Source organism: Mesorhizobium bavaricum (genome assembly GCF_056781655.1).
The window spans coordinates 337,076-567,135 of sequence record NZ_CM165566.1 but is presented as its reverse complement, the minus strand read 5'-3'; the positions used below and the strand labels follow the sequence as shown (position 1 = coordinate 567,135).

Here is a 230,060-nt window from a genome sequence, read left to right as displayed (position 1 = left end):
GGAAGCCCAGCACGCAGGTGACGGCCAGGATCCACAGCGAGCGCCAGATGCCGATCAGTCCCATTTCATAGTACTGCGGCAGCCAGTCCCAGCGCATGAAAAAGGCGGCCGCCAGAACCAGGCCCAGGGCGATCAGAATCAGCACGATGCGGTGCGGCTGCAGCCACAGCGACGTTCGCGCGACGACATTGATGATGGCCGCTTCGCTCGCCATCAGCGCGCCTCCTTGAGCGAAGGCATGCCGCGCCGCGACCAGGTTTCGACACGGCCGATGATCAGATTCGAAAACAGCGACAGCAGCAGATAGAGCACGCCCGCAGCGAAAAAGAAGGTGAAATAGGCTTTGGTGACGCCCGCGGCCTGGCGCGTTGCCAGCGCCAGTTCATAGAACCCGACGACCGCCAGCAAGGCGGTGTCCTTGGTGGCGATCAGCCAGAGATTGGCGAGGCCCGGTATGGCGAAGGGCAGCATCGCCGGCAAGGTGATGCGCCGCAGAAGCAGGCCGGGAGACATTCCATAGGCGCGCGCGGCTTCGATCTGGCCTTGTGGAATGGCCAGGATCGCGCCGCGGATCACCTCGGTCGAATAGGCGCCCTGGACAAAGCCGAGCACGGCGATGCCGGCGGCAAGCCCGCTGATGTCGACGCGCTGATACCCCATCGCCGTCAGCGCCTGGTTGATCAGGTCGGTTCCGGCATAATAGAGCAGCAGGATCAGCACAAGTTCGGGCACGGCACGCACGACGGTGGTGTAAACCGCCAGCAGGTCGCGCACCACCGGCCCGCCATAAAGCTTGCCATAAGCGCCGCCAGTGCCGATCAAGAGACCGAGGCACGTGGCGCCCAGCGCGATCTCGATCGAATGGAGCAGCCCAACCAAAAGAGTTCCGCCCCAGCCCGGCGGGTAGGGCGAGAGAAGCTCGATGATGCCGGCCGCGGAGGCCGAAAGAAATGCGTCGATCAGCGTCGCCCCCGAATTGCTGGCGTCAGCCGCTGTCGATTGTCGTCAGCGGAAAGCGTGCGTGGACAGGTTTCGGCGAAACCGCACGGCGGGATGCCGTGCGGTTGTTGCTTATGCGTTGGCGATGTCAGTTCGACTGCGTCGAGCCGCCGTAAATATCGAAATCGAAGTACTTCTTCGAGATCTCGTCATACTTGCCGTTGGCGCGGATGGCCTTGATGCCGGCGTTGATCTTGTCCTTCAGGTCGGTGTCCTCTTTGCGCACGCCAGCGCCGACGCCCGGTCCGAGCACTTCATCGTCCGGAGCCACCATGCCCTTCAGATCGCAGCAGGCTTTGCCCTGGTCCGACTTGAGGAATTCGCCAAGCGCGATGGAATCGGCCTGCACCGCGTCGAGGCGGCCGGCGGCAAGATCGTTGTTGGCTTCGTCCTGGGTCTGGTATTCCTTGATCTCGGAAGCCGTGGCGCCGAAGTGCTTCTTGGCGTAGACGGCATGCACGGTCGACACCTGGACGCCGATGACCTTGCCCTTGAGGTCGTCCGGAGCGGAGCCGAATTTCTGGTCCTTGGGGCCGATGATCGCGGTCGGCGTGTTATAGTATTTGTCGGAGAAGTCGATCGTCTTCTTGCGTTCGTTGGTGATCGACATCGAGCTGACAATGAGGTCGATCTTCTTGGTCGTCAGCGCCGGGATGATGCCGTCCCAGGCAACCGGTGTGATGACACAGTCGAGCTTCTCCTCGGCACAGACGGCGTCGATGAATTCGATCTCCCAGCCGACCCACTTGCCCGAAGCATCCGGCGAGGTGAAGGGCGGATAGGGCTCGGCGGCGACGCCGATCTTGACCGGATCGGCTTTGGCCACGCCCATGGCGGCGACGCCCAGCAGCAGCGCTGCGGCAAATGTCTTCAGAACAGTCTTCATTTCACGACTCCCAGTTTGTTGTTGGTTCCCGGTTTTCTTCCGTCCCGGCCTGTCCTAGCCGATGTTGCGGATGAACTGCTTGAGCCTTTCGGATCTGGGCGCGCCGAAGATCTGATCCGGCGGTCCTTCTTCCTCGACCAATCCATTGTAGAGATAGACGACATGCGTCGCGACCTCGCGGGCGAACTTCATCTCGTGGGTGACCAGCACCATGGTGCGGCCTTCGCGCGCCAGGTCGCCGATCACCTTCAGCACTTCGCCGACCAGTTCGGGGTCGAGCGCTGACGTCGGCTCGTCGAACAGCATGACGCGCGGATTGATGGCCAGCGCCCGGGCGATCGCGGCGCGCTGCTGCTGGCCGCCCGACAAATAGGCCGGATAGACGTCGCGCTTTTCGGCCAGGCCGACGCGGGCGAGCAGCTTTTCGGCCTCGCTGATCGCCACATCGCGCCTGACGCCAAGCACATGCACGGGAACCTCGATGACGTTTTCGATAAGCGTCATGTGGCTCCACAGATTGAAGTTCTGGAACACCATGCCGAGCTTGGAGCGGATGCGCTCGATCTGCTTGCGGTCGGCCGGAACCGTGTGGCCGTGGCTGTCGGCCTTCAGCTTTATCTCCTCGCCATTGACGCGGATGATGCCGCTGGTCGGGTTTTCCAGGCAGTTGATGCAGCGCAGCAGCGTCGATTTGCCCGAGCCTGACCCGCCGATGATGGCGATGACCTCGCCGTCGCGCGCCGACAGTGAGACGCCCTTCAGCACATGCAGCTCACCGAACTTCTTGTGCAGGTTCTCGACATGGATGGCTTCGGCGGCGCCGTCTTGCGCCGTGTGTTTCAGTGCGGATGCAGCGCCTTGCGACATCATCCCTTCGACGCTCCGCGGAGTGGTCGAGCCCGTCGCTGCTGGATTCTTTTACCCATTAACCGTCACTGACAGAGTTCCCGTTCTCAAGATGGACCGTTCCGCTTGCCTCCGTCAACCATGGTTTTTGGACTATTGATCACAGCTTGCTGTAGTGGTTAGTGGCGGCAACGGACGTCTCGGGAGAAATTAGTGGGCAAATCATACGGGTCGCAGTCCATGGCCGGGCCGCTGAAACGCGTACTTATGCGGTCCGCCGCCAGCGCCATGCGTCATGCCAGGGCGCGGGAATGGCACTACGGCCCAGGTTTCGAGCCGGGAAAGGCTGCGGCCCAGCATGAGCGATTGACACAGCTGGTTTCGGCTTCCGGCGCCGAGATCGAATGGCTGACGGATGCCGATGACGGCTTGGCCGATTCCGTCTTCACCCATGATCCGTCGCTGATGACCGAGCATGGCGCGATTATTCTTTCCATGGGCAAGGCGCTGCGCCGGACTGAGCCTGGCCTGCACGAAGCAGCTTACAACCGCATGGGCATTCCCACCCTCGGCCGCATTGAAAGCCCTGGCCAGGTGGAAGGCGGCGACTGCGTCTGGGTGGATGCAAGCACGCTGGCCGTCGGCCGTGGCGTGCGCACCAACCAGGATGGCATCCAGCAGCTTTCAAACCTGCTTGCGCCGAAAGGCATTTCGGTTCTTGGCTTCGATCTGCCGCTCTGGCACGGCGAGGAAGCCTGCCTGCATCTGATGTCGGTGATCAGTCCGCTCGCCGACGATCTGGCGCTGGTCTACGCGCCTCTGCTGCCGGCCGCCTTCTACCAGTTGCTGCGCGGGCGCGGCATCAGGCTGGTCGAGGGCGATGCCGATGAGTTCCATGCTTCCAACGGGCTTAGCCTCAACGTGCTGCCGACGGCGCCGCGCCAGGTGATCGCCGTCGCCGGTTTTCCGAAGACGGCTGCTGCCATGCAGGCGGCCGGCTGCACGGTTTCCACCTTCGAGGCGGATGCGCTCTGCATCGCTTGCGAGGGTGGCCCGACCTGCCTGACGCGGCCGGTGCTGCGCCAATGACCACCATTGGGACCACCGTCGGCGAGGCGCTCATTTCGCTGCTCGAAGCCCATGGCGTCGACACGGTCTTCGGCATTCCCGGTGTGCACACGGTCGAACTCTACCGGGGGCTGGCGCGCTCGAAAATCCGCCATGTCACGCCGCGCCACGAACAGGGTGCCGGCTTCATGGCGGACGGCTATGCGCGCGCCAGCGGCAGGCCTGGCGTCGCCTTCGTCATCACCGGACCGGGGCTCACCAACACCATCACCGCCATGGGACAGGCGCGTGCCGATTCGGTGCCCATGCTGGTGATCTCGGGCGTCAACGCCACGCCGACGTTGGGCAAGGGCCTGGGCCATCTGCATGAACTGCCCGACCAGCGCGGCATGATGGAGAAGGTGGCGCTGTCTTCGCAGCGGGTCACCGAGGCTGGTGAATTGCCCGGCGCGCTGGCGCACGCCTTCGCGCTTTTTTCATCGGCCCGCCCCGGCCCGGTGCATATCGAAATCCCGACCGACGTCATGGTCAAGCCGGCGGATGGCATCGCTGCCATGCTGAGCAATGCAGCGCCGCCCGCGCCGGACGGTGCGGCAATTGCCAGAGCGGCCAAACTCATCGCCGCGGCGCGCCGTCCGCTGGTCCTTGTCGGCGGCGGCGCCAAACGCGCCGAGGCGTCATTGCGGCGGCTGGCCGAACGGCTGGGAGCGCCGGTCGTCCAGACCGCCAATGCGCGCGGCCTCTTGCATGCCCATCCGCTTTGCGTGCCGGCCAGTCCCAGCCTGAAGGCCGTGCGGGCGCTGATGGCCGAAGCGGATCTGGTCATTGCCGCCGGCACCGAATTCGGCCCGACCGACTATGACGGCTACAGCGATGGCGGTTTCGTCTTGCCCGCCAATCTGATCCGCATCGATATCGGCGCGGACCAGCTTGCCCGCCGACCGGCGACGGTGTCGATTCAAGCCGATTGCGCCGAGGCGCTCGAAGCGCTGCTCGAGGAAATCGGCGATGGCCCGGCGAGCGAAGCTGGCCCGGCGCGCGCCGCTGCGACTCGGAAAGCGGCCTTTGCCGAGATCAATCCGACGCTGCAGGCGCAGGTACGTGCCGTAGAGGTGATTCGCGATGCGCTGCCGGGTGCGTTCATCGTCGGCGATTCGACGCAGCCGATCTATGCCGCCAACCTCTACTACGACCATGATCGGCCAGGCGGCTGGTTCAATGCCGCCACCGGTTTTGGCGCGCTCGGCTACGGCCCGCCGGCGGCGATTGGCGCTGCCCTTGCGGTACCCGATGCGCCAGTCGTCTGCCTGACGGGGGACGGCGGCTTCCAGTTCACGCTGCCGGAACTGGGCGCCGCGCTCGACGCCCAGGCGCCGGTCATCTTCGTCGTCTGGAACAACCGCGGCTACCGCGAGATCGAAACCTCGATGCTGGATGTCGGCGTCGAGCCGGTCGGCGTGTCGCCGGCGCCGCCGGATTTCTGCAAGCTGGCCGAAGCCTATGGCCTCGGCGCCGAACGGCTTGCCGATATCGATGCCCTGGCGGACGCGTTGAAACGCGCACGGGCAACCGGACTGCCGCGCGTCATCGAAATCACAGTCGACTGAAGGGTGGCGGCGCAACCGCTTCAGGCTTCAGCCGGCCTGGATTCCGGCTGCGGCGGGCTGATGCATGCAAAGACGCAACAACTGCCATGTCGAGATATCAATTGAGTGATCGTACGAAAGGCGCGACGCTCTGCGTCGGCGCGGGACAAGAAACGACCTAACTACAAAAAAATGACAGGAGCGGTCCAGGATGACGGAAACACTTGAAGGCAGGCATATTGTCGTGACCGGCGGAACCGGGGCACTCGGTGGTGCGGTCGTCGGCAAACTGCTGGGCGAGGGCGCGATCTGCCATGTGCCCAATGCCCATGCGGCGGCGCCCGCGCATTTCCCCTTCACCGCGCATGACCGTGTCAAGCTTGTGCACAATGTCGATCTCTCGGACTCCACCAAGGTCGAGGCGTTCTACAGCCAGGTTCCAGGCCTGTGGGGCTCGATCCATCTGGCCGGCGGCTTCACCGCGGCGCCGGTCGAAAAGATCGAATCGGCATCCTTTGCCGAGATGATGGACACCAATGCGCGCACTGCCTTCCTGTGCTGCCGCGCGGCGGTGCGCTCGATGCTGGCGTCGGACATTGCGGGCCGGATCGTCAATGTGACGGCGCGCGCCGGGCTCGACCCGCGGCGCGGCGGCGGCATGGTCGCCTACGCCGCCAGCAAGGCGGCGGTGGCCGCCATGACGGTGGCGATGGCGGAGGAACTGAAAGGCAAGGGCATCCTGGTCAATGCGGTGGCGCCATCGACGCTCGACACGCCGGCCAACCGCGCCGACATGCCGGATGCCGATGTCACCAGATGGGTCAGCCTCGAAGCGGCCGCCGAAGCCATCGCCTATCTCGCCTCGCCGGCCAATCAGGCGATGAGCGGCACGCTGGTGCCGCTTTACGGCCGAGCCTGAGCGGAAGCCGTCGAAACAGGACAGGCGGCGTCCGATCCATCGGCATTTCGGTAGCTGTAAAGGCGCAGCGGCGAGGACGCATCCGTCGGACACTCCCTGAGCCATGACGGCGGGTGGCCCTCCATCAGCGCGGCCGCGAATGGATAGGCGGCCTCGAGATATGGCGACGGCGGGCCTCTGTGCGCGCAAAGCGCAACATGTGTCGCTCTGGAGGCGTCGAGAAACGCGCGCGGGTCGGCGGTCGAAGGATCGAGAAAACGATAGCTGCGTTCGATACCATGGGCTGACGGGTGGTTGGGGACTGTCACGACCTTGGGACCTTCGGCAAGGGCGAGAAAATGCGCTCCGATCAACGGTGGCGTCAGAACGATGGCGGCTGCCGGCCAACCCGGTTGCGGCTCGAAATGCGTGAGATCGCAGCTGTCGGCGAACTCGGTGGCGGGAATGGCGTCCGGGGCTGGCCTCACAGACAGCTGGTAAAGCGCTATCGCCGCGGACAAAACGAGGCCGGGCAGGACTAGCGCGTATCCGCGCGATCCCAACGACATGGGAGATTTCAACGTGCGGGCCAGTCTGGCATCTGGCGGCAGGAAACTCGCCAGCACGAAGACCAGACCGATGCCGGAAAAAACCGGAAGATAGCGGAAATAGCGGAAGTAATCGATCGACAGCACCAGCGCGAGCAGCGAGAACAGCGCCAGGATGACGAGGGGCCGGCTTCGGCCGTGCGGCCCAAGGCAAAGGACAGCCGGGGCGAGCGCGCCGACGAACAGCAGCATGATGCTGGGAAAGCTCGCGGACAGAACGACATCAGGGCGCCGAAACAGGCTCAATTCCTGAGGGATCCTCTCGAGCATGTTGTCGCGTACATAGGCGTCGAGCGAAGCATAGGGGCCGGCCAGGCATTGCGGGAACAACAGCGCCAGCGCCGCCGCGCTGGCGGCCGCGAACACCAGCAGAATTGCCGTCCGCATTGCCCATCCGCCACGTCGGCCGACAAGCAAGGGCACCACGGCAAATGACAGCCCCGCCGCGACCAGCGCCGTCACATGCGGTGCTGAATAGGTGTCGCATTTGACGGCGGCATAGGCTGAAGGCGGCACGATCGCGGCGAACAGGCCGACCCCGCCCAAGGCAAATGCCAGCCCAAAGCGGACGATCCTGTCTGCACCCTCTTCGCGGCCGAAGATCCAGTCAAAGGCATAGACTGCCATCACCAGCACATAGAACGGAGCGAATTCCACGCTGATCGCAAGCGCCAAGGCCGCCAGCAGCCCGTTGACGAAGGCAGCAAAGTGGTTTTGCGACAGTGTCAAAACCAGCGCCGCCAGCAGAAGCAGTATCTGCAGATTGTGGTAGTCGATCCGTCCCGGGGCGTATTCGAAAAAGCTGCGCGCGGCAAAGATCAGAGCCAGCGGCAGTGCAACGGCCGGGTTGGCAAAGCCCATCGCGATCACCAGCCGATTGTAGAAATAGAGCGCGGGCGCAAGCAGCAGCAGCGGGACGGCAAAGCTTGTCACCGTCAACGCGGGCTCGAAGCCGGCAAGCGGCATGAGCAGACGCGCGAAGGCGGCATAGGGCAGGTCCACGATCCATGGCCAATGCGAGAGATAGGGCTCCGGCTGGGCAACGCCGGGCAGCGTCCGGTCGAAGATGTTGCCCGTTTCAAGCAAGGTGCGGACTTCATGCAGTTTGACGAGGTCGTCCACATCGCCGTTGAGCTGGAAGCCCAGCGCCCGGAGGGCAATCATCAAGATTGCCATTCCGCAAAAGCAGAACAAGGCGGGCGACCTGGTGTAGAGACGCAGCAACCACGAAGATCCCGGAGCGGAACAATCGTCGTCATTGCGCATGGAAAGCCTCCTCGGATTGCTGGCAAATACGCGAGGAAGTTTATCTTACCGTAAAGAAAAACCCCGCCGGATCGCTCCGGCGGGGTTTTGAAGTGACCACCATGCAAGACGGTGGGGCAGAGGGACTTAGCTGCCCTGCTTCTTCAGCGCGGCACCCAGGATATCGCCCAGCGAAGCGCCAGAGTCGGTCGAGCCGTACTGGGCGACCGCTTCCTTCTCTTCGGCGATTTCCAGCGCCTTGATCGAGACCTGCAGCTTGCGGGTCTTCTTGTCGAAGGCGATGACGCGGGCGTCCACCTTCTGGCCGACGGTGAAGCGCTCGGGGCGCTGCTCGTCGCGATCACGGCTGAGGTCGGAGCGCTTGATGAAGGTCTCGATGCCGCTGTCGACCAGCCGCACTTCCAGGCCGCCATCCTTGACGCCGATGACTTCGCAGGTGACGACGGCGTTCTTGCGCAGTTCGCCCGAAGTCGCCGCTTCGCCAACCGTATCCTTGGCCAGCTGCTTGATGCCGAGCGAGATGCGCTCCTTGTCGATGTCGACGTCGAGCACCTGCGCCTTGACCATGTCGCCGCGATTGTACTCTTCGATGACCTGCTCGCCCGGACGGGTCCAGTCGAGGTCGGAGAGGTGGACCATGCCGTCGACGTCGCCTTCGAGACCGATGAACAGGCCGAACTCGGTCTTGTTCTTGACCTCGCCCTCGACCTGGCTGCCGACCGGATGGCTGCTGGCGAAAGCCTGCCACGGATTCTCAAGCGTCTGCTTGAGGCCGAGCGAGATGCGGCGCTTGGCCGGATCGACTTCGAGCACCACCACGTCGACTTCCTGGGTCGTCGACAGGATCTTGCCGGGATGCACGTTCTTTTTCGTCCACGACATTTCCGAAACGTGGATGAGGCCTTCGATACCCGGCTCCAGCTCGACGAACGCGCCGTAGTCGGTGATGTTGGTGACGGTGCCCTTGATCTTCTTGCCGATCGGGAACTTGGTGCCGATCTCGGACCACGGATCGCTCTCGAGCTGCTTCATGCCGAGCGAGATACGGTGGGTTTCCTGGTTGATGCGGATGATCTGCACCTTGACCGTCTGACCGATGTTGAGGATTTCGGTCGGATGGTTGACGCGGCGCCATGCCATGTCGGTGACGTGCAGCAGGCCGTCGATGCCGCCGAGGTCGACGAACGCACCGTAGTCGGTGATGTTCTTGACGACGCCTTCGACAACCTGGCCTTCTTCAAGGTTCTGCACGATTTCCGAACGCTGTTCGGCTCGGCTCTCCTCGAGCACGGTACGGCGCGACACCACGATGTTGCCGCGGCGACGATCCATCTTGAGGATCTCGAAGGGCTGCGGGTTGTGCATCAGCGGCGAGACGTCGCGGATCGGGCGGATATCGACCTGGCTGCGCGGCAGGAAGGCCACGGCGCCGTCGAGGTCGACGGTGAAGCCGCCCTTGACCTGGTTGAAGATGACGCCTTCGACGCGCTCACCCTTGGTGAACTTCTCTTCGAGCCGGACCCAGCTCTCTTCGCGGCGGGCCTTTTCACGGCTGAGCATCGCTTCGCCAAGCGCGTTTTCGATGCGCTCGACATAGACTTCGACGGTGTCACCGACCTTGAGGGTGGTGTCCTTGCCCTTGACGCCGAATTCCTTCAGCGGCACGCGGCCTTCGACCTTGAGGCCGACGTCGATGATGGCCATGTCTTTTTCGATCGCGGTGATCGTGCCCTTGACGACCTGGCCTTCGCCGGAATGGCCGGCGGTAAATGATTCTTCGAGCAGGCTCGCGAAATCATCGCGAGTGGGATTTGCAGCTGACATTGTTTCTCCTGGAATGCCCCGCTTCTGTCGCGGGACGGGCGCCGTGGGTTAGCGTTGCGTTGGCCTGCCGGCGTTCCGGGCTACAAAAACCCTGGGCCGCTCTTTAAGCGGCAATTCCGGCGCATGAAGAATGCTGGCAGGCTGGTTCGTGTCCGATATGGGTGTTTTCTTCGCCTCCGACAACGGAAACACGAGGGAAAAACCCGGATCAGGCCTTGTTTCTCTTGTCCAGCACGTCGTCGATGATCGCCATGGCCGCAAGAAACGCGGCTTCTATAGCCATTTCGCTGGTATCAAGCAAGTGCGCGTCGGCGGCCGGCTTCAGCGGAGAGTCGGCGCGGCCCATGTCGCGCTCGTCACGACGCATGATGTCGGCGAGAATCTCGGCGAAATCAGCGGTGCCGCCGATGCTCTCGATCTCGGCCAGCCGGCGCCGTGCCCGCACCTCGGCGCTGGCCGTCACATAGAGTTTTATGTCGGCGTCGGGGCAGACGACGGTCCCGATGTCGCGCCCGTCGAGCACCGCGCCCGGGGGTGTCTTGGCGAAGTCGCGCTGCTTTTCGACGAGGATGCGCCGCACGGTCGGATACACCGCGACCTTCGAGGCCGCCTCGCCGACCGCATGCGCCGACAACACCGCACGGTCGAGCTTTGCCAGATCGACCTGGCGGGCAGCGGTTTCGGCGGCCGAGACGTTGTCGAGCGGCAGCGCGTGCTGGATCAATGCGTAGGCTACCGCGCGATAGGTGAGGCCGGTGTCGAGCAGGTTCAGCCGGTAGTGGTCGGCGAGCCGCCGCGCCAGCGTGCCTTTTCCGGCACCGGCAGGACCGTCGATGGCAATGGTGAAGACGTGTGTCATTGGCTGGTCAACGCTTTGTTTGCTCGGGCAGCAAGCCCTCGCGCATGGGGCCAATCGCCAAAGTTTGTGATTGCCACTGTCACTCGATCTCCGCGCCCAGCTCCTTCATCAGCCCCATGAATTCCGGAAAACTGGTCGCGATCATCGCCTGATCGTCGATGGTGACGGGCTTTTCCGTCGCCAGTCCCATGACCAGAAAGCTCATGGCGATGCGGTGGTCGAGATGGGTTTGCACCGTTGTGTCCGGGCCGTTCGGATGGCGACCGAGACCCTTGCCGCCCGGTTTGCCGCGTACCGCAAGCGAAGCCTCGCCCTCGGTGCAGTCGACGCCGTTGAGCTTCAACCCGTCGGCGACGGCCGACAGCCGGTCGGATTCCTTGACCCGCAATTCTTCCAGCCCTTGCATCAGCGTTTCGCCCTCGGCGAAGCTGGCGGCGACCGCAAGCACGGGATACTCGTCGATCATCGACGGCGCCCGCTCGGGCGGCACGGTGACGCCCTTGAGCTCGGAATAACGCACGCGCAGGTCGGCGACATCCTCGCCGCCGGCATTGCGCGGGTTGAGGATTTCGATCTTGCCGCCCATTTCCTGCAGCGTCAGCAGAAGCCCGGTGCGGGTCGGATTCATCAACACGTTCTCGATCAAGATGTCCGAACCCGGCACGATCAGCGCAGCCACCAGCGGGAAACCGGCCGAGGAAGGGTCGCCGGGGACCGCGATGGTCTGGCCGGTCAGCTTGCCCTGGCCTTCGATGAAGATGTGGCGCACGCCGCGCTCGTCGGTCTCGACCGACAGATTGGCGCCAAACCCTTTGAGCATCTTTTCGGTGTGGTCGCGCGTCATGACAGGTTCGACGACGGTGGTGATGCCTGGCGTGTTCAGCCCGGCCAGCAGCACCGCTGATTTCACCTGTGCCGAGGCCATTGGCACGCGGTAGGTGATCGGTGCCGCATGTTTTGGGCCATGCAGCGTGATCGGCATGCGGTCGCCCGGCGTCGCCTTCAGCACCTGCACGCCCATCTGGCGCAAGGGTTCGAGCACCCTGCCCATCGGCCGGCCGGACAGCGAGGCGTCGCCGATGAAGGTCGTTTCCATGTCGTAGGTGCCGACCAGGCCCATCGTCAGCCGCGAGCCGGTGCCGGCATTGCCGAAATCGAGCGGGCCTTCCGGCTGCAGCAGCGCGCCGTTGCCGGTGCCGCGGATCACCCACTCGGCGCCGCGCTTCTCGACAAGCGCGCCCATCGCCTTCATGGCCGCACCGGTGCGCATCACATCCTCACCTTCCAGCAGGCCGGTGATGCGGGTCTCGCCCGAGGCGAGGCCGCCAAACATGAAGGAGCGGTGCGAGATCGACTTGTCGCCCGGCACGCGGGCGGTGCCGGCAAGGGCTGGTGATTTGCGGGCGGTGGCCGACTTTGGGGCGGCGGCGTGAGACATGGAATTTCCCTGGACGGAATGCCGGCGGGCCGGCGCTTTTCATTTGTTGCGGCGGTCTCGTATCACGGCGGGCCGAAATGGTCATCCCCCATGGTCGTCACTTGACGCGAGGCCTTTCAATGCATGGTTTTGTGACGCCGGCTTTTCGCTTTGACAGCGCTGCAAACTGTGGTTAAGGGGACCACTCTTTTATTGACGAGGCTTGCCGTGGCAAAAACCGAACTTGGCACAAAACGCATCGACCCGGAGACGGGCCGAAAATTCTACGACCTGAACAAGGACCCGATCGTCTCGCCCTACACCGGCAAGACCTATCCGCGTTCCCATTTCGAGGAAGGCAAGATCGCCGCTCTCGAAGAGGAAGAGGAAGTGGCCGAGAAGGAAGTGGACGCCGAGGAAGAAGAGGGCGTCGAGGTCGTCTCGCTCGAAGAGGCGGACGAGGACGTCAAGGGCGACGACCTGCCGGATCTCGGCGACGATGAGGACGACGTCGATCTCGGCGACGACGAGGATGACACATTCCTTGCCGACGAAGAGGAAGAAGACGACGACGTCGCCGACATGATCGGCGTCGGCGACGACGACGACGAGGTCTGATCCGGCCTTGGAAGCAGGCGTTTGCGGGCTTTCTTGGCCTGTGAAGAAAAACCGGCTCTCGAAGGCTTGATATTGACGAAAGGCGGGGTTAGAAGCCGCCTGCACTAACGGCGCGGTCTCCAACCCGCGCCGGATCTCTTCGCCGGAAACGGCGCCGGTTGACTGCCGGAAGTGGGGCCATAGCTCAGTTGGGAGAGCGCTTGAATGGCATTCAAGAGGTCGTCGGTTCGATTCCGATTGGCTCCACCAAACAGTCACTCTCCTCATCGAGGATATCAGGCCAACTGTTGCACGGATCGCCGACATTGCGGCCGATCTTCCACATGGTCATCCGCTCTTTCGGAACGACTTCACCAGGTGCTCCGGGTCTGGGTCGGTCAGCCAGATCATACGGTCGACCGACTGGAGGACGACTGGTATGCGGCTGGCGCGACAGACGGCTTTCTTTTTGCCTCACCCGCCAGCCGGGTCAGCCAGTCACTTTTGTTGATACGCTTTTTTTCAATCTGATGATAACTCAGCATCGCGACTGGGATGGCCATCACCAAGAATGACAGCGCCAACGCTATCAGCGGCACTTTACCCACAAGGCCAAAGTTCACACACAGAGCCGCCATAACCGCGAACAGCATTTGATGCCACAAATACAGTGAGTAGGACGAATCTCCCAGGGCGACCCAACGCTTGGGCAACCACGATCCCGAACACGAACTCCAGAACCAGTGGCGCCATCGGTGCCGATGGTGTGAAGACGCCCGTGATCCATACCGAGAAAACAGCAACGAACCAGAGACCCAGGACAAGCAGGATGCGACGCGGGGAGATCAAAATTCCCAACGCGCACATAGTGTAGAAAATCATCTCATATTGCAGTGTCCAGGCCGCGAGAATTCGGTTGTTCGGCTGGTCGATCAGAAGAGCCAGTTTCCACCACGGTTCCTGTTCGAGCGATGTCGGGGCAAGTTCAACCTTTGTCATCAGCAGCGTAGCGACACCAAACGCGATCAAATAGATCGGGTAGATGCGAAACAAGCGCCGCACGGCAAATCCTCGGAACGCTTGCCGTCGCCCGACGATGGCGGCCTTTTCCCCCGCTTTCCCGGCGGACAAAAAGACCACAAAGCCGGATATGACGAAGAACAGATCGACGCCGGCCGGACCGATCGAGTCCGCCAATTGCACGATCCAATGGCCCCTCAGGGGCTCCAGCGACAAGAAAGTATGGCTTGAAACAACCATTAGTGCCGCGACGGCGCGAAGACCTTGGATGTTTCTGTAAAGCATAGTGGAGGCATAACAACGAAAGATCGAAGCGGCAACAGACGCATCGATGAAAACCTGATCAGAGCCGCAACATCAGCAATGATTTGTCTCTGATAGAGGCATGAATTTGAATTTTCCATCGATTCCGCAGACTTTTACCGCGTCGGCTGTTAGAATTTCAATGGAGAGGCGAAAGTTACTTCAGAAGAAGCTAATAAGACGGTCAGGTTCGGCGGGCGTGCCTGGCGGATAGCTGGCCCCGTAGGGACGGGGCGCTGGGATAACCTGGTGGCGCCTGCCTTGTCGGGCGTCACATCTCCTACTTTGCAGGAATGTCTACTGGTTTCGGTTGCGCGTCCTGGCGCTGACACCAAGCTTCGCCAGATGGGCCAGCCGCGCGTTCTGGAGTTGGTCGATCCCCTTCAAAAGCTGCCAGGCAAAGCGACGAAGCACCCTCCTGAAGCCATCACCTTCGAAGCCGTTCAACTGGCTACTGAATGTGATGGATTTGGGATGAAATCTTGCCCCGTCGAGCAGCCAAACCAATCGGGCAGCCGAGAGCGGGTATGGGAGCGCTCGATTTCCTTCCCGCATGCGCTCATTTCGAGTAAAGCTATGACTGGGCGCCTTCCGATCGCGCGGGGACGGCGCTGTTAGGTGGCGGCGTGACCGTGATCGCCTTTGATTGCAGCGTTTGCCATCGAAGATTGCGTGCTTCGAGGCTGGAACATGGAACACAGGCTCGCGGCGGTGCTGGCAGCCGACATGGCTGGATACTCTCGGCTCATGGAAGCCGACGAGAGGGGTACCCTTGCGCGGCTCAAAACGCACCGGATCGAACTCATTGATCCGGCAATCGCCAAGAACCAAGGCCGCATCATCAAAACCACCGGTGACGGCATGCTGGTCGAGTTCCAGAGCGTGGCAGATGCGGTGCGCTGCGCTGCGGAGGTGCAGATCCGCATGCGCCGCCGCAACACCGACGTGCCGGATACCGGGCGCATTCAGTTCCGGATCGGCATCAATCTCGGCGACATCATCTTTGATGAAGGCGACATTTATGGCGATGGCGTGAATGTCGCCGCCCGGCTGGAACAGATGGCTGAAGTTGGCGGGGTGTGCGTCACCCAAGCCGTGTACGAACAGGTCTTCGACCGGCTCGAAATCAAGTTCGAGGACCTCGGCGAGAAGGTCCTGAAGAACATCTCTCGTCCGATACGGGTCTGGCGCGCGGTGCTGGACGATGCAGCCGATCCGCGAGCGGTGGACAGCTCGGCCCGGCGCAGCGCGGTGAAGCCGTCGATTGCGGTCCTGCCATTCGCTAATATGAGCGGCGAATCCGAACAGGAATTTTTCGTTGATGGTCTGACCGAGGATATCATCACGGAACTTTCGCGCCGGCACGAACTGTTCGTCATCTCGCGCAACTCCACCTTCGTCTACAAAGGGCAGTCGGTAAACCTCCGTGAAATCGCCCGGAAGCTGGGCGCGCAATACCTGGTGGAGGGCAGCGTTCGCAAATCGGGCGATCAGCTCAGGGTGACAGCGCAGCTGATCGATACTGCCACCGATACACACATCTGGGCCGAGCGATACGACCGCAAGCTCGACGATGTTTTCGCCATTCAGGACGAACTGACCGCAGCGATCGTGGCCACGCTGCCAGGCCGCGTCGAAGCCGCGCAGCAGGATCTCGTGGCGCGCAAAACACCCGCCAACATGGCAGCATACGAATGCGTGCTCGCGGCCAAGGTCCGCCACCATCGCAGCAATCGAGCCGAGAATGAGGAAGCGCTGAAGCTGGTGACACGAGCGCTAGAACTCGACCCCGAATACGCGCATGCCCACGCTTGGCGGGGCTGCATTCTGGGGCAAGCCTGGGGCTACGGCTGGTGCGCCGATAAGGACGCCGCTTTCGACGAAGTCGTCCGCGAGCTTGAGTTGGCGCAAGCACTGGACAGCAACGATGCGGACGTCCAACGGATATTGGCAGCCATTAGCATTAGCCGCAACGATCTGACGAAGGCTCGGCACCACCAGGAGCGGGCTCTCGCACTCAATCCAAACTACGATCTCGTCGTGGTCCAGCACGGCGAGCTTTTGACTTGGCTCGGTCGCCCCAAGGAAGGATCCCACTGGATTCGCAAGGCGATGCAGTTGAACCCTCACCACCCGGAACGCTTCTGGAGCCATCTTGGGAAAGCTCATTTTACAGCCCGCGAATATTCCGAAGCAATCGAGGCCTTCATGCATCTGTCGAAGATGGATGCCAACCAACACGCCTTTGTCGCGGCAGCCTATCACTGGCTGGGCGATCGGACCGCTGCGTCCGCTCATCTCGCTCAAATAGACAAGGTCGATCCGGAATTTACGATTGATGCGTTCGTCTCTACCCTGCACTACGAGAACGAGGCGGATCTTCATCATCTGGTTGATGGACTGAAGTCTCCCGAAGCGGCGCAGGTGAGAGTATAGTATTCGAACCTCGCGAGCCTCCTTGTTCAGTCGCGCTTGCGCGACTGAAGGCCAATCCCGTCACCACTCGGCGAAGGAACCGTCCTTGTGGCGCCAGATCGGGTTGCGCCAGCGGTGGCCTTCCCTGGCGCGCTCCTTCACATACTCTTCGTCGATCTCGACACCGAGGCCAGGGCCATCGGGGATGGCGACATAGCCATCCTCGTAGCGGAAGACATCTTTGTTGGCGGCGTAGTCGAGCAGGTCGTTGGCAGCGTTGTAGTGGATACCGAGGCTCTGCTCCTGGATGAAGCAATTGTAGCTCACGGCATCGAGCTGCAGGCATGCGGCGAGCGCGATCGGCCCGAGCGGGCAGTGCGGCGCCACCGCCACATCATAGGCCTCGGCCATCGCAGCGATCTTGCGGCATTCGGTGATGCCGCCGGCATGCGACAGGTCGGGCTGGATGATGTCGACGACGCCTTCCTCGAACACCGACTTGAAGTCCCAGCGGCTGTAGAGCCGCTCGCCGAGCGCAATCGGCGTCGAGCCAAGCGCGGCGATCTCCTTCAGCGCCTCGCGATTTTCGCTCAGAACCGGCTCCTCGATGAACATCAGCCTGTAGGGCTCGAGCTCCTTGACCAGGATGCGCGCCATCGGCCGGTGCACGCGGCCGTGGAAGTCGACGGCGATGCCGATGCTGGGGCCGACGGCCTCGCGCACCATGGCGACGCGTTCCACCGCGGCATCTATTCTGTCGTGGCTGTCGACGATCTGCAGCTCCTCGGTGCCATTCATCTTGAGCGCCAGGAAGCCGCGCGCCACCATTTCCCTGGCGCCCGCCGCGACCTCCGCCGGACGGTCGCCACCGATCCAGGAATAAACTTTGATGCTGTCACGCAACTTGCCGCCGAGCAGTTCGTGGACAGGAACGCCGAGCGCCTTGCCCTTGATGTCCCACAGCGCCTGGTCGATGCCGGCAATGGCGCTCATCAGGATCGCTCCGCCACGGTAGAAGCCGCCGCGATGCATCACCGTCCAGTGATCCTCGATCAGGCGGGGGTCCTTGCCGATGAGATAATCACCAAGCTCCTTGACCGCCGCCTCGACGGTCAGCGCCCGGCCTTCGACGACCGGCTCGCCCCAGCCGGTGACGCCGGCGTCGGTCTCGATTTTCAGGAACAGCCAGCGCGGCGGAACGATGTAGGTGGTGAGCGAAATGATTTTCATGCTGTCTCAGTTGTTCTTGAGTTTCTTGGCGCTGACGAGGTCGCGCGCCGCAAGGTCGAGGATTCTGTTTGCCGCGCCGCGCGCTGCCTCGGCGTCGCGCATGCGCAGCGCCTCCACCACCTCGCGATGCGCCGCCACCGCTTCCAGGCGCCGGTCGAGCGAAATCGTCGCCGTCGCTTCCAGCGAGAATTTGAGGCCGGTGTCGATCAGATTGCCGATCTGGCGAAAGATCGGGTTGTGGCTCGCGGCATAGACGATCTGGTGGAAGGCGATGTCGGAGCGCGAGAACATCACGAGGTCCTCGCCGGCGCCTGCCATGCCGCGCCAGGCCGCTTCGAGATCGGCGATCTCCTGCAGTGTCGCGCGCGTCGCGGCCAGTTCGGCGACCAGCGGTTCGATGGCGCGGCGTGTTTCGAGAATGGCGTCGAAGAGCTTGTCGTCCAGCGCATGCGGCGCGTGCCAGGCCAGCACCTGCGGATCGATGATGTTCCAGTCGTCCTCGTTGCAGACGATTGTGCCAACACGCGGCCGCGACAGCACCAGCCCCTTGGCGGCCAGCACCTTCAGGGCCTCGCGGATCACGGTTCGGCTGACGCCGTATTCGACGCCAAGTTCGTTTTCGGTCGGCAAGGAGGATCCGGCCGGATAGCGTCCGGAAAAAATGTCCGAGGCCATAGCCTTGGTCACGTCGGGCATGACGCGCGGGCGGCGGGTCGTCGTGTCGCCCGGTGTCTTCTTCGAAATCTCGGTCACCTTAGCCCTCCTCCAAGGCGGCGAACCTGCCAGTTCGCACAACCGGCCCGGCATTAGCGGATGCAAACGAGTTGCGCCAGCGATCGCTGCTCAGAGCATGTACATTAATTATCATACCAGATCAATTGACGAGTATGATAAAAGCGAATAGAGAGTCCGCATCCGGGCTGAGCGCCCGGCCTATCGCTGGGAGGAAATCATGCGACTTTTGAAGACCGCGCTCGTCGCGGGCGCGCTTGCCGTGCTGTCCGTCACGACCATCGCTTCTGCCTATGCTCAGGACACCAAGATCGGTTTCATCGTCAAACAGCCCGAGGAGCCGTGGTTCCAGGACGAATGGAAGTTCGCCGACCAGGCCGCCAAGGAAAAGGGCTTTACCCTCGTCAAGATCGGCGCCGAGGACGGTGAGAAGCTGATGTCGGCGATCGACAATCTCGGCGCCCAGGGCGCCCAGGGCTTCATCGTCTGCACACCGGACGTGAAGCTCGGGCCTGGCATCGTCGCCAAGGCCGCCGCCAACAATCTCAAGCTGATGACCGTCGACGACCGTCTGGTCGGCGCCGACGGCAACGCGCTCGAAGACGTGCCGCATATGGGCATCTCGGCCACCAAGATCGGCGAGGCCGTCGGCCAGGCGATCGTCGACGAAATGAAGGCGCGCGGCTGGAAGGCCGACGAGGTCGGCGCCATCCGTGTCTCCTATGATCAGCTGCCGACGGCTGTCGATCGTGTCGAAGGAGCCATTTCGGTGCTGAAGGCGAACGGCTTCAAGGCCGAGAACATCTTCGACGCGCCGCAGGCCAAGACCGACACCGAGGCTGCGCTGAACGCGGCGACGGTCGTGCTCAACGCCCATGCCGACATCAAGAAGTGGGTCTCCTTCGGCCTCAACGATGAAGCAGTACTGGGTGCCGTGCGCGCTTCCGAAAGCGTCGGCATTCCGGCTGACGGCATGATCGGCGTCGGCATTGGCGGCGCGGATTCGGCGATCAACGAGTTCAAGAAGCCGACCGCCACCGGCTTTGTCGGCACCGTGATCATCTCGCCGAAGCGTCATGGCTACGAGACGGCGCTCAACATGTACGATTGGGTTGCCAACAACAAGGAACCGGAGAAGCTGATCCTGACCTCCGGTGCGCTGGCCAAGCGCGACGACTATCAGAAGGTCCGCCAGGGCCTCGGCATCGAATAATCCTCCCTGTACAAACAGGCGGCGGCTCATCCCCGCCGCCTGTTTGCCATCGCACAAGAAGGATCGAAGCCCGTGTCCTTTCTCGACTTCTCGCACATCACCAAGACCTATCCGGGCGTCAAGGCGCTGTCGGACGTGTCGTTCGGCGTCGACAAGGGCGCGGTGCATGGCCTGATGGGCGAGAATGGCGCGGGCAAGTCCACCCTGATCAAGATCCTTTCCGGCGACCAGCATGCCGATGAGGGCGAGATAAGCATCGACGGCAAGGTCCAGGCCTATGCCTCGACCCGGGATGCCTTCGACAATGGCGTCATCGTCATCCACCAGGAACTGCAGCTGGTTCCCGAGCTTACCGTGGCCGAAAACCTCAGCCTCGGCCGCTTTCCCGCCAGCGCCGGCATCATCGCCGGCCGCCGGATGCTGGAAGACGTCGGCGCCAAGCTGAAATCGGCCGGCATCGACATCGACATGCGCCGCAAGGTCAAGACGCTGTCCATCGGCGAACGCCAGATGATCGAGATCGCCAAGGCGATCATGCTCGACGCGCGCGTCATCGCACTGGACGAGCCGACCTCGTCGCTGTCCTCGCGTGAAAGCGAAATCCTCTTTGCCCTGATCGATCGCCTGCGCGGCGAGGGCAAGGTCATCATCTATGTGTCGCATAGGCTCGACGAGGTGTTCCGGCTCTGCGACAGCTTGACCGTGCTGCGCGACGGCAGGCTCGCGGCGCACCATGCCTCACTTAAGGACGTTACGCGCGATCAGGTCGTCGCCGAAATGGTCGGCCGCGAGATTTCGGACATCTGGGGTTTTCGCCCGCGCAAGACCGGCGATATCAGGCTCAAGGTCGAGACCCTGTCCGGGGCGAAGCTGATGACGCCCGCCAGCTTCGAGGCCCGCGCCGGCGAGATCGTAGGCTTCTTCGGCCTGATCGGCGCCGGGCGCTCGGAACTGATGCGGCTGGTCTTCGGCGCCGACCCGCGCTCGGACGGCACCATCACCGTCGACGGCAAGATCGTCCCTGCCACCGACCCGCATGGATCGATCCGGGCCGGCATCGTGCTGTGCTCGGAAGACCGCAAGCATGACGGCATCATCCAGGGCCGCTCGATCGAAGAGAACATCAACATCTCGTCGCGGCGCCATCACACGCGCTTTGGCGTGCTCAACAGCGCCAGCGAGATCGCGACGGCCGAAACCTTCATCAAAAAGCTCAAGGTGCGCACGCCGTCGCGCAGGCAAGACATCATCAACCTCTCCGGCGGCAACCAGCAGAAGGTCATCCTTGGCCGCTGGCTGTCCGAGCAGGGCGTGCGGGTTCTGATCGTCGACGAACCGACGCGCGGCATCGATGTCGGCGCCAAATCGGAAATCTACGAACTGCTCTACCAGCTTGCCGAGGACGGCATGGCGATTGTCGTCGTCTCGTCCGAACTGCCGGAGGTAATGGGCATCTGCGACCGCATCCTGGTGATGTGCGGTGGCCGCATCAGCGCCGAACTGGCCCGCGACCAGTTCGCCGAGAAGGCGATCCTGGCTGCGGCTCTTCCCGACAAGAAAACCCCCGACGCGATCGCATCCTGAGGATTTTGCCATGACCGATCAGTTGAAGAAGATCCTGCTCGGCGAACAGGGGCTTGTCGTCATCTTCCTCGTTGCCTTCGCGCTGGTGTCGGCTCTCGTGCCGAACTTCCTCACCGACCGCAACATGCTCGGCCTGCTGCAGTCGGTGGTCACCGTCGGCATCGTCGCCTGCACAATGATGTTCTGCCTCGCGGCGCGCGACTTCGACCTGTCGGTTGGCTCGATCGTCGCCTTTGCCGGTATGGTCGCGGTGATGGCGTCCAACGCCACCGGCTCGATCCTGCTCGGCCTTCTAGCGGCAATCGCTTGCGGCGCCTTCGTCGGCTTCATCAACGGCGTCGTCATCGCCAAATTCCGCATCAACGCGCTGATCACCACGCTGGCCACCATGCAGATCGTGCGAGGTTTCGCCCTGATCGCGTCCGACGGCCGCGCCGTCGGCATCAACAGCCCTGATTTCTACCAGCTCGCGCTGTCGAAACTGTTGGGCATACCGACACCGATCTGGGTGCTGGCCGCTCTCTTCGGCATCTTCGGCTTTGTGTTGAACCGCACCGTCTTCGGCAAGAACACGCTCGCCATCGGCGGCAATCCGGAGGCCTCCCGGCTTGCCGGCGTCAATGTCGACAGGACGCGGATCTGGATTTTCGCCCTCCAGGGCGTCGTCTGCGGCATCGCCGGCATCCTGCTGGCATCGCGCATCACTTCCGGCCAGCCCAACGCGGCGGTCGGGCTGGAGCTTTCGGTCATCTCAGCCTGCGTGCTCGGCGGCGTCTCGTTGGCCGGCGGCCGCGCCACGATGTCGGGCGTCATCGTCGGCGTGCTGATCATGGGCATCGCCGAAAACGCCATGAACCTGCTCAACATCCCGGCCTTCTACCAGTACATCGTGCGCGGCGTTATTTTGCTCCTGGCAGTGCTGCTCGACAATCTGCGCTCGTCGGCATTGGGGCGGCGTTGATCGTCTTCGATTGGAGTGACCAAAATGGCTGAGCGCCTGTCCGGCAAACGCATCTTCCTGACGGGCGCCGCGCAAGGCATCGGGCTGGCAATCGCCGAGGCCTGCCTTGCCGAAGGGGCAAAGCTATTCCTGGTCGACCAGGATGGCGCGCTGCTGGACAAGACCGTCGCCGGTCTTGCCGCACCGCAGGGCCATGTCGGACATATCGCCGCCGACATCAGCGTCGGCACCGCGATTGCCGCTGCCGTTGGTTGGGCAAACGATGAAATCGGGCCGATCAACGCGCTGATCAACAATGCCGGTGTCAATGTGTTCTCGACGCCGCTCGACACCAGCGAGGAGGAGTGGAACCGCAATTTCGACGTCAACGTCAAGGGCGCCTGGAACTGCAGCAAGGCGGTGCTACCGGGCATGATCGCAAGCGGCGGCGGCGTCATCCTCAACATCGCCTCGACGCACAGCTTCACCATCATTCCGCACACCTTCCCCTATCCCGTCGCCAAGCACGCGCTGCTCGGCCTGACCAAATCGCTGGCGCTGGAATATGCGGGGCAAGGCGTGCGCGTGAACGCGCTGGCGCCCGGCTATGTCGAGACGCAGAAGGCGATCGACTACTGGAACAGCTTTCCTGACCCGGCCGCGGCGCGCGCCAACACCATGGCGCTGCATCCTGGCGGCCGTATCGCCTCGGTGCGCGAGATCGCCCTTGCCGCGGTGTTCATGATTTCCGACGAGTGCCCGTTCATGAACGCGGCCAGCCTCGTCGTCGATGGCGGGCTGAGCCAGCTGCAGCACCCCGCCTGAACACTGGGAAGACCATGACCAAGAGACGATCGCAGCACTGGTTCGGCGGTTTGGGGAAGGATGCCTTCATCCACCGCAGCTGGATGAAGAACAACGGCCTGCCGGACGATGCCTTCGACGGCCGCCCGGTGATCGGCATCTGCAACACTTTTTCCGAATTCACCCCGTGCCACGTGCACTTTCGTGGCCTGATCGAACACATCAAGGCCGGCGTGCTGGAGGCCGGCGGCCTGCCGCTCGAATTCCCGGTCTTCTCCTGCGGCGAGTCCAATCTGCGGCCGACTGCGATGCTGTTTCGCAACCTCGCCTCGATGGATGTCGAGGAGGCGATCCGCGGCAATCCGATGGATGGCGTCGTGCTGATGGCCGGTTGCGACAAGACCACACCGTCGCTGGTGATGGGCGCCGCTTCCTGCGACCTGCCGTCGATCGTTATCTCCGGCGGGCCGATGCTCAACGGCCGCTTCCAGGGTCGCGAGGTCGGCTCTGGCACCGATGTCTGGAAATTCTCCGAAGACGTCCGCGCCGGGGTGATGAGCGAACAGGATTTCGCCAGTGCCGAAAGCGCCATGTCGCGCTCGCCTGGCCATTGCATGACCATGGGCACCGCCTCGACGATGGCCTCGATGGTCGAAGCACTCGGCCTGGCGCTGCCGGGCAACGCTGCCTATCCAGCCGTCGACGCCCGCCGCAGCCGCATCGCCCGTATGACTGGGCGGCGCATCGTCGAGATGGTCAATGAGGATCTTCGGCCATCGGCGATCCTCAAGAAGGCGGCCTTCGCCAACGCCATCCGCGTCAATGGCGCGATCGGCGGTTCGACCAATGCGGTCGTGCACCTGTTGGCGATTGCCGGCCGCGTCGGCACCGAGCTTACGCTGGACGATTGGGACCACTATGGCCGCGACGTGCCGACCATCCTCGACCTGATGCCGTCCGGCCGCTTCCTGATGGAGGATTTCTGCTACGCCGGCGGCATTCCGGCTGTCATGAAGGAGATCGCCGACCTGCTCGATCTCGACGCGCTGACGGTCACCGGCAAGAGCGTGGGCGAGAACATCGCCGACGCCAGGAATGACAATCAGCAGGTGATCCGCCCGCGCGGCAAGGCGCTTACCGCCCAGGGTGGCATTGCGGTGCTGCGCGGCAATCTGGCGCCCGGCGGCGCCATCATCAAGCCGTCGGCCGCCTCGCCGGCCTTGATGAAGCATCGCGGCCGCGCCGTCGTCTTCGAGGACATCGACGACTACAAGGCGCGCGTCGATGATCCCTTGCTCGACATCGACGAGGGTTCGATCATGGTGCTGAAGAATTGCGGCCCCAAGGGCTATCCGGGGATGGCCGAAGTCGGCAACATGGCGCTGCCGCAGAAGCTGCTCAAGCAAGGCATCCGCGACATGATCCGCATCTCCGATGCCCGCATGTCGGGCACCGCCTTCGGCACGGTCGTGCTGCATGCGGCCCCCGAGGCAGCTGTCGGCGGCCCGCTGGCGCTGGTCAGGAGCGGCGACATCATCGATCTCGATGTCGAAGCGCGCAGGCTGCATCTCGACGTGTCCGAACAGGAACTCGCGCGACGGCGGATATCCTGGATCGCACCGGAGCCGGCGATGCGCGGCGGCTATCAGGACCTCTACGTTGACCGTGTGTTGCAGGCGGATCGTGGCGCCGACCTCGATTTTCTTGTCGGCAGCCGAGGCCACGCTATCCCGCGCGAAAGCCATTGAGGGTGACCGGGATGCCGAATTTCCGGCGCGATGATATCCATGGCATCCACGCCATCCTCTACGCGCTCTTCGACAAAGACGAGCGGCTTGATCGCGCGGCAATGCGCAGGCAGGTCGAGATCTGCCTGGCGACCGGCGTGCATGGCATGGCGGCGCTTGGCCTGGCGACGGAAGTCGCCAAGCTCACCGAGGCCGAGCGCCGGACGATCATGGTCTGGACGGCGGAAGACACAGCCGGAAAAGTGCCGCTAGCCTGCACCATTTTCGGTTCTTCGGTTGCCGAGCAGGTATCCCAGGTCCGCCACGCCGAAAATGTTGGGGCGGATTGGGTTATCCTGCAGCCGCCACCCGTCGGTTCCTATGGAGCGCTGGAATACATCCGCTTTTTCGGCCGTGTCGCCGAGGCGACCGACCTGCCGGTGGCGATCCAGAACGCGCCGGCCTTTTTCGGGCGCGGCCTGACATCGGACGAAATCCGCGACCTCGTCAGGCTTCATCCCAACATCCGGCTGATCAAGGGCGAAGGTTCGGTCACCGACATCGCCGGGTTGATCGAACGCACCGAAGGCCGCATTCCCGTCTTCAATGGGCGCGGCGGCCTGGAACTGATCGACAATTTCCGCGTCGGTTGCCGCGGCATGATCCTGGCGCCCGATTGCATCGACCTTGCCGTGCGCGCCTGCAATGCATTCCGCACCGGAGACGAAGCAGCGGCCGAAACCCAGTATGCAAAAATGCTGCCGGCGGCGGTCTTCGTCATGCAGGGGATCGAGAACCTGATCTGCTACGGCAAGCGGCTGTTTGGCGCCCGCACCGGCATCCCGATACACGATCGGGCTCCGGCGATGCGGCCTAGCGAGGCTGGCCTTGCAATGGTGGCGCGCTTCGCTGCCCATCTGGGCCGATTGCCGGGCTAGTGCCGAACGCCGAGGCCTTTGTGCGCCGAGCGAGCCGGGTTGGCACGACCGGCTGAGGAGAGAAATTCTAATCACCGTCACGGATTTAGAATAAACTAACTCTACAGAATTTATAGAATAAGCAATCTGCACTGGCGATCTGGTTTCCACCCGAACAGGACCACGCCATGCCCACCCTTTTGCGCCCGCCCCCGATCTCATCAGGCATAGAAGGTCGCCGCCCGACCGCGGGAGGCAAGCCTTGATCCGGGATATTCCAGACCGCATCAAGGTGCTCTGGTTCCTGCCGACGCATGGCGACAGCCGCTACCTCGGCACGTCCGAAGGCGGCCGGGCCGTCGATCTGCCCTATCTGACGCAGGTGGCCAGGGCCGCCGACACGCTGGGCTATTACGGCGTGCTGTTGCCAACCGGCCGGGCCTGCGAGGATTCCTGGGTGATCGCATCGGCGCTGGTGCCGCTGACCGAGCGCTTGCGTTTCCTCGTCGCCGTGCGGCCCGGCCTGCAATCGCCGACCCTCGCCGCCCGCATGACAGCGACGCTCGACCGCATCTCCAATGGCCGCCTGCTGATCAACGTCGTCACCGGCGGCGATCCGCTCGAGAACAAGGGCGACGGCATCTTCCTGTCGCATGCCGAGCGCTACGAGGTGACGCAGGAATTCCTGCAGATCTATAAGCGCGTGCTGAGCGGCGAGACGGTCGCACATGAGGGCAAGCATTTCCGCATCGAGGACGGCCGGCTGCTGTTTCCACCGGTGCAGACGCCGTACCCGCCGCTCTATTTCGGCGGCTCGTCCGATGCCGGATCCGTGGTGGCGGCGCAGGAGATCGACAAATATCTGACCTGGGGCGAGCCGCCCGCCGATGTCGAGCGCAAGCTTGACGGCGTGCGTGAACTGGCCGAGAAGGCCGGCCGCAAGCTTTCCTTCGGCATTCGCCTGCATGTCATCGCCCGCGAAACGACCGAGCAGGCCTGGGCAGCGGCCGACAGTCTGATCAGCCGGCTCGACGACGCGACGATCGCCTCGGCCCAAAAAGTCTTTGCCCGCATGGATTCGGTCGGCCAGGCGCGGATGAGCGCACTGCATGGCGGCAACCGCGCCAAGCTCGAGATCGCGCCCAATCTGTGGGCCGGCGTTGGCCTGGTGCGTGGCGGCGCCGGGACAGCACTCGTCGGTGACCCCGACACGATCGCCGAACGCATCGATGAATACCGTCGCCTGGGCATCGATACCTTCATCCTGTCCGGCTATCCACATCTCGAGGAAGCCTACCGTTTCGGCGAACTGGTGCTGCCGAAACTGCCGACCGATCATCCGGTGAAAGTCGCCGGTTCGTCGGTCAACACCGGCCCGTTCGGCGAGACCATCGCCGGCGATCATCGGCCGAAGTCGCTCGCCAGCGCCTCGTGAACGCGCTCCCTCCGGCCCGCCGATTGCGCGTCGCCATCATCGGCGGTGGCTTTTCCGGCGCTGCGGTGGCCTGGCATTTGGCACGGACAGCTCGACCGGAATGCCTGTCGATTTCCGTGATCGAGCCGCGACCGGTGATCGGCGGCGGCCTTGCCTATTCCAGCGCGGAGCCGTCGCATCGGGTCAACGTCCCCGCAGTCAGAATGAGCATGGCTCCTGACGATCCGCAGCACTTTGCGCGCTGGTTGAGCCGCGATGGCGAACTCGAGCGCGACCCGGACGCCATCTGGAAGAATGGCGACGTCTATCCGCGCCGGCGCGTGTTCGGCCGCTACGTCGCCGAGCAGTTGGCGCCCTGGCTCAGCTCGGGCGCGGTGCGCCACGTCAGCGGTCTCGCCACAAGCGCCGCACGTGACGCGGATGGCTGGGCCTGGACCGTGCACACCTCCAGCGGGCCGGTTGCCGCCGACATCGTCGTCCTGGCGGCGACGCATCCGCTGCCCAATATTCCCGCTGCGTTGACCTCGCTGGCGGAAGCGCCAGGTTTCATCGCCGACCCATACGCCTCTGCCGCGCTTGCCGGGATCGGGCCGGACGCGTCTGTGTTGATCGTCGGCTCCGGACTGACCTCGGCCGACATGGTCGCCGAACTCGATCGCCGTGGCCATCACGGCCGCATCCTGGCGCTGTCTCGCCGCGGGCTGCGCTCGCGCGGCCACCCGGACATCAGGGGCGAGCCGTTCGGCGACTTTGCAACCACGCCGGCCACGACGGCGCTTCAGCTGCTCGAAAACATCCGCGCCACGCTGGCAGCGGCGCGGGTGGTCAACGTCAACTGGCAGTCCGTCTTCGACCAGCTGCGTCTGCAGGGGCCGGTGCTGTGGGCCGCACTTGCTCCGCCGGAACGGGCAAGGCTGGTCCGCCAGCTGCGCGTATTCTGGGACGTGCATCGTTTCCGGATCGCACCGCAGGTCGCGGCCGTGCTCGACCGGCGTCACGCAGCCGGCACGTTCGACAATATTGCCGCCAGGCTTGTTGCATCGAACCATGAGGACGGCGGCCTGGCTGTCAGCCTTCAACGGCGCGGGCGGACGCAGATCGAGACTGCGCGCTTCGATGCCGTCATCAACACCACGGGCCCGGCTCATGGGCAGTCGCTTCAGCTGAACCCGGCATTGCGCTCGTTGACCGAGGCCGGGCTGATCAGGGCCGACCAATATGGGCTGGGTATCGAGACAAGTCGCGACAGCCGCGCCGTCGGCCGGGACGGCAGGGCGGTCGCGACACTCTTCGTCGCCGGTCCGCTGGCGCGAGGGACTTTCGGCGAACTCATGGGCCTGCCGGAGGTTGCCCGCCATGCCCAGGCCGTCGCGGCCGAGATTGCAAAGCTGCTCGATACGCCAGCCGAGGCCGTTGGCGCCAATGCCGCGCACGGTCCGGTCGCGAGCTGACAAGCGGGAGCCGGGTGGGGCCGCGCAAAAATTGGTATTTCCGTCCCGATAGGGTCGCAAAAACGAAAAATCCTTCTTTGTATATATATTCTATAAACATAATAAATATCGGCGAAACCCGGCTGCGGTCGGACCGATCAACGACACGGCCTGAAGGGGAGACAGTTCATGGCACACGCAGAATCCGACGCGATCAAATTCGCCTACTGGGTGCCGAATGTTTCGGGTGGCCTGGTGATCTCCAACATCGAGCAGCGCACCAGTCATTCGGCAGAGTACAATCGCAAGCTGGCGCAAATCGCCGAGAAGGCCGGTTTCGACTACGCGCTGAGCCAGATCCGCTTCACCGCCGGCTACGGCGCCGACGAGCAGCATGAGTCGGTGGCGTTCAGCCATGATCTGCTGGCCGCGACCACCACGCTCAAGGTCATCGCCGCGATCCTGCCCGGACCATGGAACCCGGCGCTGGCGGCCAAGCAGATCGCCACCATCAGCTACCTGACCAATGGCCGCGTCGCCATCAACCTCGTCTCCGGCTGGTTTCGCGGCGAGTTCCACGCCATCGGCGAGCATTGGCTCGACCATGACGAGCGCTATCGTCGCTCGGAGGAATTCATCCGCTCGCTGCGCGGAATATGGACGCAGGACAGCTTCACCTTCCGTGGCGATTTTTACCGCTTCAACGAATATTCGCTGAAGCCGAAGCCGCCGCATCCGCTGCCCGAAATCTTCCAGGGCGGGTCGTCGCGCGCCGCGCGCGACATGGCATCGCGCGTCTCGGACTGGTACTTCACCAACGGCAACACGCCGGCCGAGATCGCCAAACAGGTCGACGACATCCAGGCCAAGGCGAAGGCCAGCAGCCATTCCGTCAAGGTCGGCGTCAATGCCTTTGCCATCGTCCGCGAGACCGAGGACGAGGCCAAGGCGGTGCTTGCAGAAATCATCGCCAAAGCCAATCCCGAGGCCGTCAACGCCTTCGGTCACGAGGTCAAGAATGCCGGCAAGGCCTCGCCGGAAGGTGAGGGCAATTGGGCGAAGTCGTCGTTCGACGATCTGGTGCAGTACAATGACGGCTTCCGCTCGAACCTGATCGGCACGCCGAGCCAGGTCGCCGAACGCATCGTCGATCTGAAGCGTGCCGGCGCCGATCTCATCCTGCTCGGCTTCCTGCATTTCCAGGAAGAGGTCGAGTATTTCGGCAAGCATGTCATCCCGCTCGTTCGCGAGCTGGAGAATGCCGAGGCGGCTGCGTCGTTGGCAGCAGAGTAGCCACCCCACCGACTGGCCGGACAGGCTTCCGGCCAGCACACGAATGAACGTTCCCGGCGCGCTCGAGCCATCGAGCAGCAACGAGAGTTTGCGCGCCTGCCGATGCAATCGAGGACGATCGGAATGCCTCTGCCCAGTTATGCCTTAGGAGCGATGGAGGCTTCGGTCTATGCACCGGAGGTCTTGGCGCGCGCCCTGCCGTTAGCACTGCGTCGGGAGCAGCAGCCCGAACGCAACGGCGAGCCGACAGGGTCCGCCGCCACCGTTCCGCTGCTTTCGCTTCAGGGCATTGGCCTTTCATTTGGCGGTGTCGTCGCGCTGGCCGATATCGACCTGTCGGTTCACCCCGGCGAGATTCGCGCGATCATCGGTCCGAACGGCGCCGGCAAGAGCTCGCTGATCAACGTCATCAGCGGCGTCTACCAGCCGGATCGCGGCCATGTCCTGCTCGACGGCACCAGCTATGCCCAGGTACCGACGCAGCGGCTGGCGCATCTCGGTGTCGCCAGGACCTTCCAGAACCTCGCTTTGTTCAAGGGCCTCAGCGTCCTCGACAATGTCGCTTCCGGCCTCGCCTACAAGGTCCGCTCCAATTTTGCCGGCCAGGTGCTCGGCATAGGCCGCTCGCGCGGCGAGCAGCGTGACACTCTGAGCCGCGCCGACCAGATCCTCGAATTCCTCGATCTCGCCGCCGTTCGCGATCGGCTTGTCGGCACCTTGCCCTACGGGCTGCAGAAGCGGGTCGAACTGGCCCGTGCGCTGGTCGCCGAACCGCGCCTGCTTCTTCTCGACGAACCGATGGCCGGCATGACCGCAAGCGAAAAGAGCGAGATGGCGTCCTTCGTCCGTGCCGCGCGCGACCGCTTCGCCACCACCGTCGTCTTGATCGAGCACGATGTCGGCGTCGTCATGGGCCTGTCCGACCGCATCGCCGTTCTCGACTATGGCCGCAAGATCGCCGACGCCACGCCCGACGAAGTCAGGAACGATCAGCGCGTCATCGATGCCTATCTCGGCGTCGCCTCGGACAATGAAGACGGGGCAGGCATATGATCGCCGATTTCGACTATCAGTTCTTCATCGAGGTGCTCGTCGGCGGCCTGCTCTCCGGCGTCATGTACTCGCTGGTCGCGATCGGCTTCGTGCTGATCTACAAGACCTCGGGCGTGCTCAATTTCGCGCAAGGCGCGATGCTGCTGTTCGCCGCGCTCACCTTCGTCAGCCTTGTCGAACGCGGGGTTCCGTTCGCGCTGGCATTGGTCGTCACCTTCGCCATCATGGTGGCGATCGGCGTCGCCATCGAGCGCACGGTGCTGCGGCCGCTGACCAACAAGCCGCCGATAACGCTGTTCATGGCGACGCTCGGCCTGTCCTACATCATCGAAGGTGCTGCCCAGCTGATCTGGGGCACGCAGGTCCATGGCCTCGATCTCGGCATCGAGGACGTGCCGCTCGAAGTTGGCGGCGTGCTGATCAGCCAGTTCGACATCTTCGCCGCCGTGGTTGCCGCCGGCATGGTTCTCCTGCTGTCGCTGTTCTTCCGCTACACCCGTATCGGCCTCAGCTTCCGCGCCGTCGCCGACGACCAGTTCGCGGCGCTCGCGGTTGGCCTGCGCCTGCCGTTGATCTGGGCCACCGTCTGGGCGGCCGCCGGTCTCGTCGCGCTGGTGGCGGGCCTGCTCTGGGGTGCGCGTCTCGGCGTGCAGTTCTCGCTGTCCCTGGTGGTGCTCAAGGCGTTGCCGGTGCTGGTGCTCGGCGGCTTCGATTCCATCCTCGGCGCCATCGTCGGCGGGCTGCTGATCGGCGCCAGCGAGAAGCTCGCCGAGGTCTATATCGGCGACTATTTCGGGGGCGGCATCGAGAGCTGGTTCGCTTATGTCGTCGCGCTCGTCTTCCTGTTGATCCGTCCTTCCGGCCTGTTCGGCCAGAAGCTGGTCGAGAGGATCTGAGCCATGACCGCGATATCAAGCGATTTCTCCTCCGCCCCGGTGCTGCCGAAATGGCTCGCGCCAGCCCTGCTGCTCGCCTTCGCCTATGGCGTCGTGCCGCTGATCGGCTCGAGCTATCTGTTCGAGGCCATCCTGCTGCCGTTCCTCGCGCTCAGCCTTGCCGGCGTGGGCTTGAACATCCTGACCGGTTATGCCGGCCAAGTTTCGCTGGGCAGCGCCGCCTTCATGGCGGCGGGCGCCTTCGCCGCCTACAATTTCAACCTGCGGGTCGAGGGCCTGCAGCTGATCGGCAGCATTTTCCTGGCCGGCATCGTCGCGGCCGCGATCGGCATCGTCTTCGGCCTGCCGAGCCTGCGGCTCAAGGGTTTTTATCTCGCGGTCTCGACGTTGGCCGCGCAGTTCTTTGTCCAATGGGCGCTGACCAAATTCAGCTGGTTCTCCAACGACTCGGCGTCCGGCGTCATCGACGCGCCGAGGCTATCGATAGCCGGCTTCGCTCTCGATGGCGCCATCGGCCGCTACCTGTTCGCGCTGACCATCGTTGCCATCCTTACCTTCCTTGCCTACCGGCTGGTCTCGTCGCAGACCGGGCGCAACTTCATCGCCATCCGCGACAATGAAACCGCCGCCCGCATCATCGGCATCCCGGTCCTCAAGACCAAGCTGCTGGCCTTCGCCATCTCGTCCTTCATCATCGGTGTCGCCGGCGTCATCTGGGCCTTCGCCTATCTGCGGACGGTCGAGCCGGATGGCTTCGATCTCGATCGGTCGTTCCAGATCCTGTTCATCATCATCATCGGCGGCCTGGCTTCGATCCGCGGTGCCTTTTTCGGCGCCGCCCTCATCGTGGTCTTTCCGCTCGCTCTGTCTCGCCTCGGCGGCCTTTTGCTCGGCGATCTTTTCGACTCGGGCGTGCTCGACATGAGCCAGCGCATCGTGCTGGGCGCGCTCATCATCCTGTTTCTGATCCTCGAACCCGACGGGCTGGTGGCGCTGTGGGACAGGATCCGAAGACGGCTCCTGTTCGCCTGGCAGTCGACTTGAGCCAATGCATCCGAAAATGAACCAGAGGCCGGACCCAAGACGGCCCATACCGGGAGTACCCTAACCATGACCTTCCTGAGCACCATCAAGGCGGCGGCGCTGTCCGCGGCGATGATCGTGTCGGTGGCCTTGCCCGCCGCCCACGCCGACGAACAATATTTCCCGCTGCAAAGCTATCGCGTCGGGCCTTACGCGGCCGGGGGCACCGGCTTCTTCGGCGGCTTCATCGACTATCTCAACCTTATCAACATCCGCGACGGCGGTGTCAACGGCGTCAAGCTGACCTGGGACGAATGCGAGACCCAGTATGAGGTCGAGCGCGGTGTCGAATGCTACGAGCGGCAGAAGAGCCATGCTGGTGCCGCCGCCTGGAACCCGCTCTCGGTCGGCATCGCCTATGCCATGATCGACCGCATCACCGCCGACAAGGTGCCGCTGATCACCGTCAACCACGGCCGCACCGATTCCACCGACGGACGCGTCTTCCCTTACGTCTTCCCGCTGCTGCTCAATCCCTACAGCGAGACCTCCGGCATCGTGAACTACATCGCCTCCAAGGAAGGCGGCATCGACAAGCTGAAAGGCAAGAAGATCGTCGTGCTCTATCACGGCTCGCCCTACGGCAAGGAGACCATCCCGATCTATGAATTGCTGGCGCAGAAATACGGCTTCACCGTGCAGCAGATCGAGGTGCCGCATCCCGGCAACGAGCAGCAGTCGCAGTGGCTGACCATCCGCCGCGCCAAGCCGGACTTCGTCGTCCTGCGCGGCTGGGGCGTGATGAACCCGGTGGCGCTGAAGACGGCTGTGAAAGTCGGCTTCCCCGTCGATCATATCGTCGGCAATGTCTGGTCGAATTCCGAAGAGGACGTGATCCCGGCCGGCGATGCCGCCAAGGGCTACACGGCCATCACCACCCAGGCCTCGGGCAACTCCTATCCGGTGGTGCAGGAGATCGTGAAGACGGTCTACGGCGCCGGCAAGGGCAATCTGGAAGACAAGTCGCGCATCGGCTCGGTCTACCACAACCTCGGCATCGTCAACGGCATCCTGAATGTCGAGGCGATCCGCGTCGCGCAGGAGAAGTTCGGCCATCGCACGCTGACCGGCGACGAGGTCCGCTGGGGCTTCGAGCATCTCAAGCTCGATCCGGCCAAGGTCGAGGCGCTCGGCGCCAAGGACCTGTTCCATTCGATCAATGTCAGCTGGGACAATCACGAGGGCGAAGGCTACGTGACCTTCCAGCAGTGGGACGGCAAGAAGTGGAATGTCGTCTCCGACTGGATCGCGCCGGACTGGGCACTGCTGCGGCCAATCATCGAGAAGTCGGCCGAAGCCTATGCCGCCGAGAAGGGCATCAAGCTGCGCACCGCCGACGATGCTGACGCGGTGACCACCAACTGATCAATCAGCGCCGGGCGCAACGGATCGGTTTCCGCGGCGCCCGACCTTTTCGGTTCATTGACCACGGAAGAAGAGCCCATGCCGAACGATGACGTCATTCTTGCCGTGGACGCAGTTCATGCCACCTACAACCACGCCATCACGGCGCTGCATGGCGTCAGCTTCGAGATCAGGCGCGGCGAGATTCTGGCGCTGCTCGGCGCCAATGGCGCCGGCAAGACCACCACGCTGAAGGCCGTCTCCAACCTGCTGCCGGCCGAGCGTGGCCAGGTCAACGCGGGCACCATCCGCTACGATGGCGGCGATGTCTCACGCCGCAAGCCGGGCGATCTGGTGCGCGCCGGGCTGGTTCAGGTTCTGGAAGGCCGCCACTGTTTCAAGAGCCTGACCGTCGAGGAAAATCTGGTCGCCGGCGGCATCGGCCGCAGCAGCCGCCGTGCCGAGATCAACGGGGATCTCGAGCGGATCTACGGCTATTTCCCTCGCCTCAGGGAGAAGCGCCGGACCTTGTCCGGTCTCACCTCCGGTGGCGAGCAGCAGATGACGGCCATCGGCCGGGCGCTGATGTCGCGGCCGCGTCTGCTGGTCCTCGACGAGCCGTCAATGGGGCTCGCACCGCTGATCGTCCAGGACATCTTCCAGACGCTGAGAAAACTGAACCGCGAGACCGGCCTGTCGATCCTGGTCGCCGAGCAGAACTCGGCGGTCGCCCTTGGCTATGCCGACCACGCCACCGTGCTCGAAAACGGCGTCTCCGTTCTCTCTGGCGCGGCTGCCGATCTTCGCCAGCGCGAGGATGTGCGGGCCTTCTATCTCGGTCAATCGACCTCCGGACAACAGCCATCACTAACCGCCAAGTCAACTCATCTCCATGCCGTTGCCTGAAACGAAATCCGAAGGAGCAGTAAAATGACCGTCTCGACCGTCAAGACCGACCACGCTTCTGCCGCCGTGCCGCCAATCGCAAGGCCAACCGCGTCGGCGCACATCATCAAGGACGACGCCGAGGCGATCGCCATCGCTCACGCACTCGCCGCCGAATTCGTCAAGGATTCCTCTCGGCGCGACCGTGAGCGGATCTGGCCTGTCGCCGAACTCGATGCGTTCTCGCAAAGCGGCCTGTGGTCGATCAATGTGCCGAAGGCGTTCGGTGGTCCCGAACTGTCCTACGCCACGCTCGCCAGGGTGATCGAAATCATTTCGGCGGCGGATTCCTCGATCGGCCAGATTGCCCAGAACCATCTTGGCGTCGTCGCAGCCATCCGGACCGTGTCGGATGCGGATCAGCAGAACCTGCTGTTCGCCGAAGTGTTGAAAGGGACTCGGTTCGGCAATGCCTTTTCCGAGTTCGGTTCCAAGCGTGCCGCCGATTTCGAGACCCGCTTCACCGATGCCGGCGATCATGTGGTCGTCAACGGCCGGAAATTCTATTCATCCGGGGCGCTGCTCGCTCATCTGGTGCCGATCGTGGCGCTCGATGACGAGGGTCGCGCCTGGTATGCCATCGCCGACCGTGGCGCGCCCGGCCTGACCGTCATCGACGACTGGTCGAGCTTCGGCCAGCGCACGACGCTGTCCGGCACCGTCATCATCGACAACGTCAAGGTGCCAAAGACGCATCTGGTGCCCGGTTACAAGGGCTATGACAAGCCGACCGCCGACGGCGCCATCTTCCAGATCATCCAGGTGGCGGTCGACACCGGCATCGCCCAGGCGGCGATCGACGAGACGGTCAGTTTCGTCAGGACCAAGAGCCGCGCCTGGATCGACAGCGGCGTCGACAATGCCTGGGACGATCCCTACACAATCCAGGCCGTCGGCGACCTGACGCTGCGGCTGCACGCGGCGCAGGCGCTGCTGGAAAAAGCCGGCCGCGCCATCGACCGGGCGGTAGCCGAGCCGACCGCCGAGACGGTGGCGCATGCGCAGATCGTCACCGCCGAGGCGAAGATCCTGTCGACCGAAATCGCCATCGCCGCCACCAACAAGTTGTTTGAACTGGCGGGAACCCGCTCGACGCTGGCCGAGCACAATCTCGACCGGCACTGGCGCAATGCCCGCACGCACACGCTGCACGATCCGGTGCGCTGGAAATATTCCATCCTGGGCAAATATTTCCTCAACGGAGAAAATCCGCCGCTGCACGCCTGGAGTTGATTTCCCACCGACGGGCGGGCGGCCCGCCACATCAAAACTTCGACCATCCAAGAGGCCCACTGCCATGTCAAACCCAACAGTCGTCGGCTTTTCCGGCAACATCACCCGGCCGTCAAAGACGCGCGCCTTCGTCGATCTGGTCACCAGGGACATCGCCGCCAGCCACGGCCTGTCGGCGAGCACCTATGACGTAGAGGATCTCGGTCCGTCGCTGGGAACGGCAAGATGGGCCCGCGATCTCGACGGCCAGGCGCGCGCAATCCTGGAGGAAGTCCTTGCCGCCGACGTGCTGGTCGTGGGGTCGCCGACCTACAAGGGCAGCTACACCGGCCTGTTCAAGCACTTCTTCGACCTCATCGATCCGGCTGCGTTGCGGGGAAAGCCAATCCTGTTGACCGCGACCGGCGGCGGCGAGCGCCACGCCCTGATCGTCGAGCATCAGCTGCGGCCGCTGTTCGGCTTCTTCGAGGCCTTCACGCTGCCCACAGCCGTCTATGCCACAGACAAGGATTTTACGGACGGCGTGCTGCGCTCAGATGCGATCCTGAAGCGTGCGGCGCAGGCCGTGTACGAGGTCGGCTTCGTGCTCGCCAACCGCTCTTCAGGCAGGATCGCCGCCGAGTAGCATTCTCTCCGGCCGATTGTGCCGATAAATCCGCGAAGGTAGTGCCCTCGCTTACGCGCAATTTACGACCGCCCGCCTACATCTGTTCCTGTCTGATTCGTCTGGGACAGGAACATCATGAGCAAAGCCCTCGCCTCCTTCGCACTCGTCGCCGTGCTGACCGGCTTGCTCATGGCGTTGAGCCTGGCCGTGGCCAGGCACGGCTATCCCTACGGCGCGATTGGCGTCAGGCGTCTCGATGGCATAGCCGATGCCGGAACGTTCATTCCGCTTGCATCAGTCTATTTCTTCAGTGCGCTGCTTATGATGATCCTGCCGATCAGGGCGGCCAGCATCGTCCTGACCCATGCCGCCGACGCCCTGTTCTGGACGGTGATCGTGCTGTTTGCCGCCATCGTCGGCTGTCTCGCCGCCAGATGGGCCTTCGGCCAGGGCAGCGCTGTGTGGGCGCTGCTCAACTGGCGGTTCCTGTTTGCCGCGGCGATCGTCGGCTGCCACCTCGTCCTGAACGAGCTGCGTCGCAACGTGCTGCTGCGCAGCCTGTTCTTCGTGGTCTTTGCTGCGGCCACGCTGGCCTGTCTGTTCTGGTCGTTCACGCTCTGAACGATAAGATTAGGCTAATTCGACGCGGCGATATTGCTGACCGCTGTCTCCATCCATGTCCAGAGATAGGCCGCAAGACCGCGGTCGACATGAATGCGCAGTCTGCCCTGATGGCGATAGACGACGGCGCTGATACCGGCGAAGGAAAGCGCTGCGCTGGCGCTCTCCTGCTTGGGATCGAGTGTCGTTCCGCGCCTAACGAAAGCGTCGAGCGCCGAGCCCTCGAGCTCGAACACCTGCAGCCCGGCGCTGATCCCCGTCACCGCGAAGCCTTCTGCGTGCCAGCCAGTCGTGATGGCGATAGGGGTGTTCGACACGACCAGCAGCCGATCGCGCGCCACCCGCGCCGCATAGCGCTCACCCTGCGCGGTGCCAAAGGCACCCGCACCAGTCCCGGCCGTTCCGGATGCCCGTGCCCACGCCTCGAGGTCACCGCTGACCAGCAACTGGTCGAGGCCAGAGATCGCGCGCACCAATAGGCCGGGCGCCGTGATGACCGCCAACTGCCAGTCCGGCGCGACGGACCATTTCTCCGCGAGATCACGCATGCAGCCGGTCTCCTGCCGGATCGAAGGCGCAAGGCGCGGCGATCGTCGCCGTCCTGACCTTGCCGAGATGCTGGATTTCGATCGTCTCCCCGTGGCGGGCCGCGCCGCGCTCGATCAGGCCAAGCGCCACGGCACAGCCAAGCGTCGGGCTCTGGTAGCTCGAGGTGACAAAACCCTGGCTGCGCAGTCTGCCATCACTCCGCCTGACGCCGTGCGCGCCAGTCGGCAGCGGCGCTTCGCCTTGTGGCACCGTCAGTCCAACAAGCTGCATGCGGTTGTCGCGTGACGCCTCCTCGGTGAACAGCGACCGGCGGCCGACGAATTCGCTCTGGCGTTTGGCGCGCGGACCGTCGACGCCGAGATCATGCGGCAGCGTGGTGCCGTCAGTGTCCTTGCCGATGACGACAAAACCCTTCTCCGCCCGCAGGATCATCAGCGCCTCGAGGCCGATGACAATGGCGTCGAACGCCTGGCCGGCTTGGCGCAGATGCGCCCAGACCGGCGCGGCGCGATCCGCCCGGATCGAGATCTCGTAGCTCCTGTCGCCGGTGAAGCTGACGCGGGCGATGCGCACCTCGTCGCCGCCATAGGTGCCATGGCCGACCGCCATGTGCGGCAGGTCGACATCGTTGAGCGAGAGACCTAAGCCAAGCGTTTCGAGCAGCTTCCGGGCGTTCGGCCCCGAAACGGTCAGCGTCGCCATTTCGGCGGTGGCGTTGTGGATGTAGACCGCACCGCGCCCGAAGCGGTCCTGGCGCCATTCCTCCAGCCGTGCATGCACGGCAGCGGCATGCGAGGACGAGCACGACACGACGAAACGATGTTCGTCCAGTCGGGCCAGAACGCCGTCATCGAAGACCACGCCGTTTTCCGACAGCATGAAGCCATAGCGGCAGCGGCCAGGTTTCAGCGTCGACATGGTGTTGTAGTAGATGAAATCGACGAATTCGGCCGCCTTGGGTCCGATCACCTCGATCTTGCCGAGCGGCGAGCCATCGAACAGCGCGACCGACTGGCGGGCGCGCCGCGCCTCGTCTTCGATCGAACGTTCCGCATCGGCGCCGCCGCCATAGTGCGCCGGGCGCAGCCAGCCGCCATATTCCTGGAAGACGGCGTCGCTGGCGCGATGCATGGGCTCCAGCGGCAACCGGCGCACCGGCGCCATCAACTCGCCGCTGCGCGCGCCGGCAAAGCTTGCCAGCGGCACCGGCGTGAATGGCGGACGATAGGTGGTGGTGCCGACTTCCGGCACAGTGCGGCCGGTGATCCCGGCCATCAACGCAAGACCTGGCAGGTTGGAGGTCTTGCCTTGGTCGGTCGCCATGCCGAGCGTCGTGTAGCGCTTCAGATGTTCGACCGAGACGAAGTTTTCGCGTGCCGCCAGCTCAACGTCCTTCACCGTCACGTCGTTCTGGTAGTCGATCCAGATGCGTCCCTTCGAGCCGGGCATCGGCCATGCCGCGATAATGCCTCCCGTGGCCTCCGGTCCGGTGCTGCGCAGCACTGCTGCCGTCGTTGGGCCAAGGGATGCAATCGCCTTGCCGGCGCCTGCAAACACCTCCGACAAGGAAACCGCACCGGCTGCTGCGCCTGTCACGGCGATACCATCGACCGGATCGCCCGGCAGAAAGGCGGCGCGCGCCTCGCTCCAGGCGAGCTTGCCCTTGGCCTGGCCGAAGAGATGAATGGTCGGCGTCCAGCCACCCGAGACCAGCACGCAATCGGCATCGACCGTTGTGCCATCATCGAACGTTACCGCTTCGACGCGCAGCTTGCCGCTGGCGGAAGCGAGCGCGCGCCCTTTGATCAGCCAGACATTTGCCGGCGTGGAAGGCGTGCCATCGCGCCGCAAGTCGACAAGGGTGACTTTGGCGCCGGCCTTGACGATCGCCTCCGCCACCTCATAGGCACTGTCATTGTTCGTGGCGATGACGATGCGGCGGCCGACAAGCACCGCATGCCGCTTGAGATAGGCAAGCGCCGCATCCGCCGACATGATGCCAGGCAGGTCATTGTTGGCGAAAGGCAGCGGTCGCTCGATGGCGCCGGTCGCCAGCACGATCTGGCGTGGCCTGGCCCGCCACAGCGTGTCCGGTCGGCCGTCTGGATGGCGCTGGTTCAACCCGACCAGATTGTGGTCGTAGATGCCGAAGGCGGTGGTCGACGGCAGGACCAGGTGACCGGCCGCGGCGAGCTCCGCGACCGTCTCTCCGATCCAGACGGCCGCCGGCTTGCCGTCGATCTCCCCAGCGCGGTGGCCGAGCGATCCGCCTGGCCTCGGTTGGTCGTCGACCAGCATGACGGAGAGGCCTGCGGCTGACGCCAGCCTTGCCGCCGCCAGGCCGGCCGGTCCGGCGCCCACCACCAGCAGGTCGCAATGGTGATTGACCTGGTCGGCCGTGCCGGGCGATGTCCAGTCCGCATCGACCTTGCCCAGCCCCGCCATGGCGCGGATGCGTGGCTCGAACAGGTGCCAGTCAGGCCACATGAAGGTCTTGTAGTAGAACGCCGCCGGAATGAAGTGTGAAAAGCGGTCGAGGAACGCATTGCGGTCGCTCAATGCACTGGGCGTGGCGTTGACGCTCTTCGCCACCAGCCCGTCGCGCGCCGCCTCGGTCGTGGCGCGCGTGTTGGGCGTCGCCCGCAGGCCGCTGATGTCGACCAGCGCGTTCGGCTCCTCGACGCCGGCGCCCCAGATGCCGCGCGGCCGGTGGTATTTGAAGCTGCGGCCGACAACCGCGACATCGCCGGCCAGCAGCGCCGAGGCGATGGTGTCGCCGGCAAAGCCGTGCACGGTGGCGCCGTCGAAGCTGAAGCGGATCGGCCGCGACCGGTCGATGGCGCTGCCGCCGGTGGCAAGACGCGAGGCGGTCACGCCGCGTGCTCCCCACCGAGAGCGGTTGAGGACAGCACCGTGTGGGTGACGGTGTCACGTTCCATGACGAAGAACTCGCCGCAGTTAATATGCACCCAGATTTCGCGCGCCGTGCCTTTCGGATTGGTGCGCAGATAGAGATAGTTCGCCCAGCGATCGATCGGCACATCGACGCCATCCGGCCGCGTGTTGCCGGCATCGCCGCCATAATGGAACTCGGTCTCGTAGCGCGGGCCGCAGAACGGGCAAGGAAAAAGCTGCATAAAGTCCTCTCAATGCGCGATGCCGGACCCGGCCGCTTCGTCGATCAGCCGCCCGCTGGCGAAGCGATCCAGGTCGAAAGGACGGCTGATGTCATTGTGCTTGCCGGTGGCCAGCAATTGCGCCAGCAGCGTGCCGCCGGCGGGAATGGACTTGAAGCCGCCCGTGCCCCAGCCGCAATTGAGGAACAGGCCGGGCAACGGCGATTCGCCGATGATCGGCGAGGAGTCCGGCACGACATCGACGATGCCGGCCCATTGCCGCATCAGCTTGAGCTGGCCGAAGATCGGGAACATCTCCAGCAGGCCGGCAATCACCGTCTCCAGCGTCGGCAGATTGCCGCGCTGCGCGTAGGAGGGGATGCGGTCGAGCCCGCCGCCGATGACGATCTCGCCCTTGTCCGACTGGCTGACATAGACGCCGGTGCCTGGCGACAGCACCACCGTGTCGAGGATTGGCTTGACCGGCTCGGAAACGCAGGCCTGCAGCGCGTAGGAATTGATCGGCAGCCGGAAGCCGGCCTTGGCCGCCAGCACCGAGGAATGCCCGGCCACCGCCATGCCGACGCGCTCGGCACGGATCGCGCCGCGCGAGGTCTGGACGCCGCGGCAGCGGCCACCCTCGATGATAAAGTCGGTGATCTCGCAGTTCTGGATGATGTCGACGCCGAGCCGGCTCGCGGCCCGCGCATAACCCCAGGCGACCGCGTCGTGACGCGCCGTCCCGGCCCGGCCTTGCCAGATGCCGCCGAACACCGGGAAGCGGGCGTCGGCTGAGAAATTATAGATCGGCGCCACGCGGCGCACATCTTCGGGGGAAAACAGCTCGGCATCGATGCCGTTGATCTGCATGGCGTTGACGGTTCGCGCACCGACCTCCATTTCGGCGATGCTGTGACAAAGATTGACCATGCCGCGCTGCGACAGCATGACGTTGTAGTTCAGGTCCTTGGACAACCCCTCATAGAGCCGGTGCGCCAGCCCGTAGAGCTCGACGCTTTCCGGATAATAGTAGTTGGAGCGCACCACGGTGGTGTTGCGGCCGGTGTTGCCGCCGCCGATCCAGCCCTTTTCCAGCACTGCCACCCGGGCGATGTTGTGGTTCTTGGCCAGGTAATAGGCCGTCGCCAGCCCATGGCCGCCGCCGCCGATGACGATCGCGTCATAGGACGGCTTCGGCTCGGGCGAGCGCCAGGCCGGCTGCCAGCCGGTCTGGCCGGCCAGCCCCTCCTTGAAGAGCGACAAAGCGGAATAAGTTGTGGTCATGGCGTGCCGGGCAAGGCTGATCTCGGAGGGTAAAGCGTAGTGGTATTGTACATATATGTCTAGTACACCTGTCGATGCTGCACGCAGCGGATGGGGCTAGCGTTTGCGCGAAATCGTCTCCTCGACATAGCGCGAGAACTCCTCGACATCCCCTGCCTGAGGCTCCTGGCCGGTGAAGCTGCGCAGATAGGCGGCGACGTGAGGCAAACGGCTGCTCATCGGCTCGTTCAGCTCGAGCGAGTAATAGCCGATCTGCATGAAATAAAGCACGCGGGCCCGCACGAACGCGTCTTCCTCGTCATAGCCATGACGCATGAACATGTCGCGAATGGCACTGACGCGCTCCTCGTCAGCCGCGTCGAGCGCGCGCCGGATGGCAGGCGAGCGGCGCGCCCAGGCCCTGATCGCGAAGTCGAGTTGCGGATCGAACAACCTCTCGTCGACCCAGCATTCGAAAATGCTCATCACCCCGCGGATCACGGTCGCGGAGGGCCGCCGGGCGCGTTCGACGATAAACCTGGTGTTGGTCTGCCGCCAGTAGTCCAGCAACTGGTCGAGCAGGTCCTGCCGGCTCTTGAAATACCAGTAGAAGCTGGAGCGTGACACGTCGAGCTTCTGGCCAAGCGTCAGCACGCGGACGCGTTCGACGCCATCAGAGATCAACGTTTCAAGTGCAAGCTTCAGCCAGTCTTCGCGAGTGGCCTTGATGTTGCCGGTGGCGCCGGCGCGCTGGATCGTCGTATCGGTGGCTTCCATCGGCACGACGCATGACACGCTGCATCAGGCAAATCAAGGCTGTGGACATATATGTACAGAGCGATTCGATCAGGCCCGGCGATACCCTCACGGATGTCAGCCGGATTGGGGTTCGGTTTGGCGCTGCCGCCCGCCGCGTCATCGGCGTGACGCCAGCCCAGGGATTTTTGTCGCGGCGCTAGCCCACTTGCGTGCTTTCCCGCAAGGCAATTGTCTGGCAAATACCAATTCAGACAGATGCCGCCGCGCGGCCAATCAGCAGGAAGACAGAACATGACCCCGTTTCGACAGAACCTCATCGATGGCGAATGGGTTGGCGACGCCGGCTCCCGCAACATCAACCCCTCGAATACCGGAGATGTCGTCGGCGACTATGCCTCGGCCGGAGCCGCCCAGGCGGGGCAGGCGATCGCCGCAGCCAAGGCGGCGTTTCCGGCATGGTCCCGTTCCGGTCCGCTGGCGCGTCACGCGGTGTTGAAGAAAGCCTCGGACGAGATCCTGGCGCGCAAGGACGAGATCGGCCGAAACCTGGCGCGTGAGGAAGGCAAGACGCTGGCCGAAGGGATCGGCGAGACTATTCGCGCCGCCCAGATCTTCGATTTCTTTGCTGGCGAAACATTGCGCCTGTCCGGCGAGGTCGTGCCAAGCGTGCGGCCTGGCGTCGGCGTCGAGATCACGCGCGAGGCGGTCGGCGTGGTCGGCATCATCACGCCGTGGAATTTCCCGATCGCCATTCCGGCCTGGAAGATCGCTCCGGCGCTGGCCCATGGCAACACCATCGTCTTCAAGCCGGCGGAGCTGGTTCCCGAGAGCGCCTGGTCCATCGTCGATATCCTGCATCGCGCCGGCCTGCCGAAAGGCGTGCTCAATCTCGTCATGGGCAAGGGCTCGGTCGTTGGCCAGGCCATGCTCGACAGTCCCGACGTCAACGCCATCACCTTCACCGGCTCGGTCGGCACAGGCAAGCGTGTCGCCGCCGCAAGCATCGAGCACATGCGCAAGTTCCAGCTCGAAATGGGCGGCAAGAACCCGCTGGTCGTGCTGGACGATGCCGACCTGGCGATCGCCGTCGATTGCGCGCTCAATGGCGCCTTCTTTTCGACCGGCCAGCGCTGCACGGCCTCGTCGAGGCTCATCGTGACCGACGGCATCCATGACCGTTTCGTCGATGCCCTCAAGGATCGCATGAGCAAACTGGTCATAGGCGACGCGCTCGACGCACAAACCCAGATCGGTCCGGTCGTCGACGCGACCCAGTTGAAGCAGGACGAAGACTACATCGCCATCGGCCGCGCGGAAGGCGCCGAGCTTGCCTTCGGCGGCGAGAGGCTCGACCGCAAGACGCCGGGCTTCTACCTGCAGCCGGCGCTGCTGACCCAGGCCACCAACACCATGCGCAGTTCGCGCGAGGAGATCTTCGGACCTGTCGCCAGCGTCATTCGCGTCAAGGACTACGATGAGGCGCTCACTGTCGCCAACGACACGCCCTTCGGGCTGACCTCGGGCATCTGCACGTCGAGCCTCAAGCACGCCACGCATTTCAAGCGCAATTCGGAGGCCGGCATGGTGATGGTCAATCTGCCGACGGCGGGTGTCGACTTCCATGTTCCCTTCGGCGGCCGCAAGGGGTCCAGCTACGGACCGCGCGAACAGGGTCGCTATGCCGCGGAATTCTATACCACGGTGAAGACCGCGTATACGTTCGCAGGCTGATCGGGCGCAGGGTGATCGGACGCCGGCCGATCGGGCCGGCGAGCCGCCACGTACATTTGAGAACACCGGACCGGGGCAAGGCGATGACATTGCAAGACCTGACCTGGCTCAACCCGCCGCCGCACCATGCCGTCGATGGTGATGCGATTCGCGTGCGCACCGGCAAGGAGACCGATTTCTGGCGCGAGACCTTCTACGATTTCTGGCGCGACAACGGCCACTTCCTGTACCGCAAGGTCGAGGGCGATTTCACCGCCGAAGTCACGGTCGAAGGGCGCTACGAGGTGCTTTACGACCAGGCCGGATTGATGGTCCGGCTGAGCGAAACGCACTGGATCAAGGCCGGCATCGAATACACCGACGGCGTGATGTATTTTTCTGTCGTCGTCACCAACAATGCCTCGGACTGGTCGCTGGCCACCATTCCGGCCAGTCCGCTCGGTGTGCGGATCCGGTTGACCCGTCATGCCGAGACGATCCGCATCCAGTATCTCGATGCTTCCGATGGCCACTGGAAGCCCGTGCGGCTCGCCTATTTCCCGATCTCGAAGGCGGTCGATGTCGGCATGATGTGCTGTTCGCCGCAACGCGAAGGTTTCGAGGTCACATTCTCCGGTTTCACCGTTGGTCCGCCGATATCACGGGAGCTGCACGACTGAAGCCTGCGCTTCTGCGCTGAAGCATTGGTCATGAGCCGGCCTCCTCCAGCCCCAACCCATCGCGAACAGCATTGCTGATGGCTTGCGGGCCGAACCTAGCCCAAACAGCTTGATGCGCGCTGATACGCTGCCGTGCTCTGCGGTCCGTGTCCAGGCAAAGGCTGACGGCCATGTCGGCAAGCCCTCCATCGGTATCCGACAGCAGCAACTCTTCGTTATCGACCAGGCCCAGCCCCTCGGCCGCCAACGGCGTGGCAATCACCGGTACGCCCCAGGCCATCGCCTCCAGGATCTTGATGCGCGTGCCGCCGCCTGCCGCGAGCGGAATGATGGTGAGATGCGCCCTGGACAGGAGAGGCGCCATGGTTTCGGGGTTTTCGACGAGCTCCACAGCGGGCAATCGCGCCAGCGCCCGCACGGCAGGCTTCGGGCGGCGCCCTGCAATAACCAGTCTCGCCGCCGGCAAAGTCTGCCGGATGCGGGGCAATATGCTGCCGGCTAACCGCTTGGCGGCATCGACATTCGGCGGATAGTCGAGATGGCCGACCAGCAGGATGACCGGAAAGTTCGTGTCGGCCGCAGGTTCGTCGGGCAGCGTTTCGGGGATATCGCCGGCGTGGGGAATTCCGTTCGGAACGACATCGATCGGCATATTGTACGGAAAAAGGGTCATCAGCCTTTCGCGATCCTCGTTCGAGCAGACCCAGACCCTGTCGACAAGGGAAAGCGCCTTTCTTTCGAGGCGCCTGATGGCAAGGGCCGTGGCGAGCCTGGCCGCGGCGGACCGCGCTCTATCGGCGCGATGCACTTGCCCCGCCAGGTCGGACTCGACATTGTGCATGTCGAGGATGAGCTGTTTGGTCAGCGGTCGCAAAGGCCGCAGCAGCTTGAACAGGCCGATGCCCTCGACCACAATGGTGTCCGGGTGGAAGTCTCGAACGAGCGTCTCCAGCCGCGCCAAAGCGGAGCGCGAAATGCGATGCTCTGCCCTTAAGCGCCACCAGCCGATCGACGCGGAGCGGGCCTCTCCCTCGACCGCCAGGGCCTCGATGCGGATCGGCGGATCGGGCGCGTCCGGCACCAAGGCCTGCGAACGCACCGACACCAGGCAGACGGGACCGAATGCCGCTGCGGCTAGAGCATTGCGGTGGTTCCGCAGATCTCCGCCGGAGGCCGGTGGAAAGGCAGGATCGTGCGACACGACCAGCACGCGCCGTCCGGCGCTTTGCGGCTCTATTCCAGACGGCATTCGAGGCGGTTCCGCAATCACAAAGACAGCTTCGACTTGTTTAGCCGAACGGCGCTTTCGTCAAGCACTGGATCCCCTTCCGGTGCGACAGTCTAATCATGGCCGGCCAGCATGCGGTAGGACGCTAGGGCCACCGCCTGGACCACGCCAGCCAACGCGCCGACAGCTGCCTCCAAAATGAGGTGAACCGGGTTCGCCGGTAGGCGTCGCCGGCCATCTTTATGCCTTGTGCCTGCGTTGGGAAGGGATGGATGACATCGGCCAGCGCGTGCAATCCCATACCGGATTTGATGGCGAGCGACACCGCGTTGATCATCTCGCCGGCATGGCTGGCAACCACGGTGGCACCCAGGATGCGATCCGACCCTTCCTTGACGTGGATTTTGACAAAACCCTCTTCTTCGCCGTCCATGACCGCGCGGGCGACATCGTGCATCAGCACCGTATAGGTCTTGACCGGGATGCCGTTCTGGCGCGCTTGTGCAGGATAGAAGCCGACATGGGCGATTTCCGGATCGGTATAGGTGCACCACGGAACCACCAGCTCGCTCAGCCTCTTGCGACCGAGAAACAGAGCGTTCTGCACGACGATGCGGGCCGATGCCTCCGCGGTATGGGTGAATTTGTAGTCGAGGCAGACATCGCCCGCCGCGTAGACGCGCGGATTTGTGGTCCGCAGATAATCGTCGACCTTGATGCCGTCGGGATCGTATGCCACCCCGGCGCTTTCCAGGTCGAGACCGTCGACATTGGGTGAGCGGCCGATGCCGGTGACGATCTCGTCGACGGAAATCGTCGTCGTGTCGTCGTCCCGCACCAGGTCGGCGAGCTTCTTGCCGCCTGCCGTCCGCACCGCCACCACTTCGGTGTTGAGCCGAACCTCGATCCCCTCGCGCGCCAGCGCGTCCGAAAGGACCTGGGCGGCGTCGCGCTCCTCGCCAGGCAGGAACATCGGGTCCCGCTGCGCCAGGATGACTTTCGCACCCAGCAGGCAGAAGGCCTGCGCGGCCTCGCAACCGAGCGGTCCGCCGCCGATGACCAGCAGCCTTGGCGGGCAGGCTGTGAGGTTGAACATCGTCTCGTTGCTGAGATAGCCGGCTTCGGCCAGCCCCGGAATCGCCGGCAGGCCTGGACGGGCGCCCGTTGCGATCAGCGCCTTCCTGAAACACAGCGTCTTGTCCGCCACCATGACCGCGTCCGGTCCGGCAAATCGCGCTTCGCCGAAATAGAGGTCGATCCCTTCCGACGCGATGGTCGCGGCCGAATCGGCGCGGCTGATCCGCTGCCGGATCTGACGCATCCGCGTCATGGCCCGCTGAAAGTCGACGTGAAGAGGGTCCGGCGTATCGCCGCCAAAACTTTCTGCGTCGCGCATATCGGCATAGAGCCTGGCCGTGCGGATGATCGACTTCGACGGGATGCAGCCGACATTGACGCAGGCGCCGCCGATCAGGTTGCGCTCGATGAGCGCGACCTTTGCGCCGAGGCCGGCCGCTTCGCGAGCGGCGGTCAGCCCGGCCGGCCCGGCGCCGATGACGACGAGGTTGTAGGGACCGTCCGGCTCGGGGTTCTTCCAGTGCGGTGGGTGGGCGTGCTTGATCAGATTGACATCATTGCGGTCGACAGGGAAGGCGCTGGCCCCGGTTCGGTCACCCCACATAGGCGCCATCCCCCGACAGCCAGCCGCCGTTGAAACCCGCTTTGCCCAGGCCGCGACGGATGTGCTGGTTGGACCGCATCAGCTCCCAGATCAGGCGCGAGCGATGGTTCTCGATCATCATCACCACGATGCCCTGGTCCAGACCGTAGTGGCCTTCGGACACCCAGCCGTGCCGGCCGAATTTTCGCCGGTTGGCCAGTGTCGGATTGAAGCCGCTCGGCAGCCGGAAATTGTCGATCACTTCGGGGTAGCGATCACCGAGATGGCGCAACGCCGCCAGGCAGATATCCGGCGCGAAAGGCAACGACGCCGGATAGGACCATGGGGCGATCGTCCCGTCATCCGGCCCGAAAGGCGCGCCACGCGCGGCATAGCCTGAAAATCGGCGGCGCTGCCGCTCCACGCTGGTGCGAAAGCCGCCCGGCCCGTCGCCTGCCGAAAGTCCCCACAAATTCTCGTCGTAGCCGTAATAGCCATAGGGGTTGTGCCGCGCATAATCGCGGTGAAGGTAGGTCGAGCGCCGGCTGTTTTCGAAATAGTCCGAATTCTTCTCGCGCATGAAAGCGTCGCGGATGCCGGCGAAATCGATCCAGGCATGCGAGAACTGGTGCATGAACAGCGGTCCGCCATAGAGCACGTCGTAGCCGTAGATGTTTTCCCACTGGTAGGTCGCCGTCCAACCGTCGTAGCTGTCTTCCGAGGTCGGGCTGTCGGGCGAGGCCATCGACAGCACGTAGAGGATCGTGGCTTCGTTGTAGCCCTCCCAGCCATAGTGGAGAAAGCCGCTCTTCGGCTTCCAGCCCTGCCGCAAGGTTGGACTGGTGCCTTGCGCCCATCGCCAGTCGACACGCCGGTAGAGCGCCTCGGCCAACTGGCGGATTTCGGCTTCCTCGTCATCGTCCCCGGAGAAATAGGCGCCCGCCACCAGCATGCCGGCAATCAGCAATGCCGTGTCCACCATCGACAGTTCGCAGCGCCAGACGCGCAGGCCGGTTCGCATGTCGAGAAAATGGTAGTAGAAGCCTTTGTGACCGGTGACGTCGTCGCCATTGCCTTGCGCGCTGGTCCGGAAGAAACGCAGAGCGGCGAGCGTCAGCTTCACAGCTGCTTCGCGCGTCATCCAGCCGCGCTCGACCCCGATCGGGTAGCAGGACAGGGCGAAACCGACGACGGCGATGCTGGCCGGCGAATTCGGCCGCGACGTGTCGGCGACCAGCCCGTTTTCCGGGTTCACGTTCTCAAGGAAATAGTCGAAGGCCGCACGCTGGTAGCGGTCCAGAAGTTCATCGTCGGACAGTGCGGCAGGCTCTGCTTTAGGCAAACGATGCAAACTCCAGCCTGATGGCCGCAGCTTCCGTCGATTGCCGGGCGGCGGCACGATGCCGGCGGCTTGTCGCGCATGCCGAACAGTCACTCCGTGTCATGGCTTTCCCGCAGTCTCTTCCTGGATCATCCCCGATTCGAGCGTTGGCAACTATACGCGTGTCCGGCCTCGTTCGTTACCCGTCACGCAGAATTGTAGTTACAACCGCCCGACGCAGGATGCCCTTATCGGTCGGCCTGATGCTGGAAGAACTGCAAAAACAGTTCCCGCTCTGTGGTGATGTCGAGCTTCTCATAGATGCGCCGGCGATGGTTCTTGACGGTGCCGACGGTGATGACGAGGCGCTCGGCGATGTTCGCGGTCGGGTGACCGGCGAGGACCAGCTGGACAAGTTCGCGCTCGCGCAGCGACAGCTCCGGCCACAGGCTCGCCGGGATGGTCGGCTCCTGCCGGGGCGAGGCGCCGGGGCCGGTCGGCGCCGACGTGCGTGAGAAATCGGTTCCGCGCGCCTTGATATCGAGCGCGTGCAACGCCTCGAACACCGGCAGCCGCTCGTCCAGAAGTGCGATCTCGCTGTCCTTGAATGCGGTGGTCGAGCGGTCGAGGAAGATGCCGAGGCACCAGTCGCCGCCATCCGCCAGCATGATGCCGACCTCGTCGCAGATTTCCGACTGTGCGAGGAAGCCGGCTATATACTGGCCGCGCTTGGCCTCGTCGTCGGCAAGCCGTTTCAGCGGCATGATGCCGAGCCTGCGCTCGCGCCGCCACGAGGCATAGAACGGGTCGAACACGTAATAGCTGGCGAGATAACGCTGCACCATCTCGTCTGAGAAGCGCCGGTGCTTGACGAATTCCGGCGTCTTCGTGGCTGAATAGCGCGTCACGGTGACGAGATCGTGCTCGATGTCCGCGCCGATCAGGTCGATCAGGCAGTCGACATGCCTGTCCGTGCCGGTGGCGGCGATCGCCTTAGCGAGCGGCGCCCAGATATTGCCCATGCGCATGCCCTTTTCTCGGCGATCTCAACCCAACCGTCATTGTGTCTTTAGGCATATGGCGCGAGGCCGCCCATCGAATCTAGCCTAGCGTCAACCTAGACCAGATCCCGAGGCGACCGTGACCCAACCCAACCTCACAGGCCCCACCGTTGGCAATCCGCCAGCCATCGGCAATCCAATCGTCATCGGTATCGACGCCGGCGGCACCATGACCGACACGATCCTTGTCGATCAGGACGGTCACTTCAAGATAGGCAAGTCGGCGACGACACCGAAGAACGAGGCCGAGGGCTTTCTGGCTTCGGCCGAGGATGCTGCGGACGCCTGGGGCATCTCGCTGGAGCAGCTGTTTTCCGGTGTCAACGTCGTGCTCTATTCCGGCACCGGCATGCTCAACACGCTGCTGTCGCGCACCGGGCGCCGGCTCGGCCTGATCACCACCAAGGGCCTCGAGGACATGATCCTGATGGGCCGCGGCCTGCAGGCCTGGGCTGACTATTCCTATGCCGACCGGCTGCATGCGGTCACCCATCATCACCCCGATCCGCTGGTGCCGCGCCGCCGTACCCATGGCGTCACCGAGCGCATCGACCAGTTCGGCGACATCGTGCTGCCGCTCTACGAGCATGAGGTTTCCGCCGCCGCCAAAAAACTGATCGCCGACAAGGTCGAGGCGATCTGCATCATGACCATCTTCTCGCACGTCAATCCGGTGCATGAGAAGCGCATCGCCGAGATCTGCCGCGCGGAAGTCGAGAATGCCGGCGCCGACATCATCGTCTACACCAGCCATGAGGTCCGTCCCGTCATCCGCGAGCAGTCGCGGCTGAACTCGGTGCTGATCGAGGCCTACGCCACGTCGCGCGGCCGCAAGCAGCTCAAGGGGATCGAAGACGTCTCGAGAAAATACGGCTTCAAATATGGCGTGCAGACGCTGCTCTCCTTTGGCGGCCTGACCTCGATCAACCATCCGCGCCTGCACGAAACGATGATCTCCGGTCCGATCGGCGGCATCCTGGGTGCTGCCTATGTCGGCAAGCTGATCGGCAATGACTCGCTCATCTGTTCCGACATGGGCGGCACCTCCTTCGACATGGGCGTCATCACGCGCGGCCAGACGCGGATCGAGAACGAGCCGCTGATGGACCGCTTCAAGCTCAACGTGCCGACGCTGCATCTCGACACCATCGGCGCCGGCGCCGGCATGATCCTCAAGGTCGACCCGCTGACGAAAAAAGTCAGCCTCGGGCCGGAAAGCGCCGGCTCTGACCCCGGCCCGATCTGTTTCGATCGCGGTGGCACTGAGCCCACCATCGCCGACTGCGACGCCATCCTCGGTCGCCTCAACCCGCATTACTTCCTTGGCGGCAAGGTCGTGCTGCAAGTCGAAAAAGCCCGCCGCGCGTTCCAGGAGAAATGCTCCGACATATTGGGCGTCGGACTGGAGGAAGCCGCCGAAGGCATGATCGACATGCTGGAATCCGACGCCAACAATGCGCTGCGCCGCGTCATCTCGGGCCAGGGCATCCACCCCTCGGAATTCACGCTGCTGTCCTATGGCGGTTCGGGTCCGTTGCATCTGGCCGGCTGCTCCAGAGGCATCGGCTTCAAGGACATCATCACCTTCCAGTTCGCCGCCGCCTTCTCCGCCTTCGGCTGCACCACGGCCGATTTCATGCGCCGGCATTCGGTGTCGACACAGCACGATATCCCCTCGCGCGCCGACGAGGCGACGCTGGCCGCCTTCGGCGCCAAGGTCACGACGGTCTGGAACGATCTGACCAAGGCGGCGGTCGACGAGATGATCGCCGACGGCCACGCCAGCGAGAAGATCAAGACCGTGCCGTTCCTGATGATGCGCTACACCGGTCAGCTCGAGGACGTCGAGGTGATGGCGCCGCTTGCCGAGGTCAATTCGGCCGACGACATGCGCAAGGTGCTCGACGAGTTCGAGGCGGTCTACGCCAAGGTCAACCACCGCGTTTCGCGCTATGGCGAGGCCGGCTTCACCATCACAGAACTCGGCCTGATCGCCACCGCCGACAAGGTCAAGCCGGTGCTGCTCAAGCGGCCGCTCGGTGCTTCCAATCCGGCATCCGCCCACAAGGGTGTGCGCGAGGCCTATATCGGTGGCCGCTGGCACAAAGCCAATCTCTACGAAATGGATCTCCTGCAGCCCGGCCATGAAGTGATCGGCCCGGCCATCATCGAACATCCCGCCACCACGCTCGTCGTCCATCCGCAAGACCGTGTCTTCGTCGATGAATGGACGCTGCTGCACTACACCCACACTTGAGAGGGCGATCGCCATGTTGGACAAACCTGCCTCGGCCCTGCGCCTTCGCGAAAGACTGCTCGATTCCGAGCGGCTGATGGAAGAGACCGGCTGCTATGACGGCATCACGGAACTCACGCTGCGCAACCAGGATCCGTTGAAATTCGAGACGCTGCACACCAAGCTGCGCGCCTATTGCGTCTCGGCCCGCGAAATGGCCCGCCGCATCTCGGCGTCGCCCGGCGTGCGCGAGGTCGGCGAAATGGTGGTCGCCATCTACACCCCCGAGGGCGACGCCATCGCGCTGTCCAACGGCATCATGGTGCATGTCCACACAATGAGCCGCTTCATCAAATGGATGATCAAGAACAACTACGAGGAAAACCCGCGCATCCGCGAAGGCGACATCTTCGCCAACAACGACGCCTTCATCGGTACCGTGCAGGTGCCCGACGTGATGGACGTGGTGCCGATCTTCCATGAAGGCACGCTGGTCGGCTGGGCCGGTGCCGTCTGCCACGAGCTTGAAGCCGGCGGCATCACACCGGGCGGCGACGTGTGTCTGGCGCAGGAGCGCTTCACCGAAGGCTTGTTCGTCTGCGCCGAGAAGATCGGCGAGAATGACGAGATCCGCCGCGACTACGTCATTCGCTGCGAGCGCAATTTGCGCATGCCGATCTACTGGGTGCTGGACGAGAAGGCCAAGGTCGCCTCCTGCATCGACATGCGCGTAAGCGTCAAGCAGCTGATCTCCGAGATCGGCCTCGACTACTGGATGAAGGTGTCGAAGGAGTTCATCGAGGAAGGCCGCCGCGCCCAGCTCGCCCGTACCCGTCAGCTCACCGTGCCCGGCATCTATCGCGGCCACACCTTCTACGGGCACGTCACCGCAGGCAAGCCCGGTTTCCAGCTGCTCGGCGACCCGGACTGGCTCTACAACATCCCGATCGAAATGGAGATCACCACGGACGGCAAGATCACCATGGACTTCGAGGGCACCCAGCCCTGGGGCTACCATTCGATGAATTGCACGCCGGCCGGCATGGACGGCGGCATGTTCGTCACCTTGACCCAGCACATGAATTTCGAGGGCCTTGTCAATGACGGCGCCTGGATGGCGACCGAGCTGAAACTGCCGCACGGCACCTGGACCAATCCGGACAACGAGATGGTGGCGACCGCCACATCATGGGCCTTGCTGTTGCCGGCCTATGGCGTGTTCCAGCGGCTGCTGTCGCGCAGCTTCGTGGCGCGCGGCTTCGTCGAGGAAGCCTTCGTCGGCCAGGTCAACAGCCCGATGATCGAGATGGGTGGCGAAAGCCAGTACGGTACACCGTTCGGCATGGCGCATTTCGAATGCGCCGCCGCCGGTTCCGGCGCGCTCGCCATCAAGGATGGTCTCGACACCGCCTATGTCGGCTGGAACCCGGAATCCGACATGGGCAACATCGAGGTATGGGAACAGTCGATGCCGATGGTCTATATCGGCCGCTCGATCGTCCCCAACTCCGGCGGCGCCGGCAAATATCGCGGCGGCTGTTCCTTCGTCTCGACCTGGCTGATCAACAAGACCTCGCATCTGCGGCTCCACACTTCGGAGCACTCCTCGCGTGTGTTCGACAATGGCGGCATGTGCGGCGGCTATCCGGCGCCGACCTGCCAGAAGCACCGCGCGGTGCGCAATTCCAACATCCACGAACTGGCGGCGAGGGGCGAGCCGCTGGCGCATGCGCCCGGCATCGACCCGCATGTCTCGGACTATGAGAAGAACATCGGCGGTGACCATGTCGTGGTCGAGGGCCCCTACATCACCTCGCCGCACAAATCAGGCGATATCTTCAGCCATTCCTACAATGGCGGCGGCGGCTATGGCGATGTGCTGGAGCGCGATCCGATCAAGACGGCATGGGATGTCGAGAACGGGTTCCTGACCCGCGAAGCGGCCGACCAGGTTTTCGGCATTGTGCTGAAGGATGATGCCGACGGTTATCCCACGGCCGATATCGACGCTACGGTCGAACGCCGCGCCGCCATGCGCAAGCAACGCCTGGCGAAGGCAATCCCCGTGGCGGACTGGATCGCCGCCGAGCGTGGTCGTGTCGAAAAGGCCGACTTCGCCCCCGAGGTGAAGAAAATGTATGCCAGCGCGATCAAGCTGTCGTCGCGCTTCACCAAGGATTTCAGTGATTTCTGGAACGTCGACGCGAGGGCGATCTTCACGCCGGGAGCAAAGCCATGACCTCGTACAGCAAGGAAGTCATTCGCGATCTGGCTAGCGGCCAGCTGCCCTGGCCGCAGACCCGGCGCATCATGAGCGCCTACAAGGATGATGACCGCTTTTTCAAGATGGTCGCCGTCTACCAGGATCGCGTCGCCTGGAAGGATCCGATCCTGCTGCCGGTTTCCGATCACCTGTTCATCTGCCAGAGCGGCGACGAGCGGATAACCCGTTGCGAATGCGGTCATTCCTTTGGCGGCTACCGCAAGAACTGGAAGCTGAACGCCGCGATCAACGTGCGCAATACCGAGGAAGCGCTGCGCGAGATCTATCCGAACAGCGATCTTCCCGACCCCGAATGGATGGAAATCCGCGAGTTCATCTGCCCGGAGTGCGGCACGCTGCACGAAGTGGAAGCGGCGGCGCCCGGCTACCCGATCGTGCATGACTTCGAACCCGACCTCGAAGGTTTTTATCGCGAATGGCTGGGAAAACCGCTCCAGGGAACCTGATGTTGTGAACCGGGTCGCAGGCAAGGTAGCGCTCGTCACCGGGGCCGGCATGGGCCTCGGGCGGGCCGCTGCGTTGCTGCTTGCGGCCGAGGGGGCGAAGCTCGTCGTCACCGACATCGACGAGGCGGGTGTTCGACAGACCGCCGAGCAGATCGAGCAGGAAGGCGGCGAAAGCCTCTCGCTTCGCCATGACGTCTCCAACCCCGACGACTGGCCGCCAGTGACGGCAACGGTGGCGAAAAGGTTCGGACGGCTCGATGTGCTGGTCAACAATGCCGGCATCGCGATAGCCAAAAACATCGAGGACACCTCGCTGCAGGAATGGCGGCGCACCATGGCCGTCAATCTCGACGGCGTCTTCTTCGGCTGCCAGCAAGGCGTCGCCCTGATGAAGCAATCGGGTGGCGGCTCGATCATCAACCTGTCCTCCATCGACGGCATCATCGGCGAGGCCGATCTCGCCGCCTACTGCGCCTCCAAGGGCGGCGTGCGCACGCTGACCAAGGCGGTCGCCGTGCATTGCGCCGAGCAGCGCTATGGCATCCGCTGCAACTCCATCCACCCCGGTTATATCTGGACGCCGCAGACCGAGAACTATCTGCGCGATCTCGGCACGCTCGACCAGGAAAAGGCCAAAGCGCTCGCCCGTCATCCCATAGGCTTCCTGGCGAGCCCAACGACATCGCCTATATGGTCCTCTACCTCGCTTCGGATGAATCCAAATTCGTCACCGGCTCCGAAATGGTCGTCGATGGCGGCTATCTTGCCGTGTGAATCTCAAATCGTCCCGGGCCTGTTCGCCCGCACCGAACTGTCTGGAGACAATGCCCGATGACAAACCTTTCCGGCCGCAGCGCGATCATCACCGGCGGGTTTTCCGGCATGGGCTTCGCCATCGCCACGGCACTGGCCGAAGCCGGCGCCAATGTCGCTGTCGGCTCCTACATCGCGCCCGCCGGCACTGACAAATCCGATGCAGCCTACTATCCCGGCGCCGACGAAATCGAGCGCGTGCGTTCGGCTCTTGCCGCCCATGGTACAAGGGTCCACGCCGCCCATCTCGACGTCCGCGACAGCGATGTCACCACCCGTTTCGTAGCGGATGCCGAAGCGGTTATCGGCCTCGCCGATATTCTGGTCAACGCCGCCGGCACCACCGCCGAACAGCCGGTCTGCGGCCATTCCGACGCGCTTTGGGACAAGATCGTCGACACCAATCTCACCGGCGCCTTCCGCGCCACCCGCGCCGTGCTGCCGGGCATGATCGAGCGCGGCTGGGGCCGCATCGTCAACATCGGCTCGACCGCCGCCTCCGTCGGCTGGAAGGACAATCCAGCCTACTGCGCTTCCAAGGCCGGACTTCTCGGTCTGACTCGCTGCGTGGCGCTGGAAGGCGCGGCGCATGGCGTCACCTGCGTCATGATCAGCCCGACCTGGGTCGAGACCGAACTGATGCGCCGCAACGTGGCGCAGGTCGTCGAGCGCGAAGGCAAGGGGCGCACGGCAGAGGAAGCGATAGCCGAAATCGCCAGCGGCAACCCGCAGCAGCGTATGCTGCAGCCGCAGGAGATCGCCGCTCTGGCCGTGTTCCTGTGCTCGGATCTGGCCAAGGGCATCACCATGGAAAACATACAAATCACCGGCGGAGCACTGTGGTAGCGTTCTTGCGGGATGGTTGCGGTCTTCATGGGAGGAGGCCGGCACAAGGTAAGGGAAAAGTCCAACCGACAGGGGAATTGATATGAAATGGACCAAAGTCTTGAAAGGCGCCATCGTGCCGCCGATCCGCTATGTCGAGCATGGCCTGCGGCATGTCCGGGGCGATGTCGTCGAGGCGGTCGAACAGATGGGCGCTACCCCGGCGCAGACGCTGTTCCAGGCAAAGCTGCCGCTTGCGCTGCCCGTGGTCATGCTGGGGCTTAACCAGACCATCATGGCGGCGCTGTCCATGCTCGCCATCGCCGCCCTGGTCGGCACGCGCGATCTCGGACAAGCGGTCTATGTCGCGCTGGGCAAGGCCGATGCCGGCATGGGCCTGATCGCCGGCCTGTCGATCGCCTTTCTGGCGATCCTTGCGGATCGCCTGATCCAGGCAGCGGTGGCCGGACGAGCGACGACCTGATCTCCGCGTTTCCCGCAGGCTGTAAGACAAGGTGACCGGATTTGCCATTGAGCGCAGGGCACAATAGGTTATATTGCACTGCACAATGGAGACGCCGTTTATTGCACGCCCTTGTTCGCGGAAATGCCGGATGGCCAAGGCCCGCCGGCCCTGGGTCGCGCTGGCGGGACTCTGAGATGAAGATTCCAAAGTCCTTGCTGGTCGATCCCGAGAAGAACTCGGTCTATGGCAGCTTTGCCGTGGCCGTCTCGATCTGGGCGTTTTCCTACTCGGTCATTTTTGGCCAGGTGCTGATCCTGGCCTATTACGCGGTCTGGCTTCCGCTCATCCTGGTCGACTACCGGCGGTTCCTGCGGCAGCTGTCCAGTGCCTGGCTTCCGCTGCTGTTTGCCGCCTATGTCTGCTTCTCGGTCTTCTGGTCGCAGGCGCCCGGCGTCACCGCAAGGACGTCAATCCAGTATTTTTCCCATATTGCCTGCGCCTACGTCGCTGCTCGCACCGTCAGCGTGCGCACATTGACCATAGGCGCCCTGGTCGGGATATTTGTCGTCCTGCTTTATTCGCTGCGGGTCGGAAACTATTCCGAGGACGTTCTCGACGGCACCTACAACTTCGTCGGCGCGTTCGCCTCCAAGAACCAGATCGGCTTCGTCGCCTCGCTCGGCATCTATTTCTGCGTTGTATTCATTGCTTTCTACCGGCGCGGCTGGCTGAGCCTCGTCTTGGCTGTGCCTATCGTTCTGTTGTCGGCCTATCTGCTGGTCGTTTCGCACTCCGCCACCTCAATGGCCTCGATACCGGCGGTTCTGGCGCTGGTGGCGCTTCTTGCCATGAGCAAGCTGCTGTCGCGGCGCTATCGCCGGGTGATCTTCTTGGTCGGCGCCGGCCTACTGGTCGTGGTTGCCTTCGTCGCCTTGAACCTCGGGTTGATGGACTTCGTACTTGGCCTCTTCGGCAAGGATTCAACGCTCACCGGGCGGACCTATCTGTGGGAGCAGGGCTGGAACGCGGTGCAGAAAGCACCGATTCTCGGCGTCGGCTATGCCGCCTATTGGGTGCAGGGCTTCGCCGAAGCCGAGCGGCTGTGGAACGAATTCTACATCACCACCCGCACCGGCTTCCACTTCCACAACACCTATATCGAAGCGCTCGTCGAACTCGGCTTCGTCGGGGCGACGCTGGTCTCGCTGCTCATGCTGCGCACGCTCTACGGCCACGTCGCGGCAGTGATCTTCGGGGCATGGCAAGCGGATTCGGTGATCCTCATCGGTGTGATGCTGTTGCTGCTGATCCGCTCCTTCGTCGAGGTCGAGATTCTTAACCCGTACATCATGGGCTCTTTCCTGATGTATTTCAGCTTCTTCAAGCTGGCGCGGCTGCCTGTTACCCGCACGCGATGGAGCCCCGCCTTCGAGCAGGCGGAGGCGACGAAGAGAGAGGCTGGCTGGCCGAGGCATGCCGTCGGTCCAGCGGTGGCTGACCAGTCGTGAGCGATCGTTTCGCCGGCTGAAGCCGGACTCGTGCATGTCGCCCAAAACTGCGCTGCGGTTTTGGGCGATATGCATAAAAGTCAAAGGCTTCAACGCAACGCGCTTAAGGGCGGATCTTCGGCCAGGCGGCCTGGGGCTCAGGCGAGAAATCCATCCTTCGGCGCCATGGAGCATGATCCCGAAAGGTGGTCTTCGCTGGAGATCCTGCTCAGACAAATAGATAGAGCCCAGCACCGATTCGATCGGTACGGGGCTCTGGGCCGAAACGCTGGATCGTGCTGGCGATCGCGGGCTTACTGGCTGGCCATCGGCGCCAGCTTGACCTTGATCACGTCGCCGGGCAGCACCGGGGTATCTTCCTTCGCCGCGATTTCGCTGGTCTTGCCGTCGACGACCCGCACCAGGGCGTAGAGCAGGCTCGATTGCTGGTCGGTGTCGCTGGCGACTCTCGTCGCGGGATCGCTGGCCTGGGCCATCAGGCCTTTCTGCATATTCACCTTCAGCGCGGCCTCGTTCAGGTCGGCTTCGGTCTGCTGGCGGTCGGCGGCGAGGCTTGAACTCAAGGTGTTCTGGGCATCGATGGCGTCCTGCGCGGCCTTGCTGATTGCCTGCTTGGCGGTGAGGATGGCCGTTTCGTAGTCCAGGATCTTGCCCTGCAGGTCGGCGACGGACTGCCGCGAATCCAGCAGTCGGGCGTTGGCGATCAGGCCTTTCTGAGCCAGCGGGCCGATGCTGGTGAGCTGCTGCTGTGCCAGGTCGACCTGCTGCTGCTGGTTGACGATCTTCTTCTGCAGCGATTCGATCTCGGACTGCAAAACCCCTTTCAGATCGTCGAGCGCCTCGAGCTTGAGCTTCAGCGCCTTCTGGTCGGAGGTCAGGATCGTCATCTCGTCGGCGACGATGGCCTGCAACCGCGGATCGCCCTCGACCTCCTTCGGCACGTCGAAGCTCGCCTTGCCGGCCATATCGGCGTCGATGCGGGCGCGCCTGACGATCAGCCGAATGCGCTGGTCGTCAGAGATATCGAAGTTGCCCTTGGCGGTAACCAGGTCCTTGCCGAGTTGCGGACCGTAGTCGGCGTTTCGCCTGATGCCGCCGGCGACGCTGATCGCCTTCAGCACGGTCAGGTCGGGCACATAGGGAAATTGGCCGGGGTTCTGCACCTCGCCCGAGATGTAGAATGGCCGGAACTGCGCCATTTCGACCGAGGCTTCCGGCTTGTCCGACAGAGCGAGCTTGCGCTGCAGTGCCGCGCCGATCGCCGCGGCGATTTCGCCTGTGGTCTTGCCGGATGCCGGCAACTCGCCGGCGAACGGCACGGACAGAGTGCCGGACGGGCCGACCGTGTACTCGCCATTCACCGCCGACCAGTCACGGAATGTGCCTTCGACGGTCTGCCATTCGGCAACGCGGATGGTGAGCTTGTCCTGCGATCCGAGGCGGTACTCGCCGGCGGCGGCGATGTGAGGGATGACCAGCGACACGGCAACGCATGTAGCCAGCAAACGCGCCCGCCGCAGGCGGCCGGGAAACGGGCCGCTGCGAAAGGCTTCGAACATATCTGTTTTCAACTGAACGTTCCGATCCGCTTTAGCCCCATCGCCCGATGAGCTTGCCGCCGCTTGTCTGACATCGCAGCCGGTCAGTAAGAGCCGCGCGACATCCAGACCGCCGGAACGGTCTTGATGATGATGCGAACGTCCTCGAACAGCGACCAGTTCTCGACATAGTGGCGATCGAAGGCGACGCGGCTGTCATAGGACACATCGTTGCGGCCGCTGACTTGCCACAGGCCGGTCAGGCCCGGGCGGGATTTCAGGTAATACACTGCGGAGGTGCCATAGATCTCAAGTTCGTCGCGCACCACCGGCCGAGGTCCGACAAGGCTCATGTCGCCCTGCAGGATGTTGATGATCTGCGGCAGCTCATCGAGGCTGAGTTTCCTCAGGACTGCTCCGACGCGAGTGACGCGCGGATCGTTCTTCAGCTTGCGGGTCGCTACCCATTCCGCGTTGGCGTCCGGGTTGGTGGCGAGATAGGCGGCCAGCACCTTGTCGCCATCGGGAACCATGGTGCGGAACTTCAGACAAGGAAAAATCCGTCCGCCGCGCCCGATACGCCTGTGGCCGTAAAAAATCGATCCGCCGTCAGAAAATTTGACGAGCAGAGCGATCATGACAAACAGCGGGCTGAGAGCGATCAAGCCCATCAGTGAACCGGTGATATCGAAGCTGCGTTTAAGCAGGCCGCCGATCGGCGGCGGAAAATCAATGTCAGCCTGCGAAAAGCCCGCGGTGGCCGACTTGGCAACGTCCCTCATGCCGTAAACTCCATGCGTTGAACGAATGGTTCGCCGCAAGATACCAAAAAAATGTTGCAGCGCAACACACAATTTACCAACCCGTTGAAATAGTCGCGTCATGAATTGACCAAATAATAAGCTAGACATGCACAAATTTCGGGATATTTAGCATATTTGTGACAATAAACGGGCACAGTCGAAAAAATAAGGACCTTTTTGGGGCGATTTTTGGGCAGGCCTACCTATCTGCCGAGATGTGGTGGGCATTAGTGCTTCAGCACACCATGATGCTTGGGGCAAATCATATAAAATACTACTTAATATTGCCTGGTTTACTCGAAAAAGATGATGGCCGGAGACCGGCTTATATCCCGTCGCGTGCATTGCAGCATGGCTGAGTCGATCGCGAAGGCTCAATCAAAAATATCTGGCGTTGCCCTTGCCGCCTACTGCTCGCTTTAATAGAATTGCAAATTATATCTGTCAGAGTGGCGACAGGTAGAAAAGGCCGGAAGCAACCGGCCGAGAGTGGGCGACCTTAACAAGCCCACATGACAAGGGACGGCGCTCGGGTGGGGCAAACGTTAAATATACCCGAGCCGGTTTATGGGCTGTTGGGTATGGCACTTCCAAAATTCATCCTCGGGATGATATTCGCTCTTGCAATCGTCGTCGCCTGGTCCTGGCTGGGCGGTGCGTCGATCGGCACGACGCTGGTGCGCGTCATCATTTGCGCCGTTGTCATTCAGGCGGGCTACTTCGTGCTCGTCTATGCCATGATCGCCAGGAGCGCGCCGACGCCGGCCGAGAGGAGTCGCGAAGCCGAAAGAAAGCTGAATGCGCCCGAAGTGACCGAAGGCGAGAAGCTCGGCGCCAGGCGTAGCCTGCACTAGGCTGTGTCGATATTCAGGCGGTGCGGGCCTGAGACAAATCTCGACAGATCCCAACCTCACTGACGGACCCTCAGGCTACGTCGGCAGCTTCCCTTTCGGATTGCTCGCCCGACAGCATCCTCGACAGTCGGCTGCCGGCTTTTTCCTTCAGCCGCTGATATTGCCCGACTTCGACGATGCGACCGTTTTCCATCGCCACCACCCAGTCGGCGAAAGCGATCATCGACGGCCGGTGCGCAATGGTCAGGATCGTCATCGTGCCGCGCAATCCATCGATCGACCTGGCGATCAGCGACTGGTTCTGCCAGTCGAGCGCGCTGGTGGCCTCGTCCAGGATGAGCAGGGACGGCTTGCGCAGCAGCGCGCGAGCCAAGGCGATGCGCTGACGTTCGCCGCCCGAGAGCCGCACGCCACGGTCGCCGACCACCGTTTCGAGCCGGAGGTCGAGCCGTTCGACGAATTCGCCGGCGTGCGCCGAGTGCAGCGCGGCCCACAGCTCCTCATCGCTGGCCTGCGGCGCGGCAAGGCGCAGGTTCGCCGCGATCGTGTCATGCAGCAGGAACACGTCCTGCGGCACATAAGCCACCTGATCGCGCCAGCGGCGGCGATTGCCAGAATCGATCTCGACGCCATCGACGAGCATCTTGCCGGCGGTCGGCTCGAGCAGGCCAAGCAGCATGTCGGCGATCGTGCTCTTGCCCGATCCGGAGGGACCGATCAGGGCGGTGACCTTGCCGGCCGGAAGGCCGAACGTGATGTCCTTGACCACCATCTTGGCAGGGTCGTCGCCATAGCCGAAGCAGGCGCCCCTTACGTTCAGCCCGGTGGCCAGCGACAGCTTGCTGCCTTCGCCGGCTCCGGCATCGCCGGGCTCGCGTTCGGCGTCGAAACGCGCCTGCAGGCTGCGCATCGCGGCATAGGCGGGCAGGTTGATCAGCACCTGCTGCGCCTGCGTCTGCATGTCCATGAAGCGCGGCGCGATGCGCATGAAAACCAGCAGCAGGACGACGATCTCGGCCAGCGACAAGTTGAAGCGGACCAGCGCGACATAGATGAACAGGCTCAAGCCAACGACGCTCGCCACCTGGAACACCGCCGTGCCGATCGTGCTGTTGCGCACATAGTCGACGTTGTCGGCCTTCATCTTTTCGAGCGTCGCTTGCAGCTGCGCGAAATAGGTCGCCTCGACGTTCAGGCTCTTGGCCACCTTGATGCCGCCGAGGAATTCCGAAACCGTCCGGTACTGATCCTGCCGATTGGCCGTCAGAACCCGGCCAAATGCCGTAGCCCGCGCCCGGAAGGGCCGCAGCGCCACGAACATCAGGATGCCGATGACGACGGCGAACAGCGTCATCACAGGCGAGATGAACATCGAAACCAGCAGATAGCCGGCCAGAAGCACGGCGATCTGCACCAGCATCAACAGCGAGAAAGCAGCGCCCTGGACACGGTCGATATCGCCGGTCAGGGCATGGTCGAGGTCGGAACTGCGCATGCGCGTGAAGACGCCCCACCGTGCCTTGCCGATGCTCTCGAACAGGTTCATCCGCACGCGGTTGATGAAATCGAACAGCAGTCTGGCCATGTAGACCGACTTGAAACGGTTGAACGCCGCCTGCACGGCAACAAGCCCGACCAGCACACAAAGCACCGTCGTCAACTGCAACGTTCCGTCCGGCACCAGCCAGCGCACGACTTCATTGTTGGGCAGCTCGACCGCAAAGTCCTGGTCGGCGCGTCCGACCAGATGCAGCAGCGGCACAAGCAGCAAGATGGAGATGCCTTCAGTCAGGCTGCCCAGGATCAGGAAGAGCAGCGCCGTCCAAGTTCGCCTCCCGCCGATCTGGGCAATGACGGCGCCGAACGCGGCAACGTCTCGTATCAGCGACAGGCGAAGGAGCGAGGACTTCGACATGATTGCTCTCACGCTCGCCGACGACCAGCCGACAGACCCCCAGCCGCCAGATCCTTTGTGATCAGATCCACGGCCTCGCCGATTCTGTCGAGGCCGGTCGGGATTTCGAGGCGGCGAACGCCGACATGGTCCGCGAGCCGCGCGCATTGCCGAAGATGCATTTCCGCAAGATCGCTGGGCAGGGCCGCGCGGCCGAATCGTGCCACATAGGAGAACTTGATGATGGCCGGCAGGGCCGCGATGCCTGGCAGGGGCGTGATGTCAGCTCTTTCACCGCGCGCCAGGATATAGATCCTGGTCGCGGGCACCCTGTTGCCGGAAAAGGCGCCATTCAGTCTATGCTGCATCTTGTCGATTGCCGGATGCACTTGCGGCCGCACCACCGCGTCCCCTAGCGAAATCGCCGCCGCGGCGTCGGCCGCCAGCTTGATCTGCGGAAAACCCGGAACGATCATCGGCTCACGCGGGTTGGCGAGGTCGAGGGCCACCACGTCATCGGTAAGCAGTTCATGCCCGATCCGGATCATCGCGCTTGCCGTCGTCGACTTGCCGGCACCCTTGTCGCCCATGAAGATGGCACTCGTACCGGCGACCGCAATGGCGCTGGCGTGCAGGACGAGCAGACCGCGCCGATGCAGCAGCAGCGCCATGACCGGCCCCAGCAGCGGAAACGCGATCAGCGCGTCGTCGATGCCGGGCGCCGGCTCGACGTCGATGCGGCAGCCATCGCTGATCAGGAACGCGCCGACGGCATGCCACGCCAGATATTGCCGGTCGGGTTCGAAGCGAAACTCGGTCGCGGCGTCCGAGGCGGGTTTCGGCAGGTCGATCGGGCCGACGGCGATCACCACATCCGCCGCCCCCGGCGCTGCCGGCTCCAGTTCGGGCAACGTCACCTCGGACGCGATGGTCAGTCCGTAGGCGCGGTAGAAGCGGCGCTCTCTCACGGCCCGGCTATGCGGGCGGGGATCACCGTATGCGGCGAGCGGCTCGTTGCGCGGCATCATGCGGCGCTCCCGCTATGCTGGAGCTGTCGCAGCCAGAGCGACAGCGATGCCGAGCGCCAGACATACTGGACATCCAAAGGCGCCGCCCGATCGGGCCGGCGCAGCAGCCGCGCATAGGCAGCACTCACCTGGGGCAGGTTGACGTAGGGCGCGATGCGGCTCGCATCCGAGATCAGCAGCTGTTCCAAGAGGTCGCGGTGGTTGCGCAGCATGCCGTTGACGAGATTGGCGGTGAAGTCGATCTTGTCGCGTCGCCACTGAACCGCTGCCGGCAGGACACCTTCCATGGCGCGGCGCAGCACATAGCGGCCAAAGCCGTGGCTGAGCTTTTCCTCACCGGGTAGGCCCAGGCAGAACTCGACCAGCGGCTTGTCCCAGAACGGATAGCGCGGCTCGACGCCGAAATTGGCCGCAGCCTTGTCGAGAACCTCGAAAGCATGCGGGACATAACCGTTCGACAGGATCCAGCGATGGCTCAAGGCGTCGCTGGCCTGGACGCCGGGCGGCATATATCCGGCTCGGTGAAAACGGTCGACAAGCTCGGTGCGCCTGGCCAGGTCCGGATTGATCAGGTCGCGCCAGCCTCGGCCGCGCGGCGCCGGCCTGCGTATCTTGTTCAAGGCGCGGTTTGCCAAATGTCTTAGTTTAGCAATCCGCCAGGCCGGCCCGTAGAGGGTCAGGAACTGGAAATACAGGCCCAGCGTGCTGTCGCCATAGGTGTCGGAGGCACTGCGGATCTCACGCCACAAATCCATCCATCGGCCGGCATTGGCAAGTTCATGCAGATGGCCATGACCTTGTGATACGACCTCGTCGCCGCCATGGCCGTCCAGCAGCACCTTGATGCCCTTGGCGCCGGCAGTCCGGTAGATCCCGCGGGTCAGCGTCAGGCCCGGCGCCAGGAACGTTCCTTCCTGTTCCTCCAGCACCCGTTCGAATTCAGCGAATGGCGCATAGTTGCCGACTGGGATCAGCGTTCCATCGACCTTCTGCTGGTCCAGCACGGCATCGATGAACGGCCGCTCGTCCATCGGCGAGCCCTTCTCGAAAATCAGCGAGAAGGTGGGTAGTCTCGGCTTGCGCTCGGCGGCGTTCTGCAGGCCGGCGACACAGGCGATCGAGGAGGAATCGAGGCCGCCGCTCAGCATCGCGCCGACCGCCGAGGTTCCGCGCATGCGGTTGCGCACCGACTGCGAGAACAGATGGGCGAATTCCTCGGGCGCATCCGACTGCATCGGTCGTGGCGACGGCTCGATCTGCCAGTAGCGGCGCAGCGTCACCTGTTGGCCGGTGACGGTAAGGCTGTGGCGCGCCGGCAGGCTGAAGATGTCGCTGTAGGGTGTGGACTGCGGATCGTCGGGAAGCCCGGCCAGAAACCCCGAGATCTGGTGCTCGGAGACACGTGTCCCGACCCCTTCCACGCCCAGGATCGGCCCGATCTCCGACGCAAAGGCAAAACGCTGATCCGCCGCGTGGTAGTAGAACGGTTTGACCCCGAAATGGTCGCGCGCGCAAAACAGGAGCTGCCGCTCGGCATCCCAGATGGCAAAGGCGAAATCGCCTTGCAGATGCACGGGGCAGGCTTCGCCCCAGCGCAGATAGGCCCGCATCAGCAAGGTCGCATCGGCGACCGACTGATCCCTTATGCCCAGCCTGGCCAGCAGTTCGTCGCGGTTGTCCAACCGGCAATCGGCGGTGACGGCGAGCTTGCCGCCGGCCATCGTCAGCGGACCGGGGCCGGCTTCATCGGTGGTGTTGAGCCAGGCATGGCCAAGCGCAATGCCGGGGTCCAGCCACCACGAACTTCCGTCGGGACCACGATGGCGCATGCGCGCCAGCATCAGCTGGATATCGGCCGCCGGGACCGCCTGTGCGTGTCCCCGGACCGCCGATGCGTGTCCCCGGACCGCCGATGCGTGTCCCTGTCGCAGCAGGATTCCGGCGACGCCGCTCATCGGCTGCCGTGGTCGACCAGATGGGCGAAACCGTCGATCGATCCGCCAAGCACGATATGATTATCGCTGACCAGCCAGGCATGCGCCTTGAGTTGATCGCCAGTGCCGCGTTCGATGCCGATGCGGATCTTCGAGGCATTGCCCTGGCGGGCGAGGATGTACTGGCCCGAAAGCGCCTGGGTCAGGCACGTGGCGTAAGGGACGAAACGGGCCGCCGCGGCAACCCCCCACGCAACACGCCGCAGTTCGCCCATGCTGGCGCACTGACGCGCGTCGAGCCGAGTCACCAGGCTGCGAACACGGTTGTAGGACAGCAGCGTCAACCCCAGCCGAACCGCCGCCACCACCAGCAGGCAGCGACCGAGGAAGATCATTTCCGAGCCGCTCAGGGAAAGAATCCCCAAAACACTTCGCCGGCCTTGCAGGCGCTTCGTCTGCTTGGGGCTTCTTTCTGTCGCGGGTTCCTGCCGCAAAACCATGGGCTTTTGCGAAACCGGCTTAGACAAGTTCCTCATGATGCAGCCTCGCAAGCCCGTTGTCGGCCAGGCCCTTCAGCAACGCGTCGACGTCGGCCTGGCAGCGCTCCGGGTCGACATTGTAGCGCCCAAGCACGGCGCCGCGGATGTCCACGATCGACCTGGGCTCCTGGATCAAATCCCAGATGAAGGCGCCGACGCCATTCAGGCTGTAATAGATGTTGGATTTCAGATTGAGGAGCGCCAGCCCATCGCCGAACTCGCAAGCCACGGCATCCCTGGTCGCGCTCACACGATCGTGGTCGGCCAAATCTTGGCCGGATAGCTTCCAGCTCATCCCAAAACCTCGCTTACACTACGCTTCGGCAGTTCCAGGCAATGAAAAGTGGAGTCGGAGGTTTGGCCCCCGACTCTCTTATGTTTTTTAGATCCAGAGTCCCAACGTCGTCACTCTGGGAAAACTGCGATAGACTCAGGAAAACGTCAGGTCGCCGATCGGCGTATGCGCGGGAAATGATGCGTCGATCGCCGTGCTGCCGCCGCCGCCTTGGGTGATGGTTTCGATCGAACCATGTACCGTCAGGCTTGGCGTTTCGTAGTCATGCTTTTCAACATTCTGTTCCATTTTACTCTCCAATAAGGACTGGAAACGGCCTGTCGAGTGCCGTCAGCACTTTCATGCTGCAGCGCAATAGCTGCATGGCAGCATTTATGAGTCAAGCCTGATTTACCAAGTGTTAATCAATTACGGGTTGTGCGCGCGGCCTTGTGTGTAGGCCATGCCTAAAACCTGACTTCTTTTGAGCTAATTCCATGTGCATTGGGATGATGTCAACGGCGATTCTTTAAGCATCTGATTTTGCTTGCATAAAACATTGGCCATTGGGCCTGTTTTTTAGGCATCGCTAATAGGCGGGTTTCTTTTGGCAATCCACGATGAAAAGTGGTTGAAAAGCCTTGGCAAGGGCGGCATTTCAGCTGCGGTTTTCGTCGCGCCCGAGATGGTATCGATAAACGTTCCGGTTGCAAAATTCCGCACTGCAAAAGGAAAGGCTTTACGGCATCGAGGTTTTTGGTGATGCTTGCTTCGCACTTGCAGCATACGCGTTGGGCAAATCGCTTTTTTTGGAGACCGTGCGCTAAATGGCCTTGCCGGATAGTTCCTATGAACGATTGCGCGCCGCCGATTGTGCCGACGAGGTTGCCTATGTGCGGGCCTGCCTGCGGTTGTACTTCGCGGGGGCGGGAGCCACCCCGGGCGACGTGTCGATGCCTGGCCCTGGCGGTGTCCATGTCGCCGACATCGCCAGGCTGAACAAGGTCGCTACCTTTGTCCTCAAGGTCGTGTCGCGTGCGCCCGCGAATGAGAGACCGCCGGAGCTTTTCCATTGGCTGGACACCTACCGCAGGAGGACGGTTTCGATGAACGCGTCCTGCATCATGGATTCGATGGCGATCCATGACGCGCTGCGCGAAAGCCGGATCGATTTCGTCTTTCTGAAGGGCCCGTTCCAGCAGCGGCTGCTCTACGACGATCACTTCATGAAGCCTTCGGGCGATGTCGACATCCTGGTTTCTCCGGCCGGTTTTGTCAGGGCGCGTGATGCGCTTCGCGCGATCGGCTACGAGGTCGCCGGCAAGTCGCGTTCCGTCTGGTGGGTTCGCTTCCTCGGCGAACAGCATATGACGCGCGGCGACGGGCCGAAGCCGTCCACGGTCGATCTCCACTATCGACTCCAGCAGCCCGGCTCGCCCAGCCCGCGCGACGCGGACGGATTTCTGCGGCGCAAACGACAGGTCGAAATCGCCGGTGCGACCGTGCCGTTCACCTCGGTTGCCGATACGCTGCTTCTGTCCTGCATCAGCGTCGCCAAGGCGCTCTTCAACAGGGAACCCTGCGCGGGCTATGTCTGCGACGTGCGCGCCAGCGCCAGCCGCCTCGACGAGGCGGACCAGCAGCTTGTGCTCGATGCCGCGACTGCGCAGGGACTGGATGACACGCTGCTGCTTGGCCTGCGCGCCGCCGATGTGCTGCTCGGCGGTGCCGATACGCTGCTGTCGAGGCGGGCGACACGGATCCTGTCGCGCATCGGCAACGAGGACCTGCTCAACATGGTCATCGCGCCGTGGCTGTCGTCGCTTAGGTGGCCGCAGCGGCGAACGGTGCTATGGGAGTTGTGCGGCCGTGCGCCGGTCCGCTATCTGGCCGAGGCCAGCTGGGCTGCGTCGGCCGACATCAGCCGGCGCATCTTTGAACGGCCGGTCTGATGGAAATAGATCGGGCGCTGATGGAAAACAGATCGGGCATCGAACGAGTACGGGGCGAGGGCAAATCGATATCACCTGTACGAGAGGCAAATCCATGTCGATGACGAAATCCCAGGTCTGCGTGATCATCGCGGCCCGAAACGCGGCGCCGACAATCGCTGTCGCCATCGCGTCCGCGTTGCGCGAACCGGAAGTGGCGGAAGTCGTCGTCGTCGACGACGCCTCCACCGACGACACCGCGACAGTCGCGCGATCCGCCGACGACGGCAGCGGCCGGCTTGCGGTAATGCGCCTCGACGTCAATCGCGGCCCCTCCTTCGCCCGCAACGCCGCGATCGCCAGCTCGAGATCGCCGTTCATCAGCATTCTCGATGCCGACGATTTTTTTCTCGAAGGCCGGTTTCGCAACCTGTTTGCCGGCGCCGATTGGGATTTCGCGGCGGACAACATCATGCTGATCAGGGATGATGCGACGGGCGACGCGACGAAAATCGTCGCCCCGCAATTTGACGCGGATCCGGAATTCCTCGATTTCGAGCGCTTCGTCGAAGGCAATATCTCGAGGCGCCGCGTGCAAAGGGGCGAACTGGGCTTCCTCAAGCCGGTGATCAGCCGTGCCTTCCTCGACCGGCATGGGCTGCGCTATGACGAGAGCTTGCGGCTGGGCGAGGACTATGAGCTCTACGCCCGCGCGGTCGCCTGCGGGGCGCGGTTCAAGGTCATCCGCTCGTGCGGCTACGGCGCCATCGTCCGCGCTGATTCGCTCAGCGGCCGCCACAAGACGCAGGACCTGAAGCGTCTGGCCGATGCGGATCTGGCGCTGCTGGCGATCGACAGCCTGCCGGAAGGCTCGAAAGCGGTGCTGCGGCGGCACGAGCGGCATGTGCGCGACAAATACCGGCTGCGCAATTTCCTCGACGTCAAGGCCGAGCGCGGGCTGGCATCGGCCGCGGCCTACGCCTTCGCCAGCCAATCCAACCTCGTCCCAATCGTCCAGGGCGTGGCTTCCGACAAGCTCGAAGCGCTGTTTCGCCGCGTCGGCCTTGTGTCCAGGCACAAGCATGTGCCGCCGTTGCGCTTTCTGATGGCCGGCACCAGCACAGGCAAGGCGCGGTGAAACTGTCCGCGTCGTCCGAGTTGCCCGCCGATGACAAGCTCATCGCGCAAACCATTTCGGTCCGATTTATGAGTTTACGAACTGGGTGGTTGCCTCGCGGCTCCGAGGATGGCAGTCTATGTTGCGGTGCAGCAAATTCAACGACCAGCCGAACTGGCCCCCGATCGGATTGGTCTGATGTCTCTCCCTCAGTGGAGCAGGACAATGCAACGTGAGTTTTTGAGCCCCGGCTGCGGGGATCGGCCAGAAGCCCCGGCCACGGGCCGGCGATGACAGGGATCTAAGTTCATGGCCTCGATATTCGGTTTCAGATCAAGGGATCCGGCCCGCGACCGGCAGACCGATGGTTCACGCCTCGATCGTCTGGCAAAGCTGTTTGAGCAGATCGCGGTCGAGATCGAGGCCGAAAGGGCCGGGTTGGAGAATCGCTATCGCACGAAAGCGACCAACGCCGCTTTCCTGGTCGAAGCGATGGAGAACGGCTCCACCTCCGACCGTCGGTCATCCGAAGTCAGCGAACTGACGAAGTCGATCCTGAACTGCGAACGCCGCATCGCGGAGTTGTCGCGCCAGAACGGCATGATGAAAGAGCTTCGTCATTCGCTGGACATGGTCTTCGACGAGAAAGCGCCGTCCGATTCGGCCACCTCCACGGAATTCGCCAGACCGGCGGGCGCTGGCAGAGGTTGAACGTGAAGGCCCGGAATTGTTGCAGCAGACTTGATGCGAGGCAGGACGAGGGAACGAGAGGGGTCAAACAGGAGGTCAAGGTTGGCCCGTTCAGGAGCGGTTCGAAAGTCGACTTTGGGTTGGGGATGCACAGCACAAAGGTGAGTTTGGTATGAATTCGAATCCGAAAACTATGTCCACCATCGCAACCGGCGGAACGCCGTTCACGCGCCGCGCAAGGCAAGCAGGCCTCAGGCGGTTGAGTGCGATCAGCGCGTTGCTGCTGGCCGCACTTGGCAGCCTGTCGACGGCTCCGTCCCATGCCCAGGACATTGCGACGTCGCCATCATTCGTCGATGATTTCACCAGCTTCGATCGTGCACGCTGGTATGTTTCCGACGGCTGGTCGAACGGCAGTCATCAAAATTGCACCTGGTCGAAAGGCCTGGTCGAGCTTTCCGACGGCGTGCTGTCGCTTGGCTTCGAAAAGCAGAAGCTGAAGGATCGAGACTACGCCTGCGGCGAGATCCAGACCAAGCAGCGTTTCGGCTACGGCACCTATGAGGCGCGGATGAAGACCGACACCGGCTCTGGTCTCAACGCGGCTTTCTTCTCCTATATCGGCCCCACCGACAAGCAGCCCTGGGACGAAATCGACTTCGAAATCCTGACCAAGGACACCTCGAAGGTGCAGGTCAACGCCTATATCGCCGGCAAGGGCAAGAATGAGAAGCTGGTCGACGTGGCCGGCGGCACCGAAAACGCCTTCAACGACTACGCCTTCGTCTGGGAGAAGGACAGCTTGCGCTGGTACGTCAACGGCAAGTTGGTGAACACCATCACCGATCCGGCGAAATTGCCAACCCATGCCCAGAAGATATTCTTCAGCCTTTGGGGAAGCGACAAGATGACCGGCTGGATGGGAGCGTTCGCGGATCCAGGCCGCAAGCTTAAGCTGCAGATCGATCGTGTCGCGTTCACCGCCCTGGGCGAGCCCTGCCAGTTTCCGGAATCGCTGGCATGCAGCATAAAGTAATTGGGAAAGTCGACTTGAACTGGCAGGGCCGAAAGCGGTCCGCTGCCTTGCATGGGAATGAAACCGAATGAATTTGACGGTCTTTGGAATTGGTTATGTCGGTCTCGTGCAGGCGGCGGTGCTTGCCGAAGTCGGGCACCAGGTGGTGTGCGTCGACATCGACGCCAACAGGGTCGAGCGGCTCAACCAGGGCTTCGTGCCGATCTTCGAGCCTGGACTGGAAAGCCTCGTCAAGGAGAACCACGCCGCTGGCCGCATCAAGTTCACCACCGATGCCGCGGCCGCGGTCAGGCATGGCGAAATCCAGATGATCGCGGTCGGCACGCCGCCCGGCGAGGACGGTTCGGCCGATCTCAAATATGTGCTGGCCGTCGCCGAGACCATCGGCCGCGAGATGGACTCCCCGAAGATCATCGTCGGCAAATCGACCGTGCCGGTCGGCACCTGCGAGAAGGTGAAGGCTAGGATCGCCGAAACACTGAAGAAAAGAGGCCGCGAGGACCTGGCCTTCGACGTCGCTTCGAATCCGGAATTCCTCAAGGAGGGTTCCGCGGTTGCCGATTGCATGAAGCCCGACCGCATCATCGTCGGCACCGACAGCGAGGGCACCGAGGCGGTGATGCGCGAGCTCTACGCTCCCTTCAACCGCAACCACGAGAAGATGATCGTGATGGACGTGCGCAGCGCAGAGTTCACCAAATACGCCGCCAATTGCATGCTGGCGACCAAGATCAGCTTCATGAACGAGATGGCCAACCTGGCAGAGCAGCTCGGCGCCGACATCGAAGAGGTCCGCAAGGGCATCGGCAGCGATCCGCGCATCGGCTACCACTTCATCTATCCGGGTCTTGGTTATGGCGGCTCGTGCTTTCCCAAGGATGTGCGCGCCCTGATCAAGACCGCCGAAGGCGTCAAGTTCGACGCCAAGCTGCTGCGCGCCGTCGAGGAGCGCAACAACGAGCAGAAATCGGTGCTGTTCGACAAGGTGAACCGCTATTTCAAGGGCAACCTCAAGGGCAAGACTTTTGCGCTGTGGGGGCTGGCCTTCAAGCCCAACACCGACGACATGCGCGAGGCGCCGGCACGCACGCTGATGGAGGCACTGTGGAACGCCGGCGCCAATGTGCAGGCCTATGACCCCGAAGCGATGCAGGAATGCCAGGCCATCTACGGGCTGCGCGACGACCTGCTGCTGTGCGGTACCAAGGAAGCAGCCCTGCGTGGCGCCGATGCGCTGCTGATCGCCACCGAATGGAAGAGTTTCCGTGCGCCGTCCTTCGACGCGATGAAAGATGCTCTGACCACGCCGATCATCTTCGATGGCCGCAACCTGTATGACCCCAAGGTCATCGCCCGCCACGGCATCGAATATCATTCGATCGGCAGAATGGCGGCGTGAGGGTCGGAGCGAAGAGCAGGAAGCAGAATCTGGCGGGCGCGCCCGGCGCGGAAAGGAGTTGTGTCTGATGGTGCTGGACGTAAAGCCCGAGCAAATCACCAGGGATCATTTCGATCTCGTCGCAATCGGTTCCGGCTTCGGTTCGGCCTTCTTCCTGCATGAGTTTGCCAGGCGGCGAAAGGCACGCGTCCTGGTGCTCGAATGGGGCCGGCACAACACCCATGAATGGCAGCTCGCGCAGAACGCCAACACCGATATCGACGACGAGACGACCTACAAGACCAATTCCGACAAGCCGTGGAATTACACCATCGGACTGGGTGGCGGCACCAATTGCTGGTTCGCGCAGACGCCAAGGTTCCATCCCAACGACTTCAGGCTGAAAAGCACCTATGGTATCGGCAACGACTGGCCGATCAGCTATGACGACGTCGAGCCGTTCTACTGCGACGCTGAAGACATCATGTCGATCTCGGGCGATCCCGACATGGCGGCGATGCTGCCACGCTCGAAGCCGTTTCCGCAACCGCCGCATCGTATGTCGACGCCGGACCGGATGATGAAGGCGGCGCAGCCCGGCCAGCATTTCGTCATGCCAACGGCACGGGCGCGAGTGCCGACCGCGCAGCGCACCTCCTGCTGTGCCAATCTGCGCTGCTGGCTGTGTCCGGTCGACGCCAAATTCACCGTCAACAACGGGTTGATGCATGTCTTCGAGCATCCCGACATTTCGGTCTGCCTCGGTGCGGAGGTGCGGCGGCTCGATCACGTCGGCGGCACGGTCCGCTCGGTCACGTTCACGCATGATGGCAAGGAATACCAGGTCAGCGGCGACCTTTTCCTTCTTGGCGCCAATGCCATCCAGAGCGCGGCGATCATGCTGAGATCCGGGCTGGGCGGCGAATTCGTCGGTCGCGGCCTGCATGAATCCTACGGTTGGAACTTCGAGGTCTATCTCGACGGTGTCGACAATTTCGACGGCAGCACCATCACGACCGGCCTGAACTTCGGCCTCTATGACGGTCCGCACCGATCGGAGCATGCGGCGGCGCTGGTCTATTTCGAGAACCGCTGGCAGCACGGAATGCGTGCGGAAAAGGGACGGCTGCGCCAGGCGCTGCCACTCGTCGTGGTCACCGAAAACCTGCTCGACCACGAAAATTTCGTCACCCTCGACGAGGACGAGAACGCCTTCGTCAGCTTCAAGGCGCCGTCGGACTACGCGGTGAAGGGCATGGCTCGCGCGCTGGAGAAATTGCCTGACCTTTTGGCCCCGCTGCCAGTCGAAAAGCTCTTCGATCGTGGCATCCGGCCAACCGAATCGCACGTCCAGGGCACGCTGAGGATGGGCTCCGGCCCGGCCGATTCGGTGATCGACAGCGACATGATCCATCACCAGCTGAGAAACCTGGTTGTCGTCGGCACCAGCACCTATCCGAGCTGCTCCTGCGCCAACCCGAGCCTGACCGCCGCGGCCCTCTCCCTGAGGGCGGCGAGCCGCATGGCCTAGAAGGAGGGCATCGAATGATCGAAATTTCCAGACGCTCGGCCTTGGCGATCGTGGCCGGTGGGGTGGTGTCGACCGGTGTCGCCTTTGCCGCCGTCAGTTCGTTTTCGGATGAGGATCTGGTGCGCGTCACACTCGAAAAATACCTCGGCAGGCTGAACATCCGCCTCGAGCATCTGCAGCAGTTCGTGCTGGAATTCCGCAACCGGAACCCGTGGATATTTCCCAGCGAGAAGCTTAGCGACGCCGTCACGTTGGTCGAGGAGCTCAAATTGGGCGCCGCCCGCCGCCTGCTGCCCCAGGAGAAGCGGGAAGATCTGGTGCATTTCGACCGCTGGGTCATCGCCGAATTCCATATGCTGACAGACTATGCCTGGCGCAGTTCACCAAGTGATCCGATCCGCTTCACCGGGTGGCAGTCATGCACCAATCCGTTCGCGAATCTGGAGCCGCCGAAGCTTGCCTGACGTCGAAAGCGAGGCGCCGCCGGTGGCCTCGGAACCGAAATACGAGATGCGACAAGGAGCCCGATCCCATGAAAGTCCTTTTTGCAGGTGGCAGTGGCTACCCACCCGAGTTCAGCGGCGGTGTTCAGTCGAGCACGCACCATCTGGCCGAACAACTGATCGAACATGGGCACGAAGCCGCGGTGCTCGCCGCCCTGTTCGGCGATGGTGTCTTCGGCCTGAAGGCGCGCGCCAAGATGAAGCTGCTGCGGCAGCCGGCGGGTATCGACTGCTATCCCGGCTATCCTGTGGTGCGGGCCTGGTTTCCCTGGGAAGCGGCGACCTTTGCCGTCGACAAGCTGAAGCCGGATGTGGCCGTGGTCCAGTGCCACAAATCGGTTCCGCTCGGCAAGGCGCTGCAGGCGGAGGGCGTGCCTTTGGTTGTCTATCTCCGCAACGTCGAATTCCATGAACTGGGCGGCGACCTGCGCGAGCTCCATTCAGCGCTGTACATCGCCAATTCGGAGTTCACCGCGCGCACCTATAGACGAGAATTCGGCATCGAGGCGACGGTGATCCCGCCGACCATCAATCCGGCGCACTACAGCACGCCTACGACGGGCCAGTTTGTCACACTGATCAATCCCTATGAGGAAAAGGGTTTTGAACTCGCGGTGCGCATCGCCGGCGCGTGCCGCGAAATCCCGTTCCTGTTCGTCGAAAGCTGGAAGCTGGAGGACGATCATCGGGCGCGAATCGAACAGACGATCGCCCCTTTGGGCAATGTCGTGCTGGAGAGCCGCACCAGCGACATGAAGACGGTCTATGGCCGCACCAAGATCCTGCTTGCTCCGAGCAAGTGGGAAGAGGCCTGGGGTCGCGTCGCGTCGGAGGCCCATTGCAGCGGAATCCCGGTCGTCGGCTCGCGGCGTGGTGGCCTGCCCGAGGCGATCGGTTCAGGTGGCGTGGTGCTCGACTACGATGCTCCGCTGGCCGACTGGGTAGCTGCCGTCAGGCGGCTGTGGAACGACAGCCAGGAATACGACCGGCTTTCGGGCCTCGCGCGCGGCTTCGCCGGGCGCCCGGAACTCGATCCCGATCGCCAGTTCATCACCTTCTTCTCGATATTGGACAGGGCGATGCAACAGCGCGCGCGCCAAGCCGCGTAACCAGGGCTCGAGGGTGGCAGCGGATCAGGCCGGGCGTTTGACCCGGCTTTTCAGCGTCTCATAACCACGGGCGCCGAGCAGGGCGCGGGCAAGGGTCTTGGCGGCGCTCTTGCGGCCCTCTTGCGAGTTGATCTGCCGCAACCGTGCCGGCAGGTTGCGGGCTGCCTGGCCAAGCGCCGGCAACGACAGCGCGTCTGGAAAGCTGACCATATGCGTTTCGACGCACAGCACCGGCTTGCCGGACAGTTCGGTGATCCTCAGCGCCTGCTCGTGCTCGCTCTCGATGAACAGGATGGCATCGGATTTGCGGTAGAAATCGGCCTTGAAACTGCCATGCGCGCCAAGCCGCTGCCGTTCCGCCTTGCTCGGCAGATCGAGCATGACCAGCTGGTCGTATTTGATCCCGCTCTTGTCCAGCCACGCCTCGGTCAGCGCGCGGTATTTCTCCAGCCGACTGGTGACCAGCCAGCCGATCTTGTGGGTGGGGGCATAGAGAGGCCGCGCTTCGCTGAGGAACTTTTCGTAAGCCGGGCCGTCGTCGTTTTCGGCTTCGGTCGGATCGAGGCACAGCACGCCGTCAATATCGACGCAGCATTGCGCCAGGAATTTGTGATGCATGAAGTTCCACTGGAACATGCGCGGATGCGGCACGACCTCGAACACCACATCGGTCTCCTGATGCCGAGGCTCGAGACCGAACACGGCGGCAAAGGTGAAGTCTCCTTCGATGCCGGCAGCCTGAATACGGGCGCGCGCGTCACGCATCGCGTTGCCGCCGGCGACGCTGTCGTCGATCACCAGCACCTTGCGCATCTCGGAGACCTTGCGGTCGAGTGCCGCCCGGCGCTTGGTGATGCCGGACGTGTAGACCCGGCCGGCCAGGAAGCTGTCGAGATCAGTCATCGGAATGTTCGCCGAAAGACTGACCAGCGTCGCAGCCAGGATGCCGCTTCTGGGAACGCCGACGACCAGGTCGATGTCGCGCGGCAGCCGGTACAGGCCCCTGACGATGGCGTCGTTCATGTCGGAAATCGATCGGTAATGCATGGGTTCAGACCTGGTCCTGGAGTGAATGTCCGTACCTGTCGAGGTCGCGCAACTATTGCGCCTCGCGTGGTGTCGCCGCGGGCAGCCTTGCCGGCAGCATCTTCAAAGCCTCGCGCAGGGCTTCGCGGCCGGATGCGAATGCCAACGCAATGACGATGGTGATCAGGTAGGCGAGAATGGCGCCGCTGGCCAAGCCAATGACATGCTGCTGCGGCAGCAGCGGCTTGATGAACCAGATGGCGGCCAGCGCCAGATGGGCGCCAAGCACGAATGGCGTTGCCGCGCGCAGCACATGATGCGCCTGCAGCGGACCGCTCTTGCCGACATAGAGCCATAGGAATGGCGTTCTCAGATACTCGCTGATCGCATAGGCAATCGCCACGCCCAGTGCGCCATAGGGCAGGCCGAGCGCGAAGGCCAGCACCGAGGTCACGGCCGTGACGATGCCCCAGCGCATGAAGTCGCCGGAGCGGCCCTGGCTGACGAAAAGCCATCCCGCCGGATTGTTGAGCGGCTGCAGCAGCCCGGCGAAGCCGAGCGCCAGGAAAATGCTGGCGCTCGCGCGCCATTGCTCGCCGAGCACGAAGGGGATCAGCACGTCCGACATCGCGGTGGCGAAGGCGACCCCCGGAAGCGCCACCAGCAGGATCAGCGGCATGACGCGCAGATAGGCGCTGCGATAGCGGTCCGGCTCGTCCTTCAGCCTGGACAGCGCCGGAACCATGACCTTCGACAATGGGTTGGTGATCTGGCTCAGCGGAAACAAAAGCAGCTTGTAGGCGCGGTCATAAAGGCCGAGCTGGGCTTCGCCCCAGTATTTGCCGATCAGCACGTTGTCGAGGTTGCGGGCAAAGAAATTGGCGAAGTTGAAGCCGGTGATGCCGGCGCCGAAATTGATCAGTTCACTGATTCCGGCTACCTTGCGCGGCAGGCCGGGGCGCCAGCGCGAGCTTGCCCAATAGCAGAGCGTCGGCAGCACCGCGCCGGTCAGCGTGCCGGCGAACAGCGCCCAATAGGAGCGGTCGATGAAGGTCCAGGCGATCGATACGGCCAGACCCACGACGGCGCTGGCGACGTCGATGACGGCCAGCCGGCCGAACTGCATGCGGCGCGTCAAAAGCGCCAGATGCTGCGCGCCGAGCCCATAGGCCATGATCTGCAGCCCGAACGCGGCTACCAGGCCGGCCACGCGCGGCTCGCCATAAAAGGCGGCGACCAGCGGAGCGGCACCCGCAAGCACACAGGCCAGGATCGCGCTGACGGCAACATTGATCCAGAAGAGGTAGTTCACCTCCTCATGCCGAATGCCGTTTTTCTGGATTGTCGCCTGGGTCAGGCCGAAATCCTGGAACAGCGCGATGAAGGCCAGCACTGGCGCACACATAGCAACGACGCCGAAATCCTGCGGCGACAACAGCCGCGACAGCACGATGACGGATATGATCTGTGTCGCGACCCGCACCGATTGCGCCATGGCCGTGACAACCGCGCCGCGCCCGACAGATTTGCGCAGAGAGCCTTCCGGCGGATCGAATGCATTGGCTTCCAAATTCAGGATTCCTGATTTTTGCGCGGATTCCGAGCCCGAAAATCCACTACCGCCGCCAACGGACAAACTACGGCAATAATTTTGCAGTGCAACAGAAAACGTGGATCACTGCGCCAAAAATGTTGCGATGCAGCAAGACCTGTACTAGGTTCCCCTTGGGTGGGCCAACAGCGGTCGAGTTTTCATGCTGCATGTCTTGTACCTTGTACACGACGTTTCCGACCCGGCAGTGCGCCGGCGGATCATAATGCTGAGGGCAGGTGGAGCCCAGGTCACCTTGGCCGGCTTTCGTCGCACCACGAATCCGATTGCGGATATCGAGGGATTGCGGCCGATCGACCTTGGCGCGACGCGTGACGGGCGATTCGGCCAGCGGCTCGCGGCCATCGCCAAGGCGGCGGTTTCAATAGGCTCCAAGCTTGGCGGCATGCCAAGGCCCGATCTCATCATTGCGCGCAACCTGGAAATGCTGGCGCTTGCCCGCCGCGCCGGATCGGCCTTCAGTGCATCGGTTCCGATCGTCTACGAATGCCTCGACATTCATCGCCTTGTGCTTCGCAACGATGTCCTGGGCAAGGCACTGCGTGCCACCGAACGCTTTCTGGCCAGGGACGTGAAACTGCTGGTGACCAGCTCGCCTGCCTTCATCGCCAATTATTTCAAACCGTTCGGCCAGGTCGCGGCGCCGGTCGAACTGGTTGAGAACAAGTATTTCGAGGCCGCCGCGATCTTGCCCGGCGCTTCCGAGGCGCCCGGTGATTCGGAGGCGGCTGAGAGTCCGGTCGGACCGCCATGGCGGATCGGGTGGTTCGGCGCGCTGCGCTGCCGGCGCTCGCTCAAACTGCTGGCCGATTTTTCGCGCCGGATGGAGGGACGCTTCGAGATCGTGCTGCGCGGCCGTCCGGCCCTGTCCGAATTCCCGGATTTCCATGCGTTCGTCGAATCCGAGCCGTGGCTGTCGTTTCGCGGGCCGTATCGCAATCCAGAGGACATGGCGGCGATCTACGGCGAAGTCCATTTTTCCTGGGCGATCGATTTCTTCGAAGCGGGGCAGAACTCGGAATGGCTGCTGCCCAACCGCCTCTATGAAGGCTGCCGCTTCGGCGCGGTGCCGATCTCGATGGGCAACACCGAAACCGGGCGGTTCCTCAGCCAGCAGGATATCGGCATTCTCTTGCCAGTGGCTTCGCCCGAGGCGCTCAAGGCCACACTTGGCAAGATGGACGAGCATTGCTTTGCCAGGTTGAAGACGCGTGTTGTTGCCCGCAACCCGAGGACCTGGAGCTATGACCGCAGCGATTGCCGAGCGCTTGTCGAGCGGCTGCGCAGCCTGACCGCCGTATCGGGTTCGTTTGCGGCCGAGGCATTGGCATAGGATGACTGAACATGGACAGAGGCTGATGACGCAGACTAAAAAAACTTCATCCAGCCTGATCGTTATTCCGTGCCTGAACGAAGCGGCTCATATCGGTGTGCTGCTCGATCAACTGCGCCCCGCCGCGGCAAGGCTTGGCGCCAGGATCATCGTCGCCGACGGCGGCAGCACCGACGGCACGCTGGCTATCGTCAAAGACATCGCAAGCAAGGATCCGCGCGTTATCCTGCTTCACAACGAACGGCGCATCCAGAGCGCGGCGATAAACCTCGCCGTCGGCACCTTCGGCGAAGGTGCCGACTATCTCATCCGCATCGATGCGCATGGCGGCTATCCCGACGACTATTGTGATCGGCTGGTCGAGGAGGCGTTGGCCACCGGGGCGGATTCGGTTGTGGTTTCGATGCTGACCAGCGGCAGCGGCACCGTGCAGAAGGCCGTCGCGGCGGCACAGAATTCCAAGCTCGGCACCGGCGGCTCCAAGCACCGGCACCTCTCAGCCGGAGAGTGGGTCGATCACGGTCATCACGCGCTGATTCGGATTTCGTCCTTCGGTTCTGTCGGCGGCTATGACGAGACGTTCAGCCACAACGAGGATGCCGAACTCGACTACAGGCTGAGGCAAGCCGGCTACAAGATCTGGATGAGCGGCAAGACGCAGATGATCTACTATCCGCGCGCCTCGCTCCGTGGCCTCTATTTCCAGTATCTCGGCTATGGTCGCGGCCGCGCCAAGAATGTGCTGAAGCACCGCGTCATCCCGAAGGTCCGGCAGATGGTGCCGCTCCTGGTGTTTCCGGTCGTGTTGCTGGCGGCCTTCTCCTTCGTGCACTGGCTGGCGGCGGTGCCGCTTTTGCTGTGGGCCTCGGTGTGCCAAGGCTATGGCCTGTGGACGGCCATCCGCCAGCGCAACGCCGACATCGCGCTTGCCGGCGTCTCGGCGATGGTCATGCATCTTGGCTGGTCTGTCGGCTTCTGGCTGCAGCTTCTCGGCCTCCGGTCGCGGCGCGGGGTGGCGTGATGGCGGTGCAGGCCAAGAACCGCAGCATCGACATCGGCGTCTGCACGTTCCGCCGGCCGGAACTGGCCGACACGCTGCGCTCGCTCGACGCCATGGATATGCCGGTGGGGTTCGATATCAGCATCATCGTCGCCGACAATGACGACACGCCGTCCGCCCGGGACCTGGTGACGGCGCTGTCGCGGGAATTGACGCTGCCGATCCGCTATCAGCATTGCCCGGCGCGCAACATTTCGATCGCCCGCAACGCTTGCCTCGACGCCAGCATGGCGGATTTCGTCGCTTTCATCGACGATGACGAGACGGCCACGCCCCGCTGGCTCGCCGAGCTGGTCGCCATGGCGCAATCGAGCGGTGCGGCCGCCGTGCTTGGCCCGGTCAGGGCGCGCTATCGCCCGGATGCGCCGGACTGGATGCGGCGCGGCGACTTCCATTCGACCTTGCCCGTCTGGGTGCGCGGCGAGATCCAGACCGGCTACACCTGCAACGTCCTGCTCCGCATGGGATCGGACAGCCTGCGTGGCCGCCGCTTCAGCCTGGCGCGTGGCCAGACCGGCGGCGAAGACACCGAGTTCTTCGACCAGATGCACAAAGCGGGAGGCCGCATCTTCTTTTCGCCCGAGGCCTGGGTCGACGAGGTGGTGCCGCGCTCGAGGGCGGCCTTCGACTGGCTCGGCCGCCGCCGCTTCCGCGTCGGGCAGACGCATGGGCATCTTCTGGGGCGCAACGCGCGCGGCATCGGCCTGGTCAAGCAGGTCGGGCTGGCGTCGGCAAAGGCCATCTATTGCTTCGCCTCGGCAGTTCCGGTCGTCATCAGTCCGGTTCGCAGGAACCGCAGCGTGCTGCGCGGCATTATGCATGTCGGCGTCGTCAGTGGCCTCGTCGGCATCCGCGAAATCCGCCTCTACGGCCAGCCTTCGCCGCAGGAAGGAGGCAAGCGTGCAGCCTGACGTCAGCTTTGTCATCGCCGCCTACAACGCCGAGGCGACCCTCGACCGGGCGATCGCGAGCGCCATCGCCCAGAAGAACGTCACGGTCGAAATCATCGTTGTCGACGACAAGTCGCGCGACGCTACGCTCGACGTGGCGCGGGCCTACCCTCCCGAAATCGTTCGCGTCATCGCCCTGGCCAGCAACCGCGGTCCCGGCGGCGCCAGGAATGCCGGGCTCGATGGCGCCCGCGGCAGATGGATCGCGGTTCTCGATTCCGACGACGCCGTCTTTCCCGACCGCATCGCCGCCATGATCGCCCGCGCCGAAACGGCGGGCGCGCAGATCGCCGTCGACAATCTGCAGGTCATCCGCGAGGACGGTGTCGTCGAGGACGCGATGTTTCCGACGCGCTATCTGGAGGAGTTGAGCGAAATCTCGCTGGCCAGCTACATCGCCGGCAACGTCGTCTTCGAATCGAAGTTCAATCTCGGCTACCTCAAGCCGATCTTCCAGCGCGAGTTCCTGGATCAAAACGGACTTCGCTATGATGAAAAACTGAGCATCGGCGAAGACTACATCCTGCTTGCCAACGCTTTGGCCAAGGGCGGCAAATGCGTGGTCGAGCCGACGATCGGCTATGCCTATCATATTCGCAGCGGCTCCATCTCCCGCGTGCTCGAGCTTCACCATGTCGAAGCGATGCGCAAGGCAGATGCCGTGTTCGCTCAAACCCATTCGATGGACGAGGCCGCGCAAGTCGCGTTCGCCCGGCGCGGCCGCAGCCTGCGCAAGGCCGCATCGTTCCTGTCTATGGTTCAGCACATCAAGGCGCGGTCCCCGCTCAAGGCGATCCGGACAGCGCTCAGCGACCCGGCGGCGGTCAGGCATATGGGCATGCCGATCGCCGTGCGGTTGCGAAGAGTGGCGGCGCAGTTTGCCGTTGGGGTGGGGAGGTGAAGATGCAGGCACATGGAGGGGTTTTTCGTGGCCTGCGAATGGACTGAAGTCGATCTCCTCAGAAGGAATTTGCGATGAAGAAAATCAGGAAGGCCGTGATACCGGTGGCGGGGCTTGGAACACGGTTCCTGCCGGCGACCAAGTCGATGCCGAAGGAAATGCTTCCCGTCGTCGACAGGCCTGTCGTGCAATATGCGGTGGACGAAGCCTTCGAGGCGGGCATCGAGCACATCGTGTTCGTCACCGGCCGCAACAAGGCGGTGATCGAGGACTATTTCGACCTCCATCCCGAACTGATCGGAACCCTGGAGCAGACCGGCAAGAAGGCGCAATTGCAGTCGCTGGAAAGCCTGCTGCCGGTGGCCGGCGCCACCAGTTTCATCCGCCAGCAATCGCCGCAAGGCCTCGGTCATGCCGTCTGGTGCGCGCGCGAAGTCATCGGCAACGAGCCCTTCGCCTTGCTGCTGCCGGACATGGTGTCGTTTGGTGGGCGGGGCTGCCTGGCCGAGATCGTCGATCTCTATGCTGAAACTGGCGGCAACGTGATCGCCGTCGAGCGCTGCGATCCGACCGAGACCAACAAATACGGCATCGTTGGCCGCGGCGCCGATGTTGGCGGCGGCTTCGAAGTGACGGCCATGGTCGAAAAGCCGGCGCCGGCCAACGCGCCGTCGAACTTCTACATCAACGGCCGCTACATCCTGCAGCCCGAGATTTTCGCGCTTCTGGGCAATCAGCAGCGCGGCGCCGGCAACGAGATCCAGTTGACGGACGCCATGGTCCGCCTGTCGCGGGATCAAGCGTTCTTCGCCCAACCTTTCAAGGGTCGCATGTTCGACTGCGGTTCGAAGGAAGGGTTCATCCAGGCCAACATCGCCTTCGCGCTGGCGCGCGACGACATGAAGGGTCCGATTTTCGAGATGCTTCAGGAGTTCGTCCGGTCGCATGAACGCCAGGAAGAAGCCGCATAATGCCCATGTTTTGGGAGCATTTTCAGATGGCTGATGACGCGGGGCGATAGCTTCCGCGTTGTCTGGCACGAAGCTTGCGTCGTGTCGCGCAATGCTCCGATCTTCGCGGCGCTCGCAAGCCAAGGCATGATCCCGAAAAGCGGCTACCGGTTTTCGGAAAGGATCATGCCCAAACACTGAGATAGACCCATCCCGATCATTGGGATGGACCAGGCTCTAGAATTGGACCGAAGATGAATTATGCCAACTTTCCTCTCGACAAGAGGATGCCATTGCCGAATTCAGACGCAGGAGACGGCGAAGACTTCATCGATATCGAGCGGCTGCTTGGCATGGCTTCACGGCAGGCCAAGGTGGTTGCCGTGTGCGCCATCATCGGTCTTTTTCTGGGCCTGCTCTATCTGCAGACCACGCCGCCCCAATATCAGTCGGTCTCAAGCGTGTTGATCGACGAAGGCTTGAACAAGATCGTCGATGACATCTCGGCTGCATCGACAACCATGCAGACCGATTCCGCCATCCTGAGCCAGATCGAAATCCTAACCTCGACGCGGCTTGCCGCGGTGGTCGTCGACAAGCTGAAACTCGACCAGAACGATGCGTTCATGAACCCGCCCGTGTCGGCTCTGGCCAAGGGCGTCGGTCTGGTCCGCAGCCTGATCCAGTATGTTCGCCCCAGCCCCGTCTTGCCGGGCGTTGGTGACATCAGCAAACTCGACCCCGCCACCCGCGATGCGCTGATCGCCTCGTCCAGTCGCGACTACGCGATCCTCAAGCTGCAGAACGAGGTGCGGGCAGAGCGCACGGGGCGAAGCTACGTCATCGCCCTTGGGTATCAGGCGACGGATCCGGCCCTGGCCCATGCGATCACCAAAGCCTATGCCGATGCCTATCTCGCCGATCAGCTCGATGCCAGCTTCGATGCCACCGAGCGGGCGGCGGTCTGGTTGCAGGGCCGGTTGACGGAATTGCGCGAGAGCTCGCAGGCGGCATCGCTCGCGGTCGAGAAATTCAGGGCAGAACATGGTCTCGCCGCCAACAGCGATGGCCAGCTGATGAGCGACAAGCAACTTTCCGATCTCAACGCCCAGCTCATCGTCGCGCAGGCCGACACCGCCCGCGCCAGTGCCCGCTACCAGCAGTACAAGGCGATTGTCGAAAGCGGCTCCGACAACGCGTTCAAGGATGCCGCCATATCCAGCGACCAGCCGAGCAGCTCGGTCATCGCAGCGCTCAAGACCCGCTACCTAACGGTCGCCAAGCGGCTGCAGGACGTCGAGGCGAATTTCGGCGAGCAGCACCCGCAGGCGGTGGCACTTGCCAAGGAGAAGGCCGACATATCGACGCAGATTTTCGGCGAGCTGAAGCAGCTGACCGAAAGCTATCGCAACGAATATGAAGTGGCGCTGGCGCGCGAGACCGCGCTCAGGGCCAATGTCGCGGCCGCGCAAGGCAAGAGTTCCGTCGACAACCAGACGCAAGTCAAGCTGCGTGAACTCGATCAGCAGGCGACGGCGCTCACCACGCTCTACCAGACATTCCTCGGCCGCTACGAGGAAGCCGCGCAGCAGCAATCCTTCCCGGTCGGCAAGATCCGCATCATCTCGGACGCCTCGATGCCGCTCACCGCGTCAAGCCCACGCACGATCGTCGTGCTTGGACTTTCGCTGGTGCTTGGCATGCTGATGGGCGCCGGCTTCGGCGGCCTGAATGAATTCAACGAACGGTTCTTCAGGACCGGCGAGGATGTGCGCGACCGTGTCGGGCTGAAATTCCTCGGCTATCTGCCCGCGATCGGCGGCAAGCTCGGCAAGGAAGAAAAGCCGGGCGAGACCCAGGTGGATGCCAAGGCCGCCAAATCACTGTCCGCCGCCGAAAAGCGGGCGCGCATGCGGGTCAGCATCGATTCGCCTGCGTCGATGTTCTCCGAGACGCTGCGCAGCGCCAAGATTGCCTTCGACGTCGTGATGGAAGGGCACGGCAGCCGAGTCATCGGCATCATCTCGGTGCTTCCCGGCGAGGGCAAGTCGACGGTCGCGGCAAATCTCGCCGGATTGCTTGCTGCCAATGGCGCCAAGACACTGCTGATCGACGGCGACCTGCGCAATCCCGGCCTCAGCCGTGGTCTTGGCATGGAAGCCGAGCAAGGCTTGATGGAGGCGGTGGTCAACGGCCAGAACTGGCAGTCCGTCGGCAAGATCGACCGGCAGACGAAGCTGGCGATCATTCCGGCCGTGCTGCGCGGTCACTTCTCGCATACCAGCGAACTTCTCTCCTCGGCCGGGATGCGGCGCTTCATCGAGAACGCCAAGGAGACGTTCGAATACATCGTCGTCGATCTGCCGCCGCTCGGACCGGTGGTCGATGCCAAGGCTTTCGCGCCGCTGGTCGACGGTTTTGTGCTCGTCACCGAATGGGGACGCACGCCGCGCGCGATGGTGAGGTCAATGCTGGAATCCGAGCCCTATGTCGCCAACAAGATCGTCGGGGCGGTGCTGAACAAGGTCGAGCTGAAGAAGCTGGCCAAATACGGGTCGTTCGGCGGCTCGGAGAAATTCTTCGACAAATACTCGAGCTACTATCTGGAAAAGTCGGAAGTGCGCAGCAAGGCAACGGTCTGATATCGGCCGTTGGCCTCGCAGGTCCTTTCGGTGAAACGGAGCCAGTCGGCGCGCTTTAAGCCTTTGTTTTGATGCATGTCGTTGCCCCAAAAGCGCTGCGCGCTTTTAGCCGACATGGGCTGGGAGCAGATCAGTTCCAGGTGCAGATGGCCCTGCTCCGCTTGTCGACAATTCTGATGGCAATCAGTCGTCCGCTGTGGGAGGCGGTGTCGAGCTGGGTCTCGGAGATCGGCCGCTGGACAGCACGGCTCCTGCGCGGATTGGGCTCCGAGCTACCCATAGCTCGACGAGGTGCCCCTTTGGCCAACGAGGTTGCCCATTGGTCAATCGAGGTCGCGATCAGGCGGCCTTGAGCCGATAGCGGAAAACGGTGTGGTCGAGCAGCAATCGGATCCGCGGCTCGGCCTCGGTCGCCACCAGCCAGCTAGCGGCGATCATTGTCGCGCCGACCACCGCCATTGAGCAGAGATGCGGCAGTCCGGCGCGGACCAGGACGCCGAGCAGAGCCGCGCCGACGACATCGTGCAGGAGGTAGAGCGGATAGGTCATCAGGCCGATCCGGCGCCAGCCGCTCCAGGACAGGTCGAGCCGCAGCGACCACGCCATCAGTCCGACCGCGGCGAGGAAGATGAGGATTGGTGGCGCGAACGGCATCTCTCGCCCGACCTTCAGGATATGAACGTCGACCGAACTGGCGATCTGCAGCACGCCGCCGGCCAGGAACAGGGCGCAGAAGGCAAGGCGAGCCGTCGTCACCGCCTTGAAGCGCATCAGCCACAGCATGACGCCGGTCGCGAAGAAAACGCCGTGGTGAACCAACAAAAGGTCGAGCGTGCGTGTCTCGGCAAGGTCGGCCCAGCCGAGCGAGTAATAGAGGCACCAGAAAAGCGTACTGACCATGCCGATGGCAAGGGCCACAAGTTCCATCTGATGGAAGCGGCCGAGCCTCAGCAAGGTCCAGACGATGGCATAGAAGGCGATCTCGATGCCGAGCGTCCAGTAGACGCTGTCCACCCAAGGGCCATAGGGGACGAACATGCCGGTACGGACGAGCCTGATGACAGCGTCGGTTGGCCAGCTGAGGCCGACGGCCAAAAGCACGACCGCGGTGACGGGTGCACAAATCCAGACCGCCGGCGCCAGCCGTTTCACCCTCGCCTCGAAAAACCGCAGCGGCGTCGATGTCTCGGCGCTGAAGGCGATGACGAAGCCGCTGATGACGAAGAAAATCTGAACGCCGACCCAGCCGGATTCGACCCAGGCGCCTATTGCTGGCTGCGCCGGAATGCCGCCCGTCGCGCGTGCCGAAACACCGTCCGGATACGCCCACACCCAGAAGCCATAGTGGTAGACCATGACCATGACGGCGGCGAGGAATCGTAGGATGTCGACGCCGCCAAATGTGATCTTTTTCTGAGCCATGCGACCTTTGTCGATGGCCCCCCGACACACACTGTAGGGCGCATTGCTGCGTTGCACAATAAAAGTATTGCTTGCCGCACTTGGCGCAGCCGTTTTCGTGGCGGCGCGTGGAAAATATGCGGCCGTGCTAAACCCCGATCCCACGCTCCTTCAGGGCGGCGGTGATCTCGTCGAGAATGACCGGATCGTCGATGGTCGCCGGCATCGTCCATGCTTCCTTGTCGGCGATCTTCTGCATGGTGCCGCGCAGGATCTTGCCAGAGCGCGTCTTGGGCAGGCGCTTGATCGTCACCACCATCTTGAAGGCGGCGACCGGGCCGATGCGTTCACGCACCAGGCCGACCACTTCGCTCTCGATGACACCCGTTTCGCGTGAAACGCCGGCATTCAGCACCACGAAGCCGAGCGGAACCTGGCCCTTCATCGTATCGGCGATGCCGATGACGGCGCATTCGGCGACGTCTGGATGGGCGGAGAGCACCTCCTCCATGGCGCCGGTCGACAAGCGGTGGCCAGCGACATTGATGATGTCGTCGGTGCGGGCCATGACGTAGAGATAGCCGTCCTCGTCGACCATGCCGGCATCCGCCGTCTTGTAGAAACCCGGGAACTCGTCGAGATAGGCTTGGCGGAACCGTTGGTCGGCGTTCCACAGCGTCGGCAGGCAACCGGCCGGCAGCGGCAGCTTGACCACCACATTGCCCAGCGTGCCTCGCGGCACCTCATGGCCGGCATCGTCAAGCACGCGGATGTCGTAGCCGGGCATCGGCACGCCGGGCGAGCCGTATTTCACCGGCAAGAGGCCGAGGCCGGCGGGATTGATCGTCATCGGCGAGCCGGTCTCGGTCTGCCACCAATGGTCGACCACCGGCACGTTCAGCTTCTGCTCCGCCCATTTGATGGTTTCGGGGTCGGCGCGCTCGCCGGCGAGGAACAGCGTGCGGAATTTCGACAGGTCGTATTTCGGAATGAACTCGCCTTTCGGATCCTGCCCCTTGATCGCACGAAACGCGGTCGGCGCGGTGAACAGCGCGACCACGCCATGCTCTGATATCACCCGCCAGTAGGTGCCGGCATCGGGTGTGCCGATCGGCTTGCCCTCGAACAGCACGCTGGTGCAGCCATGCAGCAGCGGCCCATAGACGATATAGGAATGGCCGACCACCCAGCCGACATCCGACGCTGCCCAGAACACCTCGCCCGGCTTGACGCCGAACTCGTTTTCCATCGTCCATTTCAGCGCGACCATGTGGCCGCCATTGTCGCGCACGATGCCCTTGGGCTGGCCGGTCGTACCCGACGTGTAGATGATGTAGAGCGGGTCGGTGGCGAGCACCGGAACGCAGTCGACATTGGCGCCGGCTGCCCGTTCGCGGGCGACGGCATCGGCGTAGTCGATGTCGAAATGCTCCCGCAACTCGCAGCGCAGCTGGTCGCGCTGCAGGATCAGGCAGCCGTCCGGCTTGTGACGGGAGATATCGATCGCCTTGTCGAGCAGGGGCTTGTAGGCGACGACGCGGCCCGGCTCCAGGCCGCAGGAGGCGGAAATGATCAGCTTCGGCTTGGCGTCGTCGATGCGGGTGGCAAGCTCATGCGAGGCAAAGCCGCCGAAGACCACCGAATGAACGGCGCCGATGCGGGCGCAGGCCAGCATGGCGAAGGCCGCCTCCGCCACCATCGGCATGTAGATGATGACGCGGTCGCCCTTGCGAACACCGCGGTTCTTCAGCACCGAGGTCAGCGCGACGACCTCGCGCTTCAGCTCGGCATAGGTGAACTTCTTGATCGTCCCGGTGATGGCGCTGTCATGGATCAGAGCGATCTGGTCGGCGCGTCCGCCAGCGACGTGGCGGTCGACGGCGTTGTAACAGGTGTTACAGGTGGCGCCGGTAAACCAGCGACCATAGACGCCGGCAGTGGCGTCGAACACCTTGTCGCAGGGCGAATACCAGTCGATCGCCTCGGCCGCATCCGCCCAGAACTTTTCCGGATCACGTTTCCAGCCGTTATAGACCTCGTGATAGCGTGACGCCATCCGACCCTCCCCAGGAATGTTTTTCTTCCTCCAGATAGCGCGCTCTAACCTTGGCCGCAAATGCGCGCCATTGTGCAGCCGGCATCGACCTGGCGCTTGGGGGCAAGCTGCGATGAAATTTCGATACGAGTTTGGCGCAGCAGTGCTGGCCGCCCTGTCATTGACAGTCGCGTCCGCCGCCCAGGCAGGCGATGCCGCGGCACGGCACATCATCGGCCTTTCGCCCGACGGCAGCTATTTCGCCTTCGAGCAATATGGCACGCTCGACGCCGGCGCCTCCGCTTCCGGCTATTCGGAGATCGACATCATCGACACCCGTACCGATCAGTTCGTCGGCGCCAAGCCGATCCTCATCGTTGACGAATCCGAGGAGGCGACACTGACGCTCGAACAGGCGAGGGCGCAGGCCGCAGCCAAGGCGGCGCCCTTCCTTGCCAAATATGCCATCGCGTCGCGGGGCGAGCAGACGGCTTCCGACAAGTTCACCTTTCCAGACGAAATGGTTGCCTACAACGACATTTCGCGCCTTGAGCAGGTGTCGCAGAAATGGCTGTCGCCGCTCTATGACCAACTCGACATCTCGACCATCCAGCTCGACCAGATCCTGGCGGACAGCACGACCGACTGTTCGGCGAGTTTCGACGCCACCCGACAAGGCGAGACATCAGGCAAGGCGCTTGGCTTCCGGCTGACGCTGCAAGGGCAGGACGGCAGGCCGTTCAAGGTCCTGCATGAAGACAAGACCGTGCCGGGGTCGAGGAATTGCCCGACCTCTTACAGCCTGTCGGAATCCTACGAATTTGCCCCGGCCGGCAAGCCGGCGGTGATTGTGGTGCTGGTGCAGCGCTTCAGCCAAGGCTTCGAGGGACGAGACCGCCGCTTCATTGCCGTGACCGGCCAGCCGCGCTGACAGATCCGCGTCCCGGGTTTCCCCTAGCAGGCTACCCGTTCGATGAATCCAGATTGCCTTAGATCGGCAAAGCCACAAGCATCAGGCCGATGCCGCCGAAGATCAAAATGGCTGTCGCCAGGGCTTTTCTGTGACGTTCAAAGCTCGTCGGAGCCCGCTCCCAATTGTAACGCATACGCTATCTCCACTAGTCCCAAGTGAATTCTACCTTACTCTAGGGAAGAAATGCAACGGCTCCTGCCGGCCGGTTCGCTGCTTGCCGCTTCGCGTTGAAGACTATTTCTGGGACGAGTCCTGCCGGAAACCGCGGCGCGCGCGGTTCCCGCTGCCGGCCTGGCAGCAAGGCTACATGCCCCAGCGCAACGCCGCCGTGTGCACCGGCGCATCCCAGAATGCGGTCGTTTCCGCATCGAGCATGGTCAGCGTGATCGAGCAGCCGGCCATGTCGAGTGAGGTGACATAGGAGCCGACCAGCGAGCGGGTCACCGTCACGCCGTGCTTCTCGAAAATCCGCCGCGCGCTGTTGTACATCAGATAGAGTTCCATCAACGGCGTGCCGCCAAAGCCGTTGACGAACAGCAGCGCCGGGCCTTTCGCCTCGCCGCCGAGATCGCCCAGGATCGCGGCGCAGATCTCCTCGGCAATGGCATCGGCACTTTTCAAGGTATCGCGTCGCCTTCCGGGCTCACCGTGGATGCCGACGCCGAACTCCATCTGGCCATCGCCGATGTCGAAAGTCGGTTTGCCTGCGGCCGGCACGGTGCAGCTGGTCAGCGCTACGCCCATCGAGCGGGTAGCAGTGTTGACGCGTTGGCCCAGTGCTTTCAGCGGCGCCAGCGCCAGGCCATGCTCGGCCGCCGCGCCAACGATCTTTTCGACGACCAGCGTGCCGGCGACGCCGCGCCGGCCAGTCGTGTAGGACGAGTTCTCGACAGCGACATCGTCATTGGTGACGATCTGCTGGACGCCTTCCGACATCTCGGCCGCCATCTCGAAGTTCATCACGTCGCCCTCATAGTTCTTGACGATGAACAGGCAGCCGGCGCCGGTGTCGACGGCTTCCGCCGCCGCCAGCATCTGATCCGGCGTCGGCGAGGTGAACACCTGGCCAGGGCAGGCGGCGTCGAGCATGCCGTGGCCGACAAAACCGCCATGCAGCGGCTCGTGGCCGGAGCCGCCGCCGGAGATCAGCGCCACTTTGCCCGGTCGCAAGGCCCTGCGGCGGACGAACTTGTGCTCGTCGCCAAGCGCGAGGATATCGGCATGGGCGGCGACGAAGCCGTCGAGGCTTTCGGTCAGCACCGTGTCCACCGAATTCATAAATTTCTTCACGGCCGTCTCCTCCCGAAATGGGCCTTGTTGAACCGCTCTAGCGGATCAACCACCCTTGCCGGTGATGCTGGTGATCTTCTGGATAAAATCATTCACTGCCCGGTCGAGCGCGGCGTTCTGCTTGTCGTCGCCGAAATCGGGCACGATGAGTGAAACATGCCGCGTCTTTCGCATGCCTGCCGCGACAGACATTTTTCCCGGATGCGCCTGATGGTAGGCCGCAAGAAACTGATCGCGCTCGGCCGGGCTGAAATGGCAGACGGAGAAGATCGAAGGCAAATGTTTTGACGGAATCGGGACCGAATAAGCCGGACTGGAAATCTGCGTAACGAAGCTGCGGTGCTTGCCGAGCGCATCGGCAAGGCGCTGGCGCATGCCGGACGGCCGCTGGTCGATGACGTGCGACAGGATCGTCTTGTAGGCGCGGATCGCCTCTTCGGAACCGGGTTCAGGTGTCTTGTCGACCATGCGCGGCCGCCTAGACCGAAACGTCCGCGATGGCCGCCTTGGCCATGGCGAGTTGCGCCGGAGCGACGGAAAGATCGCGCAGGCCGGCCTCGAGCAGCGACGGGATCGAGGCGGGGTCACCGCCGGCGTCGCCGCACAGGCTGACCGGAATTTCTTCACACAGGCCAAACGCGGTCACGGCAGCGACCAGCCGCAGCACGGCTGGATGACGGACCGAGTTGAGGTGCGCCACCGCGGTGTTGTCGCGGGCAGCCGCCATGACATATTGGGTGAGGTCATTGGAGCCGATCGAGAAGAAGGCGGCTTCTGCAAAGGCCTCCGGCACGATCGCCACCGAAGGCACCTCGACCATGATGCCGAGCGGCGGCATTTTATGCGCGATGCCACGCGCGGCGAGTGCTGCCTGCTCTTCGGCGAACATCGCCGCTGCCTGTCTGTATTCCTCCACAATGGCGATCATCGGGAACATCACTTTCAGCCTGCCGTGGCTGGCGGCGCGCAGCAACGCCCGGATCTGTACACGAAACACCTCCGGTCTTGCCAGCGACAGCCTGATGCCGCGCAGGCCGAGGAACGGATTGCCTTCCTCGACGGTGAAGCCGGGCACCGGCTTGTCGCCGCCGGCATCGACGGTGCGGATCGTCACCGGTTTGTCACCGGCCCATTCCAGCACCTTGCGATAGGCGCGATATTGGGTTTCCTCATCCGGCAACGTCCTGCCGAACAGGAATTCGGTGCGCATCAGGCCGACACCGTCGCAGGTCGCAATGTCGATACCGTCGACGTCGGACGGGTCGGCGATGTTGACCTGCACCCGCACCGTTGTGCCGGTCCTGGTCACCGCCGGCCGCGCCAGGAAGGTCCCGGCCTGGTCGCGGCGGGCCGCGAACGATGATGACGATTGGCGAAAGGCGGCGATCTCGGCCTTGGAGGGCGACAGCACGATGCCACCATGTTCGGCATCGAGCAGTGCGATGCCGGCAAGAGCGGCAGGCGGGTAGCCAAGCCCCACAACCATGGGCACGCCGCGCGAGCGCGCCAGCATGGCGACGTGGCTGGCGGTGCTGCCTGCCTTCAGCGCGATGCCGCCACCGCCACTCCAGTCGGTTTCGAGAAAGCGCGTCGGCGCGATGTCCTCGCCATAGAGAATGGCGCCGGGTGGTATTGCGATGTCGCCGTCCTCGGTCAGCGCCTGCAAAACCTGGTCCCTGATGTCGCGTATGTCGGCCGCACGCGCGCGGAAATAGTCTTGGTCCGAGGTCTCGTAGCCGGCGATCTCGGCGTCGAGTGCCTGTCGCCATGCCGCATCGGCGGGATGTCCGGCGTAGATCTGTGCAAAAGCCGGGCCGCTTAGCGCGTCGTCCTCCAGCATGGCGATCTGGAATTCGAGGATGTCGGCGGCGTCACCGTCTGCCTTTTCGATCAAGCCGGTGAGGCGGCCCGTCGCAGTGGCGATTGCGGTCTCGAGCGCAGCCTTCTCGTCGGCGGCACTATCCTTGCAGGCGTAAGCAATGGCAATCCGGTCGAGATCGAACAGCGGCCCCTCGGCATAACCGGCCGAGGCCGAGATGCCTTGCAGCCTAAGCGATGCGGGCATGGTCCGCGCCTTCGTCGAAATCGCGCCGCACCAGTTCGACCAGCGCGTCTACGGCGTCATTGGCGCCATCGCCGCTGGCCCGGATGTGCAGCACCGTGCCTTTCGGCGCCTTGGTTGCCATCACCTTGACGATGCTCTTGGCGTTGAACCATGGTCCGTTGGCGGCCAGCGCTATTTCCACCTCGGCGGCAAAGGTCTTGGCAAGCTTGGTGAACTTCACCGAAGGACGCGCATGCAGACCCACCTCGTGGGTGATCAGGACGGTCGCTTCGGCGGATGCGGACATGTCTTCAAAGTTCCCGTTCGCTCACGACGGCGACAATTCGTGCGCCGTCGCCACCACTTCCCGCAGCGAGGCGCCGCCGGATGCCTCGGTCGCCGCCATCACCGCGCCTTCGACGATCGGCGCGTTGCAGACGATGATCTTCTGCGCACGCGGCTCGCCGATCATCTCCACCGCCATTTCGCTGTTGGTCTCGGCGCCGCCGAGATCGACCAGGATGGCGACTCCGGCTTCCGACCAGGCCCTGTCGATGGCGCTCATGATCGCCTCGACATTGGTGCCGAGCCCGCCATGGCCGTTTCCGCCGCACCATGCAAGCGGCACTTCGTCGCCCACCATCTGCCGAACCATGTCGGCCGTGCCCTCGGCAACCAGCGGCGAATGCGAAACGATGACGATGCCGACATTGCTCATGCGCTTTCCCCGATGGTTTCCGCCACCGTCCGCACCAGCAGAGCGGTTGAACGCGCGCCGGCGTCCATATGGCCGATCGAGCGGTCGCCAAGGAACGAGGCGCGGCCACGCAGTGCCTTCATCGGCACGGTCGCTTCAGCTGCCGCGTCGGCGATATCGGCGATTTCCGCCGCCGTCTTCCCCTGCAGCAGCGCATCATTCACAGGCTGCAGCACGTCGAGCATCGTCTTCTGCCCGACCTGTGACTTGCCCCGTGCCGCCACCGCTTCGATGGCCTTGCCGAAAGCCAGGGTCAGATTGGCGCGATCGGGCGCGGCGGAAATCTCCTTGCCGAGCGCCATGAACAAGGTACCGAACAGCGGACCGGAAGCGCCGCCGACCGTCATCACCAGCTTGGTGCCGATTGCTTTCAGGGCATCGGGCAGCGGCTTGGCCGAAAACGCCTCGGCTTCGCTGCGCACGGCCTCAAAACCACGCTTCATGTTCAGCCCGTGGTCGCCGTCGCCGATTGCCTGGTCGAGCGCCGTCAACGCCTCGGCGTGGGCGGCAATCGTGTCCGCGGCGGCCGCGATCAGCCTGGAGAGGTTCAACGCAGCCATGTCAGCCATCTTCCCGGTTTCCGTTCTGCCGGCAGTAGCGAAAGAACTTTCATTCGACAACTGAAGCATGCGTCAGGCCGCTGCAAGCAGCGCTGCCGCGGCCGCGAAGGCCTCGGCCACCGCAAAGGCGCCGGGGTCGACCACGCCTTGCAGCTTGCTGCCGACATAGGCGGACCGCCCAGCTTTAGCTCTCTCCATGGCGGACGTGGCCTCGGCACCGCGTCGAGCCGCCGTTGCCGCCTCCTCCAGGCCGCCGGCGTCCAGCGCTTTCAGGGCTGGCTCCAGGGCATCGACCATGGTGCGGTCGCCGATCTTTGCGCCGCCGTAGAAGGTCATCCGTTCGAGGCCGGCAAGCAGCGCTTTCGCCATGCTGGCGCCGCCATCCAGAGCCTGCGCCGCCGCCGTGAAGAAGATCGACAGCAGCACCCCGCTGGAGCCGCCCATGGACGCGCTCAGAATGTCGCCCGCCGCACCGAGGGTTGCCGCCGGATCGGCCAGCGGCAGCGTATCAACCCGCTCCAGCACACTGCGTGCGCCGGTCGCCACCGTCGAGCCGGTGTCGCCGTCTCCCGCCTTGGCATCCAGCCCGTTCAATGTGGCTTCGAGCGCGATCAGCCTTTCGCAGATGGTGACGACAAGGCGCCGGGTGCGAGCATCCTGGCTGGGCTTGCGTGCCGCGCTCAAAGTGGCTGGTGTCGCCAGCGGCACGACAGCGGGCGCAACAACCGGCTTTGCCGGCATCCAGGCGTGCGGGCCAACCGGCGCCAGCAGGGCGGCTTCGCGCTCGGCGTCGAGCCGGATCAACGACAGCGAGAAGCCGTTCATGTTGAGCGCCGTCATCAGCGGTCCGGGGCCGATCGCCAGCTTGATGGTCTTGGCGAGCGGCGAGGCCAGCACGGCATTGGCGACAAGCGACATTTCGAGCGGCGGCACCGAACCGAGATTGTTGATCAGCAAGCCATAACCGGCTGCAGGATCGAGCCGTACTGCAAGGCGCTCCGCCATGATCGCGACCAGCCTGTCGGCGCTTTGCACCGCGATCCGCTCGACGCCCGGCTCGCCATGAATGCCGAGCCCGAGCTCGCCGTCCTTTTCGCCAAATCTGTCTTCGTGCGGTTGGCCCGGGATCGAGCAGGACGACAGCGACATGCCGAGGGAAACGATATCCTTCGCCGCGGCCCGTGCCGCCGCCGCGATATCAGCCAGTTCGTGACCGGCTTCCGACAGGTGGCCTGATATTTTGTGCACGAACAACGTGCCGGCAACTCCGCGCGGCTGGGCAATGTCGGGGAGCGCGATGTCATCGGCGACGATCACCATTTCGACGCGAAAACCTTCGGCGCGCGCCTTCTCGGCTGCCAGACCGAAATTGAGGCGGTCGCCGGTGTAGTTCTTGACGATCAGCAGGCAGCCGGCAGGGCCCGTGACCGCGCGAATGGCTGCCAACACCGCTTCGACGCTTGGCGAGGCAAAGACCTCGCCCGAGACCGCCGCTGTCAGCATGCCCTTGCCGACGAAGCCGGCATGCGACGGCTCGTGCCCGGCGCCACCGCCGGAAACGACGCTGACTTTTGTCTTGTCCCAGTCGGCGCGCAGGACGACCTTGATCTCGGGATAGCCGTCGAGGCGCGCAAGGTCGCCGGCGCCAATGGTCCGCAAGAGGCCATCCAGCGCCTCGGTGACGATCGTTTCCCTGCGATTGAAAAAGTGCTTCATCGAATTCGTCCAGTCACTTGTCTGCAGTCATCAATCAGAAGCCGGTGCTGAACCCTTGGCAGGGAAACACCGAAGCCCGCTCACATCAGCCTTTGCCCATCGGCGCCAAAATACAGCGGCGACCGGTAGCGGATCACCACTCTGTCGCCTTGCCCCAGATCGGTGTCGGGATCGGTCAGCGTCACCAGCTTCCTGGTCCCCACCGTCACATGCAGGTGATTCTGGTCGCCGAGATGCTCGACCCAGTCGACGACGCCGTCGGCTTGGCCGTTCGCGGCCTTCTCGATCGACAGATGCTCGGTGCGTGCGCCGATCGTCTTGGTGCCGGCCGGCGCGCCGCCATCGGGTAGCAGTCCGGTCGGCAGAAGATTGATCGCCGGCTGGCCGAGCCTGGCCGCGACATGCAGATTTGCCGGCTCCGAATAGATGGTGCGAGGCGAGCCGATCTGCACCAGCACGCCGTCGGCAAGGATGCCGATGCGGTCGGCCATCGTCATCGCCTCGATCTGGTCATGCGTGACATAGAGCATGGTTGCGCCGAGTTCGGACTGGATGCGCTTCAGTTCGAGCCGCAGATCCGCGCGTAGCTTGGCATCGAGCGACGACAGCGGCTCGTCCATCAGGTAGATGGCGGGCTTGCGCACCAGCGCGCGGCCGATGGCGACGCGCTGCATTTCGCCGCCTGAAAGTTTGGTCGAGCGGTTGGCGAGCTTGTGATGAATGCGCACCATCTTCGCCACTTCTTCGACCCGGCGGCGGATCTGCTCCTCCGGCATTCTTCGCGCCGGAGAGCGCAGCGGGAAGGCGAGATTGTCGAACACCGAAAGGTGCGGATAGAGCGAATACTGCTGGAACACGAAGGCCGTGTCGCGCTCGGCCGGCGACAGTGACGTGGCATTGTGGCCGCCGATTTCTATTGTGCCGGCATCCGGGCGTTCCAGCCCGGCGATCAGCCGCAGCGTCGTCGTCTTGCCGGCACCGGTCGGCCCGAGCAGCACGACGAACTCGCCATCGGCGATCGAGAGGTCAAGACCGTTGACGGCGACATGGTCGCCAAAACTCTTGCTCACGTTCTTGATGCGCACGTCAGCCATGCTGCACTCTCCGCTCCGAGGCTGCATCGTGGATCGCGGTTCTCACCGCACGGCCCGACCCTTTCTCGAATAGCGACAGCCGCGCGCTGCTCAGCGTCAGGCCGACATGGTCTCCGGTGGAGAGCCGGATCTCGGCCGGCACCCGCGCCTTGATGATGCCGTCCGCCGTTTCCACCGCGACGATCTGCGTGGTGCCGAGATATTCGGTGCCGTAGATGGCGCCGCGCAGCTTGGAGGCATCGTCGAAGCGGATGTGTTCCGGCCGGATGCCAAGCGCCATGTCGGCCGGTGCGATATCCTCGCGCACCTCCGGCACCGCGACCTTGGCGCCCTGGACGACGATTTCTTTCGCGCCCTTTGCCAGTCCGCCGCCGAAGGCCAAAAAATTCATCGGCGGCGAGCCGATGAAGTCAGCGACGAACATGGTCGCCGGCCGGTCGTAGATTTCACGCGGCGTGCCGAACTGTTCGATGACGCCATGGTTCATCACCGCGATCTTGTCGGCCATCGACATCGCTTCCATCTGGTCGTGCGTGACATAGACGGTGGTGGCGTGGATGCGGTTGTGCAGTTCGCGCAGCTCATGGACCATCAAATCGCGGAATTCAGTATCAAGGGTCCCCAGAGGCTCGTCCATCAGGAAGCACTTTGGCCGTCGCACGATGGCGCGGCCGAGCGCCACGCGCTGGCGGTCGCCGCCGGCCAGGCCGGAGACGGATTTGTTGAGCAGATGGTCGATGCGCAGAAGCTTCGCCGTCTCTTCGACGCGCTCGCGAATCTCGGCCGATGGCATGCCTTGCGCCAGCAGCGGGAAGCCGATGTTCTTGCGCACATTCATGTGCGGATAGAGCGCAAACAGCTGGAAGACGAAAGCGATGTCGCGCTCGCGTGCCCGCAGCATGGTGACGTCGTCGCCGCCGAGCAGGATCTGGCCGCCGGTCGGCAGTTCGAGCCCGGCGATCATGCGCAAGGTCGTCGTCTTGCCGCAGCCCGACGGTCCGAGCATGACGAAGAACTCGCCATCCTCGACGACGAAGTTGGAATCCTGCACGGCGACGAAATCGCCGAAGGCTTTTCTGAGGTGCTGAACACGAATTTCGGCCATGGCTATTCCGGGAACTTCGAGACGATGATGAACATCACGGTGCCGGCGAGCATGGTGATGAAGGAATAGGTGTAAAGCGGCAGCGCGAATGGCTGGAACAGCATCAGGAAGCCGATGGCGATCAGCACTGTGGCGATGTTTTCCATTAGCCCGCGCCTGGCCCAGACCGGCCAGCGCGATTTGCGTTTCTGAGGGCTGGTCAGGCTCATTTGCGCACCGCGCCGAAGGTGATGCCGCGCAGCAATTGTTTGCGAAGCAGGATGGTGAAGACCAGGATCGGCACCAGGAAGATCGTTGTTCCAGCGGCGACCGCCGGCCAGTCCTGGCCGCCTTCGCCGATGATGGTCGGGATGAAGGGCGGCGCGGTCTGCGCCGTGCCGGAAGTCAGCAAAGCCGCGAACGCATATTCGTTCCAGGCGAAGATCAGGCAGAAGATGGCGGTCGCGGCGATGCCGGTCGTCGCCTGCGGCAGCACGGTGCGCCAGAAGGCCTGGAGCCGCGTGTAGCCGTCAATCATCGCGGCTTCCTCATATTCGCGCGGAATCTCGTCGATGAAACCCTTCAGGAGCCAGACGGCCAGCGAGACATTGACCGCCGTATAGAGCAGGATCATGCCGAGCGCGGTGTCGGACAGGCCAAGCTCGCGGTACATCAGGTAGATGGGAATGGCGACTGCGATCGGCGGCATCATGCGCGTCGATAGGATGAAGAACAGGAGGTCGTCGGCCAGAGGCACCTTGAAGCGCGAGAAACCATAGGCCGACAGCGTGCCGAGAAACACCGCGCAGAAGGTCGAGCCGAAGGCGATGATCAGCGAGTTGACGAAGCGCGGCAGGAAGTTGGACGGGCCGGCGATCACCATGTTGCGCTTGCGCGTGGTCTCGTCGCAAAAGCCGGTCGCCGGACCCAACGAGTTGATGTATTCCGGCGTCTGCCTGGTGCGCGTCGTGAACAGGTTGCAGTAGCCCTCGAGGCTCGGCTGGAACAGCAGCTTTGGCGGATAGGCGATCGAGTCCGGCGGCGTCTTGAAGCTGGTGGCGAAGATCCACAGCAACGGCACGATCGAGATCAGCGCGTAGAGCACGATGATCGTTCCGGCGATGCGCTTCGAGTTTGCCGAGGGTGCGACGACCGAATGGGCAGTGGTCAGGCTCATCTCTGCTTCACCTTGTTGAGCGCCTTGACGTAGATGTTGGCGAGACCAAACACCGCGACGAAAAGGATGATGGCGAAGGCCGAGGAATAGCCGGTCCGCCAGCTTTCGAAGGCCTGGCGCTTGAGCGTGATCGAGGCGACCTCGGTGGTCGAGCCCGGCCCGCCGCCAGTCAGCAGATTGACCATGTCGAACATCTTGAAGTTTTCGATGCCGCGAAACAGCACCGCCAGCATGATGAAGGGCAGCGCCATCGGCAGCGTGATCGACCAGAACTGCCGCCAGTTGGAGGCGCGGTCGACCTCGGCCGCCTCATAGATGTATTCGGGGATCGAGCGCAGCCCGGCGAGGCAGATCAGCATCACGTAGGGTGTCCACATCCAGGTGTCGACGATGATGATCGACCATGGCGCCAGCGACACGTTGGAGAGCATCTGGATGTTCGTCGGCGGGATACCGGTGACGAAGGAGATGGCATAGGCGAACAGGCCGATCTGCGGCTCGTAGAGGAAGCGCCAGAAATTGCCGACCACCGCCGGCGACAGCATCATGGGGACGAGTATGAGCGTCGTCCAGAACGCATGGCCGCGGAACTTCCTGTCGATCAGCCAGGCCAGCGTGAAGCCGATCAGCGTCTGCAGCAGGATGGTCCAGAACACGAAATGCGCCGTCGTCTGCATGGCGATCCAGATATCCTTGTCGCCGAGGATGCGCTGGTAGTTTGCAAAGCCGAGATTCTTCACCACCTCGTTGGGCCGGTTGGCGCGGTAGTTGGTGAACGACAGATAGATCGCCCAGAACAGCGGGAAGATGTTGATGGCGAGCAGCAACAGGATCGTCGGCGAGATGAACAGCCAGGCGAGGCCCTTGTCGCTGATGCCCCGGACCTTGCGGGCCAACGGTTCCGGGGTCGCCCGGGCAACGTTCTCCGCGGTCCGATTGAGCATGGTCAGTCCTGCTTCGGTCACTTGGGTCGTCTCTGTCATGGAATTTATCTGAACTGCGTCCCGTGCCAAGGGTGGCACGGGACGCTTGGGCCTAGCTCGGGAGGAGCAGGTTACATTTTGCCATCGTCCTGGAAGACCTGCGTCCAGTCCTTGACCAGGCCGTCGAGCGCATCCTTGGCCGAACCCTGGCCGGCGACGACATAGTCGTGGAAGCGCTTCTGCGACGCCTGCAGCAGCGGTGCGTAGCTGGGCTCGGCCCAGAAGTCCTTCACGATGGCCATCGAGTCGAGGAAGGTCTGCGCGTAGGGCTGGCTGGCCGGGAATGCCGGGTCCTTCACCACCGCGTTCAGGCAGGAATAGCCACCGAGCGACCACCACTTGGCCTGCACGTCCTTGTTGGCGAACCACTTGATGTATTTCAGCGCCGCTTCCTGCTTGTCGGAATAGGACACCACGGAGATGCCCTGACCGCCGAGCTGGGCGAACTGGTCGCCGTCAGGCCCCTTGGGGTTGACGAAGTAACCGATCTTGTCGCCGCCGACATTCTCGTCCTTCTGCAGGCCCGGCCATGTGAAGGCGAAGTTCATGTGCATCGCCACCTGGCCGGATTTGAAGGCATCGACGCCTTCACCCATGTAGCTGTTCGAGGCGCCCGGAGGGGTGCAGCAATCATAGAGCGCCTTGTAGAACTCCAGCCCCTTCACCGACTTGTCGGAATTGACGAAGCCTTCCATTTCGTAGGGCTTCTTCGGGTTCTCGTACTGGAAGCCGTAGCTGTAGAGCACATCCATGGCGCCCATGGTGATGCCTTCCGAGCCGCGCTCGGTATAGATCGAGGCGCCATAGACCGTCTTGCCGTCGATCTGCCGCTTCTGGAAGAATTCGGCGACCTGCTTCAGCTGATCGAACGTGGTCGGCGGGCCGAGATCCCAGCCGTATTTCTCCTTGAATTCCTTCTGCAGTTCCGGCTTGGAGAACCAGTCCTTGCGATAGGTCCAGCCGACGACGTCGCCCATGGCCGGCAGCGCCCAGTAGTTCGGCGTGTTCTTCGGCCATTCCGAATAGCCGACGACGGTTGCCGGCACGAAATCGTCCATGCTGATCTTCTCCTTGTCGAAGAAGTCGTTCAGCTTGACGTAGTGGCCGTTCTCGGCGGCGCCGCCGATCCACTGGCTGTCGCCGATGATCAGGTCGCACAGCTTGCCGTGCGAGTTCAGCTCATTGAGGAAACGGTCGGCATAGTTGGTCCACGGCACGAACTCGAATTTCATGCCGATGCCGGTTTCCTTGGTAAAATCCTTGGACAGTTCGACAAGTGCGTTGGCCGGGTCCCAGGCGGCCCAGCACAGCGTCAGGTCTTCAGCGTGCGCGACGGTCGAGGCGGCTGTCGACGCGGATATCGCCGAGGCCAGTCCCAACGCCAGTTTCAAGCTCGATTTCATGCCTTCCTCCCATTTGCGAAACGCGCCCGGATGACGGTTTCAAGAGCCCTAAACCCCTCTCCTCAGGGGCCCAAACATGGCGGCGCGGCAGCGCTGCAGATGTTTAGTAATTTGTTTAGTGATGCAATTTTTACTAAACAACGCAAGCGAATTCGTTGCTGCGCCGCAGCATGCCGGCGACGGTGTCTGAAAACGTTGGGAAAAGCGTGGATCGCGGGTCGGACTGTCGAAGCCGCGCAAGCAGAGTCCGACCAGACCTGAAGGCCGTCTCGTCTCTTAGTCGACCCGTTTGGTGCTCACCATCACCGGCCGGATCGCCGGTGCCGGCGGCAGCAGCGCGCGGATGTCGGCGAAAGGAAACATAGGTTCGAAGCGGAAGGCCTCAGCCAACGAACCCTGCGCACCATTGCACTGGCCCGAACGAAAAAGGTTCTGCGTTCGCGCGGCATCGACGAAGCGATCGGGATCCTGCGACTGATGCGTGCGGATCGCCTTGGCCTTGATGTCGGCATGGCCGGAAACATCGACATAGTGCGTCGGCGAAAACCCGGTGCCGCCGAGCGTGTCGGCATGCAGAACCGGAACGGAAAACGAAGCCGCGATGCGCACACCGTCCGACAACGCGCGATGGTCGCCGTGATAGTCGTTCGGCGCATGCGTGATCGCCAGGTCCGGGCCGATCTCGCCGATCAGCGCTTTCAGCGCTGCGATCAGCGTGGCATCGGCCACCAGCGCGCCATCCGGGAAGTCGAGAAAGCGTGGCGTGGCCCCAAGCAGGCCTGCCGCCCGGGTTGCCTCGTCACGGCGCGCCCGGGCAAGTGCGCCGGGATCCCCCTTGCCGCCCTTGGCCCCATCGGTGGCTATGGCAAAAGTGAGTTCTGCGCCTTGCGCGGCATAGGCGGCCATCGTACCGAACATGAAGATCTCGATGTCGTCCGGATGCGCACCGAGCGCCAGTATTTTCAAGTCTCTCTCCCGGAAATGGAAAAACGTGACGAACGGAATTCTGCTCGCCCTGATCGCCTATGCAAGCTATTCGGGCAGCGATGCCGTTGTCAAAAGCCTGGGTGGGCAGCTCACGATCTTTGAGATCGGCTTTTTCATAACCTTGTTTGCCGGCTTCTTCCTCTTCTTCACGCGGCCGGCGGGCGAGCGCTGGGTTGATTTCTGGCGCGCCAGGCGGCCCTGGGCGGTGCAGGCGCGTGCCTGGGCGGGCATCGTGTCCGGCGTACTCAGCGTCTACGCTTTCACCACCATTCCGCTGGCGGAGGTCTATGCGCTGGTCTTTCTGGCGCCGCTCTGCGTCACGATCCTGTCGATGGTCATCCTCAAGGAGAAGGTCGGTCCATGGCGATGGCTGGCGGTGGTCGCCGGCTTTGCCGGCGTCATGCTGGTGGTGCGGCCAGGGTTTCGCGAGCTCAATCTCGGTCACCTCGCCGCCTTCGGCGTTGCCTTCCTCGCCGCCGCCAGCGTCGTTCTGATGCGCTCGCTGGCACAGCAGGAAAAGCGCACGACCATGCTGGGCGTGCTTGTCGGCTACGGCCTGGTGTTCAACGGCGTCGGTGCCGCCGCCACCTCATTCACCGTGCCCGACGGCAAGCAGCTGCTGTGGCTGGCGATGGCGGGTGGCTTCACCGCGTGCGGGCAATTTCTGCAGCTGCTGGCAGTCAAGTATGCGCCCGCCAACCGGATCGCGCCGACGCATTATTCGCAGATCGTCTGGGCGGTGATCCTCGGCGCGATGTTCTTCCAGGAATACCCTGACTGGCTGACGCTGGTCGGCCTCGCCGTGGTCGGCGGCTCCGGCCTGCTGACCATGGTGCGCGAGGAAGCGCGGTTGGGCACGGTGCGCTGGAACCCGTTTTCGCGCACCCGGCTTTGAACCGGTCCGGCCCCACAAGTTGCGTGGCCACCGCGACCGCTGATATGCGGACGGAGCGGGCCTGCCGCGATCGGACGAACGCATCCCTGGAACGATGACCACGAAACCCTTGCCGGAGCTTCCCGTATCCGCCGTGCTTCCGGCGCTGAGTGAAGCGCTGGACGAACGCAACAGCGCCGTACTGGTGGCGCCGCCCGGCGCCGGCAAGACGACGCTGGTGCCGCTGGCGCTGCTCGATGCGCCCTGGCTCGGTGCCGGCAAGATCGTGCTGCTCGAACCGCGCCGGCTTGCCGCGCGCGCCGCCGCCCGCCGCATGGCCGAATTGCTCGGCGAGGAGGCCGGCGCCACCGTCGGTTATGCCATGCGCATGGAGAACCGCACCTCGGCAAAGACCCGGATATTGGTTGTCACCGAAGGTGTGCTGGCGCGCATGATCCTCGACAACCCCGAACTGCCCGGAATCTCGGCGGTGATCTTCGATGAATTCCACGAGCGTTCGCTCGATGGCGATTTCGGTCTTGCGCTGGCGCTCGACGTGCAAGGGGCGCTGCGGCCGGATCTGCGGGTGCTGGTGATGTCGGCGACGCTCGACGGCGCACGCGTCGCCAAACTGCTGTCGGGCGCACCGGTGATCGAGAGCGAGGGCCGCGCCTTCCCTGTCGATGTCCGCTACGACGAACGTCCGGCCGGCACCACCATCGAGGACGCCATGGCCAAGGCGATTCGATCTGCTCTCGCTGAAGAAAGCGGCAGCGTGCTCGCTTTCCTGCCCGGCCAGCGCGAGATCGAGCGCACCGCCGAGCGGCTGGCAGGCAAGGTCGGCGCAGACGTTGACCTCGTGCCGCTCTACGGCATGCTCGACGGCAAGGCGCAGGACGCGGCGATCAAGCCAGCGCCTGCAGGCCGCCGCAAGGTGGTGTTGGCGACCTCAATCGCCGAAACCTCGATCACCATCGACGGCGTGCGCGTCGTCATCGATTCCGGCCTGTCGCGGCTGCCGCGCTACGAGCCGGCCAGCGGCCTCACCCGGCTGGAAACCGTGCGCGTCAGCAAGGCTTCCGCCGACCAGCGCGCCGGTCGTGCCGGCCGTACCCAGCCGGGCGTCGCCATGCGGCTTTGGCGCGCCGAACAGATGGCCGCGCTCCCCGCCTTCACGCCACCGGAAATTCTCGAAGCCGACCTGTCCGGCCTGTTGCTCGATTGCGCCGCCTTCGGTGTCGCCGACCCGACGAGCCTCGCCTTTCTCGATCCGCCGCCCGCGCCGGCGCTCAACGAGGCGAGGGTGCTGCTGCGCGCGCTCGATGCCATCGACGAGGCCGGGCGCCTGACGGAGCAAGGCGCTGCGATGCGCAAGCTCGCTCTGCCGGTGCGGCTGGCGCATATGGTCGCCGAGGCAGCCGGGAGCCGTCATGGCGACGAGGCAGCCATGCTTGCCGTGCTGCTCACCGAGCGTGGTCTTGGCGGTGACGGCGCCGATCTGGAACGGCGGCTGATGCGCTTTCGCTCTGAACGATCGCCGCGTGCGAGCGCGGCGCGCCAGCTTGCCGAACGGCTGGCGAGAGAGGCCGGCGGCGCGAGGAGCGGCGAAGTCGTTTCCGCCGGCCTCCTCCTCGTCCACGCCTGGCCGGACCGGGTCGCCAAGGCGCGTGGCGAGCGCGGCCGTTTCGTGCTGGCCAACGGTTCCGGCGCCATGCTCGACACTGCCGACCCGCTGGCGGGCGAGCCGTTTCTGGTCGTCGCCGACCTGCAGGGCAAGGCGCAGAATGCGCGCATCACGGCTGCGGCGGCAATCGGCGAGGACGATGTCCGCACCGCCCTTGCCGACAGGATCGAAACACGCAGGCAAACGAGCTTCGACCGCGACCGCCGCGCCGTGCGTGTGCGCGAGACGGTGCGTCTCGGCGCCATCACGCTCGCCGAGCGCATGCTGCCGCCGCCAACCGGCGCCGATGCCGATCGCGCCATCCTCGATGCGGTACGCGAGCATGGGCTGTCGCTGCTGACCTGGGACAAGGAGGCGCAAACGCTGCGCCAGCGGCTGTCCTGGCTGCATCGCGGACTGGGAGCGCCGTGGCCTGACATGGCCGATGCCGCCCTCATCGAGCGCCTCGACGACTGGCTGCTGCCGTTCCTGTCCGGCGCAGCATCCTTTGCCGCCATAGATCCGGGCGTTGTTTCGGCTGGGCTCGCCACACTCGTGCCGCACGACTTGCAGCGCCGGATCGACACGCTCGCGCCAACCCATTTCGACGCCCCGTCGGGCAGCCACGTGCCGATCCGCTATGACGGCGAATGGCCGGTGCTGGCGGTTCGCGTGCAGGAGCTGTTTGGCCTCGACCGCCATCCGGCCATCGCCGGCGGCACGGTGCCGCTGACCCTCGAACTTCTGTCGCCGGCGCACCGGCCGATCCAGACGACGCGCGACCTGCCTGGCTTCTGGCGCGGTTCCTGGGCCGATGTGCGCGCCGACATGCGCGGCCGCTATCCCAAGCATGTCTGGCCGGAAAATCCGCTGCTCGCCGCCGCCACCGCCCGCGCCAAGCCGCGCGGGACATAGCCCCTCGACGCAGCACTTTTCATGAAGCGCGTGCGGCCGCGGACTGCATGCCCTGGCGATTGGCGCAAACGCCCATCGCTTTGTCATCATCGGGTCTCCGCGTCCGCTTCGCTCGCGGATGACGATGTTGTTTCGGCCAACCCCGAGTTTTTGGTCCACCCGAAACGAACGATGAAATTCGGTCGACAAGAGGCTTCCAACCCGTCAGATCGCCGGTGCAGCGCTACTAGCGTTCGCCGTTCAGCGGCTGTAATCCATCACCATGATCAACGTTTTGCGTTCGCCCGATTTCCAGCAGAGCCAGAGACTGCGCCTCAACACGCTGATCCGGCTGCGCTGGCTGGCCATCGTCGGCCAGAGCGTGACGGTTCTCGTCGTCGCCTACGGCTTGAAATTCCCGCTGCCTGTCAGTCTCTGCTTCGCGCTGATCGCCTGTTCGGCCTGGATGAACCTGTTTCTCGCCTTTCACTTTCCGGCGGCGCACCGGCTCACCCCGCTCGCGGCCTTCGGCATCCTCATCTTCGACAGCCTGCAGCTTGCCGGCCTGCTTTACATGACCGGTGGTCTCACCAACCCGTTCTCGCTGCTGATGACCGTGCCCGTCGTCATTTCGGCGACATCGCTGCCCCTGCGCTTGACCGCGATTCTCGGTGGATTGGTGATGGCGGCGGCGACTCTGCTGGTCTTTGTTCATCTGCCGTTGCCCTGGCATGAAGGCGCGCCGTTGGCGATGCCGTTCATCTATGTCGCCGGTATCTGGATGGCGGTGCTGTCCTCGATCGCCTTCACCGCCATATATGCCTTCCGGGTGGCCGCCGAGGCGCGGCTTCTGGCCAATGCGCTTGCCGCCACCGAACTGGTGCTGCAGCGCGAGCAGCACCTTTCGGCGCTCGACGGGCTGGCGGCGGCCGCCGCGCACGAGCTTGGCACGCCGCTCGCCACCATCACGCTTGTCGCCAAGGAGATGGAAAAGGCGCTCGGCAATGATGCGAAATACGGCGAAGACGTCAGGCTGCTGCGTTCGCAGAGCGAGCGCTGCCGCGAGATCCTCAAGCGCCTGACCAGCCTGTCGTCCGAGGGCGAGGCGCATCTTTCCCGGCTGCCGCTGACCTCGCTGGTCGAGGAGGTCACCGCCCCGCATCGCGACTTCGGCATCTCGATCAAGCTTCGGCCTGGCGAGCGCATCGGGCCCGAACCCGTCGGACGCCGCAATCCGGGCGTCATCTACGGCCTCGGCAACCTGGTCGAGAACGCCGTCGATTTTGCCCGCAAGAGCGTCACCGTGCGCTGGAGCTGGGACGACACCACTGTGGCCTTCTCGATCATCGATGACGGGCCAGGCTTTCCGGCTGAGATCATCGACCGTATCGGCGAGCCCTATATGTCGACGCGCCAGGGCACGGAAGCCGGCGGCGGCCTGGGGTTGGGGCTGTTTATCGCCAAGACGCTGCTCGAACGCTCGGGCGCGACGCTCGATTTCCGCAATTCGAGCGGCCTGGGCGAGGGCGCCGTGGTACAGATATCGTGGCCGCGTGGTGTGTTCCTCAATCCGGAAATCACCTCGGCCAGCATGTTCGACACCGCCTGAGAGCCTTGCAAGGGCTCGAAGAATTGGACAATCAGGCTCAGGAACTATATCTGCGTAAAATTAAGGCAGCAGGAATTTTGCGACTATGACAGGCGACGAAAATATTGGCGCAATGGTTGAAGGCGAGGACACCTCGCTGCTCATCGTCGATGACGACAAGCCGTTCCTCACGCGTCTGGCCCGCGCCATGGAAACCAGGGGCTTCGTGGTCGAGACGGCCGAGAGCGTCGAGGAGGCGGTCGCCAAGGCGCGCGCCAATCCGCCCGCCTATGCCGTGGTCGACATGCGGCTCGGCGACGGCAACGGCCTCGACGTGGTCGCGGCGATCCGTGAGAAGCGCGACGATTCCCGCACCATCATCCTGACCGGCTACGGCAACATCGCCACCGCGGTGACCGCGGTGAAGCTCGGCGCCATCGATTATCTCTCCAAGCCCGCCGATGCCGACGACATCTTCGCCGCGCTCACCCGCACGGCAGGCGAGCGCGCAGCGCCTCCGGAAAACCCGATGTCGGCCGACCGCGTCCGCTGGGAACATATCCAGCGCGTCTATGAAATGTGCGAGCGCAATGTTTCCGAGACGGCGCGCCGGCTCAACATGCATCGCCGCACCTTGCAGCGGATACTGGCCAAGCGCGCGCCGCGCTGAGAGACTGTTTGGAAATCCGCTCTGGCGGCCTCTGGGGGTGTTTTCTGCGCTTCCGTTGCTCACGGACCGATGTCCGCTGCGCTACGGTTCTCGAAACCACCACCATATGACTCGCTATAACGAATTTCGAAACAGTCTCTGAGACGCCGAAACACGGTCTGGTACTTGCCCGGCTGACGGGGCATCATCGCGAATGACGCCAGCCAACAGGCGGCATGACGGAGGCGACATGCGGGACTTGAAGCAGCGGCCGGTTTCCGTCTTCCGCGAATTTCTCGATGGCGAGGCGGCCGGCGGCATCATCCTGATGGTGGCGGCGGCTCTGGCCCTGATCGTCGCCAACTCGCCGCTCTCCGAAACCTACTTCTCGGCGCTCCACGCCTATCTCGGCCCGCTCAGCGTCTCGCACTGGGTCAATGACGGGCTGATGGCGGTGTTCTTCCTGCTCGTCGGGCTGGAGATCAAGCGTGAGGTGCTGGACGGCCAGCTTTCGACCTGGCCGCGCCGCGTCCTGCCCGGCATCGCTGCCGCCGGCGGCATGGTGGTTCCGGCGCTCGTCTATGTCGCGATCAACCGTGACAGTGCGGCGGCACTGTCCGGCTGGGCGATCCCGACCGCCACCGACATCGCCTTCGCGCTCGGCGTGCTGTCGCTGCTCGGCAGCCGTGTGCCGGCGTCGCTGAAAGTGTTCCTCACCGCGCTGGCCATCATCGATGATCTCGGCGCCGTCATCATCATCGCCATCTTCTACACCAGCGGCCTGTCATCAGCCTATCTCGGGGCTGCTTTCGCCGTCATTGCCGTGCTCGTCGTGCTCAACCGCATGCGGGTGATGACGCTGCTGCCCTATCTCGTGCTCGGTGCCGTCCTGTGGGTGCTGGTGCTGAAATCGGGCGTCCATGCCACACTTGCCGGCGTGGCGCTGGCGTTGACCATTCCGCTCGAACGCTCCGCCGGGATCAGCCACGATCTCGACCATTCGCCGCTGCACCGGCTCGAGCACGGCCTGCACAAGATCGTTCCCTTCGTCGTCATCCCGATCTTCGGCTTTGCCAATGCCGGCGTTTCGCTCGCCGGCCTGAGCGTCGGCGCGCTGATCGAACCGTTGACGCTGGGTGTCGCCGCCGGCCTCGTCGTCGGCAAGCTGGTTGGCGTGTTCGGCTCCTCGGCACTTGCCATCCGGTTCGGCCTTGCCGACCTGCCGGCCAATGCCGGTTGGTCGCACCTGGTCGGCATCTCGCTGCTGTGCGGCATTGGCTTCACCATGAGCCTCTTCATCGGCCTGCTCGCCTTCGCCAGCGACGCGGCACTCCAGGACGCGGTCAAGGTCGGCATCCTCGCCGGCTCCTTCATCGCCGCCATCCTCGGCGCCGCCGTGCTTTTGATGGCGCCGGCTGCGGATGGGGCGGAGGAGAGCGAAGAGTAGGCTGGTCGGCAAACTCCGGGTTCTGTGAACTACTCGCTCTCACCCTCCAGCGCCGGCACCGACACGCCGGCAAGCTCGGCCGCCAGCAGCCGCGAGGCACCGGCCCGCGCGATCCGCAGCATCAGTGCCTTGCGCGTTGCTGCCGCCATGCGGTGCTCCGGCGCGTCGCGCAGGATTTCGGCGCCGTAGCCGTCGGAGAGGATGAAGCCGCACTCCTCCGGAAAGATCTCCGAGGGCACGCCGGGATGCGTGGCGAAGAAGAAGCGGTCGGAATGCAGCCGGTAATCCGGCCATTTGCGGTCGACCCGGAAATCCTCGATCGACGATTTGATCTCGATGATCCAGATGTCGCCCTGGCGCGTCAACGCGACGAGGTCGGCGCGGCGGCCGGTGGCCAGCGACAGTTCGGGTAGCACATGCGCGCCCATCTCCATCAAAAGCCGCTGCACGCCGCGCCGCACCAGCATGGCGCGCTCCGACTGACGACCGTCGATGAGGGGGTTGATTGGGATAGGGGAGATGATCGGCATGGCGGCACCATGCCAGATTCTGTTCACGGTTTGAACCCGCCTTATTGGGGCGATTATGTACTTTACAAACACGGCGTGTCGGTGCTAGTGTGAAACCACACTAGAGGCACGGCAATGAGCATCCTTTCCGAACCCCATTTCCACAACGAAGAAGCTGCTTTTGAGCGGCTGGAAGCGATTGTTTGGCCGGAAGGTCCGGTTTGTCCGAAGTGCGGCAACTGCGAACAGACGCGCATTACCCGCGTCACTGGCGCGACCGCTCGCACGGGCCTTCGCCGCTGCTTGGAGTGCAAGAAGCAGTTCACTGTGAAGGTCGGAACCGTGTTCGAGTCCAGCCACGTTCCGCTGCATAAGTGGTGGCAAGCAGCGCACCTTCTGGCGTCCAGCAAGAAGGGTATCAGCGCTCACCAACTGCACCGAACTTTGCAGGTCCAGTACAAGACCGCGTGGTTCATGTTCCATCGCTTGCGTGAGGCAATGCGCTCTACTGACTTCTCCCCGATGGGCGGCGAAGGCAAGCACGTCGAAGTTGATGAAACCTATATCGGTCGCCTGAAAGGCACCACGGTGAAGCCCGGCGGCGGCGCTCACAAGAACACAGTTGTTACGCTTGTCGAGCGCGGCGGCATCGCCCGTTCTTTCCATGTCGATACCGCTCGCATGGGCAACATCATGCCTATAGTCCGCGCCAACATCGCCAAGGAAAGCGCGCTCATGACCGACGAGAGCGGCATCTATCGTCGCGCCGGTCAGGACTTCGCCTCTCACGATTTCGTCACGCACTCCAAGGACGAATATGTTCGCGGCGACGTTCATACGAACACGGTCGAAGGCTACTACAGTATCTTTAAGCGCGGCATGAAGGGCGTCTATCAGCATTGCGGCGAGCAGCATCTTCACCGCTATCTGGCAGAGTTCGATTTCCGCTACAGCAACCGCATCGCGCTTGGCGTCGATGACAAGAACAGGACGGTCAAGGCTATGGCTGGTATCGTTGGAAAGCGCCTCAAATACAGGGACTCGTCTCCGGCTTCGATCTAAGGAGGAGACAGCAAGCGAGAATGGCCACGCGCAAACTCACTGGCGTTGAATACCGCTTCAAGATCGAAGCCTATACGCCCGAATCCATGCCTATGGCGCGCTTGGCCGTTTACATGGCCGAGCTGGCTGTAATTCTTGGTGAGGAGAGCGCCGTTCATTTCACGCACCTTGAGCGCGGTAGTACGGTCATGGTCCAACGGATCGACCGTGAAGCCGTCCCGAAGGTCCGCGACAGGGTTGCGCGCGTGCGCCGGCAGCAAGGTGCGCCGGATGACGCGTTGAGGGCGTATCGCGCCATGAACCGGCTTCTTCGGGAAGACAACGGCGTTGCCGTGCTTGAGGAGAAGAAGGGCGTCGTAATCGAATTTCCTGGCATCAGGGATGAGAAAGAGAAGTACCCGCCGGTTAAGCAGCACGGGACGCTGGACGGCATCCTCATCGCGTTCGGCGGCAATGAGACGGTGCACATTCGCCTGCGCACCGAGAATGAGATTGTTTCCGGCATATCCACAACCGACCGCCAGATTGGCAAGGAGCTTGCCCGCTATTTTGATGAGCCGGTTAGGCTGATCGGAATAGGGACTTGGCTTCGCGACGACGAGGGCCGCTGGAACCTTCTAGGCTTCAAGGTGGAAGGCTTTGTGCCGCTAGAGGGCGGAACCCTCACAGAGGCTCTAAACCAAATCAGATCCTTGCCGTACGAGTTCGAGCAGGGCGCTTTCGATGAACTAGAAACCCTGCGCCACGGGCCAGCCGAAACGAATGGTAGTCATTGACGCAACAACGTTGATGTTGCTCCTCCGCCCGGGTGTTGGCACCCCGAGCGGCGCTGCTGGAATCCCGATAGAGAAGCCGATTGAGCGGCTTAACTTCCTAGTCGAAAACTTGGAAAAAGCGCGCACGAAGATCATCATTCCCACTCCGGCTCTAAGCGAAATATTGGTTCGTGTGATTCCGACCGAAGCGGAGCGGCTGGTTGAAGCCATCAATGCTAAGGCTATCTTCCGTATCGAGCCGTTTGACGTAAGGGCTGCAATCGAAGTGGCCGCGATGACCCGGAATTCGGCCGATGGCGGCAAGCGCCCGGGAAAGCGAAACGAGGCATCGACGCACGCCAAGCTGAAATATGATCGACAGATTGTCGCCATAGCGCTCGTCACAAAGGCGACAGCGATTTATTCAGATGATCGCGGCATTCGAGCAGTAGCGGCCCGTGCCAACATCCAGGTTATTGGCTTGGCAGACCTCGAACTGCCTCCCGAAGACGCGCAATACAAACTCGAACTTGAACCTTGGAAGATCAAAGATGGCAGCGAAGATCAGCCAATCACCGCACCGCCCCTCGCGGCCAGTAGCGAACCCGGACCAGTCGAGAGCGTTCTTGGAGACGGCCCGGGAGATTGAAGCCGACGAAGAGAGTTCGGCTGCCGATGGCCTAATGGGCAAGCTGGCGCACATGCCGCCCGCTCCGAAGCCGAAGCCGAAGCCGAAAGGGATAGCAAAAGATAACAAATGAACGGGTAGTGGGTCAGTTGAAGCCCATGCGAACGCGGTCGCGCTCCACTTCATGTACTACAATTTTGTTCGCATCCATGCGACCTTGCGCATGACCCCGGCGATGGCCGCTGGCGTGACTGACAAGCTTTGGGAGATCGGCGATATCGTTGCGCTGATCGAAGCGAAGGAAGCCGAAAAGCCGTTGGTTCGCGGACCCTACAAGAAAGTACGAGAGGCTAAGTGAGCGTTCATATATTAAAAATTGTAGCTTGTGCGGAGAGGCATCATGAATATCCCGATGGGGAACGCCACGCGCTCTTGGTTTTTGCGAATGCCGACGATTTGGAGGCCGCGCTTTCATCGACGCCACGGTTTCTTACCACATGCGGTTGGGAGCAGATCGAGCTGAGAGACGCAAAAAAACTTGCAATTGAAATTTCTTCGATCGGCGATGAAGCCTTGCGAAATGCTGCGGAGACTGCGCTGCAACAAGGTTTTGGAATCGTCGTTTACGCGAATCCTGTTACCGATCTGAACTCCTGAATTTCAAACTGACCCACTACCCGAAAATCGTAACGGAGAAGGAAGCGATGCAGACCGTGAGGTTGCTGGCGGACGGTAGAGCGCTGACTCAAGCGCTATTTGATCTTGAAGGTCTTCTTGAACTTGGCGGTGGCCTGATCGACCTTACGGAGCTCCCGGTTGAATTGGGACGTGTCCAAGTCGAAAGTGTCACCGCACTTGGCACATTTGATCTGCTTGTGCGTCTTCAGCCATCCGATGGCCTTCTTGTTCACCTTGCCGCAGCTAGGGCAAGGAATGCTGATATCAGCCTTGTCTAATAGACCAGTGGTCATGAACCTCTCCCGCTTTCTAACGCGAGGGAAACTACCATTTATGGCCCGTGTTTGCAAAGTACATAATCGCCCTTATTGGGGCGATTATATCGTTTATGGAGGTCTGAGTGGGAATTGAACCCACTACGTCGGTTTTGCAGACCGATGCGTCACCGTCCCGCCTTCAGACCTTCGTGCCTCTATGCCCAATCCATGAGCGCTTAGTCAACCTGTCGGCAGGCGCTACCCAGCCGTAGGGGAATGGCTACAGGACCTGTAAACAAAGGCGATTATCCGGTTGACAAACCCGGATCGCAAAATGGCCGACGCGTGCTGTCGGATAATGCCCGTGCCGGCCACTCTCGCGGCGGACTTTAGGGAGCGCCGTCGCTAAAATTGGCGCTCCAAAAAGGGGTGGACAACGCACCATGGCGGCTTGCGTTTGCGCTCGACTGGCGCAACCCTCACCTAGGGGAAGTGAGGAAGCATGAGCAGCTTAGGCTTGTGGGTCGTATTCGTGACGGCGACCATGGCGATCCTTTACCTGTTGTCGTATGTCTCGATCAGGATGTAGGGGCAGCAGCGCTTGGCGCGTGACTTAACTGCGCGGCGCCACCCAGCCGTAGGGGGATGGCACCCGCCCTACGATCAGGTCATATTGCTCGGCACCCCCCCGTTCTCATTTGGCTGGGAGCGCTAGTCGCCCGGATGCACCCAAAAGAAGTCAGGCATTGGTCCTTGAAGGCCTGACTTGCAGGGCATACCGTCGCTTCAATGGGGATGGGCGACGCGACATTGAACGACAATAAAGGCGAGCAGCTGTGGGCCTTTGACCTTGACGCTCTGCGCAAGGCATTCGGAAAGTCCGTTCAGGAACACAAAATCACGGCAGCCGATTGGGGGGAACACGCCAAGCGGTTCCTCGAAAAACAGAGAGATCGTCAGCGCGAATTGACGCCCAGCCGTACGGGCTCAAAGTAAGCTGCTATCGATCGAATCCAGCTTTTGATCGAATCCTGTTGATGGCCTCCCCGATGACGTCTGCTGTCGTCATATCGAGGGCGACGTCCGAGCAATTGCAGGAAAAGTGTGAAGCGGGTGCCCTTCTTCACGCTCATTCACTCCTCGTTTCACGTTCGCGGACCCGACAGTCGCGCAACCAGGCAGCGATTTCAGCGGACCAGCCGTTTCCCGGCTGCAAAAGAATGGCCGGTGCAGGGATGCTTGGGTTGAAAGCGCGCCACACCGGCCATCGCGGGAATCCCCGCAATGCCCAGATTATAATCATATTAGCGGTGGCTCAACTAAGACTGAAGTCCCTCCCGGCACCCATCGGCAGGAAATGAAATGACCGGGGGCGGCTGGGGCTACCTTGGGGATGCGAAGGCGCACTGGTCATTGCAGGAAGGTTTTGACCTCCTCCGCGCTGCTGGAACTATGAGCATATTATCAATCGCGCAATTAAGCCTATGGCGGTGCCCAGCCGCAGGGGACCACGCTATCGGCCAATTCAAAAAAGCAGGCCTCAATCATCCAGCCAATATGCTCGAAAACAACCGAACTGGGGCGCGATCCCCAGCCGCCGTTTGGCGTCAAATTCCATCTCGGACAGTGCCCAGGGTGAGTTGTTCTCAATCGCGTCAGGTACAATGGTATACCCTTCGGCGACCAACTGCAGTCGCATTTCCTCGTAGTGCCTTTTGAAGCCATTCTTGATTTTGTTCTGCGGATACCGCCGCCCGTGCATGCATTCCTGGCTCAGGATGTCGGAATACCGCAGGGCGCTGGCCATTCTCACTGCATCTTCGAAGATCGGCTTGTAGGGTAGCTTGTCCTTGGACCAGCATCGTTCTGCCGACGCCACCAGCGTCGCGGCCAACAGGCCTGCCAGGAACTTCCCCACTTTGGTCCCTTCCGACCAGGGAGACGTGAATTAGCCACAGTTAATATTACGGTAAATCCTCCTAGTTTCCAAATGATGCTCCCGCCAGACGCTTGGCGCCTATGCGCCCGACGAAGCATCCCTGCCGCTGAGCAACACCGCGCCCGCCATGTCATCCAGGATCGGGCAGTCCGGCCTTTCGTCACCATGGCAGGCGTGGATCAGCGTCTGCAGGGTCGAGCGCATCGACTGCAGTTCGCGCACCTTTTCCTCGATCGCCCTGACATGGGCGGCGGCGATCTCGCGCACGTCATGGCTGGCGCGGCTCCGATCCTTGTAGAGCGCCATCAACTGGCGGCAATCGTCGATGGAAAAGCCGAGATTGCGTGCACGCCGCAGAAAGGCCAGCCGGTGGATGTCGTCGCTGGAATAGTCGCGGTAGCCGTTGGCGGCGCGCGCAGGGGCGATCAGGCCGATCTCTTCATAGTAGCGGATGGTCTTGGCCGGCAGGCCTGAATGGTGGGCGGCGTCACCGACATTCATGACGATTGTCCTCGATTTTTAATAGGCTTGCGGACGGGGCCATTGAATTTACTTCACAATCCTGCGAGGCCTGTTGCCGAAATGCCATAGTGGTGCGCTTACCAGCACGCAAGCCACAGCATATAGGCATCGCGTGCTTGGCAAGCAAAGCAAATGCCAGCATGAATGCTGGTGAGAAGGCGGCCGACTCGTGCCGCCGAAGTTGGGGCACCGGATCACCTGATGCGCATGAAGTCGCTTGCAATCGTCGCCGCACTGGCGCTTTCCACTGCTATCGCCGGTTGCAGCAGCATCGGCATGCAGATGTTCTCCAACGACTACGGCGCGGTCACCGACGCCGGTTACCAGCTGCCGCGCATTCCGATCGAGAAGGTGCCGATGAGATATCATCGGCAAGAGGTGAATTACGACACCAAGGAAAAGCCGGGCACCATCATCGTCGATACGCAGAACAAGTTCCTCTACTTCGTCGAGGGTGACGGCCGGGCAATTCGCTACGGCATCGGCGTCGGTCGTGAGGGCTTCGAGTGGCACGGCACCGCCCATATCGCGCTGAAGCGCGAATGGCCGACCTGGACGCCACCTTCGCAGATGATCCACCGCCAGCCGGAACTGGCCAAGTTTGCCGGCGGCATGGAGCCGGGCCTGAAGAACCCGCTCGGTGCGCGCGCCATGTACCTGTTCAACAGGGGCGGTGATTCGGGCTATCGCCTGCATGGCAGCCCGGAATGGAATTCGATTGGCAAGGCGATGTCATCAGGCTGTATTCGCTTGATGAATCAGGACATTATCGACCTCTATGACCGCACCTCGGTTGGTGCCAAGGTCATTGTTCTTTAGACCATGATGCCGAAACCGGTATCGGTTTTTGGCAGATAGAGGCACCTTTCATACGCGGACCGTCTAGGCAACAACGGACGTCCCAAACAGAAAACCGGGCAATTTGGCCCGGTTTTTTGTTTCTGCGTTTGAATCTGTTTTGCCGGCAAAGCGGCCAGCAGAACGAGCGATCAGGAGACCTGCTCGACCTGCTGCACTTCCGGCACGAAGTGGCGCAGGAGATTCTGGATGCCGTGCTTCAGTGTCGCCGTCGATGACGGGCAGCCGGCGCAGGCGCCCTTCATGTGCAGGAACACGGTGCCGTTCTCGAAGCCGCGGAAGGTGATATCGCCACCGTCCTGGGCGACCGCCGGGCGCACCCGCGTGTCGAGCAGTTCCTTGATGGTGATGACGAGTTCCTCGTCAGCCTTGTCGTAGAACTCACCGGTCAGGCTAGTCTCGGCGGCGGGGCCGGCCTTGACCATGACAGGCGCGCCGGACATGAAATGCTCCATGATGGCGCCGAGGATCGCCGGCTTCAAATGCTGCCAGTCGGGACCGTCCTTGGTCACGGTGATGAAATCATAGCCGAAGAAAACACCGGTAACGCCGGGAATCTCAAACAGCCGGCCAGCCAGCGGGGACGCGGTGGCGGCACTGTCGGCATCGCGGAAATCGGCGGTGCCTTCCACAAGCACTTCCTTGCCGGGCAGGAATTTCAGCGTCGCCGGGTTTGGCGTCGATTCGGTCTGGATGAACATGGCCGTCTCCGTGCCCGTTTCGGGCAACCAGTTTGGAATAATTCTAAATAGGCTCTATTGGCTGGACATTCAAGCGAAACGCATCGCCGGAACGGCCGGCTGGCGGAATGTTTTTGCGACCAGTACCACACTTTGAGATGTGTTGAGATTCAGGTCAGGCCGGCATCACCTGAATACCAGCACACCTCAGGCGAGGCTGTCGATCTCCTCGTCTGAGAGGTTCTGCGGCACCACGGTCACCGGGATCGGGAAGGCGGCACCCTTGCCGGCCACGGCGCCGACCAGCGGTCCTGGCCCTTCCTTGCCGGCGCCGGCGGCCAGCACCAGGATGGCGATGTCCTGGTCTTCCTCGATCAGCTTGTGGATCTCTTCCGTCGGCTTGCCTTCGCGCACCACCATCTCCGGCTCGATGCCAAGCTTCTGGCGCACCTTGTTGGCATAACCGTCGAGCGCCGCGCGCGCCGTGGCGTTTGCCTCCTCGCGCATGATCTTCTCGACCCCCAGCCAGTGTTGGAAATCGTCCGGCTCGATGACATAGAGCAGCACCAGCATGCCGCTGGTGCTCTGTGCCCGCTTCGAGGCGTAGGCGACGGCGCGCTCACATTCCGGCGTGTCGTCGATGATCGCCAGGAACTTGCGGCGATGGCCGGCTTCACGGCTGAGGCGTTTGGAGACCATGTCTACCTACTCGGTGTCATTGCGGCCGCAATCTGCCACCGCCGCAGACCGGCGGCAAGCCGCCGGCCTTATGCCAGTGTGGTGCAGTGCACTCGAGTTGGGATCAGTCCTGCAGCAGCCCGATGATGTCGCGCACCGTCTTCATCGTTGCTTCGGCCAGCACGCCGGCGCGCTCGCCGCCGTCCCTCAGCACCGCGTCGACATAGGGGCGATCGTCGGAAATGCGGCGCATCTCGCTGGCGACCGGCGCCAGCTTTTCCACCGCAAGGTCGGCCAGCGCCGGTTTGAACACCGAAAACTGCTGGCCGGCGAACTCTTTCAGCACGTCTGCCTTCGACATATCGGCGAGACCCGCATAGATGCCGACCAGGTTTTCCGCCTCAGGCCGGCTGGCCAGACCGTCCAGTTCGCTCGGCAACGCTTCCGGGTCGGTCTTGGCCTTGCGGATCTTCTTCGAGATGGCGTCGGCATCGTCGGTCAGGTTGATGCGCGACAGGTCCGACGGATCCGATTTCGACATCTTCTTCGAGCCGTCGCGCAGCGACATGATGCGCGCCGCCGGCCCGCCGATCACCGGCTCGGTCAGCGGGAAATAGCCGTTCACGGTCTCTTCGCCGACCTGCATCTCGACGCCGACGCCAAGGGCGGCGATGCGGTCCGAAAAATCGTTGTTGAATTTTTGCGCGATGTCGCGGGTCAGCTCCAGGTGCTGCTTCTGGTCCTCACCCACCGGGACATGGGTGGCGCGGTAGAGCAGAATGTCGGCAGCCATCAGGCTCGGATAGGCAAGCAGGCCGAGCGAAGCATTCTCACGGTCCTTGCCGGCCTTGTCCTTGAACTGCGTCATGCGGTTCATCCAGCCGATGCGCGCCACGCAATTGAAGATCCAGGCGAGCTCTGCATGCTGCATGACCCGCGACTGGTTGAAGACGATGTGCTTCTTGGGGTCGATGCCCGAGGCCAGGAACGCCGCGGTGATCGACCGCGTCTGGTCGGCGAGATCGTCATAGACGAGCTGTGCCGTCAGCGAATGCAGGTCGACGACGCAGTAGATGCAATCGGAGGTGTCCTGCAGGGCGACGAATTTCTTGATGGCGCCGAGATAATTGCCGAGATGCAGATTGCCGGTCGGCTGGACGCCGGAAAAGACGAGTGGCTTGAAGGCGGTCATGCTTGTTCCCTTGGCTTGTGGAGGGCCGTTTCGCGCGCGGCGAAAGTCTTGCGACGGCGCGCTTATGGACGAACACGACGATACGATCAAGACCGGTTTTGCCGTCATCTTGTCCGGTCTATTCGTCCGGGTTGGCCTTCGCCACCGGCGGCGCCGCTTTGCCCGTTCCCCGCTTGACGTTGCGCCGGATCATGCCGAAATCGGCGCCGCCGGTGGCGAAGGCGGTGATGAAGTAGAGCAGTGCCCCGCCGGTGACGAGCGCCAGAAGCGTCGTCGCCTTGACAACCAGTGGCGCACCGCGGCCGAGCCTGACGGCGAACCAGTGCTCGGCAAAATAGAGCGCTGCCCCCATCACGATCGCCGACAGCACCAGCCGTGGAATGCGTTTCATCAGCGGCACGTCGCGGCCCCAATGGCCACGCCTGATCAGCACGCCGAGCAGCATCAGGGCGTTGACCCAGCCGGCGACGGCGGAGGCGACGGCGATGCCGGGCGCGCCCATTTCCGGAAACAGCGTCAGCGCCGTGGTGACGTTCACCGCCACCGAGATGGCGGCGAACATCATCGGCGTGCGCGTGTCCTCTCGCGCGAAATAGCCTGGGGTGAACGCCTTGATCAGCACGAAGGCCGGCAGACCGAGGCCGAAGATTGCCAGGATCGCCGCCACGGTCGGCGTCGAGCCGTTGGCGGCAAACGCGCCGCGCTCGTAGACCAGCCGCACGATCGGCTCCGACATCACCCAGAGCGCGGCGGCTGCCGGCAAGGTGAGGAACAGCGTGAACTCGACCGAGCGGTTCTGCAGATTGGCCGCCTCGATCAGGTTGCCCGACTTCAGCGCTCGCGACAGTTCGGGCAACAGCACGATCGCGACCGCGACGCCGACCACGCCGAGCGGCAGTTGGTAGATGCGGTCGGCATAGGCGAGCGAGGACACCGCGCTGTTCTGCGCCGAGGCGATCGCCGTGCCGATCAACTGGTTGATCTGGGTGATGCCGCCGGTGATCGCCGCCGGCAGCGCCAGGATCAGCAGCCGCTTGACCGCGGGCGTCATTTTCGGACGGCGGAAGCCGATCGAGATGCCGGCATGGCGCACCGCCACCCAGACGATCGCCAGTTGCACCAGTCCGGCGGCAAGCACGCCCCAGGACAGTCCGTAACCGACTGTGAGGGCGTCGGAGCCCTTGTACCAGGCACAAGCGAGCACGCCGATCAGGATGATGTTGAGAAACACCGGCGCCACCGCCGCCGCGAAATAGCGACGCAGTGAATTCAGCATGCCCGCCATCATGGCGCCCAGCGACATGCAGATCAGGTAGGGGAACATGATCGTCGCCAGCGTCACCGTGGTGTCGAATTTCCCTGGCGTGCCGGCAAAACCCGGCGCCACCAGATAGCGCACGATCAGCGGCATCGACAGTTCCATGACGATGGTCAGCGCCAGCAGCGCCGTGAACAAGACGCCGAACACCTCCTCGGAGAAGCGCTTGGCGCCGTCAGTGCCGTGCGTCTCGATCTCCTTGGCGAACAGCGGCACGAAGGCGGCGTTGAAGGCGCCCTCGGCAAACAGCCGGCGAAAGGTGTTGGGAAACTGGAAGGCGGCGTTGAAGGCGTCGGCGACCGGTCCGGTGCCGAGCGCCGCCGCCATCAGCATCTCGCGGCCGAAGCCGAGCGCGCGGCTCATCAGCGTGCCGGAAGCGACCGTTGCGAATTTCTTGACGAGGCTCATGCTTTTGGGAACTGCCTGCGGAATTGGGACAAAGTGATGGTGGCGATCACTCGGCCGCCGCCTTGGCCTTGCCGCCGCGTTCGGGCACGACGCCTTCAAGCGCCGCCATCAGCCGGTTGCGGATGGTGGCGATGCGGGCCGGACTGTCAATCTTCTGGCCGGTGAGGTCGGTGACGTAGAAAGTGTCGATGACCTTTTCGCCGAAGGTGGTGATGTGGGCCGATGCGATGTCGAGCGACAGGTCGGAAAGCGTTCCGGTGATCTCCGACAGCAGTCCTGGCCGATCCAGCCCCTCGACCTCGATGACCGAAAAACGGTTCGACAGCGCGTTGCGGATTTCGGCCCGCGGCGGGATTTTGAAAACCTTGGCTCCGCGCCGCGGCTTGGTCCGCTTCTCGATCATCTCCGGCAGCCAGCTCTTGCCCGACAGGACATCCTCGATCAGCCGGCCGACGCGCTCAGCGCGCCGACGCTCATCCTCGTCGCGGTCGAATTCCCTTGAAATCAGGATCGTGTCCAGGGCGCGGCCGTCGGCTGTGGTGAAAATCTGCGCGTCGACGATGTTGCCGCCGGCTCCGGCGCAGGCCCCGGCGATGACCGAGAGCAGGCGGGGATGGTCCTGCGCCAGCACGGTGATTTCGGTCACTGCCTCGAACTGGTGGGTCTTGACCATGGTGGCGAGCTTGTTGCCCGAAGCGTCCGCCTCGCGGATGAATTCGGCATGGCGCAGCTGATCGGCAAGATCGACGGTCAGCAGGTAATTCTCATAATGCAGGGCGACATAGCGCTTGCGGGCCTTGTCCGGCCAGGAGGCAAGCGCCTCGGCCAGACGCTCGCGCGCCGCCGCCGTGCGCTGCGCGCGCGACACTTCCGAAAAGCCGCCGGTCAACAGAAGTTCGGTCTCATAGTAGAGCGTGCGCAGCAGCTGGCCCTTCCAGCCATTCCAGACGCCGGGGCCGACGCCCCTGATGTCGCAGACGGTGAGGATCAAAAGCAGCTTCAGCCGCTCGACCGATTGCACGATAGCGGCGAAATCCTCGATGGTCTTGCGGTCGTTGAGGTCGCGGGTCTGCGCCGTCATCGACATCACGAGGTGGTTCTCGACCAGCCAGGCGACGGTTTCCGTATCTGCCGGCGAAAGCCCCATATGCGGGCAGATGCGCCGCGCGATCCTGGCTCCGGCCTCGGAATGATCCTCCGGCCTGCCCTTGGCGATGTCATGCAGAAGCACGGCGACATAGAGCGCCTCGCGGCTCTTCTTCAGGCCTGGCATCAGCGTGTGGGAGAGGGGATGGACCTTCTCGCCGTCGCCGCGCTCGATCTCCGCCAGCACGCCGATGCAGCGGATCAGGTGCTCGTCCACCGTGTAGTGGTGGTACATCGAGAACTGCATCATGGCGACGATCTTGCCGAAATCCGGGATCAGTCGGCCGAGCAGCCCGGCCTCGTTCATGCGCCGCAGATTGAGTTCGGCATTGCGGTCGGAGGTCAGGATGTCGAGGAAGAGCCGGTTGGCCTCCTCGTCGCGCCGCAGCGACTTGTTGACCAGGCCGAGCGAGCGGGTCAGCAGCTTCAGCGCATCGGGGTGGAATTCCAGGCCGTGCTTGTCGGCGAACCAGAACAACCGCAAGAGGTTGACCGGATCGCGCTCGAACACCTGGTCGTCGGCGATGTTGATGCGGTGGTTGTCAACGATGAAGTCCGAGGTGCCGGCAAGCTTGCGCTTGCGCCGCGAGAAGGTGAGGAAGATGCGGTTGAAGCCCGGCACGTGCTTGGCCTGCTCTTCCTCCAGCGCGGCGCAGAAGATGCGGGTCAGGTCGCCGACATCCTTGGCGACGAGGAAGTAGTGCTTCATGAAGCGCTCGACCGCCGACAGGCCGGGATGGCTGGTGTATCCGAGCCTCTCGGCGATCTCGCGCTGGATGTCGAAATGCAGCCGTTCCTCGGCCTTGCCGGTAAGGAAATGCATTTGGCAGCGCACCGCCCACAGGAAATCCTCGGCCTTCTGGAACTCGCGATACTCGCCATCGGTGAAGACGCCCTTGTCGACCAGTTCCTCGCCGGTGCGCACACGGTAGAAATACTTGCCGATCCAGAAGAGCGTCTGCAGGTCGCGCAGGCCGCCCTTGCCGTCCTTGACGTTGGGCTCGACCAGATAGCGGCTTTCGCCGGCCTTGGCATGGCGATCGTCGCGTTCGGCAAGTTTGGCCTGGACGTATTCGGGGCCGGTCGTACGCACCACCTCGTGGTCGAAGCGCAGCATCAGTTCGTCATAGAGCTTGAGTTCGCCCCACAGGAAACGCGCCTCGAGGATCGAGGTCCGGATGGTGACGTCGTTGCGCGACAGACGCAGGCATTCGTCGATGTTGCGGGTGGCGTGGCCGACCTTCAGCCCGAGATCCCACAGCATGTAGAGCATGTATTCGACGGTTTGCTCGCCCCACGGCGTCTGCTTGTAGGGCAACAGGAACAACAGGTCGATGTCGGATCCCGGCGCCAACGTACCGCGGCCATAGCCGCCGACCGCGACGACGGCCATGCGCTCCGCCGAAGACGGGTTCTTGACCCGGTAGACATGCGTGACGGCGAAATCGTAAAGCGCCCGGATGATCTCGTCCATGAGATGCGACAGCCGCGCCGCACAGGCACGGCCGCCGCCATCGTCGCGCAGCATGCGTTCGGCAACGGCGCGTCCGTCAGCCAGCCGCCCCTTGAGAAGCTGGAGCACACCGCTGCGCGCGGCCTGTCCGGAGCCGTCCCCGGCCGTGGCCGCGGTCAGCGCCGTCATCTCGCGGCGCAGGGCCTCGCCGTCGATCAGTTCATCGAGCTTCAGGGAGATTTTCGCCATGGGTACCGGTTGGCCTCGCCTTTTCGGCGGCGTCTATAGCGCTTTTTCGCGCTTGTGGGTATGGGCAGGACGGACACGCTTTCCGTGGTGGTTGAACGGGATGGTCTTTCCTCGTCTCAACTGGAAGATGTCGAAAATTTGCCGCCATATCCGCCCGGCTTCGTTCGCGAATTTCGCCAGCGGTGCCATTTTTTGCCTTTTGGACTTGCCGTTTTCGCGCTCGTCGCTGAGCAGGCTCTGCAATCCCATCGATTGTTCGCTCAGGAACCGATCCTGTATGCATAGCGCCGGCAGCATCTGGTAGATCGTCTTGCTCGACGATATCGCGAACCCCGGATCGAACAGGATGTGATCGACGGGACTGTCGATATCCCCTGTCGCTTCGAGCAAGTCGCGTGCCGCCTGTCTTGAAACGATGTAGCCGGCCGCACCGAGATGGGCTCGATGGAGCCTGGCCACTGAAAAGCCATGGCCGATGGAGGCGCGCTTCATGGCGATCACGGTTCTCTTGAAGGTCTCGATCTTGACGATATCGGCATCGGCGGGGATCCATCTGGCATCGGCGAGCAATGGCCCCGCTACCTCGGACAAGACAGTATCGTCCTCGAAGATCGCGCCATAGGCATCGTCGCCATCGGCGATCTTTGCCCAGCAGGCTTTGTGGCTGAGGAAACAGGCGATCTCGGTGTTGGCTAGACGCAACTGCGTCAGCGGATTGAGCCGCATCGGTATTTCCGCCAGGTCGGGCCGACCCTGGGCATCGACCGCCGCGACTCGTTCGAATTCAATGCCGATACGGGCAAACTCCGCCGTCATATGGGCAAGCCGGTCCGGGGACCGGTCGAGGTTGATAAGCAGGCACTTCATTGCAAATGGAATCGATGCCTTTGGAGTGTCGATCGGCGGGTCCATAGCACAAGACGCCATCGCGTATTCGACTTTCTTTGACGTGGCTCGGCGCCCGCAACGGCATAAGGAAAAAGAAATTATGCCCTTGACCTTCCAGTTACTGGAAGCACTACCTCCGCATTGAAACGCGGCATCGAGGCATTTTTGAATGAAGCATTCAGACCATCATCATCACTCGCAGGGCGGCTGCTGCGCGGCGAAAGCTGCAGTTGGAGACACGGCCGTGGTGCGGGATCCGGTCTGCGGGATGGTCGTCGCTCCAGCCGCCGGCAAGCCGACAGCCGCGCATCATGGCCATCTCTATCATTTCTGCAGCGAAGGCTGCCGCGCGAAATTTGTCGCCGAGCCGGAGAAATTCCTGGCGGCCACCGATCCGGTCTGCGGCATGACCGTCGACCGTGCGACAGCGAGGCATTTTGTCCGTTACGAAGGTCAGGGCTTCTACTTCTGCTCGGCCGGCTGCCAGGCGAAGTTCGAGGCCGAGCCGCAAAAATATCTCGGCGGCAGGGCCGCACCGCAGCCAATGCCCAAGGGCACGCAATACACCTGCCCGATGCATCCCGAAATCATCCGCGACAAGCCCGGCTCCTGCCCGAAATGCGGCATGGCGCTGGAGCCGATGGGCGTGCCATCGGGCGATGAGGGGCCAAACCCCGAGCTGGTCGATTTCACCAGACGATTCTGGGTCAGTGCCGCGTTGTCGGTGCCGTTGCTGATCGTCGCCATGGCGCCGATGCTCGGCCTGACCTTCCAGGCCTTTGTCGACGAACGGACGATGGTCTGGCTGGAACTGGCATTGGCCAGTCCCGTCGTCTTGTGGGCGGCGCTGCCTTTCTTCCATCGCGGCTGGGATTCGCTCGTCAACCGTAGCCCCAACATGTGGACGCTGATCTCGCTCGGCGTTGGCGCGGCCTATCTCTACAGCGTCGTCGCGACGCTGTTTCCGGATATTTTTCCGCATCAGTTCCGCGGCCACGGCGGTGCGGTGCCGGTCTATTTCGAGGCTGCCGCAGTCATCGTCGCGTTGGTCTTCCTCGGCCAGGTGCTGGAATTGCGCGCCCGTGAAATGACCGGGTCGGCAATCCGCGCCTTACTCGATCTCGCGCCGAAGACAGCGCGGCTGATTGACGCCGGCGGCTCCGAAACCGACGTGCCGCTCGACGCGGTCAAGGTCGGCGATCGTTTGCGCATCCGTCCCGGTGACGCCGTGCCGGTCGACGGCACCGTGCAGGAGGGCCACTCCTCCCTCGACGAATCGATGATCACAGGCGAACCGTTGCCGGTCGAAAAGACCGAAGGCGATACCCTCACCGCCGGCACGCTCAACAAAAACGGCTCGCTGATCATGCGCGCCGAGCGGATCGGCGCCGAGACGACGCTGGCGCGCATCGTCGAACTCGTCGCCAAGGCGCAGCGCTCGCGCGCCCCGATCCAGGGCCTGGCCGATCGCGTTTCCTTCTACTTTGTCCCGGCCGTGGTGCTGGTCGCGATCGCGGCCTTTGTCGCCTGGGCGATCTTCGGACCCGAACCCAGCCTGATCTTCGCCATCGTCTCGGCGGTGTCGGTGCTGATCATCGCTTGCCCCTGCGCGCTCGGTCTCGCCACGCCGATGTCGATCATGACCGCCACCGGGCGCGGCGCCCATGCCGGCGTGCTGATCAAGGAAGCCGCCGCGCTCGAACGCTTCGCCTCCGTCGACACGCTGATCGTCGACAAGACGGGAACGCTGACCGAAGGCCGGCCGAAACTGACCGATGTCGTTGCCGCCACAGGCTTTTCCGAGGACGAGTTGCTGGCCCTTGCCGCCGGCCTGGAAAAAGGCTCGGAGCATCCGCTGGCCGAAGCCATCGTCGAGGGCGCCTCGATGCGCGGCCTGGAGATCGCCGACGCCAGCGGCTTCGAGGCGATCACCGGCAAGGGCGTTTCCGGTACGGTGTCGGGAAAGAAGGTCGCACTCGGCAATGCGGCGATGATGGCCGATCTGGACATCGATGTTGCCTCCTTCTCGGCCAGGACCGAAACGCTGCAGACCGAAGGCAGAACCGTGATGTTTGTTGCCGTCGGCAACAAACTGGCCGGCATCGTCGCTGTCGCCGATCCGGTCAAGGCGACAACCGCCGAGGCGATCCGGGCGCTGCATGACAGCGGCTTGAGGATTGTCATGGCGACCGGCGACAATGAACGCACGGCAAAAGCGATCGCCAGGAGCCTTGGAATCGATGAGGTTCGCGCCGGCCTGTTGCCGGAACACAAGGCCGCCCTCGTCGAGGAGCTGCGCGCCACGGGCAAGGGCGTCGCCATGGCCGGCGACGGCGTCAACGATGCACCCGCCCTTGCCGCCGCCGATGTCGGCATCGCCATGGGCACCGGCGCCGACGTCGCGGTCGAAAGCGCCGGCATCACACTGGTCAAGGGCGATCTCAACGGCATCGTGCGGGCGCGCACCCTGGCTCGGGCGACGATCCGCAACATCCGCCAGAACCTGTTCTTCGCCTTCCTTTACAACGTGCTCGGCGTGCCGGTCGCCGCCGGCGTGCTCTATCCGCTCACCGGCACGCTTCTGTCGCCGATGCTGGCGGCGGCTGCGATGAGCCTGTCGTCGGTGTCGGTGATCGCAAACGCATTGCGGCTGAGAACGTTGAAACTCTGAGCAAAGCCCCCAAATACGAAACCCGTTCAACAGGAGACATGAATGACCTTGGCTAAAAAACTCGTACTTTTGCTGATGGCCGCAGGAATGCTGCTTGCCGTCTTCCTCGAAAGCGTTCCGGCGCAGAGCGAAGAGATGAAACACGACATGGGTGCCATGTCGACGGATGCGACAAGCCCTTCGACCGAAGGCTACAAGGCGGCGATGGACAAGATGCATGCCGACATGATGGCCTCCGAATATAGCGGCAATGCCGATATCGATTTCGTCCGTGGCATGATCCCGCATCATCAGGGCGCCATCGACATGGCCAAGGTCGAGCTTGCCAACGGCAAGGATCCGGAAATCCGCAAGCTGGCGGAGGGGGTCATCGCCGCGCAGGAAGCCGAGATCAAGCAGATGCAGGACTGGCTCGCAGCCCATCCGGCGAAGTAAGCCCTTTTCGCGAAGCAGAATCCGGGGAGGACTCTCTCTGGATTTCTCGCCGAGGGTGTGATGCGATCCGGTCTCAACTGGAGCCCGCCATGCTGTCGATCATCAGAACCACCACGCTGCCGTCCGGTGAAACAATCCCCGTTCTCGGTCAGGGCACATGGAAGATGGGCGAGGATTCGCGACGCCGTGCCAACGAGGTGAGTGCCCTCAAGCTCGGCCTCGACCTTGGCATCAGGCTGATCGACACCGCCGAAATGTATGCCAGCGGCGGTGCCGAGGAGGTGGTCGCCGAGGCCATTGCCGGGCGCCGCGACGAGACCTTTCTCGTTTCCAAGGTGCTGCCGACCAACGCCTCGCGCTCCGGCGTGCAGCGCGCCTGCGAGAACAGCCTGAAGCGGCTGCGCACCGACCGCATCGATCTCTATCTGCTGCACTGGCCCGGCAGCGTGCCGCTGGCGGAAACCGTCGCGGCCTTCGAGGCGCTGAAAGAGGCCGGCAAGATCCGCCACTGGGGCGTCAGCAATTTCGACACCGACGAGATGGAAGAACTGGTCAGCCTTCCCAAAGGCGACAACGTCCAGACCAACCAGGTGCTCTACAATCTGGTTCGGCGCGGTCTCGAATTCGACCTGGCGCCGTGGAGCCGGCAGCGCGGCATACCCTTGATGGCCTATTCGCCGGTCGAGCAGGGCGCGCTGGCGCGCAATACTGGGCTCGACGCCGTCGCCGCCCGCCATGGCGCGACCCCGGCGCAGATCGCATTGGCCTGGGTGATGCACCAGCAGGGCGTCATCGCCATCCCGAAGGCCAGCAGCCAGGAGCATGTCCGCCAGAATTTCGCAGCGCTCGACATCGAGCTTACGCCGCAGGACATCGCCGATCTCGATCGCGTCTTTCCACCGCCGACCCGCAAGCGGGGGCTGGAGATGGTGTGAACGGGCGGTTCCGGCAGCTCCGATTGCAAAAAGAGCTACTTCCCAGCCAGTCCCTTGAGGCGGTAAAGAGCCTCAAGCGCTTCCCTTGGCGTCATCTCGTCGGGGCTGATCGCACCGAGGGCCTCGCTGAGCGCGTCGCTCTTGGCCGGCTTCGGCGCTTCGCGCTTCACCGCCACTGAAAACAGCGGCAGGTCGTCGACCAGCCGGTTGGTCTTGCCCGAAACTTCGCCTTCTTCCAGCTGGTGCAGCACTTCCTTGGCCCGGTCGACCACTGCTTCCGGCAGGCCGGCCAGCCGTGCCACCTGCACGCCATAGGAACGGTCGGCGGCACCCTTGCCGACCTCGTGCAGGAAGACGACGTCGTTTTCCCACTCCTTGACCCGCATGGTGACGTTGTGGAGCCGGGCCAACTTGCCGGCCAGCGAGGTCATTTCGTGGAAATGGGTGGCGAAGATCGCCCGGCAACGGTTCTTCTCGTGCAGGTACTCCACCGCTGCCCAGGCGATCGACAGGCCGTCGAAGGTGGCGGTGCCGCGGCCGATCTCGTCGAGGATCACCAGCGCCCGTTCGCCGGCCTGGTTGAGGATCGCCGCCGTCTCGACCATTTCGACCATGAAGGTCGAGCGGCCGCGCGCCAGATCGTCCGAGGCGCCGACGCGCGAGAACAGCCGGTCGACGACGCCGATATGGGCCGATGCCGCCGGCACGAACGATCCGGTTTGCGCCAGGATGGCGATCAGCGCGTTCTGCCGCAGGAACGTCGACTTGCCGCCCATGTTGGGGCCGGTCAGAAGCCAGATCGCGCCGTTCCTGGCGCTGCCCTCCGGCGACAGGTCGCAATCATTGGCGACGAACGGGCCCTCGCCGGAGCGTCGCAATGCCTGCTCGACCACCGGATGCCGGCCGCCCGAAATCTCGAACGCGAGGCTGGAGTCCACCACCGGCCGGCACCAGGCTTCGCTTTCCGACAAAAGCGCGAGCGCCGCCGACACGTCGAGCACGGCAAGCGCGTCGGCGCCGGCGCGGATCCTCTGCGCCTCGCTGACCGCTTCCGCCGTCAGCGCATCGAAGGCGGCAAGCTCGATGCTCAGCGCCCGGTCGGCGGCGTTGGCGATCTTCGTCTCGAGTTCGGCGAGTTCGGTCGTCGTGAAGCGCATGGCGTTGGCCATCGTCTGGCGGTGGATGAAGCGCGCCTTGGCGCCATCGCTGCCGGTCATCACGGCATGGTGGTTGGCGGTCACTTCGATGTAATAGCCAAGCACATTGTTGTGCCGGATCTTCAGCGAGCGGATGCCGGTCTCGTCGATCAGCGAGCGCTCCAGCCCGGCGATGACTTTTCGCGATTCGTCGCGCAGCGCCCGCATCTCGTCGAGTTCAGGATGGTAGCCGCCGCGAACGAAGCCGCCGTCGCGCCTGAGCAGCGGCAGCTCGTCGCCGAGCGCCTGCGTCAGGTGCTGGGCAAGCGCCCTGGGCAGCGCCTCGATGGCGCCCAGCGCCGTCGTCAGTTCCTGGGGCAAGGTGGTCTCGCCGAAGATCCCGGCGATCGCGCCGGCCGCTTCGAAACCGGCGCGCAGCGCGCCGAGGTCGCGCGGGCCGCCCCGGTTCAGTGCCAGCCGGGACAAGGCGCGCGGCATGTCGGCGACGCTCTTCAGGCTCGACCGCACCGCCTGGCATAGCCGCGCTTCCGAACGGAAGAACGACACCGAGTCCAGCCTGGCGCCGATCGCTGCCGGGTCGGTCAGCGGCGCCATCAGCCGGTCGGCGAGCAGCCTTGCGCCGCCGCCGGTCGCCGTGCGGTCGATCGCTTTGAACAGCGACCCTTCGCGGCTGCCCGACAGCGTGCGCAGCAGTTCCAGATTGCCGCGTGTCGCCGGATCGATGAACAGGGTCGAGCCTTGCTCCTCGCGCTCCGGCCGCGACAGCGGCGGGCGCTCGGCCTTCTGCGTCTTCTCGACATAGGCGATGGCGCCCGAGATCGCCGACAATTCGGCGCGCGAGAAGGCGCCGAAGCTGTCCGGCGTCGCCACATCGAAGAAGCGGGCGATGCGCCCCGTGGCCGAGGCCGAATCGAATAGCGAGGGCGGTTGCGGGTTGGCGACGCGGCCAAGCACGTCGAACACCGGCTTCAGTTCGGGATCGTAGAACACCGGCTCGGCAACGATCAGCTCGCGCGGATCGACACGGAAGATGTCGGCCAGCAGCCTGTCGGCGGTGGTGTCGGTAACACGGAAGGCGCCGGTCGAGATGTCGATCCAGGCCAATGCGAAGGCGTGTTCCGCGCCACCCTTCACCCGCCCCAGCGCCATCAGGAAACTCGATTCCGACGGCGCCAGCAATTTGTCCTCGGTGATCGTGCCCGGCGTCACTAGCCGCACCACGTCGCGGCGCACCACCGATTTGCCGCCGCGTTTCCGGGCCTCGGCGGGATCCTCGATCTGCTCGCAGACGGCAACGCGGAAACCCTGGCCGATCAGCTTCTGCAGGTAATCGTCGGCCGCATGTACCGGCACGCCGCACATCGGAATGTCGTGGCCCTGGTGCTTGCCGCGCTTGGTCAGCACGATGCCCAGCGCCCGGCTTGCCTTCTCGGCATCGTCGAAGAACAGCTCGTAGAAATCGCCCATGCGATAGAACAGCAGCGAATCCGGGTTCGCCGCCTTGATCTCGATGAACTGCTCCATCATCGGCGTGACGGCGGCAGCGGCTGTCGGCAATGGCGTCATCGCCTCGGGAGCGTCGGGCTCGTTCGGGGTGTGCATGTTCATGCGCGACACGCTAGCAGATGTGATCGCGCGGTTTAATGCCGGCGCTTCGAAAAACGGGGGACGACCGATACGGCCGCTTGCTCGCAATCGCCAGCACCAACCGCGATTCCCGAACGCTGGCGGTTTACACGCGGCGGCGTGTGGTCTTAATTCGGTGCCGACACAAGGCACCCCGCTTCAAGGAGGTGCCGCACCGGCGAGGAAATCAAAAGCATCATGGCCAGGAAAACCGAGAACAGCGGTCCGTCCGTCAGTGCGCAGGAAGCGCTCGAATTCCACGCCATGGGCCGTCCCGGCAAGCTGGAGGTCGTCGCCACCAAGCCGATGGCGACGCAGCGTGACCTCAGCCTAGCCTATTCGCCTGGCGTCGCGGTTCCTGTTCTGGCCATCGCCGAGGACCCCAGCCGCGCCTTCGACTACACGACGCGCGGCAACATGGTCGCCGTCATCTCCAACGGCACTGCCATCCTTGGTCTCGGCAATCTCGGCGCGCTGGCCTCCAAGCCGGTCATGGAAGGCAAGGCGGTGCTGTTCAAGCGCTTCGCTGACGTCGATTCCATCGACCTCGAGGTCGATACCGAGGACGCCGACGAGTTCATCAACTGCGTGCGCTTCCTCGGCCCGTCTTTCGGCGGCATCAACCTGGAGGACATCAAGGCGCCGGAGTGCTTCATCATCGAGCAGCGGCTGCGCGAGCTGATGGACATCCCGGTCTTCCATGACGACCAGCACGGCACCGCCATCATCTCGGCCGCCGGTTTGATCAACGCGCTGGAGATCACGGGCCGCGACATGAAAACCACGAAGATGGTCTGCAACGGCGCCGGCGCGGCCGGCATCGCCTGCATCGAATTGATGAAGGCAATGGGTTTTGCGCCTGACAACATCATCCTGTGCGACACCAAGGGCGTGGTCTTCCAGGGCCGCACCGAAGGCATGAACCAGTGGAAGTCGGCGCATGCGGTCAAGACCGAGGCGCGCAGCCTCGCCGAGGCACTCGACGGCGCCGACGTTTTCCTCGGTCTCTCCGCCAAAGGCGCGCTGACGACCGCCATGGTGCAGTCGATGGCCAAGAACCCGATCATCTTCGCCATGGCCAATCCCGACCCGGAAATCACGCCGGAGGAAGTCGCCGAAATCCGCACAGATGCCATCATGGCCACCGGGCGTTCGGACTATCCGAACCAGGTCAACAACGTGCTCGGCTTCCCCTACATCTTCCGCGGCGCGCTGGATGTGCGGGCCACCACCATCAATGACGACATGAAGATCGCCGCCGCGCGCGCTTTGGCCGACTTGGCGCGCAAGGACGTGCCCGACGACGTCGCCGCCGCCTATCAGGGCAACCGGCCGAAATTCGGCCCCAACTACATCATTCCGGTGCCGTTCGACCCGCGGCTGATCTCGGCCATCCCGATCGCGGTGGCCAAGGCGGCGATGGATTCAGGCGTCGCCCGCAAGCCGATCCTCGATCTCGACCGCTATGCCCAGGAACTCTCCGCCCGCCGCGACCCGATCGCCTCGACCCTGCAACGCATCTATGACCGCGTGCGTCGCCAGCCCAAGCGCATCGTCTTCGCCGAAGGCGAGGAGGAACAGGTGATGCGCGCCGCCGTCTCCTATGTGAACCAGCGGCTCGGCACCGCCATCCTGCTCGGCCGCGACGACGTCATCAAGGAGAACGCCAAGCACGCCGGCATCGACCTCAACAAGCAAGGCATCGAGATCATCAATGCCCGGCTGTCGCGCCGCAACGGCATCTACACCGACTATCTCTACGAGCGCATGCAGCGCAAAGGGTTCCTATTCCGCGACTGCCAGCGGCTGATCAACAACGACCGCAACCACTTCGCGGCCTGCATGGTAGCGCTGGGCGATGCCGACGGCATCGTCACCGGTGTCACCCGCAACTATTCGACCGCGCTCGACGACATCCGCCGCGTCATCGACGCCAAGCCCGGCCACCGCGTCATCGGCGTCTCGATCGTGCTGGCGCGGGGTAAAACTGTCCTCGTCGCCGACACCGCCGTGCACGACATGCCGAACGCCGAGCAGATCGCCGACATCGCCGAGGAGGCGGCAGGCTTTGCCCGCCGCATGGGTTATGAGCCAAGGCTCGCCATGCTCGCCTATTCGACCTTCGGCCATCCGCAGGGCGAGCGTTCCGAACGCGTCCAGGAAGCCGTGCGCATCCTCGACAAGCGCCGTGTCGATTTCGAGTATGATGGCGAAATGGCCGCCGACGTCGCGCTCAACGCCCGCGCCATGGCGCAATATCCGTTCATCCGCCTCACCGGCCCAGCCAACGTGCTGATCATGCCGGCGTTCCACTCGGCCTCGATCTCGACCAAGATGCTGCAGGAACTCGGCGGCTCGACCGTCATCGGCCCGTTGCTGGTTGGCCTCAACAAGCCGGTGCAGATCGTCTCGCTCAACGCCAAGGACAGCGACATCGTCAACATGGCGGCGATCGCGGCGTATACGGCGGGTGCTTGAGGAGCGGTCGCAGCGGACGAAAAGTCCGCGAATGCTTTTCGAGTGAGGCAAGGCCTTGTTCGAGGGCACGTGAACGGGATCACCGGCGCCACGGATGTGTGCAATCGCAGGAATCCTGCGATTCAAGCCGAATTTGCGGGAAAATCAGCGAAATCCATAAGATATTGATAATATTCGGTTGTTATACCAGAGAGCTGTCGTCGATGTGCCAGCGCGGCATTTTGGACAGACTGGGGTGGTGACAATCATGGATTTGCAGCCGTGAAGCACGATACGACTCCCGCATCCGTGGTCGGCCAGGGAGCCTATCACGACGAGCGCCTGGATGCGCTTCTCAGCATCACCGGCCGCATGGATGGCTACCTCTACCGCTGCCGTAACGATGCGTCCTACACCATGCTCTATATCAGCGACGGTATTCTCACCGTCAGCGGCTATCCGCCCATGGATTTCGTGCACAACGCCGTGCGCGACTACGTCTCGGCCATCCACCCGGACGACCTCGCCTCGGTCTATGCCGCCGTCGACGCCGCGCTCGAAGCGCGCCGTAACTGGAACGTCGACTACCGCATCGTACCGAGGGCCGGCGAACCGCTTTGGGTCCGCGAGATCGGCGGCGGTGTCTGGGACGACGCCGGCGAACTCGAATTCCTGGAAGGCTTCGTGGTCGACATCAGCGACCGCAAGGTTGTCGAGGACCTCAATTCCCAGCTGCTGCTGGATCTGAAGACCGCCAACGAGGAGCTATCCGTGCAGAAGCGCGAGATCGAATTGGCGAAGCAGCAGAGCGACCATTCGGCCAACCACGATCTGTTGACGGACCTGCCCAACCGGCGCGCCTTCCACAACGAACTCAAATCGGTGGTCGCCCGCTGCGGCGCCACGGGCGAGGCGGCCGGTCTTCTGTTCATCGACCTCGACCGCTTCAAGGAAGTCAATGATACGCTCGGGCACGAGGCCGGCGATGCGCTGCTGCAGCGCGTATCGAGCCAGCTTCGCTCGATCCTGCGCAGCGCCGATTTCGTGGCCCGGCTTGGCGGTGACGAGTTCGCTTTCCTGTTCTCGGGCGACGCCGATCTGGCACAGCAGAAGGCCGTGCGCGTTGCCGAACGCATCCTGGAAAGGTTGCGGATCAAGGTTCCCACGCCGAATGGCGCCATCCAGGTCGGCTGCACCGTTGGCGTGGCCATGTATCCGGCGGAAGCCGCCGATTCCGAAGCGTTGATCGCACTCGCCGACCGGCTGATGTACATCGGAAAAAAGAGTGGCCGCAACCGCTTGGTCACCGCCAAGGAAATGGCGCCGCAACAGCCATCGTCCGGGCCTCGCCACTCAATTCGCAAGACCGCCTAGGCGCGTCTATCGGGAGTGTGAACCAAAGCACTCAGCCTGGCGCGAACACGCGTGCGGCCTCGACGACCTCATCGACCTGATCCTGGCGGAGCAGATCGATCGGAGTGCGGCCTTCGAGCTGCGCCGAGGGACGCGTCAGCCACAGCCAGGCCAGCCTGGGATTGCTGATCAGGGCCTGCACGTCGCGGATGCCGGCGACCGGCCTGCCGTCGACGAACTGCGCTAGCGGGAAGACGTGCTTGCGGCCGCCCTTGCGCAGGGCGATGACCTCACTCCGCCTTTGCCAGCGATGCAGGGTCGAGCGGGCGATGCGCAAGTTCTCTTCCAGATAGGTCGATCCGGCGACGCGGCCGGCCCAGTCCTCGATCAGCATCGATTCGAGGTCGTCGGCTCGCTGCGGCGAGGAAGCAGGTCCATCGATATCCACCAGGGATGCCGGCGGCAGCCCCGTTGCGCCGCTTGTGCCGGCCTCGCTGCGGCGCGCGGCTTCCGCCGCTAGCGCGCGCACGAATTTCGATGCAAGGCCGGGAAGGTCGGCATGGATGGCATCGATGGCGCGCTGATGCTTCGGCGACAGCAAGGTGACGGCGGACGCTATGCTGCCGGCGATCTTGCCGACCGAGACCATGGTGGGTTTGTTGATGGCCTCGTCATAGTGGGCAAGGGCACGTTCGACCTTTTCCGCGACCATCTCCGCGAAGTCATTGGGCTTGATGCCGGTGCTCTGGAACTGAAATCTGTTCATGCATCTGTCTTCTGGCCGCGCGCTCCCCTCCCACAGCTGCGGCCGGTTGTTGAACGGCTACAGCGGAAAGCGGAAATCGCGGCGGCAACAGATGCTACGGCCCGACAGCATGCTGTCTTGCATTTTTTAACACCCCAACTGGCTGCGGGCACCCTGAAATGTCAGTCCGAGGTCGCCTCGATTGCGTGTAGGTTGGATGTATGACAGCTGCGCGACGGTGAGAAGCGATCCTCGTAGCGGACGAAAAGCCAACTGCTTGGCTTTTCGAGCTTCGAACGGTGAAGACCCGGTCCGCCTTCGGGCGGATCAAAAGGTCCAGTGGACCTTTTGAAGGGCTGGGAGCCTGCGACGGGCTGGAGCGCGGCCCGGCTACGGTACAGGTGCGGGACTTTCGGCCTACAGCAACCCCGCCTGTTCCGCCTCGCGGCGCAGGTTCTGGCGCGGGCGCGGGCCGATCTGCTGGATCACCAATCCGGCCGCCAGTGAGCCAAGGTCGCCGCAGACCTTGAGGTCGCGGCCTTGGGTGTAGCCATGCAGGAAACCGGCGGCATAGAGATCGCCGGCGCCTGTCGTGTCGACCAGTTCCTTGATCGCCGTCGCCTGGATGACCACGGTCTCGTCGCCGCACACGATGACCGAACCTTTTTCCGAGCGGGTGACGGCGGCGATCCGGCAATCCTTGCGGATCTGTGCCAGCGCCTCGTCGAACGACGATGTCTGGTAGAGCGACTTGATCTCGTGGCTGTTGGCAAAGACGATGTCGACCGTGCCCGAGCGCATCAGGTCGAGGAACTCGTCGCGGTAGCGGTCGACGCAGAACGAATCCGAGAGGGTCATCGACACTTCGCGGCCCGCCGCGTGCGCCAGCTTGGCCGTCTGCCGGATCGCCTCCTTGGCGCGCGGCGGGTCCCACAGATAACCTTCGAAATAGGTGACCTTGGCGCCGGACGCCTTGTCGGCCTCGACATCCTCCGGTCCGAGCTCGACGCAGGCGCCGAGATAGGTGTTCATCGAGCGTTCGCCGTCGGGGGTGACGAAGATCATCGAGCGCGCCGTCGGCGGCAGGCCTGACAGCGGCCTGGTGTCGAAGGCGACGCCCTGCGCATGGATGTCGTGCGCATAGATTTCGCCGAGCGCATCGTTGGAGACCTTGCCGAAGAAGGCGGCGCGGCCGCCGAAGCTGGCGACGCCGGCCGCCGTGTTGCCGGCGCTGCCGCCGGACGCTTCGATCGCCGGGCCCATGCGGCTGTAGAGGAGTTCGGCGCGCTGGGTGTCGATGAGGTTCATCGCACCCTTGATGATGCCGTTGGTCTCGAGGAATTCCTCGTCGCACTGGGCGATGATGTCGACAATGGCATTGCCGATGCAAAGCACGTCATAATCCGGCATCAATGTCTCCGCCAAAAACCCCAGCCGGCTTCTTGCCACGCTGGCCGGGCGCGGGTCTAGCGATTTGAAACCGGTTTGCCTAGGGTGTGTTGATATTCAGGTGATGCCGGCCTGCAAACGGTGGTACCTGGCTTCCGGTGCTCACGTACAGAAAGTACGGTCCGCCCCGGTTCTCGGACCCCACCGTTTTCGACTCGGCCTGACCTGAACCTCACCCCATCCTTCGAGCGCGCAACTTCAACGGATCAGGCCGGAACAAAGACGCATCTGCAACGAGGCGCTATGACAATTCGACCGTGGCCGAAGCATTTCATCGCGGCGCCGCCTACAAGCCTGATCAGCCGATCATTTTTCGAAGGCGAGCCAGTCCATGCCGACAAAAAACGGGCCGACAAAGAACGATATGACGACCGACCTGGCGCTGCTCGCCGTGCTGGCGGTGCTTTGGGGCGCCTCCTATACCTTCATCAAGATCGGTGTCGAAACGATCCCGCCGGTCACGTTCATTGCCGCGCGCACCCTGATTGCCGGCGGTATCCTGTTCGTCATCATCCGCTGGCGTGGGCTCACCATCCCGGGCGGCACGGCAAGCTGGCGCCGCTTCGCCTTCCAGGCATGCCTCAACAGCGTCGTGCCGTTCACGCTGATCGCTGCGGCCGAACGCTCGGTTGACGCAGGCCTCGCCACCATCCTCAACGCGACCTCGCCGATCTTCACCTTCCTGCTGACCGCGCTCATCACCCGCCATGAACCGGTCACGTTGCGCAAACTGATTGGCGTCGGCGCCGGCATCGCCGGCATCTGTCTCATCATCGGCACCGAGGCGCTGGATGGTCTCGGTCACGAGCTCTGGGCGCAACTGGCAATCGTCGCGGCGACGATCTGCTATGCCGCTGCGGCGATTTTCGGCCGTGGCTTCAAGGGCCTCGATCCGATGCTGCCCGCCGCCGGTTCGATGCTCTGCGGCGCCATCATGTTGGTGCCGCTCAGCCTGATGGTCGACCAGCCCTGGACGCTGACACCGTCGACGGCCTCGATCCTGGCCTTGCTCGGCCTGTCGGTGTTTTCTACCGCGCTGGCCTTCGTCATCTATTTCCGCCTCATCCACACACTGGGCTCGGTCGGCACCACCTCGCAAGCCTATCTGCGCGTGCCGATCGGCGTCGGCATCGGCGCCGTCTTTCTCGGCGAAAGCCTTGGGTCGACGGCGTGGCTTGGCATGGGTTTTGTTGTCGCCGGCGTCGCGGCGATGACCATCCCGGTTCGAAAGCCGGCACTCGCTCGATAACGCAATTCCAGGAAAAGTGTGAAGCGGTTTTCCGTCCGGAATTGCGTCAAGACAAAGAGCCATCGGCGCTTGTGACGGCCGGGCGCCTCGCCTATCTCCGAGGCGACCCGTTCGACAAGAGGTTGGAAGCACCGTGATCTCAAGCGCCGCCCGCGCCGCCGCCGGCCAGTTGTTCTCGCCCGAGTTCCGTTCGGTGTTCATCAAGACGCTGGGCTTGACCTTGCTGGCGCTGGTGGCCTTGTGGTTCGGGCTCACCAGCTTCGTCGAGTGGCTGGCCCTGCCATGGCTCCACGCGCTGCTGCCCGGTATGCCGTCCTGGGCCGGCGCGCTGGGCGGCATCATCGCCGCCATCGCGCTGGCCTTCGGCATGGCGTTGCTCATCGCACCGGTGACGGCGATCGTTGCCGGCTTGTTTCTCGACGACATCGCCGAGGTGGTCGAACGCACCGACTATCCCCGCGATCCGACCGGACGCGCCATGCCCGCGCTGCGCTCGCTGGTCTTGTCAGCCAGGTTCCTGGGCGTCGTCATCCTCGGCAACATCGTCGCCCTGCTGCTTCTCTTGGTGCCGGGTGTCAACATTGCCGCCTTCTTCATCGTCAATGGTTATCTGCTCGGCCGCGAGTTCTTCGAATTCGCGGCCATGCGCTTTCGCCCGGAAGAAGAGGCCAGGGCCTTGCGCAGGCACTATGCCGGCACAGTGTTTCTCGCCGGGCTAGTCATATCAGCCTTCCTCGCCGTGCCGCTGCTCAACCTGGTGACGCCGCTGTTCGCCGCCGCCATGATGGTGCATCTGCACAAGGCGATTTCGGCACGGGAAGCTGGCTAGACCTGAATATCGGCGAATTTGGCGAAGGAGAAATCCGCGTCCGAACTCGTCACGGTTCTCAGCGGCCCGCCGCCCGTCGACGACGGCAAGCGTCATGCGACAGGCCTCTTTCAAGTTGAAGATTTGGCAAACAGCGCCTGCAATTTGCCGAACGGCATGGCGGCGCGGGTAAAGCCGAACGTTCCGTCCTGCTGGATCTCGCGTGCTGCCGTTTCCAGCATGCCATAGGCAAAATTGGTCAGCCACGGCCCGAGCGAAATGCGTTTGACGCCGGCCGTGGCGAGATCGGTAATGGTGAAATCGGGCCTCGCCATGACGTTGACCGGCTTGCTTACCGCCGAGCAGATCGTGCGGACCATCTCGACATCGCCGATGCCTGGCGCATAAAGCACGTCGGCGCCGGCCTTCTCGAAGGCCTGCAGCCGCTTGATCGTGTCGTCAAGGTCGGACTTGCCCCACAGGAAATTCTCGGCGCGAGCCGTGAAGACGAAATCGCGCTTCAACGCACGCGCCGCCTCAACGGCCGCCGCGACGCGCTCGACGGCGTGCGAGAAATCATAGATCGGCTTGTCCGGATCGCCGGTGTGGTCCTCGATCGAGCAGCCGGCAAGGCCGGCCGCTTCGGCCGCGAAGATGGTTTCGGCGGCACGCTCGGCGCTGTCGCCCTTGCCTTTCTCGAGGTCGGCCGAGACCGGCAGGCTGGTCGCCGCCGTCACTTCGCGGCAATGATGGATCATCGCCTCGAAGGTCACCGACCCGTCCGGCAGGCCGCGCGAAAAGGCAAAGCCGGCGCTGGTCGTCGCCAGCGCCTTGAAGCCGAACGAATCCAGCAGCTTCGTCGTGCCGACGTCCCAGGGATTGGGCATGACGAAAGTCGAGGCATGCAGGTCACGAAAGATCTTGCCCTTGTCCATGGTAGTTCCCCCATCATGTGCGGCGTGGCGGAGAGGATTCTAGCTTGCCCTCCTTGCCCGGGCAAACGAATGCGCTTGGTTCAGAAGCGTTTCTCGTTCTCTGCTGCCAATCTGTCCAGCGCGTCGGAATCCTTGACGTAGCGCGACGTTTTTGAGTCCCAGCGATAGGTGACCGAAATGTCCTGCGATGCCGCTTCGGGCGGGGCGTCGTCGCAGCTTTCTTCGCCGGGCACGGTGCTGTCTGTCACCGTCACCTTGATGGCGGTATAGGGTTGCCCGTTGGCGATGGTCTCGAACGCCACATCCTGCTTGCGGCTGTAGGCGCACAGCTTTTCATCGAACGTATAGATCATGTCGATCAGTTCGAACTTGTCGTCGCGGACCATGATCAGCGGCGTGATCACATAGTTTTGGTTCGAATTGAAATGCATGCTCATGGTGATGAGGACGTCATCGTTGGCGCTGACCGAAAGCTTGCCGGGTTCGCGGAAATAGGTGCCACGGTCGACGGCGACATTGACGGCGTCGAGAAGCGTCGGCTTGCCGGCAATGTCGTACAGCGCCAGCACCGCATAACCTTCGGCGCTGTCGGGAGAATCGCCGAGGTCGAACAGCATCGTCAGCCGGTCCTTGCCGCCGGCCTTGATGGCAAGCAATCCGGCACTGGAAAAGCCCGATGTCTCTGGCGGCGAACCGCCACTATCCGGCCCCTCGATATGCCGCATCTTGATCGGCAACCCGCCTTTGTAGAAGCCGTCCTTGTCTGCGGCGAGATCTGGAATGACCATCCTCGCCAGGTCGAGATAGTTGACGTCCTTGTGGCCCGGCAACGGGCTGGCGAGGTCCGGGAAGCTGACGGCTTGCGCATCCGCCGCGGTCCACAAGAACGGCAGCAGCATCAGGGCGACGATGAAGCGAAGCAGGTTCGTTGGCATGGGCGCCTCGGGCTGTCGGGCGCGCGGAAGGTAGCATAGCGGTCCGGGGCGTCCAGTCCGTCCGTCAACCCAGCGGGCAGCGGCCGCGGATCAGTGGATCGGCACCAGCCCGGCCAGTTCGCGCATGTCGTCGAACAGGATGCCGCCGGCCTGGATCAGGCCGTCGCGGTCGGAATAAGGGTCTCCATGATAGGAGAACACCCGCATGCCGGCGGCGATGCCGGCTTGTGTGCCGGCGACGCTGTCCTCGATGACGATGCAGTCGGCAGGCGTAAAGCCCATGGTCTTCGCCGCATGCAGGAACAGGTCGGGGAACGGCTTGCCGCGGCCGACCATGGTCGAGCTGAACATTGCATGTTCGAACAGTGGCAGCAGCCCGGTCTGGCCAAGCGTGATGTGCATCTTCGACACCCGGGCAGAGGTGGCGACGCAATAGGCGATACCGGCCGAACGCACCTTTTCGACAAACTCGCGGACGTAAGGGATCGCCTCGACCCCGTGGGCGAACAGGTCCGGCAGTCCGGCATTCCAGCGATCGACGAAACCGGCGCCGAGCCTGACGCTGGTTTCCTCTTCGATCTGCTTCTGCACCGACGCCATGCTGCGGCCGGAGAAATTCTTGCGGCAATATTCGAAGCTTGTCGGATAGCCAGCAGCGCTCAGCCATTCAGCGAGGCGTCGATTGGCGAGATTCTCGGTATCGACCAGAATCCCGTCGCAGTCGAAGATAACAAGTTTCGGAATTTGCATCAGGCGGTGCCGGTCGATCCGAACCCGCCCGAGCCACGCGCCGTGCCGCCGGCCAATGTCCGCTCTTCCACCGCCGCCTGCGTCACCGTCGCAAAAACGATCTGGGCGATGCGCATGCCGCGCGTCACCGCGAAATCCTCGTCGCCGAGATTGATCAGCAGCACCTTCACCTCGCCGCGATAGTCGCTGTCGATGGTGCCGGGTGTGTTGAGGACGGTAAGGCCATGTTTGAAGGCGAGGCCAGAGCGTGGCCGGACCTGGCCTTCCATGCCTTCGGGAATTTCCAGGATCAGCCCGGTCGGCACCAGTGCGCGCTTTCCCGGCAGGATCAGCAGCGGCCGGTCGTCGGGCACCGCGGCTCGCAGATCCATGCCGGCCGCACCGGTGCTTTCATAGGCGGGGAGGGGAAGTCCTTCACCGTGCGGCAACCTGACGAAGCCGACGGTCGGACCGATGACGGAGGGAGTTTGAAGGGCTGCGCGCATAAAATCGATCCTATCGGCGCGAACGGCGATTCGGTCAACTCGGCTCTGGCGCTATCAACGGCTTTCTTTCGGGCATCACTATGGCATGACCATCGGAACAACCGTCGTCTCCTTGATCTCCTCCATCACGAAGGAGGCGGAAACATCCGAAAGCGCCACCTTGGCGATGAGCCGCTGATACAGCCGGTCATAGGCCTTCACGTCGGCGACGCGGGCGCGCAGCACATAGTCGAGGTCACCGGACATGCGATAGACGCCGGTGATCTCGGGAAAGCCGGTCACCGCGGCCCGGAATTTCTGCAGCCAGTCCGGGTCGTGGTTGGACGTACGGATCAGGATGAATACCGAAAGGCCAAGCCCGAGCCTTTCGGCATCGACCAACGCCACGCGGCCGGTGATGACGCCATCCTCCTCAAGCCGCTTCACCCGGCGCCAGCAGGCATTGCGCGACAAGGTCACCCGTTCCGACAACTGGTCGACCGACAGCGTGCCGTCGCGCTGCAATTCAGTCAGCAATTTTCGGTCGATTTCATCGATTTCCAGCGCCATGTGGGATGTTTGTCCCATCGAATGGCCAAATACAAGGACATTTTGAGACCGATGAACCGGCAAAGCGTGTCAGGATACTCATATCAGGAACTCAAGCACTGAAGGGGAACCAGCATGTCGGCACGGCTCGCAAAGATCTTCACCTCGCATCCGGCCAAGGTCGGCGAAACCTATTTCGGCCATATGGCCTTTGCCGCCTGGTTCTCGTCGCGGTTGATGATGGCGGCGGGTGCCGCACTCGTTCACGCTTTCTTGCCATTTCTGTTTGAGACTACCGCCAGCCGAATCGTCCGCGAGCTTTACGAGCGGACGCACAACAGAGGCACACGCACGATCGAAGGCCCCTCGGCGCTTCCGGATCGTGCCTAGAGGACGACAGAGCGATGTGCCGGTGGGCGGCCTATTTCGGTGAAGCGGTCTTTCTCGAAGACATCCTCACGGCGCCCTGTCACTCGCTGATAGCCCAGAGCCATTGCGCCCAGGAAGCGAAATCGCCGACCAATGGCGACGGTTTCGGCCTTGCCTGGTATGGCGACCGTCCGGAGCCGGGTCTGTACCGCGATATCCTGCCGGCCTGGTCCGATCCCAATCTGAAGAGCCTGTGCCGGCAGATCAAATCCGGCCTATTCCTGGCCCATGTGCGGGCCTCGACCGGCGGCGCCACCAGCCGCATGAACTGCCATCCCTTCATTTCGGGCCGCTGGTCGTTCATGCACAACGGCCAGATCGGCGGCTTCGAAAAGATACGCCGCGCGCTGGAGAATTCGCTGTCCGACGCCGTCTTTGACCAGCGCGAAGGCACCACCGATTCCGAACTGTTTTTTCTCCTGATGATTGACGAGGGATTGGCCGCCGATCCTCAAGGCGCCGTCTCACGCGCCACCAGCCGGGTGCTCGACGCCTCGCGCCGCGCCGGCCTCGAGCCGGCGTTGAAACTCACCGCCGCCTTTTCGGACGGGCAGGCGCTGCATGCGGTGCGCTATGCCACCGACGCCCACGCCCCGACGCTCTACACCTCCGTCTTGCGCAAGGGCGGCGGCCGCTGCATCGTTTCCGAACCCTTCGACCGCGAGGGCGGCGACTGGCAGGCGATCCCGCCATCGAGCTTCGTCACCATGACCAGGGACGGCATCACCATCCGTCCCTTTGCTCCGGCATCGGCAAGGCTGGCACTGGCCGTCTAGTTGCAAATTGCAACAAGTCGCGGGACAGATCCGACCTCTATCGACCGCAGCGCAATTCCGATCAAACGCGGCGGACCCTGCAGTGCTCCACTCCGCTTGAAGTCTTGAACTCGCGCCGCTGTCCGCCATCTTGACGGGACGAGCGCGGCCAAGCCGGAGCATTCGTCATGGACCTCGTCTTTTCCTCGACCGTCGAACAGGCCGCCGCGATCGCCACACGGAAAATCTCGGCCGTCGAAGCGCTCGACGCGCATCTGGCACAGATCGACAAGCACAATGAGGCGGTCAACGCCGTCATTTCGCTCGACCGGGAGGGCGCCCGCGAGCGCGCCAAAAAGGCCGACGCAGCCCAAGCGCGCGGCGCCGCATTCGGGCCACTGCACGGCGTGCCGTTCACGCTGAAGGACATGCATGAGACGGCAGGCATGAAGACCACGGTCGGCTTCCCGCCCTTCGCCGACTATGTCGCCAGACGGGACAGCCCGGTCGCTGCCCGGCTGAAGGCAGCCGGCGGCCTGCTGATGGCCAAGACCAATGTCGCGGTCATGCTGTCGGACTGGCAGTCGAAAAATCCACTGTTCGGCCGCACCTGCAATCCCTGGAACCTCCAGCGCACGGCGGGTGGCTCCAGCGGTGGTGCGGCGGCGGCGCTTTGCGCAGGGATGACACCCTTCGATGTCGGCACCGACATGCAGGATTCGATCCGCCTGCCTGCCGCCTTCTGCGGTGTCTATGGCCTCAAACCGACCGAACATCGCGTCTCGCTGGCCGGCGCCTTCCCCGATCCGGGCGCTGCCGCGCGCAACGTGCGGTTGATGTCCTGCCTCGGCCCGCTGGCGCGCAGTACCGAGGACCTGGCACTTATCTACGGGATCATAGCCGGGCCCGACGGAAGCGACACCGATCTTGCGCCGGTGCCGGTCGAGGACATGCCGAAGCTCAGCCTCAAGACACTGCGCGTCGCCTTCGCGCCGTCCTTTCCCGGGTTTCCGGTGGCTGGCGCGATCAGCGCGGCAGTCGAAAACCTCGCCAGGCAGCTGCAATCGGCAGGAGCGATCGTCGAGGAAGCGAAACTCCCAAAGCTCGATTTGCATGATGATTTGGAGCAGGGCGGGGCGCTGATCGGCATGATGATGGAGGCCGCGCAACCCGAGCCACCGGAGGCTCCGACGCCGGTGTCTCGCTGGTTCGAGGCGCTCGCACGCCGTGACAGATCCATTCTCGCCTGGGACCAGTTCTTCGAAAGCTGGGATGCGCTGCTCTGTCCGGTCGCCATGACCACAGCCTTCCCGCATTGCGAGCCCGGCACGCCGATCCAGGTCGATGGAAACGGGCAGAGCTACTGGATGCTGCCGGCCTATGGAGCGGTGTTCAACTACAGCGGTCATCCGGCACTTTCGATGCCGTGCGGACAGGATAGCGACGGCTTGCCGATCGGCCTGCAACTGGTCGGCAAACGCTGGTCGGAATCGCGGCTGCTCGGCATCGCCAGGGCAATCGAACCGTTGACCGGTGGCTTTCGCCGTCCGCCTGGCTATTGAGCGAAGCGCGACAATCCGTAAGCGCCCAGCAGCGGGTCGCTGTCGCCGTCGAGGATTTCCCGTGCGGCGAACAGGCCGACAGCCGGCGCCAGCGTGATGCCGGAATGCATGACGGCGACGTAGACACCGTCCATGCCTTCAGCGCGGCCGATGATCGGAAAGCCATCTATCGGGGTTGGCCGGTAGCCGACCGTGTGGAAGTCCAGCTCCAGTTCGTCGCCGCCGCGCAAACTGCCTTGCAGGGTCGCAAACAGCTCGCTGGCCGTGATTTCAGCATCCATGCCCGGATCGGCGCCGCCGAAATCCGAGCCGGCGATGATGCGACCCTCCGCCGTCTGGCGCATGTGCAGCCGCTCGGCCAGCACCAGGCCATTGAGCAGTTTCTTGCAAGGCCGCGAATGGACGATCAGCCCGGGCGGCGTCTCGATCGGCAGGTTGATACCAGCCGTCGCGGCAATATCCGGCGAGCCGACGCCGGCCGCGATCACCACCTCGTCGGCGGCCATCAGGCCATGCGAGGTGTCCACCCCGGTAATCCTGCCGCCGGTCTGGACCAGCGCCGTGACCGTGCTGGAGATGATCCGCGCTCCGCGTCGTTCGGCATCGGCCAGCAGCGCCTTGGTGGCGGCCACCGGTTCGGCGACACCCTCTTCGGCGACATGCAAGGCGGCGTCGGGAAGCTCGGCGAGATTGGGCTCGATGCGCGCAACGCCGGCCCGGTCGACTTGGCTGATGCCGTAGCCCCAGGATGAATGCTCGGTGGCGTAGGTTTCCATCGCCGCCGCCGACAAATCCCAGCACAAGCCGCCGCACCAGCTGAGCGGAATTTCGGGCAGGTCTCGCGCCAGCCGCGACCATTCGGCCATCGCGCGGATGCGCAGACGGAAATAGGGCTCCGGATTGCCCCGGCTGGCGTTGATCCAGGCGAACGAGTTCGGCGTCGCAACTCCGCCGGCGGCGCTCTCGGCGATGACCGTCACCTGGGCACCCGCCTTGGTCAGATGCCAGGCGATGGAGGCACCGATGATCCCGGCGCCGATGACGATCACTTGCTTGACTGCACTCATGCTGAACCTCTGCCGAACGGATCTTTTGATGCCATCGCGGCGGGCCTATCTCAAGTGCCAGCAGGCCGATCCGGTCAAATCTGTTCGACAGGCTGGAAATGCACTGCTAGAAGCCCGCGCCACAGACAGGATTCCAGACATTGGCTGAAGACATCGAACAAGCGGTATCCCGCCGCCGCACCTTCGCGATCATCGCGCACCCGGACGCCGGCAAGACGACGCTCACCGAAAAGCTGCTGCTGTTCGGCGGCGCCATCCAGCTTGCCGGCGAGGTCAAGGCCAAGAAAGACAAGATCCAGACCCGGTCCGACTGGATGAAGATCGAGCGCGAGCGCGGCATTTCGGTCGTTACCTCGGTGATGACGTTCGAATACGAGGACAATGTCTTCAACCTGCTCGACACGCCCGGCCACGAGGATTTTGCCGACGACACCTATCGCACGCTGTCGGCGGTCGACAGCGCGGTCATGGTCATCGATGCCGCCAAGGGCATCGAGCCGCGCACGCTGAAACTGTTCGAGGTCTGCCGGCTGCGCGACATCCCGATCATCACCTTCGTCAACAAGATGGACCGCGAAAGCCGCGATCCGTTCGAGATTTTGGACGAGATCGAGCAGAAGCTGGCGCTGGACACAGCACCCATCACCTGGCCGATCGGCCGCGGCAAGACGTTTTCAGGCACCTATCATCTGGCGCTGAACGCCGTGCGCAGGGGCGACGACGAGAAGGAACGCACGCCGGTCAACGGTCCCGATTCCAATCGAGTCGCCGGGCTGCTGCCGGAGAACGAGCGCGAAGCCTTCATCGAGGAACTGGAACTGGCGCGCGAAGCTTGCCGTCCGCTCGACATCGACGCTTTTCGCGAAGGCCATCTGACGCCGGTCTATTTCGGCTCGGCGCTGCGCAATTATGGCGTCCGCGACCTGATCGAGGCGCTCGGCGCCTACGGCCCGCCGCCGCGTGCGCAGGAAGCCGACACCCGCAAGGTCGAGGCGACCGAGGACAAGATGACGTCGTTCGTCTTCAAGATCCAGGCCAACATGGATCCCAACCACCGCGACCGCATCGCCTTCGTCCGCGTCTGTTCGGGCAAGCTCGAACGCGGCATGAAGGCCAAGCTCGTGCGCACCGGCAAGCCGATGTCCTTGTCGGCGCCACAATTCTTCTTTGCCCGCACCCGCGTCACAGCCGACGAGGCGTTTGCCGGCGATGTCGTCGGCATCCCCAATCACGGTACGCTGCGCATCGGCGACACGCTGACCGAGGGTGAGGAAATCCTGTTCCGCGGCGTGCCGAACTTCGCCCCGGAAATCCTGCGCCGTGTCCGCCTCGGCGACGCGATGAAGGCCAAGAAGCTGAAGGAAGCGCTGCACCAGATGGCCGAAGAGGGGGTCGTGCAGCTGTTTTCGCCCGAGGACGGCTCGCCGGCCATCGTCGGCGTCGTCGGCGCGCTGCAGCTCGACGTCTTGAAGGAGCGGCTGAACTTCGAATACACGCTGCCGGTCGAGTTCGAAATGTCGCGCTTTTCCGTCTGCCGCTGGATCTCAGCCGACGACAAGGCGGAGGTTCTGCGTTTCATCGAGGCGCATCGTGGCGACATCGCCCGCGACCTCGACAACGATCCGGTGTTCCTCGCCCAGCACGCCTTCTCGCTCAATTACGAAGCGGAACGCTGGAAAGCGATCCGCTTCGCCACGATCAAGGACTATCAGGTCCGCGACAAGGCGGCTTGAACCTGCCGGCGCGCCGGCAATCTCTGGCCCGACCTACTCACCCCTTCGCTGCCTCTTCGATCTTGGCGATGTCGATCTTGCCCATCTGCATCATAGCAGACATGACCCGGCCAGCCTTGGCCCCGTCCGGATCCTGAAGCAGCCTGGGCAGTTGCTCGGGCACGACCTGCCAGGAGACGCCGAACCTGTCCTTCAACCAGCCGCACGGGCCGGGCTCGCCGCCGCCCTCCGTGAGCCTGGTCCAGAAATGGTCGACCTCTTCCTGCGTCTTGCAGTCGATCGACTGCGACATTGCCTCGGTAAACTTGTATTGCGGTCCACCATTGAGCGCCTGGAACGGCACGCCGTCGAGCTCGAACGAGGCGACCAGCACTTTGCCTTCATCGGCGTGGCCCTTGGGCCAACGCATCACGCTCAGCACCTTCGAATTCTTGAAGATGGAGGTGTAAAGGTTCATGGCCTCTTCGGCCTGGCCATCGAACCACAGGCAGGTGGTGATCTTTTGCATGTCGTGCTCCTCACGCTGTTTCGGTTGCTGCTATGGTGAAACGGCTCACTCCGAGAATGGGGTGCCATTCCCTTGCCGTTTGTCCAAGGACGGGCGTGCGGCGCGCAATCCGACAGCGGTCTGCAATTTTTTCGCAGAAACCGGGTTTTCGAAGAATCTGGCGCATCGCAAAATTGTGGCCAGACCAGGCTTGCGCGTCTATAACGCCTGCGGTCCGAATTCAGCGCCGCCACGCTCCGCATCGAGCGCAGCCAGCCAGCCAAGGAAAATTCATGCCTGCCTATCGCTCCCGCACCACCACCCATGGCCGCAACATGGCCGGCGCACGCGGCCTCTGGCGCGCCACCGGTATGAAGGATTCCGATTTCGGCAAGCCGATCATCGCGGTGGTCAATTCCTTCACGCAGTTCGTGCCGGGCCATGTCCACCTGAAGGACCTTGGCCAGCTGGTCGCGCGCGAGATCGAGAAGGCCGGCGGCGTTGCCAAGGAATTCAACACCATCGCCGTCGATGACGGCATCGCCATGGGCCATGACGGCATGCTCTATTCGCTGCCGTCGCGCGAGCTGATCGCCGACTCGGTCGAATACATGGTGAACGCCCACTGCGCCGACGCCATGGTCTGCATCTCCAATTGCGACAAGATCACACCCGGCATGCTGATGGCGTCGCTGCGTCTCAACATCCCGACCGTCTTCGTTTCCGGCGGCCCGATGGAAGCCGGCAAGGTGGTGCTCGCCGGCAAGACGCAGGCGCTCGACCTCGTCGACGCCATGGTGGCGGCCGCCGACGACAAGATTTCCGATGAGGACGTCAAGGTCATCGAACGCTCGGCCTGTCCGACCTGCGGCTCCTGCTCCGGCATGTTCACCGCCAATTCGATGAATTGTTTGACCGAGGCGCTGGGTCTCTCGCTGCCCGGCAACGGCTCGACGCTGGCCACGCATGCCGACCGCAAGCGGCTGTTCGTCGAGGCCGGCCACCTGATCGTCGATCTCGCCCAGCGTTATTACGAGCAGGATGACGAGACGGCGCTGCCGCGCAACATCGCCTCGAAAGGCGCCTTCGAGAACGCCATGGCGCTCGACATCGCCATGGGCGGCTCGACCAACACCGTGCTGCACATCCTCGCCGCCGCGCATGAGGGCGAAATCGACTTCGATCAGGATGACATCGACGCGCTCTCACGCAAGGTGCCGGTGCTGTGCAAGGTGGCTCCCGCCAAGTCCGATGTCCACATGGAAGACGTCCACCGCGCCGGCGGCATTTTTGCCATCCTCGGCCAGCTCGACAATGCCGGCTTGATCAACCGCGACCTGCCGACCGTGCACACGCGGACGCTGGGTGACGCACTCGACCATTGGGATATATCCCGCTCGACCAGCCACAGCGTGCGTGATTTCTTCCTCGCCGCACCTGGTGGTGTGCCGACGCAGGTCGCCTTTAGCCAGGACCGCCGCTGGGACGAGCTCGACCTCGACCGCGAAAAGGGTGTCATCCGCTCAGCCCAGCATCCCTTCTCAAAGGATGGCGGCCTTGCCGTGCTGAAAGGCAATCTGGCGCTCGACGGCTGCATCGTGAAGACCGCCGGCGTCGACGAGTCGATCCTGAAGTTCACCGGCCCGGCGCGGGTGTTCGAAAGCCAGGACGCCAGCGTCAAGGCGATCCTGTCCAACGAGATCAAGGCCGGCGATGTCGTCGTCATCCGCTATGAGGGACCGCGCGGCGGCCCCGGCATGCAGGAGATGCTCTACCCGACCAGCTATCTGAAGTCGAAGGGGCTGGGCAAAGCCTGCGCACTGGTCACCGACGGTCGCTTTTCCGGCGGCACCTCGGGTCTGTCGATCGGCCATGTCTCGCCTGAGGCGGCCGAGGGCGGTTTGATCGGCCTGGTGCAGGAGGGCGATACGGTCGAGATCGACATCCCGAACCGGACCATCCGTCTCGCCGTCGGCGATGCTGAACTCGCCAGCCGCCGGGCGGCCATGGATGCCAAGGGCACGGCTGCCTGGAAGCCCGAGGAAAAGCGCAAGCGCAAGGTGACGACAGCCTTGCGCGCCTATGCCGCGATGGCGACCAGCGCGGCCAAGGGCGCGGTCAGGTTCGTGCCTGAATAGGCCCGCCTTTTCCTTCTTCCCTTGTGGGAGAAGGAAAAGCCGCGCCGGACGGCGCCGGATGGTTCTTTCAAGCGGGATGACGACAGATGGATTTCGACCTTATCGTTCGCGGCGGCACGCTGCCTGATGGCAGGGTCGCCGACATCGGCATCATCGGCGAGACGATCGCGGCGATTGAGCCGAAGCTCGACGTCGCTGCCGGCACGACGATCGATGCCAGTGGCAATCTGGTCTCGCCGCCCTTCGTCGACCCGCATTTCCACATGGACGCAACGCTCTCCTACGGCATTCCGCGCATCAACGCGTCGGGCACGCTGCTGGAGGGCATTTCGCTGTGGGGCGAACTGAAGCCGCTTTTGACGCATGAGGCGGTGCGCGACCGCGCGCTTGCCTATTGCGACTGGGCGGTGTCGATGGGCCTGCTCGCCATCCGCACCCATGTCGATGTCTGCGATGACAGGCTGCTGGCGGTCGAAGCCCTGCTCGACGTCAAGAAGACGATCGCCCCGTATATCGATCTGCAATTGGTCGCCTTTCCGCAGGACGGGTTCTATCGTTCGCCGACGGCACGCGACAACACCATCCGCGCGCTCGACATGGGCGTCGACATCGTCGGTGGCATTCCGCACTTCGAGCGCACCATGGCCGATGGTACGCGCTCGGTGACGGAGCTGTGCGAGATCGCGGCAGGGCGCGGTCTGATGGTCGACCTGCATTGCGACGAGACCGACGACCCGCTGTCGCGCCATATCGAGCAGCTTGCCTATGAGACGCAGCGCCTCGGCCTGCAGGGCAAGGTCGCCGGCTCGCACCTCACCTCGATGCATTCGATGGACAATTACTATGTCTCGAAGCTTTTGCCGATGATCGCCGAGGCGGGCGTTTCGGCGATCCCCAACCCGCTGATCAACATCATGCTGCAGGGCCGCCACGACACCTTCCCCAAGCGCCGGGGCATGACCCGGGTCAAGGAGATGCAGGCGCTGGGCATCCGCGTCGGCTGGGGCCAGGATTGCGTGCTCGATCCCTGGTATTCGCTCGGCACCGCCGACATGCTCGACGTCGCCTTCATGGGCTTGCATGTTGCCCAGATGTCGAGCCCGGCCGACATGGCGCGCTGTTTCGACATGGTCACCAATGTCAACGCGTCGATCATGGGGCTCGATCATCTCGGCCTGGCGGTCGGCAAGCGCGCCAGCCTTGTCGTCCTCGATGCCGGCAATCCGATCGAGGCTTTGCGCCTGCGCGCCGAGCGCCTGTGCGTCATCGCCAGGGGCAAGGTGGTGGCGGAGCGAATGAGGCAGGATACCAGGCTTTCCATTCCGGGCAGGCCAGGCCTGGTGAATCGCAGGCACCTCACGCCGCATCAGGCCCAATAGAACAGGCCAGACCCAGCCGATTCCCCGGTTCTGGCCTTGCCGATTTCCGGATTTCTCCTCGTCAAAGCAGCCGCTTCCGTCTACGACGCGGCTACGCAGGGAGGAATCGGGATCGGCATGACGCAGCCCGTGGCGCAGAATTCGACCATCAGGAACGTGCTTCTGGCCGGCATTCTGCTGATGCTGGCCGGCGACTTCCTGTTTGCCCTGAACGACGCGATGGGCAAGTGGCTGGTCGCCAGCTTCTCCGTTGGCCAGGTGGTGCTGATCCGATCCATCGGCGCCTTTTTCGTGCTTGGCCCGATGATCGCTCATCAGGGCACGGCCAAGCTGTTTCGCATGGAACGCCTCGAACTGCAGCTGCTGCGCGTGGTGATGACCACGCTCGACACCGCGTTGTTCTACGCCGCCGTCGTCTACCTGCCGCTTGCCGACGTGATGAGCTTCTACATGGCCGGACCGATCTATGTCGCGGCACTGTCGCATTTGCTGCTTGGCGAAAAGGTGGGCTGGCGCCGCTGGGTGGCGATCCTGCTCGGCTTCTGCGGCGTGGTGATCATGCTGAAACCATCTTCGGCGGCGTTCTCGCTGTCATCGAGCTTCGCGCTCGCCGGCAGCATTGCCTTCGCCTTCGCCATCATCCTCAACCGGCGGCTGCGCGGCACCAGCGACACCAATCTGGTGACCTGGCAGACCATAGGCACGATGGTGGTCGGCGGTGTGCTGACCATCGGCGCCTGGCAGACCCCGTCGGCGCTCGATTTCGGCGCCATGCTGCTGCTCGGCATCGTCTCTTGCGGCGCGCATCTGATGATCACCAGGGCGCTCAAGCTGGCGCCGGCCTCGACACTGGCGCCGTTGCACTACACGCTGCTCTTGTGGGCGGTGGTGTTCGGACTGGTGTTCTTTGGCGACGTTCCAGGCCCGCGCATCCTGATCGGCTCGGGCATCGTCGTTCTCGCCGGGCTGTTCATCTTCCACCGCCAGAAAGTGGTCGACACCGCGGTGCCGCCGGAAAACGTGCCGAAGGGCGTCAATTAGGATCCAGGTTTCTGGCGCCTAACCCCGGCGCACCGCCGCCAGATGCCGCGAAAACTCCGGCGTCTCCATCAGTGCCTTGCAGCGGACGAACCGGCCGTCGGCATAGGCGCGGAAATCGTCGACCGGGTTGTTGTTGGCGAGCTGGATCAGCCCCCACAGCGTCCATAGCAGGTCGCACATCGCCTTGTAGATGACGATGCGGCCGCGCTCCGCCGGCCTCGCCTCGCCGCCGAAATAGGCATGCATCATCTCTTCGTCCTGCGCCGTGTCGAATTTGCCTTCCACGCTGAGGTCGCCAAGGTCCCAGAGCGGATCGTTCATGCCCGAATATTCCCAGTCGACGATCCACATCCTGTCGCCGGCATCGAGAAAGTTTTCGCACAGCGGATCGCAGTGACAGGCGGCGAGGGGCAGGGGATGGGCGGCAAGTGCCGACCGCACGCTCTCGGCTTCGCGCACCACGTCATGATAGCCGGCCGGCAGGGCGACATCCTTGGTCGACAGCACCTTGAGATAATCGTCGATCATCGCAAACAGTTCGAAACGGAAGGGAAACACCGCGCCTGAGTTGTGCAGCTTATGAAAGGCCTCGCCGGCGCGCGCCGGGCTGCCCGGCCGAACCTTGAATTTTTCCGGCGACATCGTCTCGGCGCCGACGATGAAGCGCGTTACCATGATCCCGGAACCGGGATCGACATACAGAACCTCGGGACTGACCCCCGCCTTTGCCGCTTCGCGCGCCGCCACCGCTTCGTTGGCGCGGTTGATGTATTCCTCGGTGCCCTTGCCTGGGATGCGCAGGCAGAACTCGCCAGCCTTGAAAACCAGATTGGTGAGGCCGCCGAGCCGCTCCAGCGGCCCGGTGTAGCCGGCCAGCGTGGGAATGGCGGAAAGCGTTTCACGCACCTCGTCGGTCACCATACCTGCGTCCCCACACGCTGTTATTTGTCGCAGCGACGGTTCCACAATTTTCGTGCTTTGGCTATCATCCGATACGAGACCGATTGGTGGACAGGATAAAAGTGGCGGACAAGAAACATCAGGGCCCGCTCGCCGAGGCTTACGCGGCGAAGCGGCCAGAGGACGTCGCGGCACTCTATGATCGCTGGGCGCAGACTTATGACGCCGATATGTCGGCCGCCGGTTATCGCCATCCGACGATCTGCCTTGCCTTGCTGGCTCGCCATCTGCCGCGCGGTGCCGCACCGCTGCTTGATGCTGGCGCGGGCACCGGGCTCATCGGCGAATGGTTGACCATTGCCGGCTATCCCCAGATCGAGGCGCTAGATATCTCGGAAGGCATGCTCGCCCAGGCGGCCCACAAAGGGGTCTATTCGGCGCTTCATTGCCTGGCGCTCGGCGGCAAGTTGCCCTTTGCCGACGATGCCTATGCCGGCATCATTTCGGCCGGCGTCTTCACCTCCGGCCATGTCGGCGCTGAGGGGCTGGACGAGCTGATCCGTATCTGCCGGCCGGGCGGCATCATCGTGCTGACGGTCAAGAACACGCTGTGGGATGCCGGTTTTGCCGCGCGCATCGCCGCACTCGAGGCGCAAGGTCTTGTCACGTCCGTCGAGGAAACGCGTCCTTACGTCTCCATGCCGGGCGAGGCCGACACCGTGCCCAGCCGCGGTCTCGCTTTACGCGTCACCTGATCTACGCTTTGACCTTGGCGGCGGCCGGGTCGTACATCGACTCGAGATGGATCTTGGCCGGCGACCGCTCCATCGCCACAACCAGCTCATAGTCGCCCGAGGCGAGAAAATCGTCGCTCACGCCGTCGACGTTGCGCACGTAGCCGTAGCCGATGTTGCTGCCCACCGTGTAGCCATAGCCGCCGCTGGTCAGATAGCCGACCGGCTCGCCGTTGCGCAGGATGGTCTCGCGGCCAAGCAGCACGATCTCCGGATCATCGACCGTGAAGCCGGCAAAGCGCTTCTTCAATGCCGCGCCGCTGATCGTCTCAAGCGCACGCCGTCCAACGAAATCGGTGTTCTTGCGCAGCTTGACCGCCCAGCCCAAGCCGGCTTCCTGCGGCGTGTCGTTGGGCGTGATGTCGGAGCCCCAGGCGCGATAACCCTTTTCCAGCCGCAACGATTCCAAGGCGCGATAGCCAACCGGGCGGATACTGTGCTTGTAGCCAGCAGCCATCAGTGCATCGAAGACTTCCCCTGTCGCCGCGATCGGCACATGCAATTCCCAGCCGAGTTCGCCGACATAGGTGACGCGCAGCGCCCGCACTGTGCGGCCGGCGATGGTAATCTCGCGCACATGGCCGAACGGGAAGCCGGCATTGGACACATCGGCGTCGGTCACGGCTGAAAGCACGTCGCGCGCCCTAGGCCCCATCAGCGACAGCGTGCCGAAATCCTCGGTGACATCGACAAGCGTGGCCTTGAGCCCTTTGCCGATATGGTCGCCGATCCAAGACAGGTCATGCGTGCGGAACCCGGTGCCGGTGACGATGTAGAACATCTCCTCGGCCAGCCGCGCCACGGTCAGATCGGCCTCGATGCCGCCGCGCGTGTTGAGAAGCTGCGTGTAGGTCAGCCGGCCGACCGGCTTGTTGACATCGTTGGCGCAGATCCAGTCCAGCGCCTTCAGCGCGTCAGGTCCGCTCAGCTCATATTTGGCGAAGGAGGATTGGTCGAAGATGCCGACCTTTTCGCGCACATGCCGGTGCTCGTCGCCGACAGCTGCGAACCAGTTCTGGCGCCCCATCGAATAGACGTCCCGCGGCTCGATGCCTTCTGGCGCGAACCAGTTCGGCCGTTCCCAGCCGAGCTTCGAGCCGAACACGGCGCGCTGCTGTTTCAGCCGATCGTAGAGTGGCGAGACGATGTGGGGTCGTCCGCTGGCGTACTCCTCATGCGGGAAGCCGATCGTATAGTGCTTGCCATAGGCTTCCAGCGTGCGGTCGCAGACCCACTGCCGATCGCGGTGCAGGTTGGAGAAACGCCTGATGTCGACGACCCATAGGTCGAGCGGCGCTTCGCCGTCGACCACCCACTGCGCCAGCACCCAGCCGGCGCCGCCACCCGACGCGATGCCGAAGGCGTTGAAGCCGGCGCCGACGAACATGTTGGCGCATTCGGGTGCTGCGCCAAGGATGAAATTGCCATCCGGCGTAAAGCTCTCCGGCCCGTTGATCATCTGCTTGACGCCGACGGTTTCCAGCGCCGGCACGCGCGCCATCGCTTGGCGCATGTGCTGCTCGAAATGGTCGTAGTCGTCGTCGAACAGCCGGAACTCCCAATCGTCGGGCACATCGCCGGTCGTCCACGCCTGCGGGTTCGGCTCATAGCCGCCCATCACCAGTCCGCCGACCTCTTCCTTGAAATAGGTGCGCCGGTCCGGGTCGCGGATGGTCGGCGCATCGGTCGCCAGTCCGTCGATCTTCTCGGTGATGATGTACTGGTGTTTAACCGGCTGCAGCGGCACGTTGATGCTGGCCATTGCGCCAACCTGCCGCGCCCATTGCCCGGCGCAGTTGACCACCTTGTCGCACGCGATGTCGCCCTTGCTGGTCTTCACCACCGTGATGCGGCCAGCCTTCATCTCGAAGCCGGTGACGCGCACATCCTCGAACAGTTTGGCGCCATGCATGCGCGCACCCTTGGCCAGCGACTGCGTGATGTCCGAAGGGCTCGCCTGGCCATCGGTAGGCAGCCAGGAAGCGCCGACGAGATCGCCGGTTTCCAGCAGCGGCCACATCGCCTTGACCTCCGCCGCCGACAGCAATTGCATGTCCATGCCGAAACTTTTTGCCGTCGTCGCCAGCCTCCTATATTCGGTCCAGCGGTCGGCATTGGTGGCGAGCCGCAGGCAGCCGGTCATCTTCCAGCCGGTGGCAAGGCCGGTTTCGGCCTCCAGCCCCTTGTAGAGGTCGACGGAGTATTTGAGCACGCGGGTGATCGAGGCGGATGAGCGCAACTGGCCCACAAGGCCGGCGGCGTGCCAGGTCGAGCCCGAGGTCAGCTTGCCCTGTTCGAGCAGCACCACGTCGGCCTTATGGTCGCGCGCCAGGTGATAGGCCGTCGAACAGCCGATGATGCCGCCACCGATGACGACGATGGCGGCCTGGCTGGGCAATGTCATGATTTATGTATCCCGTATTTTGTTCTGTAGTTTTCCAGCGCCGCATCGAGCCGCGTCAGGTTTTCCTCGGTGTAGGCGACATAGTCGATGCCGGGCGCGTCGAGGTAGAGTTCGGACACCATGCTCCACATCGCCTCGCGCAGCAGCGAGGCGCACTGCATGGCGGCATGCGAGCGGCGGATCGCTCCATCCGGCTCCTTCATGAAATAGGCGGTCAGGAAGGCGAAGGATTCCTCGTCGCTCATGCCGGCATTAGAGGCGACGCCGGCGAGGTCGAACATCGCCGTGTTGAAGCCGGCATACTCGAAGTCGATCAGCCACAGCCTGCTGCCGTCGTCGAGAATATTGGCCGGCAATAGATCATTGTGACCAAAGACGATGGGCAGCAATTTCTGCGCGCGCTCCAACTCGTCGGCCAGCGCCAGGAGGCGGGGCAATTCGCTGCGCTTGCGGCTGTCGCCCTCCTCAAGCGTGCGCGCATAATCGCGAATGACATGGAACACCCAGAACATGAAGCCGGCGCCAGAGACGTGATTGGGCATCTCCCGGTGGAAGCCGCGCATCAGGGCTGCGACGCGGCCAAGATTGGCGCGCACGTCCTCGGCGAGATAGGTTTTGGCGCCAAGGAACTCAGTCACCAGGATGCCCGGTTCGGCATGGAGGACGGCTGGCGCGAAACCGGCGGCATGTGCCGCCCGCGCGGTCATCACCTCGCGCTCGCGAAAGACGTGATGGAACGGATAGTCCTTGCCGAAGCGCACGACGTGCTTTCCGGCCGCGTCCTCGACCACATAATTGGCATTGCTGAGACCGCCGGGCAGCGGTGCGATCTCGATGCCGCCGGTCCAGCAGGGCAGGGCGCGGATGCTATCCTCGGCGGTCATGGAATCATTCCTGGTCTGCTGGGCTTCGAAAAGGCGCCAAGGACAGCGCGACGACAGCGGGGAGAAACACAAAAAATCTCGTCGGTGCGGGACGCCAGGATTGGTATCCCGCACCGCACCGACGAGCCCCTTGGCCAGGTTTTTGACCCCGCCATCCGCCCCCGCGGATCTGAAAATTCCTTGCACCAGGCACGTTCCAGACCGCCTGGTCAGTGAGTTGCGGCTCTGCCATCACCCTCCCGTTGCAGCTCCGAACCCCTGTTGCGATTTTGATTTCACGCCAAGGTTGCTCGGCTGTCAACAAAAAGATGTGACTTTTTTTGGGTATTTTGCCCGAAAGCACGGCCAGTTCCTTTAAAAGCAATTGAATTACCTTAGAATCGGTCAAAAGGGCTAAATCGAGGAAACCAAATGACCCATTCGAAACGGCACGGCGAGATCCTGCGGCTGCTGCAGGAAGAGGGGACTGTCACCATCGCCAGTCTGGCCGACCGGCTGGGCGTTTCACTCGAGACCGTGCGCCGTGACGTCAAGCCGCTCACCGGTGATGGCTCGGTCCTCAAGATGCATGGCGCCATCGGCCTGCCGTCAATGATCGGCGAAGCGCCGTTCGAACGGCGCATGCGCGACAATGCCGATGCCAAGCGCGTCATTGCCCGCATGGTCGCCGCCACCATTCGCGACGGTGAATCGATCATGCTCGATACCGGCACGACGACCTCGTTCCTCGCCCGTGAGCTACTCGGCCACCGCCGCCTGACGGTCGTCACCAACTCGTCGGACATCGCCCGCACACTGGCCACGGTCAATGGCAACAAGGTCTACATGGCCGGCGGCGAATTGCGCAGCGATTCAGGCGCAGCCTTCGGCGCCTCGGCCATAGACTTCGTCAGCCGTTTCTCGGTCAGCCATGCCATCATTTCCACCGGCGCCGTCGATGCGGTGATGGGCGTCATGGACTACGATCTGGAAGAGGCCGAGTTCGCCCGCATGGTGCTGTCACGCGGCCAGCGTTCGCTCGTCATCACCGATCACAGCAAGTTCGGCCGCCTGGGCCTGGTCCAGGTCTGCGGCTTCGACGGTTTTTCCGAACTCGCCACAGACCGGTCGCCATCGCGCGACGTTGCCGCCGCCCTTGCGCAAGCCGGCGCGCGGCTCAGCATCGCCGGCGGCGAAGCCGGATTCTAGTTCGCTTCATCGTTTCACGCTTGCGGAAATGCGGCACCGGTCGCCAGTCACGGAATAAGCTCTGGCGTCGGCTTTCCTTCCCTTGCGCGCCGGTGTTTAGTCCGGCCATGGCCTTCACCATCCGCCAGTTGCAGTTCTTCATCGCCGTGGCCGAGCAAGGCACGGTGTCGGGCGCTGCGCAGAACCTCTCGATCTCGCAGTCGTCGGTCACCGAAGCGATCAAGGAGCTCGAAAGCGATCTCGGCGTCGAATTGTTCGAGCGCCACCCGCGTGGCCTGAACATCACCCACAAGGGCCACCAGTTCCTGCGCCATGCGACAAAAATCCTTGCCGACGTTTCCGACGCACGCCGCTCTTTCTCCGGCGAACAGGCAGCAGTCGGCGGTCGGCTGCAACTCGGCGTCACGTCGCTGGTCGCCGGCTATGTGCTGTCGGATCTGCTGGCCCGCTACCGCCGTGCCTATCCCGGCGTCGAAGTCTCTGCCATCGAGGACAATGGCGACTACCTCGAACATCTCTTGATCGGCGGCAAGCTCGACATCGCGGTGATGGTGACGTCCAACCTGCGCGACCGCACGGCCTTGCAGTCGGAAATCCTCGAGGTCTCGGCCTATCGCCTGTGGCTGCCGCTTGGCCATCCGCTCGCCAGCGCCGACATCATCGGCATTGGCGACATCGCCGGCGAGCCGCTGATCATGCTCACCGTCGACGAGATCGAGGAGAACACGGGAAAACTTCTGGCGGCGATCGGCGCCAGGCCGCATGTCGCCTTCCGCACCCGTTCCGTGGAAGCGGTGCGCAGTCTCGTCGCCACCGGCGCCGGCGTGGCGTTGCTGCCCGACCTCGTCTACCGGCCCTGGTCGCTGGAAGGCGACCGCATCGAATCGCGCGATATTTCCGGCTCCTTGCCGGTGGTCCAGGTCGGAATGGTGTGGCGGCGCGGCTCCGGCCTGCCGCAGGCGTCACGTGATTTCATCGGCCTTGCCCAGTCGCAACGGACGGTCCGTCAGCGGCCCTGATGGGTCAGCCGGCGATCTATCGGAAAAACCGATATCGCCTTTCTGATAAATGAATTTGCGAAACCGGAATTTTCAAAGCACCTTCAGGTTCAGGGACCAAAGTCGCCAGCAGAGCGACATGCGTCCAACGGACGAACTGACAGTTTTTCAGTCCGCGCGTGACCCCTAGCGAAGACCGAAACCGGCTTTCGGGGTCAGGCGCCAAAATGGGAGATCGATGATGAATTCATTCCTGAAGTCATGCACAGCTTTGACGGTCGCGCTGACCTTCTCCGGCCAGGCCGTCGCCCAGGTCAAGGAGCTTGGCAAGGGCGAAGGCCAGGTCAACATCGTTGCCTGGCCGGGCTACATCGAACGCGGCGAAACCGACAAGGGCTATGACTGGGTGACTTCCTTCGAGAAGGAGACCGGCTGCAAGGTCAACGTCAAGACCGCCAACACCTCCGACGAGATGGTCTCGCTGATGAACGAGGGCGGCTTCGACCTCGTCACCGCTTCGGGCGACGCGTCGCTGCGCCTCGTTGCCGGCAAGCGCGTGCAGCCGATCAACACCGATCTCATCCCGAGCTGGAAGACGGTCGACGACCGCCTGAAGGACGCCCCGTGGTTCACCGTCGGCGGCGTCCACTACGGCGTTCCCTATCAGTGGGGTCCGAACATCCTGATGTACAACACCGAGGTGTTCAAGGAAGCGCCGAAGAGCTGGAACGTGGTCTTCGAGGAAATGAACCTGCCGGACGGCAAGTCCAACAAGGGCCGCGTCCAGGCCTATGACGGCCCGATCCACGTCGCCGACGCTGCCAACTATCTGATGTTCCACAAGCCGGAACTCGGCATCAAGGATCCCTATGAACTGAACGAGGACCAGTACAAGGCCGCGCTCGACCTGCTGCGCGTCCAGCGCACCCTGGTCGGCCGCTACTGGCACGATGCCGCCATCCAGGTCGATGATTTCCAGAACGAGGGCGTCGTCGCCTCGGGCTCCTGGCCGTATCAGGTCAATGCGCTTGTCGCCGCCAAGAAACCGGTCGCGTCGACCGTGCCGGAAGAAGGCGTCACCGGTTGGGCCGACACCACCATGATGGAGGCCGACTCCGCCAATCCGAACTGCGCCTACATGTGGCTGGAGCACTCGCTGTCGCCGAAAGTGCAGGGCGATGTCTCGGCCTGGTTCGGTTCGCTGCCGGTCGTGCCCGCCGCCTGCAAGGGCAACGAGCTGTTGACCGACGAAGGCTGCAAGACCAACGGCTACGACAATTTCGAGAAGATCAAGTTCTGGAAGACGCCGGTGTCGAAATGCGCCACCCAGAACGACCAGTGCGTGCCCTATTACCGCTGGGTGTCGGACTATATCGGCGTCATCGGCGGTCGGTGAGTGCCCTTACCTCCCCCTTGTGGGGAGGGTTGACGCGCAGCGTCGGGGTGAGGGTAGCTTTTGCGATCACCCTCACCTGCGGCTTCGCCACGACCTCCCCCACCGAGGGGGAGGTGAGCTGGCGCGCGAACTCATCATCCCAGTCCTGATTTGCAGGCGAGGGTGATCGACAGAACTGAACCGGCAAAAGACTGACAGCCCATGACATCAGCAGTCTCCTTCCGACAAGTTTCGCGCCATTTCGGCAGCGTTCGCGCCGTCGACGCGGTCGATCTCGAAATCGTGCCGGGCGAGTTCTTCGCCATGCTCGGGCCGTCGGGTTCCGGCAAGACCACGTGCCTGCGCCTCATCGCCGGTTTCGAGCAGCCGACCTCGGGCTCGATCGCGATCTTCGGCGAACGCGCCGAGGGCGTGCCGCCCTATCGCCGCAACGTCAACACTGTGTTCCAGGACTATGCGCTGTTCCCGCACCTGAATGTGCTCGACAACGTCGCCTACGGGCTGATGGTCAAGGGCGTCGGCAAGGCCGAACGGCACAAGGCGGCGGAAGAGGCGCTCTCGCTGGTGCGGCTGCCCGGCTATGGCGCCCGCCGCCCCGGCCAGCTTTCCGGCGGCCAGCGCCAGCGCGTCGCGCTCGCCCGCGCGCTGGTCAACCAGCCCAAGGTGCTGCTGCTCGACGAACCGCTCGGCGCCCTCGATCTGAAACTGCGCGAGAACATGCAGGAGGAGCTGAAGTCGCTGCAGAAGGCGCTCGGCATCACCTTCGTGTTCGTCACCCACGACCAGGGCGAGGCGCTGTCGATGGCCGACCGCGTCGCCGTCTTCAACGACGGCAAGATCATGCAGATCGGCACGCCGGAGGATATCTACCAGCGGCCGAAGACCCGCTTCGTCGCCGATTTCGTTGGTTCCTCCAACGTGCTGCCGCCGGATTTCGTCCAGCGCTATTCCGGCCAGCATCGCTGGGGCAGTCTGCGCCCTGAATCCATTCGCGTCGGTCGCGCGGCAAGTGGCGAAGGCGTTTCCGCCCGCCTCCTCTCGACCAACTATCTCGGCGCCGCGACAAGACTGGCGCTCGATGCCGACGGGTTGAAGCTGCACGCCATCGTGCCGGCCGGCACTGCCCTGCCTGGGGAAGGCGAGGCGGTCGTGCTCACCTTCAACCGCGAGCACCTGCATCTGATGGACGAGCCGGCATGAGCCTCGACGCCGCCATGCCACGCGCCACGGCGCCCGCCATTCTGCCGGGCAGCGGCGGCCTGCGCGGTGCGCTGTCGGATCTGTTTTGGCGCAGACCCAAGGTCTTGCTGTTGCTGATGCTGCTGCCGCCGGTGTTATGGCTCGGCATCGTCTATATCGGCTCGCTGTTCGCGCTGCTGGCGCAGAGCTTTTTTTCCATCGACGAGTACTCCGGGCTGATCAACCGTGAGTTTACGCTGAAGACCTACGGCGACCTGTTCCAGGCGGCCAATCTTGACATCATCCTGCGCACGGTGACGATGGCGGGCCTCGTCACTTTGGCCTCGGCGATCATCGCCTTTCCGATCGCCTACTACGCAGCGCGCTATGCGCGCGGCCGCTGGAAGGCGCTGTTCTATCTCGGCATCATGCTGCCGCTGTGGTCGAGTTATCTGGTCAAGATCTACGCCTGGAAGCTGATCCTGGCGAAGGAGGGCATCCTCACCTGGCTGTTCGGCAAGCTGCATCTGCAATGGCTGATAGACGCCTGGCTGTCGCTGCCGGTCGTCGGCGGCAACTCGCTGTCGGTGTCGTTCACCGGCACCTTCATCGTCTTCGTCTATGTCTGGCTGCCGTTCATGATCCTGCCTGTACAGGCGGCCCTCGAGCGCGTGCCCGGCAATCTGGTCGAGGCCTCGTCCGATCTGGGGGCTTCGCCGGGGCAGACTTTTCGCAACGTGCTGTTCCCGCTGGCGCTGCCGGGCATCGTCGCCGGTTCGATCTTCACCTTCTCGCTGACGCTCGGTGACTACATCATTCCGCAGATCATCGGCACCTCGCGCCTGTTCATTGGCCAGGCGGTCTATTCGCAGCAAGGCACCGCCGGCAACATCCCGCTCGCCGCCGCCTTCACCGTCGTACCGATCGTCATTATGGGGTTCTATCTCTGGGGTGCCAAGCGCATGGGGGCTTTCGATGCGCTCTGATGGTTCCCGGTCCGCCCCGCTCGGCTTGAAGGTCGCCTCTGCCTGCGGGCTGCTGTTCCTGCATCTGCCGATCGTGCTGATCTTCGTCTACGCCTTCACGACGGAGGAAAAGAGCTTCGTCTGGCCGCCGCCCGGGCTGACGACGCAGTGGTTCGCCGTTACTTGGAACCGGCCGGATGTCTGGCAGGCGCTGTCGCTGTCGGTCAGGGTTGCCGCGATCTCGACGGCAATCGCGCTGATCCTCGGCACGCTCTGTTCGGCGGCGGTCTCGCGGACCAAATTCTTCGGCCGCGAAACCATCTCGCTGCTGGTCATCCTGCCGATCGCGCTGCCTGGCATCATCACAGGCATTGCACTGCGCTCGGCCTTTTCGCTGGCCGACATCCCGTTCTCGTTCTGGACGATCGTGCTCGGTCACGCCACCTTCTGCGTCGTCGTCGTCTACAACAACGCCGTCGCCCGCTTCCGCCGCACCTCGGGTTCGATGATCGAGGCGTCGATGGACCTCGGCGCTGACGGTTTCCAGACCTTCCGCCATGTCGTGCTGCCCAACATCGCCACCGCACTGCTTGCCGGCGGCATGCTGGCCTTCGCGCTGTCGTTCGATGAGGTCATCGTCACCACCTTTACCGCCGGCCAGCAGCAGACGCTGCCGATCTGGATGCTGGAAGAGCTGATCCGGCCGCGCCAGCGCCCGGTCACCAATGTCGTCGCGATGGTCGTTGTGCTGGTGACGCTGCTGCCGATCCTCGCTGCCTATTACCTGACCCGCGATGGCGACCAGATCGCCGGTTCGGGCAAATAAAATTCAAGAGTTCATAAGGGAGAGATGTCCATGGACACCCAGATGCTGATCGGCTCGAAGTTCGAGAAGGGCACCGAAACCGAGGAGCCGATCCTCAATCCGAAGACCGGGGCGACCATCCTCAACCTGCCCGAAGCCAGTCCGGCGCAGATCGAGGCGGCGGTGCTTGCGGCCGAGAAAGCGTTCGTCACCTGGTCGCGCACCACGCCTGCGCAGCGCTCTGGGTATCTCCTGAAGATCGCCGACCGCATCGAGGCCGAGGCACAAGAATTCGCTACGCTCGAGGCGCTCAACTGCGGCAAGCCGATCAATGCGGTGCTCAATGACGAGATTCCGGCGATCGTCGATTGCTACCGCTTCTTTGCCGGTGCGGTCCGCTCCATGCCGGGCGTGGTTGCCGGCGAATATCTGCCCGGCCACACCTCGATGGTGCGCCGCGACGCCATCGGCATCGTCGCCTCGATCGCGCCGTGGAACTATCCGCTGATGATGATGGCCTGGAAGCTGGCACCGGCGATCGCTGGCGGCAACACCGTGGTCTTCAAGCCGTCGGAGCAGACACCGCTGACGGCGCTGAAGCTTGCCAGGATTCTAGCCGAAATCCTGCCCGAAGGCGTGGTCAACGTCGTGCTCGGCAGAGGTGACAGTGTCGGCAACACGCTGATCAACCATCCCAAGGTCAACATGATCTCGATCACCGGTGACGTCGCCACCGGCAAGAAGGTGCTGCAGGCAGCCGCCAAGTCGGTCAAGCGCACGCATCTCGAACTCGGCGGCAAGGCGCCGGTCATCGTTTTCGACGACGCCGACCTCGGCGCGGTGGTCAACGGCTTGCGCGCCTTCGGCTACTACAATGCCGGCCAGGACTGCACCGCCGCCTGCCGCATCTATGCCGGCAAGAAGATCTACGACAAGCTCGTCGCCGATCTCTCCTCGGCTGTCTCGACCATCAAGTACAATCGCCCCGACGACACCGAAAACGAGATCGGGCCGCTGATCTCGCGCCGCCAGCGCGACCGTGTCTCGAGCTTCGTCGAGCGCGCCTCGGAACTGAAGCACATCGAGATCACCACCGGCGGCAAGCCGGGTGAGGGCTCGGGTTTCTACTACCAGCCGACCGTCGTTGCCGGTGCGCTGCAGGAAGACGAGATCGTGCGCCGCGAAGTGTTCGGCCCGGTCGTCTCCGTCACCCGTTTTTCCGAGGTCGACGAGGCGGTGAACTGGGCCAACGATAGCGATTATGGCCTGGCGTCATCGGTGTGGACCAAGGACGTGTCGCGCGCCATGGCGACGGCCGCCCGCCTGCAATATGGCTGCACCTGGATCAACACCCATTTCATGCTGACCAACGAGATGCCGCATGGCGGGTTGAAGCAGTCCGGTTACGGCAAGGACATGTCGCTCTACGCGCTGGAAGACTACACCGCCGTGCGCCATGTGATGGTGGCGCATGGGTAGCGCCTTCCCATCTGCCCGTGAACGGGCAGATGGTGGCCCGAAGGGCCGGATGAGGGGCAGTGCGACGCTTCCAAAGCTGGCTTCGCCCCTCATATGCCTGCCGGGGAGAAGACCACTACTCCACGATGCGGTAGATGTTCCACAGGCTGGTGCCTGACACGACATACGGTTCCATGTCCTTGCCCCATTTGGCGTGCGCGTCGATCTTGCCGATCTTGGCGAAGAACGCCTCCAACTGGGCCAGGCTTTCGACCTTGTGATGGGATTCGACCGTCGCCTCCCGCGCGCCGATCGATCCGGTCATGATCTGGAATTCCAAGTCGGCGATGCCGACTTGCGAGCCGATCTCGCGTTCCCATTTCTTCATCAGTTCGAGCACGGTCTGCTTGTGCCCGAACTTGGCGTCGATCTGCCATCTGGCGCTGAACATCTTCTTCTCCTCCAGGTTTGCGGCCCAAGCCACAGTTGATTTATCGGCGGTTGACCTATTCGTCCCAGGCCTGCACGACGGTCTGCCGTGCGATCCGCCCGTTCTTCAGCTCCAGCATCGCCGCGGCGAATACTTTCGTGCCGTCCGGATAGGCGCAGGCCTGGGTGAAGGCGAGGCTGTCGCCATCAGCGATCGTTGTGTCGACCTTGTGGGTCATCGCCCGGCTGCAGATGTCGTCCCAGAAGGTGGCGATCGCTGCGCGGCCGCGGATTTCGCGCGGCTTGCTCGGTGGGTTGTTGCGGTCGATCACCCGCACCAGAGCGTCGTCGGCATAGAAGCTCGACAGCATCTTTCCATCACGGCCTTCGATTGCCTTCTTGATCGCCGCGCCGTCCACGGTCTGTGTCTTGGTCAGCATCTTATCCTCCATATGCCCGTCTCGCGATCGGGCGGTTGATAGTCAGAAGCGCTGCACGGCGCTCATCGCCGCGCAGGGATTTCTTCACTGCGACTTCGCCTTGACGGCCGCGAACACGTCGTCGGTCTGCTTCTTGAAGGTCGCGAGATCCACCTGGCTACCATTGAGCATCGTCGACCAGTGGCGCACGATCGCGGCCATCGCCACCGCCTCCTTGATCTCCTCGTCGCTGGCGCCGTTGAGCCTGGCCGCCTCCGTATGGAAATAGATGCAATATTGACATGGGATCTGTGCCGCGACGGCGAGCCCCAACAGTTCCTTGGTCTTGCCGTCGAGCGCGGTCTTCGGGTTGAGCTGGACGCCCTTGATCTCGGCCCAGGCGCCGGCGACGGCCACGTCGGGCAACGTCTTGAACATGTCCGGCACCGAGCCGAGCGTTGCCTGGATGTCCTTGTAGGCCGCCGCTGCCGACGCATCCTCGGCCTTTGCGGGTGCGATAGCGAACAACGCTCCAGCGCCTGCCGCAATCACCAGCGATTTGAGTGTCCGGTTTGACTTCAGCATTTCATCCTCCTTCGCAGCGCCTTTCCCGGCGGCATCCGCCCGGCCTGCATGGAGAGAAATGATAGCGTCTGCATGTCTCGCGCCGCTTCGCCCGAAAGCGCCATGGCTCTCATGGCCCGTCCGGGCCAGTGTGCCGGGCGGAAAATGCCGCCGCCGCCGCTCGCGAAGGCAGGTCGAGCTTGAGCAATATGTTGGCGACGTGACGCTTGACCGTGTGCTCGCTCAGCCTGAGCTCGGCGGCAATCGCGGCATTGCTCTTGCCGTCTGCAATCAGGCCCACCACTTCGCTTTCGCGTGCCGTCAGCACGGCCGGTTCGGTCGTTCGGGTCCTGGCGCGGCAGTCGGGCTCCAGATGCTGTTCGGACATCGCCCGCACCAGCGCCAGCGGCTCGTCCATCTCGTCCAGCGTGACCCGGCCGGCGTCGGTGAAATGCAGGCCCGAGCCGGTTGCGAGATCCGCCACCAGCCGCGAAGCGATTATGTCGCCGCGGCTGGCGTGCGCGGCAAGCTGCATCGTCACCCGCGTCGTCAGCCCCACCGGCGGCCCACGCAGTTCGATCTCGCCGACATGCGCGCCCTGCGCGCTGGCCACGCCAATGCCTTGTGCCGCCTCGCGCAGCGCGGCCGCGCAGCGTATGGCGCGCGCAGGCCCATCGAAGCGCGAGATCATCATCTCGCCATGCGTACCCACCGCGCGGCCGCCATGGCGGCCGACCAGCAGCCGCCAGGTTTCCTGGAAGCGCTGGCTGCGTTCGCTCCACATGCGGTCGCCCATCCGCGCCGTGTCGTAGATGCGTGTCGCCAGGAGTGCCGCCAGCACGCGGTCCACCTCGGCCACGGCACGCTCGCCGGTCAGGAATTCCTCGATCAGGTCGGCCACCCGGTCGACGTCGCCAGTCCAGATCGGGTGGTCGCGCCCGGGAATCTCGACCAGTCGTGAATTGGGAATCTTCCTGGCCAGGAAGCGGCTGGCGTCCGGGTCGACCCGGACGTCGCCGTGGCGATGAATGAGCAGCGTCGGTGCGCTGATCGCGGCCAGCACGCCGCGCACATCGGTCCCGGCGTTCATGCGCGCCAGTGCCGCCGCCGCCGTCGGGCTCGCCGACAATCGTTCAAAACGAGCCCACCACTGGGCGAAATGTGCGTCGTCGACCCGGCTCGGCGCGAAATGAGGCAGGGTGGCACCGGTACCCCAGGCCGTCTCGGCCATCTCGATGAAGGCGTCGAGGCGCTCGGGCGACATCACCCATTTGTGGAAACGCGCATAGCCGCCATAGAGCGCCAGCGCCCGCGTCCGTTCCGGATAGGTGGCGGCGAACAGCATCGCCATAGGCGCGCCTTCCGAGGCACCAAGCAGTGCCGCGCGGCCGCTGCCGGCGGCGTCCATCACCGCACGCACATCGTCCATGCGCGTTTCGAGGCTGGGCAGGTGGTGCGCGTCGACACGGTCGGACAGACCCGTGCCACGCTTGTCAAACAGGATCAGCCGCGAGAACGCCGAAAGCCGCTTCAGCATCCGGCTGTAGCCCTGGTCTTCCCAGTGCAGATCGAGATTGGAAATGAAGCCCGGCACGAAGACGAGGTCGAGCGATCCCTGCCCGACCACCTGATAGGCGATCCGCACATCGCCGCTACGGGCATATCGGGTCTCGATCGGCCTCACGAGGTTTCCGCCCCGGCCTGACGATTTCTGATCGCCAACCATAGCAGAGCAGCGCCGACTGCGGCAGTTCAAACTTTAGCGATAGAAAATATAGCCGGCTTGGCCTGCGGTTATTTTTGCGAGGCGGCGACGTCGGCCGGGGAGGCCTCGAGCCCGAGTTTGAGGTCGGCCTCAGCCGGCGTGATCGGTCGCCTGATTTTGGCGGAGGCGGCCACCACCAACTCGTTGAAGTTCTCGGTGCCGCCATCCAGCATCTCGAACAGCTGCCGCCGCATCCTCGGCTCCCAGAACTTGTTGATATGCTCGGCGATGCCGGCGATGCCTTCCTCGCGCGGCTTGGAATGGAAGAAATCGGCGATCTGGTTTGCCATGCGCACCAGCTTCTCGCTCGTGCTCATGATGTGTTCTTCGTCATGCGACATGCTTGGCAACTCCCAGGACCACCCGGTCGGGGTGGGTGAAAACATCGAAATCATCGCCGCGCACCAACGCCACCAACGTCATGCCGGCCTCTTGCGCCGTGCGGATGGCCAGTGCGGTCGGCGCCGAGACGGCGATGATGAAGGCCGAGCCAATCGCCGCCGTCTTCTGCACCATCTCGACCGACACCCGCGATGTGACGACGACAGCACCGGATGCGCCATCGATGCCGGCCTTGGCCAGTGCGCCGGCCAGCTTGTCAAGCGCATTGTGGCGGCCGACATCCTCGCGCGCCATGACGATGCCCTTGCCCTGCACATAGAAACCGGCGGCGTGCACGGCTCCGGTCTCCGTGTGCAACGGCTGCACTTTCGAAAGGAGCTTGACGGAACGGACGATATCGTCGCCATCAAGCGTAAGGTTTGACGCACCAACGGCATCGACCGAGCGCATCGCTTCCTCGATCGATTCGATACCGCACAATCCGCAGCCGACCGGGCCGGCCAGTCGCCGGCGCCGCGCTTCGAAGCGCGTATTGGCGCTGTCCTTCAGCCGGATCTGGATATCGATACCGGCGCCATGGTCCTCGACCTCGATGGACTCGATCTCCTGGCGGTCGGCAATGATGCCCTCGGTCAGCGAGAAGCCGAGCGCGAAATCCTCGAAATCGGCCGGACTTGCCATCATCACAGCATGCGTGGTGCCGGCGAAGGAGAACGCCACCGGCGTCTCCTCCGGCACCATCCGGTTGGCAGCCGTCGTCCCGCCTGCGCGGCGCGCCAGCCGCGATACCTGCGTCGTGGCTTTGCGGCGCTCGCTCAAGACTACTCCGCTGCTTCCAACTTCGCGATGCGACGGCTGTTGCGCGCCTGCTCGTCATAGTCGCGCTGCCATTCCGACGGCCCGTTGGAAGCGCCGACCTGCACCGCCGTCACCTTGTATTCCGGGCAGTTGGTCGCCCAGTCGGAGAAGTCGGTCGTGATCACGTTGGCCTGCGTGTCCGGATGATGGAAGGTCGTGTAGACCACGCCGGGCGACACCCGGTCGGTGATCAGCGCGCGCAGCGTCGTCTCGCCCGAGCGGCTGGTCAGCCGGACCCAGTCGCCGTCGCGGATGCCACGGTTTTCGGCGTCATGCGGATGGATTTCGAGCCGATCCTCGCTGTGCCACATGATGTTGTCGGTGCGTCTGGTCTGTGCGCCGACATTGTACTGCGACAGGATGCGGCCGGTGGTGAGCAGCAGCGGGAAGCGCGGCCCGGTCCGTTCGTCCGTCGCCACATATTCGGTGCGGATGAACTTGCCCTTGCCGCGCACGAAACCATCGACATGCATGATCGGGGTGCCGAGCGGTGCCTTCTCGTTGCAGGGCCATTGCACGGATCCGACACGGTCGAGCAACTCGAAGGAAACGCCGGCGAAGCTCGGCGTCGTCTGCGCGATCTCGTCCATGATCTCGGAGGGATGCTGGTAGTTCCAATCCAGACCGATCGCGCGGGCAAGCTCCTGCGTCGCTTCCCAGTCGGCGTAGCGCGCCTTCGGCTCCAGAACCTTGCGCACCATGTTGATGCGACGCTCTGCATTGGTGAAGGTGCCGTCTTTCTCCAGGAAGGTCGAGCCCGGCAGGAAGACATGTGCGTAGTTGGCCGTCTCGTTGAGGAAGAGGTCATGCACGACGACGCATTCCATCGCGGCCAGGCCGGCAGCGACATGCTTGGTGTCGGGATCGGACTGCAGAATGTCCTCGCCCTGGATGTAGATGCCCTTGAAAGTGCCATCGACCGCGGCATCCAGCATGTTGGGAATGCGCAGGCCGGGTTCGTCGTCCAGCTTCACGCCCCACAGGCTCTCATAGATGTCACGCACGGCTTCGCCGGAGATATGGCGGTAGCCGGGCAGTTCGTGCGGGAAGGAGCCCATGTCGCACGACCCCTGCACGTTGTTCTGGCCACGCAGCGGGTTCACGCCGACGCCTGGCCGGCCGATATTGCCGGTGGCCATGGCGAGATTGGCGATCGCCATCACCGTGGTCGAACCCTGGCTGTGTTCCGTCACCCCGAGGCCGTAATAGATCGCGCCGTTGCCCCCGGTAGCGTAGAGGCGCGCCGCACCGCGGATCAGCTCGGGATCGACGCCAGACAACTTGCCGACGGTTTCGGGGCTGTTTTCCGGCAAGGCGACGAACGATGCCCAATCCTGGAACTCCGCCCAGTCGCAGCGTTCGCGGATGAAGGCTTCGTTGAAAAGACCTTCGGTGACGATCACATGCGCCAGCGCGGTCAGCACAGCCACATTGGTGCCGGGCTTCAGCGGCAGGTGATAATCCGCTTCAACATGCGCCGACTTGACCATCTCGGTGCGACGTGGATCGAGTACGATCAGCTTGGCGCCCTGACGCAGCCGTTTCTTCAGCCGCGAGGCGAACACCGGATGGGCAGAAACGGGATTGGCGCCGATAATGACGGCGACGTCGGTGTAGTCGACGGAGTCGAAATCCTGCGTGCCGGCCGAGGTGCCATAGGTCTGGCCGAGCCCGTAGCCCGTCGGCGAGTGGCAGACGCGTGCGCAGGTGTCGACATTGTTGTTGCGGAAGCCCTGCCGCACCATTTTCTGGACGAGGTAGGTTTCCTCGTTGGTGCAGCGCGACGAGGTGATGCCGCCAATCGCTGTGCGGCCGTACTGATACTGGATACGGCGGAATTCCTGGGCCGTGTGGGAAATAGCCTCTTCCCAGGTCACCTCGCGCCAAGGATCGGTGATCTTTTCCCGGATCATCGGCGACAGGATGCGGTCCTTGTGGGTGGCGTAGCCATAAGCGAAACGGCCCTTCACACAGGAATGACCGTGGTTCGCCTTGCCCTCCTTGTAGGGCATCATGCGAATGACCTCGTCATCCTTCACTTCGGCCTTGAACGAGCAGCCAACGCCGCAATAAGCGCAGGTGGTGACGAGCGAGCGCTCCGGCAGGCCCTTGGCAAGGACCGCTTTCTCGCGCAACGCATCGGTCGGACAGGCCTGCACGCAGGCGCCGCAGGACACACATTCCGAATCGATGAATGCTTCGTGCATTCCCGCCGAAACTCTGGATTCGAAACCACGTCCTTCGATAGTCAGCGCGAAGGTGCCCTGCACCTCTTCGCAGGCCCTCACGCAGCGCGAGCAGACGATGCATTGCGTGGGGTCATAGGTGAAATAGGGATTGGATTCGTCGCGCGCGATGTAATCGACCGTCAGCGAGCCATGGCCGGGCGCTACGCCGTTTTCCTGCTTGACGTGGTTGCGGCCCTCGATGCCGTAGCGGTTCTCGGTCAAGCCGATCGACATCGCCACCGCGTCGAACTCGCTGGCACCGGTTCCGGCCTTCTCGTTCCAGCCGGTCGGATGATCGGAGACGTAAAGTTCCATCACGCCGCGGCGAATGGCGTCGAGCCGATCGGAGTGCGTACGCACCACCATACCCTCGCCGACAGGTGTCGTACACGACGCTGGCGTGCCGCCGCGCCCTTCGATCTCGACAAGGCAGATACGACACGAACCGAAAGAGTCCAGCGTGTCGGTGGCGCAAAGCTTCGGGATCTCGACCCCGCCTTCCATCGCGGCACGCATGATCGAGGTGCCTTCCGGTACGGTGATGCTGCGGCCGTCGACGCTCAGCGTGACCTGCTTCTGCGCCGTCGATTGCGGGGTTCCGTAGTCGATCTCTTCGACGAGGGACGGGAAGTCGGCCTTGATGTTCATCTGCCAGCTCCTATTCAGCAGCCACGCGCACGGGCGCAGGCTTGAAGTCGTCGGGGAAATGGGTGATCGAGCTCATGACAGGGTAGGGCGTGAAGCCGCCCAGCGCACAAAGCGAGCCGAATTTCATCGTGTTGCAGAGGTCGGTGACCAGAGCGAGGTTCTTCTCCGGCTCAATGCCGGCAGTGATCTTGTCGATGGTCTCGACACCACGCGTCGAGCCAATGCGGCAGGGTGTGCACTTGCCGCAACTTTCGATAGCGCAAAACTCCATGGCGAAGCGGGCCTGTTTCAGCATGTCGGCAGTGTCGTCGAACACCACGATGCCGGCATGGCCGATCAGCCCGTCCTTGGCCGCAAAGGCTTCATAATCGAATGGCGTGTCAAACAGCGCGCGCGGGAAATAAGCCCCCAGCGGTCCGCCGACCTGCACCGCCTTGACCGGACGTCCCGTCGCCGTGCCGCCGCCGATCTCGTCGACGATCTCGCCCAGCGTCATGCCGAAGGCCGCTTCGAACAGGCCGGCATATTTGACGTTGCCGGCGATCTGGATCGGGATCGTGCCGCGCGAGCGGCCCATGCCGAAATCCTTGTAGAAGGCGGCACCCTTGTCCATGATCACAGGCACCGAGGCCAGCGAGATGACGTTGTTGATCACCGTCGGCTTGCCGAACAGCCCCTTGTGAGCCGGTAGCGGTGGCTTTGCCCGTACCATGCCGCGCTTGCCTTCGAGCGAGTCCAGCAGCGCCGTCTCCTCGCCGCAGACATAGGCGCCTGCGCCGACCCGGATCTCCATGTCGAAAGCGTAGGACGACCCCAGCACGCTGGCGCCAAGCACCCCGGCCTTGCGGGCGACGTCGACGGCCTTGTTCATCACCGCCACCGCATGCGGATATTCCGAACGGATATAGACAAAGCCTTTGGTCGCACCGGTGGCGATTCCGGCGATCGTCATGCCTTCGATCAGCACGAAGGGATCGCCCTCCATGATCATGCGGTCGGCGAAGGTGCCTGAGTCGCCTTCGTCGGCGTTGCAGACGATGTATTTGCGGTCGCCAACGGTATCGAGCACCGTCTTCCACTTGATGCCGGTCGGGAAGCCCGCGCCACCGCGCCCGCGCAGTCCGGATTCGGTCACCTGGGCAACAATGGCGGCGGGCGTCAATTCCAACGCGTTCGTCAGTCCATTCAACCCGCCGTGTTTCTTGTAGGATTCGAGCGACAGCGGATCTGTGACGCCACAGCGCGCGAAGGTCAGCCGCGTCTGCTTGGCCAGGAAGGGGATTTTGTCGGGGGCGCCCAGCCAGCGCTTGTGAGGGCCGCCGGTGAGGAAGCCACTGTCGAACAGGCTTTTGACATCGGATGGCTTGACCGGCCCATAGGCAACGCGGCCGTTGGCTGTCGCAACTTCGACCATTGGTTCGAGGAAATAAGCGCCGCGCGAACCGTTGCGCACGATCTTGGCCTCGATGCCGCGCTCGGCCAGTTCACTGGCGATCGCCTTGGCGACCTTTTCGGCGCCAAGCGCCAGTGCGCCGGAGTCGGCGGGAATGTAGATACGCGGGATCATGAGCGCACCTCGGCAACGATCTCGTCGAGCTTTTGGTCATCGAGCCGTCCGATCACCTCGCCGTCGAGCATGGCGGCGGGCGAACAGGCGCATAGGCCGAGACAATAGACCGGCTCCAGCGTCACCGAACCGTCGCGGCTCGTCTCATGAAAGCCGATGCCCAGCAACTGCTTCAGTTTGGCAGCGATGGCGTCAGAACCCATCGACTGGCAGGATTCTGCCTGGCAAACCTTCAGCACATGCCGACCTGCCGGATGGCTGCGGTAGTCGTGATAGAAGGTGACGACGCCGTGCACTTCAGCCCTGGAGATGTTCAGCGCTTCGGCGATGACCGGCAGTGCAACCTGCGGCACATGGCCGAACTCTTCCTGGATGCCGTGGAGGATCGGCAGCAGCGGGCCTTCAAGGCCTTTGAGCTCCTGGATGATCGCGGCCGTGCGCGACGTGATCTCGGTACTTGCAGGCTGCATCGTCATGCAGCGCCCTCCCTGGTCGATAGCTTTTTTATCGCTAAGTCTTTACAAAATCAGAGGAAACCCTCGGAATCAATAAAGCAGTTTCGTTACTCGATAGAAATCTTCTATCAAACTTGGTCAGCCACCATTGTCTAGCCTAGCGGCGGGCGTGGAAATCGTCCGCCAGCGCCATCGCCTCGTCCAGCAGCGCCGAGACCAGCGGCGTGTGTGGTTCGCGCGGCGCCGCCACCAGGCCAACGGTGTGGCTGGCGTCCGGCTCGACGATCGGAATGGCCCGGATCGGTTCGGAAAAGCCGAATGTTTCCGCAAGGTTGAGCGGCATGATCGATGACCATTTGCCGGTGCGGATGTGCGAGAACAGCACGATCATCGAATTGGATTCGAGCGTCGGCCGGACCTGTACGCCGGCCTCGGCCAGGTGCTGATCGATGATGCGGCGGTTCTGCATGTCCGGCGTCAGCAGGCAAAGCGGCAGGCTGCTGAGCTCTGCCCATGTCACTTTGTCGCGATCGGAATAGGGATTTCCCATGGCCGTGATCAGCTGATAGCGCTCGTCATAGAGCGGCACGCTGGTCACCCGCCCCAGCGGCTCGTTGTCGAGATAGGTGATGCCGGCATCGATGTCGAAATTGCCGAGCAGGGACAGCACTTCGATCGAGGTCCGCGACAGCACCGAGAAGGTGACGCCAGGGTGCTTTTCGCGGAACGGCGTCGTCAGGCGCGGCAGCATGGCCAGCGCCGTCGGGATGGCGGCGATGCGGATGCGGCCGGACAGGCCATGGCGCGCCGCCCGCATTTCTTCTCTCATGGTGCGGGTGTCGCCGACGATGCGGCGCGCCCAGACCAATACCTGCTTGCCTTCGGGCGTCAGCCCCTGGAAGCGTGAGCCGCGCAGCACCAGCATCACGCCGAGCTGGCCCTCGAGCTGCTTGATGCCGGCCGACAGTGTCGGCTGGGTGACGCCGCACACGTCGGCCGCCCGCCCGAAATGCTCTTCCTTGGCCAGTGCGATGAAGAATTCCAGCTTGTCGATCATGCCATCTTTCCGCGCGTTCCGCGCAAGGTCGGGGAAATCGTCTTTCGCCGCAAGCGGTATGCGCAATCGCGTCGCATCCACATCTTTCAGCCGGCTTGCTGTTCCCTGCGACGCAATGCGGCGTTATGTGGATGAAACGGGAGGTCGACCATGCTGGGCTGGTTCCGCAAGCTTTTGCCGCGCGAAGATCGCTTCTTCGAGCTGTTCGAACGACATTCCCGCACCGTGGTCGGCGGCGCCGAGGCGCTGGAGCAGCTTCTCCAGGGCAAGGACATCGATCGCTGGTGTCAGAAAATCATCGATCTCGAAGACGAGGCCGACCATATCACCGCGGAAGTCCTGCTGGCGGTGCGACGCTCCTTCATCACCCCTTTCGATCGCGGTGACATCAAGGACCTGATCCAGTCGATGGATGACGCCATCGACATGATGCACAAGACCGTCAAGACGGTGAAGCTGTTCGAGAAGAAGGAATTCGATCCGCTGATGCAGGAAATGGGCGGCGTCATCGTCGCCGCCGCCAAGCTGGTCGCCGAGGCGATCCCGCTGCTCGGCAAGGTCGGCGCGCACGCGGTGCGCCTCAACGCCATCGCAGAAGAGGTCATGCGCGTCGAAAGCCGGGCAGACGATCTGCACGAACAAGGTCTGAAAGACCTCTTCAAGCGGCATGGACGCAGCGATCCCATGGCCTACCTGATCGGCAGCGAGATCTATGGCCAGTTGGAGAAAGTGGTTGACCGCTTCGAGGACGTCGCCAATGAGATCAGCGGCATCGTCATCGAGAATGTATAGGCGATGGAAGCAACCATCGCCTTTCCCGTGCTGATCGGCCTTGTCGCCGTAGCGCTGTTCTTCGATTTTCTCAACGGCCTGCACGATGCCGCCAATTCCATTGCCACCATCGTCTCCACGCGCGTGCTCAGGCCGCAATACGCGGTGCTCTGGGCGGCCTTCTTCAATTTCATCGCCTTCATGTTCTTCGGTCTTCATGTCGCCGAGACAGTGGGGAAGGGAATCGTCGACGTCACTATTGTCACGCCGGCGGTGATCTTCGCCGCCCTTGTCGGCGCCATTGTCTGGAACATCGTCACCTGGGTCGCCGGCATCCCTTCGAGCAGCTCGCATGCCCTGATCGGCGGGCTGGTCGGCGCTGGCGTCGCAAAGGCAGGCCTGGGCGCTATCGTCTGGACGGGCCTAGGCAAGACGGTCGCCGCGATCGTTGTGTCGCCGGCGACCGGTTTTGTTCTGGCGCTTGTCCTGATCCTTGCGGTTTCCTGGCTGTTCGTGCGCCAGACACCGTTTGCGGTCGACCGAACCTTCCGCGTCATGCAGTTCTTTTCCGCCTCGCTCTATTCCCTCGGGCACGGTGGCAACGACGCCCAGAAGACCATGGGAATCATCGCCGTGCTGCTCTATTCGCAAGGCATGCTCGGCACGACTTTCTACGTGCCGCTCTGGGTCGTCCTCACCTGTCAGTCGGCGCTGGCGCTCGGCACCTTGTTCGGCGGCTGGCGTATCGTTCACACAATGGGCTCGAAGATCACCCGGTTGAACCCGATGCAGGGCTTCTGTGCCGAAACCGGTGGCGCCATCACGCTGTTCGCCGCCACATGGCTCGGCGTTCCTGTTTCGACCACCCACACCATCACCGGTGCCATCATCGGCGTTGGCGCCGCCCGCCGCGTCTCGGCCGTGCGCTGGGGCATTGCCGGCAACATCGTCATTGCCTGGATTGTCACCTTGCCGGCCACGGCTGCCATTTCCGCGCTCACCTACCTCGCGGTTGGCCTGGCGGGGTGACGCGGGCACTCCGGTGCCTTTGGGGCGACCCCAATCTGCACCATCTGAGCCGCAGGCAAACGCCTCATGCCGCGAGCCCTTCCGCAGAGGTCGAACCGGCGACCCTTTGTCGGTCTATGAGTGGTGACAACAGGCAAATAACCAATTGATAAGATTTGGCTTGCCATGATGGTGGCCATGCGCACGCACCAGACCGCTGGAGGTAGAGCATGCTGCATGAGCACCCCACAGAAATGCAGACCGCGACGGACGCCGATCTGCGAGAAGCGGCGCGATTGCAGGCCCTCGACCGTTTCGACGTTCTGGACACGCCGCGCGAGGCGTCGTTCGACCGCATTACCCGGCTGATCAGGACCGTGTTCGATGTCCCGATTGCCATTGTCTCGGTCATCGATGGGCATCGCCAATGGTACAAGGCCTGCGATGGCCTCGCTACGGCTGAGGCCGAGCGCAAGGACACATTTTGCAAGCATACGATCCTGCAGGACGGCCCGCTGATCGTTCATGATGCAACGAAAAACCCACGCTTCGCCGACAACCCCAATGTCAGGAACGATCCGCACATCCGGTTCTATGCGGGCGTCCCCTTGCGCACCCATGATGGCCACAACATCGGCAGCGTGTGCGCGATAGGCGACCAGCCGCGCGATTTTGGTCAGCGCGAAACGGCCATCCTGCAGGATTTCGCCGACCTGGCGATGGATGAACTGGAATTGCGCCAGCATGCCTCGAGCGATGTGTTGACCGGCGTGTTGTCCCGGCGGGCCTTCATGGAGCAGGGCAGTCGGGCGTTTGCCCTGGCGAAACGGCAACGCTTTGATTTCTCCTGCGTCGTCTTCGACGTCGATCACTTCAAAGCGGTCAACGATACATTTGGGCATGCCGCCGGCGACAGGGTTTTGAGTGGCGTCGCAAAGCAATGCGGTGCGGCCTTGCGTGATGTCGACATTTTCGGACGCGTCGGCGGCGAGGAATTCGCCATCCTCATGTATGCGGGCCGCAAGGGCGCCCTTGAATCAGCCGAGCGATTGCGCAGCGCGATCGAGGCGATGCGCTTCGCCCACGGCACGGCAGAGCTAGCGGTTACCGCCAGCCTCGGCATTGCCTCGCTTGATTCGACGATCCCCAGCTTGCATGAACTGATCGAACACGCCGACGCGGCCATGTACGCTTCGAAACACGCTGGCCGCAATCGAACCTCCGTCTGGAATTCGCTCGCAAAAGACCAGCCACCGCCACGGCGCAGGGTGCTCAAGGCTGGTCAGATCGTGTTCAACAGGCGCATGTCGACCATCGACTGCACGGTTCGCAGCTTCGGCGAGGACGGCGCCACAATCGATGTGTCGAATATCGCCGGCATTCCTCAGCAGTTCACGCTGGTCATCAGGGCAGACCGGTTCGAAACCAGGTGCCGGGTCGTCTCCCAGGCCGAAAGACGCCTGGAACTGGCTTTCGACTGAACCAGGCCTGTTCGATCTCGCATCTGGCGATGAACTGCATTATCTCAAGCCAGCCGCTGTTTGAGCCAGCCAATGTTTGAGGAAATGCCGTCATGTCTGTCACCAAGGAAATCGTCACCGAGCGCCTGAAGACGGTCAATGGACCGGATTTCACCGGCAACATCGTCGACCTTGGTATGGTTTCCGAGATTTTCATCGCCGATTCCAAGGTCTTCTTCTCGATTACCGTTCCCGCCGCACGCGCCCAGGAAATGGAGCCGCTGCGCGCCGCCGCCGAGCGTGTCGTCAAGGCGATCCCCGGTGTCGCCGGCGCCGTCGTTGCGCTGACGGCGGAAAAGAAGGGCGGCGGCATGGAGGCGCCGGTTCCATCGCGCCCGGCACCGAGGCCGGCTCCGCCCGCCGCCGCGCCGCGTGCCGCTCCACACGCTCCTGCTTCGCACAGCCAGGGCAAGCGTGGCGTGCCCGGCATCGAAGCGATCATCGCCGTCGCTTCCGGCAAGGGCGGTGTCGGCAAGTCGACCACCGCCGTCAACATTGCTCTTGGCCTCGCCGCCAATGGTTTGCGCGTCGGCGTGCTCGACGCCGACATCTATGGCCCCTCCATGCCGCGGCTGCTCAACATCCATGGCCGGCCGCAGACCGTCGACGGCAAGATCCTGAAACCGATGGAGAATTATGGGTTGAAGGTGATGTCGATGGGCTTTCTCGTCGATGAGGAGACGCCGATGATCTGGCGCGGGCCGATGGTCATGTCGGCACTGACGCAGATGCTGCGCGAGGTGGAATGGGGCCGGCTCGACGTGCTCGTCGTCGATATGCCTCCAGGCACCGGCGACGCCCAGCTGACCATGGCCCAGCAGGTGCCATTGGCCGGCGCCGTCATCGTCTCGACGCCGCAGGACCTGGCCCTGATCGACGCCCGCAAGGGCCTCAACATGTTCAAGAAAGTCGATGTGCCGCTGCTCGGCATCGTCGAGAACATGAGCTATTTCATCGCTCCGGATACCGGCAAGCGCTACGACATCTTCGGCCATGGCGGCGCCCGCCGCGAGGCCGAGCGTCTCGGCGTCACCTTCCTCGGCGAAGTGCCGCTCGAGATGGGCATTCGCGAGAGCTCGGATGCCGGCACGCCAGTGGTTGTCTCGAAGCCCGACGGCCCCGAGGCAAAGATCTACAGGGATATTGCCGGAAAGGTCTGGGACCGGATCAATGAAGAGCGGGGTGCGGCCGCGGACGCCGTGACGAGCATCGTGTTTGAGTGATGCGGATATCCCTCCCCTCGAGGGGAGGGGGCTCAGCCGCCGACCTTCTCGCCGAAGCTGGAAAAAAACTGCCCGGCCAGTTTCTTCGAGGTCGATTCGATCAGCCGGCTGCCCAATTGAGCGATCTTGCCGCCGACATCGGCCTTGGCCGCGTATTTCAGCACCGTCGCGTCCGGCCCATCTTCAGTCAGCGTCACATCGGCCCCGCCCTTGGCGAAGCCGGCTATGCCGCCCTTGCCTTCGCCCTGGATGGTGTAGGAATGCGGCGGCTTGAGGTTCTTCAGCATCACCTCGCCGTTGAACGTCGCCTTGATCGGCCCGATCTTCACCACCACGGTGGCCGCCATCTCGGTCGGCGACTTCATCTCCAGGCTCTGGCAGCCGGGAATCGTCGCCTTCAAGACCTCGGGATCGTTCAGCGCTTCCCACACCTTTTGCAGGGGCGCGGCAATGCGCTCCTCGCCTTCGATCACCAAAGCCATGAAAACCTCCCTGACAAGACTGATTGAAGCCCTAACCCACAGCTGGGGGCCTGTCTATCGCACCAAAGTCCGGATGCGACCCTGCGCCCTCTTGCCTGCTCCCGCGCGTTGCCATATCGATTTGTCTTACAAATACGGAGACCACGATGGCAGGCGCCCCCACCAGGAAGAAAAAATTTCGCTCGCAGGAGTGGTTCGACAATCCCGACAATCCGGGCATGACGGCGCTCTACCTGGAGCGCTACCTCAACTACGGCCTGACGCGGGCCGAACTGATGTCCGGCAAGCCGCTAATCGGCATCGCCCAGACCGGTTCGGATCTCTCGCCCTGCAACCGCCATCACATCGAGCTGGCCAAGCGCGTGCGCGAAGGCATCGTCTCGATGGGCGGCATTCCGTTCGAATTCCCGTGCCATCCGATCCAGGAGACCGGCAAGCGCCCGACTGCCGCTCTTGACCGCAACCTTGCCTATCTCGGCCTGGTCGAAGTGCTCTACGGCTATCCGCTCGATGGCGTCGTGCTCACAATCGGCTGCGACAAGACAACGCCGGCCCTGCTGATGGCGGCAGCCACCGTCAACATCCCGGCGATCGCGCTGTCGGTCGGCCCGATGCTCAACGGCTGGCACAAGGGCAAGCGCACCGGCTCCGGCACCATCGTCTGGGAATCGCGCCAGCGCCTATCGGCCGGCGAGATCGACTATGACGAGTTCATGGACATCGTTGCCTCCTCGGCGCCGTCCACCGGCTATTGCAACACCATGGGCACCGCCACGACGATGAACTCGCTGGCCGAGGCGCTTGGCATGCAATTGCCGGGCTCGGCCGCCATTCCCGCGCCCTATCGCGAACGTGGCCAGATTTCTTATGAAACAGGCAAGCGTATCGTCGAGATGGTGCACGAGGATCTGAAGCCGTCCGACATCATGACGAGAGAGGCTTTCGAGAACGCCATTGTCGTCAATTCGGCCATTGGCGGCTCGACCAACGCGCCTATCCATCTCAACGCCATCGCCCGCCACCTCGGCGTCAAGCTCGACAATGACGACTGGCAGACTGTCGGCCTCAATGTGCCGCTGCTGGTTAATTTGCAGCCGACGGGCGAATATCTGGGCGAGGATTACCATCATGCCGGCGGCGTGCCGGCGGTGATCGCCGAGCTGATGAAGGGCGGGCTGTTGCCGCATCCCGGCGCGCGCACGGTCAACGGCAAGTCGATCGGTGAGAATAGCGAAGGTGTCGCCAACGAGAACACTGACGTCATCCGCACCGTTGCCGAGCCTCTGAAGGCCAATGCCGGCTTCATCAACCTCAAGGGCAATCTGTTCGATTCCGCGATCATGAAGACCAGCGGCATCTCGCCGGAATTCCGCGAGCGCTACCTATCCAATCCGAAGGATCCCGAGGCTTTCGAAGGCAACGCCATGGTGTTCGACGGACCCGAGGACTATCACGCCCGCATCGACGATCCGGCGCAAGGCATCGATGAACACACGATCCTGTTCATGCGCGGCGCAGGGCCGATCGGCTATCCCGGTGGCGCCGAGGTCGTCAACATGCAACCGCCGGCCTATCTGATCAAGAAGGGCATCCATGCGCTCGCCTGCATCGGCGATGGCCGCCAGTCCGGCACGTCGGGTTCGCCGTCGATCCTCAACGCCTCGCCGGAAGCCGCGATCGGCGGCGGGCTGGCGCTGCTCAAGACGGGCGACCGTGTCCGCATCGACCTTCGCAAGGGCACGGCCGACATCCTCGTCACCGACGACGAGATCACCCGGCGGCGTGCCGAATTGCAGAACAATGGCGGCTATGACTATCCCAAGCACCAGACGCCCTGGCAGGAGATCCAGCGCGGCATGGTCGCGCAGTTTTCAGAGGGAATGGTGCTGAAGCCGGCGGTGAAATACCAGGATGTCGCGCACACCAGAGGCGTCCCCAGGGACAATCACTGAGCGAGCATCTGTTCGTAGATGCTTACATAAATGACAAACGGCGGCTTGATCCGGATCAGGCGGCCGCCATCCTTGACAAGCCCGCGCGATGCATCCACCATCATGACAAGGGGTGTATCGCGACGACCCCGTGAGGCGTCAGCCCAACGTTCGCGTCCAAGCTTCTCTTTCCAGGAGGTGGACGCCATGCCGTCAACAACCGCTATCACAGTATCGCAACTATCCCGCCTGATCGGTCTGCCAGGCGCGCCCGTCATCATCGATGTCCGTATCGATGATGACTTCGACGCCGATCCGCGCCTTCTGCCGGCCTCGAGCCGGCGCGATTTCAAAACCGTCTCGACCTGGGCACCGGCGTTCGCCGGCCAATCGGTGGCGGTCGTTTGCCAGAAAGGGCTGAAACTCTCACAAGGTGTCGCCGCATGGCTGCGCCATGAGGGCACTTCCGCCGAAAGCCTCGACGGTGGATTCGAAGCCTGGCGCGATGCAAAGGGACTTCTGGTCCGCACCGACACCTTGCCTTCGCGCGACGAAAAGGGCCGCACCGTGTGGGTGACACGAGCCCGCCCGAAGGTCGATCGCATCGCTTGTCCCTGGCTGATCCGGCGTTTCGTCGATCCGCATGCGATCTTTCTGTTTGTCGAGGCTGCCGAAGTGCCTGCCGTGGCGGATCGCTTTCAGGCGGTGCCTTTCGACATCGACAATGTGTTCTGGAGCCATCGCGGCGAACGCTGCACCTTCGACACGATGATCGAGGAGTTTGGACTGGGATCCGAGGCGCTCGATCGCCTTGCCCTGATCGTGCGCGCGGCCGACACCGTAAGCCTCGACCTCGTTCCCCAGGCGGCCGGCTTTCTGGCGGCTTCGCTCGGTCTGTCGCGTATGTTTCGCGACGATCTGGAACAACTGGACGCAGGCATGCTGCTCTACGATGCGTTCTTCCGCTGGTGTCGCGACGCCACCGAGGAAACGCACAACTGGCCCGGTGCAGGCTCGAGCAAACCGTCATGAGCGCACTTGTGTCGCAAGATACGGTGGTCCCGGTGCCGGCCGCACCGACCTTCGCCGAAGCCGTGAAGGTGTGGGCAAAGATCGGACTGCTCAGCTTCGGCGGGCCGGCCGGGCAGATCGCCTTGATGCACAAGGAACTGGTCGAGCAGCGGCGCTGGATCGGTGAGCAGCGTTTCCTGCATGCGCTGAACTACTGCATGCTGCTGCCTGGCCCGGAAGCCCAGCAACTCGCCATCTATATCGGTTGGCTGCTGCACAGGACGGTCGGTGGCCTTGTCGCCGGCGTCCTGTTCGTCGTGCCGGGCGCGCTCGTCATGCTCGTCCTGAGCAGCCTCTATGTGCTCTATGGCGACACGCCGCAGGTCGAGGCGCTGTTCTTCGGGGTGAAGGCGGCGGTGCTTGCCATTGTCGTCGAGGCGGTGATCCGGATTGGACGGCGTGCCTTGAAGAACCGGGTCATGGTGTCGATCGCCGTCTCGGCTTTCATCGCCATCTATGCGTTGAATGTGCCGTTCCCGCTCATCGTCCTGCTCGCGGGCCTGACGGGATGGCTGGGAGACCGCATTGCTCCGGCGCTGTTTTCCGGCTCGGCGCATGGCAAGGGCGATGTTGCCGATATCAAGGGTGCGGTCGACCTGATGTTCGAGCGCGGCGAGTTGGCGCACCTCAGGCCGACGAAATGGCATGCGCCGCGCACGGTTGCGATCTGGCTGCCGATCTGGCTCGGGCCTGTTCTGCTGATCTGGTGGCTTACCGGCACGGCAAGCGTCTGGACCGAGATAGGCCGGTTCTTCAGTCTCATGGCGGTCGTCACCTTCGGCGGCGCCTACGCGGTGCTTGCCTATGTCGCCCAGGCAGCCGTCCAGTCCTTCGGCTGGCTCGCCCCCGGTGAAATGGTCGACGGTCTTGGGCTTGCCGAAACGACGCCGGGTCCGCTCATTCTGGTTTTGCAGTTCGTCGGCTTCATCGCCGCGTTCCGCCACTCCGGGTCGCTGGACCCGTTGCTTGCCGGATCGCTGGGGGCGTTGCTGACCTTGTGGGTTACGTTCACGCCCTGCTTCTTCTGGATATTCCTCGGCGCCCCCTATATCGAGGCGCTGCGCGGCAACAAGGCCTTGTCGGCAGCACTTGGCGCGATCACCGCCGCTGTTGTCGGGGTGATCATGAATCTGGCTCTCTGGTTTGCCTTGCACGTCATTTTCCGTGAGGTGCAGGCGTTGGGCCTCGGCATGAGTGTGCCGGTGTTTTCGTCGATCGACTGGCGCGCCGCACTGCTTTCCTGTGCCGCCATGATCGCCATCCTGAAGCTGAAGATCGGCATGCTGCCGACGCTTGCCGGATCTGCTCTTGCCGGTGCCTTGCTCCTGGCGGCGAGTGGCTGACAGGCGCAACGACAAAGACTCAAAGCGCGTCGCGTGATCCGTCTCTACGCGACGCGCTTTACAAGACGCTGTCTTTGAATTCCGCTTGCGAACACCTAAGTGGTTGGAAACGGATGGAACATCATGGCGGGACGACGCTCTTCCCTAGGCTTCCTCGGAATGTTGGGTCGTTCGGGCGACTTGAGACAGCTCGATGCGGCATTGCGTGGCGCCGACCTTCATCCAGCCCTCGTGCCCGAGGGCGTAAAACTCACGATCGTCAATCTGATGAAAGATCGCTGGCCCGACGAGCCGCCCAGCCAAGCTTATCCAGAAGTGGCGCGGCTGTTCAGCTATTGCATCGCCGGACCGGAAGCCTTCGAGCGATCCAATGGTGTTCAGAACAGGCTGGATGCAGAGCGCCGGATCGAGGCCGCCCTTGAAACCGGCGACGGCTTCGATGCGCAAATTGTGCTGATGACGCTGCACGCCAAGCTGATCAGTGCCGAAGTCGTCGAGCGCTATGGACTCCACGCGGATTGATTGTTTTGCGAGGGTCTACCCGCCCATGCTGCCGCGTGGCAGCTTGATCATCTCGCCAAACCGGGCGCGCAGTCTGTCGTCGATCAGTTTCGGCACATGGCGCGGAAAGCGCTCGGCAAGCACGCGTTTCTTCTCGATGATCGCCCGCTGCAGGATGTCGGGTCGGCCCTTCTCGTTCCATTCCTTGGGCGAAAAGCGGTCGCCGACGGCCGGATAGAAATACTCGGTCTGCATCAGCCGCAGCGTCTGCTCGTTGCCGAGATAATGGCCCGGACCCTTCAGGCAGACATCGGCGATGGTGTCGATCGACAGCGCCTCGTCCGTCACCTCGATGCCTCGCACGCAGCGCAGGCAGTGGCCAAGCATGTCGTTGTCGATGATCAGGCTTTCCAGGCAGAAACCGAGCAGTGAGGCGTGCATGCCGGCCGATTCGTAGACCAGGTTGAGCCCAGCAAGGCCGGCCATCACATCGGTGATGCCTTTTTCATAGCCGGACTGGATATCGGGCAGTTTCGAATCGGTCATGCCGGCGGCCGAGCCACCCGGCAGGTCGTAGAATTGCGCCATCTGTGCGCAGGCCGCGGTCAGCACCGCCTGCTCGGCCGACCCGCCCGACATGGCGCCGGTCCTGAGATCCGAAACGAACGGCCAGGTGCCGAAGATCGCCGGATGCCCCGGCTTGATGGCATTGACATAGACGAGCCCGACCAGCACCTCGGCCACTGCTTGCACCACGGCACCTGCAATCGCTGCCGGTGCCGTGGCACCCGCCTGTCCGGCCGACAGCAAGAGGATCGGGATGCCGCCTTCGACGCAGGCTTCGAGCACGCCGCAGGCGTCCTCGGCGAACTTCATCGGCGGCACGACGAAACAGTTGGAGTTTGAGACGAACGGCCGGGCGCGGAAATTCTCCTCGCCACCGGCGATGGCATAGAGCATTTCGAGCGCCGGCTGCACGTTCTCGCGCACGGTGAACGAGGTGCCGACATGCTTGGAAGTTCCCATCACGCAGGCATAGAGCGTGTTGAAATCCATATCGAGCGGATCGGGAATGTCGCGCGGCACCATCGGCCGCTGGAAGAAATGGATGTTGTCGAGCCCCTCGACGAGGCGGGCGGCGTCATAGATGTCCTGCAGCAGCGACTCGCGATACTCGCGCTTTTCGACATCGACCAGATGCACGGCGGCACCCGCCGTGCCGTAGTGCACGCGCTTGCCCTTGATCAGCATGTCGTGCTTGGGGTCCTGGCCGTGCAGGGTGAAATGCCGGGCGGCTTTCTTGATCGTGTCGAGCACGACAGCCCGGGGGAAGCGGATGCGGCCATCGTCGCCATAGCTGGCGCCGGCCTTGGTCAACGCGTCGATGCAGGAGGGAATGGCATTGGCGAAGCCAACCGTTTCCAGGAGCGTCAGCACCGCCTCGTGGATGCGTTCCTGGTCGTTCTCGGTCAGCGGTCCGTAGCTGCCGCCTTCGAGACCGGCGCGCACCGGTTTGATGTCGTCGGCCAACGGTGCGGCCCGCATGGCGCGGCGCGCTTCGCGCCCGCCGGAGCGGCGCGAACGCTGATCCGCCGCCGCTTCCTGCTTTTCAAGAACTGACATGGAGACACTCCACCTTTCCGAGAAGCAGGGCGGCGGTTGGTCCACCATCGGCTGCTTCTTCCCCTTTGTGCCCCGACTATGCCGCCGGCATTGGCCCAGCCTATGAGCCAGACGGTCCGGTCGCATATGCCAGAGCTATGGAGCCGGAGCCAGGCTGTGTGGCTCCGGTCTGGGGATCGGGCGATGGATCAGGCGGCGGCCGGCCTGCGGCCGGCGGCGGTGGCCAGTTCGCGGATGCCGGGCTCGATGTGCTGCAACGCGATCGAGGAAATGCCCAGCCGCATGAAACGCGAAGACTTTTCGGTGCGATCGAAGAAGCGGTCGCCCGGCTCGATGATGACGCTGCGCGAGGCGGCGGCCTCGGCCAGTCCGCGTGCATCGGTGCCGCGCGGCCCTTCGAGCCACAGCGACGTGCCGCCGGCCGAATCGGTCGAACGCCATTCCGGCAGAAAAGCGGAAATCGCATGGACCAGGCGCTTGCGCCGCTCGTCGAAGGCGCTCGACAGCCGCCGCACCAGTGCCTCGTGATGGCCGAGCGACAGGAACAGCGCGACGGCGCGCTGGTTGTTGGCCGGCGGATGACGCAGCATGAACCGGCGCAGTGCCCGCAGTTCCGAGATCAGTCCGGCCGAAGCGACGATGTAGCCGAGCCGCAGGCCCGGAGCCAGCGTCTTCGACATCGAGCCGACATAGACGACACGGCCGGAGCGGTCGAGGCTCTTCAGCGCCTGCTGCGGCGCCTCGTCGAGAAGCTGGCTGTCATAGCCGTCTTCGATGATGATCTGGTTGTAGCGGTTGGCCCGCGCCAGGAGATCCTGCCGCCGTTCCGCCGACAACGGCACCATGGTCGGGCAATGATGGCTGGGCGTGACGAAGACGAAACCGGAATCATTGGGAATAGAAGCGGTTACGATGCCGGACTGGTCGACCGGCACCGGCTGTATGTCGGCGCCCGCAAGGCGGAAGATCGAGCGCGCGTCGGGGTAGCCGGGGTCCTCCATCGCCACCTTGGAGCCCTTGCTCATCAGCAGCGTCGCCAGCATGTAGAGTGCGTTCTGGGCGCCCAGCGTGACGATGATCTCGTCGGGATTGGCGAAGATGCCGCGCCGCGGCAACAGCCGCGCCTGGATCTGCTCGATCAGCAGCGGATCGTCGCGATCGACCATGTCGGACGCCCAGTTGCGGATTTCGAGCACGGCAAGCGCCATGCGGTTGCACTCGCGCCATTCGGCGGTCGGGAACAACGCCGGATCAAACTGGCCGTAGACGAAGGGGTAGGACGACTTGATCCAGTTCTCGTGCTTGGCCGGCGGCGGCATGTCGCTGGCGGCGATCTTGCGGCGTGCCTTCCAGTCGATCTCGTTGGCCTGGTCGGGCGCCTTCTGGTGCGGCTTGGCCGGTGTCGCCAGCACGTCGGGATTGACGAAATGACCACGCCGCTCGCGTGCCACCAGGAATCCCTGGTCGACGAGCTGCTGGAAGGCCAGCACGACGGTTCCGCGCGCCACGCCGAGTTTTTCGGCCAGGATCCGGCACGAGGGAAGCGGCATCGAAGCGGCGATCTGCCGGTCCAGAATGGCGGCCACGATGGCTTGGCGGATCTGCGCCTGCAGGGTCTGGCCGGATTCAGCCGAAATCCGGAACAGGCCGGACCATATCGCCGTGTCGTTTCGCTGTGGCATGGGAAATGTTCCTCGATGGCCAGCTTATTTCGCTTGGCTGGACCAGTCGAATGTAACGGTGGCACAAGGGGTTGCGCCAATCAATTTTTCTGATCGTTGGGATTTATGCCAGTGATCCTTCGGCCGAAATCAGGCGCTGCGCCCTCGCTGCGTGACACATTGTGTAACCACCCCGTGACGCACCTGCGTCATCGCAGCGTGACGTTCCGTCATCGACGCGTGACGATTCGCGTCATCTCCCCGTATTGACCGCACGGAATTCGGCTCAATAGTTTTGGCGCGACGACACGCGCCGGAAACATCCGGTCTGATATGGTGCGTCGAAAACGTCAGGAGTCGCCCGCCAGTGGATCAGTCAGCATTCCAGAAACAGCTTGCCGCCTTACGCGTTCATCGCGCGGCGGCCCCAGCCAGCATGCGCCAGGGCTTCGCCGCCGATCCGCAGCGGTTCGAGAAATTCTCCGCCACCGACGGTGACCTTCTGCTCGACTGGTCGAAATGCGCGGTCGATGCGGTCACCATGGAATTGCTGGAGAAGCTGGCCAAGGCCGCCGATCTCGAAAGCCGCCGGGCGGCGATGTTCGCCGGCAAGAAGATCAACCTCACCGAAGACCGTGCCGTGCTGCACACAGCGCTGCGCAACCTGACCGGCAACGGCGTCACGGTCGATGGCCAGGACGTCAAGGCCGACGTCATTGCCGTGCTCGACGCGATGGGCGCCTTTGCCGATGCCGTGCGCTCCGGCAAGGCGGCCGGCGCCACCGGCAAGAAGATCACCGACATCGTCAACATCGGCATCGGCGGTTCCGATCTCGGCCCGGCCATGGCAACGCTGGCGTTGGCGCCCTATCACGACGGGCCGCGCGCGCATTATGTCTCCAACATCGACGGCGCCCATATCCACGACACGCTGAAAGGGCTCTCGGCCGAAACCACGCTTTTCATCATCGCCTCCAAGACCTTCACCACCGTCGAGACGATGACCAATGCCGAGACGGCGCGCAAATGGGTGCAGGAAGAACTCGGCAAGGAAGCGGTTGGCAAGCATTTTGCCGCTGTCTCGACCGCGCTCGATTTGGTGGCGAAGTTCGGGATCGAATCGGATCGCGTCTTCGGCTTCTGGGACTGGGTCGGCGGCCGCTATTCGCTCTGGGGTGCGATCGGCCTGCCGGTGATGATCGCGGTCGGCCCGCGGAATTTTCGCGCCTTCCTCGATGGCGCGCACGAGATGGACGAGCATTTCCGCACCGCTCCGGTGCAGGAGAACCTGCCGGCCCTTTTGGGGCTGGTCGGCTGGTGGCATCGCGTGATCTGCGAATATCCGGCGCGCGCCGTCATTCCTTACGATCAGCGCCTGTCCAGGCTGCCGGCCTATCTGCAGCAGCTTGATATGGAATCGAACGGCAAGAGCGTTACCCTCGAAGGCACGAAGGTGACAACGCCGACCGGTCCGCTGGTCTGGGGCGAGCCCGGCACCAACGGCCAGCATGCCTTTTTCCAGCTGCTGCACCAGGGCACCGATTTCATCCCGGTCGAATTCCTTGCCGCGGCCGTCGGCCACGAGCCGGAGCTCAAGCATCAGCATGATCTGCTGCTCGCCAACTGCCTAGCGCAGTCGGAAGCGTTGATGAAAGGCCGGACGCTGGAGGAGGCACGCGCCCAGATGCTGGCCAAGGGCATGAAGCCGGCCGATGTCGACAAGATCGCGCCGCACCGCGTCTTCTCCGGCAACCGACCCTCGGTGACCATCCTCTACCGCAAACTCGACCCGCGCACCTTCGGCCGGCTGATCGCGCTCTACGAGCACCGCGTCTTCGTCGAGGGAACGCTGTTCAACATCAACTCCTTCGACCAGTGGGGCGTCGAGCTAGGCAAGGAACTGGCCACCGGCCTTTTGCCTGTCGTGGAGGGCAAGGAAAGTGCCGCGAAGCGGGATGCCTCGACCGCTGGCCTGGTGGGATACATCCACCATTTGCGTGGATCGGAGTGAAGAGCTTGGCAGACATCAAGGGAATACTGTTCGACAAGGACGGGACGCTTGTCGACTTCAACGCGACATGGCTCGGCATTGCCGACTTCATGGCCATGGATGCGTCCGACGGCGATCGCTGGAAAGCCGACAGGCTGCTGGCCGCGGCCGGCTTCGATTTCGCCAACAAGCGCTTCAAGCCAGACTCGATCTTTGCGTCGGGCACCAATCTCGACGTCGTCGAATTGTGGTTCCCGCGGCTGTCCAACGAGGACCAGATGCTTGCCGTCGCTCGTTTCAACGAGATCACCTCGGTGCAGGGCTCGACAATGGCGGTGGCGTTGCCGGGCGTCGTCGAGACGCTCACCGCCCTGCACAGGAAATCCTACCGGCTTGGCGTCGCCACCAATGATTCGACCAGCGGTGCGGAAAAGACTCTGGTGACGCTCGGCGTCGCGCAGCTGTTCGACGCCGCCTATGGTTACGACGCGGTCGCCAATCCGAAGCCGGCGCCCGATACCATCCTGGCCTTTAGCGACCTCACCGGCCTGCCGCCATCGGCGATCGCAATGGTCGGCGACAACCGCCATGATCTCGAAATGGCGCGGGCCGGCGGCTGCGGGCTGGCGGTCGGTGTGCTCTCGGGGACCGGCACCCGCGAATCGCTGGCCGGGATCGCCGACGCCATCCTGGACTCGGTTGCCGACCTGCCGGGCTTCCTTGCGGCACGGGTCAAGGAAACGATCTAGCGACCGGATTTACCCATTAACCGAAAGACACCGCTCTTCGGCGCGCTGTCTTTCGCCTGGCCGAAATCCGGCACCTGGTATTCGGCAAGCAGGCGCAGCCGCGATCGCGGCAGGTAGGCGCGGCCTGGGTCGCCGACCAGAACCTCGATACCGGCATCAAGGCAGCGGTCGAGGAAAGGCATGACGCGGTCGGCGACGTCCTGTCCATAAAAGACGTCGCCGGCGGTCACGACATCGACCGCGGGCGGCGATCCGCTGGTAATATCCCGCGCCATCACCGTCATCGCGACGCCGTTCGCCGCCGCGTTGAGAGCGAGAGCGGCAACGCCGTTGCGGTCGATCTCGGCGGCGATCACCGCGCTCGCCCCGGCCTTGGCCGCGGCAATGCCGACAAGGCCGGAGCCAGCGCCAAGGTCGAGCACGCGGCGACCGGCCACGGTTTGCGGATGGTCGAGTATATGGCGCGCAAGCACCGCGCCGCCGGCCCACACATAGGCCCAGTAAGGCGGCTGCGGCTCGGGTCCATCGTCGTCCCCCTCGGCCGTGTCGTCATCCGAGTTGGAGCTTTGCTGCGGATCGGTGAGCCGCCTCAGGCCGCTCGCCGGATGGGGCGTATAGAGCCGGATCTCGGGAAGCGACGGCACCGGGCCGACGCGCATGTTCGCCCGGATGAACTCTGTCGGGTCAGGACGGCAAGGTGCGTCCACGGCCTGCAGGCCGTCGGCTGCCGTCATTCGCGCAGCGCTCTTCGCAGGATCTTGCCGACCGGCGTCTTCGGCAGTTCGGTCCGGAATTCGATATATTTGGGCCGCTTGTAGCCGGTCAGGTTCTCGCGGCAATAGGCGGTGAGCGCCTCGGCGGTCAGCGCCGGATCCTTCTTGACCACGAACAGTTTCGGCACCTCGCCCGAATGTTCGTCCGGCACGCCGATCGCCGCCACTTCGAGCACGCCCGGATGCATTGCCACCACTTCCTCGAGCTCATTCGGATAGACGTTGAAGCCCGAGACCAGGATCATGTCCTTCTTGCGGTCGACGATCTTGGTGTAGCCAAGTTCGTCCATGAAGCCCATGTCGCCGGATTTGAAGTAGCCGTCCTTGGTCATTACCTTGGCGGTCTCATCCGGCCGGTTCCAGTAGCCCGCCATCACTTGCGGCCCCCGGATGCAGATTTCGCCGACTTCGCCGAGCGGCAGATTGTTGCCGTCGTCATCGCGGATGGCGATCTCGGTCGAGGGCAGCGGCAGACCGATCGTGCCGGTGAAGCCCCCGGCGGTGAACTTGTTGGCAGTGACCACCGGCGATGTTTCCGACAGCCCGTAGCCCTCGGTCACCGGACAGCCGGTCAGCGCCTTCCAGCGTTCGGCGACGCCCTTCTGCACCGCCATGCCGCCGCCCAGCGTCAGCACCAGCGGCTTGAAGTCGAGCTTGCGGAAATCCTCATTGTTGAGCAATGCGTTGAACAGCGTGTTCAAGCCCGGAAAGATGTGGACCGGATATTTCTGCAGTTCCTTGACGAAGCCGGGAATGTCGCGCGGGTTGGGAATGAGCACATTGCGCGCACCTTGCTGCATGCCCATCAGCGCGTTCACGGTCAGCGCGAAGATATGATAGAGCGGCAGGGCGCAGATAAAGTTCGGATGCGCCGGTTTCGGCTTGATCGTATAGGCGTCTTCCATCCACTGCGCGTTCTGCACGACATTGGCCAGCACGTTGCTGTGCAGCAGCGTTGCGCCCTTCGAGACGCCCGTGGTGCCGCCTGTATATTGCAGGAAGGCGACATCGTTGGCCGCCACCTTGGCTGGCTTGAAGTCCATGCCGGCGCCGGCCTTCATGGCCGTGTTGAACTTGACATGGCCGGGCAGCGACCATGCCGGCACCATCTTCTTCACCCGGCGCACGACGAAGTTGACGATCGTGCCCTTCAGGCCGCCGAGCATGTCGCCCATCGCGGCGACCACCACATGCTTGACCGCCGTTCTGGAGATGACCGCTTGCAAGGTGTTGGCGAAGTTCTCCAGGATGACGATGGCTTGTGCGCCGGAATCCTTGAGCTGATGCTCCAGTTCGCGCGGCGTGTAGAGCGGATTGATGTTCACCACCACATAGCCGGCACGGAGCACGGCCATCATCGCCACCGGATATTGCAGCACGTTGGGCATCATCAGGGCGACGCGAGCGCCCTTTTGCAGTCCCTTCGATTGCAGATAAGCGCCGAAGGCCGCCGACAGCCGTTCGACATCGGCATAGCTGATAGACTTGTCCATGCAGGTGAAGGCGGGCTGGGCGGAAAATTGCTTGCAGGCAGCGACCAGGAAATCGCCGATCGAGCTGTAGGGCAAGGCGCCGATTTCAGCTGGTACGTTTTTCGGATAGCTCTTGAGCCACGGCTTTTCCGGCAGGCCGGCGGCAAGCGCCGTCAACGCTTTCGGCAATCGCGAGGCTGCGGCCGGCTTCGCTGCCGGTGCGACCTTCGCCGCTGCAGCCGTCGCCACCGGCTTGGCGGCGGCGGGCTTTGCCGCGGACGTCGTCTTGCCGGCAACAGGCTTGGCCGGGGCTTTGACCGCCGGCTTTGTGCTTGCCTTCACGGGTACGGTGACCGCCTTCGGCTTGGCCGCGGCGGCCTTGGCAACGGGCGCTTTCGGCTTGACTGCGGCGGCCGCTGCCTTGGGAGCCGCCTTGGCTCCCGCTTTCACCGGCGCCGTCGTCTTTGATGCTTTTGCCACCCGTTCCTCCCTCGACAGTTCTTGTTCGTCCGTGCCGCGCTCGCCTCCGAATTGACAGAGACGCCCTCCGCTGCTGCCTGGATATCATCTATGTATTGCCTCTATCGGCGGCGGTGCAAGCCTTGCCCTTGCGGCAAGGCGGTGAAAGATTTGCCGTCGAAAATCTTTCCTGTCGCCGACATTGCGAGCCGGTATCCCGCCGCACCTTTGGTGGGGCGAAGGCCGGCGCGGCATCGATATCGCCAGATTGGCGATCAATAAAAAAATGCGGTCGTTAACAATCTCGTGAATGGAAAAAACTGCTAATTTTTTCTGCCATTTAGCAAAATCGCGGATTTTTTTCCTGCTTCCCGCGGGGTAAGCAAACGGGGTGTTCCAAAGCCGGAAAAACGGTGCTTATATGCGCGCTTCGCGAGCCTGATAGAGGGGCTTGGAAGAACATCAGGGAGTGCTCAATGAAAAAGAAACTCGCTTTTGCGGCCGCGTTGCTGGCCGCAAGCGTCCTGGGCGGCATGGCCAATGCGAAGACGCTTGTCTATTGTTCGGAAGCGTCGCCGGCCAATTTTGATCCGGGTACGACGACGGGCGGCAACGACTTCGATGCCTCGTCGCGGACCGTCTATTCGCGCTTGGTCGAATTCAAGCATGGCGGTACCGAGGTCGAGCCCGGTCTCGCCGACAAGTGGGAAATCTCCGACGACGGCCTGGTCTATACCTTCCACCTGCATCCGGGCGTGAAGTTCCAGACCACCGATTTTTTCAAGCCGACCCGCGACCTGAATGCGGATGACGTGGTCTTCTCTTTCGATCGTCAGTTCAATAAGGCGAATCCTTGGAACGGTGACAAGTATCTGCCCAACCTGACCTGGGATTACTACACCGGCATGGACATGCCGAAATACGTCGCCAAGTGGGAAAAGGTCGACGACCTGACCGTCAAGCTGACGCTGACCGAGCCGAATGCACCGATGCTGGCCAATCTCGGCATGGACTTCGCCTCGATCGTGTCGAAGGAATATGCCGACCAGCTGGAGAAGTCCGGCAAGATGGCCGATTTCTCCACCAAGCCGATCGGCACCGGTCCGTTCCAGTTCGTCGATTACCAGCTGGATTCCGTCATCCGCTATGCGGCCAACCCGGACTATTTCAAGGGCAAGGAGAAGATCGACGATCTCGTCTTCGCCATCACCCCTGACGCGACCGCGCGTATCCAGAAGGTGCTTGCCGGCGAATGCGACATCGCGCCCTATCCGAATCCTGCCGACATCGGCACGATCAAGGCCAACCAGGACGTGACGCTTATGGATCAGGCCGGCCTGAACATCGGCTACATGAGCTACAACACCACCATCCCGCCACTCGACAAGCCTGAGGTGCGCCATGCGCTCAACCAGGCCATCGACCGGGAATCGCTGATCAAGTCGCTGTTCCAGGATGCGGGCGCCACGCCGGCCGTGAACCTGATCCCGCCGACCATGTGGTCGTGGGACAAGGATGTGAAGTCCGATTCCTACGATCCGGAAGCGGCCAAGAAAGTGCTGGCCGCTGCCGGGCTGACGGAAATCCAGCTTTGGGCTTCCGATCGCGTTCGTCCTTACAACCCGAACTTCCAGCGGGCCGCCGAACTGATCCAGGCCGACTGGGCCAAGGTCGGCGTCAAGGCTGAGATCGTCAACTACGAGTGGACCAAGTATCGCTCGGAGGGCAAGAAGAAGGATCGTCCCGGCGCCTTCCAGATCGGCTGGACCGGCGACAATGGCGATCCGGACAACTTCTTCGCCACCCTGTTCGCCTGCTCCGCCATCGGCGTCTCCAACTACTCGAGCTGGTGCGACAAGGACTTCGAGGACCTGATCCAGAAGGCCAAGAAGACCAGCGACCAAGCTGAACGCACCAAGCTTTACGAACAGGCGCAGGTGGTCTTCCAGAAGCAGGCTCCGGCCTTCCTGCTGGCCCACAGCCAAGTCTACGCAGTCGTGCGCAAGAATGTCAGCGGTTTCATGATGGACCCGCTCGGCATTCACCGCTTCGACGGCGTCGACAAAGCCGAATAAGAAATTGAGTGGGGCGGCGCCGTAGAGCGCCGCCCCCTTCACCATGCTCAAATATATACTCCACAGAATTGCACTTTTGATCCCGACGCTTGTCGGCATCACTATCTGTGCCTTCGCCTTCGTCAGGCTGCTGCCTGGCGATCCCATCCTTGCCATGGCCGGCGAACACGGCGTGGCGCCGGCGCGTTACGAGGAACTCAAGGAACAGTTCGGTTACAATCTGCCGATCTGGCAGCAATATGCACGCTATGTCGGCGAGGTCGTGACCGGCGATTTCGGGGTCTCGATTTCATCCAAGCGACCGGTGATGGAAGAGTTCAAGGTCCTCTTTCCCGCAACGATGGAACTGTCGTTCTTCGCCATGATTTTCGCCATGGTGCTCGGCATTCCAGCCGGCATCTTCGCGGCAGTCAAGCGTGGCTCGTGGTTCGATCAGTCGCTGATGGGCACGGCGCTCGTCGGCTATTCCATGCCGATCTTCTGGTGGGGCCTGCTGCTGATCATCTTCTTCTCCGGCTACCTCGGCTGGACACCGGTTTCGGGCCGCATCGGCCTGCAGTTCTTCTTCAAGCCGATCACCGGCTTCATGACCATTGATACCTTGCTCTATGGCAAATGGGATGCGTTCCGCTCGGCGTTGAGCCACCTGGTCCTGCCCTCGATCGTGCTCGGCACCATCCCGCTGGCTGTGATCGCCCGCCAGACGCGTTCGGCCATGCTGGAAGTTCTGGGGGAGGACTATGTCCGCACGGCGCGCGCCAAGGGCCTGTCGCCGTCGCGGGTGGTCGGCCTGCATGCGTTGCGCAATGCGCTCATCCCCGTGGTCACCACTATCGGCCTGCAGGTCGGCACACTGCTTGCCGGCGCCATCCTCACCGAAACCATCTTCGCCTGGCCGGGCATCGGCAAGTGGATGGTCGATTCCATCTTCAAGCGCGACTATGTCGTCGTGCAGTCAGGTCTGCTTTTGATCGCCCTCATCGTCATGGCCGTGAACCTCATCGTCGACGTGCTCTACGCCGTCATCAACCCGCGCATACGGGCCGCGTGATGAGCCAGTCGACTGAAGTCACCGCGCTCGCCGCCGGCAGCCCTGACCGCCTGACAGGGTTCAGGACCTTCTGGCACTATTTCTCCGTCAATCGCGGCGCCGTGATCGGCCTGTTCGTCTTCATCCTGCTGGTGCTGGCGGCGCTGTTTGCGCCGCTGCTCGCGCCCCATGCTCCCGACATTCAGGACAAGACCGCGTTTCTCAGGCCGCCGGCCTGGCAGGCCGGCGGCAGCGCGCAATATCTGCTCGGCACCGATCCGGTCGGCCGCGACATCCTTTCGCGCCTGCTCTACGGCGCGCGTTTTTCGCTGCTCATCGGCGCGGTCGTGGTCACGCTGGCACTCACCGGGGGCATCACGCTTGGTCTGCTGGCCGGCTATTTTCGCGGCTGGGTCGACGTGGCGATCATGCGCCTGATGGACCTCATCCTGGCGTTCCCGTCGCTGCTCCTGGCGCTCGTCCTGGTCACCATCCTTGGGCCAGGCCTGTTCAATGCAATGCTGGCTATTGCGCTCGTCCTGCAGCCGCATTTTGCACGGTTGGTGCGCGCTGCCGTGATGGCGGAGAAGAGCCGCGAGTATGTCGTGGCGGCAAAGGTTGCCGGCGCCGGCCATATCAGGCTGATGCTTCGCACAATCCTGCCGAATTGCCTGGGACCGCTGATCGTCCAGGGCACCTTGTCGTTCTCCAACGCCATTCTCGAAGCGGCGGCCCTCGGCTTCCTCGGCCTCGGTGCCCAGCCGCCGACACCGGAATGGGGTACGATGCTCGCTTCGGCGCGCGAATTCATCCTGCGTGCCTGGTGGGTGGTGACCTTCCCGGGCCTCGCCATTCTCATCACCGTGCTTGCCATCAATCTGATTGGCGACGGCCTGCGCGACGCGCTCGATCCGAAACTGAGGAGATCGTGATGGCGTTGCTCGATATCCAGAATCTCGTCGTCGAATTCCAGACCGCGTCAGGTCCGTTCCGGGCGGTCGACGGCGTCTCACTGCATGTCGACGAGCGCGAAGTGCTGGCCATCGTCGGTGAATCCGGCTCTGGCAAGTCGGTGTCGATGCTGGCGGTCATGGGCCTGCTGCCATGGACGGCCACGGTCACTGCTGACCGCATGAGCTTCAATGGCCGCGATCTCCTGAAGATGAGCCCGGCAGACCGCCGCAAGATCATCGGCAAGGACATGTCCATGATCTTCCAGGAACCGATGGCCAGCCTCAATCCCTGCTTCACCGTCGGCTTCCAGATCGAAGAGGTGCTGCGCTTCCACATGGGTATGGATGGCGCGCAGCGCCGGGCCCGCGCCATCGAACTCCTGACGCAGGTCGGTATTGCCGAGCCGGCGGAACGGCTGAACTCGTTCCCGCACCAGATGTCGGGCGGTCAGTGCCAGCGCGTCATGATCGCCATCGCCATCGCTTGCAATCCGAAGCTGCTGATCGCCGACGAGCCGACGACCGCGCTCGACGTCACCATCCAGAAGCAGATCCTCGATCTGTTGGTCTCGCTGCAGGCCAAATACGGCATGGGCCTGATCATGATCACCCACAATATGGGCGTGGTGGCCGAGACCGCCGACCGTGTCATCGTCCAGTACAAGGGCCGCAAGATGGAAGAGGCCGACGTGCTGTCGCTGTTCGAGTCGCCGAAGAGCAACTACACCCGCGCGCTTTTGTCGGCGCTGCCGGAGAATGCCGTCGGCGACCGGCTGCCGACCGTGTCCGACATGCTGTTCGAGCCGGCGCCCTCGGGAGCCGCCGCATGAGCATCAAGGTCGTAGAAGGCAAGAACATCGTGCGCGACTACCATATCGGTGGCGGCTTGTTCCGCGGCCAGCGCACGGTGCACGCGGTCAAGGGCGTCTCCTTCAGCGTCGACAAGGGCAAGACGCTGGCCATCGTCGGTGAAAGCGGCTGCGGCAAGTCGACGCTTGCCCGCATCATCACGCTGATCGATCCTGCAACTTCGGGTGAGCTGTTCATCGACGGCAACAAGGTCGACATCGCCAAAGACGGGCTGAGCAAGGAGATGCGCCGCAAGGTGCAGATCGTCTTCCAGAACCCCTACGGGTCGCTCAACCCGCGCCAGAAGATCGGCGACGTGCTGGGCGAACCGCTGCTGATCAACACCGGCAAGCCGGCTGAGGAACGGCGCGACCTGGCGATGAAGATGCTGAAGAAGGTTGGCCTCGGACCCGAGCACTACAACCGCTATCCGCACATGTTCTCGGGTGGCCAGCGCCAGCGCATCGCCATTGCCCGCGCGCTGATGCTCAACCCGAGCCTGCTGGTGCTCGACGAGCCGGTCTCGGCGCTCGATCTATCGGTGCAGGCGCAGGTGCTCAACCTGCTCGCCGACCTGCAGGACGAGTTCCAGCTGACCTATGTCTTCATCAGCCACGATCTGTCCGTAGTGCGCTATATCGCCGACGATGTGATGGTGATGTATTTCGGCGAAGCGGTCGAATACGGCTCGCGCGAGGAGGTCTTTGCCGATCCCAAGCACAGCTACACCCGGACGCTTTTCGCGGCGACGCCACGTGCAGACGTCGCTTCGATCAAGGCGCGGCTGGCAAAGAAGAAAGCAGCCTAACGCCGCGGCGTCAGGCTGGAGCAATTCAGCTCGCTCACGACAGCTTGGCGATGATGGCGCGCAGCGCCTCGCCGAAACGGTGGATCTCCTCGACCGTGTTGTAGTGGACCAGCGAGGCGCGGATGGCGCCACTGTCCATCGAGAGGTTGAGCCGCTTCATCAACCGCGGCGCGTACATGTGGCCATCGCGGATGCCGATCTGCATGTCGGCCATTTCCTCGACGATCCTTTGCGGTGACAGTTTGCCGATGTTGAAGCAGAAGGTCGGCACGCGTTCGGTGATGCGGGCCGCGTCGGCAACGCCGTAGATCGTCGCACCGCAATCCTTGAGCACAGCGAGCATCTCGCGTGCCAGCACCAGCTCATAGTCGCGGATGGCGCCCATGCCGGCGACGATGTTGTCGCGCCGCGAACGGTTGTTGGATGGCGCAAGATTGCGGCCGATCAGTTCGAGATACTGCACGGCCGCATCCATACCCGAGACGTTTTCGTAGATGAAGGTGCCGGCCTCGACCTTGTAGGGCGGCTCGTCGGGGATGAAGTCCTCGCGGAAGGTCGGCAGCCGCTTCAGTGTTTCGAAGCGGCCCCACAGGAAGCCCATATGCGGCGAGAAGTTCTTGTAGCCGGAGCAAACCAGATAATCGCAGTCCCAGGCCTGCACGTCGATCAGCCCGTGTGGCCCATAGTGCACGCAGTCGAGGAACACCTCGGCGCCTGCCGCGTGCGCAATCCTGGCCACGGAAGCAACGTCGACGATCGAGCCGATCGAATGCGCCGCGACCGTGCAGGCGACCAGCCGGGTCCGGTCCGAAACCAGCGGGCGCAAATCGTCGACATGCAGATTGCCGTCCTCGCGCATGCGCCACCATTTGAACTTGGCGCCGGCCTGCTCCAGCGCCAGCCAGGTGGCGATGTTGGCGTCGTGGTCCATGTCGGTGATGACGATCTCGTCGCGCTCCTGCAGCATCTGGCCGATGCCGAGGCTGACCAGGCGGATGAACGAGGTGGCGTTCATGCCGAAGCAGATTTCCGCCGGGCTATAGGCGTTGATCAGCAGCGCCACGCTTTCGCGGGCATCGGCGACCGACTGGTCCACCGTGACGCTGCGGCCATAGCGGCCGCCGCGCTGGACATTGTGTGAAACCAGATGGTTGGTCACCGCGTCGAGCACGCTCTGCGGGATCTGCGCACCGGCGGCGTTGTCCATGAAGATGAAATCGCCGGCCCGCTGCAGGGCCGGAAACATGGCGCGTATGGTGTCGACGGGGAACGCGGTGGCGTTCGCATTATCGGTGTGATGCTTGTTCAAGGTCGGCTCCTGCGAAGGGCTTGGCGGGTGGATCGGTTGGCGCGGTCAGCGCGTCTTTTCGGTCTTGAAGCGTTCTTCCAGCAGGCTGACGAGGCGGACCATCGGCCAGAGGAAGATCAGATAGACGAGCGCGGCGCCGATCAGCGGCGAGGGGTTGGCGTAGAGCGACTGCGCGTTGGTCGCTTCCTTGAGCAGCTCCGGCAACGCCACGGTGGAGGCGAGCGAGGTGTCCTTGAACATCGAGACACAGTTGCTGGTCATCGGCGGAATGACCACGCGGATCGCTTGCGGCAGCACCACCTTGCGCAAGGTCACCAGGAAGGGCAGGCCAAGCGCCTGCGACGCCTCGAACTGGCCGCGCGGAATGCTCTCGATGCCTGAGCGGAACACCTCGGCCGAGTAGGCCGACATGATGAAGGCGAAGGCAGTCACCGCGGAGGCCCAGGACGACAGGCGGATGCCGAGAAACGGCAGCGCGTAGTAGATCAGGATCAGCACGACCAGCACCGGCAGCGCGCGGAAGATGTCGGTGTAGCCGACCGCAAGCCACCGCAGCGGCTTGGGCGCATAGAGCCGCACCAGGCTGATCCCCAGGCCGATGGGGATGCCGATACCGATGCTCAATATGCCGAGCAGCAGCGTGTTCAGGAAGCCGCGCAGCAGCGCCGGCAGGCTGGACATGATGACATCGGGGTTGAAGAAGGTGTCCAGCAGCGACATGGGAGCGTTCCCGAACCGTTTTGCGTCCCGTGACGCGAGAGCAAGACCCGAACCCCGAAATCGGTTCTGCCGCATCGCCTGCGGTTCCGGGACGGATCATGAATGAAAACGAGACGTGCCGGCCTTTCGAGCCGGCACGCCTGTGTTCTGTCAGGCGCCGCTCAGGCCTTCGGCAGCGGCATTTCCTTGACGGTCGAGGAATCGGCCGGCGCATCGCTGCCGAACCACTTCTTGTGGATGGCGGCCAGCGTGCCGTCCTTCTTCATCGCGGTCAGCGCGTCGTTCAGCTTGCCGAGCAGCGGGTGGTCCTTGGTCATCATCAGGCCGTACTGTTCGCCGGTCTTGATGCGTTCCTTGACTGTCAGGTCCTTCATCTTGGTGAAGGAATACTCCATGCCCGGAATGTCGCTGACGGCCGCATCCACGCGACCGGCGCTGAGATCGAGCAGCAGGTTCTGCTGCGTGTCATAGCCCTTCACGTCGCTGAAGCCGTCGGCTTCCTGATGCGCCTTGACCCAGGTTTCGCCGGTCGAGCCGGACAGCACGCCGACGATCTTGCCCTTGAGGTCGGCCTCGGCCTTGATCGGGCTGTCGGTCTTGGTGGCGATACCCATGTCGGAATCATAATAGGGCTGCGTGAACGACTGCGACTTCAGCCGCTCCGCCGTGATGGTGATCGAGGAGATGGCGACGTCGATGCGCTTCGAGGTGGTGGCGGCGAACAGCGCCTGGAAACCGAGGTCGGCGATATCGGTGGTCATGCCGATGCGCTTGGCGGCTTCGTTGACGATGTCGACCTCAAAACCCTCGAACGTGCCGCTCTCGTTCTTGTACTCGAAGGGCGGATTGGTCGGGTAGGCGCCGACATTCAGCACATCGGCGGCATAGGCGGTGGCGGGGCCGGCGGCGATGCCGATGGCGGCGGCGAGAAGAAGCAGGTTGCGACGCGTGAAGCTCATTTGTGTTCCCTCTGTTGTTGATCGGGCGGGTTGGTCCCGCACGGTTTTTTGCCGCTCCGCCTCCGGCAGGGCGTCAATTCATGGCAGCGACCATGCGGTCGAGCGCGGTCGCTATCTCTTTGCGTTCTCGGCACACGCACATCCTGAGGAAGGCCGTTGCCGAATTTCCAAAGAGATGGCCGGGTGCCAGCCCGACGCGCGCCGTCTCCAGAATTCTGGCGCAGGCGCGTCGTGCGTCGCTCTCGCCTTCCATGGCAAAGAAGGCATACATGCCGCCGCGCGGTTTCGCAGGCAGGACGATGCCAGGTATCTGCGCCAGCCGGTCGTAGGCGAGGTCAAGGCCGGTTCTGATCCGTTGCCTGATCTCCTCGACCAGCGGTTCGCCCTGGCGGATCGCCGCGACAGCGCCGGCCTGGATCGGGGCTGCGGTGCCGCTGTTGACATATTGGGTCATGGCGCCGAGCTGGTCGGCCACTCCCGATGGATGCGTCAGCCAGCCGATCCGCCAGCCGGTCATCGCCCAGGCCTTGGAGAAGCTGTTGACCGACAGCACCCTGTCGCCATCCTCGGCGATCTGCAGGATCGAGGGAGCAACGTCGCCATCGAAATAGAGCCGGCCGTAGACCTCGTCTGAGATGATCCAGATGCCGGTGCGCCGGCTGAAGTCGAGCAGCGCGCGCATCTCCTCGGCGGATGCGGTCCAGCCGGTCGGGTTGGACGGCGTCGACAGGAAGATCGCCCGCGTGCGCGCATCGCATGTCGCGAACAGCCGGTCGAGATCGAGATGCCAGTCACCCCTGTAGTCGAGCGAAAACGGCCTTGGCTCGCCGCCGATCAGGTGGATGGCGTTGTGGATGTTGGGCCACTGCGGCGCGACATAGACGACATTGGTGCCGGTATCGACCAGCAGTTCCAGCGCCAGATACAGCGCCTGCATGCCACCGGGCGTGACCGTGGTGCGTGCGATGGGGATCGGCCGGCCATGGATGCGCGTCTGGTACTCCGAAAGCGCTTCATTCAACGGCCCGTGGCCGCGCATGTTGGGAACGTAGAATGTCAGGCCTTCGTCGAAGGCGGCCTTGGCGGCATCGCGGATGAAAGCGGGCGTCACCATGTCGCCTTCGCCGTACCAGAGCGCTATGACGTCGCCGAGTTCGCGCGCCCGGACGGCAAGGTTGGCGATGTTCTCGGTGTGTAGGTCACGAATTTGGGCGCGCACGCCATCGAAAGCATAGCGCGCGCTGGACGATGACTGGGGCAGCATGAACGACAAGGACTGAAACCCTCTCCCACCGGAGGCACCACGATGGACTGCCGGCAAGCCCGTCCGGCACCGCCGTCGCCATCGATTTTGGAATGCTTATCCAAAGTGCGGCGCTTTTCAAGGCGAAAGTTTTAAGCTTAAAAAGTTTGGTCGGCCTGTTGCCCTGTCGATACGCCTTTTCGCGCTAGCTGCGCCCGTCTCGCACCAGTTCGGCACGCGCAGCGGAGGTGCTGGCGGCAGCACCCGCACCGAGAAACATCGTATCGCTGGCCAGCACGAAGAAGGTGGCACCGATGGCTGCCCACTGGGCCGCGTCCTGCGGCTTTGCGCAGAAGATGCCTGACGTCCTGCCGTGAGCAACCGTCAGGCCGATGATCCTGCGGATCGCCTCGGTGAGCTTGTCGGCACCTTTAGGTCCGATCGCATTGATCGACACCGAAAGATCGCCGGGACCGACGAAGATCACGTCGACGCCGTCGACGGCGGCGATCGCCTCGATGTTGGCCAGCCCTTCCGATGTCTCGACCTGGACCGCGACGACGATCCTGTCATTGGCGCCGGCAAGATATTCGGGAATGCGATAGCCATAGCCGGCGGCACGGCCGGGTCCGACGCCGCGCTCGCCCTGCGGCGGATAGCGCGAGGCTTTGACGGCCATCGCCGCCTGGGCGGCGGTCGAGACGCGTGGGATCAGCACGCCTTGCGCACCGCTGTCCAGCGCTGCCTGGATGGCTTCCGGTGCATGGCCGGGAACGCGCACCATCGCCGGCACGCGATGCACGTCGGCCGCGCGCACCATGGCCTCGATCATGTCGCGCGAGATCTGGGCATGCTCCCAGTCGATGCAGAGGAAATCGAGGCCGGACTGCGCCATCACTTCGACCGCGACGGGATGGGGAATGGCCACAAAGGAACCGACGAGGTTCGCCTTACCGATGCACTTCTGGCGGAACTCGCTCATGCCCATCCCCTTTCTCGCTCTGCCGGAATCCATATCCGCAAACGGCGGTCAAGCGAAGCTATTTCAGGCTTGAAATATTTTCGCGCGGGCCTAGCGTATGCTCTCCCGCCGCGAGTTCCATTCATGATCAAAGCGCATCCCCTGCACGGCCCGAACAAGCTGAAGCTCGGCGTCTTTTCGACCAATGCCGATGGCGGGCTTGCCATCACCGAAGTGCCGGAACGTTGGACGGCGAGTTGGCAGGACAACCTGACGGCGGCGCAGATCGCCGACCGCGCCGGGCTGGAGTTCATGCTGCCGATCGCCCGCTGGCGTGGTTTCGGCGGCCGCAACAAGGTGCGCGAGTGGTCGTTCGAGACCTTCACCTGGGCGGCGGCACTTGCCGTGGCCACCGAACAGATCGGCCTGTTCATGACCGTGCACGTGCCGCTGGTGCATCCGCTCTACGCCGCCAAGGCGCTGGCGACGGTCGACCATATCAGCCAGGGCCGCGCCGGCCTCAACATCGTCTGCGGCTGGAACCCGAAGGAATTCGGCATGTTCGGCACGCCGCTGGTGGAAAAGGGCTACGACCAGGCGGCTGAATGGATCGAAATCCTCGAAAAGCTTTACGCCTCGGCCGAGCCTCTCGACTATGAGGGCACCTATTATCGCCTCAAGGAGGCGGTGAGCCGGCCGGCCAGCCTGCAAGTTCCGCGCCCGGTGACCATGAACGCCGCTTTCGGCGGGCCGGGCCGCGATTTCGCCGCAGCCAGATGCGACTATCTGTTCACGACTTTTTCGGAAATGTCTGACGCCGGCAAGCACGTCGCCGACATTCGCGAGCGCGCCGACAAGGTGGGCCGCGATGTCGGCGTCTACACGGTGGCGCATGTCGTCTGCCGCCCGACGATGGAAGAGGCGCGGGCGTACTACACGCGCTATGCCGTTGATATGGCCGACCATGATGCGGTCGATGCCCATATGGCCGGCAAGAAGGAATTCTCGCAATCGCACGACCCGCACGCCTATGACCGCTACCGGCAGCGTTTCGCCGGCGGCGCCGGCACCTATCCGCTGATCGGCACACCGGAAACGATTGCCGCCGACATGATCGCCATTGCCGGGCAGGGCTATCAAGGCATCGCGCTGTCCTTCGTCAATTACACGCAGGAGCTGCCCTATTTCTGCGATCACGTATTGCCCATTCTGAGGAAGGCTGGGCTTCGCGAATAATTTATTCCGGAGTAACCAATTGGTTATTCCGGAATGACCGCCGTGGCCTGGATCTCGACCTTGGCCCGGTCCTCGACCAGCGCCATCACCTGCATGGCCGCCATCGCCGGAAAATGCCGGCCGATGACCTCGCGATAGGCCTCGCCGATACCCCTGAGGTTGGCGAGGTATTCGGCCTTGTCGGTGAAATACCAGGTCATCGCGGTGATGTGCTGCGGCCCGGCGCCGGCCTCGCCCAGCACCGCCACGATGTTCAGAAGTGTCTGCCGCACCTGGCCGACAAAGTCGTCGGTTTCGAACTGGCACTGCCCGTTCCAGCCGACCTGTCCGCCGACGAAGACGAGCTTGCCGCGCGCCGCAACGCCATTGGCGTAGCCGACAGGTTTTGCCCAGCCTTCCGGCTGCAGGATCTCGTGCATTCTAAACCTCCCGGTAGTCCAAATCCCAATTCTCAAAAATCGGATGCTCGTCAATTTCCTGCCGTCAGGCCGCGCCCATCACCTGCCGCGCAATCACCACTTTCTGCACGTCCGAGGCACCCTCGTAGATGCGCAGCGCGCGGATCTCGCGATACAGGCTTTCGACGATGTGACCCTTGCGAACGCCGTCGCCGCCATGCAGTTGCACCGCCTTGTCGATCACCTCTTGCGCCTTGTCGGTGGCGAACAGCTTGGCCATCGCCGCTTCGCGGGTGACCCGCGCCGCGCCCATGTCCTTGGTCCAGGCGGCGCGGTAGACCAGAAGCGCTGCCGCATCGACGTCCAGCGCCATGTCGGCGATATGACCCTGCACCATCTGCAGTTCGGCCATCGGCGCGCCGAACAATTTGCGCTCTGCCACCCGTTTGATGCTTTCATCGAGCGCACGGCGGGCAAAGCCGAGCGCTGCCGCACCCACAGTCGAGCGGAACACGTCGAGCACCGACATGGCGATGCGGAAGCCGTCGCCGGGCTTGCCGATCAGCGCCGCGGCGGGGAGACGGACCTTGTCGAACGACAGGCGTGCCAGCGGATGCGGCGCGATCACTTCGAGGCGTTCGGCGATGCCAAGGCCCTTGGCGTCGCCCGGCACGAGGAAAGCAGAAAGGCCCTTGGCGCCCGGCGCCTCGCCGGTACGGGCAAAGACGACATAGAGATCGGCGATGCCGCCATTGGATATCCAGGTCTTCTCGCCCGACAAAATGTAGCTGTCGCCGTCGCGGGTCGCCGTCATCTCGGTGTTGGCGACGTCCGATCCGGAGCGCGGCTCCGACAGGGCGAAGGCGGAAATCGCCTTGCCGGCGCGTGTCTTTGCCAGCCATTGCTGCTGCTCGGGCGAGCCGAACAGGCTGAGCGCGCCGGTGCCAAGCCCTTGCATGGCGAAGGCGAAATCGGCGAGCCCATCATGGCGGGCGAGCGTCTCGCGCGTGATGCACAGCGTGCGCACGTCGAGTGGTCCCGGATTGTTTGTATCTAGCGCTGTCGGCTTGAGCCAGCCGCCGCTGCCGAGCTTGCCCACCAACTCACGGCAGGCGGCATCGACGTCATGGTGGGCGACCGGCAGGTTTGTCGTGCACCATGCCTCAAGCCGTTCGGCCAGTTCGCGATGGCGATCCTCGAAGAACGGCCAGGAGAGGAAACTCTTGTCAGCCATCAATTGCCCTCGAACACCGGCTTTTCCTTTGCCACGAACGCCTTGTAGGCGCGCTCGAAATCGCGCGTTTGCATGCAGATCGCTTGCGCCTGCGCTTCGGCCTCGATCGCCTGGTCGAGGCCCATCGACCATTCCTGGTTGAGCTGCGTCTTGGTGATGCCGTGGGCGAAGGTCGGGCCGGAGACGATGCGCGCCGCCATGTCCAGCGCGTCGGCCTCCAGCAAGGCGGCATCAACCAGCCGGTTGTAGAAACCCCAGCGCTCGCCTTCCGCCGCCGTCATGGTGCGCCCGGTGTAAAGCAGCTCGGCGGCGCGGCCCTGGCCGATGATGCGCGGCAGGATCGCACAGGCCCCCATGTCGCAGCCGGCGAGGCCGACGCGGGTGAACAGGAACGCCGTCTTGGCTTCCGGCGTGGCGATGCGGATATCGGAGCTCATGGCGATGATGGCACCGGCGCCGACCGCAACGCCGTCGACGGCCGCAATGATCGGCTTGCCGCAATTCAGCATCGCCTTGACGAAATCGCCGGTCATGCGGGTGAAGGCCAAGAGCTGCTTCATGTCCATCTTGACCAGCGGGCCGATGATGTCGTGGACATCGCCGCCGGAGCAGAAATTGCCGCCATTGGACAGGAACACCACGGCGTCGACGTCGTCGGCGTAGACGAGGTCGCGGAACATGTCGCGCAACTCGGCGTAGCTGTCGAAAGTCAGTGGGTTCTTGCGCTCCGGCCGGTCGAGCCGAACCCTTGCGATCCTGCCCTCGACCTGCCATTGGAAATGCTTCGGCTTGCGGCCGGCCATCCCGGTCATTCGCGTCCCTCCCAGTTGCTGCGGAACGAGGTCAGCATGCCGGTCAGCCGGCGCGCGTCGTCCTCGCTTACCTTACCCAGCAATTCACCGATCCAGCCCTCATGCGCCGCGGCGATGGTGGCGAAGGCCTGCGAGCCCTCCTCGGTCAGCCGCACCATCGAGGTGCGACGATCGCCATTGCGCCTGGCGCGGGCGACAAGTCCCTCCGATACGAGCCGGTCGACAATGCCAGTGACATTGCCGTTGGACACCAGCAGGAAGCGCGACAGGTCGCTCATCAGCATGCCCTCCGGTGCTCGATAGAGTGCGGCCATCACGTCGAAGCGCGGCAGCGTCGTGTTGAACTCCTTCTTCAGACGCTCGCGCAGCTCCGCCTCGATCGTGCGCGAGGCACGCAGCAACCTTATCCAGAGGCGCAGCCGGTCCTTGCCGGGTCCGGTCGGCGCGGGCAGGGGGCCGGCTACCATGTTTCCCCTCCTGAGATGGAAATCGTCTGTCCGGTGATCGACGCCGCCGCATCGCCGCACAGCCACAGCACGGCAGCGGCAATTTCTTGCGGCTGGATGAAGCGGCCTTGCGGATTGGTCGAGGCAAGGCTCGACCGCGCCTGCTCGGCCGAACGGCCGGTCTTTTCGATGATGCGCTGGATGGACTCCTCCAACATCTCGGTTTCGACGAAACCCGGGCACACCGCGTTGACGGTGACGCCGGATTTGGCCGTCTCGGCCGCCAGCGCCCGCATCAGGCCGACGACGCCATGCTTGGCGGCGACATAGGGCGCGACATAGGCGTATCCCTTCAGGCCGGCCGTCGAAGCGATGAAGACGATCCTGCCCGTCTTCCGCGCCGCCATGGCGGCCAGCGCCGGCTTCACCGTCAGGAAGGCTCCGGTCAGGTTGACGTCGAGCGTCTGCTGCCAGTCGGAAAGCGTGGTCTTGTGCGCCGGTGTGCTGCCGGCCATGCCGGCATTGGCGATGACGATGTCGAAGGGGCCGCGCTTGGCCTCGGCAGTCACGTAGAGCGACGCCATTGCCGCCTCATTGGTGACATCGGCGGCGATGCCGAAGATGCGGTCGTGTTCGCCAGCCACCTTGGCGAGTTCGGCTTCGCGGCGGCCGCAAATGGTCACGTCGATGCCCGCATCCGCCAGCGCCAGCGCGATCGCCCGGCCGACGCCGGAGCCGCCGCCAGTGACCAGCGCATGCTTGCCCGCGATCGTCATGGCGGCCGTCATACTTTCAGCCCCGCCGCGGCGTCGCGCTCGGCCAGCCGGTAGAGCTGGTCGCGCCCGGGCAGATAGGGGTCTGGCCATTTGACGCCGCGGTCGCCGAGCGTTACCGCCGCGTGCAGCGTCCAGTAGGGATCGGCGAGATGCGGCCGCGCCAGCGCCACCAGATCGGCGCGACCGGCCATCAGAATCGAATTGACATGGTCCGGCTCGTAGATGTTGCCGACCGCCATCGTCGCCATGCCGACCTCGTTGCGGATGCGGTCGGAAAACGGCGTCTGGAACATGCGGCCGTAGATCGGCTTTGCCAATGCCGAGGTCTGGCCCGCCGAGACGTCGCAGATGTCGACCTCGGCCTCATGCAGCAGCCGCGCGATCTCGACCGCATCGGCCGGCGTCACGCCCTCGATGCCGACCCAGTCATTGGCTGAAATGCGCATCGAGATCGGCTTGTCCTCCGGCCAGGCGGCGCGCACCGCATGGAAGATTTCGAGGGGGTAGCGCATGCGGTTTTCGAGCGAGCCGCCATAGGCGTCGGTGCGCCGGTTGGTGACCGGCGTGATGAAGGATGACAGCAGATAGCCGTGCGCGGCATGGATCTCGAGCATGTCGAAGCCGCAGCGATCGGCCATTTCGGCCGAGGCCACGAATTCGTCGCGCACTTTGTCCATGTCGGCGCGGTCCATGGCCTTCGGCACCTGGTTCTGCGGCGACCACGCCACGGCCGATGCCGCCATCACCGGCCAGTTGCCTGAGCTAAGCGGCACGTCTGTGCCCTCCCAGCCGAGCCGGGTCGAACCCTTGGCGCCGGAATGGCCGATCTGGGCGCAGATCTTCGCCTCGGTCTCGGCGTGGACGAAATCGACCAGCCGCTTCCATGCCACCTCATGTTCGGGTGCATAGAACCCGGGACAGCCTGGTGTGATGCGCCCCTCGGGACTGACGCAGGTCATCTCGATATAGATGAGGCCGGCGCCGCCCTTGGCGCGCTCGGCATAATGGGTGAAATGCCAGTCGGTCGGGCAGCCGTCGACGGCTTTGTACTGTGCCATTGGTGAGACGACGATGCGGTTCTGCAGCGCCATGTCGCGCAGCTTGAATGGCGCGAACATCGGCGCGCGGCGCAGGCTGTTGCCGCCGGCGCCCGCCTGGCGCTGGAACCATTCCTCCGCGCCGCCCAGCCATTCGGCATCGCGCAGCCGCAAATTTTCGTGGCTGATGCGCTGCGAGCGGGTCAAAAGCGAATAGTTGAACTGCACCGGATCGAGGCCGAGATAGCGCTCGACCTCCTCGAACCATTCGAGCGAATTGCGCGCCGCCGATTGCAGCTTCAGCACCTCGGTGCGGCGGGCATCCTCATATTTGCGGAACGCTGCATCCAGATCCGGCTCGGACTCGACATATTCAGCCAGCGCCACCGCACTCTCCAGCGCCAGCTTGGTGCCCGAGCCGATCGAAAAATGCGCCGATGCCGCCGCATCGCCCATCAGTGCGAGGTTCTTGTAGGACCAGCGCTCGCACAGCACGCGCGGGAAATTGATCCAGGCCGAACCGCGGATGTGGTTGGCATTGGTCATCAGCGCATGGCCGCCGAGATGCCTGGCGAAGATGCGCTCGCAGACTGCGATCGATTCCTGCTGAGACATCGCGCCGAAGCCGAAGGCCTGCCATGTCTGTTCGCTGCACTCGACGATGAACGTCGCCGTGTCGCTGTCGAACTGGTAGGCGTGCGCCCACACCCAGCCATGCTCCGTCTTCTCGAAGATGAAGGTGAAGGCGTCGTCGAATTTCTGGTTGGTGCCGAGCCAGACGAACTTGCATTTGCGGGTGTCGATGTCGGGCTTGAAGATGTCGACGAAGGTGTTGCGCGCCCTGGAATTCAGGCCGTCGGCGGCGACGACCAGATCATGCGTCTCCATGTAAGGCTTGGGGTCGGCGATGTCGGTCTCGAACATCAGCTTGACGCCGAGTTCGCGCGCGCGCCGCTGCAGCAGGACCAGCAGCCGCTTGCGGCCGATGCCGCAGAAACCGTGGCCGGTCGAGACCGTGCGCACGCCATCATGGATGACGGCGATGTCGTCCCAGTAGGCGAAGTGCTTCTTGATCCAGACGGCACTGACCGGATCGTTCTTCGACAGATTGTCGAGCGTCTCGGCCGACAGCACGACGCCCCAGCCGAACGTGTCGTCGGCGCGGTTGCGCTCGAACACCGTCACGTCGTGCGCGGCGTCCCTCAGTTTCATCGAAATGGCAAAGTAGAGGCCGGCTGGTCCGCCGCCGAGAACCGCAACCTTCATCTGTGCGATCTCCTCTTCGCTTGCTGGTTTCAGTATCGCGCCGGAGGTAAATTATTTCAAGCTTAAAGTTTCACGTTGAAACGATTATCCGAAGGTGACGAAGGCGCGCTTGCGTGTCATTGCGCAAGCACGCCCTCCAATCATTTTTCCGGGTTCTTTGGGTTCCACAGCACGGTCTCGGCACCCTTCTCATAGGCCATCCCGTCGGGATAGCTGATCGCTTCCAGCTGCAGCCCCTGCCTGGAAGTAGAGGATGGTCTGGCCGGCAGCTGGCCCTTCCTTCACCGGCAGCGGCCCCAATCGAGTCTTGACACCCTTGCCATCGAGATATGCCTTGGCCGCTGCGACATCGTCGACATAGAAGGCGATGTGGAAGCCGCCAATGTCGCTGTTCTTCGGCGTCAGGTCCTTTTGGTCGGGCGCGGTGTATTTGAACAACTCGATGTTCGATCCATAGCCGCAGCGGACCATGGTGACCTGCTCGATCACCGCTTTCGGATCGACGCCCAGCAGATCCTGCATGAACGTACCCTTGTCGTCGGCGAACGGGCCGAACGACATCGCCTCTTGCAGCCGACCACTTCGGTGAAGAAGTCGACCGCCTGCTTCATGTCGGGAACCGTGATGCCCGTGTGATCGTGGCCGCGCATTCCGGGTATCGAACTGGCGGTGGCCATTCCGGCGCCGCCAAGCACAGTGGCGGCGAGCGTCACGTTTCGAAGTATCGTCTTCATGTCAGTCCTCCTCCATTGGCGGGACCTCGTCATTGCCCGTCGCACGTCCGAAGCCCGCTTTTCGGCGTGCGTTTGTGTTCATGTCGGCGCCTTGGCAGCGGAAGGGATGTCCAGCCACCCGGCATCGATTTCCGGCAGCGGAATGGCTGAGATCAGGTCGCGCGTGTAAGCCTGCCTTGGGTTGTCGAACAAGGCGTCGGTGGCGCTGGCTTCGACAATCACACCTTCGCGCATGACGATCACTTGCCGGCACAACCGCCGGATGACAGACAAATCGTGGCTGATGAAGGCAACGGTCAGGCCCATCTCGGCGGCCAGGCTCTCCAGCAAGGTGAGGATCTGCGCCTGTGTCGACACGTCGAGGCCGGAGACGATCTCGTCGGCCAGCACGAACTTCGGCGACAGCGACAGCGCGCGCGCAATGCCGACGCGCTGGCGCTGGCCGCCCGACAGTTCGTGGCGATAGCGGCTGGCGAAGCTTTGCGGCAGGCCGACACGCTGCAGTGCCTCGGCGACGCGGGTCTTCAGATTGTCGCCAAGGCCGTTCTGCTTGAGTGGCGCGGCGATGATGCTGGCAATGGTGCGGCGCGGATTGAGCGACGACATCGGATCCTGGAAGATCATCTGCAGGTTGCGGCGCAGTGGCCTGAGCTCCGCCTCCGGCAGATGCGTGATATCGCGGCCATCGAAGCTGACGCTGCCAGCGCTGGGCTCCAGCAACCGCACCAGAGCACGGCCGAGTGTCGACTTGCCGGATCCGGATTCGCCGACGATGCCGGTCACCGAGCCCCTGGGCAGGTCGAAATCCAGGCCTTTCAGAATCTCGGCCAGCGGCGCTCGGCCGATCAATGGCTTGCGCGTCATGTCAGGCAAAGCGACCTTCAGCCCGCGTACGGAAAACAGCGGCTCAGCCATTTGGCCGCCTCCAAGCCTGGTCGGCAGCGGCGATCTCCGCGGCCAGTCCGGCCAGCACCGCCTCGTCCACCGGCTTCAACGAGGCGAATGGGTCGGTATAGCGCGGCGTGGCTGCCATCAGCGCTCGAGTGTAGGGGTGCTGCGGCGCGGCGAAGAGGGCTGCCGTCTCGGCTTCCTCCACCACCTTGCCGGCATAAAGCACCGAGACTTTCTGGCTGATCTTGGCGACGACGCCGAGATCATGGGTGACGAACAGGATCGCGGTGCCGTGTTCGCGCTGCAATTGCACGATCAGCCGCAAGATCTGTTTCTGCACGGTGACGTCGAGTGCAGTCGTCGGCTCGTCGGCGACGATCAGCCGTGGTTCGGCGGCGAAGGCGGCGGCAATCAGCACCCGCTGGCGCATGCCACCGGACAGCTCGTGCGGATAGCTTTTCAGCACACGGTCAGGGTCGCGGATCTGCACCTCGTCCAGCAACTGGCGAATTCGGATATCGGCCCTCGCGCCACTCCAGCCGAGGATGCGCACCAGCCGGTCGGTCATCTGCGGGCCGATGCGGCGCGACGGGTTGAGCGCGGTCAGCGGGTCCTGCGGAATCAGTGCCGTGCGAGCGCCGATCAGCGTGCGCCTTGCCTTGGGCTGCAGTCTGCCGAGGTCTTCGCCCTCAAGCCTTATATCGCCTTCGACGATGCGCACGCTCGACGGCAAGACGCCGAGCACCGCCTTCCCGATCATCGTCTTGCCGGCGCCGCTCTCGCCGACCAGTGCGCGGACCTCGCCGGGTTGAACGGCAAGCGACACCGAGCGCAGCACGCGCTGGCCGTTCGGCAGCACGGCGCTCAAGCCGCTGATGTCGAGACAGGCGCTCATCGCAGCACCGGGTCGAAACGCGTCTTCAGCGCCTCGCCGAACTGGCTGAACGACAGCACGGTGAGGATCAGCGTGATCAGCGGAAACACCAGCACCCACCAGGCTTGATGGATCGACAGCCGGCCCTCGGCTATGATGCCGCCCCAGGTCGGATCGTCGGTCGAGATCGACAAATTGACGAAGGACAGGATCGCCTCGACGATGACGGCGATGCCCATTTCCAGCGACAGCAGTGCGACGATCGACGGCACCACATTGGGCAGCACTTCGCGTAGCATGATGCCGATGCGGCCATAGCCGGCGATGCGGGCATTCTCGACATAGTCCATGCGCGACTGGCCCATCGCTTCGGCGCGGATCACCCGGCAGAAGCGCGTCCAGTCGATGACGGCGATGGCGATGATGACGGAATTCAGGCCGGTGCCGAGCACGGCGACCAAAAGGATGGCGAACAGCACTGGCGGAAACGCCATCCAGACATCGACGATGCGCGAGATGATGCGGTCGGCCCAGCCGCCGAAATAGCCTGATATCAGACCCAGCGTCGAGCCGACCAGGCACGCGCCGATCGAAGCTGCGAAGGCGACGACAAAGGCGATGCGGGCGCCGAAGATCAGCCTGGACAGAAGATCGCGGCCGAGGCTGTCGGTGCCGAGCCAGTAACCGGGCTCGGCACCGGCCATCCAGAACGGCGGCAGCCGCTCCAGCATCAAATCCTGCGCCAGCGGGTCCTGCGGCGCGACCAGTGGTGCGAAGATCGCCGCCAGCAGCGCGAGCAGCAGCCAGCCGCCGGCCAACCACAGGCGTGGGGATACGCGACGCCTGGGAGCACGGACCTCATCCATGGCGCAGCCTCGGATTGAGCAGTGCATACATCATGTCGACGGTGAGGTTGATCAGCACGAACAGCAGCGCGAAGACCAGCACGATACCTTGGATCAGCGGCAGATCGCGGTTGATGACCGCATCGATCGCCATGTTGCCGAGGCCTTCATAGGAAAACAGCCGCTCGACGATGACCGTGCCGCCGATCAGGAAGGTGAACTGCACGCCGATAAGGGTCAGCGTCGGCAGCGCCGCGTTCTTCAGCGCCTCGCGCAGGATGACCTGCGTTTCCGAAAAACCCTTGACGCGCGCCAGCACGACATAGTCGAGATCGAGCACCTCCTTCAGCGACTGTTTCAACAGCTGCGAAATGATCGCGGCGAGCGGAAGCGCCAGCGCAACGGCCGGCATCAGCATGTGTTTCAGGAGATCCCATGTGAGATCGAAGCGCAGCCGCAATATGCTCTCGAACAGATAGAACTGGCTGACGAAGGGCAGGTCGAGTTGCGGCGACACCCGGCCGGAAATGTCGAAGATCGGTACCAGCACGCCGAACAAGAGGATCAGCACCAGGCCCCACAGGAAATCGGGAATGGAAAGGGCGGCACCGCTGGCGATGTCGATGCCGGCCTCGACTGCCGTGCCGCGCTCGCGTGCGCCGAGGATTGCCGTCGTGCCGCCGACCGTCACCGCCATGACGAGGGCAACGATGGCGAGTTCAAGCGTCGCCGGCAGCCGATTGAAGACAAGGCCGAGCACATCCTGCCGCAACGATATCGAGGTGCCGAAATCACCCCTGACAACGCCGGACAGCCAGATGAAGAACTGCTGCACAATGGTTTTGTCGAGACCGTAGAGTGCGCGCAGCCGGGCGATGTCGGCATCCGTGGCGCCGGGCGGGAGCATCATTGCGATCGGATCGCCCGGCGCGACGCGGATCACGACAAAGACGACGACGGCTACGCCGAACAGCGTGATCAGCATCGTCAGGAGACGGATCAGGAATCTTTGCAGGAGCATGTAAATCTTTGCAGGAGCCCGCAGGCTCGAATGCCCTGATGGAAAAATGCGCGCCGTCGCTGGCGACGGCGCGCGGCAATCCCGGGTCGATATCAGGCCGGGGTCATCAGTGCCGGCAGCAGCGCGCCGGAAATGTGCTGCACGACATTGACTCCCTTGGCATGCACGATCGGCTGTGCGAACTGCAGCACCGGCAGCACATAGGCCTCCTCGGCGATGTACTTGTCGACAGCCTTCCAGCCGGCGATGCGCTTGGCCTCGTCCTTCTCGCCCCAGAGCGGCCCGATCTTGGCATCGAGATCGTCCGTCTTCCACGATGAATGCGGGGAAGGGCCGAACATGGCGAACCCGGTCGACGTGGTCGGATCACCAATGGCATTGCCCCAGTTGTAGAAGGCCGCCGGTGCCAGCTTGTGGGCGGCGCGCAGTTCATAGTGCTTGGCGATCTCGTAGACTTCGATCGTCGCCTCGATGCCGACCTTGCGCCACATGCCGACGATCGCCTGCACCATCTCGTAATCCTTGGGCTTGAAACCCTTGGTCGTCTGGATGGTGAACTTCGCCGGCTTTTCCGGTGAGTATCCGGACGCGGCCAGCAGTTCCTTGGCCTTTTCCGGATTGTGCTCGACCTTGATTGACGGGTCGAAAGCCGCGTACTCGGGCGTTTCCAGCGTATCGATCGGCTTGCCGTAGCCGCGCAGCAACCGCTTGACCAGGAGCTCCTTGTCCACCGCCATGACGGCTGCCTGGCGGACGTTCTTGTCCAGCATGGCGTCCTTGTTGTTGAAGAAGATCATGCCGATGTCGGAGACGTTCTTGCAGGAGCCGGCCAACCCGTCCTTGGCGATCAGCCGGTCATACTCCTCATAGGGAATTTCGAGCGTCACCTGCGAGGAACCGGACTCGATTTCGGCAACGCGGCTCGCCGCGTCGGTGACGAACTTGATCGTGACGTTCTCGAAGGCTGGCTTGCCACCCCAATAGTTCGGATTGGCCTTCAGCCGCAGGAAAGCGTTGCGCTCGAACTTTTCGACCATGTAGGGGCCGGTGCCGATCGGCGCCTTCTCGAAACCTTCGGGACCGACCTTCTCGTAGTACGCCTTGGGCATGATGTAGCCGGTCAGGAATGACATCCATTTGAAATACACCGGGTCGAACTGCACGACATCGCCGGTGATCTTGTTGCCGTCGATCTTGAAGTTGTTGACGTTCTTCCAGACGAACTGGATCGGGTTGCCGGTCTTTTCGTCGCCTGCCCGCTGCAGCGACCAGACGACGTCCTCGGGCGTGAACGGCGAGCCGTCATGCCAGGTCACGCCTTCGCGCACCGTCATCGTGATCTTGGTGCGGTCGTCGTTCCAGCCCCATTCGGTGAGCAGGCCGGGCGCGAAGGACAGGTCGGGCTTCTGCGGGATGAACTGGTCGAACACCGACTGGTAGAGCCCCTGGATCGTCGGATTGACGGCCGAAGGCCCGGTGGTCGGATCCCAGGACGGCAGGTTGACGTTGTAGGCGATCGTCAGTTCGCCGGCAGCCGCCTTGGCGATCTGCGGCAGGCCGACGGCGGCCACTCCAAGTGCTGCGGCACTGTATCCGAGCAATTCGCGTCTGTTGATTGTCATGGTCGTTCCCCTTGTTGGTTTATTGTCTTTGCGCAGCAATCTCAGTTTGGTTCAGGCTCCTCGGGCAGCAGCGCCTTGCCCTCCTTCACTTCCAGGAAATCTTCGGCTCCTACCTCCCGCCAAGCTGTTGCGCGAGCAGGTAACCCGAGGCGGCACCCGTGCCGGCGCCCGGCCATGTCGCGGCACCCGTGAGATGCAGATGTGCCACCGGCGTGTTCCAGCCTGCAAAACCGCGTACTGGGCGAAACAGGAAATTCTGCGCCAGATGGTGGCTGCCGCAGACCTGGTCGCCGCCGACAAGGTTCGGGTTCTCGCGCTCCAGGTCGATTGGCGAGAACACCGCCTGGCCGAGGATCCTGTTTCGCAGGCCGGGCGCGTAGGTCTCGATGATGTCGAGGACACGGTCGGCGTAGTTGTCCCTGACCTTGTCCCAGTGCGCTGGCGCAATCTTGCCGGCCGCATCGCCGCGGATTTCGGCGGGCAGCATGCGCACCTGCACCCACAGCACGTGTTTACCCGCCGGCGCGCGTGACGGATCGATAGCGGTAGGCTGGCCGACGACCAGCACGGGTTCGTCCGGCAGCAGGCCCGCCATCGCCTGCTGGTAGGTGCGCGACATGGCATCGAGCGACGACGACAGATGCACATAGGCAAACTGCCGCAATTCGGCGCCGGCACGCCAGTCCGGCAGATCATCTAGCGCCAGGTGGATCATCATCGTGCCCGGCGCATGGCGAAATTTTTTCATCGCCATGTCGAAGCTGGCGTTACCGGACCCCTGGGGCAGCAAGTTGCCGGTCAGCGCCTTGGGCGCGACGCCGGCAACGACAGCCTTGGTGGCGGTGTGGATTTCACCGGAAGCGAGCCGCACGCCGGTCGCCTTCCCGGCGGAAGCCGTGATCTCGACCACTTCGGCGCCGGTGAAGATCTTGCCGCCGGCTGACGTCACCATGCCCGACAGCGCCCGGATGATGGTGTCGGCACCACCCTTGCCCAGCACCATGCCGAAACTCTGGTTGGCCATCGATTCCAGGTAGGGGAACACGGCACCCCCGGCGATATCGGGGGCGAAGTCCAGATGCATGCCCCAGGTAGCGAGCGTTGCCCGCACATGCTGTGACTCGAAAGTCTCCTCCAGCCATGCGCGTGGCGATGACAGCAGCAGTCGTCCTGTGTCGAGCGCGCCGGACATACCCTTCTTGCGCCACAGGTTCCACGCGGTGCCGGCAAGCGCGCGGGCGCTCATCGGCGATCCAAGCAGCCGGAACAGATGCTCGGCCTCCGCCGGGAAAGCCGCGACCAGCTTGCGCCATGTCGCGGCATCGGCGGCGGAAAAGGCAGCCATGTGCGACACGGTCTTTTCCAGGTCGTTGCTGACGCCGAACCAGCGTCCGTCGGGGAAGGCGCTGGCGAAACAGTCGGCGACCGGCGCGAACTCCAGCCCTTGGCGGTTCAATTCATTTGCATATTTCCGGTGGAAGGCCGAGCCGGCGAACAGGCTCAGATTCATCGCGCCGAAATCGTGACGGAAGCCGGGTAGGGTGAATTCGCGGGTCTGGACGGCGCCGCCGATTGTTCCGCTGCGCTCGAAAATCCCGGTTTTCCAGCCTTTGAGCGCCAGATGCGCGGCGCATGCCAGACTGTTGTGGCCCGCCCCGACAAAGATGGCGTCGAACTCGCTCACGCCCCGTTCCCATTTCCTTTATGCTTAAAGATAATTGCAGATGCATATGTTTTCGTCTAGTAGGATATTAAGGGCCGAGACGAGCCTTGATCATCATCACTAAAGAGGGAACAGAGACCATGGACACGCAAAAACTCCTCGGCGAAGTCGCCGGCCAGCTTCTTTCAGGCGCCATCAAGGTGGTCGACCTGTCGGCGCCGCTCGGGCCCGATACGCCGCTGATCAAGCTCCCGCCGGAACTGGCCGTCGACACGCCGAAGGTCGAAATCCATAGCATCTCCCGCTATGACAAGAACGGCCCGTGGTGGGCGTGGAACTGGCTGAAGCTCGGCGAGCATTCGGGCACGCATTTCGATGCGCCGCAGCACTGGATCACCGGCAAGGATTATCCGGATGGCGCCACCGACACCATTCCGGCACAGAACTTCGTCGGCCCGGTCAATGTCATCGACTGTTCGAAGGAAGCCGCCGCCGACCACGATTTTCTGCTCACCGTCGACCACATTAAGGCATGGGAAGCCAAGCATGGCGCGATCAATGCCGGGGAGTGGGTGGTGATGCGCACCGACTGGTACAAGCGCAACGGCTCAGAAGCAGAGTTCCTCAACGCCAACGAGACCGGCCCGCACACGCCCGGACCGACCGCCGAAGCCATCCAGTTCCTGATCAGCAAGGATATCAAGGGCTGGGGCAGCGAGACGATCGGCACCGATGCTGGCAAAGCAGGGGGAATGGAGCCGCCATTCCCGGCGCACACGCTGATGCATAAGGCCAACCGCTACGGGCTTGCCAGCCTCTGCAACCTCGATCAGCTGCCGCCGAAGGGCGCCATCCTGATCGCGGCACCGCTCAAGATCGAGCACGGCACCGGCAGCCCGATCCGCGCGCTGGCGCTTGTGTCGAAGGGCTAACCGAAAGCGTTTTGACGTGAGCCAGCCGGATCACATCATCGTCGGCAGCGGCATCAACGCGCTGGTCTGCGCGGCGATGCTCGGCGGCAAGGGCGCGAAGGTGCTTGTGCTCGAGCGCAACGACCGCATCGGCGGCTGCATGCGCACCGAGGAGATCACCGCGCCCGGCTTCATCCATGACGTGATGGCGACGACCTTCGTGCTGTTCATCACCTCGCCGGCCTTTGCCGCCCTTGGCGCCGACCTCGCTAGGCACGGGCTGGAGTTCTGCCACACCGGCACGCCGACCGGCGTGCTGCGACCGGACGGCAGCCATGCCGTGCTGCGCACCGACCGCGCCGCCAACGTTGCCTCCCTCAACGCCATCGCGACAGGCGACGGCGACCGGCATGCGGATGACGTCGGCGGCATCGAACGCAACGCCGGCCTGTTGTTCGGCCTGCTCGGCGGCAGTCTGTGGTCCTATCCGACGGCGAAGCTGCTGGCCGGCGATGCCTGGCGGCGTAGCCCGCGTGGTCTTGCCGCCTTTCTCGGCGAAGCGCTGGTGCCGGCGCGCGGCTGGCTGGAAAGCAGCTACCAGTCCGAGACCGTCCGCGCGCTGTGGGCGCCCTGGGTGCTGCATGCCGGGCTTGGGCCCGAGGATGCCTTCTCCGGTCAGATCGCCAAGGTCATCGCTTTCGCGCTGGAGGCGGCCGGCGCCCCGATCGTCAAGGGCGGGGCAAAGAACCTGCTGTCGGCCTTCGAGGCGCTCATCACCGAGCGCGGCGGCGTCATCTCCACCGAGGCGGACGTTGCCTCCATCATCCTGACCGGGGGCCGGGCCACCGGCGTGCGGCTCGCCTCGGGCGAAACGGTCAATGCGAAGAAGAGCGTCATCTGCTCGGTCACGCCGACGCAACTTTATGGCCGGCTGCTTGGGGCTGATGCTCCCAAAGCCGATGTCGAGGCGACGCAGAAATACCGCTACGGCAAAGGCAATTTCCAGATCCATTACGCCCTGGACAAGCCGCCGGCATGGCGCGGCGAAGGCCTCGACAAGGTAGCACTGCTGCACCTGACGCCGGGGCTTGATGGCGTTTCCAAAGCCTGCAACGAGGCGGCGCGCGGCATGCTGCCGGAAGTGCCGACAATCTGTGTCGGCCAGCCGCACGCGCTCGATCCGTCGCGCTGCCCGCAAGGCAAGGCGATCCTGTGGTTGCAACTGCCCGAGGCGCCGCGGCACATCAAGGGCGACGCCGCGGGTACGCTGCAGGCACCGGCTGACGGGCAATGGACCGAGACGCTGCGCGAGGCCTATGCCGACCGCGTCGAGGCCATCCTCGCCAGCCATATCGAGGGCTTCAAGGACAGCGTCATCGCGCGCCGCGCCTGTTCGCCGGCTGATCTGGAAGCGATGAACATCAATCTGGTGGGCGGTGACCCCTATGGCGGCTCGTCAACCCTCGACCAGTCGTTCCTGTGGCGGCCGTTCAAGACCAGCCGCAACCATCAGACCGGCGTCAAAAACCTCTACCATATCGGCGCCTCGACCCATCCGGGTGCTGGCCTGGGCGGCGGTTCCGGCTTCCTTCTGGCGGGGAGGCTGTGATGGAACAGAAGGTCGCGGAAAAGCGCCAGCGCATTTCGACCTTGGGGCAGATCGGCCTGCAGCAGTTCGCGCCCTATCTGATGAACCGCATCATGGGCCGCTACAATGCCACCTTGCGCGACGATTTCCGCAAGCAGGGCCTGACCATTCCGCAGGTCCGCACGCTTGCCGTGCTGTCGGTCACCGACGGCACCACCGTCAACGACCTCTCGGTCTATACGGTGATCGAGCAATCGACCCTGAGCCGGACACTCGACTCGCTGGAGGGCCAAGGCCTGGTGCGGCGCGAGCAAGGGGTCACCGACAGCCGCATCCGCCATGTCTTCCTGACCGACGATGGCCGCGCCGAGTTCACCCGCGCCTGGCCGGCCATGCATGACGCCTTCGAGGCGATGTTCGACGATATCGACGACGCCGAATATTCCGCGCTCATCGCCACGCTTTTGAAGATGCTCAAGAACATTCGCAAGCACGACATCTAGACCTACGCGCCGCCAGCGCCGGGCGGTAACGGAAGGAGACAAAAAATGGCCGAACGGTCTTTTGCCAAGGAAGTCGAAAAGCTGCGGCTCGGCGCCGGCGAGGAATTTGCCGGCGAAGGCATTCTCGCCATCACCAAGGCGCTGCTGCAATGCGGCGTCGGCTATGTCGGCGGCTATCAGGGCGCGCCGATCAGCCATCTGATGGACGTGCTGGCCGACGCGCAGGACATCCTGGGCGAGCTCGGCGTGCATTTCGAGGCCAGCGCTTCGGAAGCGACCGCCACCGCCATGCTGGCCGCCTCGGTGCATTACCCGATCCGCGGTGCGGCGACCTTCAAGTCGACGGTCGGCACCAACGTCGCCTCCGACGCGCTCGCCAATCTGGCTTCAGGCGGCGTCACCGGCGGCGCGTTGATCATCGTCGGCGAGGATTACGGTGAAGGCTCCTCGATCATGCAGGAGCGCAGCCACGCCTTCGCCATGAAGAGCCAGGTCTGGCTGCTCGACCCACGCCCCAATTTGCCGTCGATCGTCAAGGCGGTGGAAGACGGCTTCGAGCTGTCCGAGATTTCCAACACGCCGGTCATGCTGCAGGTGCGCATCCGCTGCTGCCATGTCCATGGCCATTTCATCGCCAAGGACAACAAGCGGCCGCCGATGACGGTGGCCGATGCGCTCGACGCGCCGCGCCGCGACACCGGCCGCATCGTGCTGCCGCCCGCCTCCTTCCTGCACGAGAAGGAGAAGGTGCAGAAGCGCTGGCCGGCGGCGGTTGATTTCATCCGCAAGAACAAGATCAATGAATTCTTCGGATCGGACCACGGCTCGGTCGGCGTCGTGATGCAGGGCGGCATGTACAATTCTGTCATCCGCGCCTTGCAGCGGCTTGGCCTTGCCGACATTTATGGCGATACCGATGTGCCGCTCTATGTGCTCAATGCCGTCTATCCCCTGATCGATGACGAGTTCCTGTCCTTCTGCGAGGGCAAGCAGTCCGTCCTCGTCGTCGAGGAAGGCCAGCCCAATTACATCGAGCAGGCCTTTGCCTCGATGCTGCACAAGGCCGGGCGCGGCACCCGGCTGGTCGGCAAGGAGCATCTGCCGATGGCCGGCGAATACACCGGCCAGGTCATGCTCGACGGCATCGGCGCCTTCCTGCGCGCCGAGGCGCCGCATCTTCTGCCAGGCGAGGTGCGTGCGCCCAACAAGGTCGGCGACGGCCTCGACACCGCAGACCTGATCAACGTCGTGCCCGGCCGGCCGCCGGGCTTCTGCATCGGCTGCCCGGAGCGGCCGATCTTCGCCGCCACCAAGCTGGTCGAGCAGGAACTTGGCAAGCATCACATCGCCTCCGACATCGGCTGCCATCTGTTCTCGATCATGCCGCCTTTCGAGCTCGGCGCCACCACGATGGGTTACGGACTGGGGCCGGCTTCGGCTTCGGCGTTCAATTCGCCGGATGCCAAGCGCCGGTCGATCTCCTTTGTCGGTGACGGCGGCTTCTGGCACAACGGCCTGACCTCCTCGATCGGCAATGCGGTGTTCAACAAGAACGATGGCGTCATCGTCATCGTCGATAATTTTTACTCGGCCGCCACTGGGGGCCAGGACATCCTGTCATCGCGCGCCGGCAACAAGACCAAGTCGACCAAGCATCCAATCACCGAGGCGGTGAAAGGGATGGGCGTCAAATGGCTGCGCCACATCGACCGCACCTATGATGTCGGCAAGATGCAGGACACACTGCGCGAGGCGCTGACCACCGACGAGAAGGGGCCGAAGGTCATCGTCGCCTCGTCCGAATGCATGCTCAATCGCCAGCGCCGCGAAAAGCCGTTGGTCGACAAGGCGATCAAGAGTGGGACAAGGGTCGTCAAGCCGAAGTTCGGCGTCGACGAGGACATCTGCACCGGCGACCACGCCTGCATGCGGCTGTCCGGTTGTCCGTCGCTGTCGGTCAAGTCGCTCGACGATCCGCTGCGCGACGATCCGGTGGCGCATATCGACCAGAGCTGCGTCGGCTGCGGCAATTGCGGCGAGGTCGCCGATGCGGCGGTGCTCTGCCCATCCTTCTATCGCGCCGACGTCGTGCACAATCCGGGTCGCTGGGACCACTTCCTCGAAGCCGTCCGCCGCGCCACCATCAGCCTGTTGCAGCGCCGCCGCGAAAGCCGGCGCCTGACCTTCGCCGATGCTTGACGCTGTCCCACCATTTCGCTCCCGGGCCGGCG

General features: G+C 63.4%; 204 protein-coding genes, 2 tRNA genes and 3 pseudogenes (2 of these 209 running past the window's edge). 104 read left to right on the top strand and 105 right to left on the bottom strand.

Features of this window, described 5'->3' with window-relative positions; all coding sequences use genetic code 11:
• The 4 genes from AC1RZR_RS02725 to AC1RZR_RS02710 all read right to left on the bottom strand — a co-directional run.
• Positions 1–214, bottom strand: partial view of an ABC transporter permease gene (locus AC1RZR_RS02725; protein ID WP_477272214.1) — the 5' end (the start) only. 596 nt of this gene lie to the left of the window's left edge; the window shows 214 of its 810 coding nt (coding positions 1–214); its start codon is at positions 212–214; the stop codon falls past the left edge of the window.
• Positions 214–927, bottom strand: coding sequence for an ABC transporter permease (locus AC1RZR_RS02720; RefSeq protein ID WP_481829002.1), 714 nt, complete (start codon positions 925–927; stop codon positions 214–216). Before AC1RZR_RS02720 ends, AC1RZR_RS02725 begins: the two co-directional genes overlap by 1 nt.
• A 160-nt stretch (positions 928–1,087) precedes the next feature.
• Positions 1,088–1,885 carry a transporter substrate-binding domain-containing protein gene (locus AC1RZR_RS02715; protein ID WP_477272216.1) on the bottom strand — a complete coding sequence of 266 codons (798 nt, stop codon included), beginning with the start codon at positions 1,883–1,885 and terminating at the stop codon, positions 1,088–1,090.
• 54 nt (positions 1,886–1,939) lie between these two features.
• Positions 1,940–2,752, bottom strand: coding sequence for an ABC transporter ATP-binding protein (locus AC1RZR_RS02710; RefSeq protein ID WP_481829001.1), 813 nt, complete (start codon positions 2,750–2,752; stop codon positions 1,940–1,942).
• Between the two features lie 219 nt (positions 2,753–2,971).
• Here AC1RZR_RS02710 and AC1RZR_RS02705 point away from each other — a divergent pair, with 219 nt between their 5' ends.
• The 3 genes from AC1RZR_RS02705 (at position 2,972) to AC1RZR_RS02695 (ending at position 6,304) form a co-directional block, all read left to right on the top strand.
• Positions 2,972–3,820: a dimethylarginine dimethylaminohydrolase family protein gene (locus tag AC1RZR_RS02705; RefSeq protein WP_481829000.1), complete on the top strand. Its 849-nt coding sequence runs from the start codon at positions 2,972–2,974 to the stop codon at positions 3,818–3,820.
• Entirely contained in the window at positions 3,817–5,406 is a 1,590-nt protein-coding gene (locus AC1RZR_RS02700; protein WP_481827559.1) for a 5-guanidino-2-oxopentanoate decarboxylase, read from the top strand. Before AC1RZR_RS02705 ends, AC1RZR_RS02700 begins: the two co-directional genes overlap by 4 nt.
• A gap of 190 nt (positions 5,407–5,596) precedes the next feature.
• A complete protein-coding gene (locus AC1RZR_RS02695; protein WP_477272220.1) occupies positions 5,597–6,304 on the top strand; it encodes an SDR family NAD(P)-dependent oxidoreductase in 708 nt (235 codons plus the stop codon).
• Here the strand turns inward: AC1RZR_RS02695 and AC1RZR_RS02690 are convergent.
• The 4 genes from AC1RZR_RS02690 to aroA form a co-directional block, all read right to left on the bottom strand.
• Positions 6,289–8,055 (bottom strand): hypothetical protein, encoded by a 1,767-nt coding sequence (locus AC1RZR_RS02690; RefSeq protein ID WP_481828999.1) that lies wholly within the window; start codon positions 8,053–8,055, stop codon positions 6,289–6,291. The two genes, AC1RZR_RS02695 and AC1RZR_RS02690, sit on opposite strands and share 16 nt — an antisense overlap.
• 228 nt (positions 8,056–8,283) lie before the next feature.
• Positions 8,284–9,981 carry a 30S ribosomal protein S1 gene (gene rpsA / locus AC1RZR_RS02685; protein ID WP_008872513.1) on the bottom strand — a complete coding sequence of 566 codons (1,698 nt, stop codon included), beginning with the start codon at positions 9,979–9,981 and terminating at the stop codon, positions 8,284–8,286.
• A gap of 208 nt (positions 9,982–10,189) precedes the next feature.
• Positions 10,190–10,840, bottom strand: coding sequence for a (d)CMP kinase (cmk, locus tag AC1RZR_RS02680; protein ID WP_477272222.1), 651 nt, complete (start codon positions 10,838–10,840; stop codon positions 10,190–10,192).
• A 79-nt stretch (positions 10,841–10,919) separates the two neighbouring features.
• The gene (gene aroA, locus AC1RZR_RS02675) at positions 10,920–12,278 is read right to left on the bottom strand and encodes a 3-phosphoshikimate 1-carboxyvinyltransferase (RefSeq protein WP_481827558.1); all 1,359 of its coding nucleotides are present in this window, start codon (positions 12,276–12,278) and stop codon (positions 10,920–10,922) included.
• Positions 12,279–12,485: 207 nt separating this feature from the next.
• On the opposite strand from aroA, the gene AC1RZR_RS02670 reads away from it, so the two are divergent.
• Together AC1RZR_RS02670 and AC1RZR_RS02665 are read left to right on the top strand one after the other, a co-directional pair.
• Positions 12,486–12,875: a TIGR02300 family protein gene (locus tag AC1RZR_RS02670; RefSeq protein ID WP_379101338.1), complete on the top strand. Its 390-nt coding sequence runs from the start codon at positions 12,486–12,488 to the stop codon at positions 12,873–12,875.
• Positions 12,876–13,048: 173 nt separating this feature from the next.
• A tRNA-Ala gene (locus tag AC1RZR_RS02665) sits at positions 13,049–13,124 on the top strand.
• A gap of 330 nt (positions 13,125–13,454) precedes the next feature.
• Here AC1RZR_RS02665 and AC1RZR_RS02660 read toward each other — a convergent pair.
• Entirely contained in the window at positions 13,455–14,114 is a 660-nt protein-coding gene (locus AC1RZR_RS02660) for an acyltransferase family protein (RefSeq protein ID WP_481828998.1), read from the bottom strand.
• Positions 14,115–14,474: 360 nt separating this feature from the next.
• Positions 14,475–14,684 (bottom strand): hypothetical protein, encoded by a 210-nt coding sequence (locus AC1RZR_RS02655; RefSeq protein ID WP_481827557.1) that lies wholly within the window; start codon positions 14,682–14,684, stop codon positions 14,475–14,477.
• A 183-nt stretch (positions 14,685–14,867) separates the two neighbouring features.
• On the opposite strand from AC1RZR_RS02655, the gene AC1RZR_RS02650 reads away from it, so the two are divergent.
• Positions 14,868–16,613, top strand: coding sequence for an adenylate/guanylate cyclase domain-containing protein (locus AC1RZR_RS02650; protein WP_481827556.1), 1,746 nt, complete (start codon positions 14,868–14,870; stop codon positions 16,611–16,613).
• Between the two features lie 60 nt (positions 16,614–16,673).
• Here AC1RZR_RS02650 and dgoD read toward each other — a convergent pair whose 3' ends face one another.
• Together dgoD and AC1RZR_RS02640 are read right to left on the bottom strand one after the other, a co-directional pair.
• A complete protein-coding gene (gene dgoD / locus AC1RZR_RS02645; RefSeq protein WP_477272232.1) occupies positions 16,674–17,822 on the bottom strand; it encodes a galactonate dehydratase in 1,149 nt (382 codons plus the stop codon).
• Positions 17,823–17,828: 6 nt separating this feature from the next.
• Positions 17,829–18,518 (bottom strand): FadR/GntR family transcriptional regulator, encoded by a 690-nt coding sequence (locus tag AC1RZR_RS02640; RefSeq protein ID WP_477273091.1) that lies wholly within the window; start codon positions 18,516–18,518, stop codon positions 17,829–17,831.
• Positions 18,519–18,774: 256 nt separating this feature from the next.
• Between AC1RZR_RS02640 and AC1RZR_RS02635 the strand changes: the two genes are divergently transcribed.
• The 17 genes from AC1RZR_RS02635 (at position 18,775) to AC1RZR_RS02555 (ending at position 37,679) form a co-directional block, all read left to right on the top strand.
• On the top strand, positions 18,775–19,767 hold the full coding sequence (locus tag AC1RZR_RS02635) for an arabinose ABC transporter substrate-binding protein (RefSeq protein ID WP_481827555.1): 993 nt from the start codon (positions 18,775–18,777) through the stop codon (positions 19,765–19,767).
• Positions 19,768–19,839: 72 nt separating this feature from the next.
• A complete protein-coding gene (gene araG, locus AC1RZR_RS02630; RefSeq protein WP_481827554.1) occupies positions 19,840–21,351 on the top strand; it encodes an L-arabinose ABC transporter ATP-binding protein AraG in 1,512 nt (503 codons plus the stop codon).
• A 10-nt stretch (positions 21,352–21,361) separates the two neighbouring features.
• On the top strand, positions 21,362–22,312 hold the full coding sequence (gene araH / locus AC1RZR_RS02625; protein ID WP_477272236.1) for an L-arabinose ABC transporter permease AraH: 951 nt from the start codon (positions 21,362–21,364) through the stop codon (positions 22,310–22,312).
• Between the two features lie 24 nt (positions 22,313–22,336).
• Positions 22,337–23,116, top strand: coding sequence for an SDR family oxidoreductase (locus AC1RZR_RS02620; RefSeq protein WP_481827553.1), 780 nt, complete (start codon positions 22,337–22,339; stop codon positions 23,114–23,116).
• Between the two features lie 14 nt (positions 23,117–23,130).
• Positions 23,131–24,843, top strand: coding sequence for an IlvD/Edd family dehydratase (locus AC1RZR_RS02615; protein WP_481827552.1), 1,713 nt, complete (start codon positions 23,131–23,133; stop codon positions 24,841–24,843).
• An 11-nt stretch (positions 24,844–24,854) separates the two neighbouring features.
• Positions 24,855–25,760, top strand: a complete 906-nt coding sequence (locus AC1RZR_RS02610; protein WP_481827551.1) for a dihydrodipicolinate synthase family protein — start codon at positions 24,855–24,857, stop codon at positions 25,758–25,760.
• Between the two features lie 241 nt (positions 25,761–26,001).
• Entirely contained in the window at positions 26,002–27,174 is a 1,173-nt protein-coding gene (ssuD, locus tag AC1RZR_RS02605) for an FMNH2-dependent alkanesulfonate monooxygenase (protein ID WP_481827550.1), read from the top strand.
• Positions 27,171–28,625, top strand: coding sequence for an FAD/NAD(P)-binding protein (locus AC1RZR_RS02600; protein ID WP_481827549.1), 1,455 nt, complete (start codon positions 27,171–27,173; stop codon positions 28,623–28,625). The genes ssuD and AC1RZR_RS02600 overlap by 4 nt, the downstream gene beginning before the upstream one ends.
• A gap of 168 nt (positions 28,626–28,793) precedes the next feature.
• Positions 28,794–29,897: a dimethylsulfone monooxygenase SfnG gene (gene sfnG, locus AC1RZR_RS02595; RefSeq protein WP_481827548.1), complete on the top strand. Its 1,104-nt coding sequence runs from the start codon at positions 28,794–28,796 to the stop codon at positions 29,895–29,897.
• 123 nt (positions 29,898–30,020) lie between these two features.
• Positions 30,021–30,950, top strand: a complete 930-nt coding sequence (locus AC1RZR_RS02590) for an ABC transporter ATP-binding protein (protein ID WP_477272250.1) — start codon at positions 30,021–30,023, stop codon at positions 30,948–30,950.
• Positions 30,947–31,846, top strand: a complete 900-nt coding sequence (locus AC1RZR_RS02585; protein WP_481827547.1) for a branched-chain amino acid ABC transporter permease — start codon at positions 30,947–30,949, stop codon at positions 31,844–31,846. The genes AC1RZR_RS02590 and AC1RZR_RS02585 overlap by 4 nt, the downstream gene beginning before the upstream one ends.
• A gap of 3 nt (positions 31,847–31,849) precedes the next feature.
• On the top strand, positions 31,850–32,890 hold the full coding sequence (locus tag AC1RZR_RS02580; RefSeq protein ID WP_481827546.1) for a branched-chain amino acid ABC transporter permease: 1,041 nt from the start codon (positions 31,850–31,852) through the stop codon (positions 32,888–32,890).
• A 66-nt stretch (positions 32,891–32,956) separates the two neighbouring features.
• Positions 32,957–34,294, top strand: coding sequence for an ABC transporter substrate-binding protein (locus tag AC1RZR_RS02575; RefSeq protein ID WP_111544900.1), 1,338 nt, complete (start codon positions 32,957–32,959; stop codon positions 34,292–34,294).
• A 78-nt stretch (positions 34,295–34,372) separates the two neighbouring features.
• Positions 34,373–35,179 carry an ABC transporter ATP-binding protein gene (locus AC1RZR_RS02570; RefSeq protein ID WP_477272256.1) on the top strand — a complete coding sequence of 269 codons (807 nt, stop codon included), beginning with the start codon at positions 34,373–34,375 and terminating at the stop codon, positions 35,177–35,179.
• 24 nt (positions 35,180–35,203) lie between these two features.
• Positions 35,204–36,451: an SfnB family sulfur acquisition oxidoreductase gene (locus tag AC1RZR_RS02565; RefSeq protein WP_477272259.1), complete on the top strand. Its 1,248-nt coding sequence runs from the start codon at positions 35,204–35,206 to the stop codon at positions 36,449–36,451.
• Between the two features lie 64 nt (positions 36,452–36,515).
• Positions 36,516–37,076, top strand: coding sequence for an FMN reductase (gene msuE / locus AC1RZR_RS02560; protein ID WP_477272261.1), 561 nt, complete (start codon positions 36,516–36,518; stop codon positions 37,074–37,076).
• A gap of 117 nt (positions 37,077–37,193) precedes the next feature.
• Positions 37,194–37,679 (top strand): hypothetical protein, encoded by a 486-nt coding sequence (locus AC1RZR_RS02555; RefSeq protein ID WP_477272263.1) that lies wholly within the window; start codon positions 37,194–37,196, stop codon positions 37,677–37,679.
• Between the two features lie 14 nt (positions 37,680–37,693).
• On the opposite strand, the gene AC1RZR_RS02550 is transcribed toward AC1RZR_RS02555, so the two are convergent.
• The 5 genes from AC1RZR_RS02550 to AC1RZR_RS02530 form a co-directional block, all read right to left on the bottom strand.
• Positions 37,694–38,227 (bottom strand): hypothetical protein, encoded by a 534-nt coding sequence (locus AC1RZR_RS02550; RefSeq protein WP_481827545.1) that lies wholly within the window; start codon positions 38,225–38,227, stop codon positions 37,694–37,696.
• The gene (locus tag AC1RZR_RS02545) at positions 38,220–41,102 is read right to left on the bottom strand and encodes a sarcosine oxidase subunit alpha family protein (RefSeq protein WP_481827544.1); all 2,883 of its coding nucleotides are present in this window, start codon (positions 41,100–41,102) and stop codon (positions 38,220–38,222) included. The genes AC1RZR_RS02550 and AC1RZR_RS02545 overlap by 8 nt, the downstream gene beginning before the upstream one ends.
• The gene (locus tag AC1RZR_RS02540) at positions 41,099–41,365 is read right to left on the bottom strand and encodes a sarcosine oxidase subunit delta (RefSeq protein ID WP_481827543.1); all 267 of its coding nucleotides are present in this window, start codon (positions 41,363–41,365) and stop codon (positions 41,099–41,101) included. The genes AC1RZR_RS02545 and AC1RZR_RS02540 overlap by 4 nt, the downstream gene beginning before the upstream one ends.
• A gap of 9 nt (positions 41,366–41,374) precedes the next feature.
• Positions 41,375–42,628 (bottom strand): sarcosine oxidase subunit beta, encoded by a 1,254-nt coding sequence (locus AC1RZR_RS02535; RefSeq protein WP_481827542.1) that lies wholly within the window; start codon positions 42,626–42,628, stop codon positions 41,375–41,377.
• Positions 42,629–42,724: 96 nt separating this feature from the next.
• On the bottom strand, positions 42,725–43,384 hold the full coding sequence (locus AC1RZR_RS02530) for a TetR/AcrR family transcriptional regulator (RefSeq protein WP_481827541.1): 660 nt from the start codon (positions 43,382–43,384) through the stop codon (positions 42,725–42,727).
• Positions 43,385–43,657: 273 nt separating this feature from the next.
• Here AC1RZR_RS02530 and AC1RZR_RS02525 point away from each other — a divergent pair, with 273 nt between their 5' ends.
• Together AC1RZR_RS02525 and AC1RZR_RS02520 are read left to right on the top strand one after the other, a co-directional pair.
• Positions 43,658–45,097: an aldehyde dehydrogenase family protein gene (locus AC1RZR_RS02525; RefSeq protein WP_481827540.1), complete on the top strand. Its 1,440-nt coding sequence runs from the start codon at positions 43,658–43,660 to the stop codon at positions 45,095–45,097.
• Positions 45,098–45,180: 83 nt separating this feature from the next.
• Positions 45,181–45,756 carry a DUF1349 domain-containing protein gene (locus AC1RZR_RS02520; protein WP_481827539.1) on the top strand — a complete coding sequence of 192 codons (576 nt, stop codon included), beginning with the start codon at positions 45,181–45,183 and terminating at the stop codon, positions 45,754–45,756.
• Between the two features lie 28 nt (positions 45,757–45,784).
• Here the strand turns inward: AC1RZR_RS02520 and AC1RZR_RS02515 are convergent, their stop codons facing one another.
• The 4 genes from AC1RZR_RS02515 to AC1RZR_RS02500 form a co-directional block, all read right to left on the bottom strand.
• The gene (locus AC1RZR_RS02515) at positions 45,785–47,005 is read right to left on the bottom strand and encodes a glycosyltransferase family 4 protein (RefSeq protein ID WP_481827538.1); all 1,221 of its coding nucleotides are present in this window, start codon (positions 47,003–47,005) and stop codon (positions 45,785–45,787) included.
• A 124-nt stretch (positions 47,006–47,129) separates the two neighbouring features.
• Entirely contained in the window at positions 47,130–48,665 is a 1,536-nt protein-coding gene (locus AC1RZR_RS02510; protein WP_477272282.1) for a mercuric reductase, read from the bottom strand.
• Positions 48,655–49,986, bottom strand: coding sequence for a glucoamylase family protein (locus tag AC1RZR_RS02505; protein WP_481827537.1), 1,332 nt, complete (start codon positions 49,984–49,986; stop codon positions 48,655–48,657). Before AC1RZR_RS02505 ends, AC1RZR_RS02510 begins: the two co-directional genes overlap by 11 nt.
• 227 nt (positions 49,987–50,213) lie before the next feature.
• Positions 50,214–50,993: a helix-turn-helix transcriptional regulator gene (locus AC1RZR_RS02500; RefSeq protein WP_477272286.1), complete on the bottom strand. Its 780-nt coding sequence runs from the start codon at positions 50,991–50,993 to the stop codon at positions 50,214–50,216.
• 160 nt (positions 50,994–51,153) lie between these two features.
• Between AC1RZR_RS02500 and AC1RZR_RS02495 the strand changes: the two genes are divergently transcribed.
• The 8 genes and pseudogenes from AC1RZR_RS02495 (at position 51,154) to AC1RZR_RS02460 (ending at position 59,604) form a co-directional block, all read left to right on the top strand.
• Positions 51,154–53,283 carry a hydantoinase/oxoprolinase family protein gene (locus tag AC1RZR_RS02495; protein ID WP_481828997.1) on the top strand — a complete coding sequence of 710 codons (2,130 nt, stop codon included), beginning with the start codon at positions 51,154–51,156 and terminating at the stop codon, positions 53,281–53,283.
• A 13-nt stretch (positions 53,284–53,296) separates the two neighbouring features.
• Positions 53,297–55,501, top strand: coding sequence for a hydantoinase B/oxoprolinase family protein (locus AC1RZR_RS02490; protein ID WP_481827536.1), 2,205 nt, complete (start codon positions 53,297–53,299; stop codon positions 55,499–55,501).
• Positions 55,498–55,992 (top strand): acetone carboxylase subunit gamma, encoded by a 495-nt coding sequence (locus tag AC1RZR_RS02485; RefSeq protein ID WP_481827535.1) that lies wholly within the window; start codon positions 55,498–55,500, stop codon positions 55,990–55,992. The genes AC1RZR_RS02490 and AC1RZR_RS02485 overlap by 4 nt, the downstream gene beginning before the upstream one ends.
• Positions 55,925–56,593: pseudogene (locus AC1RZR_RS02480) on the top strand (SDR family NAD(P)-dependent oxidoreductase); the annotation flags it as partial. The gene AC1RZR_RS02485 and the pseudogene AC1RZR_RS02480, both read left to right, overlap by 68 nt.
• An 89-nt stretch (positions 56,594–56,682) precedes the next feature.
• Positions 56,683–56,766: an SDR family oxidoreductase gene (locus tag AC1RZR_RS02475; RefSeq protein ID WP_292440811.1), complete on the top strand. Its 84-nt coding sequence runs from the start codon at positions 56,683–56,685 to the stop codon at positions 56,764–56,766.
• A 57-nt stretch (positions 56,767–56,823) separates the two neighbouring features.
• A complete protein-coding gene (locus tag AC1RZR_RS02470) occupies positions 56,824–57,651 on the top strand; it encodes an SDR family NAD(P)-dependent oxidoreductase (RefSeq protein ID WP_481827534.1) in 828 nt (275 codons plus the stop codon).
• Between the two features lie 82 nt (positions 57,652–57,733).
• Positions 57,734–58,114: an ABC transporter permease subunit gene (locus tag AC1RZR_RS02465; RefSeq protein ID WP_481827533.1), complete on the top strand. Its 381-nt coding sequence runs from the start codon at positions 57,734–57,736 to the stop codon at positions 58,112–58,114.
• 176 nt (positions 58,115–58,290) lie between these two features.
• Positions 58,291–59,604, top strand: a complete 1,314-nt coding sequence (locus AC1RZR_RS02460; RefSeq protein ID WP_481827532.1) for an O-antigen ligase family protein — start codon at positions 58,291–58,293, stop codon at positions 59,602–59,604.
• Between the two features lie 293 nt (positions 59,605–59,897).
• Here AC1RZR_RS02460 and AC1RZR_RS02455 read toward each other — a convergent pair whose 3' ends face one another.
• Complete coding sequence (locus AC1RZR_RS02455) at positions 59,898–61,163, bottom strand: polysaccharide biosynthesis/export family protein (RefSeq protein WP_477272300.1); 1,266 nt, start codon at positions 61,161–61,163, stop codon at positions 59,898–59,900.
• Between the two features lie 83 nt (positions 61,164–61,246).
• Positions 61,247–61,924 carry a sugar transferase gene (locus AC1RZR_RS02450; RefSeq protein ID WP_481828996.1) on the bottom strand — a complete coding sequence of 226 codons (678 nt, stop codon included), beginning with the start codon at positions 61,922–61,924 and terminating at the stop codon, positions 61,247–61,249.
• A 602-nt stretch (positions 61,925–62,526) separates the two neighbouring features.
• On the opposite strand from AC1RZR_RS02450, the gene AC1RZR_RS02445 reads away from it, so the two are divergent.
• Positions 62,527–62,799 (top strand): exopolysaccharide production repressor protein, encoded by a 273-nt coding sequence (locus AC1RZR_RS02445; RefSeq protein ID WP_477272302.1) that lies wholly within the window; start codon positions 62,527–62,529, stop codon positions 62,797–62,799.
• A 70-nt stretch (positions 62,800–62,869) separates the two neighbouring features.
• Here AC1RZR_RS02445 and AC1RZR_RS02440 read toward each other — a convergent pair whose 3' ends face one another.
• The 6 genes from AC1RZR_RS02440 to AC1RZR_RS02415 form a co-directional block, all read right to left on the bottom strand.
• On the bottom strand, positions 62,870–64,714 hold the full coding sequence (locus AC1RZR_RS02440; protein WP_481827531.1) for an ABC transporter ATP-binding protein: 1,845 nt from the start codon (positions 64,712–64,714) through the stop codon (positions 62,870–62,872).
• A gap of 8 nt (positions 64,715–64,722) precedes the next feature.
• Entirely contained in the window at positions 64,723–65,721 is a 999-nt protein-coding gene (locus AC1RZR_RS02435) for a phosphoenolpyruvate carboxykinase (ATP) (protein WP_481827530.1), read from the bottom strand.
• A complete protein-coding gene (locus AC1RZR_RS02430; protein WP_481827529.1) occupies positions 65,718–67,676 on the bottom strand; it encodes a lasso peptide isopeptide bond-forming cyclase in 1,959 nt (652 codons plus the stop codon). Before AC1RZR_RS02430 ends, AC1RZR_RS02435 begins: the two co-directional genes overlap by 4 nt.
• Positions 67,673–68,080 carry a lasso peptide biosynthesis B2 protein gene (locus AC1RZR_RS02425; RefSeq protein ID WP_481827528.1) on the bottom strand — a complete coding sequence of 136 codons (408 nt, stop codon included), beginning with the start codon at positions 68,078–68,080 and terminating at the stop codon, positions 67,673–67,675. Before AC1RZR_RS02425 ends, AC1RZR_RS02430 begins: the two co-directional genes overlap by 4 nt.
• A 94-nt stretch (positions 68,081–68,174) precedes the next feature.
• Complete coding sequence (locus tag AC1RZR_RS02420) at positions 68,175–68,489, bottom strand: PqqD family protein (RefSeq protein ID WP_477272312.1); 315 nt, start codon at positions 68,487–68,489, stop codon at positions 68,175–68,177.
• 135 nt (positions 68,490–68,624) lie between these two features.
• Positions 68,625–68,777, bottom strand: coding sequence for a lasso peptide (locus AC1RZR_RS02415; RefSeq protein ID WP_379101437.1), 153 nt, complete (start codon positions 68,775–68,777; stop codon positions 68,625–68,627).
• 518 nt (positions 68,778–69,295) lie between these two features.
• Here AC1RZR_RS02415 and AC1RZR_RS02410 point away from each other — a divergent pair.
• From AC1RZR_RS02410 to AC1RZR_RS02375, 8 genes are all read left to right on the top strand, one after another.
• Positions 69,296–70,420: a nucleotidyltransferase family protein gene (locus AC1RZR_RS02410; RefSeq protein WP_481827527.1), complete on the top strand. Its 1,125-nt coding sequence runs from the start codon at positions 69,296–69,298 to the stop codon at positions 70,418–70,420.
• 94 nt (positions 70,421–70,514) lie between these two features.
• Positions 70,515–71,537: a glycosyltransferase family 2 protein gene (locus AC1RZR_RS02405; protein ID WP_481827526.1), complete on the top strand. Its 1,023-nt coding sequence runs from the start codon at positions 70,515–70,517 to the stop codon at positions 71,535–71,537.
• A 288-nt stretch (positions 71,538–71,825) separates the two neighbouring features.
• Positions 71,826–72,227, top strand: coding sequence for a hypothetical protein (locus AC1RZR_RS02400; protein WP_481827525.1), 402 nt, complete (start codon positions 71,826–71,828; stop codon positions 72,225–72,227).
• A 151-nt stretch (positions 72,228–72,378) separates the two neighbouring features.
• Positions 72,379–73,242, top strand: a complete 864-nt coding sequence (exoK, locus tag AC1RZR_RS02395; RefSeq protein WP_481827524.1) for an endo-1,3-1,4-beta-glycanase ExoK — start codon at positions 72,379–72,381, stop codon at positions 73,240–73,242.
• Positions 73,243–73,309: 67 nt separating this feature from the next.
• Complete coding sequence (locus AC1RZR_RS02390) at positions 73,310–74,641, top strand: UDP-glucose dehydrogenase family protein (RefSeq protein WP_379101445.1); 1,332 nt, start codon at positions 73,310–73,312, stop codon at positions 74,639–74,641.
• A gap of 67 nt (positions 74,642–74,708) precedes the next feature.
• Positions 74,709–76,151 (top strand): GMC oxidoreductase, encoded by a 1,443-nt coding sequence (locus AC1RZR_RS02385; RefSeq protein ID WP_477272324.1) that lies wholly within the window; start codon positions 74,709–74,711, stop codon positions 76,149–76,151.
• Between the two features lie 14 nt (positions 76,152–76,165).
• Positions 76,166–76,615, top strand: coding sequence for a hypothetical protein (locus AC1RZR_RS02380; protein WP_477272326.1), 450 nt, complete (start codon positions 76,166–76,168; stop codon positions 76,613–76,615).
• 68 nt (positions 76,616–76,683) lie between these two features.
• Entirely contained in the window at positions 76,684–77,763 is a 1,080-nt protein-coding gene (locus AC1RZR_RS02375; RefSeq protein WP_477272328.1) for a glycosyltransferase, read from the top strand.
• Between the two features lie 24 nt (positions 77,764–77,787).
• On the opposite strand, the gene AC1RZR_RS02370 is transcribed toward AC1RZR_RS02375, so the two are convergent.
• Together AC1RZR_RS02370 and AC1RZR_RS02365 are read right to left on the bottom strand one after the other, a co-directional pair.
• The gene (locus tag AC1RZR_RS02370; protein WP_481827523.1) at positions 77,788–78,810 is read right to left on the bottom strand and encodes a phosphoribosyltransferase; all 1,023 of its coding nucleotides are present in this window, start codon (positions 78,808–78,810) and stop codon (positions 77,788–77,790) included.
• Between the two features lie 52 nt (positions 78,811–78,862).
• A complete protein-coding gene (locus AC1RZR_RS02365; RefSeq protein WP_481827522.1) occupies positions 78,863–80,359 on the bottom strand; it encodes a lipopolysaccharide biosynthesis protein in 1,497 nt (498 codons plus the stop codon).
• A gap of 184 nt (positions 80,360–80,543) precedes the next feature.
• Here AC1RZR_RS02365 and AC1RZR_RS02360 point away from each other — a divergent pair, with 184 nt between their 5' ends.
• The 6 genes from AC1RZR_RS02360 to AC1RZR_RS02335 all read left to right on the top strand — a co-directional run bounded on the left by AC1RZR_RS02360 (position 80,544) and on the right by AC1RZR_RS02335 (position 88,237).
• Entirely contained in the window at positions 80,544–81,734 is a 1,191-nt protein-coding gene (locus AC1RZR_RS02360) for a glycosyltransferase family protein (RefSeq protein ID WP_477272334.1), read from the top strand.
• Positions 81,735–81,759: 25 nt separating this feature from the next.
• Positions 81,760–82,755 (top strand): glycosyltransferase family 2 protein, encoded by a 996-nt coding sequence (locus AC1RZR_RS02355; RefSeq protein ID WP_477272336.1) that lies wholly within the window; start codon positions 81,760–81,762, stop codon positions 82,753–82,755.
• Positions 82,755–83,705 (top strand): glycosyltransferase family 2 protein, encoded by a 951-nt coding sequence (locus AC1RZR_RS02350; RefSeq protein WP_481827521.1) that lies wholly within the window; start codon positions 82,755–82,757, stop codon positions 83,703–83,705. Before AC1RZR_RS02355 ends, AC1RZR_RS02350 begins: the two co-directional genes overlap by 1 nt.
• Positions 83,695–84,645, top strand: a complete 951-nt coding sequence (locus AC1RZR_RS02345; RefSeq protein WP_481827520.1) for a glycosyltransferase family 2 protein — start codon at positions 83,695–83,697, stop codon at positions 84,643–84,645. Before AC1RZR_RS02350 ends, AC1RZR_RS02345 begins: the two co-directional genes overlap by 11 nt.
• 74 nt (positions 84,646–84,719) lie before the next feature.
• Complete coding sequence (locus tag AC1RZR_RS02340) at positions 84,720–85,616, top strand: UTP--glucose-1-phosphate uridylyltransferase (RefSeq protein ID WP_477272342.1); 897 nt, start codon at positions 84,720–84,722, stop codon at positions 85,614–85,616.
• Between the two features lie 233 nt (positions 85,617–85,849).
• Positions 85,850–88,237, top strand: a complete 2,388-nt coding sequence (locus AC1RZR_RS02335) for a polysaccharide biosynthesis tyrosine autokinase (protein ID WP_481827519.1) — start codon at positions 85,850–85,852, stop codon at positions 88,235–88,237.
• A 339-nt stretch (positions 88,238–88,576) separates the two neighbouring features.
• Here the strand turns inward: AC1RZR_RS02335 and AC1RZR_RS02330 are convergent, their stop codons facing one another.
• Both AC1RZR_RS02330 and AC1RZR_RS02325 read right to left on the bottom strand, forming a co-directional pair.
• On the bottom strand, positions 88,577–89,659 hold the full coding sequence (locus AC1RZR_RS02330) for an acyltransferase family protein (RefSeq protein WP_481827518.1): 1,083 nt from the start codon (positions 89,657–89,659) through the stop codon (positions 88,577–88,579).
• A 127-nt stretch (positions 89,660–89,786) separates the two neighbouring features.
• A complete protein-coding gene (locus AC1RZR_RS02325; RefSeq protein ID WP_481827517.1) occupies positions 89,787–91,694 on the bottom strand; it encodes a propionyl-CoA synthetase in 1,908 nt (635 codons plus the stop codon).
• Between the two features lie 112 nt (positions 91,695–91,806).
• Here AC1RZR_RS02325 and AC1RZR_RS02320 point away from each other — a divergent pair, with 112 nt between their 5' ends.
• Entirely contained in the window at positions 91,807–92,604 is a 798-nt protein-coding gene (locus AC1RZR_RS02320) for a DUF2259 domain-containing protein (protein WP_481827516.1), read from the top strand.
• Positions 92,605–92,949: 345 nt separating this feature from the next.
• On the opposite strand, the gene dhaK is transcribed toward AC1RZR_RS02320, so the two are convergent.
• From dhaK to AC1RZR_RS02250, 14 genes are all read right to left on the bottom strand, one after another.
• The gene (gene dhaK, locus AC1RZR_RS02315) at positions 92,950–93,936 is read right to left on the bottom strand and encodes a dihydroxyacetone kinase subunit DhaK (RefSeq protein WP_481827515.1); all 987 of its coding nucleotides are present in this window, start codon (positions 93,934–93,936) and stop codon (positions 92,950–92,952) included.
• A gap of 45 nt (positions 93,937–93,981) precedes the next feature.
• On the bottom strand, positions 93,982–94,404 hold the full coding sequence (locus AC1RZR_RS02310; protein WP_481827514.1) for a hypothetical protein: 423 nt from the start codon (positions 94,402–94,404) through the stop codon (positions 93,982–93,984).
• A 10-nt stretch (positions 94,405–94,414) separates the two neighbouring features.
• The gene (gene ptsP, locus AC1RZR_RS02305; RefSeq protein WP_481827513.1) at positions 94,415–96,001 is read right to left on the bottom strand and encodes a phosphoenolpyruvate--protein phosphotransferase; all 1,587 of its coding nucleotides are present in this window, start codon (positions 95,999–96,001) and stop codon (positions 94,415–94,417) included.
• On the bottom strand, positions 95,985–96,287 hold the full coding sequence (locus AC1RZR_RS02300) for an HPr family phosphocarrier protein (RefSeq protein ID WP_481827512.1): 303 nt from the start codon (positions 96,285–96,287) through the stop codon (positions 95,985–95,987). Before AC1RZR_RS02300 ends, ptsP begins: the two co-directional genes overlap by 17 nt.
• 21 nt (positions 96,288–96,308) lie before the next feature.
• Positions 96,309–96,698 (bottom strand): dihydroxyacetone kinase phosphoryl donor subunit DhaM, encoded by a 390-nt coding sequence (gene dhaM / locus AC1RZR_RS02295; RefSeq protein ID WP_184873275.1) that lies wholly within the window; start codon positions 96,696–96,698, stop codon positions 96,309–96,311.
• Positions 96,695–97,297 (bottom strand): dihydroxyacetone kinase subunit DhaL, encoded by a 603-nt coding sequence (gene dhaL, locus AC1RZR_RS02290; RefSeq protein WP_477272359.1) that lies wholly within the window; start codon positions 97,295–97,297, stop codon positions 96,695–96,697. Before dhaL ends, dhaM begins: the two co-directional genes overlap by 4 nt.
• A 72-nt stretch (positions 97,298–97,369) precedes the next feature.
• A complete protein-coding gene (locus tag AC1RZR_RS02285; RefSeq protein ID WP_481827511.1) occupies positions 97,370–99,013 on the bottom strand; it encodes a dihydroxyacetone kinase subunit DhaK in 1,644 nt (547 codons plus the stop codon).
• An 80-nt stretch (positions 99,014–99,093) separates the two neighbouring features.
• Positions 99,094–100,107 carry an ABC transporter ATP-binding protein gene (locus AC1RZR_RS02280; protein WP_477272363.1) on the bottom strand — a complete coding sequence of 338 codons (1,014 nt, stop codon included), beginning with the start codon at positions 100,105–100,107 and terminating at the stop codon, positions 99,094–99,096.
• The gene (locus AC1RZR_RS02275) at positions 100,100–101,212 is read right to left on the bottom strand and encodes an ABC transporter ATP-binding protein (RefSeq protein ID WP_481827510.1); all 1,113 of its coding nucleotides are present in this window, start codon (positions 101,210–101,212) and stop codon (positions 100,100–100,102) included. The genes AC1RZR_RS02280 and AC1RZR_RS02275 overlap by 8 nt, the downstream gene beginning before the upstream one ends.
• 2 nt (positions 101,213–101,214) lie before the next feature.
• Positions 101,215–101,421: a hypothetical protein gene (locus tag AC1RZR_RS02270; RefSeq protein WP_477272367.1), complete on the bottom strand. Its 207-nt coding sequence runs from the start codon at positions 101,419–101,421 to the stop codon at positions 101,215–101,217.
• Positions 101,418–102,368: a carbohydrate ABC transporter permease gene (locus AC1RZR_RS02265; RefSeq protein WP_477272369.1), complete on the bottom strand. Its 951-nt coding sequence runs from the start codon at positions 102,366–102,368 to the stop codon at positions 101,418–101,420. Before AC1RZR_RS02265 ends, AC1RZR_RS02270 begins: the two co-directional genes overlap by 4 nt.
• Positions 102,365–103,312 carry a carbohydrate ABC transporter permease gene (locus AC1RZR_RS02260; RefSeq protein ID WP_095084297.1) on the bottom strand — a complete coding sequence of 316 codons (948 nt, stop codon included), beginning with the start codon at positions 103,310–103,312 and terminating at the stop codon, positions 102,365–102,367. The genes AC1RZR_RS02265 and AC1RZR_RS02260 overlap by 4 nt, the downstream gene beginning before the upstream one ends.
• Before the next feature lie 110 nt (positions 103,313–103,422).
• On the bottom strand, positions 103,423–104,754 hold the full coding sequence (locus tag AC1RZR_RS02255; protein WP_477272371.1) for an ABC transporter substrate-binding protein: 1,332 nt from the start codon (positions 104,752–104,754) through the stop codon (positions 103,423–103,425).
• 276 nt (positions 104,755–105,030) lie between these two features.
• On the bottom strand, positions 105,031–105,720 hold the full coding sequence (locus AC1RZR_RS02250) for a PIG-L deacetylase family protein (protein ID WP_481827509.1): 690 nt from the start codon (positions 105,718–105,720) through the stop codon (positions 105,031–105,033).
• Between the two features lie 25 nt (positions 105,721–105,745).
• Here AC1RZR_RS02250 and AC1RZR_RS02245 point away from each other — a divergent pair, with 25 nt between their 5' ends.
• The 5 genes from AC1RZR_RS02245 to nhaA all read left to right on the top strand — a co-directional run bounded on the left by AC1RZR_RS02245 (position 105,746) and on the right by nhaA (position 112,856).
• Positions 105,746–106,636 carry a DMT family transporter gene (locus AC1RZR_RS02245; RefSeq protein WP_481827508.1) on the top strand — a complete coding sequence of 297 codons (891 nt, stop codon included), beginning with the start codon at positions 105,746–105,748 and terminating at the stop codon, positions 106,634–106,636.
• Positions 106,637–106,730: 94 nt separating this feature from the next.
• A complete protein-coding gene (gene hrpB, locus AC1RZR_RS02240; RefSeq protein WP_481827507.1) occupies positions 106,731–109,193 on the top strand; it encodes an ATP-dependent helicase HrpB in 2,463 nt (820 codons plus the stop codon).
• A gap of 262 nt (positions 109,194–109,455) precedes the next feature.
• Complete coding sequence (locus AC1RZR_RS02235; RefSeq protein ID WP_477272379.1) at positions 109,456–110,781, top strand: ActS/PrrB/RegB family redox-sensitive histidine kinase; 1,326 nt, start codon at positions 109,456–109,458, stop codon at positions 110,779–110,781.
• 85 nt (positions 110,782–110,866) lie between these two features.
• Positions 110,867–111,430 carry an ActR/PrrA/RegA family redox response regulator transcription factor gene (locus AC1RZR_RS02230; protein ID WP_477272381.1) on the top strand — a complete coding sequence of 188 codons (564 nt, stop codon included), beginning with the start codon at positions 110,867–110,869 and terminating at the stop codon, positions 111,428–111,430.
• Between the two features lie 229 nt (positions 111,431–111,659).
• Positions 111,660–112,856, top strand: coding sequence for a Na+/H+ antiporter NhaA (nhaA, locus tag AC1RZR_RS02225; RefSeq protein ID WP_481827506.1), 1,197 nt, complete (start codon positions 111,660–111,662; stop codon positions 112,854–112,856).
• Positions 112,857–112,885: 29 nt separating this feature from the next.
• On the opposite strand, the gene AC1RZR_RS02220 is transcribed toward nhaA, so the two are convergent.
• Positions 112,886–113,386 (bottom strand): MmcB family DNA repair protein, encoded by a 501-nt coding sequence (locus AC1RZR_RS02220; RefSeq protein WP_477273100.1) that lies wholly within the window; start codon positions 113,384–113,386, stop codon positions 112,886–112,888.
• A 114-nt stretch (positions 113,387–113,500) separates the two neighbouring features.
• On the opposite strand from AC1RZR_RS02220, the gene AC1RZR_RS02215 reads away from it, so the two are divergent.
• From AC1RZR_RS02215 to AC1RZR_RS02195, 5 genes and pseudogenes are all read left to right on the top strand, one after another.
• Positions 113,501–114,427, top strand: a complete 927-nt coding sequence (locus AC1RZR_RS02215) for an IS1595 family transposase (protein WP_481827505.1) — start codon at positions 113,501–113,503, stop codon at positions 114,425–114,427.
• Positions 114,428–114,447: 20 nt separating this feature from the next.
• On the top strand, positions 114,448–115,203 hold the full coding sequence (locus AC1RZR_RS02210) for a hypothetical protein (RefSeq protein ID WP_481827504.1): 756 nt from the start codon (positions 114,448–114,450) through the stop codon (positions 115,201–115,203).
• Entirely contained in the window at positions 115,190–115,831 is a 642-nt protein-coding gene (locus tag AC1RZR_RS02205; protein WP_481827503.1) for a PIN domain-containing protein, read from the top strand. Before AC1RZR_RS02210 ends, AC1RZR_RS02205 begins: the two co-directional genes overlap by 14 nt.
• 118 nt (positions 115,832–115,949) lie before the next feature.
• Positions 115,950–116,168, top strand: a pseudogene (locus AC1RZR_RS02200) (IS1 family transposase); the annotation flags it as partial.
• Complete coding sequence (locus tag AC1RZR_RS02195; RefSeq protein WP_477272388.1) at positions 116,165–116,467, top strand: hypothetical protein; 303 nt, start codon at positions 116,165–116,167, stop codon at positions 116,465–116,467. The pseudogene AC1RZR_RS02200 and the gene AC1RZR_RS02195, both read left to right, overlap by 4 nt.
• Positions 116,468–116,562: 95 nt before the next feature.
• Here AC1RZR_RS02195 and AC1RZR_RS02190 read toward each other — a convergent pair whose 3' ends face one another.
• Together AC1RZR_RS02190 and AC1RZR_RS02185 are read right to left on the bottom strand one after the other, a co-directional pair.
• Positions 116,563–116,781: a hypothetical protein gene (locus AC1RZR_RS02190; RefSeq protein WP_481827502.1), complete on the bottom strand. Its 219-nt coding sequence runs from the start codon at positions 116,779–116,781 to the stop codon at positions 116,563–116,565.
• 96 nt (positions 116,782–116,877) lie between these two features.
• Positions 116,878–116,951: transfer RNA gene (locus tag AC1RZR_RS02185), tRNA-Cys, on the bottom strand.
• 604 nt (positions 116,952–117,555) lie between these two features.
• Between AC1RZR_RS02185 and AC1RZR_RS02180 the strand changes: the two genes are divergently transcribed.
• Positions 117,556–117,741, top strand: a complete 186-nt coding sequence (locus tag AC1RZR_RS02180) for a hypothetical protein (protein ID WP_477272398.1) — start codon at positions 117,556–117,558, stop codon at positions 117,739–117,741.
• A gap of 544 nt (positions 117,742–118,285) precedes the next feature.
• On the opposite strand, the gene AC1RZR_RS02175 is transcribed toward AC1RZR_RS02180, so the two are convergent.
• A complete protein-coding gene (locus AC1RZR_RS02175; protein WP_481827501.1) occupies positions 118,286–118,663 on the bottom strand; it encodes a hypothetical protein in 378 nt (125 codons plus the stop codon).
• Between the two features lie 99 nt (positions 118,664–118,762).
• The gene (gene cueR, locus AC1RZR_RS02170; RefSeq protein ID WP_481827500.1) at positions 118,763–119,185 is read right to left on the bottom strand and encodes a Cu(I)-responsive transcriptional regulator; all 423 of its coding nucleotides are present in this window, start codon (positions 119,183–119,185) and stop codon (positions 118,763–118,765) included.
• Between the two features lie 222 nt (positions 119,186–119,407).
• Between cueR and AC1RZR_RS02165 the strand changes: the two genes are divergently transcribed.
• Entirely contained in the window at positions 119,408–120,025 is a 618-nt protein-coding gene (locus tag AC1RZR_RS02165; RefSeq protein ID WP_477272404.1) for a L,D-transpeptidase, read from the top strand.
• A 170-nt stretch (positions 120,026–120,195) separates the two neighbouring features.
• On the opposite strand, the gene AC1RZR_RS02160 is transcribed toward AC1RZR_RS02165, so the two are convergent.
• The 6 genes from AC1RZR_RS02160 to AC1RZR_RS02135 all read right to left on the bottom strand — a co-directional run bounded on the left by AC1RZR_RS02160 (position 120,196) and on the right by AC1RZR_RS02135 (position 128,055).
• Positions 120,196–120,765, bottom strand: coding sequence for a NifU family protein (locus AC1RZR_RS02160; protein WP_477272406.1), 570 nt, complete (start codon positions 120,763–120,765; stop codon positions 120,196–120,198).
• A gap of 186 nt (positions 120,766–120,951) precedes the next feature.
• A complete protein-coding gene (locus AC1RZR_RS02155; protein ID WP_477272408.1) occupies positions 120,952–121,443 on the bottom strand; it encodes a universal stress protein in 492 nt (163 codons plus the stop codon).
• Between the two features lie 103 nt (positions 121,444–121,546).
• A complete protein-coding gene (trpS, locus tag AC1RZR_RS02150) occupies positions 121,547–122,614 on the bottom strand; it encodes a tryptophan--tRNA ligase (protein WP_477272410.1) in 1,068 nt (355 codons plus the stop codon).
• A gap of 118 nt (positions 122,615–122,732) precedes the next feature.
• Positions 122,733–124,340, bottom strand: coding sequence for a murein biosynthesis integral membrane protein MurJ (gene murJ / locus AC1RZR_RS02145; protein ID WP_481827499.1), 1,608 nt, complete (start codon positions 124,338–124,340; stop codon positions 122,733–122,735).
• A 46-nt stretch (positions 124,341–124,386) separates the two neighbouring features.
• Positions 124,387–127,188: a [protein-PII] uridylyltransferase gene (locus AC1RZR_RS02140; protein WP_477272414.1), complete on the bottom strand. Its 2,802-nt coding sequence runs from the start codon at positions 127,186–127,188 to the stop codon at positions 124,387–124,389.
• Positions 127,189–127,221: 33 nt separating this feature from the next.
• A complete protein-coding gene (locus AC1RZR_RS02135) occupies positions 127,222–128,055 on the bottom strand; it encodes a glycosyltransferase family 25 protein (protein ID WP_477272416.1) in 834 nt (277 codons plus the stop codon).
• 190 nt (positions 128,056–128,245) lie between these two features.
• Here AC1RZR_RS02135 and AC1RZR_RS02130 point away from each other — a divergent pair, with 190 nt between their 5' ends.
• The 3 genes from AC1RZR_RS02130 to AC1RZR_RS02120 all read left to right on the top strand — a co-directional run bounded on the left by AC1RZR_RS02130 (position 128,246) and on the right by AC1RZR_RS02120 (position 132,117).
• Complete coding sequence (locus tag AC1RZR_RS02130) at positions 128,246–130,747, top strand: heavy metal translocating P-type ATPase (RefSeq protein ID WP_481827498.1); 2,502 nt, start codon at positions 128,246–128,248, stop codon at positions 130,745–130,747.
• 42 nt (positions 130,748–130,789) lie between these two features.
• Positions 130,790–131,182, top strand: a complete 393-nt coding sequence (gene copM, locus AC1RZR_RS02125; protein ID WP_477272420.1) for a CopM family metallochaperone — start codon at positions 130,790–130,792, stop codon at positions 131,180–131,182.
• Positions 131,183–131,271: 89 nt separating this feature from the next.
• Positions 131,272–132,117 (top strand): aldo/keto reductase, encoded by an 846-nt coding sequence (locus tag AC1RZR_RS02120; RefSeq protein WP_481827497.1) that lies wholly within the window; start codon positions 131,272–131,274, stop codon positions 132,115–132,117.
• A gap of 35 nt (positions 132,118–132,152) precedes the next feature.
• On the opposite strand, the gene mutS is transcribed toward AC1RZR_RS02120, so the two are convergent.
• On the bottom strand, positions 132,153–134,882 hold the full coding sequence (gene mutS, locus AC1RZR_RS02115; RefSeq protein ID WP_481827496.1) for a DNA mismatch repair protein MutS: 2,730 nt from the start codon (positions 134,880–134,882) through the stop codon (positions 132,153–132,155).
• A gap of 216 nt (positions 134,883–135,098) precedes the next feature.
• On the opposite strand from mutS, the gene AC1RZR_RS02110 reads away from it, so the two are divergent.
• Entirely contained in the window at positions 135,099–137,378 is a 2,280-nt protein-coding gene (locus AC1RZR_RS02110; protein ID WP_477272426.1) for an NADP-dependent malic enzyme, read from the top strand.
• 261 nt (positions 137,379–137,639) lie between these two features.
• Positions 137,640–138,731, top strand: a complete 1,092-nt coding sequence (locus AC1RZR_RS02105; protein ID WP_477272428.1) for a sensor domain-containing diguanylate cyclase — start codon at positions 137,640–137,642, stop codon at positions 138,729–138,731.
• 31 nt (positions 138,732–138,762) lie between these two features.
• On the opposite strand, the gene AC1RZR_RS02100 is transcribed toward AC1RZR_RS02105, so the two are convergent.
• Together AC1RZR_RS02100 and AC1RZR_RS02095 are read right to left on the bottom strand one after the other, a co-directional pair.
• Complete coding sequence (locus AC1RZR_RS02100; RefSeq protein ID WP_477272430.1) at positions 138,763–139,476, bottom strand: antitoxin Xre/MbcA/ParS-like domain-containing protein; 714 nt, start codon at positions 139,474–139,476, stop codon at positions 138,763–138,765.
• 396 nt (positions 139,477–139,872) lie between these two features.
• Entirely contained in the window at positions 139,873–140,865 is a 993-nt protein-coding gene (locus AC1RZR_RS02095; protein WP_477272432.1) for an adenosine kinase, read from the bottom strand.
• Between the two features lie 370 nt (positions 140,866–141,235).
• Here AC1RZR_RS02095 and AC1RZR_RS02090 point away from each other — a divergent pair, with 370 nt between their 5' ends.
• Both AC1RZR_RS02090 and AC1RZR_RS02085 read left to right on the top strand, forming a co-directional pair.
• The gene (locus AC1RZR_RS02090; RefSeq protein ID WP_481827495.1) at positions 141,236–142,153 is read left to right on the top strand and encodes a DMT family transporter; all 918 of its coding nucleotides are present in this window, start codon (positions 141,236–141,238) and stop codon (positions 142,151–142,153) included.
• A 133-nt stretch (positions 142,154–142,286) separates the two neighbouring features.
• Positions 142,287–142,982: a sulfate transporter family protein gene (locus AC1RZR_RS02085; protein ID WP_477272436.1), complete on the top strand. Its 696-nt coding sequence runs from the start codon at positions 142,287–142,289 to the stop codon at positions 142,980–142,982.
• A gap of 110 nt (positions 142,983–143,092) precedes the next feature.
• On the opposite strand, the gene AC1RZR_RS02080 is transcribed toward AC1RZR_RS02085, so the two are convergent.
• From AC1RZR_RS02080 to AC1RZR_RS02060, 5 genes are all read right to left on the bottom strand, one after another.
• On the bottom strand, positions 143,093–143,896 hold the full coding sequence (locus AC1RZR_RS02080) for an isocitrate lyase/PEP mutase family protein (protein ID WP_477272438.1): 804 nt from the start codon (positions 143,894–143,896) through the stop codon (positions 143,093–143,095).
• Positions 143,897–143,976: 80 nt separating this feature from the next.
• Positions 143,977–144,831: a hypothetical protein gene (locus AC1RZR_RS02075; RefSeq protein WP_481827494.1), complete on the bottom strand. Its 855-nt coding sequence runs from the start codon at positions 144,829–144,831 to the stop codon at positions 143,977–143,979.
• A gap of 90 nt (positions 144,832–144,921) precedes the next feature.
• Positions 144,922–145,581 carry an HAD family hydrolase gene (locus AC1RZR_RS02070; RefSeq protein WP_481827493.1) on the bottom strand — a complete coding sequence of 220 codons (660 nt, stop codon included), beginning with the start codon at positions 145,579–145,581 and terminating at the stop codon, positions 144,922–144,924.
• Positions 145,581–146,066, bottom strand: a complete 486-nt coding sequence (gene dut / locus AC1RZR_RS02065) for a dUTP diphosphatase (protein ID WP_477272444.1) — start codon at positions 146,064–146,066, stop codon at positions 145,581–145,583. Before dut ends, AC1RZR_RS02070 begins: the two co-directional genes overlap by 1 nt.
• A gap of 78 nt (positions 146,067–146,144) precedes the next feature.
• Positions 146,145–146,615 carry an Lrp/AsnC family transcriptional regulator gene (locus AC1RZR_RS02060; RefSeq protein ID WP_481827492.1) on the bottom strand — a complete coding sequence of 157 codons (471 nt, stop codon included), beginning with the start codon at positions 146,613–146,615 and terminating at the stop codon, positions 146,145–146,147.
• Between the two features lie 114 nt (positions 146,616–146,729).
• Between AC1RZR_RS02060 and AC1RZR_RS02055 the strand changes: the two genes are divergently transcribed.
• The 3 genes from AC1RZR_RS02055 to AC1RZR_RS02045 all read left to right on the top strand — a co-directional run bounded on the left by AC1RZR_RS02055 (position 146,730) and on the right by AC1RZR_RS02045 (position 149,340).
• Positions 146,730–146,984 (top strand): DUF6356 family protein, encoded by a 255-nt coding sequence (locus AC1RZR_RS02055; RefSeq protein ID WP_481827491.1) that lies wholly within the window; start codon positions 146,730–146,732, stop codon positions 146,982–146,984.
• A gap of 14 nt (positions 146,985–146,998) precedes the next feature.
• On the top strand, positions 146,999–147,799 hold the full coding sequence (locus AC1RZR_RS02050) for a class II glutamine amidotransferase (RefSeq protein ID WP_481827490.1): 801 nt from the start codon (positions 146,999–147,001) through the stop codon (positions 147,797–147,799).
• Positions 147,800–147,966: 167 nt separating this feature from the next.
• Entirely contained in the window at positions 147,967–149,340 is a 1,374-nt protein-coding gene (locus tag AC1RZR_RS02045; RefSeq protein WP_481827489.1) for an amidase, read from the top strand.
• Here the strand turns inward: AC1RZR_RS02045 and AC1RZR_RS02040 are convergent.
• Positions 149,334–150,407 (bottom strand): NAD(P)/FAD-dependent oxidoreductase, encoded by a 1,074-nt coding sequence (locus AC1RZR_RS02040; RefSeq protein ID WP_481827488.1) that lies wholly within the window; start codon positions 150,405–150,407, stop codon positions 149,334–149,336. The two genes, AC1RZR_RS02045 and AC1RZR_RS02040, sit on opposite strands and share 7 nt — an antisense overlap.
• 140 nt (positions 150,408–150,547) lie before the next feature.
• Between AC1RZR_RS02040 and AC1RZR_RS02035 the strand changes: the two genes are divergently transcribed.
• Positions 150,548–152,140, top strand: a complete 1,593-nt coding sequence (locus tag AC1RZR_RS02035; protein ID WP_477272454.1) for a peptide chain release factor 3 — start codon at positions 150,548–150,550, stop codon at positions 152,138–152,140.
• A gap of 37 nt (positions 152,141–152,177) precedes the next feature.
• Here the strand turns inward: AC1RZR_RS02035 and AC1RZR_RS02030 are convergent, their stop codons facing one another.
• Positions 152,178–152,648 carry a VOC family protein gene (locus AC1RZR_RS02030; RefSeq protein ID WP_481827487.1) on the bottom strand — a complete coding sequence of 157 codons (471 nt, stop codon included), beginning with the start codon at positions 152,646–152,648 and terminating at the stop codon, positions 152,178–152,180.
• Between the two features lie 272 nt (positions 152,649–152,920).
• Here AC1RZR_RS02030 and ilvD point away from each other — a divergent pair, with 272 nt between their 5' ends.
• The 3 genes from ilvD to AC1RZR_RS02015 all read left to right on the top strand — a co-directional run bounded on the left by ilvD (position 152,921) and on the right by AC1RZR_RS02015 (position 157,185).
• Positions 152,921–154,765, top strand: coding sequence for a dihydroxy-acid dehydratase (gene ilvD, locus AC1RZR_RS02025; protein WP_481827486.1), 1,845 nt, complete (start codon positions 152,921–152,923; stop codon positions 154,763–154,765).
• An 86-nt stretch (positions 154,766–154,851) separates the two neighbouring features.
• The gene (locus AC1RZR_RS02020; protein ID WP_481827485.1) at positions 154,852–156,144 is read left to right on the top strand and encodes an amidohydrolase family protein; all 1,293 of its coding nucleotides are present in this window, start codon (positions 154,852–154,854) and stop codon (positions 156,142–156,144) included.
• A gap of 117 nt (positions 156,145–156,261) precedes the next feature.
• Positions 156,262–157,185: a DMT family transporter gene (locus tag AC1RZR_RS02015; protein WP_481827484.1), complete on the top strand. Its 924-nt coding sequence runs from the start codon at positions 156,262–156,264 to the stop codon at positions 157,183–157,185.
• An 18-nt stretch (positions 157,186–157,203) separates the two neighbouring features.
• Here AC1RZR_RS02015 and AC1RZR_RS02010 read toward each other — a convergent pair whose 3' ends face one another.
• Positions 157,204–158,106, bottom strand: a complete 903-nt coding sequence (locus AC1RZR_RS02010) for a phosphotransferase (RefSeq protein WP_481827483.1) — start codon at positions 158,104–158,106, stop codon at positions 157,204–157,206.
• A gap of 101 nt (positions 158,107–158,207) precedes the next feature.
• On the opposite strand from AC1RZR_RS02010, the gene AC1RZR_RS02005 reads away from it, so the two are divergent.
• Complete coding sequence (locus AC1RZR_RS02005) at positions 158,208–158,840, top strand: class I SAM-dependent DNA methyltransferase (RefSeq protein WP_477272465.1); 633 nt, start codon at positions 158,208–158,210, stop codon at positions 158,838–158,840.
• A 1-nt stretch (position 158,841) separates the two neighbouring features.
• On the opposite strand, the gene AC1RZR_RS02000 is transcribed toward AC1RZR_RS02005, so the two are convergent.
• A complete protein-coding gene (locus AC1RZR_RS02000) occupies positions 158,842–161,283 on the bottom strand; it encodes a GcvT family protein (RefSeq protein ID WP_481827482.1) in 2,442 nt (813 codons plus the stop codon).
• On the bottom strand, positions 161,280–162,167 hold the full coding sequence (locus tag AC1RZR_RS01995; protein WP_481827481.1) for a phosphotransferase: 888 nt from the start codon (positions 162,165–162,167) through the stop codon (positions 161,280–161,282). The genes AC1RZR_RS02000 and AC1RZR_RS01995 overlap by 4 nt, the downstream gene beginning before the upstream one ends.
• 411 nt (positions 162,168–162,578) lie before the next feature.
• On the opposite strand from AC1RZR_RS01995, the gene AC1RZR_RS01990 reads away from it, so the two are divergent.
• The 7 genes from AC1RZR_RS01990 (at position 162,579) to AC1RZR_RS01960 (ending at position 170,177) form a co-directional block, all read left to right on the top strand.
• Positions 162,579–163,355 carry a DeoR/GlpR family DNA-binding transcription regulator gene (locus tag AC1RZR_RS01990; protein ID WP_477272471.1) on the top strand — a complete coding sequence of 259 codons (777 nt, stop codon included), beginning with the start codon at positions 162,579–162,581 and terminating at the stop codon, positions 163,353–163,355.
• Positions 163,356–163,462: 107 nt separating this feature from the next.
• The gene (locus AC1RZR_RS01985; RefSeq protein WP_477272473.1) at positions 163,463–164,374 is read left to right on the top strand and encodes a LysR family transcriptional regulator; all 912 of its coding nucleotides are present in this window, start codon (positions 163,463–163,465) and stop codon (positions 164,372–164,374) included.
• Positions 164,375–164,594: 220 nt separating this feature from the next.
• Positions 164,595–165,749 (top strand): ABC transporter substrate-binding protein, encoded by a 1,155-nt coding sequence (locus AC1RZR_RS01980; RefSeq protein WP_477272475.1) that lies wholly within the window; start codon positions 164,595–164,597, stop codon positions 165,747–165,749.
• A 201-nt stretch (positions 165,750–165,950) separates the two neighbouring features.
• Positions 165,951–166,949: an ABC transporter ATP-binding protein gene (locus AC1RZR_RS01975; RefSeq protein ID WP_481827480.1), complete on the top strand. Its 999-nt coding sequence runs from the start codon at positions 165,951–165,953 to the stop codon at positions 166,947–166,949.
• Positions 166,946–167,914 carry an ABC transporter permease gene (locus AC1RZR_RS01970; protein WP_477272479.1) on the top strand — a complete coding sequence of 323 codons (969 nt, stop codon included), beginning with the start codon at positions 166,946–166,948 and terminating at the stop codon, positions 167,912–167,914. The genes AC1RZR_RS01975 and AC1RZR_RS01970 overlap by 4 nt, the downstream gene beginning before the upstream one ends.
• Positions 167,904–168,719 (top strand): ABC transporter permease, encoded by an 816-nt coding sequence (locus AC1RZR_RS01965; protein WP_477272481.1) that lies wholly within the window; start codon positions 167,904–167,906, stop codon positions 168,717–168,719. Before AC1RZR_RS01970 ends, AC1RZR_RS01965 begins: the two co-directional genes overlap by 11 nt.
• A gap of 30 nt (positions 168,720–168,749) precedes the next feature.
• Positions 168,750–170,177, top strand: a complete 1,428-nt coding sequence (locus AC1RZR_RS01960) for a gamma-aminobutyraldehyde dehydrogenase (RefSeq protein WP_481827479.1) — start codon at positions 168,750–168,752, stop codon at positions 170,175–170,177.
• 115 nt (positions 170,178–170,292) lie between these two features.
• Here the strand turns inward: AC1RZR_RS01960 and AC1RZR_RS01955 are convergent, their stop codons facing one another.
• From AC1RZR_RS01955 to AC1RZR_RS01910, 10 genes are all read right to left on the bottom strand, one after another.
• Positions 170,293–170,607 carry a hypothetical protein gene (locus tag AC1RZR_RS01955; RefSeq protein ID WP_477272485.1) on the bottom strand — a complete coding sequence of 105 codons (315 nt, stop codon included), beginning with the start codon at positions 170,605–170,607 and terminating at the stop codon, positions 170,293–170,295.
• A 55-nt stretch (positions 170,608–170,662) separates the two neighbouring features.
• Positions 170,663–171,025, bottom strand: coding sequence for a nuclear transport factor 2 family protein (locus AC1RZR_RS01950; protein ID WP_477272487.1), 363 nt, complete (start codon positions 171,023–171,025; stop codon positions 170,663–170,665).
• 84 nt (positions 171,026–171,109) lie between these two features.
• Positions 171,110–171,589: a carboxymuconolactone decarboxylase family protein gene (locus AC1RZR_RS01945; protein WP_477272489.1), complete on the bottom strand. Its 480-nt coding sequence runs from the start codon at positions 171,587–171,589 to the stop codon at positions 171,110–171,112.
• A 109-nt stretch (positions 171,590–171,698) separates the two neighbouring features.
• Positions 171,699–173,252, bottom strand: a complete 1,554-nt coding sequence (locus AC1RZR_RS01940; RefSeq protein ID WP_481827478.1) for an alpha/beta fold hydrolase — start codon at positions 173,250–173,252, stop codon at positions 171,699–171,701.
• Between the two features lie 110 nt (positions 173,253–173,362).
• Positions 173,363–173,674, bottom strand: coding sequence for a formate dehydrogenase subunit delta (locus tag AC1RZR_RS01935; RefSeq protein ID WP_477272493.1), 312 nt, complete (start codon positions 173,672–173,674; stop codon positions 173,363–173,365).
• Positions 173,664–174,494, bottom strand: a complete 831-nt coding sequence (gene fdhD / locus AC1RZR_RS01930) for a formate dehydrogenase accessory sulfurtransferase FdhD (RefSeq protein ID WP_477272495.1) — start codon at positions 174,492–174,494, stop codon at positions 173,664–173,666. The genes AC1RZR_RS01935 and fdhD overlap by 11 nt, the downstream gene beginning before the upstream one ends.
• A gap of 2 nt (positions 174,495–174,496) precedes the next feature.
• Positions 174,497–177,409: a formate dehydrogenase subunit alpha gene (fdhF, locus tag AC1RZR_RS01925; RefSeq protein ID WP_477272497.1), complete on the bottom strand. Its 2,913-nt coding sequence runs from the start codon at positions 177,407–177,409 to the stop codon at positions 174,497–174,499.
• A gap of 10 nt (positions 177,410–177,419) precedes the next feature.
• Positions 177,420–178,976 carry a formate dehydrogenase beta subunit gene (locus AC1RZR_RS01920; protein ID WP_481827477.1) on the bottom strand — a complete coding sequence of 519 codons (1,557 nt, stop codon included), beginning with the start codon at positions 178,974–178,976 and terminating at the stop codon, positions 177,420–177,422.
• Positions 178,973–179,452, bottom strand: a complete 480-nt coding sequence (locus AC1RZR_RS01915; protein ID WP_477272501.1) for a formate dehydrogenase subunit gamma — start codon at positions 179,450–179,452, stop codon at positions 178,973–178,975. The genes AC1RZR_RS01920 and AC1RZR_RS01915 overlap by 4 nt, the downstream gene beginning before the upstream one ends.
• A gap of 136 nt (positions 179,453–179,588) precedes the next feature.
• Entirely contained in the window at positions 179,589–180,488 is a 900-nt protein-coding gene (locus AC1RZR_RS01910; protein ID WP_379101616.1) for a LysR family transcriptional regulator, read from the bottom strand.
• Between the two features lie 150 nt (positions 180,489–180,638).
• Between AC1RZR_RS01910 and AC1RZR_RS01905 the strand changes: the two genes are divergently transcribed.
• The 4 genes from AC1RZR_RS01905 to AC1RZR_RS01890 all read left to right on the top strand — a co-directional run bounded on the left by AC1RZR_RS01905 (position 180,639) and on the right by AC1RZR_RS01890 (position 185,010).
• Entirely contained in the window at positions 180,639–181,280 is a 642-nt protein-coding gene (locus AC1RZR_RS01905) for a DUF47 family protein (protein WP_477272504.1), read from the top strand.
• Positions 181,281–181,283: 3 nt separating this feature from the next.
• Complete coding sequence (locus AC1RZR_RS01900) at positions 181,284–182,288, top strand: inorganic phosphate transporter (RefSeq protein WP_477272506.1); 1,005 nt, start codon at positions 181,284–181,286, stop codon at positions 182,286–182,288.
• Positions 182,289–182,497: 209 nt separating this feature from the next.
• A complete protein-coding gene (locus AC1RZR_RS01895) occupies positions 182,498–183,748 on the top strand; it encodes a sensor domain-containing diguanylate cyclase (protein ID WP_477272508.1) in 1,251 nt (416 codons plus the stop codon).
• Positions 183,749–183,840: 92 nt separating this feature from the next.
• On the top strand, positions 183,841–185,010 hold the full coding sequence (locus tag AC1RZR_RS01890) for an Mrp/NBP35 family ATP-binding protein (protein ID WP_477272510.1): 1,170 nt from the start codon (positions 183,841–183,843) through the stop codon (positions 185,008–185,010).
• 32 nt (positions 185,011–185,042) lie between these two features.
• On the opposite strand, the gene AC1RZR_RS01885 is transcribed toward AC1RZR_RS01890, so the two are convergent.
• A complete protein-coding gene (locus AC1RZR_RS01885) occupies positions 185,043–185,492 on the bottom strand; it encodes an SRPBCC family protein (protein WP_477272512.1) in 450 nt (149 codons plus the stop codon).
• A 146-nt stretch (positions 185,493–185,638) separates the two neighbouring features.
• Between AC1RZR_RS01885 and AC1RZR_RS01880 the strand changes: the two genes are divergently transcribed.
• Entirely contained in the window at positions 185,639–187,444 is a 1,806-nt protein-coding gene (locus tag AC1RZR_RS01880; protein WP_477272514.1) for an IlvD/Edd family dehydratase, read from the top strand.
• Here AC1RZR_RS01880 and AC1RZR_RS01875 read toward each other — a convergent pair.
• Positions 187,438–187,632, bottom strand: a complete 195-nt coding sequence (locus AC1RZR_RS01875; protein WP_477272517.1) for a hypothetical protein — start codon at positions 187,630–187,632, stop codon at positions 187,438–187,440. The two genes, AC1RZR_RS01880 and AC1RZR_RS01875, sit on opposite strands and share 7 nt — an antisense overlap.
• Between AC1RZR_RS01875 and AC1RZR_RS01870 the strand changes: the two genes are divergently transcribed.
• The 3 genes from AC1RZR_RS01870 (at position 187,631) to AC1RZR_RS01860 (ending at position 190,359) form a co-directional block, all read left to right on the top strand.
• Positions 187,631–188,455: a chromate resistance protein ChrB domain-containing protein gene (locus AC1RZR_RS01870; RefSeq protein WP_481827476.1), complete on the top strand. Its 825-nt coding sequence runs from the start codon at positions 187,631–187,633 to the stop codon at positions 188,453–188,455. The two genes, AC1RZR_RS01875 and AC1RZR_RS01870, sit on opposite strands and share 2 nt — an antisense overlap.
• Entirely contained in the window at positions 188,452–189,837 is a 1,386-nt protein-coding gene (gene chrA, locus AC1RZR_RS01865; protein ID WP_481827475.1) for a chromate efflux transporter, read from the top strand. The genes AC1RZR_RS01870 and chrA overlap by 4 nt, the downstream gene beginning before the upstream one ends.
• A 123-nt stretch (positions 189,838–189,960) precedes the next feature.
• Positions 189,961–190,359, top strand: a complete 399-nt coding sequence (locus tag AC1RZR_RS01860; RefSeq protein ID WP_481827474.1) for a hypothetical protein — start codon at positions 189,961–189,963, stop codon at positions 190,357–190,359.
• A gap of 15 nt (positions 190,360–190,374) precedes the next feature.
• Here the strand turns inward: AC1RZR_RS01860 and AC1RZR_RS01855 are convergent, their stop codons facing one another.
• Positions 190,375–191,961: a trimethylamine methyltransferase family protein gene (locus tag AC1RZR_RS01855; protein ID WP_481827473.1), complete on the bottom strand. Its 1,587-nt coding sequence runs from the start codon at positions 191,959–191,961 to the stop codon at positions 190,375–190,377.
• A gap of 188 nt (positions 191,962–192,149) precedes the next feature.
• On the bottom strand, positions 192,150–193,643 hold the full coding sequence (pdxR, locus tag AC1RZR_RS01850; RefSeq protein WP_481827472.1) for a MocR-like pyridoxine biosynthesis transcription factor PdxR: 1,494 nt from the start codon (positions 193,641–193,643) through the stop codon (positions 192,150–192,152).
• A 346-nt stretch (positions 193,644–193,989) separates the two neighbouring features.
• Here pdxR and pgi point away from each other — a divergent pair, with 346 nt between their 5' ends.
• Positions 193,990–195,633, top strand: a complete 1,644-nt coding sequence (gene pgi / locus AC1RZR_RS01845) for a glucose-6-phosphate isomerase (protein WP_481827471.1) — start codon at positions 193,990–193,992, stop codon at positions 195,631–195,633.
• A 5-nt stretch (positions 195,634–195,638) separates the two neighbouring features.
• On the top strand, positions 195,639–196,361 hold the full coding sequence (locus AC1RZR_RS01840; protein WP_477272529.1) for an HAD family hydrolase: 723 nt from the start codon (positions 195,639–195,641) through the stop codon (positions 196,359–196,361).
• On the opposite strand, the gene AC1RZR_RS01835 is transcribed toward AC1RZR_RS01840, so the two are convergent.
• Entirely contained in the window at positions 196,358–197,095 is a 738-nt protein-coding gene (locus AC1RZR_RS01835) for a class I SAM-dependent methyltransferase (protein WP_481827470.1), read from the bottom strand. The genes AC1RZR_RS01840 and AC1RZR_RS01835 overlap by 4 nt on opposite strands.
• On the bottom strand, positions 197,092–199,086 hold the full coding sequence (locus AC1RZR_RS01830; RefSeq protein ID WP_481827469.1) for a long-chain fatty acid--CoA ligase: 1,995 nt from the start codon (positions 199,084–199,086) through the stop codon (positions 197,092–197,094). The genes AC1RZR_RS01835 and AC1RZR_RS01830 overlap by 4 nt, the downstream gene beginning before the upstream one ends.
• Positions 199,087–199,541: 455 nt before the next feature.
• Between AC1RZR_RS01830 and AC1RZR_RS01825 the strand changes: the two genes are divergently transcribed.
• From AC1RZR_RS01825 to AC1RZR_RS01805, 5 genes are read left to right on the top strand one after another with little or no spacing between them, the layout of a single operon-like run.
• A complete protein-coding gene (locus AC1RZR_RS01825) occupies positions 199,542–201,140 on the top strand; it encodes an ABC transporter substrate-binding protein (RefSeq protein WP_477272535.1) in 1,599 nt (532 codons plus the stop codon).
• A gap of 43 nt (positions 201,141–201,183) precedes the next feature.
• Positions 201,184–202,191, top strand: a complete 1,008-nt coding sequence (locus AC1RZR_RS01820; protein ID WP_477272537.1) for an ABC transporter permease subunit — start codon at positions 201,184–201,186, stop codon at positions 202,189–202,191.
• On the top strand, positions 202,191–203,102 hold the full coding sequence (locus AC1RZR_RS01815; protein ID WP_477272539.1) for an ABC transporter permease subunit: 912 nt from the start codon (positions 202,191–202,193) through the stop codon (positions 203,100–203,102). The genes AC1RZR_RS01820 and AC1RZR_RS01815 overlap by 1 nt, the downstream gene beginning before the upstream one ends.
• On the top strand, positions 203,102–203,953 hold the full coding sequence (locus AC1RZR_RS01810; RefSeq protein WP_481827468.1) for an ABC transporter ATP-binding protein: 852 nt from the start codon (positions 203,102–203,104) through the stop codon (positions 203,951–203,953). The genes AC1RZR_RS01815 and AC1RZR_RS01810 overlap by 1 nt, the downstream gene beginning before the upstream one ends.
• Entirely contained in the window at positions 203,950–204,780 is an 831-nt protein-coding gene (locus AC1RZR_RS01805; protein WP_477272543.1) for a dipeptide ABC transporter ATP-binding protein, read from the top strand. Before AC1RZR_RS01810 ends, AC1RZR_RS01805 begins: the two co-directional genes overlap by 4 nt.
• Positions 204,781–204,814: 34 nt before the next feature.
• Here the strand turns inward: AC1RZR_RS01805 and AC1RZR_RS01800 are convergent, their stop codons facing one another.
• From AC1RZR_RS01800 to AC1RZR_RS01780, 5 genes are all read right to left on the bottom strand, one after another.
• Positions 204,815–206,089, bottom strand: coding sequence for a cysteine desulfurase-like protein (locus AC1RZR_RS01800; RefSeq protein WP_481827467.1), 1,275 nt, complete (start codon positions 206,087–206,089; stop codon positions 204,815–204,817).
• 45 nt (positions 206,090–206,134) lie between these two features.
• Positions 206,135–206,809 carry an amino acid ABC transporter permease gene (locus AC1RZR_RS01795; RefSeq protein WP_481827466.1) on the bottom strand — a complete coding sequence of 225 codons (675 nt, stop codon included), beginning with the start codon at positions 206,807–206,809 and terminating at the stop codon, positions 206,135–206,137.
• Between the two features lie 161 nt (positions 206,810–206,970).
• Complete coding sequence (locus tag AC1RZR_RS01790) at positions 206,971–207,768, bottom strand: ABC transporter substrate-binding protein (protein WP_481827465.1); 798 nt, start codon at positions 207,766–207,768, stop codon at positions 206,971–206,973.
• A gap of 73 nt (positions 207,769–207,841) precedes the next feature.
• Complete coding sequence (locus AC1RZR_RS01785; protein ID WP_481828995.1) at positions 207,842–209,032, bottom strand: pyridoxal phosphate-dependent aminotransferase; 1,191 nt, start codon at positions 209,030–209,032, stop codon at positions 207,842–207,844.
• 184 nt (positions 209,033–209,216) lie between these two features.
• Complete coding sequence (locus AC1RZR_RS01780; protein ID WP_481827464.1) at positions 209,217–209,993, bottom strand: HpcH/HpaI aldolase family protein; 777 nt, start codon at positions 209,991–209,993, stop codon at positions 209,217–209,219.
• Positions 209,994–210,116: 123 nt separating this feature from the next.
• Between AC1RZR_RS01780 and AC1RZR_RS01775 the strand changes: the two genes are divergently transcribed.
• Complete coding sequence (locus AC1RZR_RS01775) at positions 210,117–211,208, top strand: LLM class flavin-dependent oxidoreductase (protein ID WP_477272552.1); 1,092 nt, start codon at positions 210,117–210,119, stop codon at positions 211,206–211,208.
• A gap of 23 nt (positions 211,209–211,231) precedes the next feature.
• On the opposite strand, the gene AC1RZR_RS01770 is transcribed toward AC1RZR_RS01775, so the two are convergent.
• The 13 genes and pseudogenes from AC1RZR_RS01770 to AC1RZR_RS01710 all read right to left on the bottom strand — a co-directional run bounded on the left by AC1RZR_RS01770 (position 211,232) and on the right by AC1RZR_RS01710 (position 224,848).
• On the bottom strand, positions 211,232–211,627 hold the full coding sequence (locus AC1RZR_RS01770; RefSeq protein WP_477272554.1) for a RidA family protein: 396 nt from the start codon (positions 211,625–211,627) through the stop codon (positions 211,232–211,234).
• Positions 211,628–211,691: 64 nt separating this feature from the next.
• Positions 211,692–212,840 (bottom strand): acyl-CoA dehydrogenase family protein, encoded by a 1,149-nt coding sequence (locus tag AC1RZR_RS01765; RefSeq protein ID WP_481827463.1) that lies wholly within the window; start codon positions 212,838–212,840, stop codon positions 211,692–211,694.
• Positions 212,840–213,652: an enoyl-CoA hydratase family protein gene (locus tag AC1RZR_RS01760; RefSeq protein ID WP_481827462.1), complete on the bottom strand. Its 813-nt coding sequence runs from the start codon at positions 213,650–213,652 to the stop codon at positions 212,840–212,842. The genes AC1RZR_RS01765 and AC1RZR_RS01760 overlap by 1 nt, the downstream gene beginning before the upstream one ends.
• A complete protein-coding gene (locus AC1RZR_RS01755; protein ID WP_477272560.1) occupies positions 213,649–214,119 on the bottom strand; it encodes a MarR family winged helix-turn-helix transcriptional regulator in 471 nt (156 codons plus the stop codon). The genes AC1RZR_RS01760 and AC1RZR_RS01755 overlap by 4 nt, the downstream gene beginning before the upstream one ends.
• Positions 214,113–214,886, bottom strand: coding sequence for an SDR family NAD(P)-dependent oxidoreductase (locus AC1RZR_RS01750; RefSeq protein WP_481827461.1), 774 nt, complete (start codon positions 214,884–214,886; stop codon positions 214,113–214,115). The genes AC1RZR_RS01755 and AC1RZR_RS01750 overlap by 7 nt, the downstream gene beginning before the upstream one ends.
• On the bottom strand, positions 214,883–217,177 hold the full coding sequence (locus tag AC1RZR_RS01745; RefSeq protein ID WP_481827460.1) for a bifunctional salicylyl-CoA 5-hydroxylase/oxidoreductase: 2,295 nt from the start codon (positions 217,175–217,177) through the stop codon (positions 214,883–214,885). Before AC1RZR_RS01745 ends, AC1RZR_RS01750 begins: the two co-directional genes overlap by 4 nt.
• 140 nt (positions 217,178–217,317) lie before the next feature.
• Positions 217,318–217,927: pseudogene (locus AC1RZR_RS01740) on the bottom strand (VOC family protein).
• A 62-nt stretch (positions 217,928–217,989) separates the two neighbouring features.
• Complete coding sequence (locus tag AC1RZR_RS01735) at positions 217,990–218,826, bottom strand: ATP-binding cassette domain-containing protein (RefSeq protein ID WP_477272568.1); 837 nt, start codon at positions 218,824–218,826, stop codon at positions 217,990–217,992.
• A complete protein-coding gene (locus tag AC1RZR_RS01730; protein ID WP_481827459.1) occupies positions 218,819–219,697 on the bottom strand; it encodes an ABC transporter ATP-binding protein in 879 nt (292 codons plus the stop codon). The genes AC1RZR_RS01735 and AC1RZR_RS01730 overlap by 8 nt, the downstream gene beginning before the upstream one ends.
• Positions 219,694–220,542, bottom strand: coding sequence for an ABC transporter permease (locus AC1RZR_RS01725; protein ID WP_481827458.1), 849 nt, complete (start codon positions 220,540–220,542; stop codon positions 219,694–219,696). The genes AC1RZR_RS01730 and AC1RZR_RS01725 overlap by 4 nt, the downstream gene beginning before the upstream one ends.
• Complete coding sequence (locus tag AC1RZR_RS01720) at positions 220,535–221,542, bottom strand: ABC transporter permease (protein ID WP_477272574.1); 1,008 nt, start codon at positions 221,540–221,542, stop codon at positions 220,535–220,537. Before AC1RZR_RS01720 ends, AC1RZR_RS01725 begins: the two co-directional genes overlap by 8 nt.
• Before the next feature lie 92 nt (positions 221,543–221,634).
• On the bottom strand, positions 221,635–223,164 hold the full coding sequence (locus tag AC1RZR_RS01715) for an ABC transporter substrate-binding protein (protein ID WP_481827457.1): 1,530 nt from the start codon (positions 223,162–223,164) through the stop codon (positions 221,635–221,637).
• Between the two features lie 109 nt (positions 223,165–223,273).
• Entirely contained in the window at positions 223,274–224,848 is a 1,575-nt protein-coding gene (locus AC1RZR_RS01710) for a phytoene desaturase family protein (protein ID WP_481827456.1), read from the bottom strand.
• Positions 224,849–224,967: 119 nt separating this feature from the next.
• Here AC1RZR_RS01710 and AC1RZR_RS01705 point away from each other — a divergent pair, with 119 nt between their 5' ends.
• The 5 genes in view from AC1RZR_RS01705 to AC1RZR_RS01685 are tightly spaced (at most 45 nt apart) and all read left to right on the top strand, a layout consistent with a single transcriptional unit that may run on beyond the window.
• On the top strand, positions 224,968–225,759 hold the full coding sequence (locus tag AC1RZR_RS01705; RefSeq protein WP_379104809.1) for a cyclase family protein: 792 nt from the start codon (positions 224,968–224,970) through the stop codon (positions 225,757–225,759).
• Positions 225,760–225,775: 16 nt separating this feature from the next.
• Positions 225,776–227,347: a phytoene desaturase family protein gene (locus AC1RZR_RS01700; protein WP_477272582.1), complete on the top strand. Its 1,572-nt coding sequence runs from the start codon at positions 225,776–225,778 to the stop codon at positions 227,345–227,347.
• On the top strand, positions 227,347–227,829 hold the full coding sequence (locus tag AC1RZR_RS01695; protein WP_477272584.1) for a MarR family winged helix-turn-helix transcriptional regulator: 483 nt from the start codon (positions 227,347–227,349) through the stop codon (positions 227,827–227,829). Before AC1RZR_RS01700 ends, AC1RZR_RS01695 begins: the two co-directional genes overlap by 1 nt.
• A gap of 45 nt (positions 227,830–227,874) precedes the next feature.
• Positions 227,875–230,028 (top strand): thiamine pyrophosphate-dependent enzyme, encoded by a 2,154-nt coding sequence (locus AC1RZR_RS01690; RefSeq protein WP_481827455.1) that lies wholly within the window; start codon positions 227,875–227,877, stop codon positions 230,026–230,028.
• Positions 230,021–230,060, top strand: the beginning of a protein-coding gene (locus AC1RZR_RS01685; protein WP_477272588.1) for an indolepyruvate oxidoreductase subunit beta family protein. Its footprint extends 1,541 nt past the window's final position; the window shows 40 of its 1,581 coding nt (coding positions 1–40); the start codon lies at positions 230,021–230,023; its stop codon lies off the right edge, out of view. Before AC1RZR_RS01690 ends, AC1RZR_RS01685 begins: the two co-directional genes overlap by 8 nt.

Bases quoted from the DNA above. Each gene is read 5' to 3' on its own strand.
- AC1RZR_RS02715 (WP_477272216.1), bottom strand. From the start codon at position 1,885: ATGAAGACTGTTCTGAAGACATTTGCCGCAGCGCTGCTGCTGGGCGTC.
- AC1RZR_RS02710 (WP_481829001.1), bottom strand. From the start codon at position 2,752: ATGTCGCAAGGCGCTGCATCCGCACTGAAACACACGGCGCAAGACGGC.
- AC1RZR_RS02705 (WP_481829000.1), top strand. From the start codon at position 2,972: ATGGCCGGGCCGCTGAAACGCGTACTTATGCGGTCCGCCGCCAGCGCC.
- AC1RZR_RS02700 (WP_481827559.1), top strand. From the start codon at position 3,817: ATGACCACCATTGGGACCACCGTCGGCGAGGCGCTCATTTCGCTGCTC.
- AC1RZR_RS02695 (WP_477272220.1), top strand. From the start codon at position 5,597: ATGACGGAAACACTTGAAGGCAGGCATATTGTCGTGACCGGCGGAACC.
- AC1RZR_RS02690 (WP_481828999.1), bottom strand. From the start codon at position 8,055: ATGATTGCCCTCCGGGCGCTGGGCTTCCAGCTCAACGGCGATGTGGAC.
- rpsA (WP_008872513.1), bottom strand. From the start codon at position 9,981: ATGTCAGCTGCAAATCCCACTCGCGATGATTTCGCGAGCCTGCTCGAA.
- cmk (WP_477272222.1), bottom strand. From the start codon at position 10,840: ATGACACACGTCTTCACCATTGCCATCGACGGTCCTGCCGGTGCCGGA.
- aroA (WP_481827558.1), bottom strand. From the start codon at position 12,278: ATGTCTCACGCCGCCGCCCCAAAGTCGGCCACCGCCCGCAAATCACCA.
- AC1RZR_RS02660 (WP_481828998.1), bottom strand. From the start codon at position 14,114: ATGGTTGTTTCAAGCCATACTTTCTTGTCGCTGGAGCCCCTGAGGGGC.
- AC1RZR_RS02650 (WP_481827556.1), top strand. From the start codon at position 14,868: ATGGAACACAGGCTCGCGGCGGTGCTGGCAGCCGACATGGCTGGATAC.
- dgoD (WP_477272232.1), bottom strand. From the start codon at position 17,822: ATGAAAATCATTTCGCTCACCACCTACATCGTTCCGCCGCGCTGGCTG.
- AC1RZR_RS02640 (WP_477273091.1), bottom strand. From the start codon at position 18,518: ATGCCCGACGTGACCAAGGCTATGGCCTCGGACATTTTTTCCGGACGC.
- AC1RZR_RS02635 (WP_481827555.1), top strand. From the start codon at position 18,775: ATGCGACTTTTGAAGACCGCGCTCGTCGCGGGCGCGCTTGCCGTGCTG.
- araH (WP_477272236.1), top strand. From the start codon at position 21,362: ATGACCGATCAGTTGAAGAAGATCCTGCTCGGCGAACAGGGGCTTGTC.
- AC1RZR_RS02620 (WP_481827553.1), top strand. From the start codon at position 22,337: ATGGCTGAGCGCCTGTCCGGCAAACGCATCTTCCTGACGGGCGCCGCG.
- AC1RZR_RS02615 (WP_481827552.1), top strand. From the start codon at position 23,131: ATGACCAAGAGACGATCGCAGCACTGGTTCGGCGGTTTGGGGAAGGAT.
- AC1RZR_RS02610 (WP_481827551.1), top strand. From the start codon at position 24,855: ATGCCGAATTTCCGGCGCGATGATATCCATGGCATCCACGCCATCCTC.
- sfnG (WP_481827548.1), top strand. From the start codon at position 28,794: ATGGCACACGCAGAATCCGACGCGATCAAATTCGCCTACTGGGTGCCG.
- AC1RZR_RS02590 (WP_477272250.1), top strand. From the start codon at position 30,021: ATGCCTCTGCCCAGTTATGCCTTAGGAGCGATGGAGGCTTCGGTCTAT.
- AC1RZR_RS02585 (WP_481827547.1), top strand. From the start codon at position 30,947: ATGATCGCCGATTTCGACTATCAGTTCTTCATCGAGGTGCTCGTCGGC.
- AC1RZR_RS02580 (WP_481827546.1), top strand. From the start codon at position 31,850: ATGACCGCGATATCAAGCGATTTCTCCTCCGCCCCGGTGCTGCCGAAA.
- AC1RZR_RS02575 (WP_111544900.1), top strand. From the start codon at position 32,957: ATGACCTTCCTGAGCACCATCAAGGCGGCGGCGCTGTCCGCGGCGATG.
- AC1RZR_RS02570 (WP_477272256.1), top strand. From the start codon at position 34,373: ATGCCGAACGATGACGTCATTCTTGCCGTGGACGCAGTTCATGCCACC.
- AC1RZR_RS02565 (WP_477272259.1), top strand. From the start codon at position 35,204: ATGACCGTCTCGACCGTCAAGACCGACCACGCTTCTGCCGCCGTGCCG.
- msuE (WP_477272261.1), top strand. From the start codon at position 36,516: ATGTCAAACCCAACAGTCGTCGGCTTTTCCGGCAACATCACCCGGCCG.
- AC1RZR_RS02555 (WP_477272263.1), top strand. From the start codon at position 37,194: ATGAGCAAAGCCCTCGCCTCCTTCGCACTCGTCGCCGTGCTGACCGGC.
- AC1RZR_RS02550 (WP_481827545.1), bottom strand. From the start codon at position 38,227: ATGCGTGATCTCGCGGAGAAATGGTCCGTCGCGCCGGACTGGCAGTTG.
- AC1RZR_RS02540 (WP_481827543.1), bottom strand. From the start codon at position 41,365: ATGCAGCTTTTTCCTTGCCCGTTCTGCGGCCCGCGCTACGAGACCGAG.
- AC1RZR_RS02535 (WP_481827542.1), bottom strand. From the start codon at position 42,628: ATGACCACAACTTATTCCGCTTTGTCGCTCTTCAAGGAGGGGCTGGCC.
- AC1RZR_RS02530 (WP_481827541.1), bottom strand. From the start codon at position 43,384: ATGGAAGCCACCGATACGACGATCCAGCGCGCCGGCGCCACCGGCAAC.
- AC1RZR_RS02525 (WP_481827540.1), top strand. From the start codon at position 43,658: ATGACCCCGTTTCGACAGAACCTCATCGATGGCGAATGGGTTGGCGAC.
- AC1RZR_RS02520 (WP_481827539.1), top strand. From the start codon at position 45,181: ATGACATTGCAAGACCTGACCTGGCTCAACCCGCCGCCGCACCATGCC.
- AC1RZR_RS02515 (WP_481827538.1), bottom strand. From the start codon at position 47,005: ATGCCGTCTGGAATAGAGCCGCAAAGCGCCGGACGGCGCGTGCTGGTC.
- AC1RZR_RS02510 (WP_477272282.1), bottom strand. From the start codon at position 48,665: ATGTGGGGTGACCGAACCGGGGCCAGCGCCTTCCCTGTCGACCGCAAT.
- AC1RZR_RS02500 (WP_477272286.1), bottom strand. From the start codon at position 50,993: ATGCGCATGGGCAATATCTGGGCGCCGCTCGCTAAGGCGATCGCCGCC.
- AC1RZR_RS02490 (WP_481827536.1), top strand. From the start codon at position 53,297: ATGTTGGACAAACCTGCCTCGGCCCTGCGCCTTCGCGAAAGACTGCTC.
- AC1RZR_RS02485 (WP_481827535.1), top strand. From the start codon at position 55,498: ATGACCTCGTACAGCAAGGAAGTCATTCGCGATCTGGCTAGCGGCCAG.
- AC1RZR_RS02475 (WP_292440811.1), top strand. From the start codon at position 56,683: ATGGTCCTCTACCTCGCTTCGGATGAATCCAAATTCGTCACCGGCTCC.
- AC1RZR_RS02470 (WP_481827534.1), top strand. From the start codon at position 56,824: ATGACAAACCTTTCCGGCCGCAGCGCGATCATCACCGGCGGGTTTTCC.
- AC1RZR_RS02465 (WP_481827533.1), top strand. From the start codon at position 57,734: ATGAAATGGACCAAAGTCTTGAAAGGCGCCATCGTGCCGCCGATCCGC.
- AC1RZR_RS02460 (WP_481827532.1), top strand. From the start codon at position 58,291: ATGAAGATTCCAAAGTCCTTGCTGGTCGATCCCGAGAAGAACTCGGTC.
- AC1RZR_RS02455 (WP_477272300.1), bottom strand. From the start codon at position 61,163: ATGTTCGAAGCCTTTCGCAGCGGCCCGTTTCCCGGCCGCCTGCGGCGG.
- AC1RZR_RS02450 (WP_481828996.1), bottom strand. From the start codon at position 61,924: ATGAGGGACGTTGCCAAGTCGGCCACCGCGGGCTTTTCGCAGGCTGAC.
- AC1RZR_RS02445 (WP_477272302.1), top strand. From the start codon at position 62,527: ATGGCACTTCCAAAATTCATCCTCGGGATGATATTCGCTCTTGCAATC.
- AC1RZR_RS02440 (WP_481827531.1), bottom strand. From the start codon at position 64,714: ATGTCGAAGTCCTCGCTCCTTCGCCTGTCGCTGATACGAGACGTTGCC.
- AC1RZR_RS02435 (WP_481827530.1), bottom strand. From the start codon at position 65,721: ATGATGCCGCGCAACGAGCCGCTCGCCGCATACGGTGATCCCCGCCCG.
- AC1RZR_RS02430 (WP_481827529.1), bottom strand. From the start codon at position 67,676: ATGAGCGGCGTCGCCGGAATCCTGCTGCGACAGGGACACGCATCGGCG.
- AC1RZR_RS02420 (WP_477272312.1), bottom strand. From the start codon at position 68,489: ATGAGCTGGAAGCTATCCGGCCAAGATTTGGCCGACCACGATCGTGTG.
- AC1RZR_RS02415 (WP_379101437.1), bottom strand. From the start codon at position 68,777: ATGGAACAGAATGTTGAAAAGCATGACTACGAAACGCCAAGCCTGACG.
- AC1RZR_RS02410 (WP_481827527.1), top strand. From the start codon at position 69,296: ATGGCCTTGCCGGATAGTTCCTATGAACGATTGCGCGCCGCCGATTGT.
- AC1RZR_RS02405 (WP_481827526.1), top strand. From the start codon at position 70,515: ATGTCGATGACGAAATCCCAGGTCTGCGTGATCATCGCGGCCCGAAAC.
- AC1RZR_RS02400 (WP_481827525.1), top strand. From the start codon at position 71,826: ATGGCCTCGATATTCGGTTTCAGATCAAGGGATCCGGCCCGCGACCGG.
- exoK (WP_481827524.1), top strand. From the start codon at position 72,379: ATGAATTCGAATCCGAAAACTATGTCCACCATCGCAACCGGCGGAACG.
- AC1RZR_RS02390 (WP_379101445.1), top strand. From the start codon at position 73,310: ATGAATTTGACGGTCTTTGGAATTGGTTATGTCGGTCTCGTGCAGGCG.
- AC1RZR_RS02385 (WP_477272324.1), top strand. From the start codon at position 74,709: ATGGTGCTGGACGTAAAGCCCGAGCAAATCACCAGGGATCATTTCGAT.
- AC1RZR_RS02380 (WP_477272326.1), top strand. From the start codon at position 76,166: ATGATCGAAATTTCCAGACGCTCGGCCTTGGCGATCGTGGCCGGTGGG.
- AC1RZR_RS02375 (WP_477272328.1), top strand. From the start codon at position 76,684: ATGAAAGTCCTTTTTGCAGGTGGCAGTGGCTACCCACCCGAGTTCAGC.
- AC1RZR_RS02370 (WP_481827523.1), bottom strand. From the start codon at position 78,810: ATGCATTACCGATCGATTTCCGACATGAACGACGCCATCGTCAGGGGC.
- AC1RZR_RS02360 (WP_477272334.1), top strand. From the start codon at position 80,544: ATGCTGCATGTCTTGTACCTTGTACACGACGTTTCCGACCCGGCAGTG.
- AC1RZR_RS02355 (WP_477272336.1), top strand. From the start codon at position 81,760: ATGACGCAGACTAAAAAAACTTCATCCAGCCTGATCGTTATTCCGTGC.
- AC1RZR_RS02350 (WP_481827521.1), top strand. From the start codon at position 82,755: ATGGCGGTGCAGGCCAAGAACCGCAGCATCGACATCGGCGTCTGCACG.
- AC1RZR_RS02340 (WP_477272342.1), top strand. From the start codon at position 84,720: ATGAAGAAAATCAGGAAGGCCGTGATACCGGTGGCGGGGCTTGGAACA.
- AC1RZR_RS02335 (WP_481827519.1), top strand. From the start codon at position 85,850: ATGAATTATGCCAACTTTCCTCTCGACAAGAGGATGCCATTGCCGAAT.
- AC1RZR_RS02330 (WP_481827518.1), bottom strand. From the start codon at position 89,659: ATGGCTCAGAAAAAGATCACATTTGGCGGCGTCGACATCCTACGATTC.
- AC1RZR_RS02325 (WP_481827517.1), bottom strand. From the start codon at position 91,694: ATGGCGTCACGCTATCACGAGGTCTATAACGGCTGGAAACGTGATCCG.
- AC1RZR_RS02320 (WP_481827516.1), top strand. From the start codon at position 91,807: ATGAAATTTCGATACGAGTTTGGCGCAGCAGTGCTGGCCGCCCTGTCA.
- AC1RZR_RS02310 (WP_481827514.1), bottom strand. From the start codon at position 94,404: ATGGTCGACAAGACACCTGAACCCGGTTCCGAAGAGGCGATCCGCGCC.
- ptsP (WP_481827513.1), bottom strand. From the start codon at position 96,001: ATGCCCGCATCGCTTAGGCTGCAAGGCATCTCGGCCTCGGCCGGTTAT.
- AC1RZR_RS02300 (WP_481827512.1), bottom strand. From the start codon at position 96,287: ATGTCCGCATCCGCCGAAGCGACCGTCCTGATCACCCACGAGGTGGGT.
- dhaM (WP_184873275.1), bottom strand. From the start codon at position 96,698: ATGAGCAATGTCGGCATCGTCATCGTTTCGCATTCGCCGCTGGTTGCC.
- dhaL (WP_477272359.1), bottom strand. From the start codon at position 97,297: ATGGCTGCGTTGAACCTCTCCAGGCTGATCGCGGCCGCCGCGGACACG.
- AC1RZR_RS02285 (WP_481827511.1), bottom strand. From the start codon at position 99,013: ATGAAGCACTTTTTCAATCGCAGGGAAACGATCGTCACCGAGGCGCTG.
- AC1RZR_RS02280 (WP_477272363.1), bottom strand. From the start codon at position 100,107: ATGGCTGACGTGCGCATCAAGAACGTGAGCAAGAGTTTTGGCGACCAT.
- AC1RZR_RS02275 (WP_481827510.1), bottom strand. From the start codon at position 101,212: ATGGCCGAAATTCGTGTTCAGCACCTCAGAAAAGCCTTCGGCGATTTC.
- AC1RZR_RS02270 (WP_477272367.1), bottom strand. From the start codon at position 101,421: ATGAGCCTGACCAGCCCTCAGAAACGCAAATCGCGCTGGCCGGTCTGG.
- AC1RZR_RS02265 (WP_477272369.1), bottom strand. From the start codon at position 102,368: ATGAGCCTGACCACTGCCCATTCGGTCGTCGCACCCTCGGCAAACTCG.
- AC1RZR_RS02260 (WP_095084297.1), bottom strand. From the start codon at position 103,312: ATGCTCAATCGGACCGCGGAGAACGTTGCCCGGGCGACCCCGGAACCG.
- AC1RZR_RS02255 (WP_477272371.1), bottom strand. From the start codon at position 104,754: ATGAAATCGAGCTTGAAACTGGCGTTGGGACTGGCCTCGGCGATATCC.
- hrpB (WP_481827507.1), top strand. From the start codon at position 106,731: ATGACCACGAAACCCTTGCCGGAGCTTCCCGTATCCGCCGTGCTTCCG.
- AC1RZR_RS02235 (WP_477272379.1), top strand. From the start codon at position 109,456: ATGATCAACGTTTTGCGTTCGCCCGATTTCCAGCAGAGCCAGAGACTG.
- AC1RZR_RS02230 (WP_477272381.1), top strand. From the start codon at position 110,867: ATGACAGGCGACGAAAATATTGGCGCAATGGTTGAAGGCGAGGACACC.
- nhaA (WP_481827506.1), top strand. From the start codon at position 111,660: ATGCGGGACTTGAAGCAGCGGCCGGTTTCCGTCTTCCGCGAATTTCTC.
- AC1RZR_RS02220 (WP_477273100.1), bottom strand. From the start codon at position 113,386: ATGCCGATCATCTCCCCTATCCCAATCAACCCCCTCATCGACGGTCGT.
- AC1RZR_RS02215 (WP_481827505.1), top strand. From the start codon at position 113,501: ATGAGCATCCTTTCCGAACCCCATTTCCACAACGAAGAAGCTGCTTTT.
- AC1RZR_RS02210 (WP_481827504.1), top strand. From the start codon at position 114,448: ATGGCCACGCGCAAACTCACTGGCGTTGAATACCGCTTCAAGATCGAA.
- AC1RZR_RS02205 (WP_481827503.1), top strand. From the start codon at position 115,190: ATGGTAGTCATTGACGCAACAACGTTGATGTTGCTCCTCCGCCCGGGT.
- AC1RZR_RS02190 (WP_481827502.1), bottom strand. From the start codon at position 116,781: ATGACCACTGGTCTATTAGACAAGGCTGATATCAGCATTCCTTGCCCT.
- cueR (WP_481827500.1), bottom strand. From the start codon at position 119,185: ATGAATGTCGGTGACGCCGCCCACCATTCAGGCCTGCCGGCCAAGACC.
- AC1RZR_RS02165 (WP_477272404.1), top strand. From the start codon at position 119,408: ATGCGCATGAAGTCGCTTGCAATCGTCGCCGCACTGGCGCTTTCCACT.
- AC1RZR_RS02160 (WP_477272406.1), bottom strand. From the start codon at position 120,765: ATGTTCATCCAGACCGAATCGACGCCAAACCCGGCGACGCTGAAATTC.
- AC1RZR_RS02155 (WP_477272408.1), bottom strand. From the start codon at position 121,443: ATGGTCTCCAAACGCCTCAGCCGTGAAGCCGGCCATCGCCGCAAGTTC.
- trpS (WP_477272410.1), bottom strand. From the start codon at position 122,614: ATGACCGCCTTCAAGCCACTCGTCTTTTCCGGCGTCCAGCCGACCGGC.
- murJ (WP_481827499.1), bottom strand. From the start codon at position 124,340: ATGAGCCTCGTCAAGAAATTCGCAACGGTCGCTTCCGGCACGCTGATG.
- AC1RZR_RS02140 (WP_477272414.1), bottom strand. From the start codon at position 127,188: ATGGCGAAAATCTCCCTGAAGCTCGATGAACTGATCGACGGCGAGGCC.
- AC1RZR_RS02135 (WP_477272416.1), bottom strand. From the start codon at position 128,055: ATGAAGTGCCTGCTTATCAACCTCGACCGGTCCCCGGACCGGCTTGCC.
- AC1RZR_RS02130 (WP_481827498.1), top strand. From the start codon at position 128,246: ATGAAGCATTCAGACCATCATCATCACTCGCAGGGCGGCTGCTGCGCG.
- copM (WP_477272420.1), top strand. From the start codon at position 130,790: ATGACCTTGGCTAAAAAACTCGTACTTTTGCTGATGGCCGCAGGAATG.
- AC1RZR_RS02120 (WP_481827497.1), top strand. From the start codon at position 131,272: ATGCTGTCGATCATCAGAACCACCACGCTGCCGTCCGGTGAAACAATC.
- mutS (WP_481827496.1), bottom strand. From the start codon at position 134,882: ATGAACATGCACACCCCGAACGAGCCCGACGCTCCCGAGGCGATGACG.
- AC1RZR_RS02110 (WP_477272426.1), top strand. From the start codon at position 135,099: ATGGCCAGGAAAACCGAGAACAGCGGTCCGTCCGTCAGTGCGCAGGAA.
- AC1RZR_RS02100 (WP_477272430.1), bottom strand. From the start codon at position 139,476: ATGAACAGATTTCAGTTCCAGAGCACCGGCATCAAGCCCAATGACTTC.
- AC1RZR_RS02095 (WP_477272432.1), bottom strand. From the start codon at position 140,865: ATGCCGGATTATGACGTGCTTTGCATCGGCAATGCCATTGTCGACATC.
- AC1RZR_RS02090 (WP_481827495.1), top strand. From the start codon at position 141,236: ATGCCGACAAAAAACGGGCCGACAAAGAACGATATGACGACCGACCTG.
- AC1RZR_RS02080 (WP_477272438.1), bottom strand. From the start codon at position 143,896: ATGGACAAGGGCAAGATCTTTCGTGACCTGCATGCCTCGACTTTCGTC.
- AC1RZR_RS02075 (WP_481827494.1), bottom strand. From the start codon at position 144,831: ATGCCAACGAACCTGCTTCGCTTCATCGTCGCCCTGATGCTGCTGCCG.
- AC1RZR_RS02070 (WP_481827493.1), bottom strand. From the start codon at position 145,581: ATGCAAATTCCGAAACTTGTTATCTTCGACTGCGACGGGATTCTGGTC.
- dut (WP_477272444.1), bottom strand. From the start codon at position 146,066: ATGCGCGCAGCCCTTCAAACTCCCTCCGTCATCGGTCCGACCGTCGGC.
- AC1RZR_RS02060 (WP_481827492.1), bottom strand. From the start codon at position 146,615: ATGGCGCTGGAAATCGATGAAATCGACCGAAAATTGCTGACTGAATTG.
- AC1RZR_RS02055 (WP_481827491.1), top strand. From the start codon at position 146,730: ATGTCGGCACGGCTCGCAAAGATCTTCACCTCGCATCCGGCCAAGGTC.
- AC1RZR_RS02050 (WP_481827490.1), top strand. From the start codon at position 146,999: ATGTGCCGGTGGGCGGCCTATTTCGGTGAAGCGGTCTTTCTCGAAGAC.
- AC1RZR_RS02045 (WP_481827489.1), top strand. From the start codon at position 147,967: ATGGACCTCGTCTTTTCCTCGACCGTCGAACAGGCCGCCGCGATCGCC.
- AC1RZR_RS02040 (WP_481827488.1), bottom strand. From the start codon at position 150,407: ATGAGTGCAGTCAAGCAAGTGATCGTCATCGGCGCCGGGATCATCGGT.
- AC1RZR_RS02030 (WP_481827487.1), bottom strand. From the start codon at position 152,648: ATGCAAAAGATCACCACCTGCCTGTGGTTCGATGGCCAGGCCGAAGAG.
- ilvD (WP_481827486.1), top strand. From the start codon at position 152,921: ATGCCTGCCTATCGCTCCCGCACCACCACCCATGGCCGCAACATGGCC.
- AC1RZR_RS02020 (WP_481827485.1), top strand. From the start codon at position 154,852: ATGGATTTCGACCTTATCGTTCGCGGCGGCACGCTGCCTGATGGCAGG.
- AC1RZR_RS02015 (WP_481827484.1), top strand. From the start codon at position 156,262: ATGACGCAGCCCGTGGCGCAGAATTCGACCATCAGGAACGTGCTTCTG.
- AC1RZR_RS02010 (WP_481827483.1), bottom strand. From the start codon at position 158,106: ATGGTGACCGACGAGGTGCGTGAAACGCTTTCCGCCATTCCCACGCTG.
- AC1RZR_RS02000 (WP_481827482.1), bottom strand. From the start codon at position 161,283: ATGACATTGCCCAGCCAGGCCGCCATCGTCGTCATCGGTGGCGGCATC.
- AC1RZR_RS01995 (WP_481827481.1), bottom strand. From the start codon at position 162,167: ATGACCGCCGAGGATAGCATCCGCGCCCTGCCCTGCTGGACCGGCGGC.
- AC1RZR_RS01990 (WP_477272471.1), top strand. From the start codon at position 162,579: ATGACCCATTCGAAACGGCACGGCGAGATCCTGCGGCTGCTGCAGGAA.
- AC1RZR_RS01985 (WP_477272473.1), top strand. From the start codon at position 163,463: ATGGCCTTCACCATCCGCCAGTTGCAGTTCTTCATCGCCGTGGCCGAG.
- AC1RZR_RS01980 (WP_477272475.1), top strand. From the start codon at position 164,595: ATGAATTCATTCCTGAAGTCATGCACAGCTTTGACGGTCGCGCTGACC.
- AC1RZR_RS01975 (WP_481827480.1), top strand. From the start codon at position 165,951: ATGACATCAGCAGTCTCCTTCCGACAAGTTTCGCGCCATTTCGGCAGC.
- AC1RZR_RS01970 (WP_477272479.1), top strand. From the start codon at position 166,946: ATGAGCCTCGACGCCGCCATGCCACGCGCCACGGCGCCCGCCATTCTG.
- AC1RZR_RS01965 (WP_477272481.1), top strand. From the start codon at position 167,904: ATGCGCTCTGATGGTTCCCGGTCCGCCCCGCTCGGCTTGAAGGTCGCC.
- AC1RZR_RS01960 (WP_481827479.1), top strand. From the start codon at position 168,750: ATGGACACCCAGATGCTGATCGGCTCGAAGTTCGAGAAGGGCACCGAA.
- AC1RZR_RS01955 (WP_477272485.1), bottom strand. From the start codon at position 170,607: ATGTTCAGCGCCAGATGGCAGATCGACGCCAAGTTCGGGCACAAGCAG.
- AC1RZR_RS01950 (WP_477272487.1), bottom strand. From the start codon at position 171,025: ATGCTGACCAAGACACAGACCGTGGACGGCGCGGCGATCAAGAAGGCA.
- AC1RZR_RS01945 (WP_477272489.1), bottom strand. From the start codon at position 171,589: ATGCTGAAGTCAAACCGGACACTCAAATCGCTGGTGATTGCGGCAGGC.
- AC1RZR_RS01935 (WP_477272493.1), bottom strand. From the start codon at position 173,674: ATGTCGCATGACGAAGAACACATCATGAGCACGAGCGAGAAGCTGGTG.
- fdhF (WP_477272497.1), bottom strand. From the start codon at position 177,409: ATGAACATCAAGGCCGACTTCCCGTCCCTCGTCGAAGAGATCGACTAC.
- AC1RZR_RS01920 (WP_481827477.1), bottom strand. From the start codon at position 178,976: ATGATCCCGCGTATCTACATTCCCGCCGACTCCGGCGCACTGGCGCTT.
- AC1RZR_RS01915 (WP_477272501.1), bottom strand. From the start codon at position 179,452: ATGACGATGCAGCCTGCAAGTACCGAGATCACGTCGCGCACGGCCGCG.
- AC1RZR_RS01910 (WP_379101616.1), bottom strand. From the start codon at position 180,488: ATGATCGACAAGCTGGAATTCTTCATCGCACTGGCCAAGGAAGAGCAT.
- AC1RZR_RS01905 (WP_477272504.1), top strand. From the start codon at position 180,639: ATGCTGGGCTGGTTCCGCAAGCTTTTGCCGCGCGAAGATCGCTTCTTC.
- AC1RZR_RS01900 (WP_477272506.1), top strand. From the start codon at position 181,284: ATGGAAGCAACCATCGCCTTTCCCGTGCTGATCGGCCTTGTCGCCGTA.
- AC1RZR_RS01895 (WP_477272508.1), top strand. From the start codon at position 182,498: ATGCTGCATGAGCACCCCACAGAAATGCAGACCGCGACGGACGCCGAT.
- AC1RZR_RS01890 (WP_477272510.1), top strand. From the start codon at position 183,841: ATGTCTGTCACCAAGGAAATCGTCACCGAGCGCCTGAAGACGGTCAAT.
- AC1RZR_RS01885 (WP_477272512.1), bottom strand. From the start codon at position 185,492: ATGGCTTTGGTGATCGAAGGCGAGGAGCGCATTGCCGCGCCCCTGCAA.
- AC1RZR_RS01880 (WP_477272514.1), top strand. From the start codon at position 185,639: ATGGCAGGCGCCCCCACCAGGAAGAAAAAATTTCGCTCGCAGGAGTGG.
- AC1RZR_RS01870 (WP_481827476.1), top strand. From the start codon at position 187,631: ATGCCGTCAACAACCGCTATCACAGTATCGCAACTATCCCGCCTGATC.
- AC1RZR_RS01875 (WP_477272517.1), bottom strand. From the start codon at position 187,632: ATGGCGTCCACCTCCTGGAAAGAGAAGCTTGGACGCGAACGTTGGGCT.
- chrA (WP_481827475.1), top strand. From the start codon at position 188,452: ATGAGCGCACTTGTGTCGCAAGATACGGTGGTCCCGGTGCCGGCCGCA.
- AC1RZR_RS01860 (WP_481827474.1), top strand. From the start codon at position 189,961: ATGGCGGGACGACGCTCTTCCCTAGGCTTCCTCGGAATGTTGGGTCGT.
- AC1RZR_RS01855 (WP_481827473.1), bottom strand. From the start codon at position 191,961: ATGTCAGTTCTTGAAAAGCAGGAAGCGGCGGCGGATCAGCGTTCGCGC.
- pdxR (WP_481827472.1), bottom strand. From the start codon at position 193,643: ATGCCACAGCGAAACGACACGGCGATATGGTCCGGCCTGTTCCGGATT.
- AC1RZR_RS01835 (WP_481827470.1), bottom strand. From the start codon at position 197,095: ATGACGGCAGCCGACGGCCTGCAGGCCGTGGACGCACCTTGCCGTCCT.
- AC1RZR_RS01825 (WP_477272535.1), top strand. From the start codon at position 199,542: ATGAAAAAGAAACTCGCTTTTGCGGCCGCGTTGCTGGCCGCAAGCGTC.
- AC1RZR_RS01820 (WP_477272537.1), top strand. From the start codon at position 201,184: ATGCTCAAATATATACTCCACAGAATTGCACTTTTGATCCCGACGCTT.
- AC1RZR_RS01815 (WP_477272539.1), top strand. From the start codon at position 202,191: ATGAGCCAGTCGACTGAAGTCACCGCGCTCGCCGCCGGCAGCCCTGAC.
- AC1RZR_RS01810 (WP_481827468.1), top strand. From the start codon at position 203,102: ATGGCGTTGCTCGATATCCAGAATCTCGTCGTCGAATTCCAGACCGCG.
- AC1RZR_RS01805 (WP_477272543.1), top strand. From the start codon at position 203,950: ATGAGCATCAAGGTCGTAGAAGGCAAGAACATCGTGCGCGACTACCAT.
- AC1RZR_RS01795 (WP_481827466.1), bottom strand. From the start codon at position 206,809: ATGTCGCTGCTGGACACCTTCTTCAACCCCGATGTCATCATGTCCAGC.
- AC1RZR_RS01790 (WP_481827465.1), bottom strand. From the start codon at position 207,768: ATGAGCTTCACGCGTCGCAACCTGCTTCTTCTCGCCGCCGCCATCGGC.
- AC1RZR_RS01785 (WP_481828995.1), bottom strand. From the start codon at position 209,032: ATGCTGCCCCAGTCATCGTCCAGCGCGCGCTATGCTTTCGATGGCGTG.
- AC1RZR_RS01780 (WP_481827464.1), bottom strand. From the start codon at position 209,993: ATGAGCGAGTTCCGCCAGAAGTGCATCGGTAAGGCGAACCTCGTCGGT.
- AC1RZR_RS01775 (WP_477272552.1), top strand. From the start codon at position 210,117: ATGATCAAAGCGCATCCCCTGCACGGCCCGAACAAGCTGAAGCTCGGC.
- AC1RZR_RS01770 (WP_477272554.1), bottom strand. From the start codon at position 211,627: ATGCACGAGATCCTGCAGCCGGAAGGCTGGGCAAAACCTGTCGGCTAC.
- AC1RZR_RS01765 (WP_481827463.1), bottom strand. From the start codon at position 212,840: ATGGCTGACAAGAGTTTCCTCTCCTGGCCGTTCTTCGAGGATCGCCAT.
- AC1RZR_RS01760 (WP_481827462.1), bottom strand. From the start codon at position 213,652: ATGACCGGGATGGCCGGCCGCAAGCCGAAGCATTTCCAATGGCAGGTC.
- AC1RZR_RS01755 (WP_477272560.1), bottom strand. From the start codon at position 214,119: ATGGTAGCCGGCCCCCTGCCCGCGCCGACCGGACCCGGCAAGGACCGG.
- AC1RZR_RS01750 (WP_481827461.1), bottom strand. From the start codon at position 214,886: ATGACGGCCGCCATGACGATCGCGGGCAAGCATGCGCTGGTCACTGGC.
- AC1RZR_RS01745 (WP_481827460.1), bottom strand. From the start codon at position 217,177: ATGAAGGTTGCGGTTCTCGGCGGCGGACCAGCCGGCCTCTACTTTGCC.
- AC1RZR_RS01735 (WP_477272568.1), bottom strand. From the start codon at position 218,826: ATGGCTGAGCCGCTGTTTTCCGTACGCGGGCTGAAGGTCGCTTTGCCT.
- AC1RZR_RS01730 (WP_481827459.1), bottom strand. From the start codon at position 219,697: ATGAGCGCCTGTCTCGACATCAGCGGCTTGAGCGCCGTGCTGCCGAAC.
- AC1RZR_RS01725 (WP_481827458.1), bottom strand. From the start codon at position 220,542: ATGGATGAGGTCCGTGCTCCCAGGCGTCGCGTATCCCCACGCCTGTGG.
- AC1RZR_RS01720 (WP_477272574.1), bottom strand. From the start codon at position 221,542: ATGCTCCTGCAAAGATTCCTGATCCGTCTCCTGACGATGCTGATCACG.
- AC1RZR_RS01715 (WP_481827457.1), bottom strand. From the start codon at position 223,164: ATGACAATCAACAGACGCGAATTGCTCGGATACAGTGCCGCAGCACTT.
- AC1RZR_RS01705 (WP_379104809.1), top strand. From the start codon at position 224,968: ATGGACACGCAAAAACTCCTCGGCGAAGTCGCCGGCCAGCTTCTTTCA.
- AC1RZR_RS01695 (WP_477272584.1), top strand. From the start codon at position 227,347: ATGGAACAGAAGGTCGCGGAAAAGCGCCAGCGCATTTCGACCTTGGGG.
- AC1RZR_RS01690 (WP_481827455.1), top strand. From the start codon at position 227,875: ATGGCCGAACGGTCTTTTGCCAAGGAAGTCGAAAAGCTGCGGCTCGGC.